Annotated in this window: 201 protein-coding genes, 1 tRNA gene, 1 pseudogene and 1 riboswitch (1 of these 204 cut by a window edge); of the genes and pseudogenes, 113 read left to right on the forward strand and 90 right to left on the reverse strand. The window is 64.2% G+C overall.

What is annotated here, in order from left to right:
* Positions 1-30: 30 nt before the first annotated feature.
* On the forward strand, positions 31-1,044 hold the full coding sequence (locus QYH69_RS00005) for an MFS transporter (protein ID WP_308829904.1): 1,014 nt from the start codon (positions 31-33) through the stop codon (positions 1,042-1,044).
* A 38-nt stretch (positions 1,045-1,082) separates the two neighbouring features.
* Positions 1,083-1,604 (forward strand): single-stranded DNA-binding protein, encoded by a 522-nt coding sequence (locus QYH69_RS00010; RefSeq protein WP_308829905.1) that lies wholly within the window; start codon positions 1,083-1,085, stop codon positions 1,602-1,604.
* A 203-nt stretch (positions 1,605-1,807) separates the two neighbouring features.
* Here QYH69_RS00010 and QYH69_RS00015 read toward each other — a convergent pair whose 3' ends face one another.
* The 3 genes from QYH69_RS00015 to QYH69_RS00025 all read right to left on the reverse strand — a co-directional run bounded on the left by QYH69_RS00015 (position 1,808) and on the right by QYH69_RS00025 (position 4,323).
* Positions 1,808-2,338, reverse strand: a complete 531-nt coding sequence (locus QYH69_RS00015; RefSeq protein ID WP_308829906.1) for a sigma factor-like helix-turn-helix DNA-binding protein — start codon at positions 2,336-2,338, stop codon at positions 1,808-1,810.
* A 356-nt stretch (positions 2,339-2,694) separates the two neighbouring features.
* Positions 2,695-3,660 (reverse strand): LysR family transcriptional regulator, encoded by a 966-nt coding sequence (locus QYH69_RS00020; protein ID WP_308829907.1) that lies wholly within the window; start codon positions 3,658-3,660, stop codon positions 2,695-2,697.
* A gap of 300 nt (positions 3,661-3,960) precedes the next feature.
* Positions 3,961-4,323: a BON domain-containing protein gene (locus QYH69_RS00025; RefSeq protein ID WP_308829908.1), complete on the reverse strand. Its 363-nt coding sequence runs from the start codon at positions 4,321-4,323 to the stop codon at positions 3,961-3,963.
* A gap of 386 nt (positions 4,324-4,709) precedes the next feature.
* Here QYH69_RS00025 and QYH69_RS00030 point away from each other — a divergent pair, with 386 nt between their 5' ends.
* Positions 4,710-5,210, forward strand: coding sequence for a c-type cytochrome (locus tag QYH69_RS00030; protein ID WP_308829909.1), 501 nt, complete (start codon positions 4,710-4,712; stop codon positions 5,208-5,210).
* A 112-nt stretch (positions 5,211-5,322) separates the two neighbouring features.
* Here the strand turns inward: QYH69_RS00030 and QYH69_RS00035 are convergent, their stop codons facing one another.
* Positions 5,323-6,066 (reverse strand): SDR family oxidoreductase, encoded by a 744-nt coding sequence (locus QYH69_RS00035; protein ID WP_308829910.1) that lies wholly within the window; start codon positions 6,064-6,066, stop codon positions 5,323-5,325.
* A 154-nt stretch (positions 6,067-6,220) separates the two neighbouring features.
* On the opposite strand from QYH69_RS00035, the gene QYH69_RS00040 reads away from it, so the two are divergent.
* Positions 6,221-7,162, forward strand: a complete 942-nt coding sequence (locus QYH69_RS00040; RefSeq protein WP_308829911.1) for a LysR family transcriptional regulator — start codon at positions 6,221-6,223, stop codon at positions 7,160-7,162.
* Here QYH69_RS00040 and QYH69_RS00045 read toward each other — a convergent pair.
* The 8 genes from QYH69_RS00045 to QYH69_RS00080 all read right to left on the reverse strand — a co-directional run bounded on the left by QYH69_RS00045 (position 7,159) and on the right by QYH69_RS00080 (position 14,784).
* Positions 7,159-7,962 carry a hypothetical protein gene (locus tag QYH69_RS00045; protein ID WP_308829912.1) on the reverse strand — a complete coding sequence of 268 codons (804 nt, stop codon included), beginning with the start codon at positions 7,960-7,962 and terminating at the stop codon, positions 7,159-7,161. The two genes, QYH69_RS00040 and QYH69_RS00045, sit on opposite strands and share 4 nt — an antisense overlap.
* Positions 7,963-8,127: 165 nt before the next feature.
* Positions 8,128-8,964, reverse strand: coding sequence for a c-type cytochrome (locus QYH69_RS00050; RefSeq protein ID WP_308829913.1), 837 nt, complete (start codon positions 8,962-8,964; stop codon positions 8,128-8,130).
* On the reverse strand, positions 8,961-10,598 hold the full coding sequence (locus tag QYH69_RS00055; protein ID WP_308829914.1) for a b(o/a)3-type cytochrome-c oxidase subunit 1: 1,638 nt from the start codon (positions 10,596-10,598) through the stop codon (positions 8,961-8,963). The genes QYH69_RS00050 and QYH69_RS00055 overlap by 4 nt, the downstream gene beginning before the upstream one ends.
* The gene (locus QYH69_RS00060; protein WP_308829915.1) at positions 10,585-11,166 is read right to left on the reverse strand and encodes a cytochrome C oxidase subunit II; all 582 of its coding nucleotides are present in this window, start codon (positions 11,164-11,166) and stop codon (positions 10,585-10,587) included. Before QYH69_RS00060 ends, QYH69_RS00055 begins: the two co-directional genes overlap by 14 nt.
* 9 nt (positions 11,167-11,175) lie before the next feature.
* Complete coding sequence (locus QYH69_RS00065) at positions 11,176-11,349, reverse strand: hypothetical protein (protein WP_198039176.1); 174 nt, start codon at positions 11,347-11,349, stop codon at positions 11,176-11,178.
* A gap of 64 nt (positions 11,350-11,413) precedes the next feature.
* The gene (locus tag QYH69_RS00070) at positions 11,414-12,796 is read right to left on the reverse strand and encodes a cytochrome c (RefSeq protein ID WP_308829916.1); all 1,383 of its coding nucleotides are present in this window, start codon (positions 12,794-12,796) and stop codon (positions 11,414-11,416) included.
* A complete protein-coding gene (locus tag QYH69_RS00075) occupies positions 12,793-13,416 on the reverse strand; it encodes a c-type cytochrome (protein ID WP_308830319.1) in 624 nt (207 codons plus the stop codon). The genes QYH69_RS00070 and QYH69_RS00075 overlap by 4 nt, the downstream gene beginning before the upstream one ends.
* Positions 13,417-13,860: 444 nt before the next feature.
* Positions 13,861-14,784 carry a LysR family transcriptional regulator gene (locus QYH69_RS00080; RefSeq protein WP_308829917.1) on the reverse strand — a complete coding sequence of 308 codons (924 nt, stop codon included), beginning with the start codon at positions 14,782-14,784 and terminating at the stop codon, positions 13,861-13,863.
* A 195-nt stretch (positions 14,785-14,979) separates the two neighbouring features.
* Here QYH69_RS00080 and QYH69_RS00085 point away from each other — a divergent pair, with 195 nt between their 5' ends.
* A complete protein-coding gene (locus QYH69_RS00085) occupies positions 14,980-16,287 on the forward strand; it encodes an MFS transporter (protein WP_308829918.1) in 1,308 nt (435 codons plus the stop codon).
* A gap of 83 nt (positions 16,288-16,370) precedes the next feature.
* On the opposite strand, the gene QYH69_RS00090 is transcribed toward QYH69_RS00085, so the two are convergent.
* Complete coding sequence (locus QYH69_RS00090) at positions 16,371-17,402, reverse strand: hypothetical protein (protein WP_308829919.1); 1,032 nt, start codon at positions 17,400-17,402, stop codon at positions 16,371-16,373.
* Between the two features lie 625 nt (positions 17,403-18,027).
* On the opposite strand from QYH69_RS00090, the gene QYH69_RS00095 reads away from it, so the two are divergent.
* The 7 genes from QYH69_RS00095 to QYH69_RS00125 all read left to right on the forward strand — a co-directional run bounded on the left by QYH69_RS00095 (position 18,028) and on the right by QYH69_RS00125 (position 26,882).
* Complete coding sequence (locus QYH69_RS00095) at positions 18,028-18,660, forward strand: response regulator transcription factor (protein ID WP_308830320.1); 633 nt, start codon at positions 18,028-18,030, stop codon at positions 18,658-18,660.
* Between the two features lie 174 nt (positions 18,661-18,834).
* On the forward strand, positions 18,835-19,515 hold the full coding sequence (locus QYH69_RS00100; protein WP_308830321.1) for a response regulator transcription factor: 681 nt from the start codon (positions 18,835-18,837) through the stop codon (positions 19,513-19,515).
* 197 nt (positions 19,516-19,712) lie between these two features.
* Positions 19,713-20,354: a response regulator transcription factor gene (locus tag QYH69_RS00105; RefSeq protein WP_308829920.1), complete on the forward strand. Its 642-nt coding sequence runs from the start codon at positions 19,713-19,715 to the stop codon at positions 20,352-20,354.
* 267 nt (positions 20,355-20,621) lie between these two features.
* Positions 20,622-21,380 carry an aquaporin Z gene (aqpZ, locus tag QYH69_RS00110; protein WP_308829921.1) on the forward strand — a complete coding sequence of 253 codons (759 nt, stop codon included), beginning with the start codon at positions 20,622-20,624 and terminating at the stop codon, positions 21,378-21,380.
* Positions 21,381-21,412: 32 nt separating this feature from the next.
* Complete coding sequence (locus tag QYH69_RS00115; RefSeq protein WP_374992329.1) at positions 21,413-25,222, forward strand: ATP-binding protein; 3,810 nt, start codon at positions 21,413-21,415, stop codon at positions 25,220-25,222.
* Positions 25,223-25,351: 129 nt separating this feature from the next.
* Positions 25,352-25,783 (forward strand): CHRD domain-containing protein, encoded by a 432-nt coding sequence (locus tag QYH69_RS00120; RefSeq protein ID WP_308829923.1) that lies wholly within the window; start codon positions 25,352-25,354, stop codon positions 25,781-25,783.
* Positions 25,784-25,949: 166 nt separating this feature from the next.
* Complete coding sequence (locus tag QYH69_RS00125) at positions 25,950-26,882, forward strand: alpha/beta hydrolase (protein ID WP_308829924.1); 933 nt, start codon at positions 25,950-25,952, stop codon at positions 26,880-26,882.
* Here QYH69_RS00125 and QYH69_RS00130 read toward each other — a convergent pair.
* Complete coding sequence (locus tag QYH69_RS00130; protein WP_308829925.1) at positions 26,879-27,721, reverse strand: EcsC family protein; 843 nt, start codon at positions 27,719-27,721, stop codon at positions 26,879-26,881. The genes QYH69_RS00125 and QYH69_RS00130 overlap by 4 nt on opposite strands.
* Positions 27,722-27,856: 135 nt before the next feature.
* Here QYH69_RS00130 and QYH69_RS00135 point away from each other — a divergent pair, with 135 nt between their 5' ends.
* Positions 27,857-29,452: an MDR family MFS transporter gene (locus tag QYH69_RS00135; protein ID WP_308829926.1), complete on the forward strand. Its 1,596-nt coding sequence runs from the start codon at positions 27,857-27,859 to the stop codon at positions 29,450-29,452.
* Positions 29,453-29,507: 55 nt separating this feature from the next.
* On the forward strand, positions 29,508-29,972 hold the full coding sequence (locus tag QYH69_RS00140; RefSeq protein WP_308830322.1) for a MarR family transcriptional regulator: 465 nt from the start codon (positions 29,508-29,510) through the stop codon (positions 29,970-29,972).
* Between the two features lie 94 nt (positions 29,973-30,066).
* Here QYH69_RS00140 and QYH69_RS00145 read toward each other — a convergent pair whose 3' ends face one another.
* Entirely contained in the window at positions 30,067-31,344 is a 1,278-nt protein-coding gene (locus QYH69_RS00145; protein ID WP_308829927.1) for an amino acid deaminase, read from the reverse strand.
* A gap of 206 nt (positions 31,345-31,550) precedes the next feature.
* On the opposite strand from QYH69_RS00145, the pseudogene QYH69_RS00150 reads away from it, so the two are divergent.
* The 3 genes and pseudogenes from QYH69_RS00150 to QYH69_RS00160 all read left to right on the forward strand — a co-directional run bounded on the left by QYH69_RS00150 (position 31,551) and on the right by QYH69_RS00160 (position 34,350).
* A pseudogene (locus QYH69_RS00150) lies at positions 31,551-32,440 on the forward strand (MurR/RpiR family transcriptional regulator).
* A 3-nt stretch (positions 32,441-32,443) separates the two neighbouring features.
* Positions 32,444-33,928, forward strand: coding sequence for a D-aminoacylase (locus QYH69_RS00155; protein ID WP_308829928.1), 1,485 nt, complete (start codon positions 32,444-32,446; stop codon positions 33,926-33,928).
* A gap of 35 nt (positions 33,929-33,963) precedes the next feature.
* On the forward strand, positions 33,964-34,350 hold the full coding sequence (locus tag QYH69_RS00160) for a RidA family protein (protein ID WP_308829929.1): 387 nt from the start codon (positions 33,964-33,966) through the stop codon (positions 34,348-34,350).
* Positions 34,351-34,665: 315 nt separating this feature from the next.
* Here QYH69_RS00160 and queF read toward each other — a convergent pair whose 3' ends face one another.
* From queF to ilvA, 3 genes are read right to left on the reverse strand one after another with little or no spacing between them, the layout of a single operon-like run.
* Complete coding sequence (gene queF / locus QYH69_RS00165) at positions 34,666-35,490, reverse strand: NADPH-dependent 7-cyano-7-deazaguanine reductase QueF (protein ID WP_308829930.1); 825 nt, start codon at positions 35,488-35,490, stop codon at positions 34,666-34,668.
* A complete protein-coding gene (locus tag QYH69_RS00170; RefSeq protein ID WP_308829931.1) occupies positions 35,487-36,398 on the reverse strand; it encodes a 5'-nucleotidase in 912 nt (303 codons plus the stop codon). Before QYH69_RS00170 ends, queF begins: the two co-directional genes overlap by 4 nt.
* Before the next feature lie 54 nt (positions 36,399-36,452).
* Positions 36,453-37,976, reverse strand: a complete 1,524-nt coding sequence (gene ilvA / locus QYH69_RS00175) for a threonine ammonia-lyase, biosynthetic (RefSeq protein WP_075155757.1) — start codon at positions 37,974-37,976, stop codon at positions 36,453-36,455.
* A 624-nt stretch (positions 37,977-38,600) separates the two neighbouring features.
* On the opposite strand from ilvA, the gene QYH69_RS00180 reads away from it, so the two are divergent.
* From QYH69_RS00180 to QYH69_RS00260, 17 genes are all read left to right on the forward strand, one after another.
* The gene (locus QYH69_RS00180; protein ID WP_308829932.1) at positions 38,601-42,740 is read left to right on the forward strand and encodes an FAD/FMN-binding oxidoreductase; all 4,140 of its coding nucleotides are present in this window, start codon (positions 38,601-38,603) and stop codon (positions 42,738-42,740) included.
* A gap of 34 nt (positions 42,741-42,774) precedes the next feature.
* A complete protein-coding gene (locus tag QYH69_RS00185) occupies positions 42,775-43,203 on the forward strand; it encodes an HIT family protein (RefSeq protein ID WP_308829933.1) in 429 nt (142 codons plus the stop codon).
* Between the two features lie 7 nt (positions 43,204-43,210).
* Positions 43,211-43,639 (forward strand): DUF971 domain-containing protein, encoded by a 429-nt coding sequence (locus QYH69_RS00190; protein WP_308829934.1) that lies wholly within the window; start codon positions 43,211-43,213, stop codon positions 43,637-43,639.
* A gap of 82 nt (positions 43,640-43,721) precedes the next feature.
* The gene (ubiE, locus tag QYH69_RS00195; RefSeq protein ID WP_308829935.1) at positions 43,722-44,453 is read left to right on the forward strand and encodes a bifunctional demethylmenaquinone methyltransferase/2-methoxy-6-polyprenyl-1,4-benzoquinol methylase UbiE; all 732 of its coding nucleotides are present in this window, start codon (positions 43,722-43,724) and stop codon (positions 44,451-44,453) included.
* A 37-nt stretch (positions 44,454-44,490) separates the two neighbouring features.
* Positions 44,491-45,504, forward strand: coding sequence for a TIM44-like domain-containing protein (locus QYH69_RS00200; RefSeq protein WP_308829936.1), 1,014 nt, complete (start codon positions 44,491-44,493; stop codon positions 45,502-45,504).
* A 183-nt stretch (positions 45,505-45,687) separates the two neighbouring features.
* Positions 45,688-46,332 carry an SCP2 sterol-binding domain-containing protein gene (locus QYH69_RS00205; RefSeq protein WP_308829937.1) on the forward strand — a complete coding sequence of 215 codons (645 nt, stop codon included), beginning with the start codon at positions 45,688-45,690 and terminating at the stop codon, positions 46,330-46,332.
* A 15-nt stretch (positions 46,333-46,347) separates the two neighbouring features.
* Positions 46,348-47,928: a ubiquinone biosynthesis regulatory protein kinase UbiB gene (gene ubiB / locus QYH69_RS00210; protein ID WP_308829938.1), complete on the forward strand. Its 1,581-nt coding sequence runs from the start codon at positions 46,348-46,350 to the stop codon at positions 47,926-47,928.
* A 273-nt stretch (positions 47,929-48,201) separates the two neighbouring features.
* The gene (locus QYH69_RS00215; RefSeq protein ID WP_308829939.1) at positions 48,202-48,621 is read left to right on the forward strand and encodes an FmdB family zinc ribbon protein; all 420 of its coding nucleotides are present in this window, start codon (positions 48,202-48,204) and stop codon (positions 48,619-48,621) included.
* A gap of 85 nt (positions 48,622-48,706) precedes the next feature.
* On the forward strand, positions 48,707-49,366 hold the full coding sequence (locus tag QYH69_RS00220) for a DUF502 domain-containing protein (protein WP_075155766.1): 660 nt from the start codon (positions 48,707-48,709) through the stop codon (positions 49,364-49,366).
* A gap of 64 nt (positions 49,367-49,430) precedes the next feature.
* Positions 49,431-51,233, forward strand: a complete 1,803-nt coding sequence (aspS, locus tag QYH69_RS00225) for an aspartate--tRNA ligase (protein WP_308829940.1) — start codon at positions 49,431-49,433, stop codon at positions 51,231-51,233.
* Between the two features lie 154 nt (positions 51,234-51,387).
* On the forward strand, positions 51,388-51,876 hold the full coding sequence (gene nudB / locus QYH69_RS00230) for a dihydroneopterin triphosphate diphosphatase (RefSeq protein ID WP_308829941.1): 489 nt from the start codon (positions 51,388-51,390) through the stop codon (positions 51,874-51,876).
* Positions 51,873-53,132 carry a cardiolipin synthase ClsB gene (gene clsB / locus QYH69_RS00235; RefSeq protein ID WP_308829942.1) on the forward strand — a complete coding sequence of 420 codons (1,260 nt, stop codon included), beginning with the start codon at positions 51,873-51,875 and terminating at the stop codon, positions 53,130-53,132. The genes nudB and clsB overlap by 4 nt, the downstream gene beginning before the upstream one ends.
* A 214-nt stretch (positions 53,133-53,346) precedes the next feature.
* On the forward strand, positions 53,347-53,952 hold the full coding sequence (locus QYH69_RS00240) for a TetR/AcrR family transcriptional regulator (RefSeq protein ID WP_308829943.1): 606 nt from the start codon (positions 53,347-53,349) through the stop codon (positions 53,950-53,952).
* A 61-nt stretch (positions 53,953-54,013) separates the two neighbouring features.
* Entirely contained in the window at positions 54,014-55,801 is a 1,788-nt protein-coding gene (locus tag QYH69_RS00245; protein WP_308829944.1) for an acyl-CoA dehydrogenase C-terminal domain-containing protein, read from the forward strand.
* Between the two features lie 132 nt (positions 55,802-55,933).
* Entirely contained in the window at positions 55,934-58,372 is a 2,439-nt protein-coding gene (locus QYH69_RS00250) for a 3-hydroxyacyl-CoA dehydrogenase/enoyl-CoA hydratase family protein (protein WP_308829945.1), read from the forward strand.
* Between the two features lie 23 nt (positions 58,373-58,395).
* A complete protein-coding gene (locus tag QYH69_RS00255) occupies positions 58,396-59,604 on the forward strand; it encodes an acetyl-CoA C-acyltransferase (protein ID WP_308829946.1) in 1,209 nt (402 codons plus the stop codon).
* A gap of 122 nt (positions 59,605-59,726) precedes the next feature.
* Positions 59,727-60,506, forward strand: coding sequence for an enoyl-CoA hydratase (locus QYH69_RS00260; RefSeq protein ID WP_374992319.1), 780 nt, complete (start codon positions 59,727-59,729; stop codon positions 60,504-60,506).
* Positions 60,507-60,584: 78 nt separating this feature from the next.
* Here QYH69_RS00260 and fdhD read toward each other — a convergent pair whose 3' ends face one another.
* Positions 60,585-61,421, reverse strand: a complete 837-nt coding sequence (fdhD, locus tag QYH69_RS00265) for a formate dehydrogenase accessory sulfurtransferase FdhD (RefSeq protein ID WP_308829948.1) — start codon at positions 61,419-61,421, stop codon at positions 60,585-60,587.
* Positions 61,422-61,574: 153 nt separating this feature from the next.
* Here fdhD and QYH69_RS00270 point away from each other — a divergent pair, with 153 nt between their 5' ends.
* Complete coding sequence (locus QYH69_RS00270) at positions 61,575-62,051, forward strand: nitrate reductase associated protein (RefSeq protein WP_308829949.1); 477 nt, start codon at positions 61,575-61,577, stop codon at positions 62,049-62,051.
* 202 nt (positions 62,052-62,253) lie between these two features.
* Complete coding sequence (locus QYH69_RS00275) at positions 62,254-65,382, forward strand: EAL domain-containing protein (protein WP_308829950.1); 3,129 nt, start codon at positions 62,254-62,256, stop codon at positions 65,380-65,382.
* A gap of 66 nt (positions 65,383-65,448) precedes the next feature.
* On the opposite strand, the gene QYH69_RS00280 is transcribed toward QYH69_RS00275, so the two are convergent.
* Positions 65,449-65,844 carry an acyl-CoA thioesterase gene (locus tag QYH69_RS00280; protein ID WP_075155778.1) on the reverse strand — a complete coding sequence of 132 codons (396 nt, stop codon included), beginning with the start codon at positions 65,842-65,844 and terminating at the stop codon, positions 65,449-65,451.
* A gap of 148 nt (positions 65,845-65,992) precedes the next feature.
* On the opposite strand from QYH69_RS00280, the gene QYH69_RS00285 reads away from it, so the two are divergent.
* Positions 65,993-67,942: an ABC transporter ATP-binding protein/permease gene (locus QYH69_RS00285; RefSeq protein WP_308829951.1), complete on the forward strand. Its 1,950-nt coding sequence runs from the start codon at positions 65,993-65,995 to the stop codon at positions 67,940-67,942.
* A 10-nt stretch (positions 67,943-67,952) separates the two neighbouring features.
* Here QYH69_RS00285 and murU read toward each other — a convergent pair whose 3' ends face one another.
* Together murU and QYH69_RS00295 are read right to left on the reverse strand one after the other, a co-directional pair.
* Positions 67,953-68,732, reverse strand: a complete 780-nt coding sequence (gene murU / locus QYH69_RS00290) for an N-acetylmuramate alpha-1-phosphate uridylyltransferase MurU (protein ID WP_308829952.1) — start codon at positions 68,730-68,732, stop codon at positions 67,953-67,955.
* Positions 68,733-68,740: 8 nt separating this feature from the next.
* Positions 68,741-69,871, reverse strand: coding sequence for a phosphotransferase (locus QYH69_RS00295; protein ID WP_308829953.1), 1,131 nt, complete (start codon positions 69,869-69,871; stop codon positions 68,741-68,743).
* A 228-nt stretch (positions 69,872-70,099) separates the two neighbouring features.
* Here QYH69_RS00295 and QYH69_RS00300 point away from each other — a divergent pair, with 228 nt between their 5' ends.
* From QYH69_RS00300 to gloA, 7 genes are all read left to right on the forward strand, one after another.
* Positions 70,100-72,469: an LPS-assembly protein LptD gene (locus QYH69_RS00300; RefSeq protein ID WP_308829954.1), complete on the forward strand. Its 2,370-nt coding sequence runs from the start codon at positions 70,100-70,102 to the stop codon at positions 72,467-72,469.
* Positions 72,470-72,566: 97 nt separating this feature from the next.
* A complete protein-coding gene (locus QYH69_RS00305) occupies positions 72,567-73,940 on the forward strand; it encodes a peptidylprolyl isomerase (RefSeq protein ID WP_308829955.1) in 1,374 nt (457 codons plus the stop codon).
* Between the two features lie 59 nt (positions 73,941-73,999).
* Complete coding sequence (gene pdxA / locus QYH69_RS00310) at positions 74,000-75,022, forward strand: 4-hydroxythreonine-4-phosphate dehydrogenase PdxA (RefSeq protein ID WP_308829956.1); 1,023 nt, start codon at positions 74,000-74,002, stop codon at positions 75,020-75,022.
* A gap of 34 nt (positions 75,023-75,056) precedes the next feature.
* Entirely contained in the window at positions 75,057-75,926 is an 870-nt protein-coding gene (rsmA, locus tag QYH69_RS00315) for a 16S rRNA (adenine(1518)-N(6)/adenine(1519)-N(6))-dimethyltransferase RsmA (protein ID WP_308829957.1), read from the forward strand.
* A gap of 185 nt (positions 75,927-76,111) precedes the next feature.
* Entirely contained in the window at positions 76,112-78,334 is a 2,223-nt protein-coding gene (locus tag QYH69_RS00320) for a YadA-like family protein (protein ID WP_308829958.1), read from the forward strand.
* A gap of 187 nt (positions 78,335-78,521) precedes the next feature.
* Positions 78,522-79,670, forward strand: coding sequence for a porin (locus tag QYH69_RS00325; RefSeq protein ID WP_374992320.1), 1,149 nt, complete (start codon positions 78,522-78,524; stop codon positions 79,668-79,670).
* Between the two features lie 87 nt (positions 79,671-79,757).
* Positions 79,758-80,144, forward strand: a complete 387-nt coding sequence (gene gloA / locus QYH69_RS00330) for a lactoylglutathione lyase (RefSeq protein ID WP_075155788.1) — start codon at positions 79,758-79,760, stop codon at positions 80,142-80,144.
* A 14-nt stretch (positions 80,145-80,158) separates the two neighbouring features.
* On the opposite strand, the gene QYH69_RS00335 is transcribed toward gloA, so the two are convergent.
* The 12 genes from QYH69_RS00335 to QYH69_RS00390 form a co-directional block, all read right to left on the reverse strand.
* Positions 80,159-81,016: a SprT family zinc-dependent metalloprotease gene (locus QYH69_RS00335; protein ID WP_308829959.1), complete on the reverse strand. Its 858-nt coding sequence runs from the start codon at positions 81,014-81,016 to the stop codon at positions 80,159-80,161.
* Between the two features lie 65 nt (positions 81,017-81,081).
* Entirely contained in the window at positions 81,082-81,840 is a 759-nt protein-coding gene (locus QYH69_RS00340; RefSeq protein WP_075155790.1) for a 1-acyl-sn-glycerol-3-phosphate acyltransferase, read from the reverse strand.
* A gap of 40 nt (positions 81,841-81,880) precedes the next feature.
* Complete coding sequence (gmhB, locus tag QYH69_RS00345; protein ID WP_308829960.1) at positions 81,881-82,438, reverse strand: D-glycero-beta-D-manno-heptose 1,7-bisphosphate 7-phosphatase; 558 nt, start codon at positions 82,436-82,438, stop codon at positions 81,881-81,883.
* Positions 82,439-82,449: 11 nt separating this feature from the next.
* Positions 82,450-84,558: a glycine--tRNA ligase subunit beta gene (gene glyS, locus QYH69_RS00350; protein WP_374992321.1), complete on the reverse strand. Its 2,109-nt coding sequence runs from the start codon at positions 84,556-84,558 to the stop codon at positions 82,450-82,452.
* A gap of 17 nt (positions 84,559-84,575) precedes the next feature.
* A complete protein-coding gene (glyQ, locus tag QYH69_RS00355; RefSeq protein WP_308829961.1) occupies positions 84,576-85,583 on the reverse strand; it encodes a glycine--tRNA ligase subunit alpha in 1,008 nt (335 codons plus the stop codon).
* Between the two features lie 163 nt (positions 85,584-85,746).
* Positions 85,747-87,585, reverse strand: a complete 1,839-nt coding sequence (lnt, locus tag QYH69_RS00360) for an apolipoprotein N-acyltransferase (RefSeq protein ID WP_308829962.1) — start codon at positions 87,583-87,585, stop codon at positions 85,747-85,749.
* 236 nt (positions 87,586-87,821) lie between these two features.
* Positions 87,822-88,718, reverse strand: coding sequence for an HlyC/CorC family transporter (locus QYH69_RS00365; RefSeq protein ID WP_075155794.1), 897 nt, complete (start codon positions 88,716-88,718; stop codon positions 87,822-87,824).
* 424 nt (positions 88,719-89,142) lie between these two features.
* Positions 89,143-89,793, reverse strand: coding sequence for a gamma-glutamylcyclotransferase (locus tag QYH69_RS00370; protein WP_308830325.1), 651 nt, complete (start codon positions 89,791-89,793; stop codon positions 89,143-89,145).
* 273 nt (positions 89,794-90,066) lie between these two features.
* The gene (gene ybeY, locus QYH69_RS00375) at positions 90,067-90,528 is read right to left on the reverse strand and encodes an rRNA maturation RNase YbeY (protein WP_075155795.1); all 462 of its coding nucleotides are present in this window, start codon (positions 90,526-90,528) and stop codon (positions 90,067-90,069) included.
* The gene (locus tag QYH69_RS00380) at positions 90,525-91,694 is read right to left on the reverse strand and encodes a PhoH family protein (RefSeq protein ID WP_308829963.1); all 1,170 of its coding nucleotides are present in this window, start codon (positions 91,692-91,694) and stop codon (positions 90,525-90,527) included. The genes ybeY and QYH69_RS00380 overlap by 4 nt, the downstream gene beginning before the upstream one ends.
* A 53-nt stretch (positions 91,695-91,747) precedes the next feature.
* Positions 91,748-93,121, reverse strand: a complete 1,374-nt coding sequence (gene miaB, locus QYH69_RS00385; RefSeq protein WP_308829964.1) for a tRNA (N6-isopentenyl adenosine(37)-C2)-methylthiotransferase MiaB — start codon at positions 93,119-93,121, stop codon at positions 91,748-91,750.
* A 223-nt stretch (positions 93,122-93,344) separates the two neighbouring features.
* Positions 93,345-94,349, reverse strand: a complete 1,005-nt coding sequence (locus QYH69_RS00390; RefSeq protein ID WP_308830326.1) for a LysR family transcriptional regulator — start codon at positions 94,347-94,349, stop codon at positions 93,345-93,347.
* A gap of 129 nt (positions 94,350-94,478) precedes the next feature.
* Between QYH69_RS00390 and QYH69_RS00395 the strand changes: the two genes are divergently transcribed.
* The 4 genes from QYH69_RS00395 (at position 94,479) to ribB (ending at position 98,353) form a co-directional block, all read left to right on the forward strand.
* A complete protein-coding gene (locus QYH69_RS00395; protein WP_308829965.1) occupies positions 94,479-94,892 on the forward strand; it encodes a VOC family protein in 414 nt (137 codons plus the stop codon).
* Between the two features lie 61 nt (positions 94,893-94,953).
* Positions 94,954-96,117: an MFS transporter gene (locus QYH69_RS00400; RefSeq protein ID WP_308829966.1), complete on the forward strand. Its 1,164-nt coding sequence runs from the start codon at positions 94,954-94,956 to the stop codon at positions 96,115-96,117.
* A gap of 123 nt (positions 96,118-96,240) precedes the next feature.
* The gene (locus tag QYH69_RS00405; protein WP_374992322.1) at positions 96,241-97,002 is read left to right on the forward strand and encodes a helix-turn-helix domain-containing protein; all 762 of its coding nucleotides are present in this window, start codon (positions 96,241-96,243) and stop codon (positions 97,000-97,002) included.
* Between the two features lie 119 nt (positions 97,003-97,121).
* A riboswitch (FMN riboswitch) is annotated at positions 97,122-97,325 on the forward strand.
* 245 nt (positions 97,326-97,570) lie between these two features.
* Positions 97,571-98,353, forward strand: a complete 783-nt coding sequence (gene ribB / locus QYH69_RS00410) for a 3,4-dihydroxy-2-butanone-4-phosphate synthase (protein ID WP_308829967.1) — start codon at positions 97,571-97,573, stop codon at positions 98,351-98,353.
* A 74-nt stretch (positions 98,354-98,427) separates the two neighbouring features.
* Here the strand turns inward: ribB and QYH69_RS00415 are convergent, their stop codons facing one another.
* The 3 genes from QYH69_RS00415 to glpD form a co-directional block, all read right to left on the reverse strand.
* Entirely contained in the window at positions 98,428-99,114 is a 687-nt protein-coding gene (locus QYH69_RS00415) for an HAD family hydrolase (RefSeq protein ID WP_308829968.1), read from the reverse strand.
* Positions 99,111-100,613 (reverse strand): glycerol kinase GlpK, encoded by a 1,503-nt coding sequence (gene glpK / locus QYH69_RS00420; RefSeq protein ID WP_308829969.1) that lies wholly within the window; start codon positions 100,611-100,613, stop codon positions 99,111-99,113. Before glpK ends, QYH69_RS00415 begins: the two co-directional genes overlap by 4 nt.
* Positions 100,614-100,776: 163 nt before the next feature.
* Positions 100,777-102,417, reverse strand: a complete 1,641-nt coding sequence (gene glpD, locus QYH69_RS00425; RefSeq protein ID WP_308829970.1) for a glycerol-3-phosphate dehydrogenase — start codon at positions 102,415-102,417, stop codon at positions 100,777-100,779.
* 297 nt (positions 102,418-102,714) lie between these two features.
* On the opposite strand from glpD, the gene QYH69_RS00430 reads away from it, so the two are divergent.
* The gene (locus QYH69_RS00430) at positions 102,715-103,089 is read left to right on the forward strand and encodes a hypothetical protein (RefSeq protein ID WP_308829971.1); all 375 of its coding nucleotides are present in this window, start codon (positions 102,715-102,717) and stop codon (positions 103,087-103,089) included.
* Positions 103,090-103,275: 186 nt separating this feature from the next.
* Here QYH69_RS00430 and QYH69_RS00435 read toward each other — a convergent pair whose 3' ends face one another.
* Positions 103,276-103,473 carry a hypothetical protein gene (locus tag QYH69_RS00435; RefSeq protein WP_075155805.1) on the reverse strand — a complete coding sequence of 66 codons (198 nt, stop codon included), beginning with the start codon at positions 103,471-103,473 and terminating at the stop codon, positions 103,276-103,278.
* Positions 103,474-103,803: 330 nt separating this feature from the next.
* Positions 103,804-104,583 carry a DeoR/GlpR family DNA-binding transcription regulator gene (locus QYH69_RS00440; protein ID WP_075155806.1) on the reverse strand — a complete coding sequence of 260 codons (780 nt, stop codon included), beginning with the start codon at positions 104,581-104,583 and terminating at the stop codon, positions 103,804-103,806.
* Positions 104,584-105,058: 475 nt separating this feature from the next.
* On the opposite strand from QYH69_RS00440, the gene QYH69_RS00445 reads away from it, so the two are divergent.
* Entirely contained in the window at positions 105,059-105,886 is an 828-nt protein-coding gene (locus tag QYH69_RS00445; protein WP_308829972.1) for a ferritin-like domain-containing protein, read from the forward strand.
* Positions 105,887-106,049: 163 nt separating this feature from the next.
* Positions 106,050-106,586, forward strand: a complete 537-nt coding sequence (locus QYH69_RS00450) for a hypothetical protein (protein WP_308829973.1) — start codon at positions 106,050-106,052, stop codon at positions 106,584-106,586.
* A 121-nt stretch (positions 106,587-106,707) separates the two neighbouring features.
* On the opposite strand, the gene QYH69_RS00455 is transcribed toward QYH69_RS00450, so the two are convergent.
* The 4 genes from QYH69_RS00455 to QYH69_RS00470 all read right to left on the reverse strand — a co-directional run bounded on the left by QYH69_RS00455 (position 106,708) and on the right by QYH69_RS00470 (position 111,322).
* Positions 106,708-108,363, reverse strand: a complete 1,656-nt coding sequence (locus tag QYH69_RS00455) for a DEAD/DEAH box helicase (protein WP_308829974.1) — start codon at positions 108,361-108,363, stop codon at positions 106,708-106,710.
* A gap of 203 nt (positions 108,364-108,566) precedes the next feature.
* Positions 108,567-109,187 (reverse strand): hemolysin III family protein, encoded by a 621-nt coding sequence (locus tag QYH69_RS00460; RefSeq protein WP_308829975.1) that lies wholly within the window; start codon positions 109,185-109,187, stop codon positions 108,567-108,569.
* Positions 109,188-109,270: 83 nt separating this feature from the next.
* The gene (locus QYH69_RS00465) at positions 109,271-110,569 is read right to left on the reverse strand and encodes a cytochrome c (protein WP_308829976.1); all 1,299 of its coding nucleotides are present in this window, start codon (positions 110,567-110,569) and stop codon (positions 109,271-109,273) included.
* A gap of 21 nt (positions 110,570-110,590) precedes the next feature.
* Positions 110,591-111,322, reverse strand: a complete 732-nt coding sequence (locus QYH69_RS00470) for a c-type cytochrome (protein ID WP_308829977.1) — start codon at positions 111,320-111,322, stop codon at positions 110,591-110,593.
* A gap of 558 nt (positions 111,323-111,880) precedes the next feature.
* Between QYH69_RS00470 and QYH69_RS00475 the strand changes: the two genes are divergently transcribed.
* Entirely contained in the window at positions 111,881-112,810 is a 930-nt protein-coding gene (locus QYH69_RS00475; RefSeq protein WP_308829978.1) for a CopD family protein, read from the forward strand.
* 27 nt (positions 112,811-112,837) lie between these two features.
* Here QYH69_RS00475 and QYH69_RS00480 read toward each other — a convergent pair whose 3' ends face one another.
* From QYH69_RS00480 to dgoD, 3 genes are all read right to left on the reverse strand, one after another.
* Entirely contained in the window at positions 112,838-113,035 is a 198-nt protein-coding gene (locus tag QYH69_RS00480) for a YodC family protein (protein WP_308829979.1), read from the reverse strand.
* A gap of 76 nt (positions 113,036-113,111) precedes the next feature.
* A complete protein-coding gene (locus QYH69_RS00485) occupies positions 113,112-113,414 on the reverse strand; it encodes a hypothetical protein (RefSeq protein WP_075155814.1) in 303 nt (100 codons plus the stop codon).
* Between the two features lie 292 nt (positions 113,415-113,706).
* Complete coding sequence (dgoD, locus tag QYH69_RS00490) at positions 113,707-114,855, reverse strand: galactonate dehydratase (RefSeq protein ID WP_308829980.1); 1,149 nt, start codon at positions 114,853-114,855, stop codon at positions 113,707-113,709.
* 181 nt (positions 114,856-115,036) lie between these two features.
* Between dgoD and QYH69_RS00495 the strand changes: the two genes are divergently transcribed.
* A complete protein-coding gene (locus QYH69_RS00495; protein WP_308830328.1) occupies positions 115,037-115,714 on the forward strand; it encodes a FadR/GntR family transcriptional regulator in 678 nt (225 codons plus the stop codon).
* Positions 115,715-115,765: 51 nt separating this feature from the next.
* Here the strand turns inward: QYH69_RS00495 and QYH69_RS00500 are convergent, their stop codons facing one another.
* Positions 115,766-116,674: a LysR family transcriptional regulator gene (locus tag QYH69_RS00500; protein ID WP_308829981.1), complete on the reverse strand. Its 909-nt coding sequence runs from the start codon at positions 116,672-116,674 to the stop codon at positions 115,766-115,768.
* Between the two features lie 169 nt (positions 116,675-116,843).
* Here QYH69_RS00500 and QYH69_RS00505 point away from each other — a divergent pair, with 169 nt between their 5' ends.
* On the forward strand, positions 116,844-117,935 hold the full coding sequence (locus tag QYH69_RS00505; RefSeq protein ID WP_308829982.1) for a tartrate dehydrogenase: 1,092 nt from the start codon (positions 116,844-116,846) through the stop codon (positions 117,933-117,935).
* Positions 117,936-118,055: 120 nt separating this feature from the next.
* Here QYH69_RS00505 and QYH69_RS00510 read toward each other — a convergent pair whose 3' ends face one another.
* Positions 118,056-119,504, reverse strand: coding sequence for a hypothetical protein (locus QYH69_RS00510; RefSeq protein ID WP_308829983.1), 1,449 nt, complete (start codon positions 119,502-119,504; stop codon positions 118,056-118,058).
* A gap of 316 nt (positions 119,505-119,820) precedes the next feature.
* Here QYH69_RS00510 and serC point away from each other — a divergent pair, with 316 nt between their 5' ends.
* The 3 genes from serC (at position 119,821) to QYH69_RS00525 (ending at position 122,698) form a co-directional block, all read left to right on the forward strand.
* Complete coding sequence (gene serC / locus QYH69_RS00515) at positions 119,821-120,918, forward strand: 3-phosphoserine/phosphohydroxythreonine transaminase (RefSeq protein ID WP_308829984.1); 1,098 nt, start codon at positions 119,821-119,823, stop codon at positions 120,916-120,918.
* A gap of 417 nt (positions 120,919-121,335) precedes the next feature.
* Entirely contained in the window at positions 121,336-122,148 is an 813-nt protein-coding gene (locus QYH69_RS00520) for a methyltransferase domain-containing protein (protein ID WP_308829985.1), read from the forward strand.
* Positions 122,149-122,167: 19 nt separating this feature from the next.
* Positions 122,168-122,698 carry an ArsI/CadI family heavy metal resistance metalloenzyme gene (locus tag QYH69_RS00525; RefSeq protein ID WP_308829986.1) on the forward strand — a complete coding sequence of 177 codons (531 nt, stop codon included), beginning with the start codon at positions 122,168-122,170 and terminating at the stop codon, positions 122,696-122,698.
* A 13-nt stretch (positions 122,699-122,711) separates the two neighbouring features.
* On the opposite strand, the gene prpF is transcribed toward QYH69_RS00525, so the two are convergent.
* Positions 122,712-123,881, reverse strand: a complete 1,170-nt coding sequence (prpF, locus tag QYH69_RS00530) for a 2-methylaconitate cis-trans isomerase PrpF (RefSeq protein WP_308829987.1) — start codon at positions 123,879-123,881, stop codon at positions 122,712-122,714.
* A gap of 219 nt (positions 123,882-124,100) precedes the next feature.
* Between prpF and QYH69_RS00535 the strand changes: the two genes are divergently transcribed.
* Positions 124,101-124,487: a DUF4440 domain-containing protein gene (locus tag QYH69_RS00535; protein ID WP_075155825.1), complete on the forward strand. Its 387-nt coding sequence runs from the start codon at positions 124,101-124,103 to the stop codon at positions 124,485-124,487.
* 309 nt (positions 124,488-124,796) lie between these two features.
* Positions 124,797-125,489 (forward strand): CBS domain-containing protein, encoded by a 693-nt coding sequence (locus QYH69_RS00540; RefSeq protein WP_308829988.1) that lies wholly within the window; start codon positions 124,797-124,799, stop codon positions 125,487-125,489.
* Between the two features lie 127 nt (positions 125,490-125,616).
* On the opposite strand, the gene QYH69_RS00545 is transcribed toward QYH69_RS00540, so the two are convergent.
* The 4 genes from QYH69_RS00545 to QYH69_RS00560 all read right to left on the reverse strand — a co-directional run bounded on the left by QYH69_RS00545 (position 125,617) and on the right by QYH69_RS00560 (position 129,000).
* On the reverse strand, positions 125,617-126,462 hold the full coding sequence (locus tag QYH69_RS00545; RefSeq protein WP_308829989.1) for a universal stress protein: 846 nt from the start codon (positions 126,460-126,462) through the stop codon (positions 125,617-125,619).
* Complete coding sequence (locus QYH69_RS00550) at positions 126,459-126,968, reverse strand: universal stress protein (RefSeq protein ID WP_308829990.1); 510 nt, start codon at positions 126,966-126,968, stop codon at positions 126,459-126,461. Before QYH69_RS00550 ends, QYH69_RS00545 begins: the two co-directional genes overlap by 4 nt.
* A 59-nt stretch (positions 126,969-127,027) precedes the next feature.
* Positions 127,028-127,870, reverse strand: a complete 843-nt coding sequence (locus QYH69_RS00555; RefSeq protein ID WP_308829991.1) for a universal stress protein — start codon at positions 127,868-127,870, stop codon at positions 127,028-127,030.
* A gap of 842 nt (positions 127,871-128,712) precedes the next feature.
* Positions 128,713-129,000 (reverse strand): hypothetical protein, encoded by a 288-nt coding sequence (locus tag QYH69_RS00560; protein ID WP_308829992.1) that lies wholly within the window; start codon positions 128,998-129,000, stop codon positions 128,713-128,715.
* 166 nt (positions 129,001-129,166) lie between these two features.
* Between QYH69_RS00560 and QYH69_RS00565 the strand changes: the two genes are divergently transcribed.
* Entirely contained in the window at positions 129,167-129,433 is a 267-nt protein-coding gene (locus QYH69_RS00565) for a hypothetical protein (RefSeq protein WP_308829993.1), read from the forward strand.
* Between the two features lie 220 nt (positions 129,434-129,653).
* Positions 129,654-130,067, forward strand: coding sequence for an ester cyclase (locus QYH69_RS00570; protein ID WP_308829994.1), 414 nt, complete (start codon positions 129,654-129,656; stop codon positions 130,065-130,067).
* Positions 130,068-130,123: 56 nt separating this feature from the next.
* Here the strand turns inward: QYH69_RS00570 and QYH69_RS00575 are convergent.
* The 4 genes from QYH69_RS00575 to QYH69_RS00590 all read right to left on the reverse strand — a co-directional run bounded on the left by QYH69_RS00575 (position 130,124) and on the right by QYH69_RS00590 (position 134,625).
* Positions 130,124-130,200 (reverse strand) — tRNA-Met (locus QYH69_RS00575).
* Between the two features lie 149 nt (positions 130,201-130,349).
* Entirely contained in the window at positions 130,350-132,008 is a 1,659-nt protein-coding gene (locus QYH69_RS00580) for an MFS transporter (protein WP_308829995.1), read from the reverse strand.
* A 229-nt stretch (positions 132,009-132,237) separates the two neighbouring features.
* The gene (locus QYH69_RS00585; RefSeq protein WP_308829996.1) at positions 132,238-133,794 is read right to left on the reverse strand and encodes a sensor histidine kinase N-terminal domain-containing protein; all 1,557 of its coding nucleotides are present in this window, start codon (positions 133,792-133,794) and stop codon (positions 132,238-132,240) included.
* A 15-nt stretch (positions 133,795-133,809) separates the two neighbouring features.
* The gene (locus tag QYH69_RS00590; RefSeq protein WP_308829997.1) at positions 133,810-134,625 is read right to left on the reverse strand and encodes a response regulator transcription factor; all 816 of its coding nucleotides are present in this window, start codon (positions 134,623-134,625) and stop codon (positions 133,810-133,812) included.
* A 279-nt stretch (positions 134,626-134,904) separates the two neighbouring features.
* On the opposite strand from QYH69_RS00590, the gene recA reads away from it, so the two are divergent.
* The 8 genes from recA to QYH69_RS00630 all read left to right on the forward strand — a co-directional run bounded on the left by recA (position 134,905) and on the right by QYH69_RS00630 (position 143,634).
* The gene (recA, locus tag QYH69_RS00595; RefSeq protein ID WP_308829998.1) at positions 134,905-135,987 is read left to right on the forward strand and encodes a recombinase RecA; all 1,083 of its coding nucleotides are present in this window, start codon (positions 134,905-134,907) and stop codon (positions 135,985-135,987) included.
* A gap of 7 nt (positions 135,988-135,994) precedes the next feature.
* Entirely contained in the window at positions 135,995-136,831 is an 837-nt protein-coding gene (gene recX / locus QYH69_RS00600) for a recombination regulator RecX (protein WP_374992323.1), read from the forward strand.
* A 161-nt stretch (positions 136,832-136,992) separates the two neighbouring features.
* Positions 136,993-137,742, forward strand: a complete 750-nt coding sequence (locus QYH69_RS00605) for a DUF2889 domain-containing protein (RefSeq protein ID WP_308830000.1) — start codon at positions 136,993-136,995, stop codon at positions 137,740-137,742.
* Complete coding sequence (gene sucC / locus QYH69_RS00610) at positions 137,739-138,911, forward strand: ADP-forming succinate--CoA ligase subunit beta (RefSeq protein ID WP_308830001.1); 1,173 nt, start codon at positions 137,739-137,741, stop codon at positions 138,909-138,911. Before QYH69_RS00605 ends, sucC begins: the two co-directional genes overlap by 4 nt.
* Before the next feature lie 131 nt (positions 138,912-139,042).
* The gene (gene sucD, locus QYH69_RS00615) at positions 139,043-139,924 is read left to right on the forward strand and encodes a succinate--CoA ligase subunit alpha (protein ID WP_308830002.1); all 882 of its coding nucleotides are present in this window, start codon (positions 139,043-139,045) and stop codon (positions 139,922-139,924) included.
* Positions 139,925-140,178: 254 nt separating this feature from the next.
* Positions 140,179-140,892 (forward strand): TerC family protein, encoded by a 714-nt coding sequence (locus tag QYH69_RS00620; RefSeq protein WP_308830003.1) that lies wholly within the window; start codon positions 140,179-140,181, stop codon positions 140,890-140,892.
* A gap of 197 nt (positions 140,893-141,089) precedes the next feature.
* Positions 141,090-141,722 (forward strand): pilin, encoded by a 633-nt coding sequence (locus tag QYH69_RS00625; RefSeq protein WP_374992330.1) that lies wholly within the window; start codon positions 141,090-141,092, stop codon positions 141,720-141,722.
* A gap of 121 nt (positions 141,723-141,843) precedes the next feature.
* Entirely contained in the window at positions 141,844-143,634 is a 1,791-nt protein-coding gene (locus QYH69_RS00630; protein ID WP_308830005.1) for a Wzy polymerase domain-containing protein, read from the forward strand.
* Here QYH69_RS00630 and moaC read toward each other — a convergent pair whose 3' ends face one another.
* Positions 143,635-144,114, reverse strand: a complete 480-nt coding sequence (gene moaC / locus QYH69_RS00635) for a cyclic pyranopterin monophosphate synthase MoaC (RefSeq protein ID WP_308830006.1) — start codon at positions 144,112-144,114, stop codon at positions 143,635-143,637.
* A gap of 425 nt (positions 144,115-144,539) precedes the next feature.
* On the opposite strand from moaC, the gene QYH69_RS00640 reads away from it, so the two are divergent.
* Positions 144,540-146,219, forward strand: a complete 1,680-nt coding sequence (locus QYH69_RS00640) for a M48 family metalloprotease (protein ID WP_308830007.1) — start codon at positions 144,540-144,542, stop codon at positions 146,217-146,219.
* Between the two features lie 3 nt (positions 146,220-146,222).
* On the opposite strand, the gene QYH69_RS00645 is transcribed toward QYH69_RS00640, so the two are convergent.
* The 6 genes from QYH69_RS00645 to QYH69_RS00670 all read right to left on the reverse strand — a co-directional run bounded on the left by QYH69_RS00645 (position 146,223) and on the right by QYH69_RS00670 (position 151,181).
* Positions 146,223-146,804 carry a DUF2946 family protein gene (locus QYH69_RS00645; protein WP_308830008.1) on the reverse strand — a complete coding sequence of 194 codons (582 nt, stop codon included), beginning with the start codon at positions 146,802-146,804 and terminating at the stop codon, positions 146,223-146,225.
* A gap of 26 nt (positions 146,805-146,830) precedes the next feature.
* Positions 146,831-147,874: a hydrolase gene (locus QYH69_RS00650; protein ID WP_308830009.1), complete on the reverse strand. Its 1,044-nt coding sequence runs from the start codon at positions 147,872-147,874 to the stop codon at positions 146,831-146,833.
* A gap of 40 nt (positions 147,875-147,914) precedes the next feature.
* Positions 147,915-148,361 carry a nuclear transport factor 2 family protein gene (locus QYH69_RS00655; RefSeq protein WP_075155853.1) on the reverse strand — a complete coding sequence of 149 codons (447 nt, stop codon included), beginning with the start codon at positions 148,359-148,361 and terminating at the stop codon, positions 147,915-147,917.
* A 295-nt stretch (positions 148,362-148,656) separates the two neighbouring features.
* A complete protein-coding gene (gene waaF, locus QYH69_RS00660; protein WP_308830010.1) occupies positions 148,657-149,682 on the reverse strand; it encodes a lipopolysaccharide heptosyltransferase II in 1,026 nt (341 codons plus the stop codon).
* Between the two features lie 287 nt (positions 149,683-149,969).
* Positions 149,970-150,164 (reverse strand): zinc-finger domain-containing protein, encoded by a 195-nt coding sequence (locus QYH69_RS00665; protein ID WP_075155855.1) that lies wholly within the window; start codon positions 150,162-150,164, stop codon positions 149,970-149,972.
* A gap of 93 nt (positions 150,165-150,257) precedes the next feature.
* Positions 150,258-151,181 carry a branched-chain amino acid transaminase gene (locus tag QYH69_RS00670; protein WP_308830011.1) on the reverse strand — a complete coding sequence of 308 codons (924 nt, stop codon included), beginning with the start codon at positions 151,179-151,181 and terminating at the stop codon, positions 150,258-150,260.
* A 291-nt stretch (positions 151,182-151,472) separates the two neighbouring features.
* Here QYH69_RS00670 and QYH69_RS00675 point away from each other — a divergent pair, with 291 nt between their 5' ends.
* From QYH69_RS00675 to QYH69_RS00715, 9 genes are all read left to right on the forward strand, one after another.
* Positions 151,473-152,219 (forward strand): AzlC family ABC transporter permease, encoded by a 747-nt coding sequence (locus QYH69_RS00675; RefSeq protein WP_308830012.1) that lies wholly within the window; start codon positions 151,473-151,475, stop codon positions 152,217-152,219.
* Positions 152,216-152,539 carry an AzlD domain-containing protein gene (locus QYH69_RS00680; protein WP_308830013.1) on the forward strand — a complete coding sequence of 108 codons (324 nt, stop codon included), beginning with the start codon at positions 152,216-152,218 and terminating at the stop codon, positions 152,537-152,539. Before QYH69_RS00675 ends, QYH69_RS00680 begins: the two co-directional genes overlap by 4 nt.
* A gap of 338 nt (positions 152,540-152,877) precedes the next feature.
* Positions 152,878-154,071: a phosphoglycerate kinase gene (locus QYH69_RS00685; protein ID WP_308830014.1), complete on the forward strand. Its 1,194-nt coding sequence runs from the start codon at positions 152,878-152,880 to the stop codon at positions 154,069-154,071.
* Positions 154,072-154,520: 449 nt separating this feature from the next.
* Complete coding sequence (gene pyk, locus QYH69_RS00690; RefSeq protein ID WP_075158555.1) at positions 154,521-155,960, forward strand: pyruvate kinase; 1,440 nt, start codon at positions 154,521-154,523, stop codon at positions 155,958-155,960.
* 342 nt (positions 155,961-156,302) lie between these two features.
* A complete protein-coding gene (gene fba, locus QYH69_RS00695; protein ID WP_308830015.1) occupies positions 156,303-157,367 on the forward strand; it encodes a class II fructose-bisphosphate aldolase in 1,065 nt (354 codons plus the stop codon).
* Between the two features lie 232 nt (positions 157,368-157,599).
* The gene (locus QYH69_RS00700) at positions 157,600-158,490 is read left to right on the forward strand and encodes a phosphoribosylaminoimidazolesuccinocarboxamide synthase (protein ID WP_308830016.1); all 891 of its coding nucleotides are present in this window, start codon (positions 157,600-157,602) and stop codon (positions 158,488-158,490) included.
* Between the two features lie 47 nt (positions 158,491-158,537).
* The gene (gene purE / locus QYH69_RS00705; RefSeq protein ID WP_075155862.1) at positions 158,538-159,062 is read left to right on the forward strand and encodes a 5-(carboxyamino)imidazole ribonucleotide mutase; all 525 of its coding nucleotides are present in this window, start codon (positions 158,538-158,540) and stop codon (positions 159,060-159,062) included.
* Positions 159,063-159,091: 29 nt separating this feature from the next.
* Positions 159,092-160,330: a 5-(carboxyamino)imidazole ribonucleotide synthase gene (locus QYH69_RS00710; RefSeq protein WP_308830017.1), complete on the forward strand. Its 1,239-nt coding sequence runs from the start codon at positions 159,092-159,094 to the stop codon at positions 160,328-160,330.
* Between the two features lie 15 nt (positions 160,331-160,345).
* On the forward strand, positions 160,346-161,473 hold the full coding sequence (locus tag QYH69_RS00715; protein ID WP_308830018.1) for an L-threonylcarbamoyladenylate synthase: 1,128 nt from the start codon (positions 160,346-160,348) through the stop codon (positions 161,471-161,473).
* A 153-nt stretch (positions 161,474-161,626) separates the two neighbouring features.
* Here the strand turns inward: QYH69_RS00715 and QYH69_RS00720 are convergent, their stop codons facing one another.
* Positions 161,627-162,784: an SGNH/GDSL hydrolase family protein gene (locus tag QYH69_RS00720; protein WP_308830019.1), complete on the reverse strand. Its 1,158-nt coding sequence runs from the start codon at positions 162,782-162,784 to the stop codon at positions 161,627-161,629.
* Positions 162,785-163,273: 489 nt separating this feature from the next.
* Positions 163,274-164,917 carry a D-alanyl-D-alanine carboxypeptidase/D-alanyl-D-alanine-endopeptidase gene (gene dacB / locus QYH69_RS00725; protein WP_308830020.1) on the reverse strand — a complete coding sequence of 548 codons (1,644 nt, stop codon included), beginning with the start codon at positions 164,915-164,917 and terminating at the stop codon, positions 163,274-163,276.
* A gap of 256 nt (positions 164,918-165,173) precedes the next feature.
* On the opposite strand from dacB, the gene QYH69_RS00730 reads away from it, so the two are divergent.
* The 6 genes from QYH69_RS00730 (at position 165,174) to QYH69_RS00755 (ending at position 170,990) form a co-directional block, all read left to right on the forward strand.
* Complete coding sequence (locus QYH69_RS00730) at positions 165,174-165,836, forward strand: response regulator (RefSeq protein ID WP_308830021.1); 663 nt, start codon at positions 165,174-165,176, stop codon at positions 165,834-165,836.
* 4 nt (positions 165,837-165,840) lie between these two features.
* Positions 165,841-167,142 carry an ATP-binding protein gene (locus tag QYH69_RS00735; RefSeq protein ID WP_308830022.1) on the forward strand — a complete coding sequence of 434 codons (1,302 nt, stop codon included), beginning with the start codon at positions 165,841-165,843 and terminating at the stop codon, positions 167,140-167,142.
* Positions 167,143-167,255: 113 nt separating this feature from the next.
* The gene (locus QYH69_RS00740; protein WP_308830023.1) at positions 167,256-168,779 is read left to right on the forward strand and encodes a DegQ family serine endoprotease; all 1,524 of its coding nucleotides are present in this window, start codon (positions 167,256-167,258) and stop codon (positions 168,777-168,779) included.
* 173 nt (positions 168,780-168,952) lie between these two features.
* Entirely contained in the window at positions 168,953-169,465 is a 513-nt protein-coding gene (locus QYH69_RS00745) for a carboxypeptidase-like regulatory domain-containing protein (RefSeq protein WP_308830024.1), read from the forward strand.
* Positions 169,466-169,770: 305 nt separating this feature from the next.
* Entirely contained in the window at positions 169,771-170,223 is a 453-nt protein-coding gene (locus QYH69_RS00750; protein ID WP_308830025.1) for a DUF427 domain-containing protein, read from the forward strand.
* A 32-nt stretch (positions 170,224-170,255) separates the two neighbouring features.
* Entirely contained in the window at positions 170,256-170,990 is a 735-nt protein-coding gene (locus QYH69_RS00755) for an SRPBCC domain-containing protein (protein WP_308830026.1), read from the forward strand.
* Positions 170,991-171,009: 19 nt separating this feature from the next.
* On the opposite strand, the gene QYH69_RS00760 is transcribed toward QYH69_RS00755, so the two are convergent.
* The gene (locus QYH69_RS00760; RefSeq protein WP_308830027.1) at positions 171,010-171,672 is read right to left on the reverse strand and encodes a TetR family transcriptional regulator; all 663 of its coding nucleotides are present in this window, start codon (positions 171,670-171,672) and stop codon (positions 171,010-171,012) included.
* A gap of 503 nt (positions 171,673-172,175) precedes the next feature.
* Here QYH69_RS00760 and QYH69_RS00765 point away from each other — a divergent pair.
* The 3 genes from QYH69_RS00765 to QYH69_RS00775 are packed head-to-tail and all read left to right on the forward strand — an operon-like array spanning position 172,176 to position 178,176.
* The gene (locus QYH69_RS00765) at positions 172,176-173,393 is read left to right on the forward strand and encodes an efflux RND transporter periplasmic adaptor subunit (RefSeq protein ID WP_308830028.1); all 1,218 of its coding nucleotides are present in this window, start codon (positions 172,176-172,178) and stop codon (positions 173,391-173,393) included.
* 33 nt (positions 173,394-173,426) lie between these two features.
* Positions 173,427-176,651: an efflux RND transporter permease subunit gene (locus tag QYH69_RS00770; RefSeq protein ID WP_308830029.1), complete on the forward strand. Its 3,225-nt coding sequence runs from the start codon at positions 173,427-173,429 to the stop codon at positions 176,649-176,651.
* Position 176,652: 1 nt separating this feature from the next.
* Positions 176,653-178,176, forward strand: coding sequence for an efflux transporter outer membrane subunit (locus QYH69_RS00775; protein ID WP_308830030.1), 1,524 nt, complete (start codon positions 176,653-176,655; stop codon positions 178,174-178,176).
* Positions 178,177-178,485: 309 nt separating this feature from the next.
* Here QYH69_RS00775 and QYH69_RS00780 read toward each other — a convergent pair whose 3' ends face one another.
* Both QYH69_RS00780 and QYH69_RS00785 read right to left on the reverse strand, forming a co-directional pair.
* On the reverse strand, positions 178,486-179,895 hold the full coding sequence (locus QYH69_RS00780; protein WP_308830031.1) for a nucleobase:cation symporter-2 family protein: 1,410 nt from the start codon (positions 179,893-179,895) through the stop codon (positions 178,486-178,488).
* Between the two features lie 352 nt (positions 179,896-180,247).
* Complete coding sequence (locus QYH69_RS00785) at positions 180,248-181,054, reverse strand: enoyl-CoA hydratase-related protein (RefSeq protein ID WP_308830032.1); 807 nt, start codon at positions 181,052-181,054, stop codon at positions 180,248-180,250.
* A gap of 319 nt (positions 181,055-181,373) precedes the next feature.
* Between QYH69_RS00785 and QYH69_RS00790 the strand changes: the two genes are divergently transcribed.
* Together QYH69_RS00790 and fghA are read left to right on the forward strand one after the other, a co-directional pair.
* Positions 181,374-182,486 carry an S-(hydroxymethyl)glutathione dehydrogenase/class III alcohol dehydrogenase gene (locus QYH69_RS00790; RefSeq protein WP_308830033.1) on the forward strand — a complete coding sequence of 371 codons (1,113 nt, stop codon included), beginning with the start codon at positions 181,374-181,376 and terminating at the stop codon, positions 182,484-182,486.
* Between the two features lie 10 nt (positions 182,487-182,496).
* Positions 182,497-183,342 (forward strand): S-formylglutathione hydrolase, encoded by an 846-nt coding sequence (gene fghA / locus QYH69_RS00795; protein ID WP_308830034.1) that lies wholly within the window; start codon positions 182,497-182,499, stop codon positions 183,340-183,342.
* 24 nt (positions 183,343-183,366) lie between these two features.
* Here fghA and QYH69_RS00800 read toward each other — a convergent pair whose 3' ends face one another.
* Genes QYH69_RS00800 through QYH69_RS00815 form a run of 4 tightly spaced genes read right to left on the reverse strand, consistent with a single transcriptional unit; the run spans position 183,367 to position 186,619 of the window.
* Positions 183,367-184,149, reverse strand: a complete 783-nt coding sequence (locus QYH69_RS00800; RefSeq protein WP_308830035.1) for a metal ABC transporter permease — start codon at positions 184,147-184,149, stop codon at positions 183,367-183,369.
* The gene (locus tag QYH69_RS00805; RefSeq protein ID WP_308830036.1) at positions 184,142-185,134 is read right to left on the reverse strand and encodes an ABC transporter ATP-binding protein; all 993 of its coding nucleotides are present in this window, start codon (positions 185,132-185,134) and stop codon (positions 184,142-184,144) included. Before QYH69_RS00805 ends, QYH69_RS00800 begins: the two co-directional genes overlap by 8 nt.
* The gene (locus QYH69_RS00810) at positions 185,131-186,099 is read right to left on the reverse strand and encodes a metal ABC transporter solute-binding protein, Zn/Mn family (RefSeq protein ID WP_308830037.1); all 969 of its coding nucleotides are present in this window, start codon (positions 186,097-186,099) and stop codon (positions 185,131-185,133) included. Before QYH69_RS00810 ends, QYH69_RS00805 begins: the two co-directional genes overlap by 4 nt.
* 58 nt (positions 186,100-186,157) lie before the next feature.
* Complete coding sequence (locus tag QYH69_RS00815) at positions 186,158-186,619, reverse strand: Fur family transcriptional regulator (RefSeq protein ID WP_308830038.1); 462 nt, start codon at positions 186,617-186,619, stop codon at positions 186,158-186,160.
* Positions 186,620-186,997: 378 nt separating this feature from the next.
* Between QYH69_RS00815 and QYH69_RS00820 the strand changes: the two genes are divergently transcribed.
* The 15 genes from QYH69_RS00820 to QYH69_RS00890 all read left to right on the forward strand — a co-directional run bounded on the left by QYH69_RS00820 (position 186,998) and on the right by QYH69_RS00890 (position 204,443).
* Complete coding sequence (locus QYH69_RS00820; protein WP_308830039.1) at positions 186,998-187,780, forward strand: L-iditol 2-dehydrogenase; 783 nt, start codon at positions 186,998-187,000, stop codon at positions 187,778-187,780.
* A gap of 169 nt (positions 187,781-187,949) precedes the next feature.
* Positions 187,950-189,233: a sugar ABC transporter substrate-binding protein gene (locus QYH69_RS00825; RefSeq protein WP_308830329.1), complete on the forward strand. Its 1,284-nt coding sequence runs from the start codon at positions 187,950-187,952 to the stop codon at positions 189,231-189,233.
* A gap of 197 nt (positions 189,234-189,430) precedes the next feature.
* Positions 189,431-190,366 carry a sugar ABC transporter permease gene (locus QYH69_RS00830; RefSeq protein ID WP_308830040.1) on the forward strand — a complete coding sequence of 312 codons (936 nt, stop codon included), beginning with the start codon at positions 189,431-189,433 and terminating at the stop codon, positions 190,364-190,366.
* Between the two features lie 65 nt (positions 190,367-190,431).
* Positions 190,432-191,232, forward strand: a complete 801-nt coding sequence (locus QYH69_RS00835) for a carbohydrate ABC transporter permease (protein ID WP_374992331.1) — start codon at positions 190,432-190,434, stop codon at positions 191,230-191,232.
* A gap of 35 nt (positions 191,233-191,267) precedes the next feature.
* The gene (locus QYH69_RS00840) at positions 191,268-191,960 is read left to right on the forward strand and encodes an HAD-IA family hydrolase (protein WP_308830042.1); all 693 of its coding nucleotides are present in this window, start codon (positions 191,268-191,270) and stop codon (positions 191,958-191,960) included.
* 22 nt (positions 191,961-191,982) lie between these two features.
* Positions 191,983-193,092 (forward strand): sn-glycerol-3-phosphate ABC transporter ATP-binding protein UgpC, encoded by a 1,110-nt coding sequence (locus QYH69_RS00845; RefSeq protein ID WP_308830043.1) that lies wholly within the window; start codon positions 191,983-191,985, stop codon positions 193,090-193,092.
* Positions 193,093-193,587: 495 nt separating this feature from the next.
* Positions 193,588-194,889 carry an oxalate/formate MFS antiporter gene (oxlT, locus tag QYH69_RS00850; RefSeq protein WP_308830044.1) on the forward strand — a complete coding sequence of 434 codons (1,302 nt, stop codon included), beginning with the start codon at positions 193,588-193,590 and terminating at the stop codon, positions 194,887-194,889.
* Positions 194,889-195,638: a GntR family transcriptional regulator gene (locus tag QYH69_RS00855; RefSeq protein WP_308830045.1), complete on the forward strand. Its 750-nt coding sequence runs from the start codon at positions 194,889-194,891 to the stop codon at positions 195,636-195,638. The genes oxlT and QYH69_RS00855 overlap by 1 nt, the downstream gene beginning before the upstream one ends.
* 392 nt (positions 195,639-196,030) lie before the next feature.
* The gene (gene oxc, locus QYH69_RS00860) at positions 196,031-197,776 is read left to right on the forward strand and encodes an oxalyl-CoA decarboxylase (RefSeq protein ID WP_075155886.1); all 1,746 of its coding nucleotides are present in this window, start codon (positions 196,031-196,033) and stop codon (positions 197,774-197,776) included.
* Between the two features lie 24 nt (positions 197,777-197,800).
* A complete protein-coding gene (gene frc / locus QYH69_RS00865) occupies positions 197,801-199,054 on the forward strand; it encodes a formyl-CoA transferase (RefSeq protein ID WP_308830046.1) in 1,254 nt (417 codons plus the stop codon).
* 185 nt (positions 199,055-199,239) lie between these two features.
* On the forward strand, positions 199,240-199,671 hold the full coding sequence (locus tag QYH69_RS00870; protein WP_075155888.1) for a PAS domain S-box protein: 432 nt from the start codon (positions 199,240-199,242) through the stop codon (positions 199,669-199,671).
* Between the two features lie 251 nt (positions 199,672-199,922).
* Positions 199,923-201,524, forward strand: a complete 1,602-nt coding sequence (locus QYH69_RS00875; protein ID WP_308830047.1) for a Re/Si-specific NAD(P)(+) transhydrogenase subunit alpha — start codon at positions 199,923-199,925, stop codon at positions 201,522-201,524.
* Positions 201,525-201,534: 10 nt separating this feature from the next.
* Entirely contained in the window at positions 201,535-202,947 is a 1,413-nt protein-coding gene (locus QYH69_RS00880; protein ID WP_308830048.1) for an NAD(P)(+) transhydrogenase (Re/Si-specific) subunit beta, read from the forward strand.
* 158 nt (positions 202,948-203,105) lie between these two features.
* The gene (locus tag QYH69_RS00885; protein ID WP_075155891.1) at positions 203,106-203,363 is read left to right on the forward strand and encodes a hypothetical protein; all 258 of its coding nucleotides are present in this window, start codon (positions 203,106-203,108) and stop codon (positions 203,361-203,363) included.
* 147 nt (positions 203,364-203,510) lie between these two features.
* Entirely contained in the window at positions 203,511-204,443 is a 933-nt protein-coding gene (locus QYH69_RS00890; RefSeq protein WP_308830049.1) for an amidohydrolase family protein, read from the forward strand.
* Here QYH69_RS00890 and QYH69_RS00895 read toward each other — a convergent pair.
* The 7 genes from QYH69_RS00895 to kynB form a co-directional block, all read right to left on the reverse strand.
* On the reverse strand, positions 204,404-205,693 hold the full coding sequence (locus QYH69_RS00895) for a styrene monooxygenase/indole monooxygenase family protein (RefSeq protein WP_308830050.1): 1,290 nt from the start codon (positions 205,691-205,693) through the stop codon (positions 204,404-204,406). The genes QYH69_RS00890 and QYH69_RS00895 overlap by 40 nt on opposite strands.
* A 200-nt stretch (positions 205,694-205,893) precedes the next feature.
* Positions 205,894-206,874, reverse strand: a complete 981-nt coding sequence (locus QYH69_RS00900; protein WP_308830051.1) for a sugar-binding transcriptional regulator — start codon at positions 206,872-206,874, stop codon at positions 205,894-205,896.
* A gap of 49 nt (positions 206,875-206,923) precedes the next feature.
* Positions 206,924-208,411, reverse strand: a complete 1,488-nt coding sequence (gene xylB, locus QYH69_RS00905; protein ID WP_308830052.1) for a xylulokinase — start codon at positions 208,409-208,411, stop codon at positions 206,924-206,926.
* Positions 208,412-208,509: 98 nt separating this feature from the next.
* Positions 208,510-209,919 carry a D-arabinitol 4-dehydrogenase gene (gene dalD, locus QYH69_RS00910; RefSeq protein ID WP_308830053.1) on the reverse strand — a complete coding sequence of 470 codons (1,410 nt, stop codon included), beginning with the start codon at positions 209,917-209,919 and terminating at the stop codon, positions 208,510-208,512.
* A gap of 318 nt (positions 209,920-210,237) precedes the next feature.
* Positions 210,238-211,206 carry a tryptophan 2,3-dioxygenase gene (gene kynA / locus QYH69_RS00915; protein ID WP_308830054.1) on the reverse strand — a complete coding sequence of 323 codons (969 nt, stop codon included), beginning with the start codon at positions 211,204-211,206 and terminating at the stop codon, positions 210,238-210,240.
* 64 nt (positions 211,207-211,270) lie between these two features.
* Complete coding sequence (gene kynU / locus QYH69_RS00920) at positions 211,271-212,521, reverse strand: kynureninase (protein ID WP_308830055.1); 1,251 nt, start codon at positions 212,519-212,521, stop codon at positions 211,271-211,273.
* 48 nt (positions 212,522-212,569) lie between these two features.
* On the reverse strand, positions 212,570-213,256 hold the full coding sequence (gene kynB, locus QYH69_RS00925) for an arylformamidase (protein ID WP_308830056.1): 687 nt from the start codon (positions 213,254-213,256) through the stop codon (positions 212,570-212,572).
* Positions 213,257-213,362: 106 nt separating this feature from the next.
* Here kynB and QYH69_RS00930 point away from each other — a divergent pair, with 106 nt between their 5' ends.
* Positions 213,363-213,854, forward strand: coding sequence for an Lrp/AsnC family transcriptional regulator (locus tag QYH69_RS00930; RefSeq protein WP_075155900.1), 492 nt, complete (start codon positions 213,363-213,365; stop codon positions 213,852-213,854).
* A 22-nt stretch (positions 213,855-213,876) separates the two neighbouring features.
* Here the strand turns inward: QYH69_RS00930 and QYH69_RS00935 are convergent, their stop codons facing one another.
* A complete protein-coding gene (locus QYH69_RS00935; protein WP_308830057.1) occupies positions 213,877-214,386 on the reverse strand; it encodes a flavin reductase family protein in 510 nt (169 codons plus the stop codon).
* 235 nt (positions 214,387-214,621) lie between these two features.
* Here QYH69_RS00935 and msrA point away from each other — a divergent pair, with 235 nt between their 5' ends.
* Positions 214,622-215,176, forward strand: a complete 555-nt coding sequence (gene msrA / locus QYH69_RS00940) for a peptide-methionine (S)-S-oxide reductase MsrA (RefSeq protein ID WP_308830058.1) — start codon at positions 214,622-214,624, stop codon at positions 215,174-215,176.
* Positions 215,177-215,236: 60 nt separating this feature from the next.
* On the opposite strand, the gene QYH69_RS00945 is transcribed toward msrA, so the two are convergent.
* The 3 genes from QYH69_RS00945 to pdxH all read right to left on the reverse strand — a co-directional run bounded on the left by QYH69_RS00945 (position 215,237) and on the right by pdxH (position 218,910).
* Positions 215,237-216,634: a DUF72 domain-containing protein gene (locus QYH69_RS00945; RefSeq protein WP_374992324.1), complete on the reverse strand. Its 1,398-nt coding sequence runs from the start codon at positions 216,632-216,634 to the stop codon at positions 215,237-215,239.
* Positions 216,635-216,770: 136 nt separating this feature from the next.
* Positions 216,771-217,985 (reverse strand): cyclopropane-fatty-acyl-phospholipid synthase family protein, encoded by a 1,215-nt coding sequence (locus QYH69_RS00950; protein ID WP_075155903.1) that lies wholly within the window; start codon positions 217,983-217,985, stop codon positions 216,771-216,773.
* A gap of 286 nt (positions 217,986-218,271) precedes the next feature.
* The gene (pdxH, locus tag QYH69_RS00955; protein WP_308830059.1) at positions 218,272-218,910 is read right to left on the reverse strand and encodes a pyridoxamine 5'-phosphate oxidase; all 639 of its coding nucleotides are present in this window, start codon (positions 218,908-218,910) and stop codon (positions 218,272-218,274) included.
* Between the two features lie 333 nt (positions 218,911-219,243).
* On the opposite strand from pdxH, the gene QYH69_RS00960 reads away from it, so the two are divergent.
* Positions 219,244-220,104 (forward strand): tRNA threonylcarbamoyladenosine dehydratase, encoded by an 861-nt coding sequence (locus tag QYH69_RS00960; RefSeq protein ID WP_308830060.1) that lies wholly within the window; start codon positions 219,244-219,246, stop codon positions 220,102-220,104.
* A gap of 49 nt (positions 220,105-220,153) precedes the next feature.
* On the opposite strand, the gene trxA is transcribed toward QYH69_RS00960, so the two are convergent.
* From trxA to QYH69_RS00980, 4 genes are all read right to left on the reverse strand, one after another.
* Positions 220,154-221,002: a thioredoxin gene (gene trxA, locus QYH69_RS00965; RefSeq protein ID WP_308830061.1), complete on the reverse strand. Its 849-nt coding sequence runs from the start codon at positions 221,000-221,002 to the stop codon at positions 220,154-220,156.
* 187 nt (positions 221,003-221,189) lie between these two features.
* Positions 221,190-222,065, reverse strand: a complete 876-nt coding sequence (locus QYH69_RS00970) for a pirin family protein (RefSeq protein ID WP_308830062.1) — start codon at positions 222,063-222,065, stop codon at positions 221,190-221,192.
* 97 nt (positions 222,066-222,162) lie between these two features.
* A complete protein-coding gene (locus tag QYH69_RS00975) occupies positions 222,163-223,743 on the reverse strand; it encodes an N-acetylmuramoyl-L-alanine amidase (protein WP_308830063.1) in 1,581 nt (526 codons plus the stop codon).
* Positions 223,725-224,312, reverse strand: coding sequence for a tRNA (adenosine(37)-N6)-threonylcarbamoyltransferase complex ATPase subunit type 1 TsaE (locus tag QYH69_RS00980; RefSeq protein ID WP_308830064.1), 588 nt, complete (start codon positions 224,310-224,312; stop codon positions 223,725-223,727). The genes QYH69_RS00975 and QYH69_RS00980 overlap by 19 nt, the downstream gene beginning before the upstream one ends.
* A gap of 17 nt (positions 224,313-224,329) precedes the next feature.
* Here QYH69_RS00980 and queG point away from each other — a divergent pair, with 17 nt between their 5' ends.
* From queG to xerD, 3 genes are all read left to right on the forward strand, one after another.
* Entirely contained in the window at positions 224,330-225,667 is a 1,338-nt protein-coding gene (gene queG, locus QYH69_RS00985; protein ID WP_308830065.1) for a tRNA epoxyqueuosine(34) reductase QueG, read from the forward strand.
* A gap of 117 nt (positions 225,668-225,784) precedes the next feature.
* On the forward strand, positions 225,785-226,255 hold the full coding sequence (locus tag QYH69_RS00990; protein ID WP_308830066.1) for a methylated-DNA--[protein]-cysteine S-methyltransferase: 471 nt from the start codon (positions 225,785-225,787) through the stop codon (positions 226,253-226,255).
* A complete protein-coding gene (xerD, locus tag QYH69_RS00995; protein WP_308830067.1) occupies positions 226,252-227,196 on the forward strand; it encodes a site-specific tyrosine recombinase XerD in 945 nt (314 codons plus the stop codon). The genes QYH69_RS00990 and xerD overlap by 4 nt, the downstream gene beginning before the upstream one ends.
* Positions 227,197-227,260: 64 nt before the next feature.
* Here the strand turns inward: xerD and QYH69_RS01000 are convergent, their stop codons facing one another.
* On the reverse strand, positions 227,261-228,808 hold the full coding sequence (locus QYH69_RS01000; RefSeq protein WP_308830068.1) for an AMP-binding protein: 1,548 nt from the start codon (positions 228,806-228,808) through the stop codon (positions 227,261-227,263).
* 239 nt (positions 228,809-229,047) lie between these two features.
* Between QYH69_RS01000 and ybaK the strand changes: the two genes are divergently transcribed.
* Positions 229,048-229,539, forward strand: coding sequence for a Cys-tRNA(Pro) deacylase (gene ybaK, locus QYH69_RS01005; protein ID WP_308830069.1), 492 nt, complete (start codon positions 229,048-229,050; stop codon positions 229,537-229,539).
* 119 nt (positions 229,540-229,658) lie between these two features.
* Positions 229,659-230,309: a glycerol-3-phosphate 1-O-acyltransferase PlsY gene (gene plsY, locus QYH69_RS01010; protein WP_308830070.1), complete on the forward strand. Its 651-nt coding sequence runs from the start codon at positions 229,659-229,661 to the stop codon at positions 230,307-230,309.
* 78 nt (positions 230,310-230,387) lie between these two features.
* On the opposite strand, the gene QYH69_RS01015 is transcribed toward plsY, so the two are convergent.
* Positions 230,388-230,686, reverse strand: the 3' portion of a protein-coding gene (locus QYH69_RS01015; RefSeq protein WP_075155912.1) for a YajQ family cyclic di-GMP-binding protein. It continues 187 nt past the right edge of the window; only the last 299 of its 486 coding nucleotides appear in the window; the start codon falls outside the window, past its right edge — the gene reads right to left on this strand; it ends in the stop codon at positions 230,388-230,390.

The raw sequence follows: 230,686 nt of genomic DNA on the forward strand, positions 1-230,686 counted from the left end.
CGTAGCCATGTCGTTCTGTGAGCCAAGGAGTTGGTAGAATGTTTTGTCTTCCTAAGACCGCTTGGCCTCCGACTTTACGGCTGGGTGTCGGACAAGGTCGGCCGCAAACCCGTTATCGCGACAGGCCTGCTGATCTTCGCGCTAGGCAGCTTCGTGGCGGCGCTCGCGCACGACATGACGTGGATCATCGTCGGCCGCGTCATTCAGGGCATGGGCGCGGTGTCGTCGGCGGTGATCGCGTTCATCGCCGATCTGACCTCCGAAGAACATCGCACGAAAGCCATGGCCATGGTTGGCGGCAGCATCGGCATTTCGTTCGCGGTGGCGATCGTCGGCGCACCGGTCGTGTTCCAGTGGGTCGGCATGAGCGGGCTGTTTTCGCTGGTCGGCGTGTTCTCGGTGCTCGCGGTCGGCGTCGTGCTGTGGATCGTGCCCGATGCGCCGAAGCCCGTGCACGTGCGCGCGCCGTTCAGGGAGGTACTGCACAACGTCGAACTGCTGCGGCTCAATTTCGGCGTGCTCGTGCTGCACGCCACGCAGACCGCGCTCTTTCTCGTCGTGCCGCGCATTCTCGAAGCGGACGGCCTGCCGGTCCACTCGCACTGGATGATCTACCTGCCGGTCATGGGGCTGTCGTTCGTCATGATGGTGCCCGCGATCATCGCGGCCGAGAAACGCGGCAAGATGAAAGCGGTGCTCGTCAGTGCGATTTTCCTTATCCTGATCGGCCAGTTACTGCTGGGCGCCGCTGCGCATACCATAGCGATCGTGGCGGCGATCCTGTTCGTCTATTTTCTCGGCTTCAATATTCTCGAAGCGTCGCAGCCTTCGCTGGTCTCCAAGCTTGCGCCCGGCACGCGCAAGGGCGCGGCGGTCGGCGTCTATAACACGACGCAGTCCGTCGGGCTCGCGTTGGGCGGCGTGGTCGGCGGATGGCTTTTGAAAATCGACGGATCGAGTGCCGTGTTCTATACGTGTTCGGGGCTTGTTTTCTGCTGGCTTATAATCGCCGCAAATATGAAACAGCCGCCGCGCAAGGCTTGACGCCGCCGTCCGCAAGCAATGATTAACTGGAGAAACTAATGGCATCCGTGAACAAGGTCATTCTCGTCGGCAATCTCGGCGCCGATCCGGAAGTCCGTTACCTTCCGAGCGGCGACGCAGTGGCGAACATTCGCCTTGCCACGACCGACCGCTACAAGGACAAAGCGTCCGGCGAAATGAAGGAAATGACCGAGTGGCATCGCGTCTCGTTCTTCGGACGGCTGGCCGAAATCGTGAACGAGTATCTGAAGAAGGGTTCGTCGGTATATATCGAAGGACGCATTCGCACGCGCAAATGGCAGGCGCAGGACGGCACCGATCGTTATTCAACCGAAATCGTCGCGGACCAGATGCAAATGCTCGGCGGCCGCGGCGGCTCGGGCGGCGGCGGCGATGACGGCGGCTATAACCGTGAACCGGCTGAACGCAGCGGCGGTGGACGCGCGGCAGGCGGCGGCGGGGGCGGGGGCGGTGCGCGCAGCGGCGGCGGTGCTGCAAGCCGGCCGAGCGCGCCGGCCGGCGGCGGATTCGACGAGATGGACGACGATATTCCGTTCTGATCCGGCGTGCGCCGCGCGCGCGGTGCCTTGACTGTCGTAGTCGTTCGTATCCGCTGCGTCAACAGTACGAAGTCCGGAACGAAAAAGGCCGGAACCTTACACCAAAGGTTCCGGCCTTTTGCCTGTTTAGCGGCCTGGCGCGAAGCGGCTGCCCCTGTGAGCCGAAGCGTCCGAGCCTGCCGCAGCACCCCGGCGATATTCCGTCAGCACAATTCGGATTGCCAGGCGCCGTTATATTGCCGATGCTTGCTGAGCATAACCGCGACCTTGGCCCGCCCTTGCGCGACGATTTCGGCAACCTCGTTCTTCGAGATGCCGAGCACGTCGCCCGCCTCCGCATAGCTCAGACCCTCGACGAGTACGAGCAGCATCGGTACGCGTTGCGAATCGGGAAGCGACGCGACCGCGTGTCGCAACAGACAATGGATGCATTCCGTCGCCGGACGCTCGCGCGAGTCGCCCGGCCCGCACGCGCAATCGCCGCCGAGCGGCCGCAGCTGCGCATACCGTTGCGCGTAGCCTTCTTCGAGCCAAAGCGTCGCCATGATCGAAAAGAACCGGTGCAGCGGGCGCAGACACCGCGACGCGCCGCGGCTCAGTTCTCCGGCCGAGAAGTGCCGGCATGCCTGCACGACGAGCCGCTCGGCGTCCCGTTCCTGCTCGGTGAGGCGCAGCGCGAATGCCCAGATGCGCGGCAACGACTCGATACCGGCGATGCTGTCCTGGTTGATCATACGTCAGTGCCCCCTGAATGCCCCCGAACTCAAACGCAATCGCGCGGCGAGCTTGCGACCACAAGCCATGCCCGGTCCGCGCGAAAAAGCGGAACCTTGTGAAGCAATGGATGTGAGTAAGGATTTTGTATGAAGTGGGCCGAACGGCCCACCGCGACCTTGTGACCGATGTTAAAGACTGCGAAAGCAGTTCAACACCACGATAGGCGAAAGGCAACGTTGCATGTCGCGTAACGAACTCTGCCGATGCCGGTCGCCGCGCCGCCGCGCTTGAACGAGCAGTCGCGAAGCGCGTTATTCGTTTGCCGCAATTCAGATATGCGTGCCGCGAAAGGCCGGTACGTTGTTCACCTGAATCAAACTTCGGTCGACGTCGCGATGTACCGCGAGACCATCAGTTCATCGCGCCCGAGCGCCACGGGCAACTTCTCCGCGATCAGATCGATCCACGCGCGCGTTTGCGCGGGCAGATAACGGCGCGACGAAATCAGCGAGTAGACGCCGATTTCCGGTGTGCGCCATTGTGGCAGCACCGTCACGAGATCGCCGGTCTTCAGGCTGTCGATGATCGACCATGGCGGCAGCAGCGCGATGCCGAGACCGCTCAGCGCCGCGCTCAACACCGCATCCGGCGAGTCACCTCTGAATGGACCGGATATCGGCAACGTGATCGTCGAATCGCCGTCGGTCAGTTGCCAGTCGCGCGTGATATTGACAAGCTTCAGGCAGCTATAGGTCATCAAATCTTCGGGGTGCGACGGAGTGCCGTGATGCGAGAGGTAATCGGGCCGTGCGCACAAGATACCGCGCACGCCGCCGACCTTGCGTCCGACGAGTGTCGAATGCGGCAGTTCCTGCGCGAAGTAAACACTCGAATCGATTCCTTCGGCGAGCACGTCCGGCGCGTTCTGACGCGTCGTAAATTCGACCTTTACGTCGGGATAACGCTGCAGATACTCCATCAGCAACGGCAGCAGATGATGCCGGCCGAAGCTCGACATGCACGACACCTTCAATGTGCCGGCAGGCCGCGTCGCCGCATCGCGCGCCTCGTTCTCGGCTTCGTCGACGAGGTCGAGGATCGATCGGCATTTGAGCAGATAGCGCTCTCCGGGGCCCGTCAGCGACACGTGGCGGGAATTGCGATGCAGCAGTTTGGTGCCGAGCCTTTGCTCCAGTTCGCCGATCATTCGCGACACTTGCGCAGCGGTCAGGTCGGACTGCAAGGCGGCGGCGGTGAAGCTGCGCGCGTCGACGACCCGCACGAACAGACGAATCGCGTGCAGGAGGCCGGAGTTCAGGCGGGGTGAACTAGTGGACATGGTGCTGGCTGAATAAGTGCCAAGGATCGTCCGGTCAACGCAATTCCCCGGTTATTGTGTTTTGAATGAACCGCGCAAGGCGGCCGATTGGACGGATAACACCTTGGCGCGTGCTTTATTCCGCGTTTCGCCGATTTTTTCGATAGACGATTTGATGAGTGCAGCAGGTAATATTGACCTGCCATATAGCATGCCGGCCCCTGCGGCGGGGGCCGTCGCTCGCAAAAAAAAACCCCGCGTCGCGGCGGGGTTCTTTCCATACGGCCGATGCCGTTCTCGCCATCGGCGACGCGCCGCGCGTCAGTTGCCGCCACCTTGCACGCCGAGCGTGACTTTGTTGTTCACCGACTTCACACCGGCGACGCCCTTCGCGATTTCGCCCGCCTGAGCGATCTGGTCGCCTTCCGGCACCGTGCCGGACAGCGTCACCGCACCGCTGCGGGCTTTCACGAACACATTGGAGACATCGAAGCCCTGAGCTTTCGCCATCGCACGGCGTACGTCGCGAGCGAGCTTGCGGTCCGCCTTCTTCATCGCTTTTGCGTCGGTCGTGGTGGCGGTCGACGGATTCGCCATCGAATCGCTCGTCTGCGACCAGGCGCTCGACGTGACAGCCACGCATCCTGCAACAACCATCACCTTCAACAGATTGATCGCGTTCATGACAGCTCCTTTTTGTCTCGGTTATTGGGGGGCCCGCGTAACGAATCGGAAAACTGCGGCAAAGCAAAAGTAAAAATAGGCAATTGCAGCCCTATTGCAAGGCTGAATTGACTCATAGTTTCCATACGGCAGGGACAGTATGCACGCGTCGCCCGCTAGATGCATCGCGTGCTTCGCGCAAGCCCGTGCGCGACCAGTTGTCCGGTGAAGCGAAGCTGGTAAAGCGCCTTTATCGCCTGATTCTCAATAACAGTCCGCCATTTAAGCATTCGGAATAAAGCGATTTTCGACGGTGTTTTTTGCGGCAAGGCGGTGCCGTTCCGCCCCGACAAAAAACCGCCCGGGCAATCGGCCGCGGCACCTACAACCCGTTGGAGAACAATGAAATGACGGACAATCAGTCGAAGTCTGCTTCGCTTATCGGGCGCGCGGCCCGCGACCCGCGTGCTGCCCGCCTGGTACGCCATGCCCTCAACGCGCTCTGCATGCTCGCGCTGCCGCTCGCACTTGCGCCGACGGCTGCATTCGCGAAGCCTCCGATCGATTCGGAAGCGGCGCTGATCGCACACGGCAACTACATCGTGCATCGCGTCGGCATGTGCACCGACTGCCATACGCCGAAGGATGACCACGGGATGCCGATTGGCGCTCAGGACCTGCAGGGCGCGGAACTTCATTTCACGCCGGATGTGCCGGTGCCGGGCTTTACCAATCGCTCGGTCAGGCTCGCGGGCCTGCCGGCCGGGTACACGGAAGCGCAACTCGCGACGTTTCTCGAGACGGGCCACACGGCGAACGGCGGAATGGCGCGTCCGCCGATGCCCGCTTACCGTCTGAACGAGCACGACGCACGGGCCGTGGCGGCTTACCTGCACTCGCTCAATTGAGCGACGCGCGATGCGTGCGGCAGCCTGACGCAGCTCCGTGAGGCTCGCGCGAGATCTTCGAACTGCTGAGCTTCGGGTCCAGCCGCATTGCGCCGTGGGCCGCCGCTTGCGTTCATGCGGCGCCGCCGTTCGCTCGCAGAATCTGCCCGTTCACCCAGCCGCCGTCGGGTCCGGCGAGGAACGATACAACCGCCGCGATTTCATCGGGCCGGCCGAGGCGCTGCAGCGGCGGAATGTTCGCGAAAGCCTGGATCTGCTGCTCTGTTTTGCCCTTATAGAAGAGTTCGGTGCCGACCGGCCCCGGAGCGACCGCGTTGACCGTCACGTTGCGGCCGCGCAGTTCCTGCGAATACGCGCGGGTCAGCGCTTCGACGGCGCCCTTCGAGGCGTTGTACAGCGCATAACCGGGTTTGTTGAGCGCGATCGACGTGCTCGAAAAGTTGATGATGCGGCCGCCTTCGGCAATCCGCGACCACGCTTCGCGCATCGTGTTGAACGTGCCGCGCACGTTGGTGTTTATCGTCTGTTCGAAGGCTTCGTCGGTGGTGTCGTTGAGCGGCACGACCTTCATCACGCCCGCATTGTTGACGAGCACGTCGACCTTGCCGAGTTCTTTCTCGACCGTGTCGAACATGCGCCGCACATCGGCCGGGTCCGCCACGTCGCCCTTTACGGCAACCGCCATCGTGCCTTCTTCGCGCAGTTCGGCGACAAGCGCCTCGGCCGCCTTCGCGCTCGACGCATAGTTGATTGCAACGGCGAACCCGTCCGCTGCGAGTCGCGACGCAACCGCTGCGCCGATGCCGCGTGCCGCGCCGGTGATGAGAGCCACTTTTTCGTTCCTGATCGCGTTCATGATTCGTTTCCTTTGAAGGTGTCGAGTTGGTGAACGAATCATGGACGAAATCCGGGGCGAGATAAGCGGGTGTAAATTGGCATAATCATTCCATTTGCTTTAACAAAACTGGGCGGACCGAAGAGGCAATCTTCGCGGCGCGACGGAGCGGAACATGGATCGGTTTCAGGAAATGCAGGTCTTCGTGCGCATCGCCGAGCGGCAAAGCTTTACGCGCGCGTCGGACGATCTGCAGATTCCACGGGCGACCGTCACGAACCTGATGAAGCGAATGGAGAAGCGCCTCGGCGCACGGCTGCTCGAACGCACGACGCGTTCGGTGCGCCTCACGCACGACGGCGAGGCGTATTACGCACGGTGCGTCCGGCTGCTCGCCGACCTCGACGAGGCGGAAGGGTCGTTTCGCCATGTCGCGCCAAAGGGGCTGTTGCGGGCCAATCTGCAAGGCACGCTAGCGCGCCACTTCGTGATGCCCGCACTGCCGCAGTTTCTGGGCCGCTTCCCGCAAATCGAACTGCATCTTGCCGAGGACGACCGCTTCGTCGACCTCGTGCGCGAAGGCGTCGATTGCGTGCTGCGCGCCGGTACGCTGCACGATTCGTCGATGGTCGGACGGCGCCTTGCGCGGCTCGAGCAGGTGACGGTCGCGAGCCCCGCGTATCTCGACGCGTACGGCGAACCGCAAACGCTCGACGAACTGCGCGCGCATCGCGCGGTGAACTTCGTTTCGAGCGCGAGCGGCAGCCCGATGCCATTCGAATTCACGGTCGACGCTCGCGTGACCGAGGTCGCCGTCGGCGGAATCGTCGCCGTGACATCGGCCGATCTGTATACCGGTGCGGCGCTTTCGGGCCTGGGTCTCGTGCAGGTGCCGCGCTACCGGATTGCCGATGAACTTGCACGCGGGCAGTTGAAAATCGTTCTCGAGCGGTTCGCACCGCCGCCGATGCCGGTCACGGTGCTTTATCCGCAGAACCGGCAGTTGTCGTCGCGCGTGCGCGCATTCGCGGACTGGCTGCGCGAAGTGTTCGAGACGGCCGCGCCAGCGGCTGCCGGGCACGCGGCGGCAAGCGTGTCACTCGCGGCGCGCCGCTAGCGGTCCAGATGCGAAAGCGCATCGCGCATCGGCTGGCTCGATGTGGTGAGCGGACCGGTCAACGGCGTATCGAGGTCGACAATCACGTACATCGCCGACGCAATCGACACCGCGCCGAGCGAGATCATTACCAGTGCAAGCGCGTTGCGCGGCGCGATCAGACCGAAGCTCAGAAAGATCACGAACAGCCAGAATCCGAGCGTCGTGAGAAACGGCCGCGAGAGCGAGCTGTGCGCCTCTTCGAGCAACTTCCAGCGCGCAGCGACGAGCCGGTCGAACTGACTCAGTATCTGGTTCAGCGCGCGCTGTTGCGCTGCGTCTTGCGCCCGCAGGTTGCGCGCCTCCATGTTCGCGGCGTTCAGCATCTGGCCGAGTTCGATGCTCTCGAGGCGGTTATAGGCAGTCGATGGAAACGCGCGCTTCGGGTAGTAATCGCCGGGCGGCGCAGGCTCGTTCGGCCATGTCGATGCGATCGCTTCGGCGGTATAGACGCGCAGCATCGTACGCACCGGCTCGGCATCCTTACCGTATTCCCGCAACGTCTGGTCGAGCCGGATCAGGTCCGACGCGTAGGCGCGAAAGTCGTTGCCGACCGTATCGAAGCTGTTTTTCGCGGAAGCCGTGAGCAGACCGAGCACCAGGGCCGCGAATGTAACGAGCATGCCGATCACGAGCTGGATCAGCTGCACCGTTTCATGCGCCTTGTGTTCTTCGGGCAGCAGCGGCTTGACGAACCAGCCGATCGCGGTGCCGATGAGCAGCGCGACGAACACGACGAGCGCTGACGTGATTTCCTGCATCGGAGCGGCTCCCGGACGCGAAACATGGCGCCGGCGCACAGGGCCCTTCCGGTGACGATGCACGATGCACGATGCGGCAGGGACGATGCGGGCGCAATCAATCCGGCAATGTGCCCGTATCGCGCGTGAAGCGCAAGGCGTGTCTTCCAGAGCGTTGCGGCGCGTTCACGGCTGTGCTGCGTAATACTTCGCGACGCCGTCGATTTCCTCCGGCGTCATGTTGCGCGCGACGTTGCGCATCTGCTCATTGATGTCGTTGCGGCGCTGGCCGTCGGCGAAGAGCCGCAACTGCCCCGCGAGATAGACCGAAGACTGTCCGCCGAGCCACGGCGCCGCGCCTTTGCGGTCGCGTTCGCCGTGACATGCGGCGCACGGGGCGATATTGCGCATCGGGTCGCCTTCGTTGACGAGCTTGCGAATTGCATGGTTTTCGGCGCGCGCTTGCGTGCTGTCTTGTGCACCCGTCGCCGCGCCGCCTGGTTCCGCCGGACCCGGTCGCGGCAGCGACGCATAGTACGCGGCGAGGTCGTGCAGATCGCGGTCGTTCAGATTGCGGATGATGGGCGGCATGATCGAGTTCGGCCGCTGGCCGCTCTGGTAGTCGCGCAGCTCCTTGTATATCGCGTCCGCATACTGGCCCGCGAGCACGGGCGACGTGACCATCACGACGCCTTGCACGCCGTGGCACATCGAGCAGTTCTGGGCGAGCGTCGCGCCACGGCCGATCGATACCGCATCGGCATGCACGCGGTGCAGCGGCGGCATCACGATCACATCGCTCGGCGGTGCACCCGCGATGTCGACCGCGCCGCTGTACCACGATTCCGGTGCGCCGGCCGCGCGGCAGATCGTTGCCCACAGGCCGCCGCGCGTGAAGTCAGGATGTTTCGACGGCAGCCAGACAAAGCCGATCAGTATCGCGACGATCGCGATCGCGAGCGTATAGCCGACGCCCGCGGTGAACCAGCGATTGCGCAAGCTGAATACGCGCTCTTCACTCATCGCGACGCTCCTACCGCCACCGCGGGCACGGAAGTTTGCGGCAGCGCGACCAGCTGCGCGATCGGCACGCTGTAGTTGACGACCGTGAGGCCGATCATCAGTGCGACCCACAAACCGAAACCGTTGAGCGCCGCCGGCACGCGGTCGACCGGATGTGCGGGCACGCTGAAGCCGAACGGCCGCGGCTGCTCATCTCCCGCCCGAGTGGGCCCGAATTGCCCCTTGACGAGGATATAGATGAACATCACGCCCGAGACGACGAGCACGAGCCCGCCGAATGCCGACATGGCGACCCACACGGCCTGCGCTTCGATGCCGGGCGCGCTGTAGTCGTAATACGCCATGCGGCGCGGCGCGCCGAGCAACCCGACGTAGTGCCAGGGAATCGTCACGACCATCATGCCGATGAACCACAGCCAGAGCTGCGTGCGTATCAGGCCGACGTGGCCGAGCGCGCGGCCGGTCAGTTGCGGCCACAGCTCATAGGCGATCGCAAAGTACATGATTACGATCGCGCCGCCGAAAATCAGATGGAAGTGGCCGGTGACCCACTGCGTGTTGTGCACCGATTCGTTCAGCTGGTAGCTCATGTTGATGAGCCCGCCGGCGCCGCCGAAGCCGAGCATGATGAACGAGAACGCAATGACGAGCATCATCGGATTGCGCCACGGCAGCGCGGCGAGCCAGCCGAACGCACCCTTGCCACCGCGCAGCCGGCCGGCGATTTCGACCGACGCGCAGATCGTAAACACGGTGAGCAGCGTCGGCACCGACACCATGCCGGTGAACACCGCATGCAGGAACTTGAAGCCCGAACCGACCTGCGGATCGGCGAACAGATGGTGAATGCCGATCGGCATCGCGAACACGAGGAACAGAATGAACGACACGCGCGCCATCGAATCGCTGTACAGACGCCCGCCGATCGCACGCGGCACGATCGTGTAATACGCGATATACGCGGGGATCAGCCAGAAGTAGACGATCGCGTGCAGCGTCCACGAAAAGAGCACGCGCGCGAGGCCCGCGTCGATGGTCGACTTCAGGCCGAGCGCGACGGGCAGGATCTGAAACAGGATCTCGACGGCGGCGCCGACCGCGGTCCACGCCCACAGATAGGCACCGGCGACATTCGCGAACATCGCAAGCGGCACCGGTTTTCCGGGGTTCGCGCGTTTCCATACGCGCAGGTTCACGTGCATTAGCGCCACCCAGATCCACGAACCGACCACGACCAGCACCACGCCGATGTAATAGAACGCGTTGCCGACCATCGGCGGATAGAACGTGTAGAGCACCGATGCGCGGCCCATCGCAACCGGAATCGTCGCGACGACGGCGCCGATCGCGAGCAGGATGAAACCGGCCCAGCCCCACTTGAGACCGACCAGCGCCTGCTTCAACGCGAGTTCGACGATCGCATAGCCGAAGCCCATCGCGACGAGCGTCGGCAGCACGTAGGCCATCACTGTGCCGTGCTCGGTCACCGAACGGTAGTAGAGCTCGGGGTTGCCGAGCCATGGATGCAGCGGACTGCGCACGAGCATCTGCCAGGCGCCGAGAAAGAGCGCGAAGATGAACGCGATAAACGCGAGCCAGAAATGCGCAAGAACGAGTCGCCTAGCGTGCCACACAGCTGAGCCTCCGGTTTTGTCGCGCCTGCTCGAAGAAGGCGGCCTTGTCGATCACTTTCACGTGGGCCCACATCGTCTGATGGCCGAAGCCGCAGAACTCGTGGCATGGCATCAGGTGCTCGCCGGGCTTGTCGAAGCGCGTCGTGAGCGTGGCGACGTAGCCGGGCACGACCATCGTGTTCACATTCGTGTCGGCGATCAGCAGGCCATGCACGACGTCCGCGCTCGTCGTGCGCAGTGTGACCGGCGTATCGGTCGGCACGAGCAGACACTGCGGCGTGAACGAGTATTGCTGCGCGATGAAGCGCACGATGACCGAGCCGTCGGGCTCGACTGCGCTGCCGAGATTGCTCTCGACGAACTCGCCTGAAATTTGCAGCCGCGACGGGTCGATGGTTTCGACGCGCGACGGCGGCATGATCGCCCAATGCAGTCCCGTGAATACCACGACGGCGAGCATCAGCACAATGATCGCGCCCGCGAACCAGGCCCAGCGGCGCTCGGCGAGCGCGGCGACGCGTTCTGCGGGGCTGCCGCCGTTTCGATGATCGGAAGGTTGGCTCGACATGATTAGCGCTTACTGGATGACGCCGCGCGGCAGGAAAACGAGAAAGTAGAAGCCGATCCAGATCGCCAGCACGACAAGCGCGGCGACGCCGGCGAGCGCGATCGCGCCGCTCGGCCCGGCGGCGACGATGCGCTCGACGTCTTCGTCGGAAGCGCCGGCGCTGGAGGATTCGTTGACATCCATCTGCATGTTCTCCCGATGCAAAGGGTTCGGCGCTGCTGCCGCGAAGCGGCCGCGCCACGCGCTTTCAGCGCAGCGGCGCGTTGCGCAGGTCGTTGACTTCTTTCGGCGTCACCGGCAGCCCGTGATTGCCCCACGCGGTACGGATATACGTGACTACCGCGGCCGCATCGGCATCGTTCAGTTCCTGTGCGAACGGCGGCATGCCGTAGGGCTCGGGGTTGCGCCGCGTGCCGGGCGGGAAGCCGCCGTTCAGCACGATACGGATCGGGTTGACGGCCGAGTCCATTTCGATCGACTGATTGCGCGCGAGCGGCGGGTAGTGCTGCAGCTTGCCCTCGCCGTTCGCGCCGTGGCACATCGCGCATTTGTCCGCGTAGATATGCTCGCCGCGTGCGAATATCTTCGGATCGGCCTTTGCCGACGGGCCGGTCTTGCGGCCGGGGTCGTTGTCCGGCAGCGACTTCAGGTAGACGGCCATTGCCTTGACGTCGTCGTCGTTCATGTACTGCAGACTGTGATAGGTCACTTCGGCCATCGGACCGTACACGGCGCCGCGATCGGAAATGCCCGCTTGCAGCAGGTCGACGATGTCCTTGATGCTCCAGTCGCCGAGGCCGCCGTCCTTGTCCGAGGTCAGCGACGGCGCGTACCAGTTCTGCACCGGAATCAGGCCGCCCGCGAACTGCTTGTCGCGCGACGAGCCGCCGAGCATGTTGATCTTCGTGTGGCACATCGTGCAGTGGCCGAGCCCTTCGACGAGGTAAGCGCCGCGGTTCCATTCGACCGAGCGCGTCGGATCGGGCTTGAATTCGCCTTCGCGGAAATAGAGCGAGCGCCAGCCGATCAGCAGATCGCGATGATTGAACGGAAAGCGCAGTTCGTGCGGTCGGTTCGGCTGATGCACGGGCGGCACCGACATCAGGTACGCGAAGATTGCATCGGAGTCCTCGCGGGTGACCTTCGTATATTGCGCGATCGGCATTGCCGGATAGATGAGCTTGCCGTCGGGGGCTTTGCCCGTGCGCATCATATTGAAGAATGCGTCCGCGCTCCAGGTGCCGATGCCGTATTGCACATCCGGCGAAATATTCGGCGAATACAGCGTGCCGAACGGCGTTTCCATCGCGAGGCCGCCGCCGAATGTCCTGCCGCGCGGCGCGGTGTGGCACGCGACGCAGTCGCCGGCGCGCGCCAGATACTCGCCGCGGATCACGATCTCCGGGCGCGTGTCCGGGGCGCTTGCCGGGCTGCTTGCACCCGCGCCCGCTGCGGCCGTGGTTCTGGCAGCTTCGGCAGCGCGGGCTTTCTCGACGAACGGCGCGTGCGCGAGCGTTGCCGCGCACGCGAGCGCCGCGACGGTGAGGGCGGTTCTGGTTGCGAAAGAACGGATCGCGATCGATCGCGTCATGCGTCCCATCAGTCCAGCGGGATAGAAGATCGGCTTCATTCCGGTTGACTCCCGCATGCCATCGGCAGCCGCCCCGTTTGATTCGCTGCAGGCGTCGGATCCGCGGGCCTCGGCTGACGCGCGAGCCAGCTCGACACCGCCGTGATGTCGCGATCGGTCAGCTTGACGGCGATCGTATGCATGCAGTCCGGCGCGATCGCGTGGCGCGTGCCCGAGCGCCATGTGCCCATCTGCCCGGCGATATAGCTCGCGTGCAGGCCGAGCAGGCCCGGAATGCCGGGCTGCGTGCCGGTGAGCCGCGCGCCGTGACACGACGCGCATGCGGGCAGCTTGCGCGACGGATCGCCTTGCATGACGAGCTTCTTGCCGTAATCGAGCACGCTCGCGGGCAGCGGCTGCGTGTCCGGGTTCGGATACGGCGGCTGCAGCGCGGCGAAGTATTCGGCGATCTTGTGCAGATAAGGGTCGGGCAGGAACGCGAGCAGATAGCCCATCGGCGGATAGTTGCGTCCGCCGTCGCGAAAGGCGATCAGCTGGTTGAACAGATAGTCCGCCGGCTTGCCCGCGATGCGAGGAAAGTAATCGTTGTTGCGGCCCTGGCCCTGGACGCCATGACAGGTTGTGCACGCATGCATCCGTTCATCCATGGCCGATGGCATCGAGGCGGCCTTGCCTGGCGTTGCGGTCTGGGTGGCGGTCTGGGTGGCGGTCTGGGTGGTGGTTGATGTCGCCGCGGCCGTGCGGCCCGCATCGGCTGCGGTATCGGCTGCGCACGCCGGAATGGCCGCGTCGGCCAGTAGCAGGCCTATGAAAAGCACGACCGATATGCCGACAGTTCCGCGACGCACGAGGAGCCTCGTAGGTAGTGAGGGTTGGCTTCTACTTCGAATTGTTCTTGCACCCATGCGAGACCTTGGCGTCCCGCGACAGTCTGCTACCTGCTACTGCGAATCCTGTCCATCATACGTGCCCTCGTTTGAGCTTTCAACGGAAGGTGTTCGATCCATTTGATCTATGTCTATTTACGAACGAATTTTTAATCGCATAGCCGTATCGTCATGCGCGCGACATGTTTGCATCCACTTTCCCGTTGCCGTGCTCGCTCAGGCGAGCAGCCGCGCAAATGCGGTGCGTGCCTCGGTGACCCGTTCGCTTTCGCCGACGCGCGCCGGCAGCAGATGGAATTCGACCGATGGCAGCGGCGGCAGGCCGATGTTCGCCGCGCATGGCACAAGGCCCGCACCGAGCGACGATTCGTTTAGGCATGAAATGCCGAGCCCCGCCTTGAGCGCGAGCTGCAGGCCCGCGACGCCCGACGCCGAATGCGATACGACGTACGGCACCTTGCGCTCGTCGAGCAGCTTGACGACGAAGCGCTGCAACTGGCAGGTCGACGGCAGCAGCACGAGGCGATAAGGCGGCGGGTGATCCGTGGCATGCGGCGACGCGCGTGCGGACGTGCGCGCGTCGGCGTCGGCGCTCGTGACCCACAGCAGCTTCTCGCGCCTGACGACGGTGCTCGCCTTGCGCGATGTGCCTGCTCCCGCACGCCGGTTGCCGGGCGTGACGATACGCAGCGACAGGCCGATGTCGAAGGCGGCGTCGTTGGCTTCGCCGCTGTCGATGACAGCGCTCGGCAACACCGTCACATGCAGCTTGAGCCGCGGATGCTGTTCGGAGAACGACTTCAGCACGCGGGCGATGTCGTGCGGACGATAGTAGTCGGTGACTGCGATACGCAGCTCGCCGTCGAGCGAGCGGCCCTGCAGGTCATCGAACGCAGCTTCGCTCATGGCGAGGATCCGGCGCGCGTGCTCGAGCAGCCGCGCGCCAGCGGGCGTCGCGGTGACGCCGAGCTTGCCGCGCACGAAGAGCGGCTGGCCGGTGCGCTCTTCGAGCTTCTTCAACTGCTCGCTGACCGACGACTGCGACAGGAATACGCGTTCCGCGCCGGCCGATACGCTGCCCGCTTCGGCGACTGCGACGAAGGTTCGCAACTGGTTCAGATCGAATGCGCGCTGATTCATGGATGCGGCTCGGGAAAACGGAGGTGGCAAGGGCGCAGACAAAGTCTGTTTCCAGATTTCGGATTATCCGATAGATGGCATTGAATATTCCCGCTTTTCCGATAAATGGTGGCCCCGTACGATCAGCCCTGTCAATGCCTTTTGCGGAGAGCGGCAATGCGGTGCGAACGAGGTTTGAACAATGCGGTCCGCGGGATGAGCCATCGGTGGAAGGTGCTGGGCGTGGGCTTTGCCGCCAATGCGAGCTTTGCGGCCGCGTTCTCGGGCATCCCGGCGACCGCGGTCTATCTGCGCGCGGACTACCACCTTGCCAATGTCGGATTGGGCCTCGTGCTCGGGATGCTCGGTCTCGGTATTGCGTTGAGCGAAGTACCGTGGGGCCTGCTGACCGATCGTTGGGGCGACCGTCGCGTGCTGCTGCTCGGCCTTGCGTCGACGGGGGCGGCGTTGGCAGCGATGGCGATGTTTGCGGTTGCGCGTGGCGCCGATGCGTCCAGCCACGCTTTCGCTCACGTGTCCGGTCCGGTAGCCGATCATGCGCGAAGTTTCGTCGCGCTCGCAGGCGGGTTGCTCGCGGTCGGCCTGTTAGGCGGCAGTGTCAACGGTTCGAGCGGGCGGGCCGTGATGGCGTGGTTTGCCGAAAACGAACGCGGTTTCGCGATGAGCATCCGGCAAACCGCGGTGCCCGCGGGCGGCGGGCTTGGCGCGCTGGTGTTGCCCGCGTTGGCATCGCAAGGCGGATTCGCAGCTGTGTTTGGCCTGCTTGCCTTGTTGTGCGGCGTGACCGCGGCCTTGACATGGTATTGGTTGCACGAGCCGCCGCCGTCGTATGCGTCGGCGACCCAGGCTGCGGCGATGCTCGGCGCGCGCCATGCCGTCTCGCCGCTGCGCGATTTGAGCGTATGGCGTGTCGCGCTCGGCATCGGCATGCTCTGCGTACCGCAGGCTGCGGTCATCACGTTTACCGCCGTCTTTCTGCACGACTTCGTTCACGCGAATCTCATGACGATCAGCGCGACCCTCGTAACCGTGCAAGCAGGCGCCTCCGTCGCACGCATCTGGAGCGGCCGCTGGACCGATCGACGCGGCAACCGGCGCGCGTATCTGCGCGCCTGCAGTCTCATTACCGCGCTCCTGTTTGCGGTGATCGCGATCGTCGTCATATTGATGGCGGGCGCCGGTCCCCACGGTCAAACGCAACGCGTGATGCTGGCGGGCATGCTTGCCATGGCCGGTTTGTGCGCATCGGCATGGCACGGTGTCGCATTCACCGAACTCGCGACACTCGCCGGCACGCGCCGTGCGGGCACGTCTCTCGCGATGGGCAACACGGGCGCATTCATGACGTTGTTCGTTACACCGCTGGCTATTCCGCTGCTTTTGTCAGCGGGATCATGGCCCGCGGTGTGGGCCGCAGCGAGCGTGTGCGCGCTCCTGGCAATACTCGTATTTCCGCGGCCGCTGCCCCGCGCAACCGCGCGCTCGACTGCCGCTCGGGTCTGACGGTACGCCGACGTACGGGTCGTCAGCGGGATATGGGCGCCTGGGCGGACCTGAGTACCCGCCTTTGTATCGATCGGTGTCTATCAGAACCGGTAGCCGATGCCTGCCTGGATCATGTCCGCATCGAGACTGTTGCGCGTGACCACGCGGTTCCATGTGACCCGCGCAAGCCAGCGCTTGCTGAACCGGTAACTCGCGGACAGCGACACGAGTCCCGATATCGTGCCTTTGATGCCGGCCGAGCCGGGCGTGTCGAAGACGTCGATCGCGTAGTAAGCGCCCGCACCGGCCGCGAGCGTCAGATGCTCGTTGAAGAATGCGCGCGTGAGCCAGAGCTGTGTGGCGAGGCCGTTGCGCCGTACGGCAGCGGGCACGTTTTCGTGCATGTACGTCGCGGTCCAGTCGAGATACCTGAAGAGGCCTCGCCGATACTCGACGCTCGTCGAGAAGCCCGATTCGGAGTTGAGCGAGTTCTTGATCGTCTCGCCGGCCAGCACCGTGAATTCATTGCTGGTCACACGATCGCTGCGGCTGACTGGCCGGTCGCGCGGGCCCGGCTCGTCGGGCGCGTCGAGCTGGTAGCCGACGCCGAACAGGATGCCGGTCGTATTCGGTCCGCCGTTCAGCTGCACGCGGTTTAGCTGCAGCTGCATGATCCAGCGATTCGACGTGTAGTACGCGGCGCGCACGCTCATCAATGCGCCCCAGCCGTGGTTGTTCATGAAACCGTTCGGGCCGTTCGACACGGTGTCGGAGTACCGATAAGGGCCGACGCCGGCCGACAGCACGAAGCGCCGGTTCTCGAGCGGCAGCCGCCCCCACAGCTGAATGCTCTGCCCGTCGCGATGGTGATCGGGCAGGTGCCCCTCGTTGAGCCATGCGATGCCGAGCGCCGCGTATCGGCCAAGCCCCTCCTGATAGTCGAATGCCCACGAATACGTGTGTGAACCGGCACCGGTCAGCGCTCCGCCGAAGAGCGCGAATTCCTGTGCGCTCGCGCGTTCTGCGTGGCAGGCGCCGACGCCGACGAGCAAGGTGGTCAGCAAGCGAAGCAGCGAAAAGCGCGATGTCCGGCTGGACAGTTGAGAAGTCGATTCGCCACGATCGGCAGGCATCAAACGAGACACCAGCACTTCCTCCCATGCAGAGAACTAAAAGAAAAGCAAGGCATTGGCAAACATTGTCTGACTTAGCAATCGTTCAACTCAGATATACCTGATGTTGTGCCGACAATTACCGACACTTTGCCACAGTGACGTCGGGAATGCAGATTCATGCTCAATCTGGAATCGCAACAACTGAGGAATTGATAAGAACTGACAAGAAGATCGGTCACTCCGGTGGGTCTGCTTAAGGCGTCTGTGAGCCAACGACGCCGTGATTCAGAATATTCGCCGAGAATTTTCAGACGTTGCTTCAAAGAAAATTGAAAATTGGGAATGGCAGATTAAATAGGTTAACTTGGTAATCCTGATCGGTTATTTTATTGGCTTCTTTCGAATTTTTGACGATTCGGAACTCTCTGATTCTATTTCTTTGCGCAAGATGTTTTGATTACGATTCCCGCACGCCTTTTGCCGCCTCTATTGGTCATCGAGTACCGACGGTCTTAAGCACCCTTGGCCGGAAGTCCAGCAGGCCGCAATGTCGAACCCCCCGTTCTCCATGTCACGCGAATGGGCGCGTCAGGAACACCAACAACAAACAAATATCGAGGGAGCATCCGTGAATCTACGAGTCATTCTGGCGGACGATCATCCGTTCGTACTGCTCGGCATCCAGGCCACGCTTGCAGAACAGTGCGACGTGCGTGTAGTCGGTGAGGCGACGAGTCCGGCGTCGCTGTTCGAAGTCATGCAGGGCACCGCATGCGACGTGCTCGTCACCGATCTCGCCATGCCGAACGAATCAGGCGATGCCGAAGACGGACTGCGGCTGATCCGCCGCATCCGTAGCGACTGGCCTGAAGTGCGCATCGTCGTGCTGACGAGTCTGACCAATGCAGCGATTCTTCGTTCGATCATCTCGGCGGGCGTGCTCGGCATGCTCAATAAGATCGAGTCGATGGACGAACTCGCAGCCGCAATTCGTGCAGCGGGTGCCGGGCGCCCGCACGTAAGCCGCTCGGTGCTCGACGCACTCTCGTCGACCAACGGCGAAACGTTGAAGCTGCTGCCGATGCGCGATCTGTCTCCGCGCCAGACCGAAGTGCTGCGCCTGTTCGTGCGCGGTCATTCGATCTCCGAGATCGCCCAGCATCTCGGCCGCGACGTGCGCACGGTCAGCCGCCAGAAGCGCGACGCAATGGCGAAGCTTGGCGTGAGCAACGATCCCGGCCTGTTCGCGTTTGTGCGTGCACACGGCCTCTCATGACGCGGTCTTACATGACCCGAAATTCTTCAGATATCGAATGTGTTTTGTTGCGAATTCTCATTGCTAATTCGGAGCAATCTTATGTCTGTCCGGCACTAAATGCATGATTCTCGCCGGGTGCAGCTAACGCTCCGTTATTTGGCCTTAGGACACGGATCAAAAGGAGCTTTTTCAATGAATGCCAGGAACGACATCACCGCGCCAGTTCGAACGATCATTGCCGACGATCATCCGCTCGTGCTGCTGGCGATTGAGAATCTGATGTCGACGTATCCCAACATGGAGGTCGTGGGACGCGCTGCAGATTCTTCTCAGTTATTCGCCGAAGCGGGGCGAGTGTCGTGCGATCTGGTCGTTATGGATCTGTACATGCCCGGTGGCATGTACGGCGATGGACTCGACATGGTTCGCGAATTCCGGGCGCGGTTCCCCGAGGTCGTGCTTGTCGTGCTGACCATGGAAACCGACGCGGACGCGCTGCAGAAGGTCATCGCGCTCGGCGTCGGCGCCATTGTGAGCAAACGTGACCGGATCGACCTGATTCATGTTGCGATCATCACGGCACTTGCGCACGAGTGCTATCTCGGCCCCGCGATCCGCGTGCTGCTTGCGGATGCAACGATCGCCCGCAGACTCGACTACGTTCGTCAAGTGTTGTCTCGGCGCGAGCTCGAAGTTCTGACTCTTTACGCGTCTGGCTTGGGCGTGACTGAGATCGCGTCGAAACTCGGCCGCAGCGTTAAGACCATCAGCGCGCAGAAGTGCACGGCGATGCGCAAGCTGTCGTTGCATAGCGACGCCGATATGTTCAGGTTTGCCGTCGAACACGGTGTCGTTTCCGCCGATCGGGCGTAGGCCGCTTACCGGCTACGCCTCGAACGCACAGCAATCGCGCTCGCCAGCCGTCGGGTCGGGCTCCTCGCTGTTCGTGTTCACCTTGGTGGCAACGGACAGCGAGCGTGACGCGATGCGACGCGAAACATGCATAACTGGTGGCACAAGCCCGGGGATTCGCGACGTGCGGGGCTGTCCACACGCAGACAAAGAACAACATGGATCAGACTATCCGGATCATCGTCGCCGATGACCACAGCAGCGTTCGCCTCGGCGTCAGCAAACTGCTCGGCAGCGTCCCCCATATGTCGGTGGTGGGCGTGGCGTCGGACACGCTCGCGCTTGCCGAATTGCTCGATACGTGCCCGTGCGATCTGATCGTATCGGACATCGGCATGCCGGGCATCGACGGGGAGAGCAACGCAATCATCTTTTTGCGGCGCACGCTGCGTTACGTACCTCAAGTACCGATCGTCATTCTGACGATGATCCATCAAACGAGAACATTGGCGGGACTGTTGAACATGGGCGCGGCCGCGATCGTCGACAAACGTGACGCCGCCGCTTCGCTGATTACCGCAATCGAAGCCGCGTATGCGGGCCGGCGCTTCCTGTCGAAGCACGCCCGCGAAGCAATCGGCGACGCCGCGAAAGTGCAGCCGGGCGCCGCGGTGCTGAGCGCACGCGAGTGGGAAGTGTTCAGACTCTATGTGCAGGGCCTGACGATCCAGCAGATCGCCGAGCGGCTCTCGCGCAGCGGCAAGACGATCAGCACGCAGAAGCGCAACGCGATGCGCAAGCTGGGGCTCGAAGATGAGCTCAGCCTGATCGCATATGCGAGGCAGATCGGTTTGACGTGACACCCGACGCACGCGTTTTACGTTTCTCATGCAGCGAACGAAGAACAAAGTTCACACACTTGTTCAGTGTTTCCTTCATTTAAGAATAGTCCGATTAACCTGACCCGGCATCGACTCGACAATTTGCGGTCGCGCCCGGCCGCTGCCGGGCACGCCGCGCCCGGAAATGATTCGTTATGCACAACGATATGCGAGTGGCGCAACACTGAGGGGTAGCCATCGCAGGCTGGCCTTCGTCGATATGTGACGCATGGACGGGAAATCGCAATGGCAAGCCTGGGTAAACGGTTGGTAGTCGAAGGTGCCGGTACGGCCTGGCTCGTATTCGTCGGTTGCGGCAGCGCGGTCCTGAACGCGGGGGCGGTGCAGCAGGGTTGGGGCGTACTGGAAGTGCCGTTTGCATTCGGTCTCGCGTTGACGACGGCGATCGCGGTACTCGGACGCGTGTCGGGCGCGCATTTCAATCCCGCGGTGACGATCGGCTTTGCGACTGCACAGCGCTTCCCGATTCGCGATCTGCTGCCGTACATCGCGGCTCAACTGATCGGGGCGCTGCTCGGCGCCGCACTGCTCGCCTATGTGGCGAGCGGCCGGCCGGGTTTCGATCTCAGCGCCAGTGCGTTCGGCGCGAACGGCTACGGCGATCATTCCCCGTCCGATTACCGGCTTCGTGCGGCGCTCGCCGTCGAGTTCGCGATGTCGTTCGTGTTCGTCTTCGTCAATCTCTCGATGCTGGCGCGAAACAGGTCGGCATCGTTCGCACCGTTCGTGATCGGCGCCTGCTTCACGCTGATCTATCTGGTTGCGACGCCCGTGACCAATGCATCGGTCAACCCTGCGCGTTCGACCGCCGCGGCGCTCTTCGTCGGCGACTGGGCGCTCGATCAGCTGTGGCTATTCTGGGCCGCGCCGATGGCCGGCGGTCTGCTCGCGGGCCTCGCGTACCCGCTGATGTGTGAACCGGGCAACGCCGCTAACGCATACGACGTGCACGAAGACGGGGCCGCTCCCCGCGGCTTCCGCTGATGGCGGGCCATGACCGCCGCGCGCGCGTGACGATGCAGAACGAAACCGGCGCGCGCGCCCGGCTTTACCGTCCCGCCGGCCGCTCGCTGCGTCGCTGGATAGTGCGAGCGTTGATGCTGGTGGCGCTGTTTGCGGTGTATCGGTCACTCTTCGCATCGCCTGCCGTTATCGACGCGGCGCCGTCATCCGGTGCGCGCAGTACGCAAACCTTTCCCCGCAAACTGACGATCGGCGTGCTCGCGAGCGGGTGGTCGCCGTTCGAAGAGTTCGACGACGGTGAGCTGACCGGCCTCAGCGTGGATTACCTGCGCGCGCTTGCGGGCCCCAATGTCGAATTCGACGTGAAAACCTATGCGGACATGCCGCAACTGCTCGCCGCTGCATGCGCGAATCAGATCGACGTGTTGATGAGCGTCGCGCGCACGCCCGAACGGGAGCATTGCGTCGTGTTCACCGCACCGTATTTCGAAGCGTCGACTTCGGTCGTCACCCGCACGGACGATGTCGACGCGCCCGAGCGCGTGCGAAGCGGCGCCGTGCGCGTCGCGGTCGAGCGCGGCTTCCTGCTCGACAGCGTGTTGCGCGAGCGTTTTCCGCGCGCGCGCATCGACGCGTTCGAAGACACGGCGGCGGCCTTGCATGCGGTCGAACGTGGCGACGACGATGTCTATTTCGGCTACACCCCTGCGGTGCAGCACTACCTCGCTCATCACGAATTCGCCGCGCTCAAGGTGGCCCTGGAAGAGCGGCCGCGCAACAGCGAATTGCGCTTCGCCGTGCCGCGCAGTCGGACCGTCTGGCGCAATGATCTCAATCGCGCGTTGACGGCGTTGCCTGCGGAACAGGCGGTCGCGATCCGTACGCGCTGGATCGCGGACGCCCACCGCGTGCCCACGGCTGCCGCGATGCCGGCCGGCGACGACGCGCGCAAGGAAGGCAATCCGACCGTCACCGCATTGCGTTTGCTGCCGCTGCTGATCGGCATCGGCGTCACGCTGCTCGTGACCTTGCGCGCGTACTCGCTGCTGCAGCGCGAGGTGCGGCGCCGCGAGCAAACGGAGCGCGAACTCGCCGCGCAGCTGAACTTCCAGCAGACGATGATGGAGATGGTGCCGTACCCGCTCGTCGCGAAAGATCTGAGCCGCCGCTATATCGCCGTCAATCAGGCGTTCGAACGGCTGACCGGCTTGAGCCGCGCAGCGGTGATCGGCCGAACGAGCACCGATGTGCTTGCGTGGGGCGAAGAAAACATCGAAAACCTCGAGCGTTTGACGGCGCATTCGTTGGCGACGGGCGAGCGCGCGGAAGCCGAACTGCAGTTCTCCGATCACGCGGGCGACGACCGCCGCGGCCTGTTTTCGGTCTGCATCTGCCACGACGTCGATGGCGCGCCGTCGTGCGTGCTCGGCACGCTTATCGACATCACGGACATCCGCCGCGCCGAGATGCTTGCGCGCGAAACCGAGCGGCGTCTTTTCGACGTCACGCGATCGTTGCCCGCGGTCGTGTTCCAGCTGCGGCGCGCGCCCGACGGCGCGTATTCGTTCCCATATATCGGCGGCGATACGAAATACTGGCTCGGCCGCGACAGCGGCACGCTGATGCGCGGCAGCGCCGTGAACTTCGGCCGCGTCAGCGTGGCAGACCGCCCGCTCGTGATGGCCGCGCTCGAGCGCTCGGCGAGCGCTGCGACGCCGATCCATCTCGAGTTCCGAATGGCGAGCATCGACGATTCGCGCTGGGTGCGCGCCGAACTCGTGCCGCGCGCCGAGGCGGATGGCGGCACGGTCTGGAGCGGCTACTGGGTCGACGCGAGCGCGGAGCGCTTGCGTTCCGATGAACTCGCGCGCGCCCGCGATCTTGCCGAAGCCGCGTCGCGCGCCAAAGACGACTTCCTCGCGATGATGAGCCATGAAATCCGCACGCCGATGAACGGCGTGCTCGGGCTCGTCGAAGTGCTCGAGCGCACGCGGCTCGACGCGGACCAGGGCGAGATGCTGCGGATGATCCACGAATCGGCCGGCGCGCTGCTGCAGATTCTCGACGACCTGCTCGACTATTCGAAGATCGAAGCAGGGCGTCTCACGATCGAAACCGAGCCGCTCGATCTGCGCGATATGGTCGATACGGCCGTCGGGCTGCTCGCCGCGCGTGCCCACGAAAAAGGCCTGAAGGTGCGCGTCGATGTCGAGCCGCAGGTGGCGGCCGTGATGCGCGGCGATAGCGTGCGCTTGAGGCAGATCCTTTTCAATCTGCTTGGCAATGCGATCAAGTTCACGCCGTCCGGCGAGGTCGATGTACACGTGGCGGTCGCGCGGCATACCGACGCGGGACAAATGCTGCGGATCACCGTTGAAGATACCGGCATCGGCATCGCGCCCGAAGTCCAGGCCCGGCTTTTCGAGCCGTTCGTGCAAGCCGAGACGTCGACGACACGCCGCTTCGGCGGCACGGGCCTCGGGCTCACGATTTGCCGCAAGCTCGTCGATCTGATGGGCGGCACGCTCGAATTGCACAGCACGCCCGATGTCGGCACGCGCATGACGCTGCAACTGCTGATGCCGGTCGAGTCGCCGAGCTATACACTCGGCGGTTTGCGCGGCAAGCGAGGACTCGTCGCCGTCGCCGACAGGCGGGTCCGGCAGGCGCTGCTGCATTTCGGCGCGGCGCTCGGCATCGAATTGCGTGCCGTGTCCGACGGCGCGCCGGAACTGCGCGACGCGCAAGCGCTCGCCGCCGTCGATCTCGTCTTTATCGGCGATGGCTTCGAGGTTGCCGCTCACGCGCTGCCGCATGCGCGCGTGATTCGCCTGACCGAAAAGCCGAAGCCGACCGGCTATCGGATCGTCGACGATACGGTGCGCGTAAGCGTCAATCCCATTTCATGGCGCGGCCTTAGCGCCGCATGCGCGGCGGCGCTGACCGGTCTCGCACCGAAGCCCGCTCGCGAGCGCGTGCGCGGCGAGCAGATCGAGCCAGTCACGCCGCCCGATCGCGAACGGGCGATTGCGAGCGGCCGGCTCGTGCTTGTCGCCGAAGATCATCCGGTCAATCAGGAGCTGATTCGCCATCAGCTTGCGTTGCTCGGCCTCGCATGCGACGTGGTCAACGATGGCGAAGAAGCGCTGCAAGCGCTCGCACGGACGCGCTACGGCTTTCTGATCACCGATTGCCATATGCCGAATCTTTCGGGTTACGAACTGGCGCGCCGCGTACGCGCCAGCGAGACGGGCGGCGCGGCACATCTGCCGATCGTCGGCATCACGGCGAATACCGCGGCCGAAGATCTGAAAGCGTGCCGCGACGCAGGCATGGACGATTGCCTGATCAAGCCGACGCGGATCGCTACTTTGCGTGAGCATCTGAGCCGCTGGATCGCAGCCGACGGTCATCGCCGGCCGGGGCACGACCATGCCCCGGTTGTGGACAGCGATAACGCTTCGGCGTCCGGCGCGGCGCCGTCGGCGGCCACGGAAAGCCGCGATGGAGCGGCCGAGTTGTTCGTGCCCGTCGACCTCGCGCATCTGACGCGCATCTGGGGCAGCGAATCGACGGTGAAAGCGTTGCTCGATTCGTTCGTCTCGTCGGTCCGCGACGATGTGCGCGCGTTGCCGCCGCTGCTCAAAGAGCCCGACGTCGACGCATTGCGCGCGTGGCATCATCGCGTCGCGGGCGCGGTCGGCGTGCTGCAATATCCGCCGCTTTTCAGCATCCTCGAAGACTATCGCCGCGGCATCGCCGGCAGCGAGCCCGAGCGTCTGCGTGTCGATGGCCTTGCGCTCGTGCGCAAGTGCAATGCGATGCTCGACGGCATCGAAGGGCAAGCGGCGCTGCTCGCCTAATGGAAGCCGCGCGATGCGGCTTCCACGCCAACCCCGAAGAGGCGCGCGACGTTGCCATATGCGTGTCTTCGAATTCAACTAGTATGTGCGCAGAAGTTCGACACGGGTTCCGATTCGGAGATAACGACGATGGCCATTCGTAAGTTGAAGCTTGCTGCAATGTTGTTTGTGCTTGTCTCGAGCGCCGCATGTGCGGATACCGTAGCGCTGAAGGCGGATCTCGAGCCGTCGAGCGAAGTGCCGCCGCGCGTGAGCCACGGCCACGGCGCATTGAACGCCACGTTCGATACGGCGACGAGTTCGCTGCAATGGACGATCACGTACGATGGCTTGTCCGGACCCGCGACGGCCGCGCACTTTCATGGTCCGGCGCCGGTCGGCCAGAACGCGGCGGTCGTGGTGCCGATCGACAAGAAGGCGCTGGCGAATCCGATCAAGGGTTCGGCGACGCTCACCGAAAAGCAGGTCACGGACCTGCTGGCGGGGCAGTGGTACTTCAACATCCATACCGCGCAGAATCCGATGGGTGAAATTCGCGGGCAGGTGCTGCCGGCGAATTGAGGGCGGCGAAAGCAGCGGACGCTGCCTCGCCGATCATCAAACGCACCGGCATACGAACTTCTTCGTTTGCCGGTTCTTTCTTTCTGCTGACGGTTTTCTACGGTCGGCACGCTTCACGCGAACGCACGTACCATGTATCGATGTCCGATCGACGGAGCGTGTCCCGATGAGTTGGCAAAGCGCGTTGGCCTGCTGGATTCTGCGCCGCCAGTTCCTGCCGCACACACAGCGTCCCGAAGTCAGTGCCGAACACGCGCGCGCAATGACCGCAAGGCGCGTCTGGTCGCCGCGTGTGCCGCGCGGCTGGCAGTTGCGTGAGCAGTACCGGGAAAGCGACTGGCCGCTGCGCGGCGAATGGCTCGACCCCGAAGCGGCCGTCGGCTCGGCGCGCGTGCCGACCATCCTTTATCTGCACGGTGGCGGCTATTACTTCTGCTCGCCGCGCTCGCATCGCGCCGTATCGTTCGGCCTCGCGACGCGCACAGGCGCGCGTGTCTTCTCGCTCGACTACCGGCTCGCGCCCGAGCATCGTTTTCCCGCAGCACTCGACGACGCGATTGCGGCGTACCGCCGTCTGATCGCGGCCGGCGCCTTGCCTCAAACGCTCGTGGTGGCAGGCGACTCCGCCGGCGGCGGCCTCGCGCTCGCCACGCTCGTAGCGTTGCGCGATGCGGGCGACCCGCTGCCGGCGGGCGCGCTGCTGTTTTCGCCGTGGACCGATCGTGCCGCCGCCGGCGCGTCGATCGAAACCAACGACGGCGCGGATCCGATGTTCAGCGGCGCCTCGGTTGCCCGCGCCGCAAGGCTGTATCTCGGCGACACGCCCGCGACGCATCCGTATGCGTCGCCGGTCTATGCGGACATGCGGAACCTGCCGCCGCTTTTCATTCAGGCCGGCCGCACCGAAGTGCTGCTCGACGACGCACGGCGTGTCGCGGCGCGCGCGACGCAAGCGGGCGTCGCAGTCGAATTCGAGGTCTGGCCGAAGGTGCCGCACGCGTGGCACTTGTGGACGCCGTTCATGCCGGAAGCACGGCGAGCGCTCGACGATGCCGCGCATTTCGTGCGTCGCGTCACGCCGCTTCGCGACGCTGCTTAAGCGCCGGGCGAGACGTCGATTGCCTGATACGCGGCCCGCACGGCGTCGGGTCCATAGCGGCGCTCGAGCCGCCGGACCGTGAAGTGGCCATGCGCGATATGCTGGAAGTGATCCATAAACACGGTGTTGACCATGGCGCCCAGCACTGCGCCGATTGCCGGAATCGACTTCGCGGCGACCTGTTCGCTGACCTGCACCGAGAAGCGCGAGGCGATCGTGCTCAACAGACGCAGCAGCGCCGCGGACCCATGCGATGTAAAGCCCTTCGACGCGATTTCCGACGACGCCTTCGACACCGCCTGCGCAAGCGCACCGCGCATGATGAAGTAGCCGTAGTCGGCATCGTCGTCGGCTTTCGAGGTGCCGCCCATGCCGAGCACGGTCAGGCACTGCAACTGCGTATCGATCGACGCGAGGTCTTCGCCCTCGCTGCGCGCGATATCGCAGATCGAACGGAACATCAGTGTCGTCGTGACCGGCAGTTCGACCGGCAACGCCAGCATGCCGAACGCGCCGCCCGCAGCGCCCGTCGTCGCCACCGCGAACTTGTGCAGCAGATTGCTCGGCTTGTCGTTGGCCGCGAGCGGCACGGCGCGGCCCAGCGTGCGCAGCGCGATCTGCAGGCACTTGCGCAGCGCCGCCTGCGTCGCGTCGTTGACCTTTTCGTTTGCGGCAGCCGGTATCTTCGCGATCAGCTTCTCGATCGGCGAGCCGACGATACCCGCGAGTTTCATCGCGAGCGCCGGACTTTCGAGCTCGTGCTTCGCGCGCCGCAGCGCGTTCAGGTCGTCGGGCGATAGCGTTTCTGTTTCAGGCAGGTCAGACGAAATGGGATCCATGTCACTCCTCGATACGCGCGAATAGCGGCCGCGTGTCGTGCGCGACGCGTCGCTGGCAGGTTCCACGCAAGATTAGAGCCTGTCGGCATGGTATGATTCCGTATCGTTGACTTGTCAAAAGTTGCGCAGACAAAAATGGCTGTTCACACCGCCGCTCACCATTCGAGTGGGCAAGTTTTGCCGTTCAGGGAATCGCTGCTCGCGATGCTCGGCGTTTCGTTTGTCTCCATGCTCGTCGCGCTCGACCAGACCGTGGTCGGCACCGCGCTGCCGACCATCGTCGCGGAACTCAGAGGCTTCGAGCTGTACGCGTGGGTCGCCACCTCGTATCTGCTGACCTCGGTCATCACCGTGCCGATCTTCGGGCGTCTTGGCGATTACTACGGGCGCAAGCCGTTCGTCATCGCGTCGATCATCGTGTTCACGGGCGCGTCGATGCTGTGCGGCGCGGCGAACAGCATGCTGTTCCTCGTGGTTGCGCGCGGCTTGCAGGGCATCGGCGGCGGCATGCTCGTGGGTACCGCGTTCGCCTGCATTCCTGATCTGTTTCCCGACTCGGTCGTGCGTTTGCGCTGGCAGGTGTTGATGAGCACGGCATTCGGCATCGCGAATGCAATCGGGCCGTCGCTCGGCGGTTTCCTCACGCAGTATTACGGCTGGCGCTCGGTGTTTTACGTGAACATACCGGTCGGCCTGATCTCGCTGTTTTTCGTGTGGCGCTATCTGCCGCATCTGCGGCATGTCGCGCATCAAGGCAAAATGCGGCTCGACTGGCCCGGCGCGCTGCTGATCGCGCTTGCGCTCGGAAGCTTGCAACTCTTCGTCGAAATGCTGCCGAAACACGGTTTTGGCGTTTCGTCGGGTGCGCTGCTCGCCATCAGCGTCGCGTCGTCGTATGCGCTGTGGCAATGGGAGAAGCGTTTTCCGCAAGCGATTCTTCCTGCCGACATGTTCAAGAACCGCAGTCTCAACGCGCTGTTCGTGCTGGCGGTGCTGGCCGGCTTCTCGATGTTCTCGATTCTGTTCTACGCGCCGTTGCTGTTCCAGGGCGGTTTTGGCATGACGCCGAACGAGGCGGGACTGGTCATTACGCCGCTTGTCGTGTTCATCACGATCGGCAGCATCGCGAATGGACGGATCGTTTCGCGCGTGCGCAATCCGAATCTGATGCTGTATATAGGCTTTGTGCTGTTGACCGTCGCGTGTCTCGGCGCCGCGATTTCGATGCGCACGATGCCGCACTGGGTGCTGATGATGTTGATGGTGCTGGCGGGACTCGGCCTCGGTTTCGTTCTGCCGAACCTGACGATTTTCGCGCAGCAGACCGCGGGCCGCGAGCATTTCGGCATTGCAACGGCGCTGCTGCAGTCGCTGCGGATGATCGGCGGCACGCTCGGCACGGCGATCACCGGCACACTGGTTACGCAGATGTATACGCACGGTGTGCGCAATGCGCTCGAGCGTGATCATGCGAGCCGCTGGTATAACGAACTCGGCGACCCGCAGATTCTCATCGATCACGGCGCGCAGGCGAGCCTGCTTGATCAGCTCCATCGCGCGGGCCACGATGGAGCGGTCCTGCTCGAAGCGGCGCGTGGCTCGCTCGTCTCGGCGATCCATATGGGGCTTGCGATCGCTACACTGGTTGCGTTCGTGTCGGTCTGGCAAAGCCGGCGCGTGCCGCCCGTGAAGCTCACGCGCAAGCTCGAACCGACGGTGGCCGCCGAATGACCGATCGATGGGTGCCGCATCGATGTTTCAACGACTTCAGTTGGGTAGCAACTACATGGAAGAACAGGACCGGATCGCGATCCTTCATCAGTTCGGCCGCACGTATCGCGCGTTCATGTCGGCATTCGAGGCGCAAGTCGGGCATCCGATGCCGCGCTGGCGGATCATGCTCGCGCTGTACGAGCAGGACGGCGAGTTGTCGCAAAAGCGACTCGTCGAAAAGCTGCGCGTCGATCCGGGCGCGTTGACGCGCCAGTTGAAGTCGCTCGAAGCGCTCGGCTGGATCGAACGCAGCATGGATGCGCGCGACAATCGCATTACGAACGTGCGGCTCACGGAAGACGGCCGCGCCACGATCGAGGCAAGCCTGCCCAGCCGCAACGCGTTTCTGCACGAGACGATGGCAACGCTGCCTGACGATGCGCTTGCGGCCTTGTCGAGCGCGTTGGGTATGCTCGAAGCGCGCATCGGCGAGGTGGCGACAGGGTCGCCGGCACGCGGGGCCGTAACGGGCAGTTGAAGCGGGCAGTTGAAGCGGGCAGTTGAAGCGGGAACTGAAGGTATCAATCGGAGCGGGCAACGGGAATTACAACAGAAGTCACCACCCGGCCCGATCAGAAAAACGTCTCGATGACTTCCGTGACGCGATACGACGGGTCGACGACGAGCACCTGACGCCATTTGTCGAAAGTCAGGCACGGATGCGAAATGTCGAACGCGATCATGTCGCCGACTTGCAGATCCGCACCAGCCGGAATCCGCATATACGCGTGCTGGTCCATCATGTTGAACACTTCCCAGCCTTCGCTTGCGGCGACCTCGCGCGGCGCAGTGTTGCCGGGCCGATAGTGGCGCGCCGGTTCGGGCAGCCCCGCGTCGAACGCCGCGTCGCGCTTGCCGAAGCCGATGATCGCGAGGTCCGGTTCGGGAATCGACTGCACATAGGCCCACAACTGCAGCGCGGGCAGCAAACCTGCGCCCATTTTCCTTGCCACCGGATTGCGCGCGAAGATGTCGGTCTGCGCCTTCCGATAGACGCCGACGTCGTGCGTCACATAGCAGCCGGGCCTCAAGACGATTTCGACCTGGCTCGCGTCGGCCGTTTGCGCAAACTCTTCGGCGACGATGTCGTACCACGCGGAACCGGCGCCTGAAAGAATGGCCGGCGTGCGCGCAAATCGCTTCGCGTCGAGCAGCGCGCGTGTCGTTGCGACCGCCGCGCGCAGAAACGCGCGTACGGCCTGCTCCTCTTTCAGTACGCCCTCGTAAAGCTCGATGCCCGCAAGCTGCAGCGAGTCCGGGCAGCGCGCGATCGCGTCGAGCACCGCCTTCAGTTGCGCACCGTCGCGCACGCCGGTGCGTCCACCGGGCACGCCGAGCTCGATCAGCACGTTGAGCTGCTTGCGCACCGAACCGAAAAACTTCCCTAGCTGCTCGACGCCGGCGACCGAGTCGACGAGACAGTAGAACTCGAAGTCCGGATCGCTGAGCAACTCGGCGATCATCAGCATGTTGCGCTTGCCGACCAGTTGATTGGCCATCAGCACGCGCGAGATGCCGCCGTGAAATGCGGCTCGCACCTGGTGCGCCGTGGCGAGCGTAATGCCCCATGCGCCGGTTTCGATCTGCTTACGGAACAGTTGCGGCGCCATCGTGGTCTTGCCGTGCGGCGCGAGCTTCACGTTGTATTCGGCGACGAACGCCTGCATCCATTTGAGGTTGTGTTCGATGCGGTCCGCGTAAAGCACCGCGGCCGGCAGGCTGACGTCTTCGTCGAGCAGATTCCATTCGAGACGGCCCGCGTCGGTCAACTGGATGCTCGTGCCCGGGACGTTGCCGAGCCCTTTGCTGAATGGATCGATCGTTGGGCCCTGATAGTTTGTAACTTTCATCTCGTGCTACTCCATCGTGCGGTTAGCGTATGGTTGGCGCGCAGTGTCTGTGTCGTTCTACGGCAGCAAAGTTGACTTCGACATGTTACAGAAAGTACGATGGCCCGGAGCAGTGGTATTAATTATCAGCGTCCCTCTCCCACCTCTGCCTGGCGCATGCGTCAAGCCGCAGTGCATGCGGCCGCGGCGACTTTCAGCGATCTTCAATGAACTCCAGCGCCGAACCGCTCGCCTTCGATATCGTCGCGCGTATCGCCGAATGCGCACCCGGGTTGCGCTCCGCCGAACGCAAGGTGGCCGCGCTGATTCTCGACGATCTGACCGGCGCATCGCATGCGAGCATAGGTGAAATAGCGCACCGTGCGGATGTCAGCATCGCCACCGTGACGCGTTTTGCGAAAGCTGTCGGCTGCCGCGACGTGCGCGAACTGAAACTGCGACTCGCGCAAGCGGCAGCGGTCGGCCAGCGTTTTCTCGCGCGCAGCGCGCCGGCTGCCGCGCCCGAGCCCATCGCCACGCGCGTGTTCGACGACGTGCAGACGGCGCTCACGCACAATCACCAGTTGCTGCTGCAAGCGCCGATTCCGACGCAGCCGCCGCGCTGCGCGCCGCACGCATGATCTACGTGTACGGCATGGGCGGCGGATCGACCGCGCTTGCCGACGAGATGCGCTTCAGGCTCGTACGCCTGGGCCGGCCCGTCGCGACGTATCAGGACGGTTTGCTGCAGCGGATGGTGGCGAGCACGGTATCACGCGATTGTGTCGTGATTGCGTTGTCGGCCACCGGACGCGTGCCCGAAATGGTCGATAGTTGCCGGCTCGCGCGCAGCTACGGCGCGACGCTCATTGCGCTGACCGCGCCCGCATCGCCGCTCGCGAAGCTCGCGGACTGGCTGATTCCGATCGTCGCGTTCGAAACCGATTTCATCTACAAGCCGTCGTCGTCGCGCTATGCGATGCTGCTGGCGCTCGATGTGCTCGTCACCGAACTGGCGGTCAGTCAGGGCGACGAAAGCCGCGAGTTGCTACGCCGTATGAAGCATGCGCTCGATGCGCATCGTGGCGGCGGCGAGCGTCAACCATTAGGAGACTGACCCATGCATTCGCACCCCGAAGCTGCCGATACGCTGATCGTCGGTGCGCAGCTCTACGACGGCACGGGCGCGCCGCCGGTCGAGCGCGACATCGCGCTGCGCAATGGGCGCATTGCCGCGATCGGCAACCTGTCGAACTGGCTCGCGGAAGACGTGATCGAGGCGAACGGCCTCGCGCTCGCACCGGGTTTCATCGACGTCCACACGCACGACGACACGCACGTGATCCGCGCGCCGCAGATGCTGCCGAAAATCTCGCAAGGCGTGACGACGGTGATTGTCGGCAACTGCGGAATCAGCGCATCACCGGTTACGCTGAAGGGCGATCCGCCGGACCCGATGAATCTGCTCGGTGCGCGCGATGCATTCAGCTATCCGACGTTTGCCGCGTATGTCGATGCCGTGAATGCGGCGCGGCCGTCCGTCAACGTTGGCGCGCTGATCGGCCATACCGCGCTGCGCAACAACCAGATGGACCGGCTCGACCGCGCGGCGAGCGCGCAGGAAATCGAACAGATGCGCGCGCAACTGAAGGAAGCGCTCGCGCACGGCGCGCTCGGGCTCAGTTCGGGTCTCGCATACGGCTCCGCATTCGCCGCGCCGACCGAGGAAGTGATGGCGCTTGCCGAGCCGCTCGCCGAAGCGGGCGCGCTCTACACGACGCATATGCGCACCGAGTTCGATGCGATTCTCGACGCGATGGACGAGGCGTACCGCATCGGCCGCCATGCACGCGTGCCGGTCGTGATCTCGCATCTGAAATGCGCGGGGCCGGCCAACTGGGGGCGCAGCGGCGAAGTGCTCGCATCGCTCGAAGGCGCGCGGCGCATGCAGCCGATCGGCTGCGATTGCTATCCGTATAGCCGCAGTTCGTCGACGCTCGACGTCAGGCAGGTGACCGGCGATATCGACATCACCATCACATGGTCGACGCCGCACCCGGAGATGGCGGGCAAGCTGATCAAAGACGTGGCGAACGAGTGGGGCGTCACGCAACAGGAAGCGGCGAAGCGCTTGCAGCCGGCGGGCGCCGTGTATCACAACATGTCCGAAGACGACGTGCGGCGCATCCTGTCGCATCCGGCGACGATGATCGGCTCCGATGGCCTGCCGAACGATCCACTGCCGCATCCGCGCCTGTGGGGCGCGTTTCCGCGCGTGCTTGGCCACTATGCGCGCGATCAGCAACTGATTTCGCTCGAAGAAGCGGTACGCAAGATGACGAGCCTCTCGGCGCACCGCTTCGGATTGACGCAGCGTGGCGAAGTGCATGTCGGCTATCACGCCGATCTCGTGCTGTTCGACCCGGCGCGCGTGAGCGATGCGGCCACGTTCGAGCAGCCGCAGCAGGCAGCGGACGGCATCGAGGCCGTGTGGGTGAACGGCGTGCTGTCGTATCGCGACGGTGCGCCGACCGGCGAGCGCGCCGGACGATTTGTGGCACGCGGTGCGCGGGCCTCGACGGATCAGGCGCCGCACGATTTTTGAACCGTATCTGACTATCTCTTCGAAGGGAGTAAACGATGAAGCGTTATGGTGTGGAAGGCGGAAAGGGAACGGGCGGTCAGCATATGCCGTTTGCTCGCGCGGTCGAAGCGGACGGCTGGCTTTATGTGTCCGGCCAGACGCCGATGGAAAACGGCGAAGTGATCAACGGCGGCATCGTCGAGCAGTCGCATAAGGCGCTGCAGAATGTGTTCGCGATCCTGAAGGAAGCGGGCTATGGCGCCGAGCATGTCGTGCGTTGCGGCGTGTGGCTCGATGACCCGCGCGATTTTGCTTCGTTCAACAAGGTGTTTCGCGAGTATTTCGGCGAACATCCGCCGGCACGCGCGTGCGTCGTGTCGAGCATGGTGATCGACTGCAAGGTCGAAGTGGATTGCGTGGCGTACAAGGCGCCGCAACGTTGATCGACGTGCCTCGATTCGAACTGTGCGCAGCGCGGCAGCGATCGATCGTCGACGGCGGCAATCTTGCGGGTACGGTGGCCGGCTCATGCAAGCTGGACTGACAGCCGCCTTGTTGGAGCGTCGGGCGTATCCCGCAAGCAAATCAGGCGCGCCCGATAGTCTTCATGCGCGGCTCATGCGACTCTACGCATCGCCGGTCCACTCGCAGGGGAAAACGACACGGAGTATTCGATGTGCGAGCATCGGGGCGGGTATTCCGTGTCAGCGTCGATACGGCGTGGGCCGGCGCCTTGTCCCGATGTTGTCTCGCATGCGCTACTGGCGCGCGGTGCGCAGATTGTCCGGCATCGGCAGATTGAAATTCGTGCGGAACGGATTGATATCGAGGCCGCCGCGCCGCGTATAGCGCGCGTAGATCGCGAGCTTGACGGGCTGACATGCGCCAAGCAGGTCGACGAACATCTTCTCGACGCACTGCTCGTGGAACCCGGTGTGGTTCCGGTACGAAATGATGTAGCGCAACAGCGACGCCTGATCGATTTGCGGTCCGACGTAGTGAATCTGCACGCTGCCCCAATCGGGTTGCCCCGTGACCGGGCAATTCGACTTCAGCAGGTTCGAATAAAGCGTCTCTTCGACGGGCGCCTCGCCATGCGCCGCTTTCAGCAGCGACGCATCGGGCACATAAATGTCGGTATCGAGATCGAGCCGGTCGAGCGAGAGCCCGTCGAATTCCTCGAGCCGGAGCTTGCCGAATTCTCCCGGCGCGGACAGATGCACGGAAACCGTCGCGCCGCACGATGCCGAGACGTCGCGCCTGATCGTATCGCGCACGACGTCGATCGAATCGAACTTCGTCTGCGCGAACGAGCCGAGATACAGCTTGAACGACTTCGATTCGACGATATTCGGCGAATCGGCAGGGACGAAGAACGTCGCGATCGCGATTTGCGGCTTGCCGCGCGCATTGAGCCACGAGAGTTCGTACGCGTTCCAGATGTCGGTGCCGAAGAACGGCAGCCGCGCCGTGATGCCGATCTGTTCGCGCGCGTTGCTGCGCGCAATCGGAAAGAGCAGCGATGCGTCGTACTGTTCGGTGTACGTGGCCGGTTTGCCGAGTGGCGATTGGTCAGGTGTCATGATGCGTTCACGATGCCGCTGACGACATGCCCGGTCGCGGTGATGCCGTGCGCGCGGGCCGTATCGCAGTAGCGAATCTGGTCGTCGAAGAAAAAGTCGGGCTCGAACTCGCGCAGGAATGCGCCTTTGTCGAGCCCGCCGAGAAACATCGCTTCGTCGATTTCGATGTTCCAGGCCATCAGCGTGCGGATCGCGCGTTCGTGCGCGGGCGCCGAACGCGCGGTGACGAGTGCGGTGCGAATACGCATCGGCGCTGCGTCATCCGCGAGTTTTTGCAGCCGGTGCAATGCCTCGAGCAGCGGCTTCAACGGACCGTCGGCTAGCGGCAGGTCGCGGTTGTCGGTCTCGTGACCGACGAACGCGTGCAAGCCTTCCTGCTGAAACACGCGTTCGGCTTCGTCGGAAAACAGCACGGCGTCGCCGTCGAACGCGATGCGGATTTCGTGCGGATACTTGCTCGCCATCCGCGCCGATTCGGGTAGCACGCGCGCGGCGGGAAAGCCGGCCGTGAGCGCGTCGCGCACGTCGTTCTGGTTCGCGGACAGAAACAGCGATGCGTTCAGCGGATGCAGATAGCCGAACGGCGCACGGCCGCGCGTGAAGACGCCGCGTTCGATCGCGAGCCCATGCTCGCGCGCCGAGCTGAACGCGCGCAACCCGCTGATCGGATCGCTGCGTGACAGAATCACCACTTCGACACGCCGTGTACCCGCATTCAGCGCAAGCAGCTTGCGGATCAGCGGAAACGCGACGCCGGGCTTCGCCGGCACATCGAGGCGTGCGCGCTGCAGCGCTTCGTAAGCACGCAGGTCGCCTTCCTCGTAGACACGGTTTTCTTCCTCGAAGTCGAACAGCGCGCGCGACGAGATCGCGACCACCAGTTTGTCTTCGAGCGTGAAGGAGGTCATCGTCAAAGCGCCATGATCAGGTCGTTCGCCGTCCGCTCAGTCCGCTCAGTCCGGTCAGGCAAGGAACAGCCGGTACACCGGATTCGCGGATTCTTCCCAGTGCGGATAGCCGAGCGTCGCGAGAAAGCGCGCGAATTCGGCGTCTTCGCTCGCCGGCACCTGGATGCCGACCAGAATCGAGCTGTAGTCCGCGCCCTGATTCCGGTAGTGGAACAGGCTGATATTCCAGTTCGGCGCCATCGACGACAGAAACTTCATCAGCGCGCCGGGCCGCTCCGGAAACTCGAAGCGGAACAGGCGCTCGTCGTGCGCGAGCGGCGAGCGCCCGCCGACCATATAACGGATGTGCTGCTTCGACAGTTCGTCGCCGGTCAGGTCGACGGTGGCGAAGCCGTGCGCTTCGAGCGAACCCGCGATGCGCGCGGACTCGTCGCGGCTCCTGATCTGCACGCCCACGAAAATATGCGCCGACTGCGCATCGGCGATCCGGTAGTTGAACTCGGTTACGCTGCGCGTGCCGATCAGCTCGCAGAAGCGCTTGAAGCTACCGCGCTCTTCAGGAATCGTCACGGCGAATACCGCTTCGCGTGCTTCGCCGACTTCGGCGCGCTCGGCGACGAAACGCATGCGGTCGAAGTTCATGTTCGCGCCGGAAGTGACCGCGATCAGCGTCTGATTCTCGATGCCCTCGCGCTCCGCGTATTGCTTGGCGCCGGCCACGGCGAGCGAGCCGGCCGGTTCGAGCACGCTGCGCGTGTCCTGGAACACGTCCTTGATCGCCGCGCATAGCGCATCGGTATCGACGGTCAGCACTTCGTCGAGATATTGCTGGCAGAGCCGGAACGTCTCCTCGCCGACGAGCTTGACGGCCGTGCCGTCCGAGAACAGGCCGACCTCGTTGAGCGTCACGCGCTTGCCGGCTTTGATTGACTGCGCCATCGCGCAGGAATCGTCGGTTTGCACGCCGATCACCTTGATCTCGGGGCGCACTTCTTTCACATACGCGGCGACGCCGGCCGCGAGCCCGCCGCCGCCGATCGGCACGAAGATCGCGTGAATCGGACCTTGATGCTGGCTCAGCACTTCCATCGCGACCGTGCCCTGGCCGGCGATCACATACGGGTCGTCGAACGGATGAACGAAGGTGAGGCCGTGCTGTTCCTGCAGACGCATCGCATGCGCATACGCGTCGCTATACGATTCGCCGGCCTGCACGACTTCGACAGTTGGGCCGCCGTGTGCGCGCACCGCATCGACCTTGACTTGCGGCGTCGTGACCGGCACGACGATGATCGCCTTCACGCCCAGACGCGCCGCCGACAGCGCCACGCCTTGCGCGTGATTGCCCGCCGACGCGGTGATTACGCCACGCGACAGCGCTTCCGCCGGAATATGCGCCATCTTGTTGTACGCGCCGCGCACCTTGAACGAGAAGACCGGCTGGTTGTCCTCGCGCTTCAGATAAATCGCGTTGCGCATCCGGGCGGACAGGTTCCGCGCATGTTCGAGTTCGGTCTCCCGGGCGACGTCGTAGACGCGCGCGGTCAGGATTTTCTTCAGATAGTCGTTGGAGGCCATGCGGTTCACGGCGCGATGCGCTGAATAAGACGGGAAAAGGTCAATGATAGCGCCATCCGTGCGCGCTCAGACCGGCAGACGATGGCGAACGGCACGCGGCATGCGCAGGGGCTTCAGCAGGCGGGGCGCAGTCGGGTCGCAGCTGGATCGCAATGAGCCCGCGGTCCGTCCCGCCGCCGCGACCACCGGAAATCCGACCGGCCGGTCGGCAAATCGACGTGCCGGCGGGCGCTTCCGGCCGTCCCCCGCACGCTCGCGAGGCGCTGCAAATGCCCATGGAGCCGTCACGGGGGCAGCAACGTGCACAGGGATCATGCGGTAGAATCGCGTTTTGGAACAAGGATCGGAAGATGCACTGGCAGCCTCGGATCGCCCACTTGATGCCCGCCCCGCGCGAATCGCGGCCGTCGGCGCAGAGGCACGTGCGGCATGCACGATCGTGTAGCGGCATCTGAGCCAGCGAAGCGGCCGGCGTGAGTTCGTCCGCCGGCGGGGTTGTCCAGCCGCGGCTTCGCACAATAGAAGAATTCCCAGCATTGCGCCCCACGCGCATCGTCAGCCGATGCCGCCGCCTCATGAGAATCGCGGCAGCTCCCGTTGGCTGACACACCGAGTCGTCCAACCATGAACGCACCTCAAGTATTCGACCCGCACGGCGCCGCTCACGCAGTGGCTACCGATCCCGCCCCGCGCCTGCGCGAAATTCCCTACAACTACACGTCGTTTTCCGATCGCGAGATCGTGATCCGCCTGCTCGGCGACGAAGCGTGGGCCGTGCTCGACGAATTGCGCAACGAACGCCGCACCGGCCGCTCGGCGCGCATGCTGTACGAAGTGCTCGGCGATATCTGGGTCGTGCGCCGCAATCCGTATCTGCAGGACGATCTGCTCGACAACCCGAAGCGCCGCAGGCTGCTGATCGAAGCGCTACATCACCGCCTCGCCGAGATCGAGAAGCGCCGCCGCGCCGATCTGACCGCGCATCACGACGATGCCGGCGTCGATCGCGCCGCGCGCGTCGAGGCGCTCGTGGCCGCGGCGCGCCGCGCGGTCGATGCGTTCGCGGACGAGTTCGAGCGAAGCGCCGAATTGCGGCGCCGCGCGCAGCGCGTGCTCGGCCGCCGCACGCAGAAGGACAACATCCGCTTCGATGGCCTCGCGCGCGTCTCGCACGTTACCGATGCGACCGACTGGCGCGTCGAATATCCGTTCGTCGTGCTGACGCCCGACAACGAAGAGGAGATCGCGGGCCTCGTCAAAGCGTGTTTCGAGCTCGGGCTCACCGTGATTCCGCGCGGGGGCGGCACGGGTTACACGGGCGGCGCGGTGCCGCTGACGCCGTTTTCCGCAGTCATCAATACCGAGAAGCTCGAAAAGCTCGGCGGCGTCGAACTGACCGATCTGCCGGGCGTCGAGCGCAAGGTCGCGACGGTCTACTCGGGCGCGGGCGTCGTCACGCGCCGCGTGACCGAGGCGGCCGAACAGGCCGGGTATGTGTTCGCCGTCGACCCGACGTCGCTCGACGCGTCGTGCATCGGCGGCAACATCGCGATGAACGCAGGCGGCAAGAAGGCCGTGCTGTGGGGCACCGCCCTCGACAATCTCGCGTGGTGGCGGATGGTCGATCCGGAAGGCAACTGGCTCGAAGTCACGCGCCTCGATCACAACCTCGGCAAGATCCACGACATTGCTGTCGCGCGCTTCGAACTGAAGTGGTTCGACGGCGAATATGCGCCGGGCGAGAAGCTGTTGCGCACCGAGTCGCTCGAGATCGAAGGGCGGCGTTTCCGCAAGGAAGGCCTCGGCAAGGACGTGACCGATAAATTCCTCGCGGGCCTGCCCGGCGTGCAGAAGGAAGGCTGCGACGGGCTCATCACGTCGGCGCGCTGGGTGCTGCACAAGATGCCCGCGCATACGCGCACGGTTTGCCTCGAATTCTTCGGCCAGGCGCGCGAGGCGATTCCGAGCATCGTCGAAATCAAGGACTACCTGTTCGAAACGTCGCGCGAAGGCGGTGCGATTCTCGCGGGCCTCGAGCATCTCGACGAGCGCTATCTGCGCGCGGTCGGCTATGCGACGAAGAGCAAGCGCAACGCGTTTCCGAAGATGGTGCTGATCGGCGACATCGTCGGCGACGATGCCGATAAGGTGGCGGCCGCGACGTCCGAAGTGATCCGCATGGCCAACGGCAAGAGCGGCGAAGGCTTCGTTGCGGTCAGCGCCGAGGCGCGCAAGCGCTTCTGGCTCGACCGCAGCCGAACCGCGGCGATTGCAAAGCACACGAACGCGTTCAAGATCAACGAAGACGTCGTCATTCCGCTGGACCGGATGGGCGAGTACACGGACGGCATCGAGCGCATCAATATCGAGCTGTCGATCAAGAACAAGCTGCAACTCGTCGACGCGCTCGAAGCGTTCTTCAAGGCCGGCAAGCTGCCGCTTGGCAAGACCGACGACGCAAACGAAATTCCGAGCGCCGAGCTGCTCGAAGACCGCGTTCAGCATGCGCTCGAATTGCTGAACCAGGTCCGCGCGCGCTGGACGTTCCTGCGCGACAGGCTCGACCTGTCGTTGCGCGAGGCGCAGCACTATCTGGTCGGGCTCGGTTACGCGCCGCTCGCGGAAAAATTCGCCGATCGTGTCGACGAACAGCCGGGCGTGACCGTATTCGACGTTACGCAGGACCGCACGATACGCGTGTCGTGGAAACAGGAAATCCGCGCGGAATTGCGCCAGATTTTCAACGGCGGCGAATTCAAGCCGATCCTCGACGAAGCGCAGGCTATCCATAAGCAGGTGCTGCGTGGCCGCGTGTTCGTCGCGCTGCACATGCACGCGGGCGACGGCAACGTTCACACGAACATCCCCGTCAACTCCGACAATTACGAGATGCTGCAGGACGCGCATACGGCGGTCGCGCGCATCATGAAGCTCGCGCGCTCGCTCGACGGCGTGATTTCGGGCGAACATGGCATCGGCATCACGAAGCTCGAATTCCTCACCGACGACGAGATCGCCGAATTCCGCGCGTACAAGCAGCGCGTCGACCCGCAAGGGCGCTTCAATGCCGGCAAGCTGCTCGAAGGTGCGGACCTGCGCAATGCGTATACGCCGAGCTTCGGCCTCATGGGCTACGAGTCGCTGATCATGCAGCAGTCCGATATCGGCGCGATCGCCGACTCGGTGAAGGACTGTTTGCGCTGCGGCAAATGCAAGCCGGTCTGCGCGACGCACGTGCCGCGCGCCAATCTGCTGTATAGCCCGCGCAACAAGATTCTCGCGACGTCGCTGCTGGTCGAGGCCTTCCTCTACGAAGAGCAGACGCGCCGCGGCGTGTCGATCAAGCATTGGGACGAATTCAACGACGTCGCCGATCACTGCACGATCTGCCACAAATGCGCGACGCCATGTCCGGTCAAGATCGACTTCGGCGATGTGACGATGAACATGCGCAATCTGCTGCGCAAGATGGGCAAGAAAAAGTTCAACCCTGGCAATGCCGCGGGTATGTTCTTCCTCAACGCGACGAATCCGCAGACCATCAATCTCGCGCGCACCGCCATGATGGGCGTCGGCTACAAGGCGCAGCGGCTTGGCAACGACGTGCTGAAGAAGCTCGTGAAGAAGCAGACCGCGCATCCGCCCGCGACGACCGGCAAGCCGCCCGTCGTCGAGCAGGTAATCCACTTCATGAACAAGAAGATGCCGGGCAACCTGCCGAAGAAGACGGCACGCGCGCTGCTCGACATCGAAGACAACAAGATCGTGCCGATCATCCGCAACCCGAAGGCGACGACCGTCGATTCGGAAGCGGTGTTCTATTTCCCCGGCTGCGGCTCCGAGCGCCTGTTTTCGCAGGTCGGCCTCGCGACACAGGCGATGCTGTGGGAAGCGGGCGTGCAGACCGTGCTGCCGCCGGGCTATCTGTGCTGCGGCTATCCGCAGCGCGGCTCGGGCCAGTACGACAAGGCCGAGAAGATCGTCACCGATAACCGGGTGCTGTTCCACCGCGTCGCGAATACGCTCAACTATCTCGACATCAAGACGGTGGTCGTGTCGTGCGGCACCTGTTATGACCAGCTCGCCGGCTACGAATTCGAGAAGATCTTCCCGGGCTGCCGGATCATCGACATCCACGAATTTCTGCTCGAGAAGGGCATCAGGCTCGACGGCGTGAAGGGCGCGCGCTACATGTACCACGACCCGTGCCACACGCCGATCAAGACGATCGATCCGGTCAAGCTCGTCAATCAGCTGATGGGCTCGGAGCACGACGGTTACAAGATCGAAAAGAACGACCGTTGCTGCGGCGAATCGGGCACGCTCGCGGTGACGCGCCCCGATGTGTCGACGCAGGTGCGTTTCCGCAAGGAAGAGGAAATCCGCAAGGGCGCGGCGAAGCTGCGCGGCATTCCGCTCGTCGCCGAAGCGGGAGCGAATGCGATCAATATGGCCAATGCGGCCGCGGGCGCGGCCGGCGCGGCGCCGGGTTCGGTGCTGAAGGCCGGCGACGGCCCGCAGCCGGGCGGCAGGAACGGTGCGGCAAACGGCGCGCTCAATGGCGCTGCGAACAGTGCGGTCGACGTGAAGATTCTGACCAGCTGCCCGTCGTGCCTGCAAGGCCTGTCACGCTACAACGAAGACGCGAACGTCGAAGCCGACTACATCGTCGTCGAAATTGCGCGCCACGTGCTCGGCGAAAACTGGATGGCCGACTACGTCGCCCGTGCGAACAATGGCGGAATCGAGCGCGTGCTGGTCTAATTGCAGGCGTGACGGTATTCGCTCGAGGGCGACGATGGAATGTATTTTCTGCCGCGAAGACGGCGGCGACATTTTGTGGAAGGACGACACCTTGCGTGTCGTCCTGGCCGACGAACACGACTATCCCGGCTTCTGCCGCGTCATCTGGAGTCGGCACGTGGCCGAGTTCTCCGATCTGGCCGATGCCGAGCGCGACCGGGTAATGCGTGCGGTCAACGCCGTGGAACGCGCAATGCGGCGTGTGATGCGGCCGGTCAAGATCAACCTGGCAAGCCTCGGCAACCAGGTGCCGCATGTGCACTGGCATGTGATTCCGCGCTTCTCCAACGACGCACATTTCCCGCTGCCGATCTGGGCGCCGCGTCAGCGGACCGTGTCGGAGGCCATGCTGTCGCAGCGCCGTGCGCAGGCAACCTTGCTGCGCGATGCGGTGCGCAGCGAAATCGAACAGGCTCTCGCGTGAGGTAACCATGAGCGGATTGACTCCCGACACCCCGGTGCCGACCGGCGTCGTCGTGCACGCGGTATCGCGCGTGCTGGAACTGCAATATGCCAACGGCGTGTCGTACCGCGTGCCGTTCGAACTGCTGCGCGTCTACTCGCCGTCGGCGGAGGTGCGCGGCCACGGGCCCGGTCAGGAGACGCTGCAAACAGGCAAGCGCGACGTGACGATCACGGCGCTCGAAGGCGTCGGCAACTATGCGTTGCAGCCGACGTTTTCGGACGGCCATTCCACAGGTATCTATTCGTGGGATCTGCTCTGGGATCTCGCGACGCGCCAGGATGAGCGGTGGCGCGAGTATCTCGATACGCTCGCCGCGGCCGGCGTCGACCGCGACGCGCCGATGGCCGCCGCGCCCGCCGGCGGTCACGGTCACGGCCACGGGCACTGTCACTAACACTGACACGGGCTGATACCATTCGCCCGGCCGCCGCTGCGATGCGGCGCAACAATCGTCAAAAAACGCGAGGACAAGCGCGATGAGCAAAACCCACTTCGGCTATCAGACGGTCGACGAACAGGACAAAGCGGCGAAGGTGGCGGGCGTATTCCACTCGGTCGCCTCCAACTACGACCTGATGAACGACCTGATGTCGGGCGGGCTGCACCGCGCATGGAAGGCGTTCACGATCTCGCAAGCTCATGTGCGCCCGGGCTTCAAGGTTCTCGATCTCGCGGGCGGCACCGGCGATCTGTCGATGGCGTTCGCGAAGCAGGCCGGGCCCACCGGCGAGGTCTGGCATACCGACATCAACGAATCGATGCTGCGCGTCGGTCGCGACCGGTTGCTGGACAAGGGCGTCGTAACGCCCGCACTGCTCTGCGACGCGGAAAAGATCCCGTTTCCGGACAACTACTTCGACGTGGTGACGGTGGCCTTCGGCTTGCGCAACATGACGCACAAGGATGCCGCGCTTGCCGAGATGCGTCGCGTGCTGAAGCCGGGCGGGCGCGTGCTCGTGCTCGAATTCTCCAAAGTGTGGGACCCGCTGAAGAAGGCTTACGACCTATATTCATTCAAGGTGTTGCCGTGGCTTGGCGATCGTTTCGCCAAGGACGCGGAAAGCTATCGCTACCTTGCGGAATCGATCCGGATGCACCCGGACCAGGAAACTCTAAAAACGATGATGGAACAAGCTGGCATCGACGGCGTCAAATATTACAATCTGTCAGCTGGCGTGGTAGCCTTGCATACCGGGACAAAGTATTAGCGTCCCTAACCGCTCGTTTTTAAAGGAATTGTCAGAAATGTCCGATTCGAATCTGTTATCTAATCGTAAGGTTTCGCGGCCGTGGGCGAGGCGAATCGGGCTCCTGGCAATGGTCGGTTTGCTCACCGTCGGCACGCTTGCGTCGCTCGATGCCGAAGCGAGGCGGATGGGCGGCGGGCGCAGTGTCGGCCGGCAATCGAACGACTCGTCGATGATGCAGCGGCAAACCACGCCGCCGCCGTCCCAGCCGGCGCAGGGACAGAACGCGCAGATGCAGCGTGCCCAGCCGGCGCCGACGCCAACCCCCGCAGCGCAGCCTAACCGCTCGCGCTGGCTCGGTCCGATCGCGGGCCTCGCGGCCGGTCTTGGCATCGCGGCGCTGCTGTCACACTTTGGGCTCGGCGAAGCGTTCGCCGGCGCGATGGCCAATTTCATCGTGATCGCGCTCATTGCCATGGTGGCGATCTGGCTGATCCGCAAGTTCTTCGGCCGCAAGCGCGATGCGAGCGCCCCGGCTTATGCAGGCGGTGCGGCGGGCAGTGCGCCGACGCTCAATGCGGGCGGCACCGGCTACTCGCAGGAGCCGCGTTATTCGGCGCCGCCAAGCGGCTCGTATCTCGAACCGCAAGGCAATCCGTTGAACACGCCGCGCATCGAGACCGCTGCGGCCGTGCCGGCGAACTTCGACACGGACGCGTTCCTGCGCAACGCCAAGGTTTACTTCGTGCGTCTGCAGGAAGCGTGGGACGCCGGCAACATGGCCGACATTCGCGAGTTCACGACACCCGAGATGTTCGCCGAAGTGAAGATCGATCTCGATGCGCGTGGCGCCGAGCGCAACCAGACCGACGTCGTCCAGCTCAATGCCGAAATGCTCGGCGTCGAAGACCGCGGCGACGAATATCTCGCGAGCGTGCGCTTCTCGGGCCTGATTCGCGAGACGATCGGTAGTGCGGCTGAGCCTTTCGTCGAAATCTGGAACCTCTCGAAGTCGACGAAGACCGGCGAAGGCTGGCTGCTCGCGGGCATTCAGCAGGTCACGCATCATTGAGCTGAATTCGTCGCCCGCGGCTATGGCTGACCAGTTGGGTCGATTGTGATGGGGCGCGGTGGTTGCGGGGTTGCTCTAATCAACGAATAGGCCGTTCGGCTGAGTCGGCTGGAAAGGGAACGGACGTTACAATAGGAACCCGCGCAGGCAAGCCGCCTGCGCGGGTTTTTTCATTCCAACACGATGACCCTAGCCGCCAAGCCCTTCGCTGCTGCCGTCAACCATCTGCTCGCCCGCGAATCGTGGGCTCGCCAGCGTCTCGCCCCCTATGCCGGGAAGATCGCCCGGCTGTCGTGCGCTCCCGTTGCCATGACGCTGCTCGTGCAGCCCGACGGCTATGTGGCCGCCGTCGACGAGGCCGCGGCGCAACAGTTCGATGTCACGGTGTCGGTGCCGGCCGATGCGCTGCCTGTGTTTCTGCAAGGCGGGCAGGCAGCGGTCATGAAGCATGTGAAGATCGAAGGCGACGCGGAGTTCGCAACCCTGATCGCGAAGCTGGCCGAGCACCTGCGCTGGGAGCCCGAAGAAGATCTCGCGCGGCTGATCGGCGATGGGCCCGCGTGGCGTGTTGCGTCGCTCGCGCGCTCGGCCAGCAAGCAGGCGCTGCGTACCGGGCGCAATCTGGTCGACTCGGTCGCCGAATACCTGCTCGATGAAGACCCGCAACTCGTGCGGCGCAGCGCGCTCGACGGCTTCAACGCCGAACTTGCGCGCGCCCGCGACACGCTTGCGCGCGTCGAAAAGCGCATCGAACGTCTCGAACAGAAGGTCGAAGCCCGCGGCAATACCGCGCCGGGCGCCGCCGCCAATACGCGCGGCACGCGCTAGTCATCGGGCTCAACCATGCGTTTTCTGCGCTTTCTCAAGATTTTCTTTACCGTCATTCGCTTCGGTCTCGACGAGATGATGCTTAGCCGCATCAACGATCGTCGCGTGCGACTGTTGCTGCGTATCACCACGATCGGCCGCAAGTTCGACGATCCGCCCGGGCTGAGGCTGCGACTTGCGCTCGAAAGCCTCGGGCCGATCTTCGTGAAGTTCGGCCAGGTGCTGTCGACGCGGCGCGATCTGCTGCGCCCCGACATCGCCATCGAACTCGCGAAGCTGCAGGATCAGGTGCCGCCGTTCGACTCCGACGTCGCGATCTCGATCGTCGAGCGCTCGCTCGGCGCGCCGGTCGATGCGCTGTTCGACGGCTTCGAGCGCGTGCCGGTCGCGAGCGCGTCGATCGCGCAAGTGCACTTCGCGACCGTGAAGGCTGGCCAGCATGCGGGCAAGTCGGTGGCGATCAAGGTGCTGCGGCCGAACATGCTGCCCGTGATCGATTCGGACCTCGCGCTCCTGCGCGATATCGCCGTGTGGGCCGAACGGCTCTGGGCGGACGGCAAGCGCCTGAAGCCGCGCGAGGTGGTGGCCGAGTTCGACAAATATCTGCACGACGAACTCGATCTTATGCGCGAGGCTGCGAACGGCAGCCAGCTGCGGCGCAATTTCGCGGGCCTCGATCTGTTGCTCGTGCCCGAGATGTACTGGGAGTTCTGCACGCCCAACGTGCTCGTGATGGAGCGCATGGTCGGCGTGCCGATCAGCCAGGTGGAGACGCTGCGCGCGGCGGGCGTCGATATTCCGAAGCTTGCGCGCGAAGGCGTCGAAATCTTTTTCACGCAGGTGTTTCGCGACGGCTTCTTTCATGCGGACATGCACCCGGGCAATATCCAGGTGAGCCTCGATCCCACGCATTTCGGGCGCTATATCGCACTCGACTTCGGCATCGTCGGCGCGCTGTCGGACTTCGACAAGAACTATCTCGCGCAGAACTTCCTGGCGTTTTTCAAGCGCGATTATCATCGCGTCGCGACGCTGCACCTCGAGTCGGGCTGGGTGCCGCCGAATACGCGCGTCGAGGAACTCGAAAGCGCGATACGCGCGGTCTGCGAACCGTACTTCGACCGCGCGCTGAAAGACATCTCGCTCGGCCAGGTGCTGATGCGGCTCTTTTCGACGTCGCGGCGCTTCAACGTCGAAATCCAGCCGCAGCTCGTGCTGCTGCAAAAGACCATGCTCAATGTCGAGGGCCTCGGCCGTTCGCTCGACCCCGAGCTCGACCTGTGGAAGACCGCAAAGCCGTATCTCGAACGATGGATGAACGAGCAGATCGGTCTGCGCGGCTGGTACGAGCGGCTCAAGATCGAGGCGCCGCAGTGGAGCAAGACGCTGCCGCAATTGCCGCGGCTCGTGCACCAGGCGCTCGCGCATCGGCACGACCCGCAGCAGCGCGGCATCAACGACGAAACGATTCGCCAGATTCTGATCGAACAGAAGCGCACGAACCGGCTGTTGCAGGGGCTGTTGATGTTCGGCGTCGCGGTCGGCGTCGGTGCCGTGCTCGCGCGTGCCTGGATTGCGTTTGCGTATGGCGGCTGAGCGGGCGGTGCGTGGCCGGAGCACTTGATTCCGGCGTTCGCCGCCCCCATTTACCGACCCGGCTATGCGGTACCCCGCGCCGCATCTCGATGAGGTACCCGTGCCGCGCGTCGAAGCATGGCTCCCAAGCCCGCTGTCGGCGCGGTTGGTCATCCGCGTGCGCTTGCACTCATCGCGCCTGCCGACGCCCGATTTCGGGGGAGTCGACACCGTTTGCGGCTATAATTCAAGGCTTTGCAAGCGCTTCCAGAATTTCTGTAGGGAACAAAGATCATGCCGATCTACGCTTATCGTTGCGAGTCGTGCGGCTTCGGGAAAGACGTGCTTCAGAAGCTCAGCGACGCGCCGTTGACGCAATGCCCGCAATGCGGGGCCGAAACCTTTCGCAAGCAGGTCACGGCGGCTGGTTTTCAACTGAAAGGCTCGGGCTGGTATGTGACGGATTTCCGTGGCGGCAACGCGTCTAACAAATCCGCCAACGGAGCCGGCAACGGGTCGAATGCGTCCGGCAGCGACGGCGAGGGCAGCAGCGCCGGCGCGTCGTCCGAGGGCGGCAAGTCCGGCTCGTCGGACAGCGCCGCGGCCGCGTCCTCGAAGCCGGCCGCAACGCCGGCCGGCGGATCGAACAGCGGGGCGGCGAGCGGCTCTTCGACCGGATCGACCGCATCATCAGGCAGCGCGAGCAGCAGTTAAAGCAGTACACAAGCGGTCTTGCTGCCCGAACGGGTGGCGGCCACGCCGCGCGAGGCAACGTCCGCGCGGATTTCTGGCGAAGCCAATGACGACGAAAAAGACGACGCTCAAATCGGTATTCCTGACCGGCCTGCTGGTGCTGGTGCCTCTTGCCATCACGCTGTGGGTGCTCGGTCTCATTATCGGGACGATGGATCAGACGCTGCTGCTGCTGCCGCAGGCGTGGCGTCCCGAAAACCTGTTCGGTTTCCGCCTGCCCGGCCTCGGCGCCGTGCTGACGCTAGCTTTCATCTTCGTCGTCGGCTTGTTGACGCAGAACTTCGTTGGGCAGAAGCTCGTCAGCTGGTGGGAACTGATCGTCGCGCGCATTCCTGTGGTCGGTCCGCTTTATACGAGCGTGAAACAGGTGTCGGATACGCTGCTGTCTTCAAGCGGCAATGCGTTCCGCAAGGCGCTGCTGATCGAATACCCGCGCCGCGGTTCGTACACGATCGCATTCCTCACCGGCATTCCGGGCGGCGATGTGGTCAATCACCTGAAGGAAGATTTCGTGAGCGTCTATGTGCCGACCACGCCGAATCCCACTTCGGGGTTCTTCCTGATGGTGCCGAGGAGCGAAGTGATCGAGCTCGACATGACGGTCGACGCGGCGCTCAAGTACATCGTCTCGATGGGCGTCGTCGCGCCGCCCGCGCCGCAGCCGGTTGCGCCGGCGCGCCGCACGCCCGTCGAGCCACCCATGTAATGCCGGCGCGCGGCGTCCAGGACGGCGCGCACCGTTCACTCACGCAAAACGAAAGACAAACATCATGTCGATGAGATCTGAATACTGCGGTCTGGTGACCGAACACCTGCTCGGCCAAAGCGTGTCGCTGTGCGGCTGGGTGCAACGGCGCCGCGACCACGGCGGCGTCATCTTCATCGACCTGCGCGACCGCGAAGGCCTCGTTCAGGTCGTTTGCGACCCCGACCGCGCGGAGATGTTCAAGACCGCCGAAGGCGTGCGCAACGAGTTTTGCGTGCAGATCAAAGGCGTCGTGCGCAATCGTCCGGAAGGCACCGTCAACGCCGGTTTGAAGAGCGGCAAGATCGAGGTGTTGTGCCACGAGCTGACGGTGCTCAACGCATCGGTTACGCCGCCGTTCCAGCTCGACGACGACAATCTCTCCGAAACCACGCGCCTCACGCACCGCGTGCTCGACCTGCGCCGCCCGCAGATGCAGCACAACCTGCGCTTGCGCTATCGCGTGGCGATGGAAGTGCGCAAGTATCTCGACGCGCAAGGCTTCATCGATATCGAAACGCCGATGCTCACGAAGAGCACGCCCGAAGGCGCGCGCGATTACCTCGTGCCGTCGCGCGTGAACGCGGGCCAGTTCTTCGCGTTGCCGCAATCGCCGCAGCTCTTCAAGCAGCTGCTGATGGTCGCGAATTTCGACCGCTACTACCAGATCACGAAGTGTTTCCGCGACGAAGACCTGCGCGCGGACCGTCAGCCTGAATTTACCCAGATCGACTGCGAAACGTCGTTCCTGAAAGAACAGGAAATTCGCGATCTGTTCGAAGCGATGGTCCGCCACGTGTTCAAGGAAACGATCGGCGTCACGCTGCCCGAACCGTTCCCGGTCATGCAGTACTCGGAAGCGATGCGCCGCTTTGGTTCGGACAAGCCGGACCTGCGTGTGAAGCTCGAATTCACCGATCTCACCGATGCGGTGAAGGACGTCGAATTCAAGGTGTTCAGCGCGCCGGCCAACACGAAGGACGGCCGTGTCGCGGCGCTGCGCGTGCCGAAGGGCGGCGAACTCTCGCGCGGCGATATCGACAGCTACACCGAATTCGTGCGTATCTACGGCGCGAAGGGTCTCGCGTGGATCAAGGTCAACGACGTCGCAAAGGGCCGTGACGGTCTGCAAAGCCCGATCGTCAAGAACCTGCACGATGCGGCGGTCGCGGCGATCATCGAACGCACGGGTGCACAGGATGGCGACATTATTTTCTTCGCCGCCGATCGCGCGAAGGTCGTCAACGATAGTCTCGGCGCGCTGCGCCTGAAGATCGGCCACTCGGAATTCGGCAAGGCGAACGGTCTCGTCGAATCGGGCTGGAAGCCGCTGTGGGTCATCGACTTTCCGATGTTCGAGTACGACGAGGAAGAGAACCGCTACGTCGCCGCGCACCATCCGTTCACGAGTCCGAAGGACGAGCATCTCGAGTACCTCGAAACGGACCCGGGCCGGTGCCTCGCAAAGGCGTATGACATGGTGCTGAACGGCTGGGAAATCGGCGGCGGCTCCGTGCGTATCTATCAGGAAGACGTGCAGAGCAAGGTGTTCCGCGCGCTGAAGATCAACGCCGAGGAAGCGCGCCTGAAGTTCGGCTTCCTGCTCGACGCGCTGCAGTACGGCGCGCCGCCGCACGGCGGCATCGCGTTCGGCCTCGACCGGATCGTCACGATGATGGCCGGCGCCGATTCGATTCGGGACGTGATCGCGTTCCCGAAGACGCAACGCGCGCAGGATCTGCTCACGCAGGCGCCGAGCGAAGTCGACGAACGGCAGCTGCGCGAGTTGCATATCCGTTTGCGTCAGGCGGAGCAGAAGGCGCAATAAGCGCACCGCACCGCCCGCATCGTGGCTCACGCCACGCACGAAAAAGGCGCCCGATGGCGCCTTTTTCGCTTTTTGCGTTACATTCGCGGGTGAAGCCTGCTTGCATTTGCAGATCGATCGACCTGCGTCGCCGACGCGTTCCGACTGACGACCCATGCCGAAACCGCCGAAGATTCCCGAATCCGTGCTTGTCGTGATCCATACGCCCGAACTCGACGTGCTGCTGATCGAGCGAGCCGATCGCCCTGCATTGTGGCAATCGGTGACCGGCGCGCGTCACCATGTCGACGAGCCGTTTGCGGAAACGGCCGCCCGCGAAGTCGGCGAGGAGACGGGCATCGTCGTCGGCTCGCCCGACGTGCCGCGCGAGGCGCTCGTCGACTGGCAGCACCATATCCAGTTCGAGATCTTCCCCGAATGGCGGCATCGTTACGCGCAAGGCGTGACGGTCAACACCGAGCACTGGTTCAGCCTGCAGGTGCCGCGCCGTCTCGAGGTCACGCTCGCGCCGCGCGAGCACACCGCCTATAGGTGGCTGCCGTATCGGGACGCGGCCAACCAGTGTTTTTCGTGGTCGAACCGCGATGCGATCCTGCAACTGCCCGAGCGCGTGCGCGCAGCCGGCAAGGGGCGCGGCGCATGAGCGGCGGACGCCGCCGTCTCGCCCACTTCGGACAGACGCTGCTTGGCCGGCGCTACCTCTCGCGTTATCGGTTCACGACCGGCAACGACGTGCGGCTCTTCACGTCGGGCGACCAGTATTTCGGCGCGCTGATCGCACGTATCGACGCGGCCACGCATATCGTCACGCTCGAAACCTACATCTTCGCCGACGACGATGCGGGCCACGACGTCGGCGCCGCATTGCTGCGCGCAGCGCAACGCGGCGTCTGCGTGCGCGTGATTACCGACGGCATTGGCACCCAACGCCTGCCGATGTTCAACGAGTGGGTTGCGGCCGGCATCGAGCATCGGATCTACAACCCGCATCTGTTCGGCCGCTTCGGCTTCTCGCGCACGCACCGCAAGCTTGCCGTGATCGACGATACTTTCGCGTACTGCGGCGGCATCAATATCGTCGACGACTACGACCAGAACGGCACGCGTCTGCCTCATGCGCGCTGGGATTTCGCGGTCGAACTGAGCGGCCCTGTGGTCGCCGATGTGCGTGTCGCGTTCGATCTGCAGTGGCGGCGCATCCGCATCGGCCACCGCCCCAAACCGGCGCCCGGCACCGACGGCGCGACCAACGCGCAGGCCGTCACCGACCAGTTCGTGCGCGCGCGCCGCCGCATTCGCGGGGGCGACGTCCGCGCGGCGGCCGAGCCGTCCGTCGCCTTCGTCGCGCGTGACAACATCGTGAATCGCCGCGCGATCGAGAAGTCGTATCTGACCGCGATTGGCCAGGCGCGCGACGAGGTGCTGCTCGCGAACCCGTACTTCATGCCGGGCCGCAAGCTGCGGCGCGCGCTGATTTACGCCGCGAAGCGCGGCGTCGACGTGCGCCTCGTGGTTGGCAGAAAGGAGTTCGCCATACTCGACTACGCGGTGCCGTTCCTGTACCGCTCGCTGTTGCGAGCCGGCGTGAAGATCGCCGAGTACGAGAAGACGATGCTGCACGGGAAGGTGGCCGTGGTCGACTCGAACTGGGGCACGGTCGGTTCGTCGAACCTCGACGCGCTGAGTCTCGTGCTCAACAACGAGGCCAACGTCGTGCTCGTGCTGCACCAGCAGCTCGACCAGTTGCGCGGTGCGATCCTCGCCGCGTTCGCGGAGTCCCGCGGCATCGACGCGGCGCGCTACGAGGCGCGGCCGATGTCGGAGCAGCTCGTCAACTGGTTCGCGTATCAGGGCTACCGGGCGCTCATGAAGCTGCTGACCGTCGGCGGATACGACTAGACCCCGAAACGCCTCTGCAAACGATGCCGGAAAACAACCAAAAATGCAGACAAATAACTCTAAAAAATTGGCATCGCGCTCGAAATGAATGACGCAAAATTAAAAACCCGGTTAGAAACCCGTTTCTAATAAAGTCCTTGTTTTCGCGGACGACTGCAAACAATAATAGAACGTCCGTTCGATTTCTGTCTCATCACATCAGACGGTAATAGCTATGCGAAAAGGCGAACAGACGCGAGCCGCCATTCTCGATGCAGCGCTGGATCTCGCAAGCCGTGACGGACTCGAAGGTCTGACGATCGGCTTGCTGGCCGAGCGCATGCAGATGAGCAAAAGTGGCGTGTTCGCGCATTTCGGGTCCCGCGAAGATTTGCAGGTCGAAGTGGTGCGCGAGTATCACCGCCGCTTCGAGGACGAGGTGTTCTTTCCGAGCTTGCGCGAGCCGCGCGGTTTGCCGCGTTTGCGCTCGATGATCTCGCGCTGGATCGAAAAGCGCATCCAGGAAGTCACGACCGGCTGCATCTACATCAGCGGCGCGGTCGAGTACGATGACCGGCCCGATAACCCCGTGCGCGAGCAGCTCGTCTCGAGCGTGACGATGTGGCGGGCGGCGCTGACGCGCGCCATTTCGCAGGCGATCGACGAAGGCCATCTGCGCGCGAATACCGATCCGCAGCTGATGTTGTTCGAACTGTATAGCTTCACTTTGGGTCTGCATCATGATGCGCGCTTTCTGCATTTGCCCGATGCCGTGCGTCTGACATGGGCCGCGCTGGAAAAACTGATCGATTCGTACCAGAGCGAGGGCGTAAGCCGCTAGCCGTCAGCAAGCTTGCAACGCCGCGGCGCCCTCGCACCAACCATCTGCATCGGAGACACACATGGGACAGTACGCCGCGCCGTTGCGCGACATGCAATTCGTGCTGCACGAGCTGCTGAACGTCGAGGACGAAGTCAGGCAGATGCCGAAGCATGCGGAGCTCGACGCCGACACGATCAACCAGGTGCTCGAAGAGGCTGGCAAGTTTTGCTCCGAAGTGCTGTTCCCGCTGAACCAGAGCGGCGACAAGGAAGGTTGCACCTACGAAGGCGACGGCGTGGTTACCACGCCGGCCGGTTTCGGGCACGCGTATCGGCAATACGTCGAAGCGGGTTGGCCCGCGCTCGCGTGCGACCCCGACTATGGCGGCCAGGGGCTGCCTGCGTTCGTCAACAACGCGCTCTACGAAATGCTGAACTCGGCGAACCAGGCGTGGGCGATGTACCCGGGCCTGTCGCACGGCGCTTACGAATGCCTGCACGCGCACGGCACGCCGGAACTGCAGCAGACCTATCTGCCGAAGCTCGTGTCGGGCGTATGGACCGGCACGATGTGTCTGACCGAGGCGCATTGCGGCACCGACCTCGGCATCCTGCGCACCAAAGCCGAACCGGGCGCCGACGGTTCGTACCTGATCACCGGCACGAAAATCTTTATCTCGAGCGGTGAGCACGACCTCGCCGAAAACATCGTGCATCTCGTACTTGCGCGTCTGCCCGATGCGCCGATGGGCACGAAAGGCATTTCGCTGTTTGTCGTGCCGAAGTTCCTGCCCAACGGTGCGGGCGAGCCCGGCGAGCGCAACGCGGTGAAATGCGGCGCGGTCGAGCACAAGATGGGCATCCACGCGAACGCGACTTGCGTGATCAACTTCGACAACGCGAAGGGCTGGCTCGTCGGCGAGCCGAACAAAGGCCTCAATGCGATGTTCGTGATGATGAACGCGGCGCGTCTCGGCGTCGGTATGCAAAGCCTCGGGCTTACGGAAGTCGCATATCAGAACGCACGCGCTTACGCGAAGGATCGTCTGCAGATGCGCGCGTTGAGCGGCCCGAAGGCGCCCGAGAAAGCGGCCGATCCGATCATCGTGCATCCGGACGTGCGCCGTATGCTGCTTACGCAAAAAGCCTACGCCGAAGGCGCCCGCGCATTTTCATACTGGGCCGCGCTGCAAATCGACAAGGAACTGTCGCATGGCGATGTCACAGTACGTGCTGAGGCCGCGGATCTGGTCGCGCTGCTTACGCCGATCCTGAAGGCGTTTCTGTCCGATAACGCGTTCGAGTGCACCAATCTCGCGCTGCAGGTGTATGGCGGTCATGGTTTTATCGCCGAGTGGGGTATGGAGCAGTACGTGCGCGACTCACGCATCAACATGATCTATGAAGGCACGAACGCGATCCAGTCGCTCGATCTGCTCGGCCGCAAGGTGCTCGGCGACATGGGGGCGAAGCTGAAGAAATTCGGCAAGCTCGTCACCGAATTCATCGACGAAGAGGGCGTGAAGGCCGAGATGCAGGAGTTCGTCAATCCGCTCGCCGACATCGGGGACAAGGTGCAGAAGCTGACGATGGAAATCGGCATGAAGGCGATGCAGAACCCCGACGAAGTCGGCGCGGCCGCGGTACCGTATCTGCGCACGGTCGGGCATCTGGTGTTCGCGTATTTCTGGGCGCGGATGGCACGGATTGCGCTGAACAAAGAAGCGTCGGGCGATCCGTTCTACAAGGCGAAGCTTGCGACCGCGCGCTTCTACTTCGCGAAGCTGCTGCCCGAGACCGCGTCGACGATCCGCGCGGCGCGCGCGGGCGCGAAGACGCTGATGGAAATCGACGAGGCGCTGTTTTGACCATAGTTCCGAGCGCTGTTCTGAAGATACGCGCGTGAGCCGCATCGCGCGCAACGGAATCGCGCGACAGCCGCGCCGAACCTTCGGCACGGCTTGTCCACGCAACATTGCATGACACTCCGGAGAAACGACGTGAGCAATCTGATCATTCGCAAGGTGGCCGTGCTCGGCGCCGGCGTGATGGGCGCGCAGATCGCCGCGCACCTCGTGAACGCGAAGGTGCCGGTGCTGCTATTCGATCTGCCGGCGCGCGAAGGCCCGAAGAACGGCATCGTGTTCAAAGCGATCGAGAATCTGAAAAAGCTGTCGCCGGCGCCGTTCGGTGTGAAAGACGACGCGCAATTCATCGAGCCCGCGAACTACGACGACGACATCGAAAAGCTCGCCGAATGCGATGTCGTGATCGAAGCGATCGCCGAGCGCATGGACTGGAAGCACGATCTGTACAAGAAGGTCTCGCCGCATATCGCGCCGCATGCGATCTTCGCATCGAACACGTCGGGACTGTCGATTACCGAACTGTCGCAAGGCTTTTCGGACGAGCTCAAAGCGCGCTTCTGCGGTGTGCACTTTTTCAATCCGCCGCGCTATATGCACCTGGTCGAGCTGATTCCGACCGCGCATACGCGGCCCGACATTCTCGATCAACTCGAAACGCTGCTGACGAGCGTCGTCGGCAAAGGCGTCGTGCGGGCAAAAGACACGCCGAACTTCATCGCAAACCGTGTCGGCGTCTTCTCGATTCTCGCGACGATCGCCGAAGCCGCGAAGTTCGGCCTGCGCTACGACGAAGTCGACGATCTGACGGGAAGCCGCCTCGGCCGCGCGAAGTCGGCGACGTTCCGCACGGCCGACGTGGTCGGCCTCGACACGATGGCGCACGTGATCGGGACGATGCAGGACAATCTCGCCGACGATCCGTTCTTTCCGGTCTACGAAACGCCGGCGGTGCTCGCCGGGCTCGTGAAGAACGGCGCGCTCGGCCAGAAGAGCGGCGCGGGCTTCTATCGCAAGGACGGCAAGGCGATCAAGGTGCTCGACCCCCAGGCGGGCGACTACGTCGAAAGCGGCGCAAAGGCCGACGAACTGATCGGCCGCATCCTGAAGCGGCCGCCGGCCGAGCGCCTGAAGCTGCTGCGCGAATCGGACCACAAGCAGGCGCAGTTCCTGTGGGCGATCTTCCGCGACGTGTTCCACTACATTGCCGTGCATCTCGAATCGGTTGCCGATAACGCGCGCGATCTCGACTTCGCGGTGCGCTGGGGCTTCGGCTGGAACGAAGGGCCGTTCGAGAGCTGGCAGACGGCGGGCTGGAAGCAGGTTGCCGAATGGGTCCGCGACGATATCGCAGCCGGCAAGGCGCTGTCGAATGCGCCGCTGCCCGCGTGGGTGTTCGACGGCGCGGTCGCGGAACAGGGCGGCGTGCATACGGCCGAGGGCTCGTGGTCGCCCGCGGCGAAGCGCTTCGTGCCGCGCTCATCGCTGCCCGTATACGACAAACAGGTATTTCGTGCGCCGCTTGCCGGCGAATCCGGCCGCGATCCCGCCACCTACGGCAAGACGCTATTCGAAAACGACAGCATGCGTGCATGGGTCGACGACCGTGCAGGCGAAGACGACATCGTCATCGTGTCGTACAAAACCAAGATGAACACGATGGGCCCGACTTTGCTCGACAGCATCGTGCAAGCCATCGAACTCGCCGAGAAGGATTACAAGGGTCTCGTGATCTGGCAACCGACGTCGCTGAAGCTCGGCACGCCGGGCGGCCCGTTCTCGGCAGGCGCGAATCTCGAAGAGGCGCTGCCCGCGTTCATGAAGGGCGGCGCGAAAGGCATCGAGCCGTTCGTGAAGAAGTTCCAGCAAACGATGCTGCGCATCAAATACGCGAGCGTGCCCGTGGTACCCGCGGTGTCCGGCATCGCGCTCGGCGGCGGCTGCGAGCTGATGCTGCAAAGCGCGAAGCGCGTCGCGCACGTCGAAAGCTATATCGGTCTTGTCGAGTTCGGCGTCGGTTTGCTGCCCGCGGGCGGCGGATTGAAGGAGGCCGCGTTGCGCGCGGCCGAAGCCGCGAGCCTGCTCGGCGCATGCGGCAGCGATCTGCTGAAGTTCCTGCAGAAGCCGTACGAATATGCTGCGACCGCGAAGGTTTCGGGCTCCGCGCTCGAAGCGCGCGCGATGGGCTATCTGAAGCCGACCGACACGATCGTCTTCAACGTGTTCGAACTGCTCGACGTCGCGAAAAAGGAAGCGCGCGCGTTGTCGGCCGCCGGCTACCGGCCGCCGCTGCGCGTCACGCAGGTGCCGGTCGCGGGCCGCTCGGCGATCTCGACGATCAAGGCGCAACTCGTCAATCTGCGCGACGGCCGTTTTATCAGCGAGCACGATTATCTGATCGCGAGCCGCATCGCCGAAACGATCTGCGGCGGCGATGTCGAAGCGGGCAGCCTCGTCGACGAGGAATGGCTGCTGACGCTCGAGCGCCGCGCGTTCGTCGAACTGCTCGGCACGCAGAAGACGCAGGAACGGATCATGGGCATGCTGCAAACCGGCAAGCCGGTGCGCAACTAGGCGGCGGACCAAGGAGCAAAAAGATGAGCACGAGTAACAGGCAATTGCAGGACGCATATATCGTCGCCGCGGCCCGCACGCCGATCGGCAAGGCGCCGCGCGGCATGTTCCGCAATACGCGCCCCGACGAGTTGATGGTGCACGCAATTCGCTCGGCGGTCGCACAGGTGCCGGGGCTCGATACGAGCGTGATCGAAGACGCGATCGTCGGTTGTGCGATTCCCGAGGCGGAGCAGGGGCTCAATGTCGCGCGCATGTCGGCGCTGCTGTCGGGGTTGCCGAATACGGTCGGCGGCGTGACCGTCAACCGTTTCTGCGCGTCGGGGCTGACCGCGCTCGCGATCGCCGCGGACCGCATTCGCGTCGGCGAGTCGGACGCGATGATCGCAGGCGGCTGCGAATCGATGACGATGGTGCCGATGATGGGCAACAAGCCGTCGCTGTCGCCGCATATCTTCGATCGCGGCGAGGACGTCGGCATCGCGTATGGCATGGGCCTGACGGCAGAACGCGTCGCCGAGCGCTGGAAAGTGAGCCGCGAAGCGCAGGACCAGTTCGCGCTGCAGTCGCATCAACGCGCGCTCGCGGGCCAGCAGGCCGGTGAATTCAAGGATGAGATCGCACCGTACACGATCGTCGAGCGCTTTCCCGATCTCGCGAGCGGCGAAGTGCGCGTGAAGACGCGCGAAGTGGCACTCGACGAAGGTCCGCGTCCCGACACGTCTCTGGAAGGACTCGCGAAGCTGCGTCCCGTGTTCGCGAACAAGGGTTGCGTGACGGCCGGCAACAGTTCGCAGACGTCCGATGGCGCGGGCGCGCTGATCGTCGTATCGGAGAAGATGTTGAAGCAGTTCAACCTCACGCCGCTTGCTCGCTTCGTCAGCTTTGCCGTGCGTGGCGTGCCGCCGGAGATCATGGGCATCGGCCCGAAGGAAGCGATTCCGGCCGCGCTGAAGGCGGCGGGCCTGAAGCAGGACGATATCGACTGGATCGAGCTCAACGAAGCGTTCGCGGCACAGGCGCTTGCGGTGATCCAGGACCTCGGGCTCGATCCGGCGAAGGTGAACCCCCTCGGCGGCGCGATTGCGCTCGGGCATCCGCTTGGCGCAACAGGCGCGATTCGTGCGTCGACGGTCGTGCACGCGCTGCATCGTCGCAAGCTGAAGTACGGGATGGTGACGATGTGCGTCGGCACCGGGATGGGGGCGGCGGGCATTATCGAGCGGGTTTGACGCACGCCGCGCCGTAACGCTGCTGGTTCCTGGCGAGCGCCGAAGCGTGAACCAGGACCAGCATCCGCATGCGGTCAGAGCAAGCGCGAAAGTGCCAACTCCGGTCGCAGGAAAGAGCGAGCATGGAGAGAGCGGGTATGGACATTCAGATCGAACGCGCCGGCGACGTCACGACAATCGCGATCAACCGCCCCGGCAGGAAGAACGCGATCACCGCCGCGATGTATCAGGCGATGGCGGACGCGCTTGCCGATGCGCAATCCGACGACACCGTGCGCGCGATCCTGCTGCGCGGCAGCGCCGGCACCTTCTGCGCGGGCAACGACCTCGAAGACTTTCTGAAGACGCCGCCGGTCGGCGAAGACGCACCCGTGTTCCGCTTCCTGCGCGCGATCGGTTCGGCCGAAAAGCCGATCGTCGCCGCCGTGGCCGGTGCGGCCGTCGGCGTCGGCACGACGATGCTGCTCCATTGCGACCTCGTCTATGCGGCCGATACCGCGACATTCGCGCTGCCGTTCACGCAACTGGGGCTCTGTCCGGAAGCGGCGTCGTCGTTGCTGCTGCAGCGCGTCGCCGGCTATCAGGCCGCAGCAGAAAAGCTGCTGCTCGGCGAAGCGTTCGATGCATACGAGGCGCTGCGGATGGGTTTCGTGAACCGGCTGCTGCCAGCCGCGGAAGTCGATGTGTTCGCGCTGCAGCAGGCGCGCAAACTGGCGGCGCTGCCGCCCGCGTCGCTGCGCGTGACCAAGTCGTTGATGAAGCGCGCAAGCCAGCACGAAATACAGACGCAGATGACCGACGAGGCCGTGCACTTCGCGAAGATGCTGCTTGCACCGGCTGCGCGCGAGGCGTTCAGTGCGTTCTTCGAAAAGCGCAAGCCGGATTTCCGTTCCGTCTCATAGCGCCTTGATCGCGCCGTGCCGCGCCGCGCCGCGTAGCGTGCCACCGGACCGGCTGTGCTGCGCCGGCGCGACGATCCGTCACACGGTGTCGTAGTCGACGTAACTGTTCTCGCGGCAAAAGCTGACAAGCCGTATTCCCGCTTCGCGCGCAATCGAAATCGCGAGCGACGACGGCGCCGAGATCGTCGCGACCATCGGCACGCCGACACGCGCGGCTTTGCGCACGAGCTCGTAGCTCGCGCGGCTCGACAGGAACACGAAGCCCTCCTTCGTATCGGCGCGGTCGAGCACGAGCTGGCCGATCAGTTTATCGAGCGCGTTGTGACGGCCGACATCTTCGAACGCATAACGGATCGCGCCGCTTGCGTCGCACCACGCGGCCGCGTGGAGTCCGCCGGTCAGGCGCGTCAACGCCTGATGCGCGGGCAGTTCGCGCGCCGCACGCGCGATCGCGTCGGGCGCAAGACGCTGCAGAAAGCCGGTATCGGGCACGCGTTCGGGCTGCAGGTCGAGCAGGTCGATGCTTTCGATTCCGCAGACGCCGCAGCCGGACCGGCCGGCCAGCGCGCGGCGCTTTTCCTTCAGTGCGACGAAGGCCTGCTGCACGACCGTCAGTTGCACTTCCGCATACGGCAACCTGCTGTCGGCGTTGCCGTTTTCATGCAACTCGACCTCGATGTCCTGAATGTCGGCGTTGCGGTCGACAATCCCTTCGGATACCGCAAAGCCGACCGCGAATGCTTCGAGATCGCGCGGCGTGCACATCATGACCGCGTGCGAAATGCCGTTGAAGACGAGTGCAACCGGCCACTCCTGGCCGACATGGTCGTCGATGGTTTCAATCTCGCCGCCGCGATGCCGGCGCACCGGCTGCTCGATCGTGCCGGGCTGCCCGGCGGTTTCCAGTGGATTCAAGCGCTGCTCCTCGTGGCCTGCGTGTGGCCTGCATGTGGCCTGACCATGGCCTGTAACTGGCTTGCGGCCAATAACGTTCTAAAATACCTCAAGCCGGCGTTGGCTGCGCAACCCGCCATCGTCGCTTCCGGCCCCCACATCCGAGGATCTGCCATGGGACTGAACGAAGCGCCTCTGCTCTTCGACTTCGAAGTCGAGTCTTCGGAGAATCTGACCTTCATACCGATGTGCGTGCGCTTCAACCTCGACCGTTTCGGGCTGCGCATTTCGTTGTCGCAATGGCAGATGCTGCCGCACGAAGACCGCGCCTTGCTCGCGCGTTTTCCGATCGAAGACGACGCCGCCATCGAACCGAATTTCGACCACGCGCTGTTCGAAATGATGCGCACCCACGCGAACGTCGAACCGGAGTGGTTCACACCCGAAGACGCCCCGGCATGGCGCAACACCGGTGCGGTTCCTGCCGGCGTCGTGCATCAGGCAAACGTTGCACAGCTTGCCGCGCCGAGCGCCGAGCAATGGTCGCGTCTCGAGCCGTTCAAGCGCTATGTGCTGACCAAATTGTCGCGCAAGCCGGAAGGGAACCACGATTTCGTGCCCGCCATGAAGGAATTCGGCCTCGCGCGCTGAATTCGTCGCGTTTTTTCTGCTTTTTTGCTGTTCCACCCTCAACCCGTTCCGAGCGTTGCCGTTATCCAAGGGTTGGCGCGGAAAGGTGCTATATCGTGCGCGGTGCCGGGTGCTGTATCGTAGCGTCCGCCTGTCCGCAAGAACTGATCGATCGGTATTGGCCGACGCGCGCTGCCCGCAGGACGAACGACCTTCGGAACCCATGAATTCAATTCTATCGAAGCGGCTCCTGATCAATCTCGCGATCGTTACTGCGGCGGTCGGCGCGAACGCATTTATCGCCTACACGCAGATTTGCGCGCAACGCGACGTCGACGCGCGCACGATCCGCTCGACGGGCATCCGGCAGAACCTCGATGCGTATCGCGCGCAGATCGAAGACAGCCTCGCGCTGCTCGGACACTACCAGACGGCCGGGCTGGCGGTGCCGGCGGATGCGGCCAGCAGGATGAGCACCTCGTTGGCGCGTCTCGAAGAGACGCTGCGTACGCAACTTGCCGACGATCCTCCCATGCTCGCGACGTTCGGCACGCTGGCCGCCGACAGCGGCGTGCTGAAAAAGAGCATCGCAACTGCGCTGTCCCGCGCGCAGAACGAAGGGCCGGCCAGCGGCGATTCCGGTTCGCGCGCATGGGCGGCCATCGCCTACACACGGCTCGGCACGGACGTCGACCGGCTCGAGTCGGGGCTCTCCGCGCTGCGTCGGCGCGAAGACGTCGCGCTCGAGACGAGGCTCGCGGAATCGACGCGCGACACGCAGCGCGCGACGCTGCTGCTCGTCATCACGATGCTGGCGGGCAGCGCGCTGCTGATCTACACGTTCGGCTCGCGCGAAACGAAGGAGCGCGAACGGCTGCGTGTCGCACGGGCGCTGCGACGTCATGACGAGCGTTTTCGCGGCCTGTTCGACGAGCACCCGGTGCCGATGTATATTTTCGATCGCGAATCGCTGCGCTTTCTCGCGGTGAACGCGGCCGCGGTTCATCAATACGGCTTCTCGGAAGAAGAATTCCTCGAAATGACGATCCGCGCGATCCGTCCGCCGAGCGAGATTGCGCGCCTCGAATCGCACCTGCAGCGCAGCGAAGCCGCGCCGCGCACGGGCCGCACGGTGGCCGGCATCTGGCATCACCGGCGCAAGGACGGCTCGATCATCAACGCGGACATTTCGTATCACCCGCTCACGTTCATGAACCGCTCGGCGATGTTCGTGCTCGCCGCCGACGTGACCGACCAGATCAACGCGGAAGCCGAAGCGCTGCGCTCGAACCAGATGCTCGAGACCGTGATCGACAACATCCCGCAGCGCGTGTTCTGGAAGGATCGCGAGTCGCGCTATCTGGGCTGCAACATGGCATTTGCGCGCGATGCAGGCCTCGCTTACCCGGAGCAGGTTGTCGGCAAGACCGACGACGACTTGCCGTGGCGCGACTTCGCCGACGACGTGCGCCGGCACGACGCCGAAGTCGTGGAATCGGGCGTGCCGAAGATGAACTACGAGTTCGATATGATCGTCGACGGCGAATTCCGCACGACGATCACGAGCAAGTTGCCGTTCACCGACAGCGACGGCCGCGTGATCGGCGTGCTCGGCTCGTACACCGACATCACGCAGCGCAAGCGGGCCGATCTGGCGTTGCGGCTGCAAAGCCGCGCACTCGATGCGAGCGTGAACGCGATTCTGATCACGGGGCCGGCCGAAGGCGGCAATGTGATCGAGTACGTGAATCCGGCGTTCAAGCGCATCACCGGCTATGACCCGGCCGAAGTGATCGGCCAGGATTGCCGGCTTCTGCAGCGCGACGATCGCGACCAGGACGGCATCGCGGCGATTCGCCAGGCGCTCGCCGCGAACCGCGAGGTCAGCGCGGTGCTGCGCAATTATCGTAAGGACGGCGCGCTGTTCTGGAATCAGCTGTATGTCGCGCCGGTGCCGAACCCCGACGGTGAAACGACGCACCATATCGGCGTGATCAACGATGTGACCGCGCTGATCCGCTACCAGGAGCAGCTCGAATATCAGGCGAACTACGACGGCCTGACGCGCCTGCCGAACCGCAACCTGCTGCGCGACCGGCTCCAGCATGCACTGGTCGTCGCGCAACGGCATCAGAACGGCGTGGCCGTCGTGTTTATCGATCTCGACGGCTTCAAGAACGTCAACGATAGCCTCGGGCACAGCGTCGGCGACCGGCTGCTTGCCGTGGTCGCGGACCGGCTCGCGCGCTGTGCGCGCGCCACCGATACCGTCGCGCGGCATGGCGGCGACGAGTTCGTCGTCGTGCTGTCCGACACGTCCGACGAACAGTCGCTGATCGCGTGGATGGAGCGCGTGCGCGCGAGCATCTCGGAGCCCGTGTGGCTCGACGGCACCGAGCTCTATGTGGGCTGCAGCATGGGCGCGAGCCTCTTCCCGCAGGACGGCGAGGATGCCGAAACGCTGATGAAGAAGGCCGATCTCGCGATGTACCGCGCGAAGGACATGGGCCGCAACACGTTCCAGTTCTACCAGCCCGAGATGAACGCCAGCGCAGGCGCGCGGATGAACCTCGAGCGCCGGTTGCGCCGCGCGCTGCGCGACAACGAATTCCTGCTGCACTACCAGCCGCAGGTCGATATCAATAGCGGGCAGATCGTCGGCGTCGAGGCGCTCGTACGCTGGCGCGATCCGGAAGTCGGCCTCGTGCCGCCGTCGTCGTTCATTCCGGTCGCGGAAGAAAGCGGTCTGATCGGGCCGTTGTCGGAGTGGGTGCTGCGCGAAGCGTGCCGGCAGAACAAGGCGTGGCAGGACGAAGGCCTGCCGCCCGCGCGCGTGTCGGTGAATCTGTCCGCGCGACACTTCCAGCAGCGCAACGTCGCGAAGCTCGTCAAGCAGGTGCTTGCGGAAACCGGGCTCGAGCCGCAATACCTCGAACTCGAGCTGACCGAGAGCACGATCATGCGCAACGCCGAGGAAGCGGTGACGATGCTGAACGAACTGCACGCGCTCGGCATCGGTCTTGCCATTGACGACTTCGGCACCGGCTATTCGAGCCTGAGCTACCTGAAGCGCTTCCCGGTCGACCGGCTGAAGATCGACCGCTCGTTCGTGTCGGACATCGGCGTGTCGAACGACGACGAGACGATCACGTCGGCGATCATCGCGCTCGCGCATTCGCTGAAGATGCAGGTGATCGCGGAAGGCGTCGAGACGTCCGCGCAGCTCGATTTCCTCAAGGAGCGCGCGTGCGACGAGATGCAGGGCTTCTTCTTCGCGAAGCCGCTGCCGCGCGATGCGATTCCGGGCATGCTGCAGCAGGGCGCGGGCGCGGCGCCCGTGAACGCCGTCTAGGCACTGATCGAGCAGCGCGTTGTGGCGCGTTGTGGATTGGAGCGCGTTGTGGCGGGCTACGGCGCGCTACTCGAGCGGCGGCAACGCGCGCGGACGGCGGTCGCTGTCGGTCGCCACATAGGTGAGGGTCGCTTCGGTGACCTTCACCACTTCCTGCGCCATGCTCATCCGCTGCGCGTAGACCTCGACCTCGATCGTGACCGATGTGTTGCCGGTCTTCACGATGTCAGCGTAAAAACTGAGCAGATCGCCGACGAACACGGGTTGTTTGAACACGAACGAGTTGACCGCGACGGTCGCGACGCGGCCATTCGCGCGCCGGCCCGCTGGAATCGAGCCGGCGAGGTCGACCTGCGCCATGATCCAGCCGCCGAACACGTCGCCGTGGATGTTCGCGTCGGAGGGCTGCGGCATCACGCGCAATGCACACGACTTCTGCGGGAGCTGGTTCGGTTCGGTCATCGGGAATCCATCGAAAAGCGAGCCGGCATCGGGAATCCACGCGCAGCGAGGCAAGCCGGCTTCTGCGACAATACGGGATCACGAATTGTACGGGAAAGCGCACGCTCGGGTCAGGCGTGCCGCGCAAGCAGTTTTCCCCCATAAAACGATGCGCCGTCTCGCCCCACTCCGAGAACCCGCGCCGATCTCGAACCAGCCGCGCAACGACTGGCAGACGATCGTGTCGCTGCTGCCTTATCTCGCCACCTACAAATGGCGCGTGGCGTTCGCGCTCAGCTGTCTGATCGGCGCCAAGGTCGCGAACCTCGGCGTGCCGATCGTGATGAAGCGCATCGTCGACAGCCTCGCGTCGGTTCAGCATCTGACCGCGCTCGGGCGCGCCGATCACGCGCCGGGCGTCGTGCTGCTAAGCGGCGTGGGGTTGCTGGTCGTTGCGTATGCGGTGGTGCGGCTCTCCACATCGCTCTTCACCGAGCTGCGCGAAATCCTCTTTTCGAAGGTCACCGAAAGCGCGGTGCGGCAGCTCGCGCTCAAGGTGTTCCGCCATCTGCATGCGCTGTCGCTGCGATTCCACCTCGAGCGGCAGACGGGCGGCATGTCGCGCGATATCGAACGCGGCACGCGCGGCATTACCCAGCTCATTTCATATTCTCTGTACAGCATCCTGCCGACGCTCGTCGAAGTCGGTCTCGTGCTCGGATTCTTCGTGGTGAAGTACGAGGCGTACTACGCGATCGTCACGTTGATCGCGCTGGCGGCCTACGTCACGTACACGGTCAAGGTGACCGAGTGGCGCACGCACCTGCGACGCACGATGAACGAGCTCGATTCGCGTGCGAATTCGCGGGCCATCGACTCGCTGCTGAACTTCGAGACCGTCAAGTATTTCGGCAACGAGGAGTGGGAAGCACGGCGCTACGACGAAAACCTGAAGCACTATCGCGCGGCCGCGATCCGGTCGCAGAATTCGCTGTCCGCGCTCAATTTCGGGCAGCAGGCCATTATCGGCACCGGGCTCGTCTTCATACTGTGGCGCGCGACGCAAGGCGTGATGGCAGGACGGCTCACGCTCGGCGACCTCGTGCTGATCAACACGTTCATGCTGCAGCTGTACATCCCGCTGAACTTTCTCGGTGTCGTGTACCGCGAGCTGAAGCAGAGCCTGACCGATATGGACCGCATGTTCACGCTGCTCGGCGCGCCGCGCGAAGTGGCCGATGTGCCGCGGGCGCCGGCGCTCGCGGTGAGCGGCGCGGAAGTGCGCTTCAGCGGCGTGAATTTCGGCTACGAGGCCGCGCGGCCGATTCTGCACGACGTGAGCTTCACGATTCCGGCCGGCACGACGACGGCCGTGGTCGGCCATAGCGGCTCGGGCAAATCGACGCTCGCGCGGCTGCTGTTCCGCTTCTACGATCTCGACCGTGCGCACGGCGGCTCGATCACGATCGACGGCCAGGATATTCGCGACGTCACGCAGGATTCGCTGCGCGCGGCGATCGGCATCGTGCCGCAGGACACCGTGCTCTTCAACGACACGATCTACTACAACATCGCGTACGGCCGGCCGGAGGCGAACCGCGACGAAGTGATCGCCGCGGCGCGTGCGGCGCATATCCACGAATTCATCGAGAGCCTGCCGCGCGGCTACGACACGCCGGTCGGCGAACGCGGGCTCAAGCTGTCGGGCGGCGAGAAGCAGCGCGTCGCGATTGCGCGCACGCTGCTGAAGAACCCGCCGATCCTGCTGTTCGACGAAGCGACGTCGGCGCTCGATTCGCGCTCCGAGCGTGCGATCCAGCACGAACTCGACCAGATCGCGCGCGAGCGGACCACGCTGATCATCGCCCACCGGCTGTCGACGGTCGTGCACGCGCAGCAGATCATCGTGATGGACCGCGGGCGCATCGTCGAGCGCGGCACCTATGCGGAACTGATCCGGATGGGCGGGCTCTTTGCGCAGATGTGGGCGCTGCAGCAGCAGCGCGCGGAACAGGTGCAAGAACTCGATGCGGAAGATGCTGCGGATACCGCCGCCGATGCAGATGCGGATGCCGCCGATGCAGGCGAGCGCCTGAACGAGGTCCGCGTCGCGCGGTGATGCGCGCTATTCAGTGCGCGCCCGCGCCGGCCACGCCGCCTGCACCTGCCGCACCCGCAGCACCGCTAGCCCGCAATGCGCGATCGAGCGCCTGCAGCTGTGCCGGCGTGCCGACATTCTCCCAGCGCCCTACATAGAGCTCGCCGCTTGCGCGGCCTTGCGCAATCGTCTCGCGATAGTAGGGCGTAAGCGCGCGCCGCGTGCCGCGCGGCAGATCGCCGAACATCCGCGTGTCGTACAACGCGATGCTGCCGAACGTGACGCGCGGCGCGCCATCGAGCGACAGCGCTGCGTCACGCAATACGAAATCGCCTTGCGGATGAAACGCCGGGTTCGGCACCATCACGAGATGCATGCCGGGCTCGGGCCGTTTCGCGAGTCGCGCGGCGTGCGCGTGCAACCTCGCGTAGTCGAAATCCGCGTAGACGTCGCCGGCCACGCCGACGAAAACTTCCGCCCGGCCCGCGTGTTCGAGCAGGGGCAATGCCTGCGCGATGCCACCGGCCGTTTCGAGCGCCTCGCCTTCGGCCGAATAGCGCAATTGCACACCCCAGCGCGAGCCGTCGCCGAGCGCCGCTTCGATGCGCTCGCCAAGCCACGCATGATTGATCACGATCGTGCGCAGGCCTGCGGCCGCGAGCCGTTCGATCTGCCAGACGATCAACGGCTTGCCGCCTGCTTCGAGCAGCGGCTTCGGGCAGGTGTCCGTCAACGGCCGCATCCGTTCGCCGCGGCCTGCCGCGAAGATCATCGCCGTCGTCAACGTCGGTTTGCTGGCCGGTGTCGTCATCGGTTCGTTCAAAACGTGTAGCCGACTTCGTTTGCGCGCCCTTCGAGGTCGTCGAGCAGTTTCGCGAACGGCGCGAGCGGCGCGTAGCGCTGCGCGACCTTGCGTGCATAGCCGATAAAGCGCGGCAGGTCTTGCAGATAATGCGGTTTGCTGTCGCGGTAGTTGATCCGGCAGAACAGGCCGAGCACCTTGATATGCCGCTGCAGCCCCATCCATTCGAGCTGCCGGTAGAACTCGCCGAAGTCCGCGTCGACGGGCAGGCCCGCTTTCTTCGCTTGCTCCCAGTAGTACGCGAAGCAGTCGAGCTCGAAGGCCTCGTCCCAGCTCAGGAACGCGTCGCGCAGCAATGACGCGACGTCGTATGTGATCGGCCCGTACACCGCGTCCTGGAAATCGAGCACGCCGGGGTTCGGGCTCGCGATCATCAGATTGCGCGGCATGAAATCGCGCAGCATGTACACATGCGGTTGCGCACTTGCGCTCGCAACGAGCAGCCCGAAGGTGCGATCGAGCATGCCGCGCGTGGCGGCGTCCACTTCGCGGCCCAGATGGCGCGTGATGAACCATTCGGGCATCAGCTCCATTTCGCGGCGCATGAACGCTTCGTCGAATGGCGGCAGTACGCCCTCGCGCGAACTGAGCTGCCAGCGAATCAGCGCATCGAGCGCGTCGCGCATGAGGCGGCGCGCGTTGCCTTCGTTGAGTGCCGTCAGATACGGCTCGGTGCCGAGGTCCGTGACGAGCATGAACCCCGCGTCGAAATCGACCTCGAGCACGCGCGGCACGTGCACGCCGGCCCCCTCGAGCAATTGCGCCACCTGCACGAACTCGCGGCACTTCTCGGGCGGCGGGGCGTCGACGGCGATGAGCGTCGTCGCGGCAGCGGACGAATTCGCCACCGACGGCGCGCCCGCGGCCGCTCGCGCACCTGCAGCGCCCACGCCCGACGCATTCGCCACGACGCTCGCAGCGAGCCGGAAATAGCGGCGAAAGCTCGCATCGGCGGAAGCGGGAGCGAGCGTGGCGAGATCGAGACCGTAACGGTCGGCGTGGCTGCGAAGCCAGGCGGTCAACAGCTCGAGGCGGTCGGAAGCGGTGTTGCCGGTGGAAGCGGAGGCGGGAGCGGAGCTCGGCGTCATGAAAATCGGGGCTGAAAACGGGATAAAGAACGTCTTGCCATATAATACCCCACGACTTTTTTGACGCGGCTCGCGCCAGCCTTCGCATAACTCGTTTGACCGCCCGCCTCACCGCTGGAATAGATCGAACAATTTGCGCAACGCACTCCATCGGTCACCGGAGTCGCTCGTGCAGGCGGTAACTGTGACTGCATGAGCTGTGGTGGGGCCGATTCGCCAAACGAATACATGCCGCCTAGAAAGCTTTTCCCTTACCCATCTTCTTGCGACGGCTTGCCGCGCACAAGGCGGCTCGTCGCGGCACTCGTTGCCGTGCCCGGTCTCTTTCCTGCGCTTTCGCACGCCCAGCTCGTGGGTGAAGCGGCGCAGGCGCAGCCGCTCGAGAACTCGCCGTGGGACCTGCGGCTGGCCCCGCAGCTCGAAGACCATACCGTGCCGACCGGCCAGCGCGCCGCGACCTTCGTGCTCGGCGATGCGACCACCGGCACCGCCGATCGCGACATGGCGGCGAAAGGTTCGGCCGAAGTGCGTCAGGCCACCTCGGTCATCAAGGGAGACGCGCTGCATTACGATCAGGATACCGACATGGCCGACGCGTACGGCCATGTGCGTATCTCCGGCAATGGCGCGCTGTTCGTCGGGCCCGAAGCGCACCTGAAAGTCGAGTCGAATGAAGGTTTCATGACCGCGCCGAAGTATCACTTCTCGATGACGGGCGGTTCGGGCAGCGCGGAGCGCGTCGATCTGCTCGATAACGAGCGCTCGGTGTTTTCGCACGCCACGTATACGGCCTGCCAGTGCGAGAGCGACCCTGCGTGGTACATCAAGGGCAGCGAGTTCGACTTCGATACCGGCGCCGACGAAGGCGTCGCGCACAACGGCGTGCTGTTCTTCCAGGGCGTGCCGATCTTCGCGAGCCCGTGGATGTCGTTCCCGTTGTCGGGCGATCGCAGGAGCGGCCTGCTGCCGCCGACGTTCTCGGTCAGTTCGAACAACGGCTTCGAGCTGTCGCTGCCGTACTACTTCAATATCGCACCGAACCGCGACCTGACGATCACGCCGCGGATCATCTCGCGGCGCGGCGTGTTGACCGACGTCAACTACCGGTACCTGTCGCCCACGTATAGCGGGTCGTTCACGGGCCAGTTCCTGCCCGACGACGCGATCACGAAGACGAACCGCTACGCGCTGTACATCCAGCACAACCAGAACTTCGGCAACGGGTTCGGCGGCTACGTCTACTACAACAAGGTATCGGACAACACGTATCCGGAAGATCTGGCGTCGTCGACGAGCCAGTTCCTCAACGGCACGCAGCTGCTGTATCAGCAGGAAGCCGGCCTCACGTACAACAACGGTCCGTGGTCCGTGCTCGCGCGCGAACAGCACTGGCAGACGCTGCAGGGCTCGATTCCGCCGTACGGCCGCGAGCCCGAGCTGCGCGTGACGTACTCGAAGTACAACGTAGGCGGCTTCGACTACGGCGCGACGGCCGACTACTCGCGCTTCCGCATCACGGCCGACAACATGACCGAGGGCGACCGTGTCGTCTTCGATCCGTACCTCGCGTACTCGGTGGTCGGCCCCGGCTACTTCGTCACGCCGAAGGTGCAATGGCACTTCGCGTCGTACAACCTGAGCAATCTCGGCACGAATTCGGTCGCGGGGCAGCCTAAGAACTTCACCGAATCGATTCCGACGTTCTCGTTCGATACGGGGCTCGTCTTCGACCGGTCGGTGCGCATCTTCGGCACGGACTATATCCAGACGCTCGAGCCGCGGCTGTACTACGTCTACACGCCGTTTCGCAATCAGAACGACGCGCCGCTGTTCGACACCGCCGATTCGGACTTCGGCCTTGCCGAAATTTTCCAGCCGAACACGTTTGTCGGCGAAGACCGTATCGCCGACGCGAACCGCGTAACGGCCGCGCTGACGACGCGTTTCATCAACGCGGCGACCGGCGACGAGCGCGCGCGTTTCGTGATCGCGCAGCAGTACTACTTCACCGATCAGCGCGTCACGCTGCTGCCGGGTCAGTCGGAAACGACGGCACGCCATTCCGATCTGATCGCCGGCGCGTCGTTCAAGCTCGGCTATGGTTTCGCCCAGGAAACGGCGTTCCAATATAATGCCGACAACAATCAGCTGGTGAAGTCGAGCATCGGTTTCGGGTTCAGTCCCGAAACGGGCAAGGTCATCAACCTCGGTTATCGTTACACGCGCGCGAACACGACGCTCGAGAACCAGCCGATCAACCAGATCCTGATCTCAGGGCAATGGCCGCTGACGCACCGCGTGTTCGCGGTGGGCCGCGTCAATTACGACTTGCAAGGCCACCGGCTCGTCGACGGCCTCCTCGGCATGCAGTACGACGCCGATTGCTGGACGCTTGGCGTCGGTGTGCAGAAGTACGCGAACGGGGTCAACACGCAAGGCCTGGCAACTTCCGCGACGCGTGTCCTCGCGCAGTTGACGTTGAAGGGCCTGTCGGCCGTCGACAACGGCCTCGTGGCCGCGTTCCGTTCGAGCGTCGCCGGCTATTCGCCGCCGCCGCCGCCACCGCCGCCCGAATCGCGGTTCAACAATTTTGAATGACCGGTTGTGCGCGCTTATAAAATACGACGATACGGGCGGTCATGTCATGGGCGGAGAATGCCCGCGGCACCCAGGCCCGACATCATTTGGAGTATCTGTGGGAATCATGAAAAAGCTTCGTTCGGCATCGTTCGCGACCGGGTTCGCGGCTGCCGTGTTCTTTATGCTCGCGGGACCCGCGCACGCGCAGGCGCTCGATAACGGCAGCGGGCAGACGGTCGATACGATCGCTGCCGTGGTCAACAATGGCGTGATTACGCAGCGCGAACTCGACGAGCGCATCGGTCTCATCACGCGCCGTCTGAACCAGCAAAACGCGCCGATTCCGCCCGCGGATCAGCTGCGCCAGCAGGTGCTGAACCAGATGGTGCTCGAACGCATCCAGTTGCAGAAGGCGCGCGAGGACAACATTACCGTCGACGACGCCACCGTGCAGCGCACGCTCGAGCGTCTCGCGCAGGCGAACAACATGACGCTCGCCGTGTACCGCTCGCGCATCGAGGCCGAAGGCGTGCCCTGGACGACGTTCAGCGGCGACGCGAAGACCGAGCTGATCCTGCAGCGGCTGCGCGAGAAGGAAGTGGACAGCAAGGTCACGGTGTCGGACGCCGAAGTCGCGAACTACATTGCCAGCCAGCGCGGACCGAGCGCGGGCAGCACGAGCGATCTGCGCTTCGAGCATATCTTCCTGAAGGCGCCGCTCAATGCGCCGCAAACCGATATCGAAGCCGCGCAGAAGAAAGCTGACGATCTGCTGAAGCAGGCAATGAGCGGCAGCGGCAATGATTTCGAAAAGCTTGCAAAGTCGAACTCGCAGGCAACGGACGCGAGCAAGGGCGGCGACATGGGCTTTTTGCAGCCGTCGAAGCTGCCGCCCGAATTCGTCACGGCGGCGTCGACGCTGCGTGCGGGCCAGGTCAACCCGTCGGTCATTCGCACCAGCGACGGCTTCGAAATCGTGCGCCTCGTCGACCGCCGTTCCGGCGGGCAGACTGTGAGCGGCGATTCGGCACGGCTCGTGCAAACGCACGTGCGGCACATTCTGCTGCGTGTCGGCGACGGGCAGTCGGAACCGCAGGCACGCGAGAAGCTGCTCGAGATCAAGAAGGAAATCCAGGACGGCGGCGACTTCGACAAATTTGCGCGGACCTATTCGCAGGACGGCTCGGCATCGCAAGGCGGCGACCTCGGCTGGGTGAGCCCCGGCGAGACGGTGCCTGAATTCGAGCGCGCGATGAACAACCTGCAGGACGGCCAGATCAGCGATCCGGTGCGCACGGAATACGGTTATCACCTGATCCAGGTGCTGGGCCGCCGCGAAGCGGAAGGCTCGGTCGCGCAGCAGATGGATCTTGCGCGCCAGGCAATCGGCCAACGCAAGGCGGAGCAGGCCTACGCGGACTGGCTGCGCGAACTGCGCGACACGGCGTACGTCGACTACAAGACCGCGCCTGGCAGCTCATTGCAATAATTCGTCGAAGCAACGCGTCGAAGCAACCCGTCGAAGCACCCCGTGCAATAACCGAAGCCATGACGACCGACACCTCGCCTGCTGTATCCTCACCGCCGCGGTCCGAGTCGCTGAACATCGCGATCACGACCGGCGAGCCGGCAGGCGTGGGTCCTGAACTGACTGCGCAGGCGCTGGCGGCAGCGGGCGCGCACTGGCCCGATGCGCACTTCACGGTGCTCGGCGACGCGGCGCTGGTTGCCGGGCGCGCGCAGGCGGTCGGCATCGACTGGAATGCGTTGCAAGGGCGGCGCATCGAGGTCTTGCACCACGCGCTCGGCGCGCCGTCGCGGGCCGGCAAGCTCGATGCGGCGAACGGCCGCTATGTGCTCGCGCTGCTCGACACCGCAATCGATGGCGCCGTGGCCGGCAAGTTCGATGCGATCGTCACCGCGCCGCTGCAAAAGAGCACGATCAACGATGCCGGTGTGCCGTTTACCGGTCACACCGAGTATCTGGCCGAACGCACGCATACGCCGCACGTCGTGATGATGCTCGCGGGCACCGGCCAGCGTCCGCTGCGCGTCGCGCTTGCGACGACGCATCTGCCGCTGAAGGACGTTGCCGCGGCGCTCACCGTCGACGGCATCGTCGACACGCTGCGTATCATCAGCCACGACTTGCGCCATCATTTCGGCTTGCCCGCGCCGCGCATTCTCGTCACCGGGCTCAATCCGCATGCGGGCGAAAACGGCTACCTGGGCCGCGAGGAAATCGACGTGATCGCACCGGCGCTCAAGCAGGCGAACGCGCTCGGTATCGACGCGCGCGGCCCGTATCCGGCCGATACGCTGTTCCAGCCGCGCTATCTGACCGAGGCCGACTGCATGCTCGCGATGTACCACGATCAGGGCCTGCCCGTTCTGAAGTACGCGACGTTCGGCGAAGGCATCAACGTGACGCTCGGTCTGCCGATCGTGCGCACGTCCGTCGATCACGGCACCGCGCTCGATCTGGCCGGAACCGGCCGCGCCGATGCCGGCAGCCTGATCGCCGCGATCGATACCGCGGTGTCGATGGCGCGCCATCGGCGCGGCGCCTGATTTTCCCGCTGCACCTTTTTCTATTCCGATTTCGATGTCATCGACGAGACCGCACCCCAGCCGGCAACATCAGGGCCATTTCGCGCGCAAGCGGTTCGGGCAAAACTTTCTCGTCGATCCCGGCATCATCGATTCGATCGTCGATCTGATTCGCCCGCAGCGCGGCGAGCGGATGGTCGAAATCGGCCCGGGCCTCGGCGCATTGACCGAGCCGCTGATCGAACGGCTCGCGACGCCCGAATCGCCGTTGCATGCGGTCGAGCTCGACCGCGATCTGATCGCGCGGCTCAAGGAAAAATTCGGCGACCGCCTTCAGCTGCACGAGGGCGATGCGCTGGCATTCGATTTCAGCACGCTCGCCGCGGCCGATACGCAAACCGGCGCGGCAAGCGATGCCAGCGATCGCAAGCCGTCGCTGCGCATTGTCGGCAATCTGCCGTACAACATCTCGAGCCCGCTGCTGTTTCATCTCACTGCGTTCGCACGCGACGTGATCGACCAGCACTTCATGCTGCAGGACGAAGTGGTCGAACGCATGGTGGCCGAGCCGGGCAGCAAGGCGTTTGGCCGCCTGTCGGTGATGCTGCAATACCGGTATGTGATCGACAAGCTGCTCGATGTGCCGCCCGAGTCGTTTCAGCCTCCGCCGAAAGTCGATTCGGCGATCGTGCGGATGATCCCCTACGCACCGCACGAATTGCCCGACGTCGATGAAACGACGCTCGGCGAAGTCGTGACGGCGGCGTTCTCTCAACGGCGCAAGATGTTGCGCAATACGTTGTCCGCGTATCGCGACGCGGTCGATTTCGAGGCGCTCGGTTTCGATCTCGCACGGCGTGCCGAAGACGTGCCGGTCGACGAATACGTGCGCGTCGCTCAGGCAGTATCGGCTTCGCGCGGTTAAGCGAAATCGCCTCGTCGTTCATCTTTTTATCCTGTCTGCGTTGCACTCGAAAGTAAGCTGACGTTGATGTTTTTCGGACTGGTCCTATAAGGGCGCGAGTCCATGCGTTTCTATACTTCAGCGCGTTCGCTCAATTTATTTAGGATAAGAAAATGAATAGGAACCGCCGATCTATACGGAATGCCGTGACGCCGATTCGCACTGCCGTGCGCGAAAACTTCGATAGTTGGCTGCGCCAACCCGCGAGGCGCGCAGGCGTCGCGACCGGCGTCGCCGCAATCGCGCTCGGAACCGCTGGCCTGACTGCCGCGAGCCTCTCGTTCGCAAGCGCGATTACGATCAACGATACCGACAAGGCAACAGGGCAGAGCTGCACGACAACGAATGCCGGCAGCGGCACATGGTCGGTCGTCGGTGGCTGCTTCGCGAATGCCGGGGTGAAGGATGCGCCGCATAATCTGGCCGAGACCGTGGTCGGCTCGTACGGCTATGTGCCGGCCAACGTGAGTTTTGCGACGGGCTTCGGCTTCAGCACGCAGAACTACGCGTATTTCGGCAGTGCGGTCGGCGCAGCCGCGTATGTCGCGAGCGGCGCGCGCAACAGCGTCGCGCTCGGCACCGGCTCGGTCGCAACGGAAGCGAACACGGTGTCGCTCGGCCGTGTCGGCGACAATCCGCTGAAAGGCACCTATGGCGACAGCGGCGACGGCAATACGTCGGACACGGCCTTGCTGAACCAGAATCTGACCGGCACGCTGACCCGGCGGCTCACCAATATGTCCGCCGGCATCAACGATACCGACGCGGTCAACGTCGGCCAGCTGAAGGCGGCCGGCATGAGCGTCGATACATCGGGCAATCCGACCAACGCGTTCGTTGCCTACGACGACCTGACCCGCGGCAAGGTGACGCTCGCGGGAGGCACGAACGGCACGACGATCACGAATGTGACGGCAGGCGCGATCAACCCCGGCAGCAAGGACGCGATCAACGGCGCGCAGCTCTACGGTTCCGCAAGCAGCATTGCAGCCGCGCTCGGCGGCGGCTCGATGGTCGTGTCGGACGGCAGCATCACGATGCCGCGTTATACGGTCGGCGGCGATACGGTCGTCGGGGTCGGCGGTGCCGTCGATGCGCTCGACCAGCGGATCACGGACGCGTCGGCAGCGGCCGCCGATATGTCGACGAAGCTCAAATACATCAAGTTCGGCGACACGACGGCGCTCGATGCGAACGCGTCCGGCGACAATGCGGTCGCCATCGGCGGCTACGCGCAGGCGACCGGCGACAACGCGCTGGCTATCGGCGCGAACGCGCGCGCGACAGCGGTCAATGCGATCGCGATCGGCGCGGGATCATCGGCGAATCAGGCCAACACGTTCGCGGTCGGCTCGAATACGGCGAAGCGCCGGATCGTCAACGTGGCGGACGCGGTGAACTATAGCGACGCGGTGACGCTGGGCCAGATGAACGCGGCGATCGCGGCGGCGCTGCCCGGCCCGACCAGCGCGGGCGGCAACGATGGATTGCTGCGCGGCACGGCGCTCAAGGCGGGCGTCAATGCTGCGGCGCAAGTCGATACGGCGGACATCATCGCGTACGACAGCTCGGCTCACGACCATGTCACGCTCGGCGGAGCGGGCACGGCGACGCGCGTCTCGCTGTCGAATCTGCAGGATGCGCAACTGAGCGCAACGAGCACCGAGGCGGTCACCGGTGCGCAGTTGTACGCGACGAACGAGCAGCTCGCGATGCTCGGCCAGGCGGTGCAGAACTATGATGCAAACGGCTCGACCGTGATTGCGTCGAGCACGGTCAGCGGACCGGCTGCTGCGAGCGGTTCGAATTCGTTTGCGGCGGGCGGCGGCGCGAGCGCGACCGGCAACGATTCGAGCGCGCTCGGCGACCGTGCGCAGGCATCGGGTGCGGCTTCGGTGGCGCTCGGCTCGCAGGCAAATGCGGCGGCGAACAATTCGGTTGCGCTGGGTGCGAACGCGGTGGCGAACCGCGAGGACACCGTATCGGTCGGCGCGGCCGGCAGCGAACGGCAAGTCGTCAACGTCGCGGCAGGCGTGCAGGGCACCGATGCGGTGAACGTCAATCAACTGAACGCCGCGGTCGCGAATTCGAACCAGCAGATCGCCGGTTTGCAAGGGCAGATCCACGACGTCGCGAAAGGCGCCAACGCGGGCACGGCCGCCGCGATGGCGGTGGCGGGCCTGCCGCAGCCGACGCAGCCGGGCAAGGCGATGGTCGCCGTCGCCGGCGCGCGCTACGGCGGCCAGTCCGGTGCCGCGTTCGGCGCGTCCTATGTGACGCAGAACAACCGCTTCGTCGTGAAGCTGTCGGGCAATACGAGCACCAACGGCAACGTCGGTGTGGTGGCGGGCGCGGGCTTCCAGTGGTGATCGCCGCGTGGCGCGCGGCTCGCTCCAACTGACGCGAAGTCGCGCGATCTACATTTTTCGCACATTCCCCCTTCTCTCAGGCATCATGCTGCGGACTCCGTAGTCTGCTTTGACGTTTCTCCGCCGTTCGTAACCGGTTCAGGCCGCATGTGCGCGTTCCGACCGACGCGCCATACAAGGAGACGGCATGGTGAAGGCCAGCAGGGGGACATATCTCGTCCTGCCGTCCGCCGCACGGCTGGCGCTTGCCTTACTCGCGTACGCGTTTGCGGCGCCGCCGTCGCACGCGCAATCGAGCGTCACGCTATATGGCATCGTCGACGAAAGCGTCCGCTATATGACGCACACGAACAAGGCCGGCGATTCGACAATCGGCCTCGGCAACGGCGGCATCAGCGAGAGCCGCTGGGGGCTGCGCGGTACCGAGGCGCTGGGCGGCGGCTGGTCGGCGTTCTTCCGGCTCGAAAACCGCTTCTATATCAATACCGGGCAGAGCGATACGACGCTGCCGTTCATCAACGAAGCGCAGGTCGGCGTGCAATCGTCTTCGTATGGACGGCTCATCTTCGGGCGGCAGCCCGACGTGCTGATCGAAGGCATCACGATTGGCGGCTACGGCAGCAACCCATGGATCCCTTACAACTTCAGCTTCCAGCCGGAAGTCACGATGTCGGGCGGGATCTGGACAAGCAATCAGGTGCAGTATCAGGCACGCATGGATGGCGTCATGTTCGCGGCAGCCTATGCGTTCGGCGGCGTCGCGGGGCATGCCTCCTATGGTTCGCAATTCGGCGCGGCGGCAGCTTATGCGCCGAAGGGCGGGCCGCTCAATCTGGGCGGCGCCTACGAGCAAACGCGCGATTCGGTGAACGGCAGTACCGCGAAGGCGTGGACCTTCGGCGCTTCGTATCTGTGGGACGGCACGCGGTTTGCGCTCGGTTATATCGTCAATCGCAACGATCCGGATTTCTCGAACTTCGCTAACGGGCCGTTTACAGCGCCCGTGCTCGCCGCGCTCAAATACACCGATTTCTCGCGGCGCCGGATGATCCTCGGCGGCATCACGCAGGCGCTCGGCGACGCGTGGCATCTCGCAGTCAATGTCTGGCGCACGCTGCAGGACGGCAAGACTGCCGCACAGGACGGCTCGGCCTGGCAGTATCAGTTCGTCGCCGACTATAACCTTTCGAAGCGCACCGACGTCTATGTCGAAGCGGACTACGCGCTATATCGCGGCGATCTGATCGGTGCGCAGCTGCAGGGGGTCAATGGCGTCGGGCTCGCGCAGAAGGGGACGCAGGTCGGGCTGATGGCGGGCTTACGGCATCTTTTCTAACGTGTAAACGACGAGTCCTTCGCTGAGCGGGCGCGCGGCTTTTTCGGTACATTTACGTCCTCGACATCACGCAATCAGGAGCTCACGATGCGCTTTCTCCACACGATGCTTCGCGTCGGCAATCTCGATCGCTCGATCAAGTTCTACACGGAACTGCTCGGCATGAAAGTACTGCGCCGCCAGGATTATCCGGATGGCAAATTCACGCTGGCCTTCGTCGGCTACACGGACGAGCGCGATGGCACGGTCATCGAACTGACGCACAATTGGGACACGGAGTCGTACGACCTCGGCAGCGGCTTCGGCCATCTCGCGATCGAAGTCGAAGACGCGTATGCCGCATGCGAAAAAATCAAGGCGCAGGGCGGCACCGTGGTGCGCGAAGCCGGCCCGATGAAACATGGCACGACGGTGATCGCCTTCATCACCGACCCGGACGGCTACAAGATCGAGTTCATCCAGAAGAAGTCGTAACCGGGGCCGGCGGCTCAAAGCGCCGGCAGCAATTCCGGCGGATGATGCTTGAGCGTCTGCCGCGCTTCGCGGAACTCGGGAAAAATCGATTCGACGGTCTGCCAGAAGCGCGGGCTATGGTTCATCTCGCGCAAGTGCGCGAGTTCGTGCGCGACGACATAGTCGATGATCGACACCGGGAAGTGAATGAGCCGCCAGTTCAGGCGTATCTTCCCGTCGCTCGAGCAACTGCCCCAACGCGTGGCCGCCGATGAAAGCGCGTACGCGCGGTAATTCACGCCGAGCTTTTCCGCATAGACGTCGAGGCGTTCGCCGAACAGGCGCTTCGCCTCGCTTTGCAGCCAGCCTTGCACGCGGTCCTTGATCTGTTGCGGGTCGGCCTGCATCGGCAGCGGCAGCGCGAGCGTCGCCGCTTTCTGATCGAGCAGCAGCGTGCCGTTCGGCGCGCCGAGCGTCACGCGCACCGGGTGGCCGAGATACGGCACCTGCGCGCCGTCTTTCCAGTCGACTCGCGGCAACGCGCGCTGTTCGACACGCGTCTGCCATTCGGTGAGCTTGTTAAATATCCAGCGCTGCTTTTCCGCGATCGCCGTTTCGATGTCGGTCAACGTGACCCAGCGCGGCGCCGTGATCGTGAGGCCCGTGCTGTCGATCGCGAAGCCGATCGAGCGGCGCGACGAACGTTTCAGATGGTAGTAGAGCGAGCGCGCGCCGAGCGTCATGTGGCGCAGTTTCGTGCCATCGGGCGCGAGCGGCACCGCCGGTTTTTGCGGCGACGGTGATTCGGACAGGCCGGGCTCTTCGAAGAGCGGCAGATCGAGTTGCCGGCTATCGAGTGCCGCGGCGGGTTGCGGCTTGGAAGACTTCTGCATCGGACTCGCTTCACGCTAATACGCCGTCTCGATGGCGAATGTAACGAAGAGACGGCGTGCGCGCGTCAGATTTGCGCGGCGGCAGGCGCGTTGTGCCCGGCGCCGTATGCGGCAGGATCGATGCGGCGCATCTCGGCTTCGATCCATGTTTCGACGCGCATGTTCACTTCATCGGGCGTGAGCCCGCGCGTGTCGATCGGCTTGCCAATCGACACCGTGACTATACCCGGATATTTGATAAACGAGTTGCGCGGCCACACACGGCCCGCGTTGTGCGCAATCGGCACGACCGGTGCGCCGGCCGCGATCGCGAAGCGTGCGCCGCCGGTCTTGTACTTGCCTTGCTTGCCGGTCGGCGTGCGCGTGCCTTCGGGAAACATAATGACCCATGCGCCTTCTTCCAGGCGCCGCTTGCCTTGTCTCGTGACCGACGCGAACGCGTGCTTGCCTTCCTTGCGGTCGATATGAACCATCTTCAGCATGCCGAGCGCCCAGCCGAAAAACGGCACATAAAGCAATTCGCGCTTGAACACATAGCAAAGCGGCCGCGGCATCAGCGCCGGGAAGGCAAGCGTTTCCCACGCGGACTGATGCTTCGACAGCAGCACGGCCGGCCCATCGGGCAGGTTCTCGAATCCCTGCACGCTATATCGGACGCCGTTGAGGCCGCGCAGCACCACAAGCACGGATTTGCACCAGCCGGCCGCCATCCGGTAGCGGCCGTCCGCGCGCAGGAACGGAAACGCGATGAAGCAGGCCGTCGCATACGGAGCCGTGAAGACGATGAAAAAGATGAAAAGCAGCAGGGAGCGTAAAAAGCGCATCGGTCGGTTCAGCGGGTATCGGTGACACGCACGGCGCGCATCAATCCTGTTCTTCGGCGAGGAAGTCTAAAGCGAACGCGCGCAGGTCGTCGTGAACGCGCGTGCCTTCCGGCAGGCCGCCGGCGGCCAGTGTTTTTTGCCCTTTGCCGGTCAGCACCAGATGCGGCGTAAAGCCGAGCGCCGCGCCGGCCTGCAGATCGCGCAACGAATCGCCGACCGCGGGCATGCCCTTCGGATCGACATCGTAACGCTCGGCAATCATCTTCAGCATGCCGGGCTTGGGCTTGCGGCATTCGCACTGGTCTTCTGCCGTATGCGGGCAGAAGAAGATCGCGTCGATGCGCGCGCCGACCGTGGCCGCAATCCGATGCATCTTTTCATGCATCGCGTTGAGCGCGGCCATGTCGAAGAGGCCGCGTCCGATGCCCGACTGATTCGTCGCAATAGCGATGCGATAGCCGGCCTGATTGAGCCGCGCGATCGCCTCGAGACTGCCGGGCAGAGCGACCCATTCGTCCGGCGACTTGATGAACGCCTCCGAATCGACGTTGATCACGCCGTCCCGGTCGAGCACCACGAGTTTCTTTGCGCTTGCCATGGTGTGGGCACTCAGGCGGCGAGCCGCGAAATATCGGCGACGCAGTTCATCTGCTGGTGCAGCGCGCCGAGCAGAGCGAGGCGGTTCGCGCGCAATGCCGGGTCTTCGGCGTTGACCATCACGTCGTTGAAGAACGTATCGACCGGTTCGCGTAGCGCCGCGAGCGCCGATAGCGCGCCCGTGTACTGACGCTGCGCGAGCTGCGACTGCACACGCGGCGCAACCTGCTCGAGCTGCGCGTGCAGCGCTTTTTCCGCGCTTTCGACGAGTAGCGCCGCCTGCACGATGGCCTCCGTCTCGTTGGCCGCCGTGCCTTCGGACTTCTTCAGAATGTTCGAGATGCGCTTGTTCGCCGCCGCGAGCGATGCCGCCTCGGCAAGCGCTGCGAATTCGCGCACGGCGTCGAGGCGTGCCACGATATCGTCGAGGCGCGTCGGATTCAGCGCGAGCACCGCGTCGATTTCGCCTGCGCCGTAGCCGCGCTCGCGCAGCAAGCCGCGCAGGCGGTCCATAAAGAATTCGTAGAGCGCGGCCGTCGAATCGGCGACGCCGGGCAGCGCGGCGAACTGCTTGTGCGCGGCGCGCAGCACCTCGACGAGATCGACCGGCAACTGTTTTTCGACGAGGATGCGCAGCACGCCGAGTGCATGGCGGCGCAGCGCGAACGGGTCTTTTTCGCCGGTCGGCTGCAGGCCGATGCCCCAGATGCCGACCAGCGTTTCGAGCTTGTCCGCCAGCGCGACGGTCGTGCCCGTTGCGGTGGTGGGCAGCGCATCGCCGGAGAAGCGCGGCTGATAGTGTTCCGAGCACGCGAGCGCGACTTCTTCCGGCTCGCCGTCGTGACGCGCGTAGTACGTGCCCATCGTGCCCTGCAGTTCGGGGAATTCGCCGACCATGTCCGTCAGCAGGTCCGCCTTCGCGAGGCGCGCCGCGCGTTTCGCGAGCGCGACATCGGCACCGGTCAGCGCGGCGATTTCGCCGGCGAGCGCTTCGATGCGCTCGACGCGCTGCAGCGTCGAACCAAGCCTGTTGTGATAGACGACGTTTGCCAGCAGCGGCACGCGGTCCGCGAGCGGCTTCTTCCTGTCCTGCTCGAAGAAGAACTTCGCATCGGCGAGACGCGGGCGCACGACGCGTTCGTTACCCTCGACGATGTCGCCGGGCGTCTCGGTCTCGATGTTCGAGACGATCAGAAAGCGTGAGCGCAGCTTGCCGTTTGCATCGGTGAGCGCGAAATATTTCTGGTTCGTCTGCATCGTGAGGATCAGGCATTCCTGCGGCACTTGCAGGAATTCGTCCTCGAAACGGCATGCGTAGACAATTGGCCATTCGACGAGCGACGTCACTTCATCGAGCAGCGCTTCCGGCATCACGACCTCGTCGCCGTTGGCGTGCGCGAGCAGATGCGAGCGGATCACGTTCTTGCGATCGGCGAAGTTCGCGACCACGTGGCCGCGGTGACGCAGCGTTTCCGCATAGGCGTCCGCGTGCTGGATCTGCACGAAGCCTTCAGACAGAAAGCGGTGGCCGAGCGTCGTATCGTCCGCATCGATGCCGAATGCACTGACGGGCACGATCTGGTTATCGTGCAGTACCGTCAGACGATGCACGGGGCGCACGAACTGCACGTTCGCGCCGTCCGGGCGCTGATAGGTCATGACCTTCGGAATCGGCAGCTTTGCGAGCGTTTCGTCGAGCGCGGCTTGCAGGCCCTCGGCGAGCGTCGCGCCGGGCGCCGCATAGCGCAGGAAGAATGCTTCGGTCTTGCCGTCCGACGCGCGTTCGAGATCGTCGACGGAGAAGTCGGGAAAGCCGAGCGCGGCGAGCTTCTTCGCGAGCGGCGCCGTGGGCTGTCCGTTCGCATCGAGCGCCACCGACACCGGCAGCACTTTTTCGCGCACGTTCTTTTCCGGCGCGACCGCGCGCACGCGGTTGACGCTCACCGCGAGACGGCGCGGCGTGGCATAGCGTTCGAACGACAGTTCGCCTTCGATCAGATCGCGCGCCGCGAGGCGCTGCGCGATGCCTTCGGCGAACGCGTCGCCGAGGCGCGCGAGCGCTTTCGGCGGCAGTTCTTCGGTCAGCAGTTCGACGAGCAGGGTGGCGTGTTGGGAATGCATGATGTGTTCTTGTCTCGTCAGTCTTTGTCGAACTTCGGCTCGAGCTTCAACGGCGGCGCCCAGGCCGGTTTCGCGGCTTCCTGTTCGTCGGTTTCGAGGCCGGGCACCGCGTGCACCGGATTGCCGAGCATCGGGAAGCCGAGCTTTTCGCGCGACTCGTAATAAGCCTGCGCAACGAAGCTCGACAGATTGCGGATGCGGCCGATATACGCGGCGCGTTCGGTGACCGAGATTGCGCCGCGCGCGTCGAGCAGGTTGAACGTGTGACCGGCCTTCAGCACGAGCTCGTACGCGGGCAGCGGCAGGTGCGCTTCGATCATGCGCTTCGCTTCGCTTTCGTAGCTGTTGAAGAATGTGAACAGCAGATCGACGTTCGCCTGCTCGAAGTTATACGTCGACTGTTCGACTTCGTTCTGGTGGTACACGTCGCCGTAGGTGAGGCGCCGCGTTTCGGGGCCGTTCGGGCCTTGTTCTTCCCATTCGGTCCAGACGAGGTCGTAGACGTTCTCGACCTTCTGCAGATACATCGCAAGACGCTCGAGCCCGTACGTGATTTCGCCGAGCACCGGTTTGCAGTCGAGTTTGCCGACCTGCTGGAAGTATGTGAACTGCGTGACTTCCATGCCGTTCAGCCACACCTCCCAGCCGAGACCCCATGCGCCGAGCGTCGGATTTTCCCAGTCGTCTTCGACGAAGCGCACGTCGTTCTGCTTCAGATCGAAGCCGAGCGCTTCGAGCGAGCCGAGATAAAGATCGAGAATGTCTTCGGGCGCCGGCTTCAGCACGACCTGGTACTGGTAGTAATGCTGGAGGCGGTTCGGGTTCTCGCCGTAGCGGCCGTCCTTCGGACGGCGCGACGGTTGCACATAGGCTGCGCGCCACGGCTCGGGCCCGATCGCACGAAGGAAGGTATGGACGTGCGAGGTGCCGGCGCCGACTTCCATGTCGATCGGCTGGAGCAGCGCGCAACCCTGCTTGTCCCAGTAGGACTGCAGCGTCAGGATGATTTGCTGAAACGTGAGCATGAAGTGCCTTTCCGGCGGGAAATGCGGCGCGCCTTCGAACCGCCGCGAAACGGACCGCGGCTTGCTCGGGTCCGGCGGCGGGCCGTCGCGCGGCCCGGTGCTAAAACCGTGAATTTTACCGGATTGGCGTTGCGTTGAGACTTTGCCTGTCGCCGAGCCTCGTTCAGTTGACGGTGTCGTCGCGGTTTGCGTCGTCGTGCGCGGCCCGGTGTGCAGCCTCGTGTGTAGCCTCGTCTGCGTTCCGATCGCCGTCTTTGCCTCCATGTTTGCGCGCTGTCCGGCGCCGGCGGTCCGCGCGCGACGGGCCGAACGCGAATCCGAACGCAAGCAGGAACAGCGACGCCGCGAGCACGGTATTGTTGCCGCTCGTGATGTAGGGTGTGTCGCCGGCCATGCCCTGAATCGTCACTTCGAGCGAGCCCTCGGTGAAGGTCGGCAGGCGCGCGATTACCTTGCCGCGGTCGTCGATCGCGGCGGTCACGCCGGTGTTGGTTGCGGCGAGCATCGGCCGGCCCGTTTCGAGCGAACGCATGCGCGCCATCTGCAGATGCTGGTCGAGCGCGATCGTATCGCCGAACCACGCAAGGTTCGTGACGTTGATCAGTATGCCGGGCGGCGACGGATTTTCGCGGATCGTGCGGGCGATCTCTTCGCCGAAAATATCCTCGTAGCAGATATCGACCGACACCGCCTGGTTCTGCACGAAGAATGGCTTTTGCACCGCGGCGCCGCGCGCGAAGTCGCCAAGCGGAATGTTCATCAGGTTGACGAACCAGTGAAATCCCCACGGTACGAATTCACCGAACGGCACGAGATGATGCTTGGCATAGTGGTACACGCTTTTGTCGTTCGGCGTGATGCCATAGAAGCTGTTCGTATAGTCGACGACCTGGCCGTCCGGCGTGATCGTGCCGCCGATCGCGCCGAACAGGATCGACGAGCCGGTCGAGTCGGCGAAGCCGCGTATCGTTTCCGCGAAGGCGACGGGAATATCCTGCGCAAGCACGGGAATCGCGGTTTCGGGCGTGACGATCAGGTCGGCCGGCTTCGCGATGATCATCTTCTGATATTCCGCGATTTCCTCGATCACGCTCGCTTCTTCGAACTTCATGTCCTGTTTCACGTTGCCCTGCAGCAGGCGCACGCTTAGCGTGGCGTTCGCGGCATGTGTCCACGATGCGAGCGGCAGCAGCAAGCCAACGGCGATCAGCGCAATGGCGATGGCCGCGGGCGCGACGATGCGGGCGGGACTCGTACGTGCGGTGCGCGAGCGGCGGCTGATGTCATGGTCCGTCGTGCCCGTGCCCGTGTCGGCGCTCCCGGCATTGCCGTTGCCGTTGCGGCGCGCGCGCAGCAACGCCTGCGCAAGCAATGCGCCCGACAGCGCGAGCACCCAGCCGACGCCATATACGCCCGCGAGCGCCGCAAAGCCCGCGAATGGCCCGTCGACCTGCGGATAGCCGCTTGCGAGCCACGGAAAGCCGGTGAATACCGTGCCGCGCAGCCACTCGCCGAGTGCCCATGCGCTCGCGAACGCGAAGGCGCCATGCCATGTCGGCGAGAACGGCGTGTCGTCGGTCTTGCCGTTGCGCGCGTGTCCCGCGCAGCATGACCACAAGCCCGCTGAAAACGCCGGGTACAACGCAAGATACATCGAGAACAGCACGACCGCCGCGCCGGCCAACGGCGCGGCCATGCCGCCATACACGTGCATGCTCACGTACAGCCACCAGATGCCCGTCACGAAGTTGCCGAAGCCGAACGCGAAGCCGGTCAGCGCGGCGCTCTTCCAGCCGGTCGCGCGCGTGAGCCACGCGTAGAAGAACACGAAGATCGCGAGTTCGAGCCAGCCTCCATGCGGCGTCGGCGCAAACGACAGTGTATTGAGGGCGCCTGCGGCACACGCCGCGAGATAGTGCCAGCGCGGCAACGTGCGGCGGCTGGCCGTCGCGTCGTTGGGTGTCACGCCCCGGGGCAGACGGGAGGGGATCGGGTCGGCCATGTTGCGTTTCGTTGCGTTCGTTATGGTGGTATTGCGTTACGTTCGCGTTATTCGATAGCGTGCGGCGCTGTCATGCCGCGACTTCATTCTCTTGCGGCCACGTCCGCGACCGCGGCGAGGGCGACGGCGTGCGGACCGACGAATCACGCACGAATCACGCACGAATCACGTACGAGCCATGCGCATTCGCCCGCAGCAGCCTGCGCCTCTCGCGCGGACGGATCCTGAAAGCGCGATCAGGTCTGCACGTGCTGCGCATCGCGCTCGCGTTGACCCGCGAGCGGATCCTTGCGCACGAGCAGCATATGGATTTGCCGCGCGTCGGCACGCAGTACTTCGAAAATCAGATCGCCGAGGCGCGCCTTTTCTCCGCGATGCGGCACGCGCCCGAAGTGATGCGTGACGAGCCCGCCGATCGTGTCGTTTTCTTCGTCCGACAGATGCGTGCCGAATTCTTCGTTGAACTGCTCGATTTCGGTCAGCGCCCGCACGCGATAACGCCCATCCGGCGACGCGATGATATTGCCGCTTTCCTCGTCGAAGTCGTATTCGTCCTCGATGTCGCCGACGATCTGCTCGAGCACGTCTTCGATCGTGATCAGCCCCGCGACGCCGCCATATTCGTCGACGACGATCGCAATGTGATTGCGGTTCACGCGAAAGTCGTGCAGCAGCACATTGAGGCGCTTCGACTCTGGAATGAACACCGCGGGCCGCAGCATGCCGCGCACGTCGAATTCCTCTTCCGCGTAGTAGCGCAGCAGGTCTTTCGCGAGCAGCACGCCGATCACATTGTCGCGATTGCCTTCGTAAACCGGGTAACGCGAGTGCGCCTTTTCGAGCATGAACGGGATGAAGTCGGCGGGCGCATCGGCGATATTGATCGCGTCCATCTGCGCGCGCGGCACCATGATGTCGCGTGCGCTCAGTTCGGACACCTGGAACACGCCCTCGATCATCGACAGCGAATCGGCGTCGATCAGGTTGCGCTCGTGCGCATCCTGCAGGATTTCGAGGAGTTCGCCGCGGGAGTCGGGCTCCGGCGAAATGAAATCGGTCAGTCGCTCGAGCAGTGAGCGCTTTTCGGTGGGTTTGTCGCTGGCGGATCGTCGACTGGGATACGTGTCGTTCATGGTGGTGCGCCCGGCTCGTGCCCGGCGCGCTGTTGCAGAGCGTTAAGGATACACCACGCGCATGGCGGGTTCGTGTCCCGCCCCGGCTGGCCGTGTGGCGTGGCTGGCCCGACCGGCGGGCGGCTCGCGGTCTGGACTGCGGGTGGGGGCCTGCGGGTTGGCCGCGTTTGACCGCGCTTGCCCCTGCATTTGACCCCGCGCTTGATCCGACAGGCCTTGGCCGGTCCGCCGGACGGCCCTGGCCGGACCCCCGGAGACTTCCGCACGGACGTTCGCCGCGGCGCTCGCGGTCGTGCCTGCGGGCGATGCGTGTTTTTTATCCTAACGGATAAACCCACGACGTGAGGTGAAGAAATTTAATATGTCGGCGCGTCGGCCGCGAGGCAAGTTGGCGGACAGATCCGGTTTTACACGCCGGGGCGCTTCATGTGAGGGTCGCTTCGCCAGACCCGTTTGCGGCACTGGCCGGTCCCGCCGCTTGCTGCACTTGCTGCGCTTGCCGCTTGCAGCGCGCAAGCAGCGCTTCGAGCGCGCGGTCGGGCATGCCGCTTTCGCGCAATGCTTCGACAGTGCGGCTCACGTAATCGAGCGTCGTGCCGTAGCGGCCGCTCGCGCAGTCGAACACGACGCGTACGACATCGTCGGAGAGCTTGCCCGTGTAGCTGGGCACATCGCGGCGCATCACGAACGTGAGCGCGTCGACGCGCCGTCCGTCCGCAAGCACGCACGGCAGCCATGCGGGCCGGTATGAGCCCATCGCCATTTCGCGGCGCCACAACGCTTCGAGATGCGGTATCGAGCCCTGCGCCGCGAGGCGAAATGCGATACCGCTGCATGAGCCGCCACGGTCGAGCGCAAGCACGAGGCCCGGCTGTTCGGGCGTGCCGCGATTGACGCGCGACCACAGGTATAAGCCGCGGTGATAGCCGTGCACGCGCGAGCGGACGGCTTCGGCGGTCGGCAGACCGGCGTTCCAGATCAGCGAGCCATAGCCGAACAGCCAGAGGTCGCTCGCGCGATCCCAGTGCGCGAGCGTTTTATCCATCGACGCGCGCAATTCATCGTCCGACAGCAGCCGCGATTCGCCGAGCGCCGGCGGGTAGCCGCGGCTGTCGGGCTGAACGGCCTGCTCGGGCTGAGTGGCCTGCTCGGGCTGAGTCGGCTGAGTCGGCGATGGCGGGTCGGGATGGCGGGCAGTCACGGGGCGTTCCAGATAGTCGGCGCATGAGGGCCGCGATCAGACGTGGTTGGCCGCGGCTCGCCGGCTGCGGCAACATGACGGCGAAACGCCGCATCAGGCGCGGTTTGACTTGCCGGTGAGCGTGCGGGTTCTGCCTGTTCTGCTGGCTCAGCGGTAAGGGTCCGGAAAACCGAGCCCGGCCAGCACGTCCTTTTCGATCGCTTCCATCTCCTGTGCATCGGCATCGTTCTCGTGATCGTAGCCCTGAGCATGCAGGGTACCGTGAACAAGCAGGTGCGCATAGTGCGCGGCAAGCGGCTTATGCTGTTGCGCCGCTTCCTTTTCGACGACGGGGCAGCAGAGGATCAGGTCGCCGCTGACCGGGTCGTCTTCCGATTCGGCGTACGCAAAGGTCAGCACATTGGTCGCGTAATCCTTGCCGCGATACGTGCGGTTCAATGTGCGGCCTTCTTCCGCGTCGACGAAGCGCACGGCCAGTTCCGCGTCGGCGAAAAGCGCCGCTTTGATCCAGCTCGCGACGGTCGCGCGCGGCAGCAGCGCCTTGTGCGCGGGCCATGCTTTCGCCGCGGGAAACTGCAGGTTCAACGAAAGTTTCGGCGCGCGGTTCATTCGGCCCTGGCGCCTGCCCGAGCCTGTGCGGGCGCTTGAGCCTGGGCCTGCGCGGCCGCCTTTTCGTCCTTCTTCGCGTGCGCGTCGTACGCTTCGACGATGCGCGCAACGAGCGGGTGACGCACGACGTCCGCGCTCGTGAAGCGCGTCAACGCAATGCCGCGCACGTTCGACAGCACCTGCTCCGCTTCGATCAGCCCGCTCTTCTGGCCGCGCGGCAAGTCGATCTGCGTCGTATCGCCGGTTACGACCGCCTTCGAGCCGAAGCCGATACGCGTGAGGAACATCTTCATCTGCTCGGGCGTCGTGTTCTGCGCCTCGTCCAGGATGATGAACGCATGATTCAGCGTGCGCCCGCGCATATAGGCGAGCGGCGCGATTTCGATCATCTGGCGCTCGAACATCTTCGCGGTCTTGTCGAAACCGAGCAGGTCGTAGAGCGCGTCGTAGAGCGGCCGCAGATATGGATCGACCTTCTGCGCGAGGTCGCCCGGCAGAAAGCCGAGCCGTTCGCCGGCTTCGACCGCGGGGCGCGTGAGCACAATGCGCTTCACCTGATCGCGCTCGAGCGCATCGACCGCACATGCAACGGCGAGATAGGTTTTGCCGGTGCCCGCGGGCCCGACGCCGAACGTAACGTCGTGCGAGACGATCTGCTTCAGATACTCGCGCTGCGCCGGCGTGCGGCCGCGCAGATCGGCGCGGCGCGTATAGAGCTTCGGACCGTACTCTTCTTCGTCGACGTCGGCCTGACTCGCCGGTTCGTCGAACGGATGATCGGGGTCGCCGCGAAATCTCGCGTCGACTTCGCGCGCGTCGGCTTCATCGTCGCCGTTCGAGCGGGCATTGCCGGCCTGGTTGCCCGAATTGTTGCCTGAATTGTTGCCTGAGCTGTTACCGGGATGCCGCGCTTCGACGAGCGCGAGCTGGATATCGTCGACCGAGATCGGGTCGCGCGCGCTGTTGTAGAAGTTTTCGAGCGCATTCAGCGCGATTTTCGCGCCACGGCCGCGAATGCTGATGCGATGGCCGCGGCGTTGTAGCGTGACGTCGAGCGCCTGTTCGATCTGGCGCAGGTTTTCGTCGAGCGGGCCGCAGAGGTTGGCAAGCCGCGCATTATCATCGCGCGGTGCAGTGAATTCCAGTTGTTGCTGATTGGTCTTCAAGGCGATGGTTCGATCCTGTCGGTGCGCGACGCGGCTTGAGTGCCCGGCGTCGCTCAGTGAGTGGTCTCGGGCGAGTCTTCGTGCGCGAGCACGAGCTCGCCCCTTAACGAATGGGGGTACGCACGAACGATTTTCACGTCGATCATTTGTCCGATCAGCCGCGCATGGGATTCGAGCGGCGCCGGGAAATTGACGACGCGGTTGTTTGCGGTGCGGCCCGCGAGTTCGGTGGTCGGATCCTTGCGCGCCGGCCGCTCGACCAGAATGCGCTCGATCTTGCCGACCATCGCTTCGCTGATGCGCGCCACGTTTTCCTCGATGGTCGCCTGCAAATGTTGCAGCCGTTGCAGCTTGATCTCGCGCGGCGTGTCGTCGTGCAGATTCGCGGCGGGCGTGCCGGGACGCGGGCTGTAAATGAACGAGAAGCTCGTGTCGTAGCTCATGTCGTGAACGAGCGCCATCGTCCTGGCGAAATCTTCTTCGGTTTCGCCGGGAAAGCCGACGATGATGTCGGTCGACAGCGACAGGTCCGGACGGATCGCGCGCAGCTTGCGGATCACCGACTTGTATTCGAGCACGGTGTAGCCGCGCTTCATCGCCATCAGGATGCGGTCGGAGCCGTGCTGCACCGGCAGATGCAGATGGCTCACAAGCTTCGGCACCTTCGCGTAGGTATCGATAAGCCGCTGCGTGAATTCTTTCGGATGCGACGTGGTGTAGCGAATGCGTTCGATGCCGGGGATGTCGGCGACGTATTCGATCAGCGTTGCGAAGTCCGCGATCTCGGACGAGCCACCGAATTTTCCACGATAGGCGTTGACGTTCTGACCGAGCAGCGTTACTTCGCGCACGCCCTGATCGGCGAGGCCCGCGACTTCGGTCAGCACGTCGTCGAGCGGGCGCGACACTTCTTCGCCGCGCGTGTACGGCACGACGCAATAGCTGCAGTACTTGCTGCAGCCTTCCATGATCGACACGAATGCGCTCGGACCATCGACGCGCGCGGGCGGCAGATGGTCGAACTTTTCGATCTCGGGAAACGTGATGTCGACTTGCGCGCGGCCGCTCGCGCGGCGCGCGTCGATCATCTGCGGCAGCCGGTGCAGGGTTTGCGGACCGAACACGAGGTCCACATACGGCGCGCGCGAGACGATCGACGCGCCTTCCTGGCTCGCGACACAGCCGCCGACGCCGATCAGCAGATCTGGATTCGCTTCTTTCAGTTCGCGCACGCGGCCGAGATCGGAGAAAACCTTTTCCTGCGCTTTTTCGCGGACCGAGCACGTGTTGAACAGAATGACATCGGCGTCTTCGGGGGTGTCGGTTTTCACGAGGCCTTCAGCGGCGCCGAGCACGTCGACCATCTTGTCGGAGTCGTACTCGTTCATCTGGCAGCCGAAGGTCTTTACATAAACTTTCTTGGTCATCTAGGTTCGCCGTTCGCAGTGGTTGACCTGGGGGCGTCGTTCAGTTTCAAGTGGGGTGCAAACGCGCAGTTGATAACCGCTGGTGCCGGCTGCGCGGTTGCCCCTGCGCGGTTGCCCCTGTGCTGTTGCCCCTGTGCTGTTGCCCCTGTGCTGTTGCCCCTGTTGGAGCCGCCGGGGGCGCTGTATCGGACTGGGGGAGGCGCGTTTGCAGTGTAGTCCGATATTATAGCCCTTCACCGGGCGCCATTTCGGGCGCCTGTTTCGGCGCGGCCCGCGGTAGATCCGGCCAATCCGGCGAGTCCGTGTAGCCGCAGCGCGCTTCGAGTTCACCCAGCGTGCGCGTAAAGCGCTCCGCCAGAAAGTCGAGCAGCACACGCACGCGCGGTGCCATGAAGCGGTTGCGGTGATAAAGCGCGTGCAGCGGCGCGTCCGGATAGCGCCAGCCGGGCAGCAGCACGCGCAGGCCGTCCGCGCGCAGATCCGCCTCCACGTCCCACATCGATTTCACGACGATCCCGTAGCCGCGCAGCGCCCATTCGCGGGCCACCGCGCCGTCGTTGGTTTCGCGCGCGCTATCGAGCGGCACGGTGTAGATCTCGACTTCGTCGCCGCGCGTGAAGCGCCATTCGTTGACGGGACCGGACGCGGTCGAAAGCACGATGCAATGAAAGCGCGCGAGGTCGCGCGGATGCGCGGGCTGGCCGTAGCGCTCGACATAATCGGGCGACGCGCACACGACGCGCGGATTCGGCGCGAGCCGCCGCGCGACGAGCGAACTGTCGGGCGGCACGCCGAAGCGGATGGCGAGGTCGATGTCTTCCTGCACGAGGTTCGACAGCGAATCGGAGAGCGTGAGGCCGAACGTGACGTCCGGGTACAGCGCGTTGAATTCGTCGAGCCAGTGCATGAGCAGGTTGCGGCCGAAATCGGACGTCGTCGAAATGCGCACCTTGCCGCGCACGACGTTCTGGCCAGCCTGCAGCGCCATTTGCGCGTCGCCGAGCGCGCTCAACGCCTGACGGCTGCCTTGCAGGAAGAGCCGGCCCTCGTCGGTGAGCCGCAACTGGCGCGTCGTGCGCTCGAAAAGGCGCGCTTTCAGGCCGCTTTCGAGCTTTGCGAGGCGCGCGCTCGCGGCGGCCGGCGTCAGGCCCAGCTTGCGTCCCGCAGCGGACAGGCTGCCCAGCTGCGCGGCTTCGACGAACAGCCGTATATCGCCGAGATTGTTGATCTCTTCCATGTCTTCACGAAAATCGATCTTCAAAAGATTTTTGATAATCCTTCAAATGTTAGGTGAATTCTCAATTCCGTGCGTTGCGGTCACAATGCGTTGCATCGGTGAAAACCCTGGAGAGCCGCGATGCATCTCGACCACGCAACGATCGTGACGCCCGACCTCGATGCGGCGCGCCGTTTCTTCGTCGACGTCGTGGGGCTCGTCGACGGTGCCAGGCCGCCGTTTGGTGTCGACGGCGCATGGCTGTATGCGGACGGGCGGGCGGTCGTTCATCTCGTCGATGCGACGTTGCGCGCGGCGTCGCCGAACGAGGCCGGACACGGCCGCGTCGCGCCGCGCATCGACCACATCGCATTTCGCGTCGATAGCCGCGACGCGTGGCGCGCGTTGATCGCGCGGATGGATGCCGCGGGCGTTGCCTACCAGCGCGCCGACGTGCCGCTCGCGCAACAGGTGCAGCTGTTCGTCGCGCTCGCGCCCGGTGTCGTCATCGAATTCGTGACGGCTGCGCAAAACACGTCTTCGTCAGTGAAGTGATGCGTCGAGTGCAGTCGCACGGCTCGACTTCATCCGAGTCATCTCCCTGGAGCATCTGGAAATGCCTATTCCGCTGTTGGCGCTGGCAATCAGCGCGTTTGCGATCGGTACGACCGAGTTCGTGATCATGGGGCTCTTGCCCGAAGTCGCGAACGACCTCGCGGTGTCGTTGCCGTCGGCCGGTTTGCTGGTGAGCGGCTATGCGCTCGGCGTCGCGGTCGGTGCGCCGCTGCTCGCCGTCGTGACGAGCCGCATGCCGCGCAAGATCGCGCTGCAATTGCTGATGGGCGTGTTTATCGTCGGCAACGTGCTGTGCGCGATCGCGCCCGGCTACGGCGTTCTGATGGTCGCGCGCGTCGTGACGTCGTTTGCGCACGGGTCGTTCTTCGGCATCGGCGCGGTCGTGGCGGCGTCGCTCGTGCCGCAGGAGAAGCGGGCCAGCGCGATCGCGCTGATGTTCACGGGCCTCACGCTCGCGAACGTGCTCGGCGTGCCGTTCGGCACCTTCATCGGTCAGCAGTTCGGCTGGCGCGTCGCGTTCTGGATCGTGAGCGGTCTTGGCGTGCTGTCGCTGGCGGGCGTGACCGCGCTCGTGCCGAACCGGCATGACTCTGGGCCCGCGAATCTCGGTCACGAAGTGCGCGTGCTGAAGGAGCCGCAAGTATGGCTCGCGCTTGCGATGACGGTGCTCGGCTTTGGCGGCGTGTTCGTCGTGTTCACTTATATCGCGCCGATTCTCGAACAGGTCAGCGGCTTCACGCCGCATGGCGTCACGCTGATCCTCATGCTGTTCGGCGTCGGGCTGACGGTCGGCAACACGATTGGCGGCAAGCTCGCGGACCGCTCGTTGATGCCGTCGCTGATGGGCATTCTCGCGGTGCTCGCGGTCGTGATGGCGGTGTTCGCGCACACGAGTCATGCGCAGATCACGGCGGCCGTAACTGTGTTCGTGTGGGGCATCGCGGCTTTTGCGACGGTGCCGCCGCTGCAGATGCGCGTCGTCGCGAAAGCGTCGGCCGCGCCGAATCTCGCCTCGACGCTCAATATCGGTGCGTTCAACGTCGGCAATGCGGCCGGTGCGTGGCTCGGCGGACTCGCGATCGGGCACGGGTATCGACTCGATGCGCTGCCGTGGGTCGCGGCGGCGGTCGCGATCGCGGCGCTCGTGCTGACGTGGATTGCCGCGCGGATCGATGCGCCTGCAACGATCGTGCAGCGCGCGTAAGCGTCGGGCCGCGAAGCTGATATCGGTGTGACGATATCTTGGTTGGGCGTGGTATTGGGCGGTGCTAGGCTTGCCTCCATTCATGCTCGCGCCGCGCGAAAGCGGCGTGCAAGGAGGTAAGTCATGCATTCCCCGCTTGTGCTTGTGCGCGATTGCGTCGCGAACGCGGCCGATGAGGGTCATGGGCCGGCCGCTGCGAAGCCCATGGCCGTCGAAACGGCCGCTGCGGGAACGGTGGTCGAGGAAAAGGCGGCTGCGGAAACGGTGGCCGCCGAAACAGCGGCCGTCGACACCATCGACGCGCTCGAGCAGATTGTCGGTGTCAATCTCGCGCGGTTGCGCTCGGAGCGGCAGCTATCGCTCGATGCGCTGGCGCGCCTGTCGGGCGTCTCGCGCGCGATGCTCGCGCAGATTGAATCGGCGCGCAGCGTGCCGTCGATCAAGGTGCTGTCGAAGATCGCGGCCGCGCTGAAGGTATCGGTGTCGGCGTTCTTGCGGCGTTATGCACTGCACGGCTTCGAGCATCTGCCGGCCGATCGCGCGGCGCGGCTGCTGACGTCGAACGGACGGTTTGCGACGCGCGCGCTCTATCCCGATGCCGAACCGGCCGCCGCCGAGTTCCACGAGTTGCGCATCGCGCCATTGCATACGGAGGCGGGCACGCGGCGCGCGCCGGGCACGACCGTCAATCTCGTCGTCAGCGAAGGGACGCTCGAGATCGGCGTGCACGACCGGCGCCAGTTGCTCGCGACCGGCGATGCGATTGTCTTCGACGCGGATCAGCCGCATACGCTGCGCAACCCGGGCGATACCGAGGCACGCGCGTTCCGTGTGATCGTGAACCCGGAGACGCCGCCGCGCTGGCATGTCGGGCATCCGGTGTAAGCGCGGGACTGCGCTTGTGATCGCGCTTGTGATTGCGCATATGACCAGTCGAACAGGCCCTGCGCGATATCGACGATTGTTGTATCCTTTGCCCGCCGGAATAATTGTCCCGGCAATCAGTACGTCTTCAGGGCGGGGTGAAATTCCCCACCGGCGGTATGCAGACGGTGTCGTGCATTTTCGAGCGTCAAGCGCACACCAGTCTGCGAGCCCGCGAGCGCTCGCAACACCGTGTTTCAAGGCAATTCGAAGCACATGCGAGGTCAGCAGATCTGGTGAGAGGCCAGAGCCGACGGTTAGAGTCCGGATGGAAGAAGATGTGCAGATAGTCATCTGTTCGTCCATTGCCGTGCCGCCCGTGTGATCGGCGGTGCATCGCTGTCGCAACGCGTGGCCGATGTATGAGTCGCGCTGCTTCATCCTGCTGGTTGTCGCGCGGTTGTGCGCGTTTGAACAGCGAGATCGGCTTAGCGGCTTAGCGGCCCTACGGCTTAGCGGCTGGACGCGTTTGTCTGTTTGCAATGCCCTGAAACGTTTTTCGCCCGAACCTTCGCGAGGAGCGTTTCACATGTCCCTTACCGGTACATCCGCCGCAGTTTTTCCTGCAGTTCCCCCTGCAGTTTCCAGTTTCGTTTCCACTTTTCCCGAGCCCGCAATCCGCGCCGCCGACGCGCTCGCCGACCTGCCGTTGCCTGCTGCCGATGAAATTCCGCCGCGCATCGCCGCCGCGCTGCAAGCGCTGCGCGATGGCCGCGCCGTCGTGCTGCAGGACGACCACGATCGCGAGAACGAAGCCGATCTGATCGTCGCCGCGGAGCGGCTGACGGAGGCGACGATGGCGCTGTTGATCCGTGAATGCAGCGGCATTGTCTGTCTGTGCCTGCCCGACGAGCGGATTCGCGCGCTCGAATTGCCGCCGATGACGGCGAACAACGAGAGCCGCAACAGCACCGCGTTCACGGTATCGATCGAGGCGCGCGACGGTGTGTCGACGGGCGTCTCGGCCGCCGACCGCCTGACGACGATACGCGCCGCGATCGCCGATGATGCGAAGCCCACCGATATCGTGCGGCCTGGCCACGTGTTCCCGTTGCGCGCAATGCCCGGCGGCGTGCTCGCGCGGCGCGGCCATACCGAAGGCACGGTCGACCTCGTGACGCTCGCCGGTCTCAAGCCCGCAGGCGTACTGTGCGAATTGATGAACGCCGACGGCACGATGACACGCGGCGCCGATGTCGAACGCTTCGCGGCGCAGCACGCGATGCCGATGCTGACGATTGCCGAACTCGTCGAGTTCCGGCAGGCGCTGGCGGCGGCTCGCCAGTTGGCGGAAGAGGAACAGGCGGCGTAGCGGTTGGCCGCGCGGGGCGCGGCGTGTGTGGCGAGGCGCGGCCCGACGTGCGGGCCTGTTTAGCGGCGCGCCCGTTACGACTGCACCTCCCCAAACGCGCCTCGCATTCCCGCTTCGACGAGCGCCGGCAACTCGCTCATGTGCTGCATGATCCGCGTGATGCCCATCTTGCGCAGTACGTCTGCGTATCCGTCGGGGATGTGACTGGCGCCGACGAACGCGATGGTCTTCATGCGGGCCGCGCGCGCCGCGCTGAGGCCCGACACGCTGTCTTCGATCACGAGGCACCGCGTCGGGTCCACGCCTAATTGCTGCGCGGCGAACAGGTACACATCCGGGAACGGCTTGGGCCGCGCAACCTGTTCGGCGCTGAATATGCGCGGCGCGAACAGTTCGGTGAGACCGGCGCGCTCGAGCGAGGTGGTGACCCGCGCGAGACGGCTATTCGACACCACGGCAGCCGGCAGCGGCACGCGATGCAACGCATCGCGCACGCCGCCGATCGCGCTCAGCGACCTCGCGAGTTCTGCTTCGACCTGCCGGTCGACGGTCTTGACGAAATCCGTGGGCAACGTGATGCCGAATGTCGCTTCGACGCTTTCGAGGAAACGCGCCGTCTTCTGGCCAAACGCGGTTTTGACGATCGCGTCGAACGACAGCTCCGGATACATCGCGGAGAGCGTGCTGTGCATGACGCGATCGGCGATGACTTCGCTGTCGACGAGCACGCCGTCGCAATCACAGATGAGATGGTCGATCATGCGGCGTCATCCGCCCATGTCTTCGCCGCGCGCACCGCACGCTGCCAGCCCGCGAGACATTGCTCGGCCTCCGCCCGCGCCATTGCCGGCGAAAAGCGGCGCTCGAGCTGCCATTGGCTTTGCAGCGCATCGATGTCCTTCCAGTAATCGACCGCCAGCCCCGCCAGATACGCGGCGCCGAGCGCCGTCGTTTCGCTGACGCGCGGCCGCACCGCGTCGACGCCGAGCATGTCGGCCTGAAACTGCATCAGCAGATTGTTCGCGCACGCGCCGCCGTCGACGCGGAGTTCACCGATACGCATGCCCGAATCGCCCTCCATGGCCTTCAGCACATCGACCGACTGATACGCAATCGAATCGAGCGCGGCGCGCGCGATATGCGCGGACGTCGTGCCGCGCGTGACGCCGAACAGCGAACCGCGCGCGCGGGCGTTCCAGTGCGGCGCGCCGAGCCCGGCAAACGCCGGCACGAGATAGACACCGTCGCTATGCGCAACGCTGTCCGCGAGCGTTTCGATTTCGGCCGCGCTGCGAATGAGACCGAGGCCGTCGCGCAGCCATTGCACGACCGCGCCGCCGATAAAAATGCTGCCTTCGAGCGCATAGTCGACACGCTCGCCGATCTGCCACGCGATGGTCGTGACGAGGTTGTTCTTCGACTCGATCGGCTGGTTGCCCGTATTCATCACGAGGAAGCAGCCGGTGCCGTACGTGTTCTTCACCATGCCCGACTGCGTGCAAAGCTGGCCGAACAGCGCCGCATGCTGATCGCCGGCGATGCCCGCGAGCGGGATGCTCGATGCGAAGACGGTGGATTGCGCGGGCCCATAGACCTCGGACGATGGCCGTACCTCGGGCAACATGCTGCGCGGAATGTCGAGCGCCGCGAGCAGTTCGTCGTCCCATTGCAGCGTATGGATGTTGAACAGCATGGTGCGCGACGCGTTCGTGACATCGGTGATGTGCAGGCTGCGCTTCGTGAAGTTCCAGACGAGCCAGCTATCGACGGTGCCGAATGCGAGCTTGCCTTGCTTCGCCTTGTCGCGCGCGCCTTCGACATGGTCGAGAATCCAGCGGATCTTGGTTCCCGAAAAGTACGAATCGATCGGCAGGCCGGTCTTTGCGCGCACCGTTTCTTCGAGACCCTGCGTTTTCAGCTGGTCGCAGAAATCGGCCGTGCGGCGGTCCTGCCAGACGATCGCGTTGTACACAGGCTGGCCCGTCTCGCGGTCCCAGACCACCGTCGTCTCGCGCTGGTTCGTGATCCCGATCGCCGCGATCGCCGAACCGTTGACGCCCGCGCGCGTGACGGCTTCGGCGGCCACACCTGCCTGCGTCGACCAGATTTCATGCGGATCATGCTCGACCCAGCCCGGCCGCGGGTAGATCTGCTCGAACTCTTTCTGCGCGGTCGACACGACGTTGCCGTTGCGGTCGAACAGCATCGCGCGGGAACTCGTCGTTCCCTGGTCGAGCGCGAGGATGTATTGATCCGGCATCTGTCTCTTCTCCATGTTTTCGATGCGACGCTGGCCCATGGTACGGGTACGGGTACGGGTACGGGTACCGGTACGGGGGCGCGTCCGACCGTTCGGCACGAGCTTCGTGCGCCGCATCAGCGCTGCTTAAGCTCAATTGTTGCACGCGGGCCGCGCACGGTGATCAGCTCGGCGCATTATGGCTGTGCTGCGGGCTGTGCTGCGCAAGTGCCTCGCGTGCGAACCACGCGTCGATATCGCTTGCGACGGTGTCGCGCGTGTCCGGCTCGACATGGAGGCCGAGCTTCGTGCGGCGCCACAGCACATCGTAGGCGGTGCGCGCCCACTCGACGTCGCGCAGATAGCGCAACTCGGCTTCGTACAGGTCAGACGTGAACGCATGGCCAAGCTCGGCGAGCGACTGCGCATTGCCGACCACCCGCTCGGCACGCGTGCCATAGGCGCGCGCATAGCGATGTGCGAGCCGTGCCGGTAGCCACGCATGCTGTTGCGCGAAGCGGGCGGCAAAACTCGCGAAATCGGCATGCGCGATGTCGCCGCCCGGCAGCGGTGCGCCAGCGGTCCATGCGGGCCTGGGCGCGCCGAGCGCGCGCGTGAGTTCATCGAGCGCTTCTTCGGCAAGCTTGCGAAACGTCGTGATCTTGCCGCCGAACACCGACAGCAACGGGGCGGCGCCTGTGGGCGCATCGAGTTCGAGCCGGTAGTCGCGCGTAACCGCGGAAGGGTTGTCCGCAGTTTCGTCTTCGAGCAATGGCCGCACGCCCGAGTACGACCAGTACACGTCGCGAGGCGAGATCGGCTGCTTGAAGTAGCGGTTGATCGACTCGCACAGGTACTGCGTTTCTTCCGCGTTGATCGTGACCTGCGAGGGATCGCCGCGGTATTCGAGGTCGGTCGTGCCGATCAGCGTGAAGTCGTGCTCGTACGGAATCGCGAAGATGATTCGCTTGTCGGGGTTCTGGAAAATGTAGGCGTGGTCGTGCTCGAAGAGCCGCCGCGTGACGATATGACTGCCCTTGACGAGCCGCACCGCATAAGCGGGCTTGTGGTTTGTGACGCCGTTGGCCGTGTGGTTTGCGTCCGGCCCCGCGCTGGCGTGCCGATCCTGGTTTGCCGTCTCGTTGGTCGCGCGCCCGAGCGCCGCCTGCAGCAGTTCGCCGACCCACGGACCCGCCGCATTGGCGATCGCGCGTGCCTGTACCTCGAGCCTGGCGCCGTCCGCCTGCAGCAGCCGCGCGTGCCACGAGCCATTCGAGCGCGTGGCGCCAACGAGCTTCGTATGCGTCAGCACGCGCGCGCCGCGTTCGCTTGCGTCGAGCGCATTGAGCACGACGAGCCGGGCGTCGTCGACCCAGCCGTCGGAGTAGACGAAGCCGCGCCGGATCGACGCGACGAGCGGCGCGCCGGCCGGATGCGTGCGCAAATCGACGCCGCGCGAGCCCGGCAGCAGTTCCCGGCGCGCAAGGTGATCGTACAGAAAGAGCCCCGCGCGGATCAGCCATGCGGGCCGCAGATTCGGCATATGCGGCATGACGAAGCGCAACGGCCACATGATGTGCGGCGCGGCGCGCAGCAGCGTTTCGCGTTCCTGCAATGCCTTGCGCACGAGCGCGAACTCGCGGTACTCGAGGTAGCGCAGGCCGCCATGGATCAGCTTGGTACTTGCCGACGACGTATGCGCGGCGAGATCGTCCTGCTCGCACAGCAGTACCGACAGCCCACGCCCGGCCGCGTCGCGTGCAATGCCCGCGCCGTTGATGCCGCCGCCCACCACGAGCAGATCGAAAGGAGACTGTTGTGCCACCGGTTGGCCCTGGGTTGATTGCGCGTTGATTTCGGGTTGATCGTTGGTCGATCTTTGGCCGATCTTTGGCCGATCTTTGGCCGATCTTTGGCCGATCTTTGGCCGATCTTCGGTTGACCTTCGGTCGATCGGAAGAAAGCTGATCGAAAACTACATGTTCGTTTTCGAACTTTAATGAGCATTTTCGAAAAAGTAAAGTTCGTCGAGGATCAAATCGGGGCGATCTGCACGACTGGTGGCGCGCGGCGCCGCGTCGGACGATACTCTTGGCACCAGCCATTTCGAGGTGAAGAGAACATGCGTGGAATCTGGATGATCGGCGCCGCGGCGTTGCTCGCGGGGTGTGTGAGCACGCCGCAGTTGAGCGGCACGGCGGGCGCACCGTCGTTCGCGGCATTGCAGCAGATGTGCGGTCAGCAAACAGTGGACTACGGGCAGGATTCACAAAACGTCTACGTGACGTTTTTCGACGCCTACGTCGCGCACAAGCGCGGCGGCCTGTCGCAGGAGAATTACTGCGCGTTCCAGCAGTCGATCGCGCAGCACTACACGGAACTCGGCACGAGCGGCGATCGCGAGATGCGCAATCGCTGGGTCGCATTCTTCAACGATCAGCGCGCGAAGGCGATCACGTGGCGCTCGACGGTCGACTCGACATTGCGCGCGGGCTAATCGAACATTCGTGCGCGGGCGGCGGGCGCGCGACGAACCGGACAGCGAACAGAAAGACGCGCATAAGAACACGGTCAGGCGGGCAAATGCCGCGTGACCGTTCGTGAATCCGTGTGTTTGCGCGCTCGTTGCGAGCGCGCGGACAGATTCAATGTGCGCCGGCCGGCAATCCGTTGCCGGAGAAATCTACGAGAGGCGCTTGATGGCTCTGAGTGCGGAATCGCCGCTTTCGGTGATGCGCCATTGCTGCCGGCCCGACGCGAGCTGTTCGAGCTGGACGAGTTGCCGTTCGAGCAGCGCGTCGAGTTCTTCACGCTCCATATCCACCTGGTTCGGGGCGTCCTTCACGAGCAACAATGTGGCGAATTCATGCGGACTCAGCATCGTTTCTCTCCATTTCAAGCGTACTCGGGTTGCCTTCGCAACCGCGCCGTAAGGCTGCGCTCACGGCTGGCGATCCGGCTTGCGATCCTTATGGGATCAGGCATGAGGTCTAGCTTTCGTGGCCGTCGCGCTCGATAAGCACGTCGGGGAACTGGAGTTTAGTCAACTACCGCACGAACTCCAAATCCGCCCCAGTAAATTTTCCATTTGACAGCGGAAAGGGCCGCAGGCGGTCCGGGCCGGCACGCAACTTCACGATTTCACTGCAGGTTTCGCGTGCGGCGCAACATGGCTTGCGCGAAACGCAACCTGCATTCGCGTGCATTCGTGCTATTCGGCGACGAATACCTGCGTGCCCGCGGCCGCGATCGTCTCGGCCATCGAGGCGGGGGGCGCGGCATCGGTGAAGAGCGAGTCGATCTGGTTCAGATGCCCTTGGCGCACGAGCGCCGGACGGCCGAACTTCGAATGGTCGGCGGCCAGGAAGACCGTGCGCGAATGCTCGATGATCGCTTCGGCCACGCGCACTTCGCGCGTATCGAAGTCGCGCAGCGTGCCGTCGGTTTCGATGCTCGACGTGCCGATGATCGCGAAGTCCACCTTGAACTGCCGGATGAAGTCGATCGCAAGCTCGCCCACGATGCCCTTGTCCCACGGCCGCACGATTCCGCCCGTCACGAGCACTTCGCAATCGGGATAGCCGCTCATCATGCTCGCCACGTTCAGATTGTTCGTAATCACATGCAAGCCGCGATGCCGGTTCAATGCGCGCGCAACTTCTTCGGTCGTCGTGCCGAGGTTGATAAAGAGCGAGGCCTGATCGGGAACGTGCGTGGCGACGAGTGCGGCGATGCGGCGTTTCTCGTCGTGGAACATCCGTTGACGCGCGCTATACGACACGTTCTCCGAGCTCGTCGGCAGGCTCGCACCGCCATGGTAGCGGCGCAGCAGGTTGATGTCGGCAAGCCAGTTCACGTCGCGGCGGATGGTCTGCGGCGTAACGTCGAAGTGCGCTGCGAGGTCATCCACGGTGACGAAGCCGTCGCGCTGGACCCATTCGAGCAATTCCTGTTGGCGTGCGTTCAGCGTGAGGCGCGGGTCTCGGGTCATGGCTTGTCGTTGTTCCGCGCGCGGGGCGCGGCGGGCAAGGGTTGGCTTGCGCGTATTGTAAGGCGTCCGCTCGATGTGCCGTCCGCGGCGCGCCGCGCCACGCACTGACATGAACCGGCATGCGGCGGACGATGCCCCTGTGAGCCTCTTGCCTGCTTGCCCTTACCGTTCTTTACGGCACTGGAACCGTGCGCAGCAAGCACAGCTATTGCGCGTTGCGACAGCGGGAAGTCGCGTTCGAATTGCTTTGCCTCAACGAGTTCAATGATCGCAGGAACCTGAGGTCATCCGGCATGGTCTGTGCTGGATGTTCTGCACTTTTGTGAGTCTGCGGCTAAGATGAAAGTAAAAAATAAAACGTTCACTTCAGGATCTCGTGCATTTTGGGAGAAACGGCGCAAGACGACCGGTCATCGCGCTCGCGATTTGGGCATGCTTCGTTCAACGAGACGATTCAGTTTTGGGAGCACCGCACATGCAGACTAAGACGATCCATGTAATGCCCTGGCGAATCGAAGATATCGACATGAGCCGCATCGACTATCAACGCGCCGTCGCCAACGAGGATCTGCTGTTGCTGCTGTGCGCGGCGTCGTTCATCGAAAGCGGCACAGACCTCTATACCAGCAACCTGAGCAGCTTCTTCAACGACGACCCCGAAGTGTCGGCATGGCTCAATAACGAATGGGAGCCGGAGGAGCTGCAGCATGGCCGGGCACTGAAGACGTATATCGCGCACGTGTGGCCCGAGTTCGATTGGGACACGGCATTTCGTAATTTTTTTGAAGAGTACTCGAAAACGTGCACTGTCGAGGAATTCGAAAAGACGCGCGCGCTCGAAATGGTGGCGCGATGCGTGGTCGAGACCGGCACGGCAACGCTTTACCGCGCGATCGGCGCATGTTCGGACGAACCGGTGCTAAAGCAGATTACCGACCACATCCGCACCGACGAAGTCCGGCACTACAAGCACTTTTTCAAATACTTCAAGAAGTACAACCGCATTGAAGGCAACGGACGGCTGGCGGTGCTTGGCGCGCTGATGCGTCGCGTGCTGGAGCTCAAGAACGAAGACTCCGAAATCGCGCTGCGGCATGTATTCGCGATCCGCTACCCGGAGCGCGTCGCCGATCCCGCCTATAACAGGGAGCTGTCTGCGCGCGTGAACAGGCTCGTGCGGCGCAACCTGTCCGCCGAGATGTGTGTGAAGATGCTGCTGAAGCCACTCGATCTGCCGGCGAAGATCCAGCCCGGCGTGCACTATCCGCTCGAGAAGATCGCGCAGCATGTGTTCTTTCGCTGAGCGAGGCTGATGCGCGGATGAGCCGATGTTCCGCGTCGGCGTCGTGCGTTAATAGACGGCCAGTGTGCCGCCAGCCCGATCGAAATGGCCCGCGTAAGCGGGCCATTTGCTTATGTGGCGGCGCGTGCGTTTGCGCCTTCCCCCGCATCGATGGAGATTGATCATGACCGATTCCGCAGTTCCAAAGCATACCCAGGACCTCGACATATTCGATGAATGGCCCGACGGGCTGCGTGCATTTTTCGATGGCACGTCGCTCGCGGCAAAGATCGGCTTCACGGCATCGCTCGTCACGAGCGATGCAAACGGGCATCTGCGCACGTCGCTGCTCGGTATCGGCGAGCTCTATGCGCCCGATTCGCGTCGGCTTTGCCTCGCCCTGTGGCCGCAGGCGCGTGCGGCACGCTCGCTTGCTCAGAACCGGCGAGCCGCACTCACTTTCGTCTTCGACGAAGCGTTTTATCAGGTGCAACTGGCATTCGAGCCGCTGCCTGTCGTCGAGGGCGCGGAGGACGAGCTGAAGGCATTGGGCGGCCTCGTCTGTTTCAGCGGATCGATCGACACCGGCGAGGCGCAGCGCGTGCGCTATGCACGCATCACGAGCGGCATGACGTTCGAGCTCGCGGAAGGGAAGGACGCGACGCTCGAACGCTGGATACAGCAGGTTGACTATCTGAAGAAGGCGGCGGCCCGCGTGTAGCGGCGGCCGCTAGTGCGCTAGTGCTAGCGCGCGGCGATCGCGCGCCGCGGTTCCAGCGGCAGTCGCGCGTCGCGACGCTCAGTCGCCCGGTTCGGTCGACTGCGGTTCGGCGCCCGGACGTTCAGTCGCCGCGACGCGTATCGCGCGGCGAATTGCGTCGGTGCGGCGTCGCGTCGCTGCGCGGCTGGTTGCCGCCGAGCAGCGCGCCCGGGTTGCCGCCTTGCTTGCGCTGCGCGTGCGCGGCGCCGTGCTCGTGCATGGCCGCCCGCGGCTTCTCATGCGCGCGTGCTGCATCGTGGCGCGGACTGTCCTTGCGAGCCTGCGCCGGTGCCGCGTGCGACGGTCTTGCACCTTGCGGCGCGGCCGACTGCTGCGGATGCGGCTTGCCGCCAGCCGGCTGCTGCTTGCGCTGCCCGGCTTGCTGATTCTTCTGTTGCGCTTGTGGCTGCCCGCCGGACGGCTTGCGCTCACGCTGCGCCGCGCCCGCACCGTCGCGCTTGGGCGGGGTTTTTTGCGTGCTCTTCGCCGGATTTCGCCCAGCACCGGCGCCGGCATCGCGCGTCTCGCGCGGCGGCCGCGCCCCTGCGCCCTGGCCACGCCGCTGGATCGGCTCGGGCCGCGCATTCGGATCGGGCTCGAAGCCCGCGATCACCTCTTGCGGCACGGCGCGCTTGATCAGCTTCTCGATGTCTTTCAGCAACTGCAATTCGTCGACGCACACGAGCGACACCGCTTCGCCCGTCGCGCCCGCACGGCCCGTGCGGCCGATCCGGTGCACGTAGTCTTCCGGCACATTGGGCAGGTCGAAGTTGACCACATGCGGCAGCTGGTCGATATCGATGCCGCGCGCGGCGATATCGGTCGCGACGAGCACCTGCAGCGTGGCGTCCTTGAACTCGCTCAATGCCCGCGTGCGCGCCGACTGGCTCTTGTTGCCGTGAATCGCGAGCGCGCTGATGCCGTCCTTCGTCAGCTGCTCGGCGAGGCGGTTCGCACCGTGCTTCGTGCGCGTGAACACGAGCACCTGAAACCAGTTGTGCTGCTTGATCAGATGCGTGAGCAGTTCGCGCTTGCGATCGCGATCGACGGGATACACCTTCTGCGCGACCGTTTCGGCCGTCGTATTGCGGCGCGCGACTTCGATCAGGGCCGGCGAGTTGAGCAGGCTGTCGGCCAGCGCCTTGATCTCATCGGAGAACGTCGCGGAGAACAGCAGGTTCTGGCGCTTCGCCGGCAACTTCGCGAGCACGCGCTTGATGTCGTGAATAAAGCCCATGTCGAGCATGCGGTCGGCTTCGTCGAGCACGAGAATCTCGAGGCGCGACAGATCGATCGTTTTCTGCTGCATGTGGTCGAGCAGCCGACCAGGCGTCGCGACGACGATATCGACGCCGCGCTTCAACGCATCGATTTGCGGATTGATGCCGACGCCGCCGAACATCACCGTCGAGTTCAGCTTCAGGTATTTGCTATACGCGCGCACGCTTTCCTCGACCTGCGCGGCGAGTTCCCGCGTGGGCGTGAGGATCAGCGCGCGCACGGCGCGCCTCGCAGCCGCCGCATTCGCCGCGGCCGACGCATTCGTCGAAAGCCGTTGCAGGATCGGCAGCGTGAAGCCGGCGGTCTTGCCGGTGCCCGTCTGCGCACCGGCAAGCAGGTCGCCGCCGTTGAGCACGGCGGGAATCGCTTGCAACTGGATCGGAGTAGGGGACGTGTAGCCGAGTTCTTGAACAGCGCGGACCAACGGTTCGGACAAGCCGAGAGAATCAAAAGACATAAGCTCTTTGTAATGCGGATGTGGCGAACGGTGGTAACGCAATGAGCGGGTCATCGAGCGGGCTCGTCCAGCAACCCGGCCGACGCCGTTCGCGAGAAATCGGCGGCACGCACGTTGCATGCCGAATGCTTCAACGCGCTAAGCAGACACGTCGACTGGCGTTAAGTTGCATCTATCGTCATATATCACGGCGACAGCGACCGTTATGCGACATAACGTGCGATGCTGACAAATTGGCACAGACTGCCGGCGAGCACGAACAGGTGCCAGATACCATGTCCATGCCGGATGCGCTCGTCGTTGATGAAGAAGTAGATGCCGGCGCTGTAAATAAGACCGCCCGCGACGAGCCATGCGGTGCCCGCTGCCGGCAGTGCGTCGACGAGCGGCTCGATTGCGACGAGCCCAAGCCATCCCATCAACACGTACAGCACCATCGATACGCTGCGAGTGCGCCGCCCGAGCGTAAGTTCCTGCATGATGCCGAGCGCCGCAAGGCCCCAGATCACACCGAAAAGCGACCAGCCCCACGGCCCGCGTAGTGTAACAAGCGTGAACGGGGTATAGCTGCCGGCGATCATCAGGTAAATCGCCGAGTGATCGCATTTCTGCAGCACGCTCTTCGCGCGCGGCGCACGCACGCTGTGGTAGAGCGTCGAGATTGCGTACAACACGAACAGCATGGCGCCATAAACGCTGAAGCTGACCATCTTGTACGCGTCGCCGTCGAGGGCGCCGATCGTGACGAGCGCTGCAAGCCCCACCGCCGACAGCAACGCGCCGACGAGATGGGTGATGCAGTTCAGACGCTCGCCGACTGGCACGGCGTTTTCTCCCCGAACGACCAAAAACAAAGGGCGCGGCCCGCGTGTCTTCCGATGGCCGCGCCCTTTACGTCTTGCGTCGCCTAGTCGAGCGGCGCCGAACGCAGTTCGCTGACCTGTTGCGGCGACACCGGCGTACCGTGGTTACCCCAGGACATCCGGATGTACGTCACGACCGCAGCCACTTCCTGATTCGACAAAGCCTGCGCGAACGGCGGCATGCCGTACGGTTTCGGATTGCCGCCCGTGCTCGGCGGATAACCGCCATTCAGGACCATACGGATCGGGTTGACCGCCGACGGCATCTGGATGGACTGGTTGTTCGCGAGCGGCGGGAACGCCGGCGGCATGCCGAGACCGTTTTCCGCATGACACTTCGCACAGTTGTCAGCGTAGATCTTCTGGCCTTGCTTCAACAGTTCGCTACCGAACTGTTCGCTCGTCTCGAGCTGCAGATGCTCAGGCGCTTCGTCCTTCTGCGGGATTGTCTTCAGGTACGTCGACATCGCGTGGATATCGTCGTCGGACATGTACTGCAGGCTGTTGTGCACGACTTCGGCCATCGGGCCGAACACCGCGCCGCGCTCCGACACGCCGGTCTTCAGCAGACTGGAGATGTCCTTGAGGTCCCAGTCGCCGAGGCCCGCTTCCTTGTTCGACGTCAGCGACGGCGCGTACCAGTTCTGCAGCGGGATCAGACCGCCCGCGAACGCGGCCGAATTCACCGGTCCGCCCATCGCGTTGATCGACGTATGGCACATGCCGCAGTGGCCGAGGCCTTCGATCAGATATGCGCCGCGATTCCATTCGACCGACTTGGTCGGATCCGGCTTGTACTCGCCTTCGCGGAAGAACAGCGTACGCCAGCCGATCAGCAGGTTGCGATTGTTGAACGGGAACTTCAGTTCGTGCGGACGGCTCGGCTCATGCACGGGCGGGATCGAGCGCAGGTACGCGTAGATCGCGTCCGAGTCGGCGCGCGAGACCTTCGTGTAGCTCGTGAACGGGAAGGCCGGGTACAGCAGGCTGCCGTCCTTCGAACGCCCCGTGTGCATGGCGCGAAAGAAGTCGTCCGACGACCATTTGCCGAGACCGTACTGGTCGTCCGGCGTGATGTTCGGCGTGAACAGCGTGCCGAACGGCGTAGCCATCGGCAGGCCGCCCGCGAAGATCTTGCCGCCGCGCACCGTGTGGCACGCGATACAGTCGCCGGCGCGGGCGAGGTACTCGCCCTTCTTGATCAGCGCGGCCTGGTCGGCCGGCGTGGCCGCCATCGCGGCGCCGTTGTGCAGATTGTCGCTGCCCGACCAGAGGACCGGAACGAGCGCGGCGGCTGCAACGATGACGACAGCCGAGAGGGCGAACAGGGACTTGCGTTTCATTTGATGGTCTCTCCCGGTGCCTTATTGCGGTTCGCTGCCGCAGGCAAGCGGAGTCTTCAACGAGTTGGCCGGAGCCGGCACAGGGTTTTGCGGGGCCTGCTGCATGGCGAGCCAGGAGGCGACGGCGTTCACGTCGTCGTCGGTGAGACGCGTGGCGATGGTGTGCATGCAGTCAGGCGCGATGGCGTGACGCGTGCCCGAACGCCAGGCGCCGAGCTGCGCGCTGATGTAGTCCGAGTGCAGGCCGACGAGGCCCGGAATAGCCGGTTCCATACCGGTGAGCGCCTTGCCGTGGCACGCCGCGCAGGCTGGAATCTGCTTGCCCGGATCGCCGTTCAGCACGATCTGACGGCCGCGCGCGAGCGTTGCGTCGGAGACGTTCGGCTTGTTGGGCGGCGGGTACGGCGGGCGTTGCTGCGAGAAGTACGTGGCGATCTGATGCAGGTAGTCGTCAGAGAGGTACGTGACGAGGTAGTTCATCGGCGGGTACTTGCGGCGCCCTTCGCGGAAGTTCTGCAGCTGGTTGTACAGGTAGTCAGCCGGTTTGCCCGCAAGACGCGGGAAGTAATCGTTGTCGGTGCCCTGGCCATGCGTGCCGTGACATGCCGTGCAGCCCTGCACGCGCGCTTCCATCGTATCGGGGGCTTTGGGCTGAGTCTGCGCTTTCGCAGCGCTATAGACGCCTGCACTGCCAATCAACAGAAGCGCGAGCAGCGGGCGGAAAATGCGTCTTGAAGACACGCGTAACTCCATGAAATCGGGGACCTGACCGAGCTTCGAGCTGGCTCGGTATAAAGACAACTCACAGACAACTGAACTAAGCCTGGCGGCAGCGGGCGCTGCGGCGACGCAGCATTCTATCATCGATGATTGATGGTGACTATTTGCCACATAGGCCGAAGTTCAGGCGCCATCGTGTTATGCGACAGTTTGACGCAACGCCGGTCGACGATGGTTCGCACGGTTGCCTTGTAGCGCTGAGTCTGCGAAGCGTCCGTCAAATGCGCATGCCGTTCCGGCGAAGCGCACGATGCCGCGTGTCAAGGCCTCGGCAGCGCGCAACGCATCCTTTAAGATGGCGCGTTTCGCCGTGTTCCCTCTGTGTTCCTGCCGTTCTCGTGCGGCGGTGTTTCACGCAGGGTGCGGTTCGCCGCGGAACTTCCTCCACCTATCTGCCACCACTAGCCTCGATCCTTTCAATCTGCCTTTGATGAAGCCATCTGCCGTCGCACGTCCGTTTGACCCGCATGCCGCCGTCGCTTGCGATGCCGTCGCGCTGCCCCTCTCAACCCGCATCCACGGTGGCTCCGTATGACGATGAGCGGACTCTGGATCGGGCAGGTTGCCCTTGCCGCGCTGATGAACGTCGCGTTTGCCTTCGCGGTCGGCACCGCGCTGCTCGCCGCGTGGCTTGCCAAAGACGCGCAAGCGAAGGTCGCGCCCGCGCGGCCCGCGTGGTTGCGTGCGCAACGATCGATGCAGACTGCGGCGATCGTGCTCGTGCTCGCCGATCTCGGCTGGCTGCTGTATGCGTCGGCTGCGATGGGCGGCGTGAGTCTGCCGGCCGCGCTCGGCGTCGTGCCGACCGTGCTCGCGCAGACGCACGCGGGCTATGCCTGGCTCGTCGCATTCGGCGGCGCGGTGCTGTTGTTGCTGACGTCGCTGGCCGGCCACGACGGCGCATGGCGCAACGCGCTGCTGTGGCTCGCAGTGATCGCGATCGCGGCGGGCAAGGCGTCGCTCGGTCATGCGGCCGATGCGGGGGCCGTGTCGCCGACGGTCGGCGGCCAGACGCTGCATGTGCTGGCCGCGACCGTGTGGGGCGGTCTCGTGCTCGCGGCGGGATTGGCGGTGGTGCCGGCGCTCGGCGCGTCGGTGGCGCGCGGCGTGCTGATTCGCACGGCGACGCAGGTGTCGAACATGTCGTTCGCGGCGGTGGTGTTCGTGCTGCTAACGGGCGTGTTCAACGCGGTGCAGGGTTCGGGCGGAACGTTTGCCGCGATCGGATACACGACGTGGGGTCATGTGTTGACGTTGAAGCTCGCGCTCGTTGCGCTGGCGCTCGTGATCGGGGCGTTGAACCGCTTCTCCGCATTGCCGAGGCTGCGCCGTACCGCATCGACGATGGACGCGCACACGTTTGCGAATCTGCTTCATCTCGAAGCGCTGCTGATGATCGGCGTCTTCGCGGCCGCGGCGGTGCTCGCCGATAGCGTGCCGGGGTTCGTTGCGCTGGGCTAGGCCGGGCGCGATCGCGTCAGGCGTGTTTCATGCGTGAACGATCGGCTCGAGCGTCGCGGCGTCGAACATGCCTTGCTGCGGCCTACCCGAGGCGTCGAACCATTCGCAGATCAGCCAGATGCCCGGTGCGAACGCGACCGGCCCGACCCGCGTGGCCGTCATCGGGCGGCCGCCCGATTTGAGCCTGAAGACATCCCCGGTTTGGTATGGCGTAGTGTGCGGCACGATATCTCCTTGTTGTTCTTGCTGTGACGTCGTTGCTGTTGTTGCACCTGCCTGCTGTCGCACGCGCTGCGTGAAATTACTCGAAGCCGAGCCGATGACCGACGATCGGCGCGCAAAAAAGCGCGATTGCGCAGCCCGCGGCCTTGCCTTCGAGTTCGGCGGACGCGGCAGAAGCGTTATACACGTGCATGAGCAGATCGAATAGCTGTGGCATGCAATACAGAACCGCAGCGCCCACGAAGCAACGTTCCACAATTGCAATACGCCAGCCGCGCTCGTACGCGACAGCGGCGAAAATCACACGCAGTACGCCGAACAGAACGAGCGCGCCGACGGCCGCCTGCTGGCGGATCAGATAGTCAGGAAGGAATTCGGTCATGGCTCGCGATCACCGTAAAGTCGTGTCGCAGACCATTCAGCAAAAGCCAAGCCAGAATGCTCGCGCGTCCTGCGAGCGTGCGGCCAGGCGTTATGCGGCAAGGCATCGGTAAAACATGGCGTGCGCCGGGACGCCGCCGCGGCGCCGCTCGTCACGGCTGCCGCGCCGGAAATGTAACGTCCGCGAAACATCGCACGGAAAAACGCGCGCGTCGCGTTGCGCAAACGAAAACGCCGCCGGGGCCGTTCACACCCCAGGCGGCGCTTCGATCATCGCGATGTGCCGATCGCGCTTACCACTCGGCGACGCTGCCGTCCGTGTGGCGCCACACCGGGTTGCGCCAGCGATGGCCGAGCTTCGCCATCTCGCGCACCTTCTCTTCGTTCACTTCGATGCCAAGGCCCGGGCCCTGCGGAATCGACACATAGCCGCCTTCGTACCTGAACACTTCCGGATTCCTGATGTAATCGAGCAGGTCGTTGCCCTGGTTGTAGTGGATGCCGAGGCTCTGTTCCTGGATGAATGCGTTGTAGCTGACCGCATCGATCTGCAGGCACGTTGCGAGCGCGATCGGCCCGAGCGGGCAGTGCAGCGCGAGCGCGACGTCATAGGCTTCGGCCATCGAAGCGATCTTGCGGCATTCGGTAATGCCGCCCGCGTGCGACGCGTCGGGCTGGATGATGTCGACGTAGCCGCCCGCGAGAATGTGCTTGAAGTCCCAGCGCGAGTACAGACGCTCGCCGAGCGCGATCGGCGTGCTCGTCTGGTTGACGATATCGCGCAGCGCCTCGACGTTTTCCGACAGCACCGGTTCTTCGATGAACATCAGCTTGAACGGATCGAGCTCTTTCGCGAGCACCTTCGCCATCGGCTTGTGCACGCGGCCGTGGAAGTCGACGCCGATGCCGACGTCCGGGCCCACCGCCTCACGTACCGCGCGCACGTTGTCGATTACGCCTTGAACCTTGTCGAAAGTGTCGATGATCTGCAACTCTTCCGAGCCGTTCATCTTGATGGCCTTGAAGCCGCGCTCGACGACGGCGCGCGCATTGTTCGCGACGTCGCTCGGCCGGTCGCCGCCGATCCACGAATAGACCTTGATCCGGTCGCGCACCTGGCCGCCAAGCAGCGTATGCACGGGCACGCCGTGAAATTTGCCCTTGATGTCCCAGAGCGCCTGGTCGACGCCGGCGATCGCGCTCATCGTAATCGGTCCGCCGCGATAGAAGCCCGCGCGGTACATGACCTGCCAGTGGTCTTCGATCAGGCGCGGATCTCTGCCGATCAGATAGTCGGACAGCTCGTCGACGGCCGTGGCGACCGTATGCGCGCGCCCTTCGACGACGGGCTCACCCCAGCCGACGATGCCCTCGTCGGTCTCGATCTTCACGAAGCACCAGCGCGGCGGGACGATGAAGGTTTCGATGCGGGTGATTTTCATGGCGCGTCTCCTGTGAGTGCGTGAACCGAGCGGTGAATCGGCTAGGGCGGAAGATCCGGGGAGCCACATGCTACAACAGAATCGCATTTAAATACTATTAATAGTATTATTTGGGACGCTTCCGTTCGGGAAACGCTTCCGAGCCCGCTCACGCCGCGTTGCGCACACAAGGAGAACCACTATTCAGCGAGATCTGCACGGCCGCGTCGCGCATCAGCTCGCGACGGCCATCCTGCGCGGCGACTATGCGCCCGCATCCACGCTGCCGCGCGAGGCCGAACTGATGGAGGCGTTCGGCGTGAGCCGCACGGTGCTGCGCGAAGCGCTGCGCACGCTGACCTCGAAGGGGCTGATCGAATCGCGGCCGCGCGTCGGCACGCGCGTGCGGCAAAAGGATGCGTGGAATCTGCTCGACGTCGACGTGCTCGACTGGTACTCGCGCGTCGCGCCGCCCGTGGACTTCGCGCTGAAGCTGCAGGAAATGCGCGAAATGATCGAACCGTATGCCGCGGGGCTTGCGGCCGCATCGTGCAGCGAGACGTCGTTTGTTGCGCTCGACACCGCACACGCGGCGATGGTCGCGGCGCGCAATGTCGACGAATGGGTGCGTGCGGACCTCGAATTTCACCTGAGCGTGCTCGAAGCGTGCGGCAACGAGTTGCTGATTCCGCTCGGCACGCTGATCGAGCGCACGCTCGAAGCGCAATTGCGGCTCAATGCGAAGCGCGCCGACGTGTTCAACGCGTCGCTCGCTGAACATAGCGCGGTATTCGAAGCGGTCCGCGATCGCGATGTGCAGCGTGCGCGCAATGCGATGGCGGCGCTGCTCGGCGTCACGCGCGCGCGGATCGAAGCGTGAACGCCGATTCCCGAAGCGTGCAGCCGCGACGCCCGGAGCACACGCGGCCGGCTATTCGCCTAGTTCCGCCGTCAAGAACTCGATGAATACGCGCACGCGCGCCGACATCTGATGCAGCGGCGAGTACACGGCGAAGATATCGGCATCGGGCGTTCGATACTCGGGCAGCACGGGAACGAGCGCGCCGCTTTTCAGATAATCGACGATGTCCCACTCCGCGCGCATCAGGATGCCGTGGCCTTCGAGCGCCCACTTCACCGCGATCTCGCCGTCGTTGGTCGTGAGGTTGCCGCGCACGCGCACGGTCGCTGTTTTCTGCGTCGCGCCGCGGCCGCTCGTCAGACGCCAGATGCCATAGCCATCGTCGCCCTGGCGAATGCCGATGCAGTTGTGATGCGCGAGATCGGCGGGCGCTTTCGGCATGTCGTGACGCTTGAAATACGCGGGCGACGCGCATAAGAGGCGGCGGTTCGGTGCAATGCGCCGGGCGACGACGCGCGCATCGGGCGGCTCGCCGAAGCGGATGCAGACGTCGTAGGTATCGCTGCTGATCGGCGGCGGGTCGACCGATAACTGCAATTGCACGTCGACGTCGGGATAACGCTGCACGAAGCGGGAAATCACAGGGGCCACATGGCTGCGGCCGAAGCCGAGCGTCGCATTGACGCGCAACAGCCCCTTCGGCGCCGCTCGCGCCCCGCCCAGCAGCTGCGCGAGCTCATCCATCTCGCCAAGAATGCGCCGTGCGTGCGATAGATAAATCTCGCCCTCGGCCGTGAGACTCATGCGGCGCGTCGTGCGATTGACGAGCGCGACGCCCGCGCGCGCTTCCATCTGCGCCAGATGCTTGCTGACGGCCGCCGTAGTCACGCCGAGTTCGCGCGCCGTCGCGGTCAGGCTGCCGCGCCCCGCGAGCGCGGAAAAAAATGCGAGGTCTTCGGGTTGCACCGACGCGCCCATTTCACCGCCTATTCTTAACTTGCAGTTAAAGGTGGTTTAAGTCTAGCAGCGCGTACAGGCCGCGTCGATTTCTTACCATCGCCTGATTCCCTCGACTGATTCGCTGATTTCGCAACCCGCACTTCGCGGGCGCGCGATTCACCAACCATTTTTCAGGAGACACCCCGGCATGAAGACCTATCGCATCGCAACGATTCCCGGCGACGGCATCGGCAAGGAAGTGGTGCCCGCGGGCCAGCAGGTTCTCGAAGCGCTGGCTGCCCGCAGCGACACGTTCCGCTTCGAATTCGAAGACTTCGACTGGGGCGGCGACTATTACCGCAAGCATGGCGTGATGATGCCGGCCGACGGCCTCGACGCGCTGCGCAACAAGGACGCGATCCTGTTCGGCTCGGCCGGCGACCCGCACATTCCCGATCACATCACGCTGTGGGGCCTGCGCCTGAAGATCTGCCAGGGCTTCGACCAGTACGCGAACGTGCGGCCGACGCGCATCCTGCCCGGCATCGACGCGCCGCTCAAGCGCTGCAAGCCCGCCGATCTCGACTGGGTGATCGTGCGCGAGAACTCGGAAGGCGAGTACGCGGGGATTGGCGGCCGCGCGCATCAGGGCCATCCGATCGAAGTCGCCACGGACGTATCGATCATGACGCGCGCCGGCGTCGAACGCGTGCTGCGCTTTGCGTTCCGGCTCGCGCAATCGCGTCCGCGCAAGCTGCTGACGGTCATCACGAAGAGCAACGCGCAGCGTCACGCGATGGTGATGTGGGACGAGATCGCCGGGCAGGTTGCGCGCGAGTTCCCCGACGTGAAGTGGGACAAGGAGCTCGTCGATGCGGCGACCGCGCGCATGGTGAACCGTCCTGCGTCGCTCGACACGATCGTCGCGACGAATCTGCACGCGGACATTCTGAGCGATCTCGCTGCCGCGCTCGCGGGCAGCCTCGGCATTGCGCCGACCGCGAACCTCGACCCGGAGCGCCGCTTCCCCTCCATGTTCGAGCCGATTCACGGTTCGGCATTCGACATCATGGGCAAAGGCCTCGCGAATCCGGTCGGCACGTTCTGGTCGGTCGTGATGATGCTCGACCATCTTGGCGAAGCCGACGCGGCGAAGCTCGTGATGAACGCGATCGAGCACGTGACCGCGAACCCGTCGTTGCATACGGGCGACCTCGGCGGCGAAGCAACGACTGTGCAAGTCACAGACGCGGTCTGCAAACACATCGCCGCCCACGCGCGCGCAGCCGTCACGGCCTGAACGGCGCGCGAGCGGTGCTAGGGTGGTGCGAGAGCGCCGCGCCGCCCAGGCGGGTGAAATCACGCGACGGCGGAATCGGGACCGTACCCACACACTCGTCGCCAGTGCCAAGGCGGCCGGCTACGCACCAGTACGCGCCGCCTGCATCTGCTCGAACGCCTCGACGATGCGCTCGACGAACACGTTCTTGTGCGCGAGCATGCCGCCGGACACTTCGCGATGCACGAGCATCGTCGCGTTCGCTTCGAAAACGAGCACGCGCCCGTCGTCGAGCAGCGTGTAGTCGATGCCCGCGTACTCGAGATCGAGCTTTGCGCCGATCGCCTCGAGCGCGCGCATCGCGCGCTCACCGAGCGCCGCGTGCGGGTTTTCCAGAAAGCGGCGTTCCTCTTCGAGCTTCCACGTCTGCGACGTCATACCGGCCGAGAAGTAGTGGACCATCCACTCCGGGCCGATCGCCAGATGGTACGGATACGGCTTGCGATCGACCAGGATGCTCCGGTATTTGCGGAAGTGGCCGTCCGCGCTGCGGTAATTGCGAAACATCGTCAGGTAGCACGGCGCATTGAGCGCCTGAACTTCGGGCCACAACGTATCGATCGACCGATGCAGCGAGACGCCTTCGCCGCCATGCTTTGCGAGCGGCCGCAGCAGCAGCGGAAAACCCACGGGGCCTTGATCGATCCGGAGAGCGAGCTCGTCGCGCGACACGGGCGGACGATCGATACGCATGCACGGCGCGGTCAGCACGTCGTCGAGATCGGCCAGCAACTCGGGAAGCACATCGCGCCGCGTCTGCATGACCGCCGCGGGGTGATTCAGCAGCGGGCGTCCGCAGCGGCGCGCGAACGTTTCGAGGCGACTCAGCAGCGGCTGCGCCACATCCGGTTCGCCGATCGCGTTGAATACGAGGTCGTAGCGCGGCAGTTGAAAGTCTTCGACTTCGTTCGCGCAGTCGATTGCGTATTTGATGCGGTGACTCGTTTGCACCGGCAGCAACGTATCGAACGGCACATTGCCCGAGGTGCGGCCCGCACACAGAATCAGCACGCGGCGCGGCGCGCGATCTGCTGCTTCGACGTACACGCGCTGCAGTGTGTAAGCGCGTGTGCGATGGTGCTGCGCATCCTCGGGACGATCGAGCGCGTCCAGCACCGCCGCGAGGTTCTGATGCGCGATCGCGAGGTCCGGTTCTACCGCGAGCGTGTGTTCGAACCAGTGCAGCGCGGCCGTATGGTCGCCTCGCATGTAGTACGAGGTCGCGAGATTGTAGAGCGGCAGTGCCGAGCGCATGTCGGCGATTGCATCGGCGCTCGCGCCGGACGCGGTGGCTGCCGCGATGATCGCGTTCGACGTCTCCACCGCGATTCGATGCGCGAGGTAGCCCGTCTCGTTGCCGGCCTCGCGCAACGAGTCGGCGAGGGCGGCGTGCAAGCCGGTATTCAGCGGATCGTCGGCGAGCGCGGCGAAGAGTATCGCGATCGTTTTCTCGACATCTGAATGCCTGCGTGCCGATGCTTCAGCGTTGCGCTCATCGACCCCAGCGGCGGGTTGCGCGGAATGCGCCATAGCGATCCTTCGGAATACGGTTGAAACACGGATTACGGCGAGTCTGTTTGTTTGCTTATCCAAGTACGTCGACAAGCCAGTTGTAATAAATCACGCGGCAAGCTTTTGCAGCGTGCATCACCTTATGGCGTGCGCATGTCGCGGGCTCGACCGAACAAGCGGGAAATCGGCCCTTTGTTCCCGCATTTGCAGCGCCGCCGCCGTTGGTATCGTGGCTACCGTCCATCGTCGCGAGTTGCGTCGGCATCGTGTCGACAGCAGCCTGACGGCCAACCGCTCATCGGTTCGCACGTGCCGCGCATCCGCAGGATCGAATATGAAATTTAACGCTCTGAATTTCTCCGGCGGGCCCGGCGCGCTGCCTGAAACCGTGCTGGCGCAAACGCGCGATGCGATCGTCGCGCTTCCGGATACCGGCATGTCGGTACTCGGCATGAGCCACCGGTCCGAATGGTTTCGCTCGGTGCTCGAAGAAGCCGAAATGAACATACGGCACCTGCTCGGCCTCTCGAGCGACTATGCGATTACGTTTTTGCAGGGCGGCAGCAGCCTGCTGTTCGCGACGATCCCGATGAATTTCACCGCCCGCGCGGCCGCGGCGCCCGAATATGTGACCTCCGGCTACTGGAGCGCGAAAGCGACGGCCGAAGCCGCGAAGGTGACGAAGCGCAACATCGTGTGGGACGGCAAGATTACCGGTTACAGGCAATTGCCGGATTTGCGCACGCTCGACGTCGCGCCGTCGGCGGCCTATCTGCATTACGTGTCGAACGAAACAGTCGAGGGCCTGCAGTTCGATCCTTGCGACGTCGGCGATATCGCGGCGCCGCTGATCGCCGACATGTCTTCCGATTTCCTGTCGAAGCCGTTTCGCAGCGACGCGTATTCGATGATTTACGCGCACGCGCAGAAAAACCTCGGGCCGGCCGGCGTCACCGTTGCGGTAATCAGGCGCAGCTTGCTTGACCGCATTCCCGACGGGCTGCCCGCGATTCTCGATTTCCGTACTCACGTTCTGCACAGTTCGAACTACAACACGCCGCCTGTATTCGCGATTTACGTGCTGATGCTCGTGACGCGGTGGCTGCGTTTCGACATCGGCGGCCTGCATGCCATGCAGCGCATCAACGAAGAGAAGTCGAAGCGCCTGTACGCGACCCTCGACGCGCTCGGCGACGCGGTCACGATTCATGCCGACCCGCGTTGGCGCTCGCAGATGAACGTATCGTTCACGTTCGGTGACAAACGGCTCGATCAGGCTTTTATTGCCGCAGCGCGGGATCACAGTATCGTCGGCCTCGAAGGGCATCGTTCTGTAGGCGGGTTACGCGCATCGCTCTATAACGCGGTCACCGAAGAGGCTGTCGAATCGTTGTGCCTCGCACTAAACGAGTTCGCCGTGCAGCACGTTTGACGTTCTTCCATGCACGCGGTGCAAGCTTGGCGTCGTGGAATGCTGGCGTTCCCGTCTCCTGCCGCGCCGGCGTTCCCGTCTCCTGCCTCGCCGGCTGATCGGCCGGCAGTCGAAACATTCTCACGAGCAGGTGAAGCACGCGATTGCAGTGCATGTTCGCCGAGGCTGATTCGTCTTCGCGTCCGATAGACGAACCGATCTTTCCGAATGTTAATAGTCCGGAAGTCCCACGCTTCGATGTGGGGTGGACGCCTATCGCGTGTGCTCTTACGATCACATATCATGGGTCGACGACGTATGCGCGCACGAATGCCGCATCCGATGCAGCCTTTGGCTACGCTTTTTGCTTCGCAAGTAACCGCGCTTCGTCGCGCCGCATGTATCCACACATGTAACCACTAAACAGGACACGCCCGCATGGAACAGGACGCCTTCACCGCATTCGAACGCGACGGCTGGGAGCGACTCGCCGAGGCGTATAAGCCGCGTTTCGGCGCGGTGACGAAGCAATCGAACGGCGCGTTGCTCGATGCACTCGATGTCCGCGCGGGAACGCGTTTTCTCGATATCGCCACGGGGCCCGGCTACGTCGCGGCAGCGGCGGCACGTCGCGGCGCGCATGCGGTCGGCGTCGATTTCGCGCAGGCCATGGTCGATGAAGCGAGGCGCGACTATCCCGATGTCGAATTTCAGCGCGGCAGCGCCGATGCGCTGCCGTTCGACGATGCGAGCTTCGACGCGGTCGGCATCAGCTTCGGTCTGTTGCACTTCGCGGATCCGGACAAGGCGCTTGCCGAAGCGTTTCGCGTATTGAAAAGCGGTGGACGGGTCGCGTTTACGGTCTGGTCGACGCCCGATCGCGCGGTTGGCTTCGGTTTCGTTTTGAAGGCTGTCGAGACATACGGACGTCTGGATGTGCCGCTGCCGCCGGGGCCGCCGTTCGCGCGCTTTAGCGACTGGAGCGAATGCGAACGCACGTTGCGGGCAACCGGGTTTATCGAACCTCGCGTGGTCGAAGTGAGTCAGACATTGCACACGCGCGCGCCCGACACGGCATTTCACATGATGCTGCACGGCGGCGTGCGAATGGGTGCGCTGCTCAAGTTGCAGACCCCCGAAGCGCGCGAGTCGATCGAAAAGTCGGTGTTGGAAGACTGCGCGCCGTATCGAAACGGCGATGACATTCGCGTGCCTTTGCCTTGCGTGCTGGCATCCGCGAAGAAGCCTTGAACTGGTGTGGAGTAGCAATATGAAGCGTATGCACATTCACGTTTCAGTCGAAAATTTGACGGAAAGTATCCGTTTTTACAGTGCGATGTTCGGCGGCATCGAACCCACGGTGCGCAAGCCGGATTACTGCAAGTGGGAATTGTCGGACCCGGCGGTGAACTTTGCGATCTCGCAACGTCTTGCGCGCTCGGGCATCGATCACTTCGGTATCCAGGTCGAAACCGAAGAAGAACTGATCGAAATGCGCAACCGCTTCGCGCTGGCGGAGATCGCTGCCGAAGAAGAGACGACGGCGCAATGTTGCTATGCGGTATCCGACAAATCGTGGACCGTCGATCCGCAAGGCGTCGCGTGGGAAACGTTTCGCACGCTGGAAGCAGCACCGGCATTCGGAAAGTCGCGGCACGATAGCGACCCGACCGATGCGGCTGCTGCGAATCCCGACATCGGCGCCGATGCGAACACCGATGCGGACCCGTCGTCGCCGAACGCACCGTGCTGCGGACCGCAGCAAAGCGCGGTGACGATTGCGTTCAGGCGTCGCCGTTAAAGCGCCTTTGCGTCTATCGAAACGCGGCTTCCGGTACGAGCACGAAGCCTTCCATCAGCCGCCGCGCGCTGCGGCTCATCACGACTTTCGTCACGGTCCAGTTGCCGTCGCGCTGCGCGGCCTCGGCACCGACGGCGAGGCTACCCGACGCGTGCCCGAAGCGCACGCGGCCGCCTGCGTCCGGTGTAAGACGGTTGACAACGGTGCCAGGAATTGCGGCCGCCACCGCAATCGCGATGGCGCCGGTGCCCGTCATCGCGTGATGCAATTTGCCCATCGAGAAAATGCGCGCGTTCAGATCGAGCGTCGCGGCATCGACATGTTTGCCGCTCGACGCGACGTAGCTCGCGGGCGGCGACACGAAGGCGAGCTTCGGCGTGTGCGGCCGCTGTGTCGTGGCCTCTTCGGTCGTGCGGGCGAGGCCCATGCGTACCGCCGCGTGGGCACGGATCGCTTCCGCTTTGTCGAGCAGCGCTGCATTGCCGTTCACATCGCGTTGCAATTCCGTGCCCGTAAGGCCTAGTGCCGATGCGTCGATAAAGATCGCGGGGTTGCCCGCGTTGATCATCGTCAACTCGAGCGCGCCGATGCCGGGCACGTCGAGCGTATCGAGCGCGTTGCCGGTGGGGAACATGCCGGTGTCGGGCGCATCGGGGTCCGCGTCGCCGGCTGGATCGAGGAATTCGATTTTGATTTCGGCGGCCGGGAAGGTCACGCCGTCGAGTTCGAAATCGCCTTCCTCGACCACTTCGCCATCGCGCATCGGCACATGCGCGATGATCTTCGCATTGATATTCGCCTGCCAGATGCGCACGATCGCCATGCCGTCGCGCGGTGCGTCGACGAGGCCGTGCGCAATTGCGAACGGACCGACTGCCGAAGTGAGATTGCCGCAGTTGCCGGACCAGTCGACGATCGGCTTGTCGATCGCGACTTGCCCGAAGCGATAGTCGACATCGCAATCCGCGCGCGACGACGGGCCGACGATCACCACCTTGCTCGTGCTCGATGTCGCGCCGCCCATGCCGTCGATATGCTGGCCGTAAGGGTCTGGGCTGCCGATCACGCGCAGCAGGATGCGATCGCGTCGAGCGGGGTCCGCCGGCAGCCAGTCGGGGCGAAAGAAAACGCCTTTGCTCGTGCCGCCGCGCATGTAGACGGCCTCGATTTTCGATTGTGGCAAGCTTGCCTCCTGATAGCACTCGGGTTACCGATGATAGGCGAAATGCAGTCGATTTTGCGGCGGGACGGTCTCTTCAAGGGGGGACCGAGCGTGATAGCGAGCCGGCACGAGCGAGCGCTCGAAGCGCAATGCCGCGGGACCACTGCTCCCAACGATGCCGGGCAGTAGCACTCACAGACGAGCCACTCTATGATGTGAGCTCCTTCGGAGGAAAAAGCCATGATCGCGACCAGCCCCGAACATGCGGTGGAACTGTTGGACCGGGCATTCAACGAGCAGGACATCGATACGGTCATCGGCTTCTATGAAGACGACGCGGTAGTCGTCACGGAACCGGGAAGAACGGTTCGCGAGCGCGCGGAGCTCCGGCGTTTTTTCGAGCGCGCAATGAAATCCGGCATATCGGCGAAGCAACTCAAAACGCATGTCATTGAAGCCGATGGTATCGCGCTGTTTCTGTCGCGATGGATGCTCGAATACAAGGACCCGAATGGCGAGGCTTCGTCGAGGGAACTGGTGGCGACAACTGTTTTTCGCAAGCAGCCAGGCGGCGAATGGAAGGTGCTGATCGACAATTCGCTCGGCCCCCAGGTCCTCGACGCCTGAATACGATCGCCCTCGGCGCTTATCCGGTGCAACCCCATTGGATCGGTGCATTGCCTGCGCGACGCGACGTCCGCCGCTGCCGCGGCATTTGTTCGCAGTGCCCGAACACGCGCCGCCCTGCCGCGCGCGCCGTTGACCCATATCAAGTTGCCGCGCGCATATGAGCGGAAGATAAGACGTAAGGCTTGCTTGCAACAAGGCCTAACCGGATGCCTCGGCACGCGGCGCATGATGCGCGCGTGCATACGCCCGAACCGCGCGACAGGTGCGACCTCCGAGGACCTGTCGCAATCCATCGGAGAAACCCTCATGCGCGCACTCGACATCATGACGACGCCCGTCGTGACCACCACGCCGGACACCGCGATTCACGAAGCGGCGAGACTTCTTGCGGATCACCGCATCAGCGGCATGCCGGTTGTCGATGCGGCCGGCAATATCGTCGGCATCATCAGCGAAGGCGATCTGCTGCACCGTGTCGAGACCGGCACGGATGCCGAGCGCCGGTCGTGGTGGCTCGATTTCCTCGCGGGCACGCGCGAACTGGCCGCGCGTTACGTGAAGGAGCATGGGCACAAGGTACACGACGCCATGAGCGAAAACGTGATCACGATCGAAGAAAGCACGCCGCTCAGGGACATCGCGGACCTGCTCGAGCGGCACCGCATCAAGCGCGTGCCGGTACTGCAGGATGGCAGACTGGTCGGCATCGTCAGCCGCTCGAATCTGATTCGTGCGCTCGCAGCGTTCACGGAGGCCGAAGCGGACGACGGCACATACGACGACGCCGCGCTGCGCGATGCGGTCGTCGATGCGCTCGCCGGTTACCGCTGGGCGTTGCCGAAGGGCAGCGTGTTCGTGAAGGACGGCGTCGTGCATCTGTGGGGCGTGATCGAGTCGGAGCAGGAGGGACGGGCGATCTGCATCGCAGCCGAAAGCGTGCCCGGCGTCCGGCAAGTCGAAAGCCATCTGGCGTTTCCGGTCATCATTCCGGCGTTGTAGAGCCGGCCGATAGGAGTACGGCATGCAAATCGTCTATCCCGTGTTTGCCGGCTCACGTGTGCTCGAAGGCGAGGCGGTGCGGCGCGCCTTCGATGCAGCCAACACGAATTAGATTATCTTCAATGCTTCAATGTGCCATCAACACCGGCACGGTCATCGATTCGAGCATCGTGCGCGTCGCGCCGCCGAGCACGCGCTCCTGCGCGCGCGCATGACCGAATGCGCCCATCACGAGCAGGTCCGCATGCAGATCGGCGACGCGGTTCAATAGCGTCGCGCCCGTGCTGACGCCGGCGACGGCCGGCGTCGTCGAGAACGACGCGCGGATGCCGTGGCGCTCGAGAAACGCCGAGACGTCGAGCGTCGCGGGCGGTTCGCCGTGCGCAGCATCGCCGCCGCCGTGCCGCACGACCGACTCGATCGTCACAACACGCGCGCGTTTGATGAGCGCGAGCGAATCGGACAGCGTGCGCGCGGCTTCGCGGCTGCCGTCCCAGGCGATCACGACGTTGTCGCCGATCATTGCCGCGGCCTTGCCCGCATACGGCAACACGAGCGCGGGGCGCCCGCTCTCAATCAGCAAGTCTTCGATAAAGTGCCGCGCGACATAGGACGCCGGGTCTTCCGGATCGCGCTGGCCGAGTATCAGCAGGTCCGCATGGCGCGCATGCAGCGTCGCGGTTTCGATGGCGGGCCCCGCCGGCGCGCGCCATTCGACGTTGCATGCTGCGCGTTGCGCAGCGTCGAGAAATGCCGATTGCGCACTGAGCACCCGTTGCACGTGCTGCTGTTCGAGCGTGGACGGATTCACGCTGTCGTCGAGTCTGAAGAACGGCTGGAACAGGTCCTGGCTGACGATGTAAAGCCCGATCAGATGCGCGTCGAAGCGCTGCGCGAGATCGAGCGCGACGGCGATGCGCGCGGCGCTGTGACGGCTGTCGTCGAGATGGACCAGCAGGGTTTTGTAGCTCATGAGCGCTCCTTGTCCGCGGGGGGTGATGCGGTCGCGGTACCGTCGCCGGCGGCGGGCTGTGCGCTCGACGGAATCAGCAGCACCGCGCAGGGCGCGCCGCGCGCGACCCGTTCCGCGACACTGCCGAGCACGAGGCGCCGGAAACCGCGCCATCCGTGCGTGCCCATCACGATCAGATCGGCATGGCATTCGGCCGCTGACAACCGCAGACGCTGCGCGATGTCTTCGCTGAGCGAGTTCGTATCGACGACGCGCGGGCTGCCGTTGATGCGCAGCTTCGCCATCCGGTCCCGCGCGTCGGCGATCACGCGTTCGCCGTCGGCGCGCATCGCGTCACGTATGGGGACGGGGTTGAAGCCGGGCGTGCCGATCGCGATGCCGGGCATGTCCACGACGTAGACCGGATGCAGCAGCGCGTGATTTTCGCTTGCGAGGCGCAATGCGGCTTCGAGCGCCTGATTCGAGGTGTCGCTGCCGTCGAGCGCGACGAGGATGTTCTTGTACATGAGCGGTGCTCCCTGAGGCTGACGCTGTATGCGTAACGTGCGTTATGCGGGTGGTTCGTCTAGCACGACATCAGTACGGGCATGGTCATCGATTGCAGGATGGTCCGTGTCGTGCCGCCCATGACGAGCTCGCGCCACCGCGAGTGCCCGTATGCGCCCATCACGATCATGTCGCAGCCCTGGTCGTGTGCAGTGGACAGCAGCACGTCGCCGACCGGCGTGTGCCTGCTTGCGTCGACGTCGAGCACGTCGACGGACGCGCCGTGGCGCGCGAGTGTCAGCGCGATATCGGCGCCGGCGAATCGTTCGCCGGGCGGCTCACCGGCGGTGCCGCGCACCGTGACGACCGTGCATTTCTTTGCGTGCGAGAGAAAGGGAATTGCGTCGTAGGCGGCACGCGCGGCTTCGCGGCTGCCGTCCCACGCGATAAGAATTCGTTCGCCGATTTCCCGTGTCGCGCCGCCCGCGTACGGAAACAGCAGCACGGGCCGGCCGGCTGCCACTACAACGGCTTCGAGGAAGTTCTGGTCGATAAAGGATTCGGGATCCTGCGGATCGGTTTGGCCCATGACGACGAGGTCCGCATAACGCGCGTGCTGCGGCACGCTTGAATTCGCGGGGCCGTTTGCGCAGATGAAACGCGCGTCGACATTGGCGCGCAGCGCTTCGGCGTGAAACAGACGCTCGATCGCGCCGCGTTGCTGGTCGCGCCGCCGCTGATGGGACGCGTAGTAGTCGGCGGTGCCGGCCATCACGTAGAACGCGCGGGAATCGGGCTCGAACGTCGCATAGAGGCCCGTCAGATGCGCCTGGAAACGCCGCGCGAGATCGAGCGCGGTATCGAGCCGCTGCGGGGTACGTTGGCTGTTGTCCAGGTGGACGAGAAGAGTTTTGTAGCTCATCGCGGTCGCTCCGTGGCGAGCGGCGGGCGAAATCGGCGCCAGCCTCTGGACGAGTGTATGAGGGCGGGGCGGGTGGGGGGTTGATGCAGATCAACGGAGAAGGAGCGCTTTAGCGCTCAAATCGATAACGACGCGCGCCACGAGGGCGCGCGCTGTTCGCTTATCTGATCGTGGCCGTCGCCGTCTATGTGATGCTTCTCAAGCTTTGGCGGCGTTCTTGGATGAAGCCTCGTCGCGGGTAGTAGTTCGCCGTTGAGGGACTACCTTCGTCAGTTCGGTTAATGGACTGACCTAGTCGGTCGCGTTGATGAGAAACGCTAGGAGTAAGTCCTATATCGTTTGGTCTATTTATCACGAACGCTTTGTGATTTGGAAGCACTCGCCAAGAGCTTGCCGCGCGGGTCTTTGAAGCATCAGAGTGCGAGGGCGCGCGTCGTCGAGATTCAGAAGGAGCTGCGCGTTCTCAAGGGGAAGATGGGCGGAGAAGAAGAATCAGAATCTGGGCGACTTCCTGATTCAAATGTTCAAAGAGCGTGTGACAAAAGCCGAGTGGGATGGGGTGGTCGCCGAGGCACGGCGCAGATATGAATCGCAGGAGCATTGCACGTCATAGGTCTTTTTGAATTGCGCAAAGAAGGAAGGGCGGATGAGGGCCTTTTCCTTTTCTTACGCTCTACGGCGGGACTCTGTACTTTTAGGCTGTTCGCCATTTTTCTGCGTCGATTTTTGCAAGTCGAATGTTGAGGCGCATCAAGGGATGGTCGAACTCATCATTCGGATGCAAGGCGCGGCAGCATTCAAGGTTTCCCTGATTTCTCCGGAAAAGAGCAAATCGGCCGGCCCTATTTCAATTCATCCAGAAGCATCTTCGCCTGCTCGAGCAATGCGTGAACTGCCGCAAACTCGTTTCGGCCCACCAGTGCAAGCGCTGCTTGCGCCGTTTGCACGAATAGCGCGTCATTGAACGCTTCGCCAGCCTGTTCTACCCGAGCGCCAGATTCGTCGAAGGTGCGAAAAAACGCGAGCAGTCGAACTGCATCTGCGCGCATGTTGTCAGGACCGGCCTTGGCCAGAATCTCCGCCGCAGCCGACAGTTGTCGAAGCGCCGCAAGGAAGTCGATGCGTTTCATGACAGAGTCCTTAATAGACAGGTGAAAGCGGTTTCGCAGGGATTACGTTACGCGCAGTTACAGAACCGAACGTTAAGTCGCACCTGCAATGTGCTCCCGCTCCTAGAATGCGCCTCATCTCCTCTGTGCTTCAACCGCTCAAAGTCAACTAGACACAGAGGTCCTGATGAAACTCGCCGCGGAGGACAAAATGCCTGAGTGGATGTCAGTCACCGCAAGCAAGACCGTCGACGGCGAAACCGTCAGTGCGGAGTTTTTATGTGACACCGGGCGTTTGCGTGTCGTGAGTGGCGACACGCTCCGGTTGGAGTGGTTTCCTCCACATTCATGGATCGCCATCGCGTCCGTTTCGGGGCACAGCAGATGGGGCACACGGCCTGATGAAGACGACCTGCTTCTGCTTATCGACAATGTCGCGAGCGCACCTGAGTAAGCCCACGCCGAACCTGCAATGAATCTGCGCTGGTAAACGCTCGATCCGGTATGCAGATGTTCGCCAGTCGCCCGTTCTTCACTGCAAGGAAAGAGCGCGCACGCTATGCTATTCGAGGCAGACTGAAGCAACGGGCCGTCGACAGCCGCATCGTCGACCGGCACTCCGCGTCGTTGTATGGCTTAGGGGTAGCGATATGACTTCATCGAGCGAACAGGCAGTGCGCGATACGATCGAGCGGTTCTATCTGGCGTTTTCCACGAAGGACATCTCGCTGCTGCGCCAGGTGGTCACGAGCGATTGGGAATACATTCCCGAGCCGGCTCACGCCGTCCCAGGTCCGGAGAAGATGAGCAAGATTTTCGAGAATATCGTTACCGCGCTCCCGGACATGAAGGTGCATATCCTCGACCTTCTCATTCATGACGACCGTGTCGGTGTCCGCGCCGAGGTGACGGGTACGCAGACAGGAAAGCTGCTAGGCATCGAGGCGACCTCGAAACAGATTCATTTCGCGATCCATTCTTTTCACCGGATGCGCGACGGGCGTGTCGCGCAGACGTGGCACCTCGAGGACTGGCTGGCAGTGTTCCGGCAGCTGGGGGAGTTGCCGAAGCGCTTTGATCTCGCGTGAACACGCAAAAGAAAAAGCCGCTGTCCTTTCGGAACAGCGGCTTTTTCTTTTGAAGCTGGTGGCGAATCAGGGATTCGAACCCCGGACCTGCGGATTATGATTCCGTCGCTCTAACCGACTGAGCTAATTCGCCGTAAGAGGGAAGATTATAGGGAGGTCGGCGGGGGCCGTCAACCCCCACCGTCACTCCACTTCATGCGGACCCTCGATCTACGTCACGAGACTGCCGAACGCGTCCCGGCACCGGCTCCAGCATCAGGCCCGGCACCAGCGTGCACCCCGTCAGTCCTGCGCGTAAATATTCGAGTCCTTGGTCTCCCGCACAAAAATCAGCCCGATCACGAACGTCGCCAGCGCGATGATGATCGGATACCACAGCCCCGAATAGATGTTGCCCTTGGCCGCCACGATCGCGAACGCGGTCGCCGGCAGGAAGCCGCCGAACCAGCCGTTGCCGATGTGATACGGCAGCGACATCGACGTGTAGCGAATCCGCGTCGGGAACATCTCCACCAGCATCGCCGCGATCGGTCCGTACACCATCGTCACGTAGATCACAAGGATGGTCAGGATCACCACGGTCATCACCCAGTTGATCTGCGCCGGATCGGCCTTCGGCGGATAACCGTCCGCCTTCAGCGTCGAACTCAACTGGCTGTCGAAGGTCTTGCCCAGTTCCTTCGCGTCCGCGGCTTTGCCGTCATAGGCGTTGATCACCGTGTCTCCGACCTTGATCTGCGCGACCGTCCCCGGCGGCGCCGCGACGTTCTCGTAGTTCAGGCCCGACTTCGAAAGCGCGCTCTTCGCGATGTCGCACGACGTCGTGAACTTCGACGTGCCCACCGGGTTGAACTGGAACGAGCACTCGTTCGGATCCGCAATCACGACGATCGGGCTCTTCTGCGTTGCCGCCTCGAGTGCCGGGTTCGCATAGTGCGTCAGCGCCTTGAAGAGCGGGAAGTAGGTGAGCGCCGCGATCAGGCAGCCCGCGAGGATGATCGGCTTGCGGCCGATGCGGTCCGACAGCGAGCCGAAGAACACGAAGAACGGCGTGCCGATCAACAGTGCTAGCGCAATCAGGATATTGGCGCTCGTGCCGTCCACCTTCAGCGTCTGCGTCAGGAAGAACAGTGCGTAGAACTGACCCGTGTACCAGACCACCGCCTGGCCGGCCGTCAAGCCGATCAGCGCGAGAATCACGACCTTCAGATTCTTCCACTGGCCGAACGCTTCGGAGAGCGGCGCCTTAGACGTCTTGCCTTCAGCCTTGATCCGCATGAACGCTGGCGACTCGCTCAGTTGCAAGCGGATCCACACCGACACCCCGAGCAGAATCAGCGAGGCGATGAACGGAATGCGCCAGCCCCACGCGCCGAACGACTCTTCGCCCATCCACGTACGCACGCCGAGAATCACGAGCAGCGACAGGAAGAGGCCGAGCGTTGCCGTCGTCTGGATCCACGACGTGTAGAAGCCGCGCCGATTGGCCGGAGCATGCTCCGCGACGTAAGTCGCCGCGCCGCCGTACTCGCCGCCGAGCGCAAGACCCTGCAACAGCCGCATCGCGATGAAGATCACCGGCGCCGCGATGCCGATCGACGCATAGCCCGGCAGAAAGCCGACCACGCAAGTCGACAGACCCATGATCACGATCGTGATCAGGAACGTGTACTTGCGGCCGACGAGGTCGCCGAGCCGCCCGAACACGAGCGCGCCGAACGGACGCACCGCGAAGCCCGCGGCAAAGCCGAGCAGCGTGAAGATGAAGCCCGCAGTCGGATTGACGCCCGAAAAGAAGCTCTTGCTGATGAAGGCAGCCAGCGATCCGGCCAGATAAAAGTCGTACCACTCGAATACCGTGCCCAGCGACGATGCGAAGATCACCCGCTTCTCATCGGCTGTCATCGGCGCGTGCGAGACCTGCCCGCTTACGGTAGCCATATGTCGTCCCTCCACTCTTGATTTAGGTGCGCGGTCCCCCGGTTGGGCGATCCGTGCCCCCGATTATTGGAGTGGAAACTTACGGCCTACTGACTCGGATTTGTCTGATTGTGTTCGGCCGCGCATTGCGGAAATCCGCCGATATTCCTCTAATCTGTTTCTATCGGCCCCGTAAGTGCGTCTAACGTGCCATTTCAAGCCCTAGGCGCCTTTCGGAGTTTTCTGACAGTTAGGGTAAGTCCCGGGCGCGTGCGCGCGCCATCAAACTGACACGCACGAGCGTGCCGGCGAGCCGCGGCGATGCCTGATAGACGTTGTCGTCGATCGTCAGCTTGCCGCCATGCATCGTCGCGATTTCGCGGACGATCGCGAGTCCGAGGCCGCTGCCGTCGCCTTCGCGTCCGAGAATGCGGTAGAAGCGCTCGACGACGCGCTCGCGTTCCGCCGCCGGTATGCCGAGCCCCGTGTCTTCCACTTCGAGGTGAACCCAATGCGGGGCGTCGTGCGGCGGCTCTTCGCGCACGCGCACGGTCACGCGCCCGCCCGGCGGCGTGTAACGGATTGCGTTGTCGATCAGATTCGACAGCATCTCGCGCAGCATCACCGGGTTGCCTTCGACTTCAATGGGCACGTCCGGGCCCTCGTAGCCGAGGTCCATCTGTTTCGCGAGCGCCGCCTGCACCCAGTCGCGCACCGCATGGCGCGCGACATCGGTGACTTCGACGAGCGTGAACACCTGGCCCGACATCCGGTTTTCCGCGCGCGCCAGGGCAAGCAACTGCGTGACGAGCCGCGCCGCATGCTCCGAACTCGTCGCGATCTGCTGCAGCGAGCGTTGCACTTCGGCCGGCACGTCCTGGCGCAGCGCGAGCTCCGCCTGCGTGCGCAAGCCGGCGAGCGGCGTCTTCATCTGATGCGCGGCGTCGGCGATAAAGCGTTTTTGCAGCTCCATGTTCTGCTCGAGGCGCGTCAGCAAATCGTTGAAGGACGTGACAAGCGGTTCGATTTCGGGCGGCGCGCGCCGCGCCTCGAGCGGCGACAGATCGTCGGGACGTCGCGCGCGGATATGCGATTGCAACGCGTGCAGCGGCGCAAGTCCGCGCGACAGGCCGAACCAGACCAGCACGATCGCGAGCGGCAGAATTACGAACTGCGGCAGGATCACGCCCTTGATGATGTCGTTGGCCAGCGCGCTGCGTTTGTCGAGCGTCTCGGCGACCTGCACGAGCACGGGCTGTGCGCCTTCCGTCTGCGGGAACCCGACGGTCGTATAGGCGACGCGGATGTCGTTGCCGTGCAGCACGTCGTCGCGAAATTCGACGATGCCCGGCTGCGGCCGGTCGTCCTCGCGCGGCAGCGGCATGTCGCGCTCGCCGCCCACGAGTTCGCCGCGTGTGCCGAGCACCTGGTAAAACACGCGATCGATATTGTCCGCGCGCAGGAAGTCGCTCGTCGCATCGGGCAGCTTCAGTTCGGCCACGCCGTTGACCGGCTGGATCTGCCGCGCGAGCACGTACGCATCGGTTTCGAGCGCGCGATCGAACGGCGCATTGGCAATCGACTTCGCGACCAGATAAGTCACAGCGATGCTCATCGGCCACAAGAGCAGCAGCGGCGCGAGCATCCAGTCCAGAATTTCGCCGAACAGCGAGCGGGGACGCGTCTCGGCGGCCGCTTCGGTTTCGTCGGGCGGCGCGAACGGGTTCTCGTAGCGCGCGTCGCGGTCCTCGTCGAAGTTCGCCGCGTGCGCCGGAGCAGCCGTGGCGCGATCTGCGCGGGCGGACATGGCGCTGGTTTCGGCTTACTTGAAGTGATGACTCGCCGGCATCGCGGCCGATGCGGCGGGGTCGGACGTTGGAGCGGCTGCGGTTTGCTGCTGCGCCGGTGCTTGTGCTTGTTGTTGGGCGTGCGCCGGTCGCTGTTGCGCGGGCGCCGGCTGGGCCGGTGCCGGCGCGGCTTTCTCGAGGCAATAGCCAAGGCCGCGCACCGTGATGATGCGCACGCCGCTCGGCTCGATTTTCTTGCGCAGCCGGTGCACGTAGACCTCGATCGCGTTGTTGCTGACCTCCTCGCCCCATTCGCAAAGATGATCGACGAGCTGTTCCTTCGACACGAGCCGGCCGATCCGCTGCAAAAGCACTTCGAGCAGCCCGAGCTCGCGCGCGGACAGATCGATGACCTGCTCGTTCACATAGGCGATGCGCCCAACCTGATCGAACGACAGCGACCCGTGCCGCACGACCGTCGGACCGCCGCCCGCGCCGCGCCGCGTGAGCGCGCGCACGCGTGCTTCGAGTTCGTTGAGCGCGAAGGGCTTGGCCATGTAGTCGTCGGCGCCGAGATCGAGGCCCTTCACGCGTTCGTCGACGCTATCGGCGGCGGTCAGAATCAGCACCGGCAGGTTCGAATTGCGCGCGCGCAGGCGGCGCAGCACCTCGAGCCCGGACATGCGCGGCAGGCCGAGATCGAGAATCAGCAGGTCGAACGTCTGCATCGACAGCGCGGTATCCGCCTCGACGCCGTTCTTCACATGATCAACGGCGTATGCCGATTGGCGGAGTGATCGAATCAGACCATCCGCGAGTATGCTGTCGTCTTCGGCAATAAGAATTCGCATGATGCGCTGGCAGGCATGCCGGTACCGGTGAGTCCGGCACACAGCGTCTCTTGAAACCTGATTGTGGTGGGATTGGTATCCGATTGGCCATGCGTGTTTACACAGGCGTACACGCGCGCATATTTCGTTGGAATTGCGCTAACCGGCGGTTAATTTGGCTTGCCAAAACCACTGTTTTTTTATACAGTATCTGCGTCTGACGTGCCGCCCGGATTGTATCTATAGGGAGGGGCGCGCACAGCCTGCACAGGCGCCGTTCATCATAGCAAAGGACGATTCATGGAAGAAAGCAAGAAAGGCTCGGCTGGACTGACGGCTGAAAAGAGCAAGGCGCTTGCTGCCGCGCTCGCGCAGATCGAAAAGCAGTTCGGCAAAGGGTCGGTCATGCGGCTCGGCGCAGGTGAGGCAGTCGAAGACATTCAGGTGGTTTCCACCGGGTCGCTCGGCCTCGATATCGCATTGGGCGTCGGCGGTCTGCCGCGCGGCCGGGTAGTCGAAATCTACGGGCCGGAATCGTCGGGTAAGACCACGCTGACGCTGCAAGTCGTCGCTGAAATGCAAAAGCTCGGCGGCACCGCGGCGTTTATCGATGCGGAACACGCGCTCGACATCCAATACGCCGCCAAGCTCGGCGTCAATGTGTCGGACCTGCTCGTGTCGCAGCCCGATACGGGCGAACAGGCGCTCGAAATCGCGGACGCACTCGTACGCTCGGGTTCGATCGACATGATCGTCATCGACTCCGTCGCGGCACTCGTGCCGAAGGCCGAAATCGAAGGCGAAATGGGCGATTCGCTGCCGGGCCTGCAAGCGCGACTGATGTCGCAGGCGCTGCGCAAGCTCACGGGCACGATCAAGCGCACGAACTGCCTCGTTATCTTCATCAACCAGATCCGCATGAAGATCGGCGTGATGTTCGGCAATCCGGAAACCACCACCGGTGGTAACGCGCTGAAGTTCTACGCGTCGGTGCGTCTCGACATTCGCCGCATCGGTTCGATCAAGAAGAACGACGAAGTGATCGGCAACGAAACGCGCGTGAAGGTGGTGAAGAACAAGGTGTCGCCGCCGTTCCGCGAAGCGATCTTCGACATCCTGTACGGCGAGGGTATTTCGCGTCAGGGTGAAATCATCGATCTGGGCGTGCAGGCGAAAATCGTCGACAAGGCGGGCGCCTGGTACAGCTACAACGGTGAGCGTATCGGTCAGGGTAAAGACAACGCGCGCGAATTCCTGCGCGAGAACCCGGACATCGCGCGCGAAATCGAAAACCGCATTCGCGAGTCGCTCGGCGTCAACGCGATGCCGGCCGATGCAGTGATCGGCGCAGACGCCGACGCGGAAGTCGCAGACGAGGAGTAAGCACCGCGTGATGCGCAAGGGCCGACCGGGGTCTGAGTCTGGCAATGCCGGCATTGAACATGCCGGTTCCAGACATGATGATGGCGGCCCATTCGACAGGGGGGATTCCCCTGTCGACGCATCCGCTCCGGCGTCCGCTCTCCCGACCGCGCCGGCACTCGATCCGCCATTGGATCCGGCATTCGATCCGCCATTCGATCCCTTCGAGTCGTTTGACGCACATGACCGCGCAGCCGGCCGTGGGCCTGCTATCCCGTCCGGTCCGCGCTTCGGTTCTCGTCGCGCAGGCGGTGCTTCCGGCCCCGCCGCCTCGACCGAAGGCGAAACCACCTACACACGTTCACGGCGGCAACCTGACGACGGCGCAACTGCTTCAACGTCCGCCGCGTCGCAACGCCAGCGCCCGACGCGCTCGTTGAAAGGCCGCGCGCTTGGCTACCTGTCGCGACGCGAGCACAGCCGCGCGGAACTGTCCCGCAAACTACAACCGTTCGTCGACGAAGGCGATTCGCTCGACACACTGCTCGACTCACTCGAGCAGGAAGGCTGGCTCTCCGACTCGCGCTTCACCGAAAGTCTCGTGCATCGGCGTGCAGCGCGGCTCGGCGCGAATCGCATCGTCGGCGAGTTGAAGCGGCAAGGCGTCGGCTCGACGCTGATCGAAGAAACCGCCGCCCAGTTGCGCGAAACCGAACTCGCGCGCGCCCGCGCCGTCTGGCAAAGGAAATATGGGCAGCTTGCCGAAACGCCCGCGGAGCGCGCAAAGCAGGCGCGCTTTCTCGTCTCGCGTGGATTTTCGCAAACGGTCGTCTCTAAAGTTCTCAAGGGTTCCGACGAAGACTGAAGCGCCGTCAGGCAATCGGGCGTTGCAATCCTCCAATCCAGCATGGCGATGCCGAACGCCGCCCGGACAAGCGTGTCCGATCCGCACGGGACAAGCCGGAGCGCCAAAACTCAATATGCTAAAATCCGCTGGTTTCCAAATCCGGCCTCCTGTCCCCTCGCATGCCGCTTTCCCCGCCTGTGTCCCGTCAATTGCGCCATGCTCGCGCAATCCGAGCGGATGCCTTTGAGCGTGCGGATGGCTTGTGGGATATCGAGGCGTGCCTCACCGACGTCAAGCCGCGCGACACTGTGCTGGCGTCGGGCGTCCGGCCCAATGGCCTGCCGATCCATGAACTCTGGCTTCGCATCACGATCGATCGCAAGCTCAATGTCGTCGACGCGGAAGCGTCGTCGGCCTGGGTTCCGTATCCGGGTCTCTGCGAAGCATCGAATCCCGCCTACCGGGCCCTCATCGGGCTCAATCTCCTCGATAACTTCCGTCGTCACGCCGCGCGTCTGCTCGGCGGCACCGTTGGCTGCACGCATCTCACCGAGCTTTGCGCGGTCGTGCCGACCGCGGCGATCCAGGCATTTACCGGCGACGTGTGGAACACCGCGAACGGAAGCGCGCGGCAAAACGGCGGGGCAGGACAGGCAAGCGCCGACGCACACTCGAACGCGCCTGCAGGCGCCGACGCAAACGAAATTTCAAACGATAAACCGCCATTCCAGCTGGGTCGCTGCCATACGCTGCGATTCGACGGCGAGGCGGTGCGACAGTTCTATCCGCGCTGGTACGGCCATGTGCCGCGTTCGCTGCGGCCTCGCGAGGCGCAGGGCGCCGGCGCACCAGCTGCGCACACAGCTGCCGAGGAGACAGCCGGAAAAGAAGTTCTATCCAACTCTCAGACTGAAGGGAATCACGCATGAAGATTCACGAGTACCAGGGTAAAGAGATCCTGCGGAAATTCGGAGTCGCGGTACCGCGCGGCAAACCGGTGTTCTCGGTGGACGATGCGGTCAAGGCCGCTGCGGAACTGGGCGGTCCGGTGTGGGTCGTGAAGGCTCAGATCCATGCGGGCGGCCGCGGCAAGGGCGGTGGCGTGAAGGTCGCGAAGTCGCTCGAGCAGGTGCGCGAGTATTCGAACCAGATTCTCGGCATGCAGCTCGTCACGCACCAGACCGGTCCGGAAGGCCAGAAGGTCAACCGTCTGCTGATCGAAGAAGGCGCCGACATCAAGAAGGAACTGTATGTCGGTCTCGTGATCGATCGCGTATCGCAGAAGGTCGTCGTGATGGCGTCGAGCGAAGGCGGTATGGACATCGAAGAAGTCGCCGAGAAGCATCCCGAAGCGATCCACAAGGTGGCCGTGGATCCGTCGAAAGGGCTGCAGGACGCGGAAGCCGACGGTCTGGCGAAGAAGATCGGCGTGCCCGACGCGTCGATTCCGCAAGCGCGCGCCATTCTGCAAGGTCTGTACAAGGCGTTCTGGGAAACCGACGCATCGCTCGCCGAAATCAACCCGCTGATCCTGACCGGCGACGGCAAGGTGATTGCGCTCGACGCGAAGTTCAACTTCGATTCGAACGCGCTGTTCCGTCATCCGGAAATCGTTGCTTACCGCGATCTGGATGAAGAAGATCCGGCTGAAATCGAAGCGTCGAAGTTCGACCTCGCGTACATCTCGCTCGACGGCAATATCGGCTGTCTCGTGAACGGCGCGGGCCTTGCGATGGCGACGATGGACACCATCAAGCTGTTCGGCGGCGAGCCGGCGAACTTCCTCGACGTCGGCGGCGGCGCGACGACCGAGAAGGTCACCGAAGCGTTCAAGATCATGCTGAAGAACCCGAACCTGACGGCGATCCTCGTCAACATCTTCGGCGGCATCATGCGCTGCGACGTGATCGCGGAAGGCGTGATCGCGGCGTCGAAGGCGGTGTCGCTGAAGGTGCCGCTCGTCGTGCGCATGAAGGGCACGAACGAGGATCTCGGCAAGAAGATGCTTGCCGACTCGGGCCTGCCGATCATCTCGGCGGACAGCATGGAAGAGGCTGCGCAGAAGGTTGTCGCGGCGGCGTCGGGCAAGAAGGCTTAAGGCTACCGCGCTCATCACCGGATACGAATGGCGGCGCGAGTGCGCGGCGTAGCCGCACGGGGAAGTTCGCAACACCGCAACACCGTGTGCAGACGCAGGCGACGCGAAGCCAAACGAACAGAGGTCAATACATGTCGATTCTGATCAACAAAGACACGAAGGTCATCACGCAGGGCATCACCGGCAAGACCGGTCAGTTCCATACGCGCGCATGCCGTGAGTACGCAAACGGCCGCGAAGCATTCGTCGCGGGCGTGAACCCGAAGAAGGCCGGCGAAGACTTCGAAGGCATTCCGATCTACGCGAGCGTCAAGGAAGCGAAGGCCGAAACCGGCGCGACTGTGTCGGTCATCTACGTGCCGCCGGCAGGCGCCGCCGCGGCGATCTGGGAAGCGGTCGAAGCCGATCTCGATCTCGCGATCTGCATCACCGAAGGCATTCCGGTGCGCGACATGATCGAGGTCAAGGACCGCATGCGTCGCGAAAACCGCAAGACGCTGCTGCTCGGACCGAACTGCCCGGGCACGATCACGCCCGACGAACTGAAGATCGGCATCATGCCGGGCCACATTCACCGCAAGGGCCGCATCGGCGTCGTGTCGCGTTCGGGCACGCTGACGTACGAAGCAGTCGGTCAGCTGACGGCGCTGGGTCTCGGCCAGTCGTCGGCAGTCGGTATCGGCGGCGACCCGATCAACGGCCTCAAGCACATCGACGTCATGAAAATGTTCAACGACGACCCGGATACGGACGCCGTGATCATGATCGGTGAGATCGGCGGTCCGGACGAAGCGAACGCCGCGCACTGGATCAAGGACAACATGAAGAAGCCGGTGGTCGGCTTCATCGCCGGCGTGACGGCGCCTCCGGGCAAGCGCATGGGCCACGCAGGCGCGCTGATCTCGGGGGGTGCCGACACCGCCGAAGCAAAGCTCGAAATCATGGATGCCTGCGGCATCAAGGTGACGAAGAACCCGTCGGAAATGGCGCGTCTTCTGAAGTCGGTGCTGTAAGTCGCGCGGCTTCCTCGCAGCTTCCTGATTCGCCGCGTGAGGTTTGACTAGCCAGTTCGCCGTTTCACCTCACCGCGTTTCACCGCGCCGCGGTTAACCCTGAATGCGCCGGCGTACCTTCCAGGTACGCCGGCGTATTTTTTTGCTACTCTTACGGAATTCTTTCGTCAGTCACGCCTGTCACACGAAGCGAGAGAGCGCCGCTCCCTCGCTTTTTGTTGCCCGCCCTTGCCGCAACCTTTTATCCTGCTTTCATGCTCGATTTCCTCGCGACGCTCCATTGGGGCGCGGTTTTCCAGATCATCGTCATCGACATCCTGCTCGGCGGCGATAACGCCGTGGTGATCGCGCTCGCGTGCCGCAACCTGCCGCCGGCGCAACGCACGCGCGGCATCGTCTGGGGCACGCTCGGCGCGATCCTGCTGCGCGTCGTGCTGATTGCGTTCGCGGTTGCGCTGCTCGACGTGCCGCTGCTCAAATTCGCGGGCGGCCTGTTGTTGCTGTGGATCGGCGTGCGCCTGCTCGTGCCCGCTCACGACGCACACGCGAACATCAAGCCCGCCGACAAACTGCTCGCCGCGATCAAGACGATCATCGTCGCGGACGCCGTGATGAGCCTCGACAACGTGATCGCAATTGCCGGCGCGGCCGAACAGGCGGACCCGGAGCACCGTATCGCGCTCGTGATTTTCGGCCTCGCCGTGAGCATTCCGCTGATCGTCTGGGGCAGCCAGCTCGTGCTGCGATTGCTCGACCGCTATCCGGTGGTCATCACGCTCGGCGCCGCGCTGCTCGGCTGGATTGCGGGCGGGCTCATCATCAACGACCCGGCCGGCGACCGCTGGCCCGTTCTCGACACGCCGGCGGCCGAGTACGGCATGAGCCTCGCGTGCGCACTGTTCGTGGTGATCGCCGGTTATCTGATCAAACGCCGCAACGCGCGTCTCGCCGGCCACTCGTCGCATTAGCTGTTCGTCTCCGGCCGGTTGTCTCGGGCCGTTTGCGCCGGCGGCCCAGGCGTTCAAGGCGGCCACTCTACGGGAGTTTTCGCGCCGTGAACATATGCCGTTCGGCTGACTAGGTGAGCGCATCGCAACTCGCTACGATTTCACGCCTGTCCTGATGTCCGGGGCAGGCGTTTTCGTTTTGAGGAGTATTGCCGATGATCGCCGCTGTCACTGCCTATTCAATTGCTTCGCTGTCTTCGCTGTTTGCCCGCCGCCGCTTCGGTCCGCCTGACGGCCGATGGCAATGGACCTCAGGGCTCGCGCGTACCTGCTACGCGGCCTACGGCTTCACGTTGATCGAGCTGATGATCGTGCTGGCGATCGTCGGCGTGATCGCGTCGTACGCCATTCCCGCGTACCAGGACTATCTGGCGCGCAGCCGTGTCGGGGAGGGTTTGTCGCTGGCCGCGTCGGCGCGGCTCGCGGTCGCCGAGAACGCGTCGAGCGGCAACGCATTCGCAGGCGGCTATACGTCGCCGCCGGCCACGCGCAACGTGAAGTCGATCAACATCGACGACGACAGCGGGCAGATCACCGTGGCGTTCACCACGCGCGTCGCACCGGACGGAACCAATACACTCGTGCTCGTCCCGTCGGTGCCCGACAACGCGGACGCGCCGACCGCACGCGTTGGCCTCGCGAAAGGCGCCGCGCAGCCGGGCGCGTTGACGTGGGAATGCTTCGCCGGCGGCAAGAACGCATCGTCGCTGCCGGCCCCGGGCGCGGGACCGTTGCCTGCAGAGGCCGCGACGCTGCCATCGAATCTCGCTCCGCCCGAATGCCGCGCATGATGCACGGTTCTTGCAATAGCGCCATGGTTAGTTGATCCCATCGGCGTATTTCGGCACCACCGGCGCACAGCGGAAGGAAACTTTTGTATAGTGCGCCGGTTGCCGACGTCTTACATTGCTCATGCCCACGACTTTTGCACGCTATCTTTCGCTATTCCTGCTGGTCTGTGCGTTGATCCTGCCGTATGCGGTCGTCAACCATACATACCCGATCCCGACGTTCTACGCGGAATTCACTGCGCTCTCGCTGTACCTGCTGACCGGCGCGGCCGTCGCGCTGATGGTCTGGACCTCGCGCCCGCGCATCGCGTTCCGCTCGCCGGCGGTCGCGCTCGTGCCGCTCGGGTTCGGCATCGTGCTGCTCGCGCAGACGGGCGTGCTGCCGCTCGCGCAACCGTCGATGAACTGGCTCGGCGCGGGTTTCCTGCTCGCTGCGTTCATGGCCGTGCATATCGGCTACGGTTTCAATCGCGCGGAGCTTACCGGGACGGTGCTATGCGTCGGCGCCGGTGCGCTGATCGTCGGTGCCCTCTTTGCGGTGTTCTGCCAGTTGATCCAGCTGTTTCATCTCGAAGCGAAGGTCACGCCGCTCGTCGTTGCCTACAACATCGTGGTCGACCGCCGTCCGTTCGGGAACATGGCGCAGGCGAACCACCTGGCCACTTGCATCGCGTTCGGAATGGCAGGCGCGATGTTCCTCGTGCAGACGCGGCGTCTCAATGTGATCGTCTGGGCCGTGCTCGCTTCGTTCTTGTCGATGGGTCTTGCGCTGACCGTTTCGCGCGGCCCGTGGTTGCAAACGGGCGTGATTGTGGTCGCCGGGTGGTGGATGGCGTTTGCCGAGAAGCGCAGTCACCCCGAGCGTCGCCGCAGCGACCGCGAATGGCTGATTCCGTTTGCGCTCGCGTTGCTGTTCGTGCTCGTCAACGTCGTCGTGCGCTGGGCGAATGTCCGCTACCACCTCGACCTCGCCGTGTCGGCCGCGGATCGTTTCAGGGAAGCGGGGCAAATCGCGCCGCGTCTTGCGCTATGGAAATACGGATGGACGATGTTCAAGGGCCATCCCTGGCTTGGCGTCGGCTGGGGCGAGTTTCCGCGCTACCAGTTCGACTTCGTGCGGCAACTGGGTCACGTCGAGATCGCGAACAACTCGCACGACATCTTTATCGACCTGCTCGCGAAAACCGGTGTGATCGGCTTCGCGATCGTGCTGCTCGGCCTCTTTGCGTGGCTGGTCCGCGTGCTGCGCGCGCCGCACACCGCGGCGCGGGTATTCGGGCTCGCGATGATCGGCGTGCTGGTCATGCATGCCCTCGTCGAGTATCCGCAGCAGTACATGTTCTTTCTGCTGCCGTCGATGTTCATCTTCGGGCTGCTCGATACGAAGCCGTTACCGTGGGTGCCGGCACGTGTATCGCTCGCCGTCTATTCGATCGTCGTGTTCTTTGGTCTCGCGGCGCTCTATCCGGTGCTGCGCGACTATAACCGCGCGGAAGTGCTGTACTACGGCTCGCACCCGGCCGAGGAGTACGAGGCGCACCCATCGATCCTGTTCGGCGCATGGGGCGAGTATGGAATGGCGACGCTGTTGCCGATGAACAGCGTGAACCTGCCGTACAAGCTCGAGATGCACAAGCAGGCTATCGCGCTGCTGCCGGGCGAAACCGTGTTGCGCCGCTACGCGGTGCTGCAGGCACTGAACGGCGACCTGCCGGGCGCGTTCGATACCGTCGAGCGTCTGAAGCTGTTCGCGGAAGAGCTCAACGACTGGCCGTCGCAGCTCGCTTCGCTGTATAGCCTTTGCGACGAACAGAAGACGCTCGCGGCCTTCAAGGCCGACCTCGTGAAGAAGTACGGCACCCCGCCGAAAGACACGAATCAGGACGACGACGGTGATGACGAAGACGGCTGATCAAGCCGGGGCGACCCAATCGCCCGATTTGCCGCCGTGCTTCTCCATCACGCGCACATCGGTGATGGTCATGCCGCGGTCCACCGCCTTGCACATGTCGTAGACCGTCAGCAACCCGACTTGCACGGCGGTCAGCGCCTCCATCTCGACGCCGGTCCGTCCGCGCGTCTCGACTTGCGCGGTGCAATGCACGCCGGGCAGCGTGTCGTCGAGTTCGAAATCCACCGTTACTCGCGTCAAGGCCAGCGGGTGACACAGCGGAATCAGGTCCGCCGTGCGTTTCGCGCCCTGAATCGCGGCAATCCGCGCGACGCCGATCACATCGCCTTTTTTCGCATTGCCGCCGCGAATCAGCGCGAACGTATCGGGCAGCATCTTGATCGACCCGCGCGCGATCGCAACGCGCTGGGTCTCCTCTTTACCGCCGACGTCGACCATATGCGCCTGCCCGGCCGCGTCGAAATGGGTAAGTTCAGGCATGGGTGTACTCCGCTCCTCTTGCTATCAGATAGGCGCCGGCGATCGCCGCGCCACGTGCAGTGACGACAGCATCAGCAGCATCGTCAGAAACGCCGGAAACCGCATTGTGCCGCCCACTGAATTGCGTCTTCGCGCCGCGCGCTAGAATTTGACCATATGCGGCCTGTCTTCGCACGGTCGCCATGGGGTGGGCGACTGGTTAGAATCGTACGAGACCGGCTACCCGATGCGTCAGTGAACGAGCAGTCCGGACGCGCGATCAAAAGTCGTAGTCAACCCGCAGTCGAAACTCGTAGTCGAACGCAAACCCGAAACGCAAACCCGAAACACAAATTCGAAACGCGCAGTCAAACGAACACGCCGCGGGCCGAGATCTTCGTCCCGCTCCTTCAACCACGCGAACCGCGCGAACCGCGCACCACGCAATGCGTTCGAAACGGATTCTTGCCGCGTTGTTATCCGTCGCGCTTGCTGCACCGCAGCCCTTGCTTGCGCAAGCCGCGAGCGCGAGTTTGCCGCTCGAATCCGGTCCTCTCGAACAGTATGCGTCGCCCGATCTGCCGCCCGACATCGCGCAAGGCATATTCGGCACCTATGGCGGCGCGCAATCGCGATTCTCGGGCAACGTGGGCGGCAACGCGAGTTTGCGCGCGCCGCTCTCGACGCAGCAATTGCCCGACCTTGGCGACGGCTCGGGCGGCTCGCTCACGCCTCAGGCCGAGCGCAAGCTCGGCGAGCGCGTGATGCGCGAAGTGCGCCGCGATCCCGACTATATCGGCGACTGGCTCGTACGCGACTACCTGAATTCGGTGTCCCGGAAACTCGCGGCCGCGGCCAGTGCGCAATACATCGGCGGATATCGTCCGGACTTCGATCTTTTCGCGATGCGCGACCCGCAGATCAATGCGTTCTCGCTGCCGGGCGGCTTCATCGGCGTGAACACCGGGCTTATCGTCGCGACGCAGACCGAATCGGAACTCGCCGGCGTGATCGGCCACGAAATGGGTCACGTACTGCAACGGCATATCGCGCGAATGATCAGCGCCAGCGAAAAGAGCACTTATGCGGCGCTCGTGGGCACGCTGTTCGGCGTGCTGGCCGGCGTGCTCGCGCACAGCGGCGACCTCGGCACCGCGATCGCGCTCGGCGGCCAGGCGTACGCCGTCGACAACCAGCTGCGCTTTTCGCGAGCGGCCGAGCATGAGGCCGACCGCATCGGCTTTCAACTGATGTCGGGTGCCGGCTACGATCCATACGGCATGGTGTCGTTCTTCGAACGGCTCGATCGCGCGTCGATGAGCGATGCGGGCGCGCCTGCCTATGCGCGCACACACCCGCTGACCGGCGAGCGGATCGCCGATATGTCCGACCGCGCGCGCCGCTCGCCGTACCGGCAGCCGCACCAGGCGGCCGAATACGGCTTCGTGCGTGCGCGCTCGCGCGTGTTGCAGGACCGCTCGCGCAGCGAATACGCGGACGAAATCGTGCGGATGCGCTCGGAAATCGAAGATCGCACGGCGCTGAACGTCGCCGCGAACTGGTACGGCATGGCCTGCGCGCAGACACTGCTCGAGCGCTACGACGATGCCGACGCGTCGCTCGCGAAAGCGCGTCAGGCGTTCGAGTCGGGCGCCCGCAGCGAAGGCAGCGCCGTGCGCAGTTCGCCGAGCCTCGACGTGCTCGCAGCCGACATTGCACGCCGCGCCGGCCGCAACGACGATGCGCTGCGTCTCGCGCAGCTCGCTCAGGACCGCTGGCCTCAATCGCATGCAGCGATCGAGATGCATTTGCGCACGTTGCTGACCGCGCGGCGCTTCAAGGAGGCGCAAGCGCAGGCGCAGCGCGAAACCGACGCCGATCCGCAGCAGCCGGCGTGGTGGCTTTATCTCGCGCAGGCGAGCGCCGGCTCCGGCGATGCACTGACGCAGCATCGGGCGCTCGCGGAGCAGTTCGCGCTCGAGGGCGCGTGGCCTTCGGCGATCCGGCAACTGAAGGAAGCGCGCGACATCAAGACGGCCGGCTATTACGATCTATCGACGATCGACGCGCGCCTGCATGAATTCGAAGCGCGCTACAAGGAAGAGCGCGAAGACGAGAAGAGCTGATCGCTAGGCGGCGCGCGCAGCCGGGCTGGCTACAAACCCGAAGCGCGTCTCGACCTCCGCCCGCGCCACCGGCTGCAATGGCAATGCCTGCCCATCGCGCCAAACGAAGCGGCCGGCGAGCCCGTCTGCGGATAGTTCGGCATGCTCGGAAAAGAGATCGAGATCGTGATCGTGCAGCGCGGCCACACGACGCGGCGCCGACGCATCGTCGACAAACAGCACGCCGCCTTCATCGTCGATGAAAACCGCGCCTGGCGAAAATGGCTGCCCCGTATGATCGGTGAGCGTCAGCGCGCCGCTCTCGTTATCGACAGCGAGGCGCACGATCCACGGCGTATAAACGAGCTCGACATACACGCGCTGTGGCCCGTTCTGAAAAAACCACTGCCCCGCCTGATCGCTTTCGTAGTTGCGGTTGATAAAGCCGATCAACGCGGCATGCCGGATCGGCTCGCCGAGCGCGCCGCGCGCCTGTGCGGCTTCGTCGCGCATCCGCCACGTACCGCGCCGGTCGAGCAGCAGCCAGCCCGTGCAATGCGGCACATTCGGCCACTTGGCCAGCGCCTGTTTGACGATTTCATCCATGGTGCGTGGCGTGGCGTTGTCGTGAACTAGGCGACGAGCGGCGCGAAATAACCGAAGATCCGTCGCGACAACCAGTCGATCTTGCCGGGGAACGGCCCGGTCATAAAGCCGACGTGGCCGCCGTGCGCGGGCTGGTCGAGCTCGACCGCGCCCGATACCTCGCGCGGCGACGGCAGCACCGCGCTGGGCAGGAACGGATCGTTGCGCGCATTGAGTACCAGCGTCGGCACCGTGATTTCGCTGAGCCACGGCCGCGTCGCGGCGCGCGTCCAGTAATCGTCGGCATTGCGAAAGCCGTGCAGCGGCGCCGTGACGAGGTCGTCGAACTCGTACATCGTGCGGCTTTCGAGCACCGCGTTCAGATCGTAGATGCCCGGATATTGCGCGAGTTTGCGCTCGGCTTTCTGCTTGAGCGTCTTCAGGAAGTTGCGCGTGTATACCATGCCGAAGCCCTGCGACAGCGCGCGTCCGCCCGCATGCACATCGAGCGGCGCGGAAATCGCCGCGGCGGCCGCGACCAGCGACGCGTCCTCGCGCCGCTCGCCGAGCCAGCGCAGCAGCACGCTGCCGCCCAGCGACACGCCCGCGACGACGATCGGCCCCGGATGAACGTCGGCGAGCCGCCGCAACACCCAATCGACTTCGTCGCTGTCGGCAAGGTGATAAAAGCGCGGCAGCAGGTTGAGCGGCCCGCTGCAACTGCGAAAGTGCGGCACCACCGCGTGCCAGCCGCGCCGGTGCGCGGCATCGGTCAGCGCGAGCGCATAGTGCGACGTCGAACTGCCTTCGAGCCCATGAAACAGCACGAAAAGCGGTGCGTCGCCGGGTGGCGTGCGGTGGGCATCGTGAACGAGCCAGTCGACGTCGATAAAGTCGCCGTCCGGCGTATCCCAGCGCTCGCGGCGGTAGTTCACCGCCGGGCGGCGCCCGAACAGCGCCGGGACAATGGTCTGCGCGTGGCTGCTCGGCAGCCACAGCGGCGCGCGGTAGAGCAGGTCGACCGTCGCCTCGACCGCCGCCGCGGCGCGGTCTCGCGTGGTGCGAGCGTGGTTGTCGTGCGTCGTGCTCATTTCTTCCGATACCGGCTGACGGCAGGCGCGCGGCCGCCGCCTAATGCAGCGGCCCCTGACCGTGCCTCATTTTGGCAGCGAACTGGCTGGCCGTTTCGTTCGGCATCGCACTCGCGTGGATATGCGCAATGCGCCATTCACCACGTTCGTGGACCATCACGTAGGTCGTAAAGACCATTGACGGCATGGCTGCCGGGTTGGCGGGCCGGTGCGCTTCGGCAATCGCATAGACGACGGTGCCGAGACTGTCGTATACGCGAATGTCGAGCGGCTCGATCGAGACGGGCTGCGCCTCGAGCTGCGCGGTCAGCCCCGCGCGGATGCTTTCGAGCCCATGCAGATGCGAGCCGTCCGCGCAGATGCAGGTGACGAACTCCTCGTCGATCCATAGGCCCATCAGGCTCTCGATGTTGACTTCCGCGACCGCCTCGTAAAAGGCGTTGAGGGTATCCGCAGCGGCTTCGAAGATGTGGGCGAAACGTGGCATGGCTCGTCAGTCTGTTAGGCGCGGCGTGCGCGGTTGCAGGTCATACGGGCATCGACGGGCCGCAGTCGTCACACCGGTGTGGGCCCACGCGGACAATGACAACCGCGAGAATGCCCGCGCCGCAAGACGCGCACATGACGTGCCGTTCGTGCGGTCCGGCAGCCCAGCAGCCCAGCAGCCCAGCAGCCCCCGCAGCCTCGCGGACATCACTGCTGCCGCATGCGTGGTTGCGTGCGCAGTCAGGTGCGCTGTTGTTACGTACGTTGACACGGCCATCCCGCCGTTTGCGCGTTTTTTACCGTTGCGCGATCAACATACCGCGTAAATCGTCGAATACCTGTTCTGCGCTCAGTTGCCGCAGACAATTCAGATGGCCGAGCGGACATTCGCGTTCGAAGCACGGACTACATTCGAGATGCAGCCATTGTACCTTTGCGAGGTCCGACAGGGGCGGCGTGTGGCGCGGATCAGTCGATCCGAACACGGCGACGAGCGGCCGGCGCAGTGCCGCGGCCACGTGCATGAGGCCGGAATCGTTCGTGACGACCGCATTGGCGCGCGAGATCAGCGCGCATGCCTCGCCGAGCGCGGTCTGGCCGCACAGGTTGCGCACGTTCGGCGCGCGATCGGCAATGGCCTGGGCGATCGGCGCGTCTTTCGGCGAGCCGAGCGCGACGATCTGCGTGTACGGGAACGACTGTCCGACCATCTGCGCGAGCGCCGCGAAATGTTCGGGCGGCCAGCGCTTCGCGGGGCCGTACTCGGCGCCGGGGCAGAACACGAGCAGCGGTACGCGCGTATCGAGATTGAAGCGCGCCGACACGCGCGACGCCTCGTTCAGGTCCGCGTCGAGGCGCGGCACGGGCAGGTCGTCGGGCACCTTCGCGCCGGGCGCATAGGCAAGCGCCGCATAGTGGCCGACCATCGGCGGGCGTTCGTCCTTGCGCGGATTCGCGTGACGCACGTTCAAGAGGCCATAGCGGCTCTCGCCCGTATAGCCGATGCGCAGCGGTATGCTAGCCAGCCACGGCACGAGCGCCGACTTCAGCGAGTTCGGCAGCACGTAGGCGGCGTCGTAGCCGACGTCGCGCAGGTCGCTTGCGAGTTGCCAGCGGCGCAGCATTTGCAGCTTGCCGTGCGCGAGGTCGGTCGTATAGACGTCGCGGATTTCCGGCATCCGCTCGAGCACGGGTGCAACCCAGGCCGGCGCGACCGCGTCGATCACGAGGCGCGGGTGGAGTTTCACGAGGCGCGCAAAAAGCGGCTGCGCCATCAATGCGTCACCGATCCAGTTCGGTGCGATAACCAACGCGCGACGCATCAGGATAATTGTCCGATGTCGAAAGGAATCGCCGCGCGAAACGCGTGCGGCGTTCGGGTTATGAGTCTGAAAGATGCGCTGAAAGATGCACCGGAAGACGCGCTGAAAGATGCGTTCAACGATGCGCTGAAACAGGCATCGACAGCGAGGTCGACGGCGGCGTCGAAAACAGGCGCCGGGATACACGCACGCGCAATATGCGCAATACGCGCAAGCACGCGCTCAGGCTCGACGCTCGCACCGTTGCCGCGGTGCGAGGCCCGGCCTGTTCCCCGCCGGCGCTCGCTTCAGTGGCCTTTGACCACTTCGCCGTCGCGCAGCTTGTAGCGCGTGCCGCAATACGGGCAGCGCGCTTCGCCGTGCGTGACATCGATAAACACGCGCGGGTGCATGCTCCAGCGCGGCATTGCCGGATTCGGGCAGTAAGCGGGCAGATCTTTTGCCGACAGTTCGACCAGCGGCATTTCCTTGATTTCGCTCATGGGACTTTCTCATCTATGCGGGGTGCCGGGCGCCGGGTCGGCTTCGTAAAGCGCAGGGCGGCGCCCGCTCAGGTTTGCGCTTGAACAGGCTTATCAGATTTTCGTGAGCCAGTGCGCGTACTTCGCGCTCCTGCCGTTCACGATATCGAAGAACGCCGACTGCAGCTTCTCGGTGATCGGGCCGCGCGTGCCGGCACCGATCGTGCGGTTGTCGAGTTCGCGGATCGGCGTGACTTCGGCGGCCGTGCCGGTGAAGAACGCTTCGTCGCACGTATAGACTTCGTCGCGCGTAATGCGCTTTTCGATCACTTCGATGCCCGCCTCGCGCGCCAGCGTGATGACCGTATCGCGCGTGATGCCGTCGAGGCACGACGACAGATCGGGCGTGTACAGCTTGCCGTTGTTGACGAGGAAGAAGTTCTCGCCCGAGCCTTCCGACACGTAGCCGTCGACGTCGAGCAGCAGCGCTTCGTCGTAACCGTCGGCCGTGGCTTCCTGGTTCGCGAGGATCGAGTTCACGTACCAGCCCGATGCTTTCGCGCGGACCATCGACACGTTCACGTGGTGACGCGTAAACGACGACGTTTTCACGCGGATGCCCTTCGTCATGCCGTCTTCGCCGAGGTACGCGCCCCACGGCCATGCGGCGATCGCGACATGGATGGTATTGCCGCGCGCGGACACGCCGAGCTTTTCCGAGCCGACCCAGACGATCGGGCGCAGGTAGCACGATTCGAGCTTGTTCTCGCGCACCACTTCACGTTGCGCGGCCGAGATCGTTTCCTGATCGAACGGCACGTCCATCTGGAAGATCTTCGCCGAATTGAAGAGCCGCTTCGTGTGCTCTTTCAGGCGGAAGATCGAGGTGCCGCCGTCGGCCGTCTTATAGGCGCGTACGCCTTCGAATACGCCCATGCCGTAGTGCAGCGTGTGGGTAAGCACATGGATTTTGGCGTCGCGCCAGTCGATGAGCTTGCCATCCATCCAGATCTTGCCGTCGCGGTCGGCCATTGACATACGATTCTCCAGGGCGGTGCTGTAGCGAGTGATTCGAAATAATGCAGTTGCGGGAGCCTGGCCTGCGGGCCAGTTGCGAAATGGGCTGATCGCAATCCCTGCGAGGCGGTGAAGACCGCTATTTTAGCGTCTTTTGCACGCGGACCGGGATTTCCGAGCAGAGCGGACGCTATAATTCCGCGCACGCATAACATGAATTCTTATCCGTCATCGGGTTGCAACGCGGGTTGCAAGGTCCCGGTAGCGCTTTTTTGCCGATGCGCCGCAAGGCGCGCCGGCGCCTTCCTCCTGATGCTCGCTCGCCTGTCCGAACCCGATCGCCGCGCCTTTCACGAAGGTCTGCGCACCTATTCCCCGACCTTGATGGCGATCTTCTCGTGGGGGCTCGTAACCGGCATCGCGATGAGCAAATCGGTGATGACGATGCCGCAGGCGCTCGGCATGTCGCTGCTGGTCTATGCGGGCTCGTCGCAGCTGGCGGTGCTGCCGTTGCTTGCCGCGAAGCTGCCGATCTGGACCGTGCTGCTGACCGCGGCAATGGTCAACACGCGTTTCGTCATTTTCAGTGCGGGGCTCGCGCCGCATTTCGCGTATCTGCCGTTGTGGCGGCGGCTGCTCGTCGGCTACTTCAACGGCGACATCATCTACCTGCTGTTCCAGAAGAAGGCGTTCGCAACCGGCTATGTGCCGGGCAAGGAGCCGTTCTTCTGGGGCATGGCCGTCGCGAGCTGGGTGTCGTGGCAGGTGTCGTCGATCATCGGCATCCTGCTCGCGAGCCTGTTTCCGGACAACTGGGGCTTGAGCCTTGCCGGCACGCTCGCGCTGATCCCGATCATGGTGTCGGCGATCGCGAACCGTTCGACGCTCGCGGCTGTCGCGGTCGCGGGCGTCGTGTCGCTGATCGCGTTCGATCTGCCGTACCGCCTCGCGCTGCCGATCGCCGTCATCGCGGCGATCGCCGCAGGCAGCGCGACCGATCTGATGGTCGAGCGCGCGGACTTGCGCCGTGTGCGCAACCGCGCCGGAGACGCGCCATGACCGCCACGCAGATCTGGCTGACGATACTCGGCATGACGTTGGTCACGGCGTTGACGCGTGCACTGTTCCTGATCGGCGGCGAGCGCACCGTGCTGCCCGAGCGCGTGCAGCGGATGCTGCGCTACGCGCCGGCGGCGGCGTTGATCGCCGTCGTGCTGCCCGACGTGCTCGTGACGGACGACGGCGTGTCGTTCGCGCTGACGAATCACGATTTGTACGCGACGCTCGCGGGGTTGCTCTGGTATTTGCTGCGTCGCAGCATGGTCGAGACGATCATGGTCGGCATGCTCGTTTTTACGGCATTGCGGCTGTTGTTGTAGGCGCTCGGCGCGCATGCAGGCCGGACCGGCCGGGCAGGCGAAAGGTGGCCGAAACACAATTGTGCGGAGTTCGCATGCAGGGTAGGGGCCTCGTTTCCCGAATATTGTCAATCAGCGAGGGGCGGATCGAAACGGGGAGGGTATCGGTTAAAATGGCAGTCCCGGTGGACCCGCCAGCACCCGCAGGCAGCCCGCAACCCGGCCGCTGCTTGCGACACAGCAGGGCCGCAGCACGCACCGCGACCGTCTTCCATCAACGATCCCGGCGTTCTTGCCGCTGCTCTGATTGGCTGCAGCGTCCGCCAACCGCCTTCCAATCAACTCGCAAACACATGTCCATGAGCCACGTATTGCGTCTCTCCGATCTGATCGCCGAAGGCAAGCTGTCCGGCAAACGCGTGTTCATTCGCGCCGACCTCAACGTCCCGCAAGACGACGCGGGCAACATCACTGAAGACACCCGTATCCGCGCATCGGTGCCCGGCATCAAGGCTGCACTCGATGCCGGCGCGGCCGTCATGGTCACGTCGCACCTGGGCCGTCCGACCGAGGGCGAACTGAAGCCCGAAGACTCGCTTGCGCCGGTCGCGAAGCGGCTCGCCGAACTGCTCGGCCGCGACGTGCCGCTCGTGCAGCACTGGGTCGAAAACGGCGTGAACGTCGCGCCGGGCCAGGTCGTGCTGCTCGAAAATTGCCGTACCAACAAGGGCGAAAAGAAAGATTCCGACGAACTCGCGCAAAAAATGGCGAAGCTCTGCGACGTCTATGTGAACGACGCGTTCGGCACCGCGCACCGCGCCGAAGCAACGACGCATGGCATCGCGAAGCATGCGGCCGTCGCCTGCGCGGGGCCGCTGCTCGCCGCCGAGCTCGAGGCGCTCGGCAAGGCGCTGGGCGCGCCGAAGCGGCCGCTCGTGGCGATCGTCGCCGGTTCGAAGGTGTCGACCAAGCTCACTATCCTGAAGTCGCTGGCCGAGAAGGTTGACCAGCTGATCGTCGGCGGCGGTATTGCGAATACGTTCATGCTGGCCGCGGGCCTGAAGATCGGCAAGTCGCTCGCCGAAGCCGACCTCGTCGAGGAAGCGAAGGCGATCATCGAGCAGGCCAAAGCGCGCGGCGCCTCGGTGCCGATCCCGACCGATGTCGTCACGGCGAAGGAATTTGCGCCGACCGCGAAGGCCGAAATCAAGAAGGTCGCCGACGTGCAGGATGACGACATGATTCTCGACATCGGCCCGGAAACCGCGAAGGTGCTGGCCGCGCAACTCGGCAAGGCCGGCACGATCGTCTGGAACGGGCCGGTCGGCGTATTCGAGTTCGACCAGTTCGGCAACGGCACGAAGACGCTCGCCGACGCGATCGCGAAGTCGCCCGCGTATTCGATTGCCGGCGGCGGCGATACGCTCGCGGCAATCGCGAAATACGGCATTCACGACAAGGTCAGCTATATCTCGACGGGCGGCGGCGCCTTCCTCGAATTCCTCGAGGGCAAGAAGCTGCCGGCCGTCGAAGTTCTCGAATCGCGGGCCTGACCGTGGCACAGCGCTCTCCTTCCAGCACCACTCGAAAAACGCGTTCCTCGTCGCGTGCGGGATCAACGGCAGGAGAGCGCGCAACAAAAGCGAAAGACGGTGCGCGGCCGCGGCGAGCGGCCGGCGAACCGATGATCGAAGCACAAACGGCAGCCGACGTTGCCGTTGCCGATGCACCCGAAGTGGCGGTGCAAACCACCCCCGCTTCGACCACGCCTGCGCACCAGCCGCAGGCGCACAATAGCCAGAACACGCAGAACACGAATAGCGCGGCCCACCGCGCGGCAATACCCCAGAACCCGACGCCGATGCCGGCCGCCGCGCTTGTCGTACGCGGCAGGACCAGCAGCGCAAACGGCGCATTCGCCCCGGCAGTCACCGTCGGCGCGCAGCCTCCGCATCCGACTCAGAGCGCACTTCCCAGCGGTTCAACCCACACGAGGAGACTCATGCATCGCGCCACCAAGATAGTCGCTACCATCGGCCCGGCTTCCAGCACGCTGGAAACCCTGAAACAAATGATCGAGGCAGGCCTCGATGTGGTGCGGCTCAACTTTTCACACGGCACCGCCGACGACCACCGTCAGCGCGCCGAATTCGTACGCGAAGCGGCCCGGCAAGTCGGCCGCGAAGTCGGCCTGATGGCCGATCTGCAAGGCCCGAAGATTCGCGTCGGCAAGTTCGAGAACAGCAAGGTCACGCTCGTCGCCGGTAATACGTTCATTCTCGATGCGGGTTACGAGGAACTCGGCAACGACGAGCGCGTCGGTCTCGATTACAAGGACCTGCCGCGCGACCTGAAGCCGGGCGATGTGCTGCTGCTCAACGACGGCCTGATCGTGCTGAGCGTTTCGCGCGTGATCGGCAACGAGATCCACACGGTCGTGAAGATCGGCGGCGATCTGTCGAACAACAAGGGCATCAACCGCCAGGGCGGCGGCCTGACCGCGCCCGCGCTGACCGCGAAAGACATGGAAGACATCCGCACGGCGATGTCGCTCGGCGCGGATTATGTCGCGGTGTCGTTCCCGAAGAACGCGACCGACATGGAGATGGCGCGCCAGCTCGCGAATATCGCGGGCGCGCCGTACAACATCAAGCCGAAGATGATCGCGAAGATCGAGCGCGCCGAAGCGATTCCTGCGCTGCAAGGCATTCTCGACGCGTCGGACGGCATCATGGTCGCGCGCGGCGACCTCGCAGTCGAAGTGGGCAACGCGGCGGTGCCGGCGCTGCAAAAGCGCATGATCAAGATGGCGCGCGATTCGAACAAGTTCGTGATCACCGCGACGCAGATGATGGAGTCGATGATCCATGCGCCGGTGCCGACGCGCGCCGAAGTGTCCGACGTCGCGAACGCGGTGCTCGACGGCACCGACGCGGTGATGCTGTCGGCCGAATCGGCGGCCGGCAAGTATCCGGTGCAGACGATCGAAACGATGGCGGCGATCTGCGTCGAAGCGGAGAAGTCCGAGCACGTCGAACTCGATCGCGATTTCCTCGACCGCACGTTCACGCGCATCGATCAGTCGATCGCGATGGGCGCGCTGTTCACCGCGTATCACCTCGGCGCGAAGGCCATCGTCGCGTTGACTGAGTCCGGTTCGACCGCGCTGTGGATGTCGCGCCACTGGACGCATGTGCCGATCTTCGCGCTGACGCCGCGCATCGGCAGCGAGCGCGCGATGCAGATTTACCGCAACGTGAACCCGCTGCATCTCGACAGCTCGACCGATCGCGACATCGCGTTGCAGCAGGCGCTCGAAGTGGTGGTCAGCAAGGGCTATGCGGCGCGCGGCGATATGGTCGTGCTGACGGTCGGCGAGCCGATGGGTCAGGCAGGCGGCACGAACACGCTGAAGATCGTGCGCGTCGGCGAGCCGTACTGATCGACCGGACTGGCAGGACGCAGGAAACCCGCGCGGGAAACCGCGCGGGGTGCAAGCGCGGCGCGGGATGGAGCGCGCCGCGGTAAAGACACTTAAAAGAATCACGCCCGCAACCGGCTGACCGATCGCCTTGCAACGCGACGTCAGCGCATCAACGGCATCGCGCGGCGGGCCGCCAATCCCGGGAGAGGCGGCGCACCCCACAGCAGGCGCGCGTCGAACGCACGACGCGCGGCGCTCGTCCGGTGCGCACGGGAACGCGACCTGCTTCACGTAAAATTGCGCTTTCGACGCAAAGATGCCGCGGGCCAAGGTTTTCGTTTGAAATCCAAGGAGTAGCAAATGCCTCTCGTATCAATGCGTCAATTGCTGGACCACGCGGCTGAAAACGGCTACGGCTTGCCGGCTTTCAACGTGAACAATCTCGAGCAGGTGCAGGCGATCATGGCGGCGGCCGATCAGGTTGGTTCGCCGGTGATCATGCAGGCGTCGGCCGGTGCGCGCAAATATGCGGGCGAGCCGTTTCTGCGTCATCTGATCGAAGCCGCGGTCGAGTCGTATCCGCACATCCCGGTCGTGATGCACCAGGATCACGGGCAATCGCCGGCGGTGTGCATGGCGGCGATCCGCAGCGGTTTCACGAGCGTGATGATGGACGGCTCGCTCGAAGCGGATGGCAAGTCGGTTGCATCGTACGAGTACAACGTCGACGTGTCGCGCAAGGTTGTCGAAGCGGCGCATTCGATCGGCGTGACGGTCGAAGCGGAACTGGGCGTGCTCGGTTCGCTGGAAACGATGAAGGGAGACAAGGAGGACGGTCACGGCGCCGAGGGCACAATGACGCGCGAGCAACTGCTGACCGATGTCGAGCAGGCCGCCGATTTCGTGAAGCTCACGCAGTGCGACGCGCTCGCGATTGCGATCGGCACGTCGCACGGCGCGTACAAGTTCTCGAAGAAGCCGACCGGCGATATCCTGTCGATCCAGCGCATCAGGGAAATTCACGAGCGCATTCCGAATACGCACCTCGTGATGCACGGTTCCTCGTCGGTGCCGCAGGAACTGCTCGCTGAAATTCGCGAGTTCGGCGGCGACATGAAGGAAACGTACGGCGTGCCGGTCGAAGAGATTCAGCAAGGCATCAGGCATGGCGTGCGCAAGATCAATATCGACACCGATCTGCGCCTCGCGATCACCGGCGCGATCCGCCGTTACTTCGTGCAGAATCCGTCGAAGTTCGATCCGCGCGATTATCTGAAACCGGCCCGCGAGGCGGCGAAGAAGGTGTGTGTCGATCGTTTCGTCGCGTTCGGTTGCGAAGGGCAGGCCGGCAAGATCAAGCCCGTCGCGCTGGACAAGATGGCGGAGCGATACAAGGCGGGCGAACTCGCACAGGTGATTCGCTAAGGCCAAAGCAGTCGAAGAGGCGCATGCGCGCGGGCGGCGACGCGGTTTGCAACGCGGTTGCAGCGCGGTTGCAACATTCCCCGCCCGCGCGCCGTGTAGTTCGAAGGTGCATCGCCGTTCCCGCTTGCCCCGGGGAACGGCGTTTTCCCTTTGCTGTTCGCCTTCACGTTGCACCCTTTGTCAGGGCAGTGTTTTTGCCTCATTTTCAGCACTTTTTTTACGAGCCACGACGATGTCTACCCTTTACGAATCCACGCTCCGCTCGCTGCCGCTGCTGGGCCGCGGCAAGGTCCGCGACAACTATGCGGTGGGCAACGACAAGCTGCTGATCGTCACGACCGACCGTCTGTCGGCGTTCGACGTGATCATGGGCGAGCCGATTCCGGACAAGGGCCGCGTGCTGAACCAGATGGCCGACTTCTGGTTCGAGAAGCTCAAGCACATCGTGCCGAATCACCTGACGGGCGTCGCGCCCGAAACGGTCGTCGCGCCGGACGAAGTGGCGCAGGTGAAAGGGCGCGCGGTCGTCGTGAAGAAGCTCGAGCCGATTCTCGTCGAAGCGGTCGTGCGCGGCTATCTGGCCGGCAGCGGCTGGAAAGACTATCAGGCGACGGGCGCGATCTGCGGCGTCGAGTTGCCGCCCGGCCTGCAGAACGCGCAGAAACTGCCCGAGCCGATCTTTACGCCGGCCGCGAAGGCCGAGATGGGCCATCACGACGAAAACATCACCTATAACGAAATGGAGCGCCGCATCGGTACCGAGTTATCGGCGACGATCCGCGACATCTCGATTCGCCTGTACAAGGAGGCCGCCGATTTCGCCGCGACCCGCGGCATCATCATCGCGGATACGAAGTTCGAATTCGGCCTCGACAACCACGGCAAGCTGTATCTGATGGACGAAGTGCTGACGGCCGATTCGTCGCGCTTCTGGCCGGCGGACGAATACAAGGTCGGCACGAACCCGCCTTCGTTCGACAAGCAGTTCGTGCGCGACTGGCTCGAAACGCAACCGTGGAAGAAGGAGCCGCCGGCGCCGAAGCTGCCCGACGACGTGGTCGCGAAGACGGCCGGCAAATACCGCGAGGCGCTCGAACGGTTGACCGGGCAGACGCTCGCCTGAAGGACGCGTGAAAACGCATCAAGGACGCATGAAGGAATCCGTAGAACATGAGTGAAGTTCAAACCGCCGCAGTACATGCTCACGACGCGCCGCTCGTCGGCGTGCTGATGGGCTCCAGCTCCGACTGGGACGTGATGAAGCATGCGGTCGCGATGCTGCAGGAGTTCGGCGTGCCGTACGAGGCGAAGGTCGTCTCCGCGCACCGGATGCCCGACGAGATGTTCGCGTATGCGCAAGGCGCGCGCGAGCGCGGTCTGCGCGCGATCATCGCCGGCGCGGGCGGCGCGGCGCATCTGCCCGGCATGCTCGCTGCGAAAACCACGGTGCCGGTGCTCGGCGTGCCCGTTGCGAGCAAGTATCTGAAGGGCGTCGATTCGTTGCACTCGATCGTGCAGATGCCGAAGGGCGTGCCGGTCGCGACGTTTGCGATCGGCGAAGCGGGCGCGGCGAATGCGGCGCTGTTCGCGGTGTCGATGCTCTCGGGCACGCTGCCCGAATACGCGGACAAGCTCGCCGCATTCCGCGTGCGTCAGAATCAGGCGGCGCATGCGATGGTGCTGCCCTCGCTGTGAACCCATCGGATCCCGAAGCGACTTTGAATATGAGTTCTGACAACACCCCGGTTTCACCGATTCTGCCCGGCGCATGGCTGGGCATGGTCGGTGGCGGCCAGCTCGGCCGCATGTTCTGCTTCGCCGCGCAGGCGATGGGTTATCGCGTCGCCGTGCTCGATCCGGACGAAACGAGCCCGGCCGGTTCGGTCGCGGACAAGCATCTGCGCGCAGCCTACGACGACGAAGCAGCGCTCACCGAACTCGCTCGGCTGTGTGCGGCGGTCTCGACGGAATTCGAGAACGTGCCGGCGGCAAGCCTCGATTTTCTGGCGCGCACGACGTTCGTGAGTCCTGCGGGACGCTGCGTCGCGGTCGCGCAGGACCGGATCGCGGAGAAGCGTTTTATCGCCGCGTCGGGTGTGCCGGTGGCGCCGCATGTGGTGATCGAATCGTCCGATGCGCTCGCCGCGCTCGGCGACGCCGCGCTCGAAGCGGTACTGCCCGGCATTCTGAAAACCGCGCGCCTCGGCTACGACGGCAAGGGCCAGGTGCGCGTGAACAATGCCGACGACGTGCGGCAAGCGCATGCGTCGCTCGGCGGCGTCGCCTGTGTGCTCGAAAAGCGGCTGCCGCTCAAGTTCGAGGTGTCGGCGCTGATCGCGCGCGGCGCGAACGGCGCGTCGGCCGTCTACGCGCTGGCGCAGAACACGCATCGCAACGGCGTGCTGTCGCATACGATCGTCCCCGCGCCCGATGCGAGCCCGACACTCGTCATGCAGGCGCAGCAGGCGGCGCTGCAGATCGCCGCGAAGCTCGGCTATGTCGGCGTGCTGTGCGTCGAGTTCTTCGTGCTCGAAGACGGCTCGCTCGTCGCGAACGAAATGGCGCCGCGGCCGCACAATTCAGGCCACTACACGGTCGACGCGTGCGCCACGAGCCAGTTCGAGCAGCAGGTGCGCGCGATGACGGCGATGCCGCTTGGCGACACGCGCCAGCACTCGCCGGCGGTCATGCTCAATATTCTCGGCGACGTGTGGTTCCCGGGCAGCGCGAACGATGCGAAGAGCGCAGGTGCGGCGAAGGGCGGCGCGCACTGCGGCGCCGCGGTGACGCCGCCATGGCACGAAGTGGCCGCGATGCCGGCCGCGCGCCTGCATCTGTACGGCAAGGAAGAGGCGCGGCCGGGCCGTAAGATGGGCCACGTGAATTTCACTGCGGCGACGCTCGACGAAGCGCGCACGGCCGCTCGCGATTGCGCGCGGCTGCTGCATATTCCGACGAGCTGAACGCCGGTTCCGATCATGCCGGATCAATCGAAACAGCCAGATGGCAAAGCGGGCACATCGGCGTCTCGCGATGGCGTCGCCGGCGTGAGCGGGCGCGACCGGGACGCTACGCCTGCGCCTTCGTCTTCGCCAATCGACGCCGCGCAAATCGAGCGCGCGGCAGCCTTGCTCGATGCCGGCGAACTCGTGGCGTTTCCGACCGAGACGGTCTATGGTCTCGGCGGCGATGCGCGGAGTCCCGAGGCTGTCGCGCGCATTTACGCGGCGAAGGGGCGTCCGGCCAATCATCCGGTGATCGTGCATCTCGCGCCGCATGGCGACCCGCGTTACTGGGTCGACCATCTGCCGGCCGACGCGCAGCGGCTGATCGACGCGTTCTGGCCCGGCCCGCTCACGCTGATCCTGAAACGCGCGGCGCATATCCCTGCTGCCGTCAGCGGCGGGCAGGATTCGGTCGGCTTGCGCTGTCCGTCGCATCCGGTCGCGCAAGCGCTGCTCGATGCGTTCAGCGCGCGTCGCGGCGGACATGGCGGCGTCGCGGCGCCGTCGGCAAACCGTTTTGGTCACGTCAGCCCGACGACGGCGCAGCACGTGCGCGACGAGTTTGGCGCGGCGATTCATGTGCTCGACGGCGGGCCGTCGAATGTCGGCATCGAATCGACGATCGTCGATCTGTCACGCGGCTTTCCGGCGCTGCTGCGTCCCGGACATGTGACGCCGCAAGACATCGCCGAGGTGCTCGGCGAGATGCCGCGGCTGCCCGATGGCTCCGATGCGACGGCGCCGCGTGCATCGGGTACGTTGAAGGCGCACTATGCGCCGCGCACGCCGCTCGCGCTGTTGCCGTTCGATGCGCTCGAGCCGCTGCTCGCGGCTGCGCGCGATGCAGGCGAGCGTGTCGCACTGGTCGCGCGCGCTTCGCGCGCGGGGCGTTGGGCCGATGCCGATGGCGTTCACTTCGTCGCCGCGCCCGAAGACCCGCATGCCTATGCTCGCGATCTGTACGGACTGCTGCGCGCGCTCGATCGCGCAAACGTCGCGCGAATTCTGATCGAGAAGCTGCCGGATACGCTCGAGTGGATCGCGGTCAACGATCGGCTCGGCCGCGCCGCGGCTGCATTCGAGGCATCGGGCGCCGACTAGGCGCGGAAAAAATGCTTAGCCAGGCGAACGGGTTGGGCATTCTTATCTGGCGCGACACGCGTGAAAAAATAGCCGCGTACTCGCGTACTCGTGTACTCGTGTACTCGTGTACTCGTGTACTCGCGTGCCGACCGCCGCGCTACGCCTCGCGCTTTACTTCCCAAGCCCCGTCGCCGCGATGGCCTGCTCGACGTTCGCCGCGAAGAGCGCGTGCAAATGCGTAGTCGGGTGAATCGTATCGGCGAACATGTAGCTCTGGTCCGCGCCCGCCACCGTGTAGAGCTGCGGCGAGCAGAACAGCGACGACGCAAACGCGCTCGGATCCGATTCGCCGAACTGCTGCGCCGCGGCCTGCATCTCCGCGAGCTTGCACGCGGTGCCCGTATTCGACACGGTAAATCCGTTCGCCTGATAGTTCGCCACCGCGTTGTCGATCCACTGATCGGTCTGCACGTAGATGACCTTGCTCATCAGGCCTGTGACGGCGAGCGTGCCCGCGAGCGACTGATTGAACGCGCCGACGAGCGTCTTGAACAATTGCTGACCCGACGGTCCGGAACTGACACCGAGCGGTGCAATGGCAATATCGGGGACATTTGCGACCACGACATGCGTCGCGCCGGCCGCGAGAACCGGCGCGATCACTTGCTGCACCATTTGCTGCGCGGTTGCGACGAGCGTATTGGCCTGCGCGCTGACTGCCTGAAGCGTCGCCGTATTCACATCGACGCCTTGCGCGACGGCCGCCTGAATCGTCGCTTGCGCGGTTTCTGCCGCGACCAGCACGTCGTTCGCGCCGCCTTCGACGAGCACCAGTTGACCGGCATTGAAGCCGCCGCGCGCGGACAGGTAGTTCTGCACCTGTGTCACGAGCGGCACGGTCGTCGCTTGCGCATACGGAGGCAGGTTCGCGGGCGCATGTCCGATGCCGTTCGGGCCGCTCACGAGCGAGCCGCCTTGCGCATAGTCGAGCCCCGTCGATGCGACGAGCGGTTGACCGAAGCCGCCGAGATAAGCGGGCGTCAAGGTGCCGCCATAGTATTCGGCGACTTTCTGCGTCCAGACTTCGCCGGGATTCGTCGTAAACCGGCCGCCGCCGAAGTTCGCCGTGATGACCGGAGAATAGGTGCCGGCGTCGGAAAGGCTCGTGCCGAACGACACGACCTGCAGATTGACGCCGCCCGCCGGCGCGCTGCTCGTGTTGCTATTGTTGTCTCCGCCGCCGCATGCGGCGAGCACCGCGAATGCGGCGCTCGCGATACCGATCTGCGCGGCGCGCCGCAGGCGGGACGGCTGTGATGCTTGCTTCATGTTGTCTCCGGTCTTCTCGTTTATGTAGCGGGCTCGGAGCCCGTATGCCCGCAAGATTGGCGCGCCGCACGCGATGCGAGCGGCGTCTCAACGCCTGTTCGGTGCTGCGCGCTCGTCCGGTTGAACGGCATGTCGAACCGATACTTGAGTGCAATGCGATGTGGATCGCGGCATGCTGGCCCGGCTACACGGGCTGCTGCAACGCGATGACCGACGCAAAGATAGGCGCGAGCAGTTCCATATTGAGTGGCATTGACGTCTCCCTCCTGGGCGCGCGCGACTGCATGCCGTTACGTCGTCGCATGCTGCCGCTGACGCGATCGTTGTAGTTTGATTTTCATAAGCGCATTGACCGCAACGCGCTGCGATGAGTCGCAACAGGCCACGTTGGCCACGTAGACCACATTGCCCGCGTAGATCGCGACGAGCGCTGCCCGACAGGGTACACGCTTCGCTCTGCGCGCGCGCACGCGTTGCTAGAAGGATTCCTCAATGCGCGCCGCGCTTCGGGTTTTTCCTTAGCTTGCTGCGCCGCGGCTCAGTTGCCGGTTGGGCAGCGGGTTCGGCGAGCGATGCGGTCAAGGCCGCCTGCGGCCCTTGATAGACCCATTCGAGCAGGCTGTCATGCGCGGCGCGCGCGGCTTCGGCATGCGGATCGTTGATGAGGCTCACGACGACATAGCTGAAGCCATCGGCCGACGCGACGTAACCGGCAATCGCGCGTACATCGCGCAGCGTGCCGGTCTTGATATGCGCATTGCCGTTGACGGGCTCGCGCGTCAAGCGATGGCGCATCGTGCCGTCGACACCCGCGATCGGCAGCGAATCGACGAACACCTGCGCGACCGGGCTTGCGTTGGCCGACTGCAGCACGTCAGCGAGCGACAGCGCCGTGACCTGCTCGTTGCGCGACAGGCCCGAACCGTTTTCGAGCGTCAGATACTCGGTCGGCAGTCCGCTGCCCTGCATGAACGAATCGATCGCGCGGATCGACTTCGCCGGCGTCGCGGGCGGTTTGTTTTCGACGGCGCCGATCGTCAGGAACAGATTGCGCGCCATCGTGTTGTTACTGAATTTATTGATGTCGTGAACGATGTCTGACAGTACCGGGCTCAGATGCGTGGCGACGAGCCGCGCGCCGACCGGTACTGCGCCTTCGCGCGTCGTGCCGCTGAAGGTGCCGCCGGTCTGCTTCCACAGCGCGAGGAAGCCGCCTGCGAAAAAAGCCGAATGATCGAGCGTCGCGACGTTGATGGTCCGGTCGCCGCAGCGCATCGGGTAATTGCCGTCGAACGATGCCGTGACGAGGCCGCCCGCTTCGGGCGTGACGACCGGATTGAGCGCGCTCAGCTCGCCGCGGCACGGACCGCCGGTCGCGCGCAGACGGTTGTCGATCTGCAGTTGCGCGAGCGCCGGCAGTACGTCGATTGCGACGTGGCCATCCGGCGACGGCGTCAGCGTGAACGACAGCGACTTGAATGCATACAGCAGCGGGTCCGGGCCGACGTTGTACGGCGCTTCGGTGTCGTCGTCGAAAGCGGGCAGGTCGCGCGTCGACGGATCGAAGAAACGCTTGTCGAGCACGAGCGCACCGTCGATGCCGGTGATGCCCGCGCGGTGGATTTTCTGCACGAGGTCGATCAGTTCCTCGGGCACGAGCTTCGGATCGCCGGTGCCCTGGATGTACAGATTGCCGTGCAGCACGCCGTTCGGATCGACGTTGCCGTCCGCGTACGCGGTCGTGCGCCAGCGGTAATCCGCGCCGAGCATCGACAGGCCCGCGTAGGTCGTGACGAGCTTCATCGTCGAGGCCGGCATCATCGGCTTGCCGGCATTCAGTGCAAGCATCGGCGTGCGATCGCCGACCTTCTCGACGACCACGCTGACCGCCGACAGCGGCACATGCGCGCGCTGCAGGCCTGCCATCACGGCGGGCGGCAGTTCCGTCGTCACATTGACCGACGGGTGCTGCGTTTTTTTCCGTGCCTGCGCGGGCGCCGCGCAGACGAGCGCGGCACATGCGAACAGCACGGCCGCGCTACGTGAAAAATATCGTGCGTACGAAGAAACGCGGGCAGGGCGGCGGGAGCGACGAGGGCCGCGAATAAGCGCAGAAAATGATGCGAGCGTCATGTACGGTCGATCTTCGGAAAAGCTTTCGTATTCGGGTCTTGCTACGGCGCGCCGCCCACGCCGTGGATTGTGTGCGGCCGGCACCGGCAGCGCAAGCGCGGCGTGCGCGTATGAAGCGCAAATGCAACTACGTGCCGGCGCGCAAAAGCGCTCATTGTAGAGAGTTGCCGCGCCGCTGCGCAAAAAAGCCGCTCGTCGCGAGCTTTCGTAAGCGGGCGCTAGAATGCAGGCTTCTCCTCCGCGGATTACGAAAGCCATGCGCATACTGCTTGTCGAAGACGACCGGATGATCGCCGAAGGCGTACGCAAGGCGCTGCGCGGCGAAGGCTTCGCGGTCGACTGGGTGCAGGACGGCGAAGCGGCGCTCAGCGCCGTCTCGGGCGAACCGTACGATGTCATGTTGCTCGACCTTGGGCTGCCCAAGCGCGACGGCCTCGATGTGTTGCGCACGGTGCGCACGCGCGGCCTGTCGGTGCCGGTGCTGATCGTCACCGCGCGCGACGCGGTGGCCGATCGCGTGAAAGGCCTCGATGCGGGCGCCGACGACTATCTCGTGAAGCCGTTCGACCTCGACGAGCTCGGCGCGCGCATGCGTGCGCTGATCCGCCGCCAGTCGGGTCGCAGCGATTCGACGATCCGCCACGGCGCGCTCACGCTCGATCCGGCGTCGCATCAGGTGACGCTCGATGGCGCGCCGGTCGCGCTGTCCGCGCGCGAATTCGCGTTGCTCGCCGCGCTGCTCGCGCGGCCCGGCGCGGTGCTGTCGAAAAGCCAGCTCGAAGAAAAAATGTACGGCTGGGGCGAGGAAATCGGCAGCAACACGGTCGAGGTGTATATCCATGCGCTGCGCAAGAAGCTCGGCGCGGACCTGATTCGCAACGTACGCGGCCTCGGCTACATGATCGCGAAGGAAGCCTGACACGATGCGTTCGATTCGTCGTCAACTGCTGTTCTGGCTGCTTGCAATCGTGCTGCTCGGCGTCGGTATCGCGGGCTGGCTCATTTACCGTCAGGCGCTCGCCGAAGCGAACGAACTGTTCGACTATCAGCTGCAGGAAATCGCGGCGGCGCTGCCGGCCGAGCCGTTCTCGCAAATCCTGAGCTCGCGCGATACCGGCGATGAAGGCATCGTGCTGCAGATCTGGAATCGCAATGGCGTACTGATGTACTACTCGCATCCGCGTGCGCCGCTCGCGCCGCGCGCCGAACTCGGCTTCTCCACCGAGCGCACCGAGCGCGGCGACTGGCGCGTCTATGGCGCGATCGTCGGCGATAACGTCGTGCAGCTCGCGCAGCCGCTGTCGGTGCGCAACCGGCTTGCGGCAAACGTCGCGCTGCGCACGCTGTGGCCGCTGATCGTGCTGCTGCCGCTGCTCGGCGTCGCGGTATGGGCCGTGGTCGGCCGCGGCCTTGCGCCGCTGCGCCGGGTGACCGGCGCGCTCGATACGCGCCATCCGGAAGCGCTCGATCCGTTGCCCGATTCGCGCTTGCCGCTCGAAGTGCGGCCGCTCGTGCGCGCGTTGAACGGGCTGCTCGAACGGCTCGCCGCCGCGCTCGATACGCAGAAGGCGTTTGTCGCCGATGCCGCGCACGAATTGCGCACGCCGCTCGCGGCCGTGCAGATTCAGGCGCAGCTCGTCGCGCGCGCGCATGACGACGCCGCGCGCAGCGAAGCGCTCGCCGATCTGCAAGCGGGCGTCACGCGCGCGACGCGTCTTGCCGAACAGTTGCTTGCACTCGCGCGCGCGGAGCCCGATGGCCGCGAAGCGGCGAACTCCGTCGATCTCGATGCGCTCCTGCACGACTGCGTCATGGCTTACGCACCGCTTGCCGGGAAGCGCGGCGTCGATCTCGGCATCGAGCGTAATGAAGCCGCGCACGTGCGCGGCGATCTCGAAGCGCTGCGCGTGCTCTTCAACAACCTCATCGACAACGCGACGAAATACACGCCGAGCGGCGGGCGCGTCGATGTCTGCGTGTTGATGCAGGACGGGCATCCGGTCGTCAGGATCGCCGATAGCGGACCGGGAATTCCGCTCGAGGAGCGTACGCGCGTATTCGACCGTTTCTATCGCGTGGGTGAGGGCGCGAGTCGCGTGCGTACCGATGTCGCCGGCAGCGGCCTTGGGCTCGCGATCGTACGGCGCATCGCGCTTCAGCATCATGCCGTCGTCACGCTTGGCGACTCGGAGGCAGGCGGGCTGCTCGTCACGGTGACGTTCTGAAACGCCTTGTTTTATGGCGAATTTCCGAAACAGTCTGTTTAAGATTGTTTTAAGCGACGCCGCTTACTCTGCGACACATCGAGAAAACATTCTCCCTGTCTGGAGTAAGAACGATGAACGTCAAAATGCTGTCACGCAGTGCCGTTGCCGCGGCAGTCGCCGTGGCGCTGTCCGCCGGCTATGTGGCCGGCCGCCACAATATGCAGGCGCCCGAGGTCATTCAGCCGGCCCAGGCGGCCGCGATGATGCCGGCCGAAGCGGCCGCCAAGACCGGCATTCCCGATTTCTCCGGCCTCGTCGAAACGTATGGGCCGGCGGTGGTCAACATCAGCGCGAAGCACGTGGTGAAGCGCACGGCATTGCGCAGCGGCGGCAGTGGCAGCAGTGGCAATAACCAGCTGCCGATCGATCCGAGCGATCCTTTCTATCAGTTCTACAAGCACTTCTTCGGCAATGTGCCGGGCATGCAAGGCCCCGGCGGCGACGACGGCGGCGACTCGCCCGATACGCCGAGCGCAAGCCTCGGCTCGGGCTTCATCATCAGCAGCGACGGCTACATCCTGACCAATGCGCACGTCGTCGACGGCGCGAACGTGGTGACGGTGAAGCTGACCGACAAGCGCGAGTATCACGCGAAGGTCGTCGGCGCGGACAAGCAGTCGGACGTCGCCGTGCTGAAGATCGACGCGAAGGATCTGCCGACCGTGAAGATCGGCGACCCGCGTCAAAGCAAGGTCGGCCAGTGGGTCGTCGCGATCGGCTCGCCGTACGGCTTCGAGAACACGGTGACGTCGGGCATCATCAGCGCGAAATCGCGTTCGCTGCCGAACGAGAACTACACGCCGTTCATCCAGACCGACGTGCCGGTGAATCCCGGTAACTCGGGCGGCCCGCTGTTCAACCTGCAAGGCGAAGTGATCGGCATCAACTCGATGATCTACTCGCAGACGGGCGGCTTCCAGGGCCTTTCGTTCGCAATCCCGATCAACGAAGCGATGAAGGTCAAGGACGATCTCGTGAAGACCGGCCATGTGAGTCGTGGCCGCCTCGGCGTCGCGGTGCAGGGCTTGAACCAGACGCTGGCCGATTCGTTTGGTCTCAAGCAGCCGCAGGGCGCGCTCATCAGCTCGGTCGACAAGGACGGGCCGGCGGCGAAGGCGGGCCTGCAGCCCGGCGACGTGATCACCGCGGTCAACGGCACGGCGATTTCCGACTCGTCGGATCTGCCGACGCAGATCGCGAACCTGAAGCCTGGTACGACGGCCGACGTGACGGTGTGGCGCGACAAGGCGTCGAAGGACATCAAGGTGACGATCGGCTCGTTCTCGGATACGAAGGTCGCTTCGAACGATGAGTCTTCGTCGCAGGTGCAAGGGCGTCTCGGTGTCGCGGTGCGTCCGCTCACGCCGCAGGAGAAGAGCGGCGCGTCGGTCTCGCACGGTTTGCTGGTCCAGCAGGCGGGCGGCGCGGCGGCCAGTGCCGGCATCCAGCCCGGCGACGTGATTCTCGCGGTGAACGGGCGCCCGGTGTCGAACGTCGACCAGTTGAAGCAGGCGGTGTCGCAGGCCGGTAACAGCCTTGCGCTGCTGATCCAGCGCGACGACGCGCAGATCTTCGTTCCGGTCGACCTCGGCTGATCGGGCAATGGCTGTCGGCGGGGCGCGGCTGCCCGGCACGTATTCGCACCGCGTGCGCGGTCGTGTCGGAGGAGCACTGCGGCCGGCCGGTAAGGGGACAGCAAGCGGGTATGCCGCTTGCTGATCGGGTTGGATTTCCACCGTTCGGGGAAGCCCGGAAAAGGAGCTGACCAATGAAAATTTCTCCGTCCCAATTCAACCGTCGTATCGCCGTAGTCGCGTCTGTGGTGGCGGCGACGGCGTTATCCGCAGGCTTTGCATCAGGCGCATTCGCGCAGAGCGCAAGCAGTGTCACCGGCGGCACGACGACAGACAGCACGAGCGCCGGCAACGCCAACGGCGGCGGCCTGCCGCAGATCCAGCAACAAGGCGACGTGTCGTACACGTCCGGGGGCGTCGGCCTCGACGAGTCGCACGCGCTTCGTGCGGCCGAACATAGCTGGCCGCTATCGCTGCGCTTTACCGGCCCCAGTTCCGACTATCTGGCCGATGTCCATGTGAAAATCTCCGACGCGCATAGCGGCGACGTGCTCGATGCGACCTCGCGCGGCCCCTATATGCTCGTCAAATTGCGCCCGGGGCGCTACACGGTCCAGGCGTCGTATAAAGACGACGCGCAGACAAAAACCGTCACCGTACCGGCGAAGGGCACCGCCAAGGCGGCTTTCTACTGGCGATCGCAGTAAGCCGTGATCCGCGACGCCCGCGCGACGGCAGGCGCGGATCGACGGGAGCAAACCCGGCACAGGCGCCGATGCAAGCCCCGATGTAAGCCAACTGAAGCGAATTGTTGCGAGTGTGCGGGAACGCGCGCAACCAACGACGGTTTGATCGATAATTGAGCCACGGGCCCTCGGTCCGTGGCTTTTTGTTTCGAAAGCGTACCTTGCGAGAAAGTCGGCTGGTCTGCTGCAACTGCACCGGCCGCTGCGGTAGACGCGCGGCACGCAACAGCGACACGCGGCATCAGATTCATTCCGGAGCGGGTGACATGAGCGGTGTTTCGACCAACGGCGGCCAGGGCCGCGACGCCTCGCAGCAACGCGGCGCCGCGCGTAATGGCTCGGCCGGCGAGCCGGCACCGGAAGGCGCGCAGTGCGGGCATCTGGTCGGCATCTCGCGCAATCCGCACCGGGTCCGGGTCATCCATCAAGGCATCACCTTTGCCGACACCCAGGCTGCATTGACGGTCGCCGAAGCCGGCGCGCCCGATACCTTCTACTTCCCGCGCGCCGACGTCAACATGGCGCGCCTCGAACGCTCGAACCACACGTCCCGATGTCCGCACAAAGGCGACGCATCGTATTTTCATCTGCGCACTGAGGACGGAATCGTGGAAAACGCCGCATGGAGTTATGAGGCCCCGATCGGCGGAGCCGAAGCAATCAAAGGCTATCTGGCGTTTTACGCGTCGCGTGTCGACCGCATCGATCAGACATCCTGATCCCGCGGTCGAGAGCTTATCGGGAGGCGGCCATGGAACTAACGAATGCGCTAAGAGTTCCGCTTGCACAGTCTGAAGTCTGGGATGCGATGCAGGATCTCGCGTTGCTGCGCGCGAGTCTCGACAACTGCGAGTCGTTCACGCGTCTCGCGGGCGGCGAATACGCGCTGACGCTGACCGTGCCGCTCGGGCCGCTGCGTGCGCATTACGAAGTGCGCGCACACGTTGCGAGCGACAACGGCACCGCCCCCGACCGGCCGCATCGCACGCTGAACTTCAAGGCGCGCGCGGGCGGAGTCGGCTCGCTGCGTGGCCAGATCGACGTCGCGCTGCGCGCGGACGACGAGGCTTCCGACAAGGCGCCGAGCACGCGTATCGACTACTCGGTCTGGGCGACGTCGACGGGGCCGCTTGCCGAACTGCCGGCGCGGCAGATCGAGAATGCGCTGCACGAACTGGCCGACGATTTTTTCACCGAGTTCTGCGCAGTCGTGCAGGCAAAGCACGGGCAAGGCCCGAACCAGTCGCGCGGCACGCAACCGCGGCGCCAGCATGTGTTCCTTCGGCCGATCAGTCTGGCCGGCGTGGCGCGCCGCACGCGGCATGACCATGGCGGCGCGTTGACCGGCCGTGCGATGCATTCGACGTTTGCGGCGCGCGCGCATCACGATCACACGCCGCACGTGGTCCCGCATTGGGCGTGGGCCGCGATGATTTTCTTCGTCGCGTTGCTGCTGTACGTGGCGCGCTGGTTCAGCGCCAGTTAGGCGGCGCTCGCGCCGCGGATCATGGCTGCGGCGCCGGCTCGTCGCCGCGCTGGACTCTCAGCGTGGGGCTGTATCGCAGCATGTCGATCACGGCCTCGACCATTTCGTGCGCGTGCTTGCCGAAGTCGACCGAACACGGCAGGAACAGCATGTCGCGTAGCGCGCCGCTCACGAACGAATGCAGGATCGAGGCGGCGCGCGCCGTATCGAGGTCCGCCGGCAACTGTCCCTTCGACACCGCGTTGCGCAACCCGCCCGCGATGTTCGCCATACCTTCGCGCATATCGTTCTGATGGCGCGCCATGACCGGCCCCATCTCCTCGACGAACTCGCACTTCAGAAACAGGATGTCGAACACGCGGCGCTGCCGCGGATCGACCGCGGTGTCGCGCAGCACGGTGGTCAGGATGTCGACGAGCTTGCCGAGCGGATCCGGTTCCTGCGGATCGAGCGATGCCGCCTTCAGCTCGTCGAGCGGCATCAGCACGCGGTCGAACATCGCGGTGAAGAGATCGCCTTTGTTATCGAAATGCCAGTAGATCGCGCCGCGCGTAACGCCTGCGGCCTGTGCGATATCTGAAAGCGAAGTGCGAGAAACCCCCTTCTCGAAGAACACCTGTTCGGCCGCATCGAGAATGCGGCTTCGCGTCTCCTGTGCTTCTTCCTTGGTTCGTCGGACCATTCTTCAGACCTGCCTGTATTGCTGGTTTTCCCTGAGGATTTTAAACGCTGATGATAAAGATCATCTCGTGTAGTCGTTCTCATGGGAACTGCTTTTGCGGAGACACGCATCGGGACGTCACGAACAAACTTTTACATGCATTCGTGAACGTATCTATAATAGCACCCTAAACGATCGGATGATCCAGCTTACCCAACCGGTTAACTGCCGCCATCAATGCTTTCAAAAACCTTTGCACAGCCTTTCCGACGCAGTGCGTCGACGATGCAGGTGCGGCAGTTTTCCCGGTCCGGCGCAAGTCGAAGAGTGGTGCTCGCGCAGCATACGCATCCATGGGCTTCCGGTCGCGGGCGTCGCAAGACGCCCGTGCGCGCTGTCGCGATTCCGCCGCTTTGTCCTGCCTGATCCTCGCGATCCTGCTTGATCCTGCGCCGTGATCCTGCCGCCGTCACGCGGTGGCCGTGCGCGTTTTTTTCTTCTCAGTCTCTGACAGAGGTCGCTCCATGCGCGTCAAACGGGTATCCATCCGCTGGGCATCGTTCAGCCTGCTTCCTGCCGCGGCGCTCGCCGCGCTGCTGACGGCCTGCGGACCAAAACAATCAGCTCCTCCGCCGCAAGATCCCGAAGTGGGTGTCGTGACCGTCCAGCCGACGCCGGTGCCCGTCATCACCGAACTGCCGGGCCGTACCAGCGCGTACCTCGTCGCACAGGTGCGCGCGCGCGTCGACGGCATCGTGCTGCGGCGCGAGTTCGTCGAAGGCAGTGAAGTCAAAGCCGGTCAGCGGCTGTACAAGATCGATCCGGCGCCGTACATCGCGGCGCTCAACAACGCGAAGGCCGCACTGGCGAAGGCGCAGGCCAATCTCGCCACGACCACGGCGCAGGCGAACCGCTACAAGGTGCTCGTTGCCGCAAATGCGGTCAGCAAGCAGGACTACGACAACGCGGTCGCGTCGGAAGGCCAGGCGGCGGCGGACGTCGCCGCGGGCAAGGCCTCGGTCGATACCGCGCAGATCAACCTCGGCTATACGGATGTCGTGTCGCCGGTCACGGGCCGCGTCGGCATCTCGCAGGTCACGCCGGGCGCCTATGTGCAGGCCAGTCAGGCCACGCTGATGTCGACGGTCCAGCAGCTCGACCCGATGTATGTCGACCTCACGCAGTCGAGCTTGCAGGGGCTGCAGCTGCGCCGCGACGTCCAGTCCGGCCGTCTCAAGACCACGGGCCCGAACGCGGCGAAGGTCACGCTGATCCTCGAAGACGGGCGTCCGTACGGCGAAACCGGCAAGCTGCAGTTCACCGACGTCACGGTCGACCAGACCACGGGCTCGGTCACGATCCGCGCGATCTTCGACAACAAGGACCGTGTGCTGCTGCCGGGCATGTTCGTGCGCGCGCGTATTCAGGAAGGCATCAACGACGCCGCGCTGCTCGTGCCGCAAGTCGGCGTGACGCACGACCAGAAGGGGCAGGCCACCGCGCTCGTCGTCGGCAAGGACAACAAGGTCGAGCTGCGCACGCTCGTCACGTCGGGTACCTACGGCTCCAACTGGGTCGTCGAAGACGGCTTGCAGCCGGGCGACCGCGTGATCGTACAGGGCGTCGACAAGGTGCATCCGGGCAACAAGGTCAAGACCGTCGCCGCGCAGCTTCCTGCCAGCCCCGCTTCCGAGGCGGCCGCACAAGCCGCCTCGGGCGCCTCCGCTGCATCGGGCGCGTAACCATCGGGCGCGTAACAATAGGGAGCCTGTTACATGGCAAAGTTTTTTATCGATCGCCCGATTTTCGCGTGGGTGATCGCCATCGTGCTGATGCTGGCGGGTCTTGCGTCGATTTTCACGCTGCCCATCGCGCAGTACCCGACCATCGCGCCGCCGTCCATCCAGATCAGCGCGACGTATCCGGGCGCATCGGCGAAGACGGTCGAAAACACCGTCACCCAGGTGATCGAGCAGCAGATGAGCGGCCTCGACCACCTGCTGTATCTGTCGTCTACCTCCGATGACTCCGGTACGGCGACGATCACGCTGACCTTCGCGGCCGGCACGAATCCGGACATCGCGCAGGTGCAGGTGCAGAACAAGCTGCAGCTGGCCACGCCGCTTCTGCCCCAGGTCGTTCAGCAGCTCGGCACGAAGGTGACGAAATCGAGCAGCAGCTTCCTGCTCGTGCTTGCGTTCGTGTCGCAGGACGGCAGCATGAGCAAGTACGACCTCGCGAACTACGTCGCGTCGCACATCCAGGATCCGTTGAGCCGGATCGACGGTGTCGGCACGGTCACGCTGTTCGGCACGCAATACGCGATGCGGATCTGGCTCGACGCCAACAAGCTGACGAACTACAGCCTGACGCCCGTCGACGTGCAGAACGCGATCCTCGCGCAGAACGTGCAGGTGGCAGGCGGCTCGCTCGGCGGCACGCCGTCGATACCGGGTCAGGTGCTGCAGGCCACGATCACCGAGGCGTCGCTGCTCACCACGCCGGAGCAGTTCGGCAACATTCTGCTGAAGGTGAATCAGGACGGTTCGCAGGTGCGCCTGAAGGACGTTGCGCGCATCGATCTCGGCGGCGAAAACTATAACTTCGACACGAAGTACAACGGCGCGCCGACGGCCGGCTTCGGCATTCAGCTCGCAACGGGCGCGAACGCGCTGCAGACCGCGAAGCTCGTGCGCCAGAAGATCGACCAGCTCGCGCCGTACTTCCCGCACGGTCTCGTCGTCAAGTATCCGTACGACACGACGCCGTTCGTGCGGCTGTCGATCGAGGAAGTGGTGAAGACGCTGCTCGAGGGCATCGTGCTCGTGTTCCTCGTCATGTATCTGTTCCTGCAGAACCTGCGCGCGACGCTGATCCCGACCATCGCGGTGCCGGTCGTGCTGCTCGGCACCTTCGCGATCATGAGCGTGGTGGGTTTCTCGATCAACGTGCTGTCGATGTTCGGCCTTGTGCTCGCGATCGGCCTGCTGGTGGACGATGCGATCGTGGTGGTCGAGAACGTCGAGCGCGTCATGACGGAAGAGGGCCTGTCGCCTCGGGAAGCCACCCGCAAGGCAATGGATCAGATCACGGGCGCGCTGATCGGCGTGGCGCTGGTGCTGTCCGCGGTGTTCGTGCCGGTGGCGTTCTCGGGCGGCTCGGTCGGCGCCATTTACCGGCAGTTTTCGCTGACTATCGTCGCCGCGATGGTGCTGTCGGTGCTCGTCGCGCTGATTCTGACGCCGGCGCTGTGCGCGACGATCCTGAAGCCGATCCCGCAGGGTCATCACGAAGAGAAGAAGGGTTTCTTCGGCTGGTTCAACCGCACGTTCGACAGAAGCCGCGACAAGTATCACCAGGGCGTGCACCACGTCATCAAGCGTTCGACGCGCTGGCTCATCATCTATCTCGTGGTGATCGTCGCGGTGGGCATGCTGTTCGCGCGGCTGCCGAAGTCGTTCCTGCCCGATGAGGACCAGGGCACGATGTTCGTGCTCGTGCAGACGCCGGTCGGTTCGACGCAGGAAACGACGGCGCGCGCGCTGAAAGACATCTCCGACTACCTGCTCAACGACGAAAAGGCCATCGTCGAATCGACCTTCACCGTGAACGGCTTCAGCTTTGCGGGCCGCGGCCAGAACTCGGGTCTCGTGTTCGTGCGGATGAAGGACTACGCGCAGCGCCAGCATTCGGATCAGAAGGTGCAGGCGCTGGTCGGCCGTCTGTTCCAGCATTTCTCGACGTACAAGACCGCCACTGTGTTTCCGGTGAATCCGCCCTCGATTCCCGAACTCGGCACGGCCGCGGGCTTCGACTTCGAGTTGCAGGACCGGGCGGGCGTCGGTCATGAAGTGCTGATGCAGGCGCGCAACCAGCTGCTCGGCATGGCCGCGAAAGATCCTACGCTCGCGCAGGTGCGCCCGAACGGCCTGAACGATACGCCGCAGTTCAAGGTGACGATCGACCGGGAAAAGGCGCTGGCGCTGGGCGTGACGCCTGCTTCGATCGACCAGACGTTCTCGATCGCATGGGCCTCGGCGTACGTGAACAACTTTCTCGATACCGACAGCCGGATCAAGAAGGTTTACGTCCAGGCCGACGCGCCGTTCCGCATGACGCCCGACAATCTCGACGACTGGTACGTGCGCAATACGGCCGGCGGAATGGTGCCGTTCTCAGCGTTCACGACGGGCCAGTGGATTTACGGTTCGCCGAAGCTCGAGCGCTACAACGGTATTTCGTCGATCGAGATTCAGGGGCAGGCGGCACCGGGCAAGAGTACCGGCCAGGCGATGGCGGCCATGGAAGCGCTTGCGAAAAAGCTGCCCGCAGGGATCGGCTACGACTGGACCGGGCTGTCGTTCCAGGAAATTCAATCTGGTTCGCAGGCGCCGATTCTGTACGGCATCTCGATCCTCGTCGTGTTCCTGTGTCTCGCGGCACTGTACGAGAGCTGGTCGATTCCGTTCTCGGTGATCATGGTCGTGCCGCTCGGCGTGCTCGGCGCGCTGCTCGCGGCGACGCTGCGCGGGCTCGAGAACGACGTGTTCTTCCAGGTGGGTCTGCTCACGACGGTCGGTCTGTCGGCGAAGAACGCGATTCTGATCGTCGAGTTCGCGCGCGAGCTGCAGCAGGGGCAGGGCATGGGACCGATCGAGGCCGCGCTCGAAGCGGCGCGTCTGCGGTTGCGGCCGATCCTGATGACGTCGCTGGCGTTCATTCTCGGTGTGATGCCGCTTGCGATCAGTAACGGCGCCGGCTCGGCGAGCCAGCATGCGATTGGCACCGGCGTGATCGGCGGCATGCTGACCGCGACGTTCCTCGCGATCTTCATGATCCCGATGTTCTTCGTCGTGATCCGCGGCAGCTTCAGCGGCGAGAAGGAAGATCCGGACGAGGCGCTCGCGCATTACAACGAGCATCATCCGCATGATCCGTCGGGCGGTGCTCCGTCGGGCGGTGCCGGCGACGGCGGCGGCTCGGGCAAGGAAGGACACTAAGATGCTCAAACATTCTTTGATCGCAGCGTCGGTGGCGCTCTTCGCCGCCGGCTGCACGATGGCGCCGAAGTACGAGCGTCCGGCCGCGCCGGTGTCGGCGACGTTCCCGCAAGGCGGCGTCTATGCCACGCAGCCGGCGCCCGCACCGACCGAGCGCTCCGCGCACGGCGCGGCGGCGACCGACATCGGCTGGCGCGACTTCTTCGTCGACGAGCGGCTCACGCAGCTGATCGAAATCGCGCTGAAGAACAACCGCGATCTGCGCGTGTCGGTGCTGAACATCCAGGCGGCGCGCGCGCAGTATCAGATCACGCGCGCGGAGCTGTTCCCGGCTATCGAAGCAGCGGCATCGCAGTCGAAGTCGCGTACGCCGAAAAACCTGTCGTTTCTCGACAGAACCATCTCGAATCAGTATTCGGTCGGGCTCAACGCGTCATGGGAAATCGACTTCTTCGGCCGGATCCAGAGCCTGAAGGATCAGGCGCTCGCGCAATACCTCGCGACCGCGCAGGCGCGCAAGGCGGCGGAGATTGCGCTGGTGTCGTCGGTTGCGGACCAGTATGTGTCGATGCTCGGCTTCGACGAGGCGTTGAAGGTCACGCAGAATACGCTGCGCACCGCGCAGGATTCGTACAACATCACGAAGCTGCAATACGAAACCGGGACCGGTTCGGAGCTCGATCTGCGTCAGGCTGAAACCGTCGTCGAACAGGCGCGCGCGAACCTGCAGACCGAAGCGCGCGCGCGGGCGCAGGCCGAAAATGCGCTCGTGCTGCTGGTCGGCGAACCGCTGCCGGCCGATCTGCCGCCAGGCCGTACGCTCGGCGATCAGAACCTGCTAACCGATATTCCGGCGGGCCTGCCTTCCGACCTGTTGACGCGCCGTCCCGACATCATGGAAGCGGAGCAGAATCTGCTCGCGGCGAACGCGAACATCGGCGCCGCGCGCGCGGCGTTCTTCCCGCGCGTTTCGTTGACGGGCAACTTCGGCACGCTGAGCCCGACCCTGGGCGGTCTCTTCAAGGCCGGGTCGGCCGCATGGGGTTTTGCGCCGCAAATCACGGTGCCGATCTTCGAAGGCGGTGCGAACGTCGCGAACCTCGATCTCGCGCACGTGCAGAAGAACATCCAGATCGCGCAATACGAGAAGGCCATTCAGACCGCGTTCCGCGAGGTCGCCGATGGGCTCGCGGCGCGCGGCACGTTCGATCAGCAGATTGCCGCGCTCGAGCGCGACACGTTTGCGGAACAACGCCGGCTCGATCTATCGGATCTCCGATACCGGAATGGTGTGGATAGCTACCTGTCGGTGCTGACTGCGCAGACCGATCTCTACCAGGTGCAATTGCTGCTCACCGATGCGCGCGTTCAGCGTCTCACGAACCTTATCGATCTCTATCAGGCACTGGGCGGAGGATGGATCGAGCGGGCCGGCGACACGCCGCGTCCGGCCGATGCGCCTGTCGACTACGGCGATGCGCCGGCGGCTGTGCCTGCGGCTGCATCGTCGGCCGCTGCCAGCTGATTCGATGGTCGAAACAGCGGGGCAGTCGGCTTGAGGAAGGGGCGGGGCGGCGATAGCATCCTTGCTTGAAAACTACGTACAAGCGAGTGCGAAAAACGTAGCGCCGCCCGGGTAACTGGGTCCCATCATGAAGTGGGAGTTCTGCCGAAAGGTAGATAGAGAATCTCGCATACAACGGCCACCGGAAGGTGGCCGTTGGTTTTTCCGGACTGTGTTTCGAGCTCTGCATCGGTTCTTCTTCACCACCATTCGGCCGACTGGCCGGGTGCGGCCCGCAAGTCGCGGCATAACGGCCTCGCTGCCGGTCTGTCAGTCGGCGGCGCGCATCATCGCATCGTCCGCAGCGGTATCTCGTGCGTCCGCGCTCGCGTCGAAGTCGTGTTCCGCGCGGCGCAGTTCGCGCGCGGCCGCACGCTCGCTCCCCACGCCATTGAAGATCAGATTCAGCAGAACCGCCGATACCGACGCGAGCAGAATGCCGCTATGGAGCAGCGGCGACAGCGCCGACGGCAGCTTCGCGAAGAAATGCGGTGACACGACCGGTACGAGCCCAAGCCCGATACTGACCGCAACGATAAACAGGTTGTGGTGGTTGTTCGTGAAGTCGACCTTCGACAGCACCTTGATGCCGTTCGCCGCCACCATGCCGAACATCACGATGCCGGCGCCGCCGAGCACGAAGGCCGGCACCGACGCGACGACCTGCGCCATCTTCGGAAAGAGGCCGAGCAACACGAGAATGACGCCGCCCATCGCGCACACATAGCGGCTCTTCACGCCCGTGACGCCGATCAGCCCGACGTTCTGCGAAAACGACGTGTGCGGGAACGAGTTGAAGATGCCGCCGATCAGCGTACCGAGGCCGTCGACGCGCAGTCCGCGCACGAGCGTCTTCTGGTCGACGGGCCGCTCGACCATATCGCCGACCGCGAGGAACATGCCGGTCGACTCGATAAACGTGACGAACATCACGGTGACCATGGTCGCGATCGACAGCGGATCGAAGTGCGGCAAGCCGAAATGAAACGGCACGACGAAACCGACCCACGGCGCGTGCGTGACGCCTTCCATATCGACGCGGCCAAGCAGCGCCGCGATCGCGAAGCCCGCGACGATGCCAAGCAACACCGAGATGTTCGCGATAAAGCCCTTGCCGAATCGGTTGATCAGCAAAATGAGCATCAGCACCGCGAGCGACAGCCCGAGATATACCGGATTGCCATAGTCGGGATTGCCGACGCCGCCCGCAGCCCAGTTGATGCCGACTTCCATCAGCGACAAGCCGATCACCGAAATGACGACACCGACGACCACCGGCGGAAAAAAGCGCAGCAGCTTGCCGATCGCAGGCGCGAGCAGGATGCCGATTATGCCCGCCGCGATCGTCGAGCCGAAGATATCGAGAATGCCGAGGTTCGGATTCGTGCCGATCGCGATCATCGGGCTGACGGCGGCGAACGTGCAGCCCATGATGACCGGCAGGCGGATGCCGAAGATCCACAGGCCGAGCGTCTGGATCAATGTCGCGATGCCGCACGAAAACAGGTCCGCGCTGATCAGGAACGCGATCTGGTCTTTCGGCAACTTCAGCGCGCTGCCGATGATCAGCGGTACCGCAACCGCGCCCGCATACATGACGAGTACGTGCTGAACGCCCAGCGTCAGCAGGCGGCCCGCGGGAAGGCGCTCGTCGCACGGATGGACCGTGTTCGCGTGCATTGTCTCTCTCCATATCGATTTAGGAATATTCCTAACGGTAGGCGCGCCGAAAAAGCGCAACAAGCCCGCTGACGGCTATTTCGGGCTTCGCGCCGCCGATATGCGTCGAGAGGTATTCACGCACGCTGCGGGGCGCGCCGCGAGGTATCGGCGTGCTGCGTGTGCGTACCGCACCGGTTGCCGTGCACGCGACTGCACGCCGTCCGCGGTGCGCGCCGCGGCTCGCGCCTCGTGCGTCGTTTCAGCGCATGGACGGGCGAGCAAAGCGGGGACGTATCGGATTCGACATGGTGTGTATTTGCCGCCGCATATGCTGCGGCTTGGCCTACCGTTCGCGCTTCTTTCGCTTCGCTTATTTGCCGCGAAATGCCGGCGCGCGTTTTTCCGCAAACGCGGCTCGCCCTTCGCGAAAGTCGTCACTCTGCGCGGCCTCGTCGAGCAGCCGTTCGACGACACCGTCGCGCAGCGCGCCGTTACCGGATGCGAGCGCATCGAGTATCGTCTTCGCGCCGGAGATCGTGAGCGGCGCGCACGCGTTGAGCCGCTGCGCAAACGCAAGTGCCGCGGCGAGCGCATCGTCGGTGATTTCGTCGAGAAAGCCGATCCGCAGCGCGCGCTCGGCGTCGAACGTCTCGGCGCTATAAAGAATGCGCTTCGCGTTGGCAAGGCCGACCAGCGACAGCAGCCGTCGCGTGCCCGCGATACCGTAGACGATCGACAGCTTCGCGGCGGGAATCGCGAATTTCGCATCGGGCACCGCGAAGCGGAAATCGCACGACATCGCGACATTGCAGCCGCCGCCCATGCAGTAGCCATTGATCGCGGCGATGGTCGGCTTCGGCGATGCGGCGATGCGATTGCAGCAGCCTTCGTACGCGTCTTCGTAGGCGCGCGCCTGCTCGACGTTGGCACGCACCTCGCCGAACTCGGAGATGTCGGCGCCCGCGCAGAAGCTGTTGGCGCTGCCGGTCAGCACGATCGCGCGCACCTCGGGCCCGGCGCTCAAGGCGTCGAACGTGTCGCCGAGACGCCGCCACAGCGCGAGGGTCAGCGCGTTGCGACGCTCGGGGCGATTCAATGTGACGCGCGCGATGCCGTCGTTGACGGTCAACTGGATCGCATCGCTGCTTGCCTGGATATCGCCTGTATCGCTTGCCATAAGTGAGCGTTCCCAAAGTCAAAGCGCTGCCGCTGCCCCTGCAGCGTGCCGGTGCGCGACGCGGTTCGAGGGCGGCAGTTTGATATAAGAAAGCGCGGACCCGTGCCGGGTCAATAAGATAAACCTGTTGCACAATGCGCCACGCGGCACCGCGCATGCGCGCGTTGCGGCGCCTGCACATCGAAGGTGCGCCGCTCGATGCCGCGAGCCGCCATTATCGATCGCAACCTTTACATATCGGCTTCGCACCGCCAACATGCACGGTGCGCGTCCAAGACCCATTCGCTATCCGCTTCGCAAGACACAAGGAGATCCGCAGATGAAAACCAAAGCCGCCATCGCATGGAAAGCCGGTGCCCCGCTGACGATCGAAGAAGTCGATCTCGAAGGCCCGCGCGCCGGCGAGGTGCTGATCGAGGTTAAGGCGACCGGCATTTGCCATACCGATTACTACACGTTGTCCGGCGCCGACCCGGAAGGTATCTTCCCGGCGATCCTCGGTCACGAAGGCGCCGGCGTGATCGTCGACGTCGGACCCGGTGTCGGCACGCTCAAGAAGGGCGATCACGTCATTCCGCTTTACACGCCCGAGTGCCGGCAATGCAAATTCTGTCTGTCGCGCAAGACCAACCTGTGTCAGGCCATCCGCGCGACGCAGGGCAAAGGCCTGATGCCCGATTCGACGTCGCGTTTCTCGCTTGGCGGCAAGCCGCTCTTTCACTACATGGGTACGTCGACATTCTCGAACTACATCGTCGTGCCGGAGATCGCCGTCGCGAAGATCCGCGAGGACGCGCCGTTCGACAAGGTTTGCTACATCGGCTGTGGTGTGACGACCGGCGTCGGCGCAGTCGTCTATTCGGCGAAGGTCGAAGCGGGCGCGAACGTCGCGGTGTTCGGCCTCGGCGGCATCGGCCTCAATGTGATCCAGGCGGCGAAGATGGTGGGCGCCAACAGGATTATCGGAGTCGACATCAATCCGGGCCGCGTCGAACTGGCGACGAAGTTCGGCATGACCGACTTCATCAACCCGAAGGAAGTCGGCAATGTCGTCGACCGGATCGTGCAACTGACCGACGGCGGCGTCGACTACTCGTTCGAGTGCATCGGCAATACGAAGGTGATGCGCGATGCGCTCGAATGCACGCACAAGGGGTGGGGCCAGTCGTTCATCATCGGCGTCGCGGCGGCGGGCGAGGAAATCAGCACGCGGCCGTTCCAGCTCGTGACGGGCCGCCAGTGGAAGGGCTCCGCGTTCGGCGGCGCGCGCGGCCGCACCGACGTGCCGAAGATCGTCGACTGGTACATGGAAGGCAAGATCAATATCGACGATCTGATCACGCATCATCTGCCGCTCGAGCGGATCAACGAGGGTTTCGATCTGATGAAGAAAGGCGAATCGATCCGCTCGGTCGTGATGTACCAAGCCTAAGGAGCCCGCGATGCTCGAGACGCGTTCGTCACACGCGTGCCACGGCGGCATGCAGCAGTTCTATCAGCACGATTCGCGCACGATCGGCCTGCCGATGCGTTTTGCCGCATATCTGCCGCCGCAGGCCGCGCACGGCAAGGTGCCGGCGCTGTTCTATCTGGCCGGCCTCACGTGCACCGAAGAAACCTTTCCGATCAAGGCGGGCGCGCAGCGCTTCGCCGCGAAGCACGGCATCGCGCTGATCGCGCCGGACACGAGCCCGCGCGGCGCCAATGTGCCCGGCGAAAGCGATGCATGGGACTTCGGCGTCGGCGCGGGTTTTTACGTCGATGCGACGCGCGAGCCATGGGCGACGCATTACCGGATGTACTCGTACGTGCGCGACGATTTGCGCGAGACCGTCTGCGCGAATCTGCCGATCGACGCGGCCCGGCTTGGCATATTCGGCCACTCGATGGGCGGGCATGGCGCGCTCGTGCTCGCGCTGCGCAATCCGGTGCTGTACAAGTCGGTGTCGGCGTTCGCGCCGATCGCGGCGCCGACGCGCTGCCCGTGGGGCGAGAAGGCGTTCAGCGGCTATCTCGGCGAAAACCGCGACGTATGGCGCGACTACGATGCGAGCGAACTGCTCGGGCGCGCGTCAGCGAAGTTCGCGGCGGGCATTCTGATCGATCAGGGCCTTTCCGATCAGTTTCTCGACGAACAGCTGAATCCGGACGTGTTCGAGGCCGCCTGCGCGGCGGCCGGTCAGCCGCTGACGCTGCGGCGGCATGCGGGCTACGACCATGGGTATTACTTCATTTCGACGTTCGTCGAAGATCATCTCGCGCATCACGCGAAGGTGTTGCTTGCGTGACGATGAAGGCGCGCGGCGGCCACGTCAGCGCCGCGCAAGCAGACTCGCGCCGTAAACGATAGCCGCGAGCAGCGCGATCCAGAAGCTCGTGGGCCAATCGGTATAAAACGCCAGCGTGACGCCGAGCCACGCTTGTGCGAGCGCGAGCGCCGCGGCGAGCACGAGGCCCGTCGACAGCCGCGTCGTCATGTTCTGTGCGGCCGCGGCGGGCCCGACCATCAATGTGAACACGAGCAGCACGCCGACGATCTGCGTACAGGCGGCCACCGCAAGCGCGGCAATCGCGAGAAACAGGACCGACACGAGCCGCAGCGACACGCCTTTCGCTTCCGCGAGTTCCGGCTGCAGCGATGCGAACAGCAGCGGCCGCATGATCGCCGCGAGCGCACCGAGGCTCAACATGCCGATCACCGCGAGCACCGCGAGTGTCGAGGTATTGACGCCGAGCACATTGCCGAATAGCAGCGCGGTAACCTGCGTCGCGTACGCGGTGAAGAAATGCAGAAACAGCAGCCCGAAGCCGAGCGAAAGCGAGAGCGTCACGCCGATCGCCACGTCGCGTCCGGCGAGACGCTCGCCGAGCGCGCCCATACCGATGCCGGCCGCCAGCGTGAAACCGATCATCCCCCAGAGCGGCGAGATGCCGATCAGCACGGCGCCGGTCGCGCCGGTAAAGCCGACGTGCGATAGCGCGTGGCCGGCAAACGTCTGGCCGCGCATCACGAGGAAGTAGCCGACGATTCCCGACAACACCGCGACGATCCCCGACGCCGCGAATGCGTTGACCATGAAGTCATATTCAAACATCGTGTGTGTGCCCGTCGCGTGACGCGTGGTTATCGTTGTGTGCGTGGCCGCGCCCATGCGCGGGCGCGGCGGCGCTGTGCCCGTGTCCATGCTCATGTGCGTGCGCATGAGCGTGCCCGCCGTCGTCTTCGTGCTCGTGGTCGTGCTTTTCGACTTCGACGTCGCCGGACATCACGAAGATGCGGCCATTCATGCGGATCACGTCGATCGTCGATCCATATAGACGCGACAGCACGGGCTTCGTGATCACTTCGTCGACGGTGCCGAGCGCCGCGACGCCGTTGCCGAGATACAGCACGCGATCGAGTGCGTGCAGCAGCGGGTTCAGCTCGTGCGCGGAGAACAGCACGGCGATGCCGAGTTCCTGCTGCACGCGCTGCACGAGTTCGACGACGCTTCTCTGATGATGCGGATCGAGGCTGATCAACGGTTCGTCGAGCAGCAGCAGACGCGGATTGCCGAGCAGGCACTGCGCGAGCAGCAGACGCTGCCGCTCGCCGCCCGACAGTTCGGACAGCGGCCGGTCGGCCAGTGCGCTCGCGCCGACGAGGTCGAGCACCCGCGCGACGTCGGCGCGCGTCTTCGCATCGGCGTGCGGCAGGCCCCAGCGATGGCCATCGGCCGCCATCGCGACGAAATCGCGTCCGCGCACGCGCCGTCCGGCGAGTGCGCTGCGTGTCTGCGGCATGTAGCCGATCGACGGATTGCCGCAGGCGACCGGCTCGCCGAGCACGCGCACGACGCCGCTCGCGGCCGGCACGAGGCCGAGCACCGCGCGTATCAACGTGGTCTTGCCGGCGCCGTTGGGCCCCAGCACGCCGATAAATTCGCCTTGTCCGATCGCGAAGCTCGTGTCGGTCAGGATCGTGCGTCCGCCGAGTTCGAGCGTGACGCGCTCGAACTCCAGTACAGGCGCCGCATCCGCTGCTGCTTTCGTGGTGGTATTTGCAGAAGGTGCGGAGGGCGGACGGTCAGGTTCGATCATTGAGGGGTTCCTTTGCTGCCGGCATGCTCGCCTGCCGCGAGCGCCGCGCCAAGCGCATCGAGTTGCGCGAGCATCCATTGCTGATAATTCTTACCCGCTGGTTCCGTCTCTGTCACGCTCATTGCCGGCACCTTCGACTGCTGCGCGAGTTTCAACATCTTTCTAGTCAGCGCCTCGGTAGCCTGACTGTTATAGATCAGCACGCGCACGCGCTTTTCGCGCAAGTCGCGTTCGAACGCGGCGATGTCCGATGCGCTTGCTTCCGTATCGTTCATCGTCGCCAGCTGAAAGCGCAGATTGCGCATACCGAGGCCGACTGCGTCCGACATATAGCCGAACACCGGTTCGGTCGCCGTGACCGGCACGCCTGCATAGCGCGCATGCAGCGCGGCGACCTTCGCGTCGATCGGCTTCAACGAATCGAGAAACGTGGCGAGATTCGCATCGTAAGTGCTCTTGTGCGCCGGGTCGGCGGCTGCGAGCGCGGCGCTCACGGCGCGCGCGACGGCAGGCATCGTCGACGGGTCGTACCAGAGGTGCGGATTATCGCCGCTTTTCCTGCCGGTGAGGTCGGCCGCAACGATGACCGTGCGCTTCGGGTTCTTCGACGCGGCGAGCAGTTTGGCCATCCACGGATCGTAGTCGGCGCCGTTATAGACGACAAGGCTCGCGCGCTGCAGCGCGCGAGCGGTCTTCGGGCTCGCTTCGAACAGATGCGGATCCTGGTCCGGATTGCTGAGGATGCTCGTCACGTCGACGTGGTCGCCGCCAAGTTGCTGTACGACGTCGCCATAGAAATTTTCGGCTGCGACAACGGGAATCTTGCTGCCGCTCGCTGCCGAGGACGCCGTTTGCGCATGCGCCGCCGTCTGGCCGATGGCAAGCGCGAGCGCGGTTGCGAACAGATATTTCGTCAGTCTTGACGCGGCGCGTGCCGCAATCCACTTCGGATTCTTGTTGTTCATCGTGCTGCCCTGTTAGAGGGTGATCGGGTTGATTGAAAGTTGCATGGGAAACTCGGTGCTATCGCGCGACACGCCGGCAGGCAGCGCACAGACCGCTCAGTTCGACGACCTGCCGATGGACTTCGAAACCATGCGCAGGCGCGCTGCCGGCCAGTTGTTGCGCAAGTTCGGCGCCGGGAATCTCGACCGTGTCGCCGCACGATTCGCAGATCAGGAACTGGCCTTGGTGCGGGTGCTCGACGTCGCAGCACGCGAAGAACGCGTTTTTCGACTCGATCCGATGCACGAAGCCGTGTTCGACCAGAAAGTCGAGCACGCGGTACACGGTGGTCGGCGGCACGCGGCCGCGCTGCGGTTCGAGCGCGGCGAGCAGGTCGTAGGCGCCGATCGGCCGCTCGCTTGCCGCAATCAGCGTGTAGACCTGGCGGCGCAGCGTGGTAAGTGCGAGACCGCGTGCGTCGGCGACGGCCTGAGCGCGCGCGAGTCTGTGAGCAAGGCGATCATCGGATGAAGCGGACATGGTGCTGCTCCGTAGCAAGGCCGCAATGATATAACGTATCTAAACATCTTGCCATTGATGGAACGCGCCCGCCGTCTAAATTGATAGAGCAAGGAGGGCGAGCGGCGCAACGGCTGCGCCCACTACGGCCGCAATGACCTGGCACCGGCCCGATCGCGGTTCCGGGGCATTCGCGTCGACGAACTCAGGCTAAACCCTAAGCAACCCGCGGAAACACCTGCAACTGCCGCGCTGCACCATCGAAATCTTGTGGCGCGCCTTGACATGGTCGGACACGTATCCGATCATTCGATCACAAAGAGAGCAATTGATCGCACAACGAGCGTTCGCTCACCAGCGCAAAAGCTCACACCAAGGCGAACGATTGGGAGACACGGCGTGGCAGCGCGATTGCAAGACAAGGTGGCCATCCTCACCGGCGCGGCAAGCGGCATAGGCGAAGCGGTCGCGCGCCGGTATCTGGACGAAGGCGCGCGCTGCGCGCTGGTCGACGTCAAGCCGGTCGCGGACTTCGCTCGCGAGCTGCGTGAAACGCACGGCGACCGCGTGCTCGCCATCGGCGCAGACGTGACGCGGCGCGAAGATATCGCGCGCATCGTCGCTCAAACGGCCGAACGGTTCGGCCGTATCGACATCCTGTTCAATAACGCGGCGCTGTTCGACATGCGGCCGCTACTCGACGAATCGTGGGACATCTACGACAGGCTGTTCGCGGTCAACGTGAAGGGCATGTTCTTTCTGATGCAGGCAGTCGCCCAGCGCATGGTCGAGCAGGGCCACGGCGGCAAGATCATCAATATGTCGTCGCAGGCCGGGCGCCGCGGCGAGGCACTCGTTTCGCACTATTGCGCGACGAAGGCAGCGGTACTCAGCTATACGCAATCGGCGGCGCTCGCGCTCGCGCCGCACAGGATCAACGTGAACGGCATCGCACCGGGCGTCATCGATACGCCGATGTGGGAGCAGGTCGATGCGCTTTTCGCACGTTATGAGAACCGGCCGATCGGCGAGAAGAAGCGACTCGTCGGCGAAGCGGTGCCGCTCGGCAGGATGGGGCTGCCGGCGGATCTGACCGGCGCGGCGCTGTTCCTCGCATCGGCGGATGCGGACTACATCACCGCGCAAACCCTGAACGTCGACGGCGGCAACTGGATGAGCTGATCTTTTTACCACCGCCAGCGACTCGGCTGCCGGCCGGAATTTGCGAGGATCCGTGAGTCGCCCATCGCAAGCCAACACGAACGTACGATAAAGGAGACAAACGATGAAACGTGCCCTGAAACGCACATGGAAACCCGCATTGAAACCCACCTTCGCGGCCATCGGCGCGATGGCGGCCGCATGCGTGGCGGTCAACGCGTCGGCGGCGTCGACGGTGACGATCGCGACGCTCAACAATCCGGACATGATCGAGCTGAAGAAGCTCTCGCCCGCATTCGAAAAGGCGAATCCGGACATCAAGCTGAACTGGGTGATTCTCGAGGAAAACGTGCTGCGTCAGCGCGCGACGACCGATATCACGACCGGCAGCGGCCAGTTCGACGTGATGACGATCGGCGCCTATGAAACGCCGCAATGGGGCAAGCGAGGCTGGCTCTCGCCGCTGACGAACCTGCCGGCGAGCTACGACCTCAACGACGTCGTGAAGACGGCGCGCGACGGGCTGTCGTACAACAACACGCTGTACGCGCTGCCGTTCTACGTCGAAAGCTCGATGACGTTCTACCGCAAGGACCTGTTCGCGGCCAAGGGCCTGAAGATGCCCGATAACCCGACCTACGATCAGATCGCGCAATTCGCCGACAAGCTGACCGACAAGTCGGCCGGCACGTACGGCATCTGCCTGCGCGGCAAGGCGGGCTGGGGCGAGAACATGGCCTACGTGACGACGCTCGTCAACACATTCGGCGGCCGCTGGTTCGACGAGAAGTGGCATGCGCAGCTGACCACGCCGGAGTGGAAGAAGGCCGTGTCGTTCTACGTCGACCTGTTGAAGAAAGACGGCCCGCCGGGAGCGAGCTCGAATGGTTTCAACGAAAACCTGACGCTGATGTCGTCGGGCAAGTGCGCGATGTGGATCGATGCGACCGTGGCGGCCGGCATGCTGTACAACAAGCAGCAATCGCAGATCGCGGACAAGGTCGGTTTTGCCGCGGCGCCGACGCAGGTCACGCCGAACGGTTCGCACTGGCTGTGGGCGTGGGCGCTTGCGGTTCCGAAGACGTCGAAGCAGCAGGACGCCGCGAAGAAGTTCATCGAGTGGGCGACCTCGAAGGAATACATCGAGATGGTGGCGAAGGACGAAGGCTGGGCATCGGTGCCGCCGGGTACGCGTCAGTCGACGTATCAGCGCTCCGAGTACAAGCAGGCCGCGCCGTTTGCGGACTTCGTGCTGAAGGCGATCGAATCGGCCGATCCGAACCATCCGACGTTGAAGCCCGTGCCGTACACCGGTGTGCAGTTCGTCGGGATTCCCGAGTTCCAGTCGTTCGGCACCGTGGTCGGCCAGAGCATCTCCGGTGCGGTCGCCGGGCAGATGAGTGTCGATCAGGCGTTGCAGGCGGGCAATGCGACCGCGGACCGCGCGGTGCGTCAGGCCGGCTTGCAGAAGTAATGCACAGGCAACGCGAAGCGAGATGCGCACGAAGCGCGCGCATCTCGAGGTGGAAAGCGATGTAGAAGCAACGATCGTTTGAAGCAAACCCCGGCCGGGCTGCAACGCCCGGCCGGACCCCCGGCAGCACAGCGCACCGCCACGCGTGGTCTGAAACAAACGCAGCGGCTCGCGCAATTCCGAACAGGTGGCCCATCATGCCTCATCTGCGCCTTCCTCTGTCGCACGCCGAACCCCAAACCGAACAGCAACGCGAGTCGCGCAAAGCCGCGTCCGCGCGCTGGCTCGTTTCGCCGTCGGTCGCGGTCCTGTTGCTATGGATGGCGATTCCGCTCGCAATGACGATCTGGTTTTCGTTCACGCGCTACAACCTGCTGAATCCCGATGAAAAGGGCTTCGCCGGTTTCGACAACTACCACTATCTCGCCACCGATCCGTCGTTCTGGCCGTCCATCCTGCATACGCTGCAGCTGATCATCGCCGTGCTCGTCATCACGGTGGTGGGCGGCGTGCTGATGGCCGTGCTGTTCGACCGCAAGTTCTACGGACAGGGCATTGCGCGCCTGCTTGCAATCGCGCCGTTCTTCGTGATGCCGACCGTGAGCGCGCTGATCTGGAAGAACATGATCCTGCACCCCGTGTACGGCCTCGTGGCCGATGCGATGCGTGCACTCGGCCTGACACCGATCGACTGGTTCGCGACCTATCCGTTGACATCGGTGATCATCATCGTCGCGTGGCAGTGGTTGCCGTTCGCGTTTCTGATTCTGTTCACCGCGATCCAGTCGCTCGATCAGGAGCAGAAGGAAGCGGCGAAGATCGACGGCGCCGGACCGTTCGCGATGTTCTTCTTCATCACGCTGCCGCATTTGCGACGCGCGATCGCCGTGGTCGTGATGATGGAGACGATTTTTCTGCTGTCGATCTTCGCTGAAATCTATACGACGACCGGCGGCGGCCCCGGCAACGCCACGACCAACCTGTCGTACCTGATCTATGCGCTCGGCCTGCAGCAGTTCGACGTCGGCCTGGCATCGGCGGGCGGCATTCTGGCGGTCGTCGTCGCGAACATCGTATCGTTCTTCCTCGTGAAGATGCTCGCGAAGAACCTGAAAGGGGAGTACGAAAAGTGAGTCAAGTCGCCGCTACACCCGTTACGAGCGCAACGACCGCGCCGGCCGCCTCGCCGTTTGCCGTCGTGCGCCGCAGTATTCCCGGCATTCTCGCGTGGCTGATCTCGATTGCGCTGTTCTTCCCGATCTTCTGGATGACGATCACGGCCTTCAAGACCGAGCAGCAGGCCTATTCGTCGTCGGTGTTTTTCACGCCGACACTGGAGAGCTTCCGCGAGGTGTTCGCGCGCAGCAATTACTTCGGCTTCGCGTGGAACTCGGTGCTGATCTCGGTCGGCGTGACGATCGTGTGTCTCGTGCTCGCGGTGCCGGCCGCGTATGCGATGGCATTTTTCCCGAGCAAGCGCACGCAGCAAACGCTGTTGTGGATGCTGTCGACGAAGATGATGCCGTCGGTCGGCGTGCTCGTGCCGATCTATCTGCTGTGGAAAAACAGCGGTCTGCTCGATACGGTGACGGGGCTCATCATCGTCTATACGCTGATCAATCTGCCGATCGCCGTGTGGATGGCGTTCACGTACTTCAACGAGATTCCGCGCGACATCCTCGAAGCCGGCCGCATCGACGGCGCCGCGACATGGCAGGAAATCGTCTACCTGCTGATGCCGATGGCGTTGCCGGGACTTGCTTCGACGGCGCTGCTGCTCGTGATTCTGTCGTGGAACGAAGCGTTCTGGAGCATCAACCTGTCGAGTTCGAACGCGGCGCCGCTGACCGTGTTTATCGCGTCGTATTCGAGCCCCGAGGGGCTGTTCTGGGCGAAGCTATCGGCGGCGTCGTTGCTCGCGGTCGCGCCGATCCTGATCGTCGGCTGGCTGTCGCAGAAGCAGCTCGTGCGCGGTCTCACGTTCGGGGCGGTCAAGTGACGAACATGCAGACACAAACCCGGACGGAATTTCGCATGGAAACAGCGCTCGCATTGATCTGCGATTGCGACGGCGTGCTGATCGACAGCGAAGCGGTCGCGGCCGCGATGCTCGTGCGCGAACTCGAAGCACGCTGGCCCGACGCCGATGTCGCGCCCGTCGTCATGCCGCTGCTCGGCCTGCGCATCGAGCGCGTGCTCGAAGGCACGGCCGCGCAGCTCGGCAGGCAGTTCGTCGACGGCGATATCGGCGCGATTCGGACCAGGGTCGAGGCGGCGGCCGTGCAGGCGCCGACGGTCGATGGCATCGGCGAAGCGCTCGCGGCGATTCCGTTGACGAAAGCGTGCGCGAGCAACAGCTTTCGCCCCTACGTCGAAGCGGCGCTCGCGCGCACGGGTCTCGCGAAGTTCTTCGGCGGCCGGCTGTTTTGCGCGGATGCGGTCGAGCGGCCGAAGCCCGCGCCCGATGTCTATCTGGCGGCAGCACGCGGCCTCGACGTGACGCCCGACGCATGCCTCGTCGTCGAAGACAGCGTGACGGGCGTGACTGCGGCGACGGCGGCCGGCATGACGGTGATCGGCTTCGTCGGCGGCGGCCATGCGAACGATGCGCAGATCGGCGCATTGCGCGCGGCCGGCGCGCAGCACATCTTCGACGACATGCGGCAACTGCCGGAGCTGGTCGCGGTCTGGACGCAGCATCGCAACATCACGCAACAGCAGCAATAGCAAGCAACATTGGAGACACATCATGGCTAGCCTGGCATTGCGCAATATCAGCAAGCGCTACGACGACAACGAAGTGATGCGCAACATCAACCTCGACATCGCGGATGGCGAGTTCGTCGTGTTCGTCGGTCCGAGCGGCTGCGGAAAGTCGACGCTGATGCGGATGATCGCGGGACTCGAGGACATCAGCAGCGGCGATCTGAGCATCGATGGCGCGCGCGTGAACGAGGTGCCGCCCGCAAAGCGCGGCATCGCGATGGTGTTCCAGTCATATGCGCTGTATCCGCATATGACGCTTTACGACAACATGGCGTTCGGTCTGAAGCTCGCCGGCGCGAAAAAGCCGGAGATCGATCAGGCCGTGCGCAATGCGGCGAAAATCCTGCACATCGACCATCTGCTCGAACGCAAGCCGAAACAGCTGTCGGGCGGGCAGCGCCAGCGTGTCGCGATCGGACGCGCGATTACGCGCAAGCCGAAGGTGTTTCTGTTCGACGAGCCGTTGTCGAACCTCGATGCCGCACTGCGCGTGAAGATGCGCCTCGAGTTCGCGCGGCTGCACGACGAGCTGAAGACGACGATGATCTACGTGACGCACGACCAGGTCGAAGCGATGACGCTGGCCGACAAGATCGTCGTGCTGTCGGCCGGCAATCTCGAACAGGTCGGCACGCCTAACACGCTGTATCACGCGCCCGCGAACCGCTTTGTCGCGGGTTTCATCGGCTCGCCGAAAATGAACTTCATGGATGGTGTCGTGCAGACGGTCGCGCCGGACGGCGTGCTCGTGCGTTATCAGACGGGCGAGACGCAACGCGTCGCGGTCGAACCTGGCAGCGCGAAGGAAGGCGACAAGGTGACGGTCGGCATCCGGCCCGAGCATCTGCACGTCGATTCGACCGAATTCGGCATATCGGCGAACGTGATGGCGGTCGAGTCGCTCGGCGATGCCGCATATCTGTATGCGGAGTCCAGCGTTGCGCCCGAGGGGTTGATCGCGCGGATTCCGCCGCTCGAACGGCATGCGAAAGGCAAGGCCGTCAAGCTCGGCGCGGCGCCGGACCATTGCCATCTGTTCGACAGCGACGGGCAGGCGTTCCGTCGCAGGATTGCTCAGGAACTGGCGGCCTGAACGACGGGGGCGCGGGCGGCTTCGGCGCGCGCTCTATATATATAGTCAAACGAACCAACTGAACGTTGGGGTCGGTCTGAACGGCCGCGCGGACAAGTCGGACCGCGAACCGTTCGCAGGTCAAAGCGGCGCCGGCCGGGTCGGACACACGCTGGAACAAGGCCGGATGGGCGACATCCGGCTCTTCACCTCGCTCACCCATTGGCGGTGAGGTTCATTACCAACACCTTTCCGTCTTATAACGTTGGATGACGGCTATTCACGCCGCCTTATTCAAACGATAAAAAAGATTGATTTTTGCTGCAGCACAAAACGCTCCACCATCGACGGGCGTCAACTGCATCCCGTTCGGTACTACCTGCATTGCAAGTGTCTCCGCAACCCGAGCATCGACGTCCCAACAGAAGCCATTAACGGAGACGACTCTTGCGACAGCCAGTCAACGCTCAAGACGGCGATGCAAAACGCCATTCAAGCCGCCAGCCCAGCCGATGGATGCAACTCGCGATCGGCGTCGTCTGCATGGGCCTCGTCGCGAATCTTCAGTACGCATGGACCCTGTTCGTCGAGCCGATGAATGCCGCGCATCATTGGGGCCTCGCATCGATTCAAACCGCTTTCTCCATTTTTATCGTCACCGAAACGTGGCTCGTGCCGATTGAAGGCTATCTGGTCGACCGCTTCGGGCCTCGTCCCGTCGTGATCGGCGGCGGCATTTGCGCCGGCCTCGGCTGGATACTCGATGCGTACGCGCCGAACCTCGGCGTGCTCTATCTCGCCGCGGTGATTTCGGGCGTCGGCGCAGGCTGCGTGTACGGCACCTGTGTCGGCAATGCGCTCAAGTGGTTTCCGGACCGGCGCGGTCTCGCCGCCGGCCTGACGGCGGCCGGCTTCGGCGCGGGCGCCGCGCTGACCGTGATTCCAATCGCGTCGATGATCGAGCACTCGGGCTACCAGCACGCGCTGATCTTCTTCGGCTGCCTGCAAGGCGGCGTGATTCTGCTGCTCGCGACCATGCTGGTGCGGCCGCAGCCGCCCGAGTTCGCGCGCAATGTCAAGCGCATCGTCGCGACCAAGATGGACTATACGACGGGCGAAATGGTCCGCGCGCCAGTGTTCTGGGTGCTGTATGCGATGTTCGTCTGCGTCGCGACGGGCGGCATCATCGCGACCGCGCAGATCGGCCCGATCGCGAAGGAGTACGGCTTCGCCGAGACGCCGATTGCGTTCTTCGCCGCGACCTTGCCGCTGCTCACGCTCACGCTGTCGATCAACAACGTTTGCAACGGCTTCACGCGGCCGATTTGCGGCGCGATCTCCGACCGCATCGGTCGCGAGAACACGATGTTTCTCACGTTCCTCGGCGAAGGACTCGCGCTGCTCGGACTCATGCACTTCGGTCACAACCCGTACCTGTTCATGGCGTTCTCCGGGCTGATCTTCGTGTTCTACGGCGACATTTTCTCGAACTTCCCGGCGACCTGCGCGGACACGTTCGGCGCGAAATACGCAGCGGGCAATGCGGGCACGCTGTACACGGCGAAGGGCACGGCCGCGTTGCTGGTGCCGGTCGCCTCGCTGTTGTCCGAGCATGGCGGCTGGAACACGGTGTTCATCTTCTGCGCGTGCATCGCGATCGCGGGCAGCGTCTCGGCGAAGTTCGTGCTCGCGCCGATGCGGCAGCGGTGGATCGAGAATTCGGCGAAGGAAAGCGAGCGGCTAGCCTATGCCGCCGGCTCTAATGCGGCCAACGCTCGTAGTGCCTACCGGCCGACGCCACTGGGGTCCAACGAGTAATGGACGACGCAACCTTGACGTTGCCGGCGTCGCCGGCCTCTTCGGAGGCGCGTGCGGCGCCTTTTGCGCTCTCGCTGCAGCCGCTGAATCCAGGCGCGTCGCTGCGCGATCTCGCGTACGCGAAGCTGCGTCAGGCGATCGCGGAAGCCGACATTTACGGTTCGCGTGAACCGATCCGGCTCGACGAACGCACGATTACCGAAGCGCTCGGCGTGAGCCGCACGCCGATCCGCGAGGCGATGACGCTGCTCGAGCAGGAGGGTTTTCTACGCGCGGTGCCGCGGCGCGGTGTGTTTATCCGGCGCAAGACGCGCCGCGAGATCGTCGAGATGATCCAGATGTGGGCGGCGCTCGAAAGCATGGCGGCGCGCCTTGCGACGCTGAAGGCCAGCAACGACGAGATCGCCGACCTGAGGCGCCTGTTCGACCGCTTCCACGACGCGCAGCAGGCGCCGGCGCGGCATATCGACGAGTACTCGGAGGCGAACATCACGTTTCACGAGGCGCTCGTGAAGCTGTCGAAGTCGCATTCGATCGCGCACACGATTCGCAACGTGTTCGCGCATGTGCGCGCGATCCGCAAGCTGACGATTTCGCAAAGCGACCGCGCGTCGCGCTCGATCACCGATCACATGCAGATCATCGAGGCGCTCGAAGCGCGCGACACCGAAGGCGCGGAACGGCTCGCGCGGCAACACTCGCTCGAACTCGCGACATACGTGGACGGGCATTGCGACTTCCTCGAGTGAGGCGGGATAGAAAGTTCGAAAATGGATTGACACAGCGTGTGTCGGTGGCGCGCTGGACGGCCCGCATGGGCCTTTGTTTGTGGCAATGTGATATATCACATTCCAGATATCGTCAGACGTCTTGTTGTGCTGCACAAAAAGTCAGCGAAAGGAGCAGACCACTGAAATTATTGGAGTTTCTACGGGAAGACCGTCGGCGAAAGGTGGATTTGACCGCTTTCATGCTGCGAAAGCCAACGCCCTAAGGGCAAAAAGCTATTGAATCCATCTTGGTGTGTGATATATGGTATATCACAGTGCTGCGAAGAGTCCGACCGAAGGTCCTCGGGCACCGATTGCCAACACACGAGACGCGACGGCCTAAACAGTCATAACGATCTGGAGATGAGTGAATGTCTACTGTTGAAATTGCGCGCCCTGATGCCACGACCGCTCAGGGGAGCGACCAAGCCGCCACGACCGACGGCTTTCACCTTGTCATCGATGCGCTGAAGCTCAACGACATCGATACGATTTTCGGTCTCGTCGGCATTCCGATCACCGACCTCGCGCGTCTCGCGCAGGCCGAAGGAATGCGTTTCATCGGCTTCCGTCACGAGCAGAACGCGGGTAATGCGGCCGCGATTCACGGCTATATGACGCAAAAGCCGGGCATCTGTCTGACGGTATCGGCGCCGGGCTTCCTGAACGGCTTGACCGCGCTGGCCAATGCGACGACGAACTGCTTCCCGATGATCCTGATCAGCGGCTCGAGCGAGCGCGAGATCGTCGACCTGCAGCAAGGCGATTACGAAGAGATGGACCAGTTGAACGCAGCGAAGCCGTATGCGAAGGCCGCGTACCGCGTGCTGCATGCCGAAGACATCGGCGTTGGCGTGGCGCGCGCGATTCGCGCAGCCGTGTCGGGCCGTCCGGGCGGCGTCTATCTGGACCTGCCGGCCAAGCTGCTGGCCCAAACGATCGACGCCGTGAAGGCGAAGCAGTCGCTGATCAAGGTCGTCGACGCCGCGCCGCGTCAACTGCCGGCCCCGGACTCGGTCAAGCGCGCGCTCGACGTGATCAAGGGCGCGAAGCGTCCGCTGATTCTGCTCGGCAAGGGCGCTGCGTACGCGCAGGCCGACAAGCAGATTCGCGAGCTGGTCGAGAAGAGCGGCATTCCGTATCTGCCGATGTCGATGGCCAAGGGCCTGCTGCCCGACACGCATGAGCAATCGGCGTCGGCCGCGCGCTCGTTCGTGCTGCAGGAGTCGGACTGCGTCGTGCTGATCGGCGCGCGTCTGAACTGGCTGCTCGCGCACGGCAAGGGCAAGACCTGGGGCGCCGCACCGAAGCGCTTCGTGCAGATCGACATCGCGCCGACCGAAATCGACAGCAACGTCGCCATCGAAGCGCCGCTGATCGGCGACATCGGTTCGTGCGTCTCGGAACTCGTCGCCGGCATGGGCACGAGCTTCCCGAAGCCGCCGTCGGAGTGGATCTCCGCCGTCACCGAGAAGAAGAACAAGAACCTCGAAAAGATGGCCGCGACGCTGGCAAAGAATCCGTCGCCGATGAGCTTCCACAGCGCGCTGCGCGCGATCCGCGACGTGCTGAAGACGCGTCCCGACATCAACGTCGTCAACGAAGGCGCGAACACGCTCGACTACGCGCGGGCCGTGATCGACATGTACGAACCGCGGCGCCGTTTCGATTCGGGCACGTGGGGCATCATGGGCATCGGCATGGGCTTCGCGATCGGCGCGGCCGTGACGAGCGGCACGCAAGTGGTCGCGATCGAAGGCGATAGCGCGTTCGGTTTCAGCGGCATGGAACTCGAAACGATCTGCCGTTACGACCTGCCGGTCTGCACGATCGTGTTCAACAACAACGGCGTCTACAAGGGCACCGACGTGAACCCGACCGGCGGCAAGGACGTCGCGCCGACCGTGTTCGTGAAGGGCGCGCGTTACGACAAGATGATCGAAGCATTCGGCGGTGTCGGCTTCAACGCGACGACGCCCGAAGAGTTGACCAAGGCACTGCAGGAAGCGATCAAGTCGGGCAAGCCCACCCTGATCAACGCAGTGATCGACGAAGCGGCCGGTACCGAAAGCGGCCGATTGACCAACCTTAACCCGCAAAGCGGCGTGAAGAAGTAAGCCCCGGCCCACTGGAGAAGACGAATGAGTAACAAACCCCTGGAAGGAATCAAGATCATCGACTTTACGCACGTTCAGGCCGGTCCGGCGTGCACGCAGTTGCTTGCGTGGTTCGGCGCGGACGTGATCAAGGTCGAGCGTCCGGGCTCGGGCGACGTCACGCGCAACCAGCTGCGCGATATTCCCGATGCCGACGCGCTGTACTTCACGATGCTCAACAGCAACAAGCGCTCGTTGACGCTCGATACGAAGACGGCAGCGGGCAAGGAAGTGCTGGAAAAGCTGATCAAGGAATCGGACGTGCTGGTCGAAAACTTCGGCCCGGGCGCGCTCGACCGGATGGGTTTCTCGTGGGAGCGCATCAACGAACTGAATCCGAAGATGATCGTCGCGTCGGTGAAGGGCTTCAGCGACGGCCACCACTACCAGGACCTGAAGGTCTATGAAAACGTCGCGCAGTGCGCAGGCGGCGCCGCTTCGACGACCGGCTTCTGGGACGGCCCGCCGACGGTCAGCGCCGCAGCGCTCGGCGACAGCAACACCGGCATGCACCTCGCGATCGGCATTCTGACCGCGATCATCGGCCGCCAGCAGACGGGCAAGGGCCAGAAGGTGGCCGTGTCGATGCAGGACAGCGTGCTGAACCTGTGCCGTGTGAAGTTGCGCGACCAGCAGCGTCTCGATCGCCTCGGCTACCTCGAAGAGTATCCGCAGTACCCGCACGGCACGTTCAGCGACGTGGTGCCGCGCGGCGGCAACGCGGGCGGCGGCGGCCAGCCGGGCTGGGTGTTGAAGTGCAAGGGCTGGGAAACCGATCCGAACGCGTACATCTACTTCACGGTTCAGGGCCACGCGTGGGAGCCGATCTGCCGCGCGATCGGCAAGCCGGAATGGATCGACGATCCGGACTACAAGACGGCCGAAGCGCGTCAGCCGCACATCTTCGATATCTTCGCGACGATCGAAGGGTGGCTCGCCGACAAGACGAAGTTCGAGGCAGTCGACATCCTGCGCAAGTTCGATATTCCGTGCGCGCCGGTGCTGACGATGAAGGAACTCGCGAACGACGAATCGCTGCGCGCGAGCGGCTCGATCGTGGAAGTGGACCACAAGGTGCGCGGCAAGTACCTGACGGTCGGCAGCCCGATCAAGTTCTCGGATCTGAAGCCCGAGATCACGGGGTCGCCGCTGCTTGGCGAGCATACCGACGAAGTGCTGGCGGAGCTCGGCTATAGCAATGACCAGATCGCATCGATGCGCGAAGCGCGTGCGGTTTGAACGCCGCATCGGTAACACGCATGCTGGTAATACGCAGCAGGTAACCCGCAGTACGTAGCAAACGGCCGCCGTTCCTTTTTGCATCGGAAGCAGAAAAACCGGGGCGGCGGCCGAACAATGAACGAGAGACACTGGGACATCGTGCTCGCAACGCGGGCATCGCCCACAGCCCCGGACGACAGACTATGGCCCCCACCATCGATTTTGAACAGCTGGTCAATGCAATCGGCGACGCCGTCATCGTCTCCGGTCCGGATGGCGCGATCACGCTATGGAACCCCGCAGCCGAGCGCATGTTCGGCTTCACGCAGGAAGAAGCGCTGGGCAAGTCGCTCGATCTGATCATTCCCGAGCGGCTGCGCGGCCGCCACTGGGAGGGCTACAGCAAGACGATGGCAACCGGGCAGACCCGCTACGGCCACGATCTGCTGAAAGTGCCGGCTGTCGACAAGGCAGGACGCGCGATGTCGATCGCGTTTACGGTTGCCCTATTGCATGCGCCCGATGGCGCGGTGAGCGGCATCGTTGCGATTATCCGCGACGAAAGCGTCCGCTTCGCCGAAGACCGTGCGCTGAAGAAGCGCGTGGCCGAGCTGGAGGCAAAAGCAGGCGCCTGATGCGCTAGCAGCGAAGCACGGTCCATTGCCCCCGATGGACCACTGCGCGGCCCGGCATACGGGCCGCACCCGAAAGACCGCCGAACGACCGTACCTCGGCGGCTGACCGACCATTTGACAACAGGATTTCGGACCTTGCGAAGGCACGACGCCGTCGCAAGGCGCGAGCGGCTGCGCGCGCGATGCGTGCGATCGCGCGGCATTCCGCGCGCCGCAGAACAGGATTTGAAACGTCGATTGGGAGCATTGCCATGCCGATGATGATTGGAGTACCGCGGGAGCGCTATCCGGGCGAGCGTCGAGTCGCATTGACGCCGGAGGTGATCGGGCATCTGTCGAAGCTCGGTTTTAACGTTACGGTCGAAACAGGCGCCGGCGAACTCGCTGCGTTTTCCGACGATTCGTATCGCGCAGCCGGCGCGCAGATCGCCGAAAACGCAACGGCGCTGCACGCAGCGGCCGACATCGTCCTGAAGGTGCGCGCGCCGTTGCCCGAGGCCGCGGGCGGTGTCGATGAGATCGCGCTGCTGCGCGAAGGCACGACGCTGATCAGCTTTATCTGGCCCGCGCAGAATCCGGAGCTGCTCGAGCGGCTGTGCGCGCGCAACGTCACCGTGCTCGCGATGGATTGCGTGCCGCGCATTTCGCGTGCACAGAAGATCGACGCGCTGAGCTCGATGGCGAATATGGCCGGCTATCGCGCCATCATCGAAGCTGCGCATCAGTTCGGCCGCGGCTTCATGGGGCAGATCACGGCGGCCGGCAAGATCGCGCCGGCGAAAGTGATGGTGATCGGCGCCGGCGTCGCGGGGCTGGCCGCAATCGGCGCAGCACGCAGTCTCGGCGCGATCGTGCGCGCCTTCGACACGCGGCCGGAAGTGCGGCAGCAGGTCGAGAGCATGGGCGCCGAATTCCTCGAGCTCGACTACGAGGAAGACGGCAGCGGGACCGGCGGCTACGCGAAGGAAATGAGCGCCGCGTTTATCGAAGCGGAAATGGCGCTGTTCGCCGCGCAGGCGAAGGAAGTCGACGTGATCGTGACGACCGCGCTGATTCCGGGCAAGCCCGCCCCGAAGCTCATTACGAAGGACATGGTGCGCAGCATGCGCTACGGCAGCGTGATCGTCGATCTCGCGGCCGAGCAGGGCGGCAATTGCGAATTCACGCAGCCCGGCGTGACGGCGCAGGCCGAAGGCGTGACGGTGATCGGCTACACCGATCTGCCATCGCGGATGGCGACGCAATCGAGCCAGCTGTACGGCACGAACCTGCGGCATCTGCTCACCGACATGACGCCGGAAAAGAACGGCGAGATCGTCGTCAACCTCGATGACGAAGTGATCGCCGGCATGACCGTGATTCGCCACGGCGACAACAAATGGCCGACGCCGAAGCGCGCGGCGCCGGCGCCCGCGCCTGCTGCGGCGGCCAATGCAGCGGCGCAGCAGCCGAAGCCGGCGGGCCACGGTGCGGGCGCCGCGGTGACCGGGGAACAACGGCGCCGCGCCGCGACGCTCGGCATCGCCGGCCTGATCGTCGCCGCCGTGCTGATCGTCGCCCTGGGCGCGGTCGCGCCGCCTGCATTCGTGGCGCACTTCACCGTGTTCGTGCTGGCGATTTTCGTCGGCTACCAGGTGGTGTGGAACGTGACGCCGGCGCTCCATACGCCGCTCATGAGCGTCACCAATGCGATCAGCGGGATTATCGTGATCGGCGCGCTGCTGCAAGTCGGCACGCCGAACTCGCTCGTCGTCGTGCTTGCGGGTCTCGCGCTGCTGATCGCCACGATCAATATCGCGGGCGGGTTCCTCGTGACCCAACGCATGCTGAACATGTTCCAGCGCGGCGAATAAGGAGACCGACATGCAAATCGGAACAAGCAGCGGAATCGGCAGCATGGCCTATCTGGCCGCAAGCGCGCTCTTTATCCTGAGCTTGCGCGGCCTGAGCCACCCGGCGTCCGCACGGCGCGGCAATCTGTATGGCGTGGCCGGCATGGCGATCGCGATCGTCACGACGCTATGGCTGTCGGGTGGCGCCGCGCTGCCCGTCGTGGTCGCACTGATGGCGATCGGCGTCGCGGGCGGCGCGGTGCTCGCGCGGCGCGTCGAGATGACGCAAATGCCGCAACTCGTCGCGGCCTTGCACAGCTTCGTCGGCCTCGCCGCGGTGCTCGTCGCGATCGCAAGTTATCTGTCGCCGGCTGCGGAGAGCGCGGCGACCTTCAGCGGCGCCGGGCAATCGATCCACGACGTCGAAATCTATCTCGGCGTGTTTATCGGCGCCGTGACGTTCACCGGATCGATCGTCGCGTTCCTGAAGCTGCAAGGCACGATCGGCGGCAAGCCGCTGATTCTGCCGATGCGGCATCTGCTCAACATCGTGGGCATACTGGCCTGCGTGGCGCTCGGCTATCTGTTCCTGACGGCGCCGCAGCCTGCGCAAGGCATCGGACCGCTGCTGACGATGACCGCGATCGCCGCGCTGATCGGCGTGCATCTCGTGATGGCGATCGGCGGCGCGGACATGCCGGTCGTCGTGTCGATGCTCAACAGCTACTCGGGTTGGGCGGCGGCGGCGACGGGCTTCATGCTCAGCAACGATCTGCTGATCGTGACCGGCGCACTCGTCGGATCGAGCGGCGCGATTCTGAGCTACATCATGTGCCGCGCGATGAACCGCAAGTTCGTATCGGTGATTTTCGGCGGCTTCGGCACCGTGTCGACGACGGCCGCGGCAATCGAAGGCGAAGTCGTGCCCGTCTCGGTCGATGAAGTCGGCGCGCTGTTGCGCGATGCGACGGAAGTCGTGATCGTGCCCGGCTACGGCATGGCGGTGGCGCAGGCGCAAACGACGATCAGCGAGATCACGCGCAAGCTGCGCGACAAGGGCGTGAAAGTGCGCTTCGGCATTCACCCGGTCGCCGGCCGCTTGCCTGGCCACATGAACGTGCTGCTCGCGGAGGCGAAGGTGCCGTACGACATCGTGCTCGAAATGGACGAGATCAACGACGACTTCAAGAGCACCGACGTCGTGCTCGTGATCGGCGCGAACGACATCGTGAATCCGGCGGCGCTCGAGGATGCGGGCAGTCCGATTGCCGGCATGCCGGTGCTCGAGGTGTGGAAGGCGAACACCGTGATCGTGTCGAAACGCAGCATGGCGAGCGGCTATGCGGGCGTCGACAATCCGCTCTTCTACAAGGAGAACACGCGGATGCTGTTCGGCGACGCGAAGCGCAGCGTCGAGGCACTGCTCGCGCAGTTGAGCGCCTGAAGGCGGCACATGAAGCTGGACACATGAAGCTGGACACATGAAGCCGGACACATGAACCCGGGCACGTGAAGTCGAACACGCGTAATGGAGCGGATAAGGCCGGGCACTCGGAATCCTTATCCGCTTCGCAAACAGGCCCCTTTTGACTGGAGATGATCATGCACATCGAAACGCTTGGACGATATCAACTCGTACTGTCGGCGATGCAGTCGATTCAGAACGGCGGCTGGACCGCGTACGCAGCGGTGCGCACGATGTCGACGCAGACCGCTGAAGATGCCGAGATCCTGCCGTATCAGCGCGTCGAGAGCGACACGCTCTATGCGAGCGAGGCCGCGGCGATCGAAAGCGCACGCAGCGCGGCGTTGCAGGCAATCGCATCGGGCGCGAAGGTCGCGGCAAGCGGCGCGATGTGACGATCGCGGGCGCGCTTCGCGTGTGCCCGTGTGCATGCGCGAGCCGCGCGAATAGTGTGGGCGATTGCCTTGGACGCGGGCTCATGAGTGACTAAGCTTTTCGATGTGCTGTGCCTGTGCGGGCAGCGCTACCGACGGGCCCGCGCCATGACCATCCCGCAGAGAATCATCGATTCGCACCTCCATTTCTTCGATCACACGCAAAACCGGCATCCGTTCTTCGAACGCCGCGATCCGGGGTTCGAAGCATTCGTCGGCAATTACGATGCGCTGCCGCGCCGCTATCTGCCGGCCGACTATCTCGCGGATGTCGCGGGCGCGGGCGGCGGCTATCGCGCCGAAGGCGCGGTCTGGCACGAGTTTCTTTCGACCGACGCCCACAAGGAAGCCGCGTGGGCGCAACAGCTCGCCAACGAGAGCGAGCGCTCGGGGCTGCGTATCGCGTTGTGCGCGCTTGTCGAATTCCTCGACCCCGAACTCGAATCGAAGCTCGACCAGTACGCGAGCCTGCCGAACCTGACCGCGGTTCGCGAGCATGTGATCTGGGACGACACGAACCCGCTCAGGCGTTTTTCGACGCATCCGCACGTGATGCGCGACCCGGCATGGCGCGAACGGCTCGCTTTGCTAAAGCGCTATAACCTGAAATGCGGGTTATATGCATTCGCGCATCAATTGCCCGACGTCATCGAAATCGTGCGCGCGAATCCCGACATCGGCTTCACGTCCGCCTTGATGGGCTGGCCGCTCGATCTTTCGGACGCAGGCTTCGCGCAATGGAAGCGAAGCCTGACCGAACTGGCCGCATGCGATAACGTGCGGATGGACATTTCCGCGCTCGAATGTCTGTTCGGCATGCAATGGCAGGTGGACGAAGCAGCGCGATGGGTAGCGACGACGATCGAAACGATCGGCGTGTCGCGCTGCATGTTCGGCAGCCATATGCCGATCGCGGGGCTTTCTGTCGGGTTCGCCGAGGTCTATCGACGCTACGCCGCGATGGTCCGCGCGTTCTCGGCGAGCGAAGCCGACGAGATGTTCTACGGCGTCGCGAACCGCTGGTTCATGCCGTCCTGCTGAGCGTCAGGCGCGTTGTGCACGCTGTCCTGCTGTTGCGCGATAAACCGTTCGCATGCGTCCGCATCCGACCACCACGGGAAGAACGACGGCGGATGATCGAAGCCGTTCACGATCGCGCTCGCAATCGCCGGTGAGCGCACCGCTGCATCGAGCAGGCGCAAACGATACTGCGGCGGCGGCACCAGCAGCGAATTGGTCCATTGCGTGACGGCCTGCGCGTACGTCCAGTAGCGTTCGAAGGTTTGCTCCATCCAGTCGCGTGTGAACGGCGCATCGCCATGCGCGAGAATCGCGTCGAGACAAACCTTGCTCGCGTGCGTGGCGCTGCTCGAGCCTTGACCCGAAATCGGATCGTTGAGCGCGACCGCGTCGCCAAGCCCGAAGACGTGGCGCCCCGATGGCAATTGCAGCACCGGCTTGCGCACGACAGGCGCAAACGCGCCGCTCAGGATGCCGCGCGCGTCGGTCAGTTCCGCGCGCTTCGCGCGGTCGGCCTCCCGCGGCAGCCAGGTGCGCAGCAGCTGTTTGGCCGCATCGAGGTGTTCGCCCGGCGTGAGCGCGTCGCGCCTCATATCGAAGGGCCCCTGCGGAATGCCTTCGAAGAACATGATGTGGCACGGTCCGCTTAGCGTGAGCGCCGGCATCACGAAATACTCCCCGACCGACGGAATGACGTTGAACGAGACCCGCGAGTAGTCGTCCGCCTCCGTGAGCCCGTGCACATAGGTCAGCGAAAGCACTCTCTGCGGCGCATCGAACGTCGAACGCGATGCATCGCGTTCGAACAGTTGCACGACATCGCCCTTGCCGGCGGACACGATCACGAGATCATGCGTATCGACCAGCGCTTCGAGCTCCGCAACGCCGGCTTTCTGGATCAGCACGCGCGCACCGCGCGATTCGAGCTGCGTGAGCCACGCGGACATCTTGATACGCTGATCGACCGACTGTGCCGGCCGATCGAGCCGCGCCTTCCAGTCGATCAACGGACCGCCGCCCGGATCGGGGCTTTGCAGCGAGAACGAAATGCCGTCGACCGGCGGACACGTCGCGTCCCAATCGTTGATGCCCAGATCGCGCTCGATCTGAAGCGCCGCGCCGAACATGCATTGCGAGGACAGCACATTGCCGCCGCGAATCTGATCCGGCGTGCGATCCGATACGACGGTGACCTCATAGCCCTTGTCGAGCAGTCCGAAGGCGAGCGGCAAGCCCGCCTGGCCCGCGCCCACAATCGCGATTCGATGCATTCGACTTCTCCTCCGTTAGTCAGCGTTCGAAGCTACCTAACAATGGGGCATCGGCGATACAGACGATACGAAAGCATCGACGGGACAGCGAACCCGCGGCGATGTTATGAGGAACGCTGAACGGCCGCGCATGCCCTCGGGAGCGTGCGGCAAGCACGGATCCGGCATCCAGCAGGCGGCCGGCGGCGGCAGAAGAAAGACTAACGCGCGGTTTCCTGGACCCCGGCATCGACCGCCTCGTCGAGCGCGGCGCGCGCGCAGGTCTCGTCGGTCACGAGCCCGGAGAGCCAGCCGCCCTTGAGCGCCGCAATGATGGCCGTGCGCTTGCGTTCGCCGCAGGCGAAGCCGATCGTGGGCCGCTTCGGCGGGGAAACAGGGCGAATACTGGTTACGCGCCGTTCGGTAGGCGACTCGATACGCGCGCCGTCCGCCGAAATCGGCAAGCCGTGCAGTTCGGCGACCGCGCCGACCTGCATCAACTCGGCGACTTCATCGGATGTGATGAACCCGTCTTCGTACAGCGGACACTGCGGCCCGATATTGCCGATGCCGACGAATGCGACATCCGCGTCGCCCGAAAGCGATTCGACGATTCGATACAGCCGGTGATTGCACCACTGCGCGCGTTCCGCTTCGCTATCGGCGATCAGCGGCGCAGGCAACAAAAAGTATTTGCCGCCGGTCTTTTCCGAGATGTGAAGCGCGACGTCGTAACGATTCGACGAGCCGTCGTGCGCGATCGCGCCGACCATCGACACGAGCCGATGCTGCGGCCGCTCGAGTTGCGCGACCTGGTCGACCACGGCCTTCAGCGTTCGCCCGCTGCTGACCGCGACGACCATCGGCCTTTCCTCGCCGAGAAACCGCTCCATGACCTGCGCGCCGGCGACCGCGAGCTTGCGGTCGATTTCTTCCTGCGTGTCGTTGTCGACGGGCACGACTTCGCACATCGACAGCCCGTAGCGTTTCGATAGCTCATCGGCGAGCGCGAGGCACTCGGCGAGCTGATGATCGACGCGCACGCGAATCAGGTTCTTCTCGACCGCGAACGCGACGAGCCGCTGCGCGACGGGCCGCGACACCTGCAACTTCTCGGCGATTTCGTTCTGCGTGTTGCCGGCCACGTAGTAGAGCCAGGCGGCACGCGTCGCGAGATCGAGTTTTTCGCTGGACTTGGGCACGATGAATGGATGCGAAGGCTTCAGCCTGACAAGCGATTCGAACGGAACGTCATGCTTGCGGGTCGCTCGTTGCCGTTTGCGCGAACAGCGGTTTCAGTTGCCGGTACAGCGCGCGGTAATGCTCGAGGCGCCGGCGCAGCACCGCATGCCGCCGCGGATTCGGCGTGAACTCGATTTCGACAGGCGGTTTGGTCAGCACCTGCGCGGGGTCGCCGCCGGCCGCGAGCCAGCCAAGACGGGCCGCGCCCAGCGCTGCGCCCGTTTCGCCGCCGCCATGTTTGCGCGTATTCGTATTGAGCGCGTCGGCGAGCAGTTGGCCCCAGTAGTTGCTGCGCGCGCCGCCGCCGAGCAGCGACAACGCGTTCGCTTCGGTGCCGGCCGCTTTCAACGCGTCGAGCCCGTCGGTCAATGCGAGCGTGACGCCTTCGAGCACCGCGTAACCGAGCAGCGCGCGATCGGTCGCATGCGTCATGCCGAAGAACACGCCTTGCGCGTACGGGTCGTTATGCGGCGTGCGTTCGCCCGACAGATACGGCAGAAAGATCGGCGCATGCGTGAGCGCTTCTTCGGGCAGCGCTTCGATTTCGGGCAGCAGCGAGGTCTCGTTCGTGCCGGTCAGCTTGCAGACCCAGCGCAGGCAGCTTGCTGCCGACAGCACGACGCTCATCTGATGCCAGCGATGCGGAATCGCATGACAGAACGCATGCACGGCCGACTCGGGGTTTGGCCGGAAGCTGTCGCCGATCACGCACAGCACGCCCGACGTGCCGAGCGACACGAAACCGTCGCCCGGTTGCGTCGCGCCGATGCCGATCGCGCTCGTCGCGTTGTCGCCGCCGCCGGCCGCCACGACGACCGGTTCGCGCAAGCCGAACTCGCGCGCAAGTTCGGGCTTCAACATGCCCGACGGCGCGCTGCCTTCCGCGAGAGCCGGCATGTGCGCGCGCGAAAGATGGCACGCGGCGAGCAACGAATCGGACCAGTCGCGCTTCGCAACATCGAGCCACAACGTGCCGGCCGCATCCGATGGATCGGACACCTTGCCGCCCGTCAGTTGCAGACGCAAGTAGTCTTTCGGCAGCAGCACGCACGCGGTCTGCCTGAAAATCTCGGGCTCGTGCCGCGCGACCCACAGCAGCTTCGGCGCGGTGAAGCCCGGCATGGCGAGATTGCCGGCCACACGATGCAGTTCGGGCGCGCACTCGGTCAGCTCCGCGCACTCTTCGACGCTGCGCATGTCGTTCCATAGAATCGCCGGCCGCAGTACGCGGTCTTGCGCATCGAGCAGCACGGCGCCGTGCATCTGGCCCGACAGGCCAATGCCGCGAATCTGCGCGAATTCGCCGGGGTGCCGCTCGCGCAGCGCGAAGAGCGCGGCGCGCGTGCCTTCCCACCAGTCGACCGGATTCTGCTCGGACCAACGCGGATGAGGGCGCGACACAGTAAACGGTGAGCCCGCGGTGCCGATCACGCGTCCGTCGGACGCGAGCAGCAGGACTTTTACTTCGGACGTGCCGAGATCGATGCCGAGATACATGTGCGCGGTACCTTCGTCGATAAAGATGCGCTACTTTAGCCGCATGCGGCGGCCGATGCCATGCGCGTTAGACCTTAAACGCGTCCTTGAACGTGCTCTCAAACGCGTTTCTCGAGCCATGCATCGACACGCGCAAGCGCCGCGCGCACCGTATTCTCGAGCTGCGGCGTCTGCGCCATGCGGCCCCACAGCAGCCGGTCCGCGCAATACGCCTTGAGCGGGTCGGCCGCCGCGAAGAAACCGCGCGCGACCTTTTCATCCATCACGCCGTCCTGGTATGTGTACGGCAGCTTGCCTTGCTGCCAGCGGTCGAGAAAGCGGAAGAACAGCGCGGGCAGCATCGCGGTCGCGGCCGGTGTCTTGCCGCGCGCGAAGGTTTCGGAAAGCGTCGGCGCGATAAAGCCGGGAATCTTCGAAAAGCCGTCGGCCGCGACGCGCTGGTTCGTGTCCTCGATAAACGGATTGCTGAAGCGCTCGAGCACGACATCGCGATAGCGTCCGAGGTCGATCGGGCTCGGCGTGAGACATGGAATCACGTCTTGCGTCACATAGTCGTACGCGAACTGCTGGATCTCGCGGTCGATCGTGCCTTCGTGGATATAGCGCAAGCCGATCAGCGTGCCGGCCCACGCGATGCAGCTATGCGTCGCGTTCAGGATGCGGATTTTCGCCTCTTCATAAGGCACGACCGAGTCGACCAGTTCCGCGCCGACTTTTTCCCACGCGGGGCGCCCCGCGCAAAACCGGTCTTCGATGACCCACTGGATAAACGATTCGCCCATCACCGGGCACGCATCGTCGATGCCGGTCGCCGCGCGCACGCGCTCGCGCACATCGGGCGTCGGCCGCGGCGTGATGCGGTCGACCATCGAACTCGGGCTCGCGGTGTTCGCATCGAACCACGCGCGCAGCGCGGTCGCGCCGCGCCGGTCGAGAAACGCGGTCATCCCCGCGTGGAAGCGGTGGCCGTTGCTGCGCAGGTTATCGCAGGTCTGCAGCGTGACCGGACCGGCGTCGCGCTGCATGCGCGCGTCGAGGATCGCGGCGAGCGCGCCGTAGATGGTCGTGCGTGCGCCGTTCAGATCGGCTGCGAGGTCGGGGTTCGCCGTATCGAGGTGATCGTGTTCGTCGAGGTAATAGCCGCCTTCGGTGACGGTGAACGAGATGATCTTGCATGCCGGATCGGCACCCGCCTCGATGAGCGCTTCGAGATCGGCCGACCACGGCAGCACGCGCGTGATCGAGTGGATCGCCTCGTAGGCGCGCTCGCCTTGCGGCGTGACGGTCTCGAGCGTATAGACGCCGTTTTGCACAGCCAGCGCGTCCATCACGGCATTCATGTCGCTGCGGATATTGCCGACGGAAAGCGACCAGTGCGGCTCGCCTTCGACGCGCGCTTCGTTGAGCCGGTGCAGATACCACGCCTGGTGCGCGCGATGAAACGAGCCTGCGCCGATATGCAGGATCACGTGCGCATTCGCGCCGCTGCCGCTCGGGACGCTGTTCATGATGTGTCTCCTAAGTCTTTTCTGCGCGTGGCCGTGGGTGGGCGCGGCCCGCGTCGATTTCGTGCTGTATGTGTTGCCGGTGCTGCGAAGGCCGGTCAGTGCGCGAATGAGCCATGCGTTACGCGCCCGATGGAGCGGACGCGCAAACGGACCGATAGCCGAACCGGTAAACGCATTCGCAAACCAGCGCGCACGCGGAGCATTTGCTCAGTTTGTGAACTTATGATCGTATCCGCTGCGACGAAAGTCAAGGCGGCGCGACGAGGTTTTCGTGCGGCAGTGCGGCATGAATGCGCAGAGAGGCAGGCCTGCGTGGGGCTAAAGCACGGTGCGAACGTGCCACAGTTCGGGAAACAGCACGACGTCGAGCATCTTGCGCAGGTACGGCACACCCGGTGTTCCGCCCGTGCCCTGTTTGAGGCCGATGATTCGCTCGACCGTCGTCACATGCCGGAAGCGCCACTGGCGAAACTCATCTTCGAGGTCGACCAGTTCTTCGGCCATTTCGTATAGATCCCAGTGCCGGGACGGATTGCGATACACCTCCAGCCACGCGGCCTCGACGCTCGCGTCGTATTCGGTCGGCTTCGTCCAGTCGCGCGCGAGACGTTCCGGCGCGATCGCGAGGCCGCGCCGCGCAAGCAGGCGCACCACCTCGTCGTAGAAGGACGGCGCGTCGAGCAAGGCGCGAATCGCTTTCATCGCTTCGGGCCGTTGCGTATGAAGCGTCAGCATTTCCCCGTGCTTGTTGCCGAGCAGAAATTCGAGTTCGCGATACTGGAACGACTGAAACCCCGACGAACCGCCGAGGTACGGCCGCATCGACGTGTATTCGGAAGGCGTCAGCGTTGCCAGTACGTCCCACGCCTGAACGAGCTGCTCGAAGATGCGCGACACGCGCGCCAGCATCTTGAACGCGCGCGGCAGCTCGTCGCGATGCACGGCGGCGAGCGCGCCGCGCAGTTCGTGGAGCGCGAGCTTGAGCCATAGCTCGCTTGTCTGATGCTGGATGATGAACAGCATCTCGTTGGAGTCGGGCGACAGCGGGTGCTGCGCGGACAGCAGCGTATCGAGCGACAGGTAGTCCGAATAGGTCATCGATCTGGGCGCATCGCCGGCTTTGTCGGCCTCCCGGCCGGCGTCCTCGCCGGTGCGGTTGCCGTTATCGTTGCCGTCGCCTGCAGCCATATGCGGCGCATGCGGACTACGCTGTGCATGCGGACCGGGCTGCACGTGCGGCTCGCGCGGGCGCTCGTCGTCCTGCAGCTTCATCGGGTCGGTGACCATCGTATGCTCCTTGACTGCCGCCTGGACTTGCCGCTTGATTTGCCTCGCTGCGCTACCTGCCCGTTCACGTCACCGCGGTGCGCTGGGCGAATTCCGCGGCCCGCCAGGTTTCGTTCGCGAGCACGTCGCGCAGCGTCTCGACTGCGTCCCATACATCGACGTAGCGTGTGTAGAGCGGCGTGCAGCCGAAGCGCAGCACTTGCGGCTCGCGATAATCGCCGATCACGCCGCGCGCGATCAGCGCCTGCATCACTTCATAGCCGTTCGGATGCGCGAAGCTCGCCTGCGAACCGCGCTGCGCATGCTCGCGCGGCGTGATCAGACGCAACGGAAACTCATCGCAGCGCGCTTCGACGAGTTCGATAAAGAGGTCGGTCAACGCCAGCGATTTGCGGCGAATCTCGCGCATGTCCGTTTGCAGGAACACGTCGAGGCCGCATTCGACGAGCGCCATCGAGACGATCGGCTGCGTGCCGCTCAGAAAGCGGCCGATGCCGTCCTCGGGTTCGAAAACCGGGTTCATCGCGAACGGCGTGCGGTGTCCCCACCAGCCGGAGAGCGGCTGTGCGAAGACATTCTGATACCGGTGCGGCACCCAGACGAACGCGGGCGAACCGGGACCGCCGTTCAGGTACTTGTACGTGCAGCCGACCGCGCAGTCCGCGCCGACGCCGTTCAGATCGAGCGGTACCGCGCCGGCCGAATGCGCGAGGTCCCAGAGCGCGAGCGCGCCTTTCTGGTGAATCAGTTGCGTGATCCCGGCCATATCGTGCATATAGCCGCTGCGGTAGTTGACGTGAGTCAGCATCGCGACCGCGGTGTCCGGTTGCAGCGCGGCTGCCAGTTCGGACGGATCGTCGATCAGACGCAGCTCGTACGCGCCATCGAACTGCGCGACGAGGCCTTGCGCGATATACAGATCGTTCGGGAAGTCGCCGCGCTCGGCGACGATCACGCGCCGTGTCGGATCGCGTTGCTGCTGAAAACGCAAGGTGGCCGACAGCAGCTTGAACAGGTTCACCGAAATCGAATCGGTGACGACGATTTCGTTGTGCGCGGCGCCGACCAGCGGCGCAAGCTTGTTGCCAAGGCGCTTCGCGAGCGCAAACCAGCCCGCCGTGTTCCAGCTGCGCACGAGTCCTTCGCCCCATTCGGCCGCGATCACGACCTGCGCGCGCTGCGCGGCGGCCGCGGGCGGCACGCCAAGCGAATTGCCGTTCAGATAGATCGTGTCGGCGGCGAGCGCAAACTGCGCGCGCAGGGGCGCGAGCGGATCGGTGGCGTCGAGGGCTACGGCTTCGTCTCGGGTATTCATTGTGGATCCGTCCGTCACGGTCGGTCGCATCGATGGGCAACCGGTTCGTCAGTCATGCGGGTTCCGGCGCGATGCGCGGTTCAGCGCACGCAGCACGGCACGTACCGGACTCGCATCGAGCGTCGTCAATTTGAGCGGCAGCGCAATCAGCTCGTAGTCGCCCGCTTCGACATCGTCGAGCACGATGCCTTCGAGAATCGCCATGCCGTGTGCGCGCACGCGCAAGTGCGCGTCCATCGTTCTGGAGTCTTGCGGATCGAGCGACGGGGTGTCGATGCCGATCAACCTGACGCCATGCGCGGCCAGCAGATCGATCGTCGCCGGTGCAACCGCGCAGAACGCACTGTCCCATTCGTGCAGCGGCGCGTGCGCATAAGTACGCAGCAACACGCGGGCCGGGACGTCGCCGAGCGCCGCCTGAACGTGTTCCGGCGTGACGAGCGGCGCCGCGCCGATGCACTGGATCACGCGACACGGACCGAGATACGCATCAAGCGGAACCTCGCCGATTGCCGCGCCTTCGGGGTCGTAGTGCAGCGGCGCATCGGTATGCGCGCCGGTATGCGGCGACAGCGTCAGCCGTGCGACGTTGACGGGCGAACCTGCTTCCATGCGCCAGACCCGTTCGATGCCGACCGGCGTGTCGCCGGGCCAGACGGGCGTGGTCACATCGACAGCAGGCGTGATGTCCCACAATGCGCGGCTGCCACGGAGTTTTTTTGCTGTCGTATCCATGATCTTGATGATAGGCTGGCCCGCACGAAATAGGGTTGCGAAAAAAACTCGTTATTTCCGCTTGTTTGGAACATAATTTGGCAAGGACGGGAAAGGGAGACCGAAAATGAACGCGATCTCGCTCGACGCCACCGATTGCCGTATCTTGACGGTGCTTCAGCACGAAGGACGAATCAGCAATCTCGATCTGGCGGAGCGGATATCGCTGTCGCCGTCTGCCTGTTTGCGGCGTTTGCGCCTGCTCGAAGAACAGGGCGTCATCGAACGCTATCGCGCGTGCCTCAATCGCGAAGTGCTCGGCTTCGAACTCGAAGCTTTCGTGCAGGTGTCCATGCGCAACGAGCAGGAAAACTGGCACGAGCGTTTCGCGGAAGCGGTGCGCGAATGGCCCGAGGTGATCGGCGCGTTCGTCGTGACGGGCGAGACGCATTATTTACTGCACGTGCTCGCGCATCATCTCAAACACTATTCGGATTTCGTGCTGACGCGCCTTTACAAGGCGCCGGGCGTGCTCGATATCCGCTCGAATATCGTGCTGCAGACGCTAAAAGAAGATTCAGGCGTGCCGGTCAGCCTGCTGCCGGGCGTGAAGACCTAGCGCGAGCGGCGCCGTCGCGCACTTACAGCGGCTTGAGCGTATGGAATTCGCCGTTCTGGAACACGAGCGGTCCCGCCTGCCGCGAATCGTCGCGCACGCCGCAGCGTTCCACCTCGCCGACGAAAATCACATGGTCGCCTTCTTCATAACGGCTGCGGTTATGGCACTCGAACCACGCCAGCGCGCCGTCCAGCACCGGCATGCCGCTATCGCCGGCCGCATGCGAGACACCCTCGAACCGATCGCCCTTTAGCGTCGCGAAGCGTTTGCACAGATCCAGTTGCGATGCGGCGAGCACATTGACGACATAATGGCTATTCGTGCGGAACACTGGCATCGACGCCGAGCGCGTGGCCAGACTCCAGAGCACGAGCGGCGGCGACAACGAGACCGAGTTGAACGAGCTGGCGGTAATGCCGATGAGCGCGCCTGTTGGCGCGCGAGTCGTGACGACGGTGACGCCGGTGGCGAATTCGCCTAATGCGCTGCGAAACGCGGCGGCGTCGAAATTGGGCGGCACGGCGCGTTTCATCGGTTCGGGAACTCCCGCGGTGTTTGCGCCTCGCGAGCGGTGTGTTCCGCGTGAATGGAAAAAACTGGATTGAAGGTCATGTAGATTTTCGGCGAATTGGCCCAATTTTAGCGGAATCGCGCGGCCTCCCGCCAAGGCCCTACGATTGCGTGGCAAGCTTTCGTGCGGCGGATTGCGTGTGTGGAACAGTTGGTGCATCAGTGGCAAGACAGAATTCGATCAAGGAGCGAGCAGCATGAGTCAGTCAGTCGAAACCGCCACGCTAGGCGGCGGATGTTTCTGGTGTCTCGAAGCGGTCTATCTCGACGTCGACGGCGTCGTCTCGGTGGAGTCCGGTTACGCGGGCGGCCACGTCGACCATCCGTCGTACGAACAGGTGTGCGACGGCGATACGGGCCACGCGGAAGTCGTGAAGGTCGAGTTCGATCCGTCGAAGATCAGTTATCGCGAGGTTCTGGATATTTTCTTTGCGATTCACGATCCGACGCAGTTGAACCGCCAGGGTAACGATGTCGGTACGCAGTACCGGTCGGTGATTTTTACGCACTCCGATGCGCAGCGCGATACCGCGTTGCAGACGATTCGCCAGATCGGCGCGGAAGGCATTTACGACGGCCAGCTCGTCACGCAGGTGCTGCCGTTAGACGGCAATTACTGGCCGGCCGAGGCCTATCATCAGAACTATTTCGCACAGCATCCGAATCAGGGTTATTGCTCGTTTGTCGTCGCGCCGAAAGTCGCGAAATTCCGGCAGAAGTTCGTGCACCGGATCAAGAGCAGCCGCGTGTAAGTGCAAGCGGGCGCGCGTCGTTTCGAGGCGCGCGTGCTGCGTTGATCCCGCGTTGTTGCATCACGCGCCGGCGGTGGCCGGCGCAGCGCTTTCCGCGGTGTTTTGCGCTGTTCTTTCCGCTGTTCTTTCCGCTGTTCTTTCTTCTCGCAGCCGCACACATGCGGCTGCGATTTCGCGCCCGAGCTCGATGCAGCTCAGCGGCGCCGAACCCTCCGCCTTGTTGTTTACCGCGATCAGCACCGGCTGGCCCGCGGTCGCGTAGCGCGCCGCGAGTTCGGCGAGCGCCGTGCGCGTGGCCGGGTCTTCGTCGACGAGTTTGTCGAACGGGTCGTATTTGGCCTTCGCCTGTTCGTACTTGAAGCCGCTGTGCAGGCTCCAGCGCACGATCAGCGGGCCGGCCGGCATTTCATCGAGCAGCGCGAGCGCGGCCGCCTGCCGCAGCGTGTCCGGCATTCGCGCGTGCAAGCCGACGCAATAGCGGACGCCCGCCGCTTTCAGCATGCGGATAAAGCGCGGCGTCAGCAGGCATGCGTCGCGGATTTCGACTGCATAGCAACCGCCTTCGGGCAGCACCGGCAGCGCGGCAAAAAATGCGGCAAGCCGCTCGATCAGTTCCGCCGGCTGCGCGAGCATCGCATCCGGTAGCGGCGAGAACTGGAACACGAGCGCGCCGGCTTTCGCGCCGAGACCGTCGATGCACGGCCGCACGAATTCATCGGTTGCAAGCTGCGCGTTCAGAAAACATGGGTTCGGCGATACGGGCTCACCGCGTTCGGCGCGCACGGTCGCGTCGGTGACGAGCGCGGGCGCTTTCACGATAAAGCGGAAGTGCTCGGGCACCTGTTGCGCATAGCGCAGGTATTCGGCGAGCGTGAGCGGCGTGTAAAACGAACGGTCGATGCTGACCGTGCGTAGCAGCGGATGCGCGCCGTATGCGGTCAGGCCGTCGCGCGACAGCTTGCTGTTGCTGTAGTCGTCGCCATAGACGATGCCGCGCCAGCCCGGAAACGACCATGTCGATGTGCCGAGATGCACATAAGGCGGTAGTCCGGCGGCGATGGCGATTGTTTCGGCATTGGGTTCGGCGGCGAGTACGCCTTTGGCGCGGGGCTTCCTCGGTTCTGCCGAAGCGGGTTGCCGAGCCGCTTTTGCGCGGTTCGAACGGCCCTCCGTCTCGGCTATCGGCGTTTCAGCCTCGTCACCCCACAACGATGGCGCGGGGTTCTCGCTGGAACGGGTCGAGCGACGAGGGTCGGCTGCACGCGGCGACGACGAATCCGCCGCCGACTCCTCGCGAGCCGAAGCCGAAGCCGAAGCCGATGACGCCGCCGCCGCTGCCGCCGCCGCCGCTTCCGCACGAGCGGGCGCATGGTCCGCCGCTGCGCCGAACATATCGAGCTGGCCGGCAGATACGTTGTCGTCGCGTTCGTGGCCGCGGGGGCGCGCCGGTTCTTCCATCGATCGTTATTGCTCTTGTGCAAGCGCCGGATCGCGTCTACGACGCGTCCGGCGCATCAGATGCTTCACGGTTGCATGAACGGGCATGACGTGAACCGCATCACGCTTGCAAAGCGGTCTACATCAAGGCAACCGGTCAAAGCGGCGTGTCGTAAATATACCGGCGCGACCACGGCAGCGTCTTCGCACTGCGCCCCGCACGTCGGCATATCACCTGGTAAAGCGACACGTCGTCGTGCTCGAACGCATACGAGCAGCCCGCGAGATACACACGCCAGATGCGGAATTTCTCGTCGTCGACGAGTTTCTTCGCCTCGGCCGCTTTCGCCTCGAAGTTCTCGGTCCAGATATCGAGCGTGCGCGCGTAGTGGCGGCGCAGGCTTTCGATGTCGATCGCTTCGATGCCGCCGCGCTGCATCGATTCGAGCACGAGGCCGATATGCGGCAGTTCGCCATCCGGGAATACGTAGCGGTCGATAAATTCGCCGCCGCCCAACGACGTCTCGCCACTGTCCGCATCGCTCGAGGTGATGCCGTGATTCATCGCGACACCGTCTTCGACGAGCAGATCGTGGATCTTTTTGAAGTAGGCGGGCAGATTTTTGCGCCCGACGTGCTCGAACATGCCGACGCTCGTGATGCGGTCGAATTGTCCTTCGACATCGCGATAGTCTTGCAGGCGAATTTCGATCTTGTCCGAGAGGCCCGCGGCCTTCACGCGCTCGGTCGCGAGATCGAACTGGTTCTGCGACAGCGTGACGCCCACGCACTGCGCGCCGAACTTTTGCGCCGCGCGCAGCACGAGCGCGCCCCAGCCACAGCCGATATCGAGCAGCCGCTGGCCCGGCTGCACCTGGATCTTGCGCAGGATGTGGTCGATCTTCTTCAGCTGCGCGGTGCCGAGGTCTTCGTCGCCGTTCTCGAAGTACGCGCACGAGTACACCATGTTCTCGTCGAGCCACAGCTTGTAGAACTCGTTCGATACGTCGTAGTGGTACTGGATCGCCTTCTTGTCCGACGACTTCGTATGATTGAAGTAGCGCGTCACGCGCGCGAGCTTGCTCGTATTCGTGACCGTGCTGCGCGCAAGCGAATAGCCGATGTCGATGACGTCCGAAAGCTTGCCCTCGATGTCGATCTTGCCTTTCACATAGGCCTCGCCGAGATTGTCGAGGCTTGGATCGAGCAGCAGCGGCATGGCCGACGCGCTATTCACTTTCAACGTCACCTGCGGCTCGGTGAACTGGCCGAAGTCGTGTTTCTGTCCGTCCCAAAGCACGAGACGGGCGGGCAGGTTGGATGTTGTCCGCACTTCGTCGACCCACTGCGCGAGCTTCTTTTCCCAGAACATGCGATCTCTCCGTATCCTATGAATCAAAGCAAAGCCTGCCGAATCGGCCAACGCCTGCGGGATGCCGTGCAACTTGCGCGGCCGTGAGCGCGATCCGGACGGCGTATGCGGCTGCTTGCAAATACTTGCAGCCGCGCCCTCTTGCCGGTATTGCCGGTCTTACTATGTAAAGCTTGAGATCAGGACGACATCACGGCCACATGCGCGGCCACATGCGCGGCCACATGCGCGGCCACATGCGCGGCCACATGCGCGGCCACCTTCGCGGCCACCTTCGCGGTCGTATTCATGGCGCGAGGCGAGCGATGCGCCAGGCGCCGCTGCCGTCGCGCGTATAGCGCATCCGGTCGTGCAGCCGCGAAGGCCGGCCTTGCCAGAATTCGATCGCTTCGGGCACCACGCGATAGCCACCCCAGTGCGGCGGGCGCGGCGGATGGTCGCCATATCGCGCGATAATTTCGCGTTCGCGGGCCTCGAGTGCGGCGCGGCTTTCAATTTCCTGACTTTGTTCCGATGCCCATGCGCCAATTCGCGATTCGAGCGGCCGCGACGCGTAATACGCATCGCTCTCCGCTGCGCTCGTCATTTCGACGCTGCCCTCGATGCGCACCTGGCGCTCGAGCTCGATCCAGTGGAACAGCAGGCTCGCGCGCGGGTTATCCGCGATCTCGCGCCCTTTGCGGCTCTCGTAATTGGTGAAGAAGACGAACCCGCGCGAATCGACGCCTTTGATCAGAACGATACGTGCCGACGGATGGCCGCGCGAGTCGACGGTGGCGAGCGTCATCGCATTCGGCTCGGGCAACTGGGCCTTGATCGCTTGAGCAAACCACTTTTCGAACTGGCGGATCGGGTTGCGATCCAGATCGGCTTCGTCCAGCGAGCCGAGTGAATAGTTTTTTCGAAGTTCAGCAAGTGAGCTCATGTTGTTATGCAAGCGCTACAGTGGGGCCAGTATAGCGAAGGACGCATTTTCTTGTAGCCAACCCGATCAATAAGTCTGTTTACTGTGGCGCGGAAATGATCGGTAAAACCGGGCGTTCGCGAAGGCGCGACCGCCGACGCGATACGAGCCGCTGCGTCGCATCGGCACATCCGCGGCTGGACTGGCCAGCGCAGCAGCGGGGCACGGAAATCGGCCATTGCCCGATCAGGCAGAATAGAGCCTTCGCGCGCTTTTGCGTATGTTTTGGCCTTCGTTTTCGCGCCGGCTTTTGCTTCCATGAGCCGGCGCAGTTTGCCTAATCTCAAGCCGATCATGTCAGCCTCTCACGTCGCCGCGCCTATCGATGTTACTACCAGCCACACCGGTGTTGAAGCCGATCGCGCGCGGCGCTTCGGCGGCATTGCGCGGCTCTACGGCGCGCCGGCGCTTGCGGCATTCGAGCGCGCGCATGTGGCGGTGATCGGCATCGGCGGCGTGGGGTCGTGGGCTGTCGAGGCGCTCGCGCGCAGCGCGATCGGCACGCTGACGCTCGTCGATCTCGACAACGTCGCCGAAAGCAATACGAACCGGCAGATTCACGCGCTCGACGGCAACTACGGCAAGCCGAAGGTCGATGCGATGGCCGAGCGCATCGCGCTGATCGATCCGCAATGCGACGTGCGCGTGATCGAAGACTTTATCGAACCCGACAATTTCGACAAGGTGCTGGGCGGCGGCTTCGATCATGTGATCGACGCGATCGACAGCGTGCGGACCAAAACCGCGCTGATCGCATGGTGCGTCGAGCGTGGACAGCCGCTCATCACGGTAGGCGGGGCGGGCGGGCAACTCGACCCGACGCGCATTCGCATCGACGACCTCGCGCAGACCATTCAGGATCCGCTGCTGTCCAAGGTGCGCGCGCAATTGCGCAAGCAGCACGGCTTTCCGCGCGGGCCGAAGGCGAAGTTCAAGGTCAGCGCCGTCTATTCGGACGAGCCGCTGATCTACCCGGAAGTCGCCGTTTGCGATATCGACGAAGAAGCCGAGCATGTCGCGACGTCGCCGGGGCATGCAGGGCCGGTTGGGCTCAACTGCGCGGGATTCGGCTCGAGCGTTTGCGTGACCGCGAGCTTTGGGCTCGCGGCCGTTTCATATGTACTGCGCGCGATTGCGCAGCGGGTTGCGGTTTAACCGGCAGCTCGAGCCGCTGCTTAAGTGTTGAGAAGGCCGCGCGGCGAAATCAGAACAGCGACGCGCTGAGCTTGCGCCGCCACTTCGCCACCAGCTCCGGGTTGTGTGCCGCGAGATCGAACACCGACAGCATCGTCTTGCGGCCGATGTCCTCGCGGAAGTTGCGATCGCGTTTGACGATCTCAAGCAACTGTTCCAGCGCCCCTTCGTATTTATGGCGCGCGATAAATGCGCTCGCCAGATCGAAGCGCGCTTCGAGATCGTCCGGATGCTCGGCCACTTTCGTTTCGAGCGCATCGGTTGGCGGCAGGTCGGCTGCGGCGTCGAGCGCATCGAGGCGCGTCTTGATCGCGTTGAAGCGCGCATCGATGCCCTGCGTCGTTTTCGGCGACAGCAGGCCGATCTGCTGTTTCGCTTCGTCGACGCGGCTGTCCGCGAGCAGCAGCTCGATCAGGTCCATGCGCGCGTCTTCAAAGCCCGGATCTAGCGCGAGCGCCTCTTTAAGGAAATCGTAAGCCGTGTCGCGTTGGCCTTCCGCAACAGCCGCAGCGGCGGCGGCGCGCGCCGCTTCTGCGCCGTTCGGCACGAGCCGGTCGAGGAACGCGCGCAACTGGCCTTCGGGCAGCACGCCGATAAACTGATCGACGGGGCGGCCATCGGCGAACGCCACGACGTGCGGGATGCTGCGCACCTGGAAGTGCGCGGCGAGTTCCTGATTTTCGTCGACGTTGACCTTCACGAGCTTCCATTTGCCGTCATATTCGGCTTCGAGCCGCTCGAGCATCGGGCTCAAGCTCTTGCAAGGCCCGCACCATGGCGCCCAGAAGTCGACCAGCACCGGCACGAGCGTCGAACCGGCGATTACGTCTTTTTCGAAAGTGGCCAGCGTGGTGTCCATCGCATCCTCGTCGTCAAACTGTTCAGCAGGTTAATCGGGCGCATGAAACGGGCGCGTGAAACGGGCGCATGAAAATGCGGGAATTAATTGTAGGCAAAAAGCGCCGATTCAAGATCGTATGACTAGCAAGCGGCTTGCCTTGCCGCGTTCGGAGACAGGTTCCAGCGCCGCTTGCGCTCATCCAGGCTTACTTCCTCACCGGCAGCGGAATCCATTCGGTTTCGCCGGGCACCTGGCCCATTTGCTGATTCGTCCACGCCTCTTTCGCGCGTTCTATCTTGTCGCGCGAGCTCGAGACGAAATTCCATTCGATAAAGCGCTCGCCTTCGAGTTTGTCGCCGCCGAGCAGCATGACGGTCGCGCCGTCGCGGCTCGCGAGCGTTACCGTCTCGCCGGGCGCGAGCACGGCCATCTGCTCCGGTTCGAGCGGTGTGCCGTCGATCGACAGATCGCCTTCGACGAGATAGACGCCGCGTTCGTCGTGTTCGGGCTCGAGCGCAAGCGCACCGCCAGGCGCGAAGCGCGCCGCGACGTACAGCGTGCCCGAGAACGTGCGCGCAGGCGCGGTGTGGCCGAACGCGGTGCCGGCAATCACGCGCAGCGTCACGCCGTTGCGCTCGAACTCCGGCAGCGTATGCGCCGCATGATGCTCGAATGACGGCGCGCAGTCTTCGTCGGCGAGCGGCAGCGCGACCCAGGTCTGAATGCCGTGCACGCGCGAGCCGCGTGCGCGTTCTTCGTCGGGCGTGCGTTCCGAATGAACGATGCCGGCGCCGGCCGTCATCCAGTTGACGTCGCCTGGCACGATCTTCTGTTCCGAGCCGATACTGTCGCGATGCATGATCGCGCCGTCGAACAGATAGGTGACGGTGGCGAGTCCGATATGCGGATGCGGACGCACATCGAGGCCGGTGCCGGCCGGCAGCGTAGCCGGGCCCATGTGATCGAAGAAGATGAACGGGCCGACGAGCCGTGCGGCCATTGCGGGCAGCACGCGGCGCACGGCGAGGTTGCCGATATCGCGCAAGTGGGGCTTCAGAACCGCTTTGATCGATGAGGACATGGTGACGGACGCTCGGTCAGGGGGGCGGGATGGTCATTCTACTGCCCGAGGTTCCATCACGCAGGCATCGCGTGCGTCGGCATGCGCCGCTTCGCGCTTACGTCATCCGGCTCTTCGCGAGCGGCGGGTTCGCCGCGAAATAGCGTTTGATGCCGTTCATGATCGCGTTTGCCATGCGGTCGCGATACGCGTCGTCATTGAGGCGCCGCTCTTCGTCCGGGTTGCTGATGAATGCGGTCTCGACGAGGATCGACGGAATATCGGGCGCCTTCAGCACCGCAAACCCGGCCTGCTCGACCGAGCCCTTGTGCAGCTTGTTGACCTCGCCGACTTCCTTCAGCACGAAGGTGCCATAGCGCAGCGAATCGCGAATCTGGGCAGTGGTCGACATATCGAAGAGTGCGCGGTTCACGGCCGCGTCGGTCGACTTGATATTGATGCCGCCGATCTGGTCCGACGAGTTCTCCTTGTTCGCCATCCAGCGCGCCGCGGCGCTCGATGCACCGTGCTCCGACAGCGCGAACACCGATGAACCGTGTGCTTCGGGCGTCGTAAACGCGTCGGCGTGAATCGACACGAAGAGGTCCGCGCCGACGCGCCGCGCCTTCTGCACGCGTACGTTGAGCGGCACGAAGAAGTCCTGGTCGCGCGTCATCATTGCGCGCATGTTCGGCTGCGCGTCGATCTTCGCGCGCAGCTTCTTCGCGATATCGAGCGCGACGTGCTTCTCGTACGTGCCGCCGCCGCCGATCGCGCCCGGATCTTCGCCGCCGTGGCCGGGGTCGATCGCGACCGTCAGCAGCCGCACGGTGTTGCTCTTGCCCTTCGGCGTGGTGAAGGTGTAGGTGTCCTCGGCGTCGCTGTCCGCGCCGTTGTCGTCGTTGCGCGCGAGGGCCGATGGCGGCTGCGCCGGCTTCGCGTGCGGTGCGGGTGTCGGTGCCGGGTTGATGCGGGCCTGCGCCTGCGCTTGAGTGCGCGGCGCGAGCGGCGCGCCAGGCGCCGCGGACGGTCCCGAAGGCGCGGGCGTGTCGTTCTGCGCGTACTTCTGGAAGAACGCGTCGCTGTTGTCCGCCGAGGCGGGCGGCGACGACGGACCGTTCAGCGTCGCATTCGGCGGCGCGCTTTGCTCCTGCAGACGCTGCTCCTTGCGTTCGGTCTGCGCGAGCAGATCCATCAGCGGATCGGGCGCGACGGCCGGGTACAGGTCGAACACGAGCCGGTACTTGTACGAGCCGACCGGCGTCAGCGTAAAGACTTGCGGCTTCACCGAGCCCTTGAGGTCGAACACCATCCGCACGACATGCGGTTGATACTGACCGACGCGCACCGATTGAATTTGCGGATCGTTCGGCGCGATCTTCGACACGAGGTCTTTCAGCGCCTGGTCGAGGTCGAGACCGTTCAGATCGACGACGAGCCGGTCCGGGCCTTGCAGCAATTGCTGGCTCGTCTGCAGCGGCTGGTCCGATTCGATCGTCACGCGCGTGTAGTCGCGCGCGGGCCAGACGCGCACGCCGAGCACCGAGCTTGCCCATGCGAGGCGCGGCGCCGATACCGAGAGGCCCAGTACGAGGGTCGAGGCGCCGGCACGCAGAATCTGGCGACGCCGCCAGTTGTGCGTAGCGGTGGCGGCGGATTCGATCGAGCGGAACGGTTTGATCAACATCTTTCGAGACATGCTTTTCCTGGTTCGCTATACGCCCGGGCGGTCAACCTGCGTCCGTCGCCTTCCACTTCGAGCGAGAAGACGAGATCCGGCACACCGAGCAAAGCGCCTGCACGCTGCGGCCATTCGACGAGACAGATCGCGCCGCTGTCGAAATATTCGCGAAAGCCCGCATCGGCCCATTCGGCCGGATCGTTGAAACGGTACAGATCGAAGTGATAGACCGCGAGTTCCCTGCCGGCATTGCCGCTGGGCTCTGCGCTGGACCCCGTGTCGGGCAATTCGACCGTATAAGGCTCGACGAGCGTATAGGTCGGGCTGCGTACGCGGCCGGTGTGACCGAGTGCGCGAAGCGTGGCGCGCACGAGCGTGGTCTTGCCGGCGCCGAGGTCGCCGATCAGTTGCACCTGCAAACCCTTGAACGCGTGCTTGCCTATGCGCCGTTCGCTGCGCACGGCTTCGAGCGCGCGCGCGAATCGTTCGCCGAACGTCGCGGTAGCGGCTTCGTCCGCGAGCATCGTGGTGCGCTCGAGCAGGACGTCGGCAGCAGGCAGTGTCGCGTGATCGGGTTGAACGGGCATTCTCGTAAAATGACGTGATGGACCGAAGCCAGCAGCATCCCGTTTCCGGCACGCCCGACTCCACCGGCGGCCCGCGCGCGACACATCGTCTTCCACATCCTTTCGATGCAGCCGATGAAGCCGCGCTGGCTGCGCTCGCGTCGCGCATCAAGACGTGGGGACGCGAGCTGGGTTTCGGCGAGGTGGGTATCAGCGATACGAACCTCGCGGATGCCGAAGCGGGCCTCGCGGCATGGCTTCACGCGGGCTGGCACGGCGAGATGGATTATATGGCCAAACATGGGATGAAACGTGCACGGCCTGCCGAGCTTGTGGCCGGAACGCTACGCGTGATTACCGCGCGAATGGCTTATTTGCCTGCTTCGACAGATGCCGGAAAGGGCGGTGAAAGCGGCGGTGAAAACGGGTACGTCAGCGCCGAACCGGCCGGTGCTGCGGGTCGAACACCGAGCGTGACGCTCAGCGGGAAACAGCGCGCAGCAGTGCCAGGCGAGCCTGACTGGCGCAGTCGCGAGTACGCACGCCTTGCCGATCCGGCGGCGGCCGTCGTGTCGATCTACGCGCGCGGCCGCGACTATCACAAGGTGATGCGTAACCGTCTGCAGCAACTGGCGGAACGCATCGAGGCCGAAATCGGTCCTTTTGGTTTTCGCGTGTTCACCGATTCGGCGCCCGTGCTCGAGGTCGAACTCGCGCAAAAAGCCGGCGTCGGCTGGCGCGGCAAGCATACGCTGCTGTTGCAGCGCGACGCGGGGTCGCTGTTCTTTCTCGGCGAGATCTATGTCGATCTGCCGCTGCCGACCGACGCGCAAAGCGCGCCCGAGCGCGCGCCGCAGACCGCGGGTGCGCATTGCGGCCACTGCGCGCGCTGCATCGAGGCGTGCCCGACCGGCGCGATCGTCGGACCGTACAAGGTCGATGCGCGACGCTGCATCTCGTATCTGACGATCGAACTGAAGGGCAGTATTCCCGAGGATTTGCGGCCGCTGATCGGCAATCGTGTTTACGGCTGCGACGACTGCCAGCTCGTGTGTCCGTGGAACAAGTTCGCGAAGGCGGCGCCGGTCGCGGATTTCGATGTGCGGCACGGGCTCGAACGCGCCTCGTTGACCGAGCTGTTCGGCTGGAGCGCGGCCGATTTCGATACGCGGATGCAAGGCAGCGCGATTCGACGGATCGGCTACGAATGCTGGCTGCGCAATCTCGCGGTCGGCATGGGCAATGCGCTGCGTGCGGACCCGGCCACGCTTGCGCCGCATGTGCGTGCCGGTATTGTCGATGCGCTGCGCGGCCGCGCCGAAGATTCCTCGCCGCTCGTGCGCGAGCACGTGCAATGGGCGCTGGAGGCGGCGTAGCGTGTCGAGGCTCGCGAGCGGTGGAAGGGCCGAAGCGTGCGAGGGTCGCTGTCGCGTGCCGGCGCGCTCGCGCATGATGCGCGTAACAGGCGCGGCATTCAGGAGGAAACGTTCATCATGTACAACGCTGTGATCGATGCACCGTTCGGCAAGATCGGCATTCGTGTCGAAGCAGGCCATGTGCGCCAGATCGTCTATCTGCCGGCCTCCGAGCAAACCGTCGAGCCCGACACGGCGCTCGCGAAGGAAGCGGTCAGGCAGATCGAGCGGTATCTCGAGCGCGCCTCGGCGACATTCGACTTGCCGCTCGCCGCGCGTGGCACGGCGTTCCAGCAGCGCGTGTGGCGGGGCATCAGCGCGATTCCGCCCGGTGCCGTGCTGACCTACGGACAGCTCGCGAAAGAGATCGGCAGCGTGCCGCGCGCAGTCGGCCAGGCCTGCGGGTCGAACCCGCACCCGATTGTCATTCCGTGCCATCGAGTGGTTGCGTCGGGCGGCATCGGCGGCTTTGCGCATCACGGCGACGATGGCTATTACCGCAAGGTCAAGCGCTGGCTGCTTGCTCACGAAGGCGTGAGTGACCTATGAGCGACGCCGTAACCACCGACTCGACGGGCGCCCCGGTGGCATCGCCATTGTTCCAGTCGAGCAGCGCCTCGATCGATGCGTTCTGCGACGCGTTGTGGCTCGAGCATGGCCTGTCGCGTAACACGCTCGATGCGTATCGGCGCGATTTGCGATTGTTCGCCGAATGGCTCGCGGCGACGCGCAGTGCCTCGCTCGACACGGCCGGCGAGGCCGACCTGACCGCCTATAGCGCGGTACGCCAGAAAGACAAGTCGACTTCCGCGAACCGGCGCCTGTCGGTATTCCGGCGCTACTACGCGTGGGCGGTGCGCGAGCATCGCGCGTCCGCCGATCCGACGCTGCGCATCCGTTCGGCAAAACAACCGCCGCGTTTTCCGTCGACGCTGACCGAAGCGCAGGTCGAGGCGCTGCTCAGTGCACCCGATATCGATACGCCGCTTGGTTTGCGCGACCGCACGATGCTCGAGCTCATGTATGCGAGCGGCTTGCGCGTGACCGAGCTCGTCACGTTGAAGACCGTCGAGGTCGGTCTCAACGAGGGCGTCGTGCGTGTGTTGGGCAAGGGTGCGAAAGAGCGGCTGATTCCATTCGGCGAAGAGGCGCACGGCTGGATCGAGCGGTATCTGCGCGATGCGCGGCCGGCGCTGCTGGGCGCGCGCCCGGCCGATGCGCTCTTCGTCACGGCGCGCGCGGAGGGCATGACGCGCCAGCAGTTCTGGAACATCATCAAGCGCCATGCGGCGGCGGCCGGTGTGCATGCGCCGCTGTCGCCTCATACGTTGCGACACGCGTTCGCGACGCATCTGCTGAATCACGGAGCGGACTTGCGCGTCGTGCAGCTGCTGCTCGGGCATACCGATATTTCGACGACGCAGATTTATACGCACGTCGCGCGCGAGCGGTTGAGGTCGCTGCATGCGGCGCATCATCCGCGAGGGTGAGCGGGTGGTGCCGGGTCGTGCCGGGTCGTGCCGGGGGAGCAGGTGGCGCGCGCGTCGGTCTTGCCTACGCCAGTTCGCGCAGCTTGTGCTTCAGTATCTTGCCTGTCGATGCCGCGGGCAGCGCATGGAGCAGCTTGACTTCGGCAGGCCGCTTATATGGCGCAAGCCGCGTTCCGCACCATTCGACCAGTTGCTCCGGCCACACGCGCGCGCCGGCCGCCAGTTCGACGAACGCAACCACTTCTTCGTTACCATCGGCCGCCGGTCGGCCGATCACCGCCGATTGCACGACATCCGGATGCGCGTTCAACACCTGCTCGACTTCCGCCGGATAGACGTTGAAGCCCGAGCGGATGATCAACTCCTTGCTGCGCCCGACGATATGCAGTGCGCCGTCGGCGTCCTGCCGCGCGAGGTCGCCGGTTTTGAGCCAGCCATCGTCGGTGATGACGGCGCGCGTCAGGGCGGCGTCGCGATAGTAGCCGAGCATCACGTTTGGGCCGCGCACCCATAGCTCGCCGATTTCGCCGCTCGCGGCATCGATCCCATCGGACGACATCAAGCGCACGGCGATACCTGGAATCGGCGGGCCGACCGAGCAATCGGCGCGCGGTGCATCGAGCATCGTTTGCGCGACGGTCGGGCTGGTCTCGGTCAACCCGTAACCGTTGTGCAGCGCGACGCCGTACACATTTTCGACGCGCGCTTTCAAAGCCGCATCGAGCGGCGAGCCGCCCGAGTACGCAAAGCGCAAGCGCGGCGCGCGCCACGGCAGGCGTTGTGTCTGCAGATACTCGAGCAGTTTTGCATGCATCGCAGGCACGCCCTGGAAGATCGAGATGCGTTGTTCCGCGAGCGCGTGATGCACGGCCTGCGGCGCGAAGCGTGGCGCGAGCCGCAAGGTGGCCCCTGCGTACAGGCTGCCGAGGCACACGGATGCGAGCCCATACACATGCGAGATCGGCAGTACCGTGTACACCACGTCGCCTGGACCGACGCGGCGCTGCGTGCTCGACATCGCCGCGATAAAAAGCAGATTTCGATGCGACAGCATCACGCCCTTCGGCGCGCCCGTCGTGCCGGTGGTGTAAATCAGCGCCGCGCATTGACGTTCTGCCGCGGATTCCAAAGGCTCGGCCGACGCAGTTGCATCGAGTGTGAACGACCACGCGCCGATATCGGTTTCAAGCACCGATGCGCGTTGCGCACCGCAGCGCTGCGCGTGCCGCCCGGCATCGGGCGACAGGTCCGTCGCGAACGCAATCAGGCGCGGCCTCGCATGTGCGACGATCGCATCGAGTTCCGCCGGCGCGAGCCGCGCGTTGCATGGCAGCGCCCAGGCGTCGAGTTGCGCTGCCGCGAACAGCAGCACGATTTGCGTAGTGCAGTTTTCGGCGACGATCATCACGCGGTCGCCGCCGCGCACGCCGAGTTCGCGCAAGCGTGCGGCCGCTTCGTTCGTGGCGGCGGTCAGTTGCGCATAGGTAAGACGCCGCCCATCTTCGATCAGCGCCAGATGCTCAGGGTCGCGTGCGGCACCGCGCGCCGGAATGTCGGCGATGCGCGCAGGCAGCGATGCGACGAGCGCCGTGGCATCGATAGCGACCTTCACGGGTGCCTGATGTGGGGCGGTCGTCCCTGATGCAGACGCGGACGGCGGGTGCGGCGAATGACTCAATGCGGATCTCCTTGCGGCGAGGCGGATAGGGCAGGGACAGCTGGGAAACACCAGCGGCCCTTCATCATTCCACCGACGAATCGCGGAAAATCGTGCCATAGGCGCCAAGACCGCACAATCCTGGCCATTCGGCAGATGGCGCGTCACGGCAGACCGACATTACAATCCCCCGGATGAGCAAATCCAGACACGTGTCCGAGACGCCCGCGACGCAGTTCCTGCGTCGCCACGGCGTTGAATTCGGCGAGCATCCCTATGAATACGTCGAGCATGGCGGCACGGGGGAATCGGCGCGTCAGCTTGGCGTCGACGAGCATCACGTCGTGAAGACGCTCGTGATGGAAGACGAGCACGCGAAGCCGCTGATCGTGCTAATGCACGGAGACCGCACGGTATCGACGAAAAACCTCGCGCGGCAGATCGGGGCGAAGCGCGTCGAGCCATGCAAGCCCGACGTCGCGAACCGGCACTCGGGGTATCTGATTGGCGGTACCTCACCGTTCGGCACGCGCAAGACGATGCCGGTCTACGTCGAGTCGTCCATTCTGGAACTGGAGCAGATATGGATCAACGGTGGGCGGCGTGGGTTTCTCGTCAGTATCGAGCCGTCGGTGGTGACCAGATTGCTTCGCGCGCAGCCGGTGCAGTGCGCGAGCGTCGATTGAGCAGCGCGGACCACGCATGCGCGTTCCGCTCGAGCAGACCGCCGCTGCGAGCTTCGGTAGAATGTGCGCCGTCCCGAATGCGGGGCATCGCGCTTTGTCATTCCTAAATGAGTTTCGACATGGAAAACCTGATTGTCGCCGTGGTGGCCTATCTGATCGGCTCGGTGTCGTTTGCCGTGATCGTGAGCGCGGCGATGGGGCTCGCCGACCCGCGCTCATACGGCTCCGGCAACCCTGGCGCGACGAATGTGCTGCGCACCGGCAACAAGAAGGCCGCGGTGCTCACGCTGATCGGCGATGCGTTCAAGGGCTGGGTAGCCGTGTGGCTCGTCGGACATTTCAGTGCGCGCTTCGGTCTCGACGAGTCGGCCGTCGCAATTGCCGCCATCGCCGTGTTCCTCGGCCATCTCTATCCGGTGTTCTTCCGCTTCAAAGGAGGCAAGGGCGTGGCGACCGCGGCGGGCGTGCTGCTCGCGATCAACCCGATACTCGGCGTCGCGACGCTTCTGACATGGCTCATCGTCGCGTTCTTCACGCGGTACTCGTCGCTCGCGGCCATTTGTGCGGCCGTGTTCGCGCCGCTTTTCGACGGCTTTCTGTTCGGTGCGAACGTAATTGCGCTTGCCGTCGTGGCGATGAGCGCGCTGCTGGTCTGGCGTCATCGTGGGAACATCGCGAAGCTCGTGGCGGGCAAGGAAAGCCGCATTGGCGACAAGAAGAAAGAGGCCGCGGCCGGCGCGGCTGGCGGCACGGGGCCACACAAGCCCTAAACGCACGCCGTGGCGGCGAAGCCCTAACCGTGAAGCCGTGACTTCGAGGCCGCGGCAGGCTGACCGTGCTGCGCGCGCTCAGTCCCGGAAGTTGTTGAAGTCGAGCGGCGTATCCGTCACGTCCTTGCGCAGCATCGCGATCACGCTTTGCAGATCGTCGCGTTTGGCGCCGGTCACGCGCACAGCGTCGCCTTGAATGCTCGCCTGGACCTTGATCTTGCTGTCTTTTACGAGCTTGACGATTTTCTTCGCCAGGTCGCCCGACACGCCTTTCTTGATCGTGATGACCTGCTTGACCTTGTCGCCGCCGATCTTCTCGATCTTGCCGTAGTCGAGGAAGCGCACGTCGACGCTGCGCTTGGCCATCTTGCCGAGCA

Origin of the sequence: Paraburkholderia sp. SARCC-3016 (genome assembly GCF_031119615.1) — a bacterium.
Taxonomy (GTDB): Bacteria; Pseudomonadota; Gammaproteobacteria; order Burkholderiales; family Burkholderiaceae; genus Paraburkholderia.

What these genes read in the sequence shown, in the direction of transcription:
- QYH69_RS00010 (WP_308829905.1), top strand. Translation starts at nt 1,083, where the DNA reads ATGGCATCCGTGAACAAGGTCATTCTCGTCGGCAATCTCGGCGCCGAT.
- QYH69_RS00015 (WP_308829906.1), bottom strand. Translation starts at nt 2,338, where the DNA reads ATGATCAACCAGGACAGCATCGCCGGTATCGAGTCGTTGCCGCGCATC.
- QYH69_RS00020 (WP_308829907.1), bottom strand. Translation starts at nt 3,660, where the DNA reads ATGTCCACTAGTTCACCCCGCCTGAACTCCGGCCTCCTGCACGCGATT.
- QYH69_RS00025 (WP_308829908.1), bottom strand. Translation starts at nt 4,323, where the DNA reads ATGAACGCGATCAATCTGTTGAAGGTGATGGTTGTTGCAGGATGCGTG.
- QYH69_RS00030 (WP_308829909.1), top strand. Translation starts at nt 4,710, where the DNA reads ATGACGGACAATCAGTCGAAGTCTGCTTCGCTTATCGGGCGCGCGGCC.
- QYH69_RS00035 (WP_308829910.1), bottom strand. Translation starts at nt 6,066, where the DNA reads ATGAACGCGATCAGGAACGAAAAAGTGGCTCTCATCACCGGCGCGGCA.
- QYH69_RS00040 (WP_308829911.1), top strand. Translation starts at nt 6,221, where the DNA reads ATGGATCGGTTTCAGGAAATGCAGGTCTTCGTGCGCATCGCCGAGCGG.
- QYH69_RS00045 (WP_308829912.1), bottom strand. Translation starts at nt 7,962, where the DNA reads ATGCAGGAAATCACGTCAGCGCTCGTCGTGTTCGTCGCGCTGCTCATC.
- QYH69_RS00050 (WP_308829913.1), bottom strand. Translation starts at nt 8,964, where the DNA reads ATGAGTGAAGAGCGCGTATTCAGCTTGCGCAATCGCTGGTTCACCGCG.
- QYH69_RS00060 (WP_308829915.1), bottom strand. Translation starts at nt 11,166, where the DNA reads ATGTCGAGCCAACCTTCCGATCATCGAAACGGCGGCAGCCCCGCAGAA.
- QYH69_RS00065 (WP_198039176.1), bottom strand. Translation starts at nt 11,349, where the DNA reads ATGGATGTCAACGAATCCTCCAGCGCCGGCGCTTCCGACGAAGACGTC.
- QYH69_RS00070 (WP_308829916.1), bottom strand. Translation starts at nt 12,796, where the DNA reads ATGAAGCCGATCTTCTATCCCGCTGGACTGATGGGACGCATGACGCGA.
- QYH69_RS00075 (WP_308830319.1), bottom strand. Translation starts at nt 13,416, where the DNA reads ATGCCATCGGCCATGGATGAACGGATGCATGCGTGCACAACCTGTCAT.
- QYH69_RS00080 (WP_308829917.1), bottom strand. Translation starts at nt 14,784, where the DNA reads ATGAATCAGCGCGCATTCGATCTGAACCAGTTGCGAACCTTCGTCGCA.
- QYH69_RS00085 (WP_308829918.1), top strand. Translation starts at nt 14,980, where the DNA reads ATGAGCCATCGGTGGAAGGTGCTGGGCGTGGGCTTTGCCGCCAATGCG.
- QYH69_RS00090 (WP_308829919.1), bottom strand. Translation starts at nt 17,402, where the DNA reads ATGCCTGCCGATCGTGGCGAATCGACTTCTCAACTGTCCAGCCGGACA.
- QYH69_RS00100 (WP_308830321.1), top strand. Translation starts at nt 18,835, where the DNA reads ATGAATGCCAGGAACGACATCACCGCGCCAGTTCGAACGATCATTGCC.
- QYH69_RS00105 (WP_308829920.1), top strand. Translation starts at nt 19,713, where the DNA reads ATGGATCAGACTATCCGGATCATCGTCGCCGATGACCACAGCAGCGTT.
- aqpZ (WP_308829921.1), top strand. Translation starts at nt 20,622, where the DNA reads ATGGCAAGCCTGGGTAAACGGTTGGTAGTCGAAGGTGCCGGTACGGCC.
- QYH69_RS00115 (WP_374992329.1), top strand. Translation starts at nt 21,413, where the DNA reads ATGCAGAACGAAACCGGCGCGCGCGCCCGGCTTTACCGTCCCGCCGGC.
- QYH69_RS00120 (WP_308829923.1), top strand. Translation starts at nt 25,352, where the DNA reads ATGGCCATTCGTAAGTTGAAGCTTGCTGCAATGTTGTTTGTGCTTGTC.
- QYH69_RS00125 (WP_308829924.1), top strand. Translation starts at nt 25,950, where the DNA reads ATGAGTTGGCAAAGCGCGTTGGCCTGCTGGATTCTGCGCCGCCAGTTC.
- QYH69_RS00130 (WP_308829925.1), bottom strand. Translation starts at nt 27,721, where the DNA reads ATGGATCCCATTTCGTCTGACCTGCCTGAAACAGAAACGCTATCGCCC.
- QYH69_RS00135 (WP_308829926.1), top strand. Translation starts at nt 27,857, where the DNA reads ATGGCTGTTCACACCGCCGCTCACCATTCGAGTGGGCAAGTTTTGCCG.
- QYH69_RS00140 (WP_308830322.1), top strand. Translation starts at nt 29,508, where the DNA reads ATGGAAGAACAGGACCGGATCGCGATCCTTCATCAGTTCGGCCGCACG.
- QYH69_RS00145 (WP_308829927.1), bottom strand. Translation starts at nt 31,344, where the DNA reads ATGAAAGTTACAAACTATCAGGGCCCAACGATCGATCCATTCAGCAAA.
- QYH69_RS00155 (WP_308829928.1), top strand. Translation starts at nt 32,444, where the DNA reads ATGCATTCGCACCCCGAAGCTGCCGATACGCTGATCGTCGGTGCGCAG.
- QYH69_RS00160 (WP_308829929.1), top strand. Translation starts at nt 33,964, where the DNA reads ATGAAGCGTTATGGTGTGGAAGGCGGAAAGGGAACGGGCGGTCAGCAT.
- queF (WP_308829930.1), bottom strand. Translation starts at nt 35,490, where the DNA reads ATGACACCTGACCAATCGCCACTCGGCAAACCGGCCACGTACACCGAA.
- QYH69_RS00170 (WP_308829931.1), bottom strand. Translation starts at nt 36,398, where the DNA reads ATGACCTCCTTCACGCTCGAAGACAAACTGGTGGTCGCGATCTCGTCG.
- ilvA (WP_075155757.1), bottom strand. Translation starts at nt 37,976, where the DNA reads ATGGCCTCCAACGACTATCTGAAGAAAATCCTGACCGCGCGCGTCTAC.
- QYH69_RS00180 (WP_308829932.1), top strand. Translation starts at nt 38,601, where the DNA reads ATGAACGCACCTCAAGTATTCGACCCGCACGGCGCCGCTCACGCAGTG.
- QYH69_RS00185 (WP_308829933.1), top strand. Translation starts at nt 42,775, where the DNA reads ATGGAATGTATTTTCTGCCGCGAAGACGGCGGCGACATTTTGTGGAAG.
- QYH69_RS00190 (WP_308829934.1), top strand. Translation starts at nt 43,211, where the DNA reads ATGAGCGGATTGACTCCCGACACCCCGGTGCCGACCGGCGTCGTCGTG.
- ubiE (WP_308829935.1), top strand. Translation starts at nt 43,722, where the DNA reads ATGAGCAAAACCCACTTCGGCTATCAGACGGTCGACGAACAGGACAAA.
- QYH69_RS00200 (WP_308829936.1), top strand. Translation starts at nt 44,491, where the DNA reads ATGTCCGATTCGAATCTGTTATCTAATCGTAAGGTTTCGCGGCCGTGG.
- QYH69_RS00205 (WP_308829937.1), top strand. Translation starts at nt 45,688, where the DNA reads ATGACCCTAGCCGCCAAGCCCTTCGCTGCTGCCGTCAACCATCTGCTC.
- ubiB (WP_308829938.1), top strand. Translation starts at nt 46,348, where the DNA reads ATGCGTTTTCTGCGCTTTCTCAAGATTTTCTTTACCGTCATTCGCTTC.
- QYH69_RS00215 (WP_308829939.1), top strand. Translation starts at nt 48,202, where the DNA reads ATGCCGATCTACGCTTATCGTTGCGAGTCGTGCGGCTTCGGGAAAGAC.
- QYH69_RS00220 (WP_075155766.1), top strand. Translation starts at nt 48,707, where the DNA reads ATGACGACGAAAAAGACGACGCTCAAATCGGTATTCCTGACCGGCCTG.
- aspS (WP_308829940.1), top strand. Translation starts at nt 49,431, where the DNA reads ATGTCGATGAGATCTGAATACTGCGGTCTGGTGACCGAACACCTGCTC.
- nudB (WP_308829941.1), top strand. Translation starts at nt 51,388, where the DNA reads ATGCCGAAACCGCCGAAGATTCCCGAATCCGTGCTTGTCGTGATCCAT.
- clsB (WP_308829942.1), top strand. Translation starts at nt 51,873, where the DNA reads ATGAGCGGCGGACGCCGCCGTCTCGCCCACTTCGGACAGACGCTGCTT.
- QYH69_RS00240 (WP_308829943.1), top strand. Translation starts at nt 53,347, where the DNA reads ATGCGAAAAGGCGAACAGACGCGAGCCGCCATTCTCGATGCAGCGCTG.
- QYH69_RS00245 (WP_308829944.1), top strand. Translation starts at nt 54,014, where the DNA reads ATGGGACAGTACGCCGCGCCGTTGCGCGACATGCAATTCGTGCTGCAC.
- QYH69_RS00255 (WP_308829946.1), top strand. Translation starts at nt 58,396, where the DNA reads ATGAGCACGAGTAACAGGCAATTGCAGGACGCATATATCGTCGCCGCG.
- QYH69_RS00260 (WP_374992319.1), top strand. Translation starts at nt 59,727, where the DNA reads ATGGAGAGAGCGGGTATGGACATTCAGATCGAACGCGCCGGCGACGTC.
- QYH69_RS00270 (WP_308829949.1), top strand. Translation starts at nt 61,575, where the DNA reads ATGGGACTGAACGAAGCGCCTCTGCTCTTCGACTTCGAAGTCGAGTCT.
- QYH69_RS00275 (WP_308829950.1), top strand. Translation starts at nt 62,254, where the DNA reads ATGAATTCAATTCTATCGAAGCGGCTCCTGATCAATCTCGCGATCGTT.
- QYH69_RS00280 (WP_075155778.1), bottom strand. Translation starts at nt 65,844, where the DNA reads ATGACCGAACCGAACCAGCTCCCGCAGAAGTCGTGTGCATTGCGCGTG.
- QYH69_RS00285 (WP_308829951.1), top strand. Translation starts at nt 65,993, where the DNA reads ATGCGCCGTCTCGCCCCACTCCGAGAACCCGCGCCGATCTCGAACCAG.
- murU (WP_308829952.1), bottom strand. Translation starts at nt 68,732, where the DNA reads ATGACGACACCGGCCAGCAAACCGACGTTGACGACGGCGATGATCTTC.
- QYH69_RS00295 (WP_308829953.1), bottom strand. Translation starts at nt 69,871, where the DNA reads ATGACGCCGAGCTCCGCTCCCGCCTCCGCTTCCACCGGCAACACCGCT.
- QYH69_RS00300 (WP_308829954.1), top strand. Translation starts at nt 70,100, where the DNA reads ATGCCGCCTAGAAAGCTTTTCCCTTACCCATCTTCTTGCGACGGCTTG.
- pdxA (WP_308829956.1), top strand. Translation starts at nt 74,000, where the DNA reads ATGACGACCGACACCTCGCCTGCTGTATCCTCACCGCCGCGGTCCGAG.
- rsmA (WP_308829957.1), top strand. Translation starts at nt 75,057, where the DNA reads ATGTCATCGACGAGACCGCACCCCAGCCGGCAACATCAGGGCCATTTC.
- QYH69_RS00325 (WP_374992320.1), top strand. Translation starts at nt 78,522, where the DNA reads ATGGTGAAGGCCAGCAGGGGGACATATCTCGTCCTGCCGTCCGCCGCA.
- gloA (WP_075155788.1), top strand. Translation starts at nt 79,758, where the DNA reads ATGCGCTTTCTCCACACGATGCTTCGCGTCGGCAATCTCGATCGCTCG.
- QYH69_RS00335 (WP_308829959.1), bottom strand. Translation starts at nt 81,016, where the DNA reads ATGCAGAAGTCTTCCAAGCCGCAACCCGCCGCGGCACTCGATAGCCGG.
- QYH69_RS00340 (WP_075155790.1), bottom strand. Translation starts at nt 81,840, where the DNA reads ATGCGCTTTTTACGCTCCCTGCTGCTTTTCATCTTTTTCATCGTCTTC.
- gmhB (WP_308829960.1), bottom strand. Translation starts at nt 82,438, where the DNA reads ATGGCAAGCGCAAAGAAACTCGTGGTGCTCGACCGGGACGGCGTGATC.
- glyS (WP_374992321.1), bottom strand. Translation starts at nt 84,558, where the DNA reads ATGCATTCCCAACACGCCACCCTGCTCGTCGAACTGCTGACCGAAGAA.
- glyQ (WP_308829961.1), bottom strand. Translation starts at nt 85,583, where the DNA reads ATGCTCACGTTTCAGCAAATCATCCTGACGCTGCAGTCCTACTGGGAC.
- lnt (WP_308829962.1), bottom strand. Translation starts at nt 87,585, where the DNA reads ATGGCCGACCCGATCCCCTCCCGTCTGCCCCGGGGCGTGACACCCAAC.
- QYH69_RS00365 (WP_075155794.1), bottom strand. Translation starts at nt 88,718, where the DNA reads ATGAACGACACGTATCCCAGTCGACGATCCGCCAGCGACAAACCCACC.
- ybeY (WP_075155795.1), bottom strand. Translation starts at nt 90,528, where the DNA reads ATGAACCGCGCGCCGAAACTTTCGTTGAACCTGCAGTTTCCCGCGGCG.
- miaB (WP_308829964.1), bottom strand. Translation starts at nt 93,121, where the DNA reads ATGACCAAGAAAGTTTATGTAAAGACCTTCGGCTGCCAGATGAACGAG.
- QYH69_RS00395 (WP_308829965.1), top strand. Translation starts at nt 94,479, where the DNA reads ATGCATCTCGACCACGCAACGATCGTGACGCCCGACCTCGATGCGGCG.
- QYH69_RS00400 (WP_308829966.1), top strand. Translation starts at nt 94,954, where the DNA reads ATGCCTATTCCGCTGTTGGCGCTGGCAATCAGCGCGTTTGCGATCGGT.
- QYH69_RS00405 (WP_374992322.1), top strand. Translation starts at nt 96,241, where the DNA reads ATGCATTCCCCGCTTGTGCTTGTGCGCGATTGCGTCGCGAACGCGGCC.
- ribB (WP_308829967.1), top strand. Translation starts at nt 97,571, where the DNA reads ATGTCCCTTACCGGTACATCCGCCGCAGTTTTTCCTGCAGTTCCCCCT.
- QYH69_RS00415 (WP_308829968.1), bottom strand. Translation starts at nt 99,114, where the DNA reads ATGATCGACCATCTCATCTGTGATTGCGACGGCGTGCTCGTCGACAGC.
- glpK (WP_308829969.1), bottom strand. Translation starts at nt 100,613, where the DNA reads ATGCCGGATCAATACATCCTCGCGCTCGACCAGGGAACGACGAGTTCC.
- QYH69_RS00430 (WP_308829971.1), top strand. Translation starts at nt 102,715, where the DNA reads ATGCGTGGAATCTGGATGATCGGCGCCGCGGCGTTGCTCGCGGGGTGT.
- QYH69_RS00435 (WP_075155805.1), bottom strand. Translation starts at nt 103,473, where the DNA reads ATGCTGAGTCCGCATGAATTCGCCACATTGTTGCTCGTGAAGGACGCC.
- QYH69_RS00440 (WP_075155806.1), bottom strand. Translation starts at nt 104,583, where the DNA reads ATGACCCGAGACCCGCGCCTCACGCTGAACGCACGCCAACAGGAATTG.
- QYH69_RS00445 (WP_308829972.1), top strand. Translation starts at nt 105,059, where the DNA reads ATGCAGACTAAGACGATCCATGTAATGCCCTGGCGAATCGAAGATATC.
- QYH69_RS00450 (WP_308829973.1), top strand. Translation starts at nt 106,050, where the DNA reads ATGACCGATTCCGCAGTTCCAAAGCATACCCAGGACCTCGACATATTC.
- QYH69_RS00455 (WP_308829974.1), bottom strand. Translation starts at nt 108,363, where the DNA reads ATGTCTTTTGATTCTCTCGGCTTGTCCGAACCGTTGGTCCGCGCTGTT.
- QYH69_RS00465 (WP_308829976.1), bottom strand. Translation starts at nt 110,569, where the DNA reads ATGAAACGCAAGTCCCTGTTCGCCCTCTCGGCTGTCGTCATCGTTGCA.
- QYH69_RS00470 (WP_308829977.1), bottom strand. Translation starts at nt 111,322, where the DNA reads ATGGAGTTACGCGTGTCTTCAAGACGCATTTTCCGCCCGCTGCTCGCG.
- QYH69_RS00475 (WP_308829978.1), top strand. Translation starts at nt 111,881, where the DNA reads ATGACGATGAGCGGACTCTGGATCGGGCAGGTTGCCCTTGCCGCGCTG.
- QYH69_RS00485 (WP_075155814.1), bottom strand. Translation starts at nt 113,414, where the DNA reads ATGACCGAATTCCTTCCTGACTATCTGATCCGCCAGCAGGCGGCCGTC.
- dgoD (WP_308829980.1), bottom strand. Translation starts at nt 114,855, where the DNA reads ATGAAAATCACCCGCATCGAAACCTTCATCGTCCCGCCGCGCTGGTGC.
- QYH69_RS00500 (WP_308829981.1), bottom strand. Translation starts at nt 116,674, where the DNA reads ATGGGCGCGTCGGTGCAACCCGAAGACCTCGCATTTTTTTCCGCGCTC.
- QYH69_RS00505 (WP_308829982.1), top strand. Translation starts at nt 116,844, where the DNA reads ATGAAGACCTATCGCATCGCAACGATTCCCGGCGACGGCATCGGCAAG.
- QYH69_RS00510 (WP_308829983.1), bottom strand. Translation starts at nt 119,504, where the DNA reads ATGGCGCATTCCGCGCAACCCGCCGCTGGGGTCGATGAGCGCAACGCT.
- serC (WP_308829984.1), top strand. Translation starts at nt 119,821, where the DNA reads ATGAAATTTAACGCTCTGAATTTCTCCGGCGGGCCCGGCGCGCTGCCT.
- QYH69_RS00520 (WP_308829985.1), top strand. Translation starts at nt 121,336, where the DNA reads ATGGAACAGGACGCCTTCACCGCATTCGAACGCGACGGCTGGGAGCGA.
- QYH69_RS00525 (WP_308829986.1), top strand. Translation starts at nt 122,168, where the DNA reads ATGAAGCGTATGCACATTCACGTTTCAGTCGAAAATTTGACGGAAAGT.
- QYH69_RS00535 (WP_075155825.1), top strand. Translation starts at nt 124,101, where the DNA reads ATGATCGCGACCAGCCCCGAACATGCGGTGGAACTGTTGGACCGGGCA.
- QYH69_RS00540 (WP_308829988.1), top strand. Translation starts at nt 124,797, where the DNA reads ATGCGCGCACTCGACATCATGACGACGCCCGTCGTGACCACCACGCCG.
- QYH69_RS00545 (WP_308829989.1), bottom strand. Translation starts at nt 126,462, where the DNA reads ATGAGCTACAAAACCCTGCTGGTCCATCTCGACGACAGCCGTCACAGC.
- QYH69_RS00550 (WP_308829990.1), bottom strand. Translation starts at nt 126,968, where the DNA reads ATGTACAAGAACATCCTCGTCGCGCTCGACGGCAGCGACACCTCGAAT.
- QYH69_RS00555 (WP_308829991.1), bottom strand. Translation starts at nt 127,870, where the DNA reads ATGAGCTACAAAACTCTTCTCGTCCACCTGGACAACAGCCAACGTACC.
- QYH69_RS00560 (WP_308829992.1), bottom strand. Translation starts at nt 129,000, where the DNA reads ATGAAACGCATCGACTTCCTTGCGGCGCTTCGACAACTGTCGGCTGCG.
- QYH69_RS00565 (WP_308829993.1), top strand. Translation starts at nt 129,167, where the DNA reads ATGAAACTCGCCGCGGAGGACAAAATGCCTGAGTGGATGTCAGTCACC.
- QYH69_RS00580 (WP_308829995.1), bottom strand. Translation starts at nt 132,008, where the DNA reads ATGGCTACCGTAAGCGGGCAGGTCTCGCACGCGCCGATGACAGCCGAT.
- QYH69_RS00585 (WP_308829996.1), bottom strand. Translation starts at nt 133,794, where the DNA reads ATGTCCGCCCGCGCAGATCGCGCCACGGCTGCTCCGGCGCACGCGGCG.
- QYH69_RS00590 (WP_308829997.1), bottom strand. Translation starts at nt 134,625, where the DNA reads ATGCGAATTCTTATTGCCGAAGACGACAGCATACTCGCGGATGGTCTG.
- recA (WP_308829998.1), top strand. Translation starts at nt 134,905, where the DNA reads ATGGAAGAAAGCAAGAAAGGCTCGGCTGGACTGACGGCTGAAAAGAGC.
- QYH69_RS00605 (WP_308830000.1), top strand. Translation starts at nt 136,993, where the DNA reads ATGCCGCTTTCCCCGCCTGTGTCCCGTCAATTGCGCCATGCTCGCGCA.
- sucC (WP_308830001.1), top strand. Translation starts at nt 137,739, where the DNA reads ATGAAGATTCACGAGTACCAGGGTAAAGAGATCCTGCGGAAATTCGGA.
- sucD (WP_308830002.1), top strand. Translation starts at nt 139,043, where the DNA reads ATGTCGATTCTGATCAACAAAGACACGAAGGTCATCACGCAGGGCATC.
- QYH69_RS00620 (WP_308830003.1), top strand. Translation starts at nt 140,179, where the DNA reads ATGCTCGATTTCCTCGCGACGCTCCATTGGGGCGCGGTTTTCCAGATC.
- QYH69_RS00630 (WP_308830005.1), top strand. Translation starts at nt 141,844, where the DNA reads ATGCCCACGACTTTTGCACGCTATCTTTCGCTATTCCTGCTGGTCTGT.
- moaC (WP_308830006.1), bottom strand. Translation starts at nt 144,114, where the DNA reads ATGCCTGAACTTACCCATTTCGACGCGGCCGGGCAGGCGCATATGGTC.
- QYH69_RS00640 (WP_308830007.1), top strand. Translation starts at nt 144,540, where the DNA reads ATGCGTTCGAAACGGATTCTTGCCGCGTTGTTATCCGTCGCGCTTGCT.
- QYH69_RS00645 (WP_308830008.1), bottom strand. Translation starts at nt 146,804, where the DNA reads ATGGATGAAATCGTCAAACAGGCGCTGGCCAAGTGGCCGAATGTGCCG.
- QYH69_RS00650 (WP_308830009.1), bottom strand. Translation starts at nt 147,874, where the DNA reads ATGAGCACGACGCACGACAACCACGCTCGCACCACGCGAGACCGCGCC.
- QYH69_RS00655 (WP_075155853.1), bottom strand. Translation starts at nt 148,361, where the DNA reads ATGCCACGTTTCGCCCACATCTTCGAAGCCGCTGCGGATACCCTCAAC.
- waaF (WP_308830010.1), bottom strand. Translation starts at nt 149,682, where the DNA reads ATGCGTCGCGCGTTGGTTATCGCACCGAACTGGATCGGTGACGCATTG.
- QYH69_RS00665 (WP_075155855.1), bottom strand. Translation starts at nt 150,164, where the DNA reads ATGAGCGAAATCAAGGAAATGCCGCTGGTCGAACTGTCGGCAAAAGAT.
- QYH69_RS00670 (WP_308830011.1), bottom strand. Translation starts at nt 151,181, where the DNA reads ATGTCAATGGCCGACCGCGACGGCAAGATCTGGATGGATGGCAAGCTC.
- QYH69_RS00675 (WP_308830012.1), top strand. Translation starts at nt 151,473, where the DNA reads ATGCTCGCTCGCCTGTCCGAACCCGATCGCCGCGCCTTTCACGAAGGT.
- QYH69_RS00680 (WP_308830013.1), top strand. Translation starts at nt 152,216, where the DNA reads ATGACCGCCACGCAGATCTGGCTGACGATACTCGGCATGACGTTGGTC.
- QYH69_RS00685 (WP_308830014.1), top strand. Translation starts at nt 152,878, where the DNA reads ATGAGCCACGTATTGCGTCTCTCCGATCTGATCGCCGAAGGCAAGCTG.
- pyk (WP_075158555.1), top strand. Translation starts at nt 154,521, where the DNA reads ATGCATCGCGCCACCAAGATAGTCGCTACCATCGGCCCGGCTTCCAGC.
- fba (WP_308830015.1), top strand. Translation starts at nt 156,303, where the DNA reads ATGCCTCTCGTATCAATGCGTCAATTGCTGGACCACGCGGCTGAAAAC.
- QYH69_RS00700 (WP_308830016.1), top strand. Translation starts at nt 157,600, where the DNA reads ATGTCTACCCTTTACGAATCCACGCTCCGCTCGCTGCCGCTGCTGGGC.
- purE (WP_075155862.1), top strand. Translation starts at nt 158,538, where the DNA reads ATGAGTGAAGTTCAAACCGCCGCAGTACATGCTCACGACGCGCCGCTC.
- QYH69_RS00710 (WP_308830017.1), top strand. Translation starts at nt 159,092, where the DNA reads ATGAGTTCTGACAACACCCCGGTTTCACCGATTCTGCCCGGCGCATGG.
- QYH69_RS00715 (WP_308830018.1), top strand. Translation starts at nt 160,346, where the DNA reads ATGCCGGATCAATCGAAACAGCCAGATGGCAAAGCGGGCACATCGGCG.
- QYH69_RS00720 (WP_308830019.1), bottom strand. Translation starts at nt 162,784, where the DNA reads ATGAAGCAAGCATCACAGCCGTCCCGCCTGCGGCGCGCCGCGCAGATC.
- dacB (WP_308830020.1), bottom strand. Translation starts at nt 164,917, where the DNA reads ATGACGCTCGCATCATTTTCTGCGCTTATTCGCGGCCCTCGTCGCTCC.
- QYH69_RS00730 (WP_308830021.1), top strand. Translation starts at nt 165,174, where the DNA reads ATGCGCATACTGCTTGTCGAAGACGACCGGATGATCGCCGAAGGCGTA.
- QYH69_RS00735 (WP_308830022.1), top strand. Translation starts at nt 165,841, where the DNA reads ATGCGTTCGATTCGTCGTCAACTGCTGTTCTGGCTGCTTGCAATCGTG.
- QYH69_RS00740 (WP_308830023.1), top strand. Translation starts at nt 167,256, where the DNA reads ATGAACGTCAAAATGCTGTCACGCAGTGCCGTTGCCGCGGCAGTCGCC.
- QYH69_RS00745 (WP_308830024.1), top strand. Translation starts at nt 168,953, where the DNA reads ATGAAAATTTCTCCGTCCCAATTCAACCGTCGTATCGCCGTAGTCGCG.
- QYH69_RS00750 (WP_308830025.1), top strand. Translation starts at nt 169,771, where the DNA reads ATGAGCGGTGTTTCGACCAACGGCGGCCAGGGCCGCGACGCCTCGCAG.
- QYH69_RS00755 (WP_308830026.1), top strand. Translation starts at nt 170,256, where the DNA reads ATGGAACTAACGAATGCGCTAAGAGTTCCGCTTGCACAGTCTGAAGTC.
- QYH69_RS00760 (WP_308830027.1), bottom strand. Translation starts at nt 171,672, where the DNA reads ATGGTCCGACGAACCAAGGAAGAAGCACAGGAGACGCGAAGCCGCATT.
- QYH69_RS00765 (WP_308830028.1), top strand. Translation starts at nt 172,176, where the DNA reads ATGCGCGTCAAACGGGTATCCATCCGCTGGGCATCGTTCAGCCTGCTT.
- QYH69_RS00770 (WP_308830029.1), top strand. Translation starts at nt 173,427, where the DNA reads ATGGCAAAGTTTTTTATCGATCGCCCGATTTTCGCGTGGGTGATCGCC.
- QYH69_RS00775 (WP_308830030.1), top strand. Translation starts at nt 176,653, where the DNA reads ATGCTCAAACATTCTTTGATCGCAGCGTCGGTGGCGCTCTTCGCCGCC.
- QYH69_RS00780 (WP_308830031.1), bottom strand. Translation starts at nt 179,895, where the DNA reads ATGCACGCGAACACGGTCCATCCGTGCGACGAGCGCCTTCCCGCGGGC.
- QYH69_RS00785 (WP_308830032.1), bottom strand. Translation starts at nt 181,054, where the DNA reads ATGGCAAGCGATACAGGCGATATCCAGGCAAGCAGCGATGCGATCCAG.
- QYH69_RS00790 (WP_308830033.1), top strand. Translation starts at nt 181,374, where the DNA reads ATGAAAACCAAAGCCGCCATCGCATGGAAAGCCGGTGCCCCGCTGACG.
- fghA (WP_308830034.1), top strand. Translation starts at nt 182,497, where the DNA reads ATGCTCGAGACGCGTTCGTCACACGCGTGCCACGGCGGCATGCAGCAG.
- QYH69_RS00800 (WP_308830035.1), bottom strand. Translation starts at nt 184,149, where the DNA reads ATGTTTGAATATGACTTCATGGTCAACGCATTCGCGGCGTCGGGGATC.
- QYH69_RS00805 (WP_308830036.1), bottom strand. Translation starts at nt 185,134, where the DNA reads ATGATCGAACCTGACCGTCCGCCCTCCGCACCTTCTGCAAATACCACC.
- QYH69_RS00810 (WP_308830037.1), bottom strand. Translation starts at nt 186,099, where the DNA reads ATGAACAACAAGAATCCGAAGTGGATTGCGGCACGCGCCGCGTCAAGA.
- QYH69_RS00815 (WP_308830038.1), bottom strand. Translation starts at nt 186,619, where the DNA reads ATGTCCGCTTCATCCGATGATCGCCTTGCTCACAGACTCGCGCGCGCT.
- QYH69_RS00825 (WP_308830329.1), top strand. Translation starts at nt 187,950, where the DNA reads ATGGCGGCCGCATGCGTGGCGGTCAACGCGTCGGCGGCGTCGACGGTG.
- QYH69_RS00830 (WP_308830040.1), top strand. Translation starts at nt 189,431, where the DNA reads ATGCCTCATCTGCGCCTTCCTCTGTCGCACGCCGAACCCCAAACCGAA.
- QYH69_RS00840 (WP_308830042.1), top strand. Translation starts at nt 191,268, where the DNA reads ATGGAAACAGCGCTCGCATTGATCTGCGATTGCGACGGCGTGCTGATC.
- QYH69_RS00845 (WP_308830043.1), top strand. Translation starts at nt 191,983, where the DNA reads ATGGCTAGCCTGGCATTGCGCAATATCAGCAAGCGCTACGACGACAAC.
- oxlT (WP_308830044.1), top strand. Translation starts at nt 193,588, where the DNA reads ATGCAACTCGCGATCGGCGTCGTCTGCATGGGCCTCGTCGCGAATCTT.
- QYH69_RS00855 (WP_308830045.1), top strand. Translation starts at nt 194,889, where the DNA reads ATGGACGACGCAACCTTGACGTTGCCGGCGTCGCCGGCCTCTTCGGAG.
- oxc (WP_075155886.1), top strand. Translation starts at nt 196,031, where the DNA reads ATGTCTACTGTTGAAATTGCGCGCCCTGATGCCACGACCGCTCAGGGG.
- frc (WP_308830046.1), top strand. Translation starts at nt 197,801, where the DNA reads ATGAGTAACAAACCCCTGGAAGGAATCAAGATCATCGACTTTACGCAC.
- QYH69_RS00870 (WP_075155888.1), top strand. Translation starts at nt 199,240, where the DNA reads ATGGCCCCCACCATCGATTTTGAACAGCTGGTCAATGCAATCGGCGAC.
- QYH69_RS00875 (WP_308830047.1), top strand. Translation starts at nt 199,923, where the DNA reads ATGCCGATGATGATTGGAGTACCGCGGGAGCGCTATCCGGGCGAGCGT.
- QYH69_RS00880 (WP_308830048.1), top strand. Translation starts at nt 201,535, where the DNA reads ATGCAAATCGGAACAAGCAGCGGAATCGGCAGCATGGCCTATCTGGCC.
- QYH69_RS00885 (WP_075155891.1), top strand. Translation starts at nt 203,106, where the DNA reads ATGCACATCGAAACGCTTGGACGATATCAACTCGTACTGTCGGCGATG.
- QYH69_RS00890 (WP_308830049.1), top strand. Translation starts at nt 203,511, where the DNA reads ATGACCATCCCGCAGAGAATCATCGATTCGCACCTCCATTTCTTCGAT.
- QYH69_RS00895 (WP_308830050.1), bottom strand. Translation starts at nt 205,693, where the DNA reads ATGCATCGAATCGCGATTGTGGGCGCGGGCCAGGCGGGCTTGCCGCTC.
- xylB (WP_308830052.1), bottom strand. Translation starts at nt 208,411, where the DNA reads ATGTATCTCGGCATCGATCTCGGCACGTCCGAAGTAAAAGTCCTGCTG.
- dalD (WP_308830053.1), bottom strand. Translation starts at nt 209,919, where the DNA reads ATGAACAGCGTCCCGAGCGGCAGCGGCGCGAATGCGCACGTGATCCTG.
- kynA (WP_308830054.1), bottom strand. Translation starts at nt 211,206, where the DNA reads ATGGTCACCGACCCGATGAAGCTGCAGGACGACGAGCGCCCGCGCGAG.
- kynU (WP_308830055.1), bottom strand. Translation starts at nt 212,521, where the DNA reads ATGAATACCCGAGACGAAGCCGTAGCCCTCGACGCCACCGATCCGCTC.
- kynB (WP_308830056.1), bottom strand. Translation starts at nt 213,256, where the DNA reads ATGGATACGACAGCAAAAAAACTCCGTGGCAGCCGCGCATTGTGGGAC.
- QYH69_RS00930 (WP_075155900.1), top strand. Translation starts at nt 213,363, where the DNA reads ATGAACGCGATCTCGCTCGACGCCACCGATTGCCGTATCTTGACGGTG.
- QYH69_RS00935 (WP_308830057.1), bottom strand. Translation starts at nt 214,386, where the DNA reads ATGAAACGCGCCGTGCCGCCCAATTTCGACGCCGCCGCGTTTCGCAGC.
- msrA (WP_308830058.1), top strand. Translation starts at nt 214,622, where the DNA reads ATGAGTCAGTCAGTCGAAACCGCCACGCTAGGCGGCGGATGTTTCTGG.
- QYH69_RS00945 (WP_374992324.1), bottom strand. Translation starts at nt 216,634, where the DNA reads ATGGAAGAACCGGCGCGCCCCCGCGGCCACGAACGCGACGACAACGTA.
- QYH69_RS00950 (WP_075155903.1), bottom strand. Translation starts at nt 217,985, where the DNA reads ATGTTCTGGGAAAAGAAGCTCGCGCAGTGGGTCGACGAAGTGCGGACA.
- pdxH (WP_308830059.1), bottom strand. Translation starts at nt 218,910, where the DNA reads ATGAGCTCACTTGCTGAACTTCGAAAAAACTATTCACTCGGCTCGCTG.
- QYH69_RS00960 (WP_308830060.1), top strand. Translation starts at nt 219,244, where the DNA reads ATGTCAGCCTCTCACGTCGCCGCGCCTATCGATGTTACTACCAGCCAC.
- trxA (WP_308830061.1), bottom strand. Translation starts at nt 221,002, where the DNA reads ATGGACACCACGCTGGCCACTTTCGAAAAAGACGTAATCGCCGGTTCG.
- QYH69_RS00970 (WP_308830062.1), bottom strand. Translation starts at nt 222,065, where the DNA reads ATGTCCTCATCGATCAAAGCGGTTCTGAAGCCCCACTTGCGCGATATC.
- QYH69_RS00975 (WP_308830063.1), bottom strand. Translation starts at nt 223,743, where the DNA reads ATGTCTCGAAAGATGTTGATCAAACCGTTCCGCTCGATCGAATCCGCC.
- QYH69_RS00980 (WP_308830064.1), bottom strand. Translation starts at nt 224,312, where the DNA reads ATGCCCGTTCAACCCGATCACGCGACACTGCCTGCTGCCGACGTCCTG.
- queG (WP_308830065.1), top strand. Translation starts at nt 224,330, where the DNA reads ATGGACCGAAGCCAGCAGCATCCCGTTTCCGGCACGCCCGACTCCACC.
- QYH69_RS00990 (WP_308830066.1), top strand. Translation starts at nt 225,785, where the DNA reads ATGTACAACGCTGTGATCGATGCACCGTTCGGCAAGATCGGCATTCGT.
- xerD (WP_308830067.1), top strand. Translation starts at nt 226,252, where the DNA reads ATGAGCGACGCCGTAACCACCGACTCGACGGGCGCCCCGGTGGCATCG.
- ybaK (WP_308830069.1), top strand. Translation starts at nt 229,048, where the DNA reads ATGAGCAAATCCAGACACGTGTCCGAGACGCCCGCGACGCAGTTCCTG.
- plsY (WP_308830070.1), top strand. Translation starts at nt 229,659, where the DNA reads ATGGAAAACCTGATTGTCGCCGTGGTGGCCTATCTGATCGGCTCGGTG.